The organism is Lentzea sp. NPDC092896 (assembly GCF_044754905.1).
GTDB lineage: Bacteria > Actinomycetota > Actinomycetes > Mycobacteriales > Pseudonocardiaceae > Lentzea.
Genome location: NZ_JBIVPX010000007.1, coordinates 277,866 through 483,968 on the forward strand (window position 1 = coordinate 277,866; position 206,103 = coordinate 483,968).

194 protein-coding genes and 1 pseudogene (1 of these 195 cut by a window edge) are annotated in these 206,103 nt (G+C 69.4%); 106 read left to right on the forward strand and 89 right to left on the reverse strand.

Annotated features, from left to right (window positions below):
- The 4 genes in view from ACIQF0_RS31675 to ACIQF0_RS31690 are tightly spaced (at most 54 nt apart) and all read right to left on the reverse strand, a layout consistent with a single transcriptional unit that may run on beyond the window.
- Positions 1–221, reverse strand: partial view of a hypothetical protein gene (locus tag ACIQF0_RS31675; protein ID WP_319981111.1) — the 5' portion only. Its footprint begins 97 nt before the window's first position; 221 of the gene's 318 nt are visible here — the first part of the coding sequence; it begins with the start codon at positions 219–221; the stop codon falls past the left edge of the window.
- Between the two features lie 31 nt (positions 222–252).
- Positions 253–1,437 carry an MFS transporter gene (locus tag ACIQF0_RS31680; RefSeq protein ID WP_401035476.1) on the reverse strand — a complete coding sequence of 395 codons (1,185 nt, stop codon included), beginning with the start codon at positions 1,435–1,437 and terminating at the stop codon, positions 253–255.
- Complete coding sequence (locus ACIQF0_RS31685; RefSeq protein ID WP_401035479.1) at positions 1,434–2,501, reverse strand: PLP-dependent cysteine synthase family protein; 1,068 nt, start codon at positions 2,499–2,501, stop codon at positions 1,434–1,436. The genes ACIQF0_RS31680 and ACIQF0_RS31685 overlap by 4 nt, the downstream gene beginning before the upstream one ends.
- 54 nt (positions 2,502–2,555) lie before the next feature.
- Positions 2,556–2,903, reverse strand: a complete 348-nt coding sequence (locus ACIQF0_RS31690; RefSeq protein ID WP_401035482.1) for a hypothetical protein — start codon at positions 2,901–2,903, stop codon at positions 2,556–2,558.
- A 78-nt stretch (positions 2,904–2,981) separates the two neighbouring features.
- Between ACIQF0_RS31690 and ACIQF0_RS31695 the strand changes: the two genes are divergently transcribed.
- From ACIQF0_RS31695 to ACIQF0_RS31715, 5 genes are read left to right on the forward strand one after another with little or no spacing between them, the layout of a single operon-like run.
- Complete coding sequence (locus tag ACIQF0_RS31695) at positions 2,982–3,974, forward strand: ABC transporter substrate-binding protein (RefSeq protein WP_401035484.1); 993 nt, start codon at positions 2,982–2,984, stop codon at positions 3,972–3,974.
- A 4-nt stretch (positions 3,975–3,978) separates the two neighbouring features.
- Positions 3,979–5,178: an MFS transporter gene (locus tag ACIQF0_RS31700; RefSeq protein WP_401035486.1), complete on the forward strand. Its 1,200-nt coding sequence runs from the start codon at positions 3,979–3,981 to the stop codon at positions 5,176–5,178.
- 12 nt (positions 5,179–5,190) lie between these two features.
- Positions 5,191–6,198, forward strand: a complete 1,008-nt coding sequence (locus ACIQF0_RS31705) for a hypothetical protein (RefSeq protein WP_401035489.1) — start codon at positions 5,191–5,193, stop codon at positions 6,196–6,198.
- An 18-nt stretch (positions 6,199–6,216) separates the two neighbouring features.
- The gene (pip, locus tag ACIQF0_RS31710; RefSeq protein ID WP_401035491.1) at positions 6,217–7,134 is read left to right on the forward strand and encodes a prolyl aminopeptidase; all 918 of its coding nucleotides are present in this window, start codon (positions 6,217–6,219) and stop codon (positions 7,132–7,134) included.
- Positions 7,131–7,538 (forward strand): DUF1992 domain-containing protein, encoded by a 408-nt coding sequence (locus ACIQF0_RS31715; RefSeq protein ID WP_401035493.1) that lies wholly within the window; start codon positions 7,131–7,133, stop codon positions 7,536–7,538. The genes pip and ACIQF0_RS31715 overlap by 4 nt, the downstream gene beginning before the upstream one ends.
- Here the strand turns inward: ACIQF0_RS31715 and ACIQF0_RS31720 are convergent, their stop codons facing one another.
- The gene (locus ACIQF0_RS31720) at positions 7,539–8,057 is read right to left on the reverse strand and encodes a lytic polysaccharide monooxygenase auxiliary activity family 9 protein (RefSeq protein WP_360034360.1); all 519 of its coding nucleotides are present in this window, start codon (positions 8,055–8,057) and stop codon (positions 7,539–7,541) included. It lies immediately after the preceding gene.
- A 447-nt stretch (positions 8,058–8,504) separates the two neighbouring features.
- Here ACIQF0_RS31720 and ACIQF0_RS31725 point away from each other — a divergent pair, with 447 nt between their 5' ends.
- Entirely contained in the window at positions 8,505–10,529 is a 2,025-nt protein-coding gene (locus ACIQF0_RS31725; RefSeq protein ID WP_401035495.1) for an ATP-binding protein, read from the forward strand.
- Entirely contained in the window at positions 10,526–11,653 is a 1,128-nt protein-coding gene (locus tag ACIQF0_RS31730; RefSeq protein WP_401035497.1) for a LuxR C-terminal-related transcriptional regulator, read from the forward strand. The genes ACIQF0_RS31725 and ACIQF0_RS31730 overlap by 4 nt, the downstream gene beginning before the upstream one ends.
- Here ACIQF0_RS31730 and ACIQF0_RS31735 read toward each other — a convergent pair.
- Complete coding sequence (locus ACIQF0_RS31735; RefSeq protein ID WP_360034353.1) at positions 11,640–12,275, reverse strand: DedA family protein; 636 nt, start codon at positions 12,273–12,275, stop codon at positions 11,640–11,642. The genes ACIQF0_RS31730 and ACIQF0_RS31735 overlap by 14 nt on opposite strands.
- A gap of 23 nt (positions 12,276–12,298) precedes the next feature.
- Here ACIQF0_RS31735 and ACIQF0_RS31740 point away from each other — a divergent pair, with 23 nt between their 5' ends.
- The 3 genes from ACIQF0_RS31740 to ACIQF0_RS31750 all read left to right on the forward strand — a co-directional run bounded on the left by ACIQF0_RS31740 (position 12,299) and on the right by ACIQF0_RS31750 (position 14,018).
- The gene (locus ACIQF0_RS31740) at positions 12,299–13,090 is read left to right on the forward strand and encodes a cytochrome c biogenesis CcdA family protein (protein WP_401035500.1); all 792 of its coding nucleotides are present in this window, start codon (positions 12,299–12,301) and stop codon (positions 13,088–13,090) included.
- Positions 13,091–13,098: 8 nt separating this feature from the next.
- A complete protein-coding gene (locus tag ACIQF0_RS31745; protein WP_360034347.1) occupies positions 13,099–13,572 on the forward strand; it encodes a redoxin domain-containing protein in 474 nt (157 codons plus the stop codon).
- A gap of 155 nt (positions 13,573–13,727) precedes the next feature.
- Positions 13,728–14,018, forward strand: coding sequence for an HPF/RaiA family ribosome-associated protein (locus ACIQF0_RS31750; protein ID WP_360034345.1), 291 nt, complete (start codon positions 13,728–13,730; stop codon positions 14,016–14,018).
- A gap of 46 nt (positions 14,019–14,064) precedes the next feature.
- On the opposite strand, the gene ACIQF0_RS31755 is transcribed toward ACIQF0_RS31750, so the two are convergent.
- Positions 14,065–16,293, reverse strand: a complete 2,229-nt coding sequence (locus tag ACIQF0_RS31755) for a PEP/pyruvate-binding domain-containing protein (RefSeq protein ID WP_401035504.1) — start codon at positions 16,291–16,293, stop codon at positions 14,065–14,067.
- Between the two features lie 60 nt (positions 16,294–16,353).
- On the opposite strand from ACIQF0_RS31755, the gene ACIQF0_RS31760 reads away from it, so the two are divergent.
- The gene (locus ACIQF0_RS31760; RefSeq protein WP_401035506.1) at positions 16,354–16,701 is read left to right on the forward strand and encodes a YciI family protein; all 348 of its coding nucleotides are present in this window, start codon (positions 16,354–16,356) and stop codon (positions 16,699–16,701) included.
- Complete coding sequence (locus tag ACIQF0_RS31765) at positions 16,701–17,888, forward strand: RNA polymerase sigma factor (protein ID WP_401035508.1); 1,188 nt, start codon at positions 16,701–16,703, stop codon at positions 17,886–17,888. The genes ACIQF0_RS31760 and ACIQF0_RS31765 overlap by 1 nt, the downstream gene beginning before the upstream one ends.
- On the opposite strand, the gene ACIQF0_RS31770 is transcribed toward ACIQF0_RS31765, so the two are convergent.
- Together ACIQF0_RS31770 and ACIQF0_RS31775 are read right to left on the reverse strand one after the other, a co-directional pair.
- Positions 17,838–18,389: a copper resistance protein CopC gene (locus ACIQF0_RS31770; RefSeq protein ID WP_401035511.1), complete on the reverse strand. Its 552-nt coding sequence runs from the start codon at positions 18,387–18,389 to the stop codon at positions 17,838–17,840. The genes ACIQF0_RS31765 and ACIQF0_RS31770 overlap by 51 nt on opposite strands.
- Positions 18,390–18,414: 25 nt before the next feature.
- Positions 18,415–19,572 (reverse strand): MFS transporter, encoded by a 1,158-nt coding sequence (locus ACIQF0_RS31775; RefSeq protein WP_401035513.1) that lies wholly within the window; start codon positions 19,570–19,572, stop codon positions 18,415–18,417.
- Between the two features lie 121 nt (positions 19,573–19,693).
- Between ACIQF0_RS31775 and ACIQF0_RS31780 the strand changes: the two genes are divergently transcribed.
- Both ACIQF0_RS31780 and ACIQF0_RS31785 read left to right on the forward strand, forming a co-directional pair.
- Positions 19,694–20,089 carry an ATP-binding protein gene (locus ACIQF0_RS31780; RefSeq protein ID WP_401035515.1) on the forward strand — a complete coding sequence of 132 codons (396 nt, stop codon included), beginning with the start codon at positions 19,694–19,696 and terminating at the stop codon, positions 20,087–20,089.
- A gap of 82 nt (positions 20,090–20,171) precedes the next feature.
- On the forward strand, positions 20,172–20,573 hold the full coding sequence (locus tag ACIQF0_RS31785; RefSeq protein ID WP_360034332.1) for an ATP-binding protein: 402 nt from the start codon (positions 20,172–20,174) through the stop codon (positions 20,571–20,573).
- Here ACIQF0_RS31785 and bla read toward each other — a convergent pair.
- From bla to ACIQF0_RS31810, 5 genes are read right to left on the reverse strand one after another with little or no spacing between them, the layout of a single operon-like run.
- On the reverse strand, positions 20,566–21,465 hold the full coding sequence (bla, locus tag ACIQF0_RS31790; RefSeq protein WP_401035517.1) for a class A beta-lactamase: 900 nt from the start codon (positions 21,463–21,465) through the stop codon (positions 20,566–20,568). The genes ACIQF0_RS31785 and bla overlap by 8 nt on opposite strands.
- A gap of 4 nt (positions 21,466–21,469) precedes the next feature.
- On the reverse strand, positions 21,470–25,393 hold the full coding sequence (locus ACIQF0_RS31795) for an amino acid adenylation domain-containing protein (RefSeq protein ID WP_401035520.1): 3,924 nt from the start codon (positions 25,391–25,393) through the stop codon (positions 21,470–21,472).
- A 32-nt stretch (positions 25,394–25,425) separates the two neighbouring features.
- Positions 25,426–26,073: a GntR family transcriptional regulator gene (locus ACIQF0_RS31800; RefSeq protein ID WP_401035523.1), complete on the reverse strand. Its 648-nt coding sequence runs from the start codon at positions 26,071–26,073 to the stop codon at positions 25,426–25,428.
- A gap of 10 nt (positions 26,074–26,083) precedes the next feature.
- Positions 26,084–29,551, reverse strand: coding sequence for a BTAD domain-containing putative transcriptional regulator (locus ACIQF0_RS31805; RefSeq protein WP_401035525.1), 3,468 nt, complete (start codon positions 29,549–29,551; stop codon positions 26,084–26,086).
- A 21-nt stretch (positions 29,552–29,572) separates the two neighbouring features.
- The gene (locus ACIQF0_RS31810) at positions 29,573–30,688 is read right to left on the reverse strand and encodes an alpha/beta hydrolase family protein (protein ID WP_401035528.1); all 1,116 of its coding nucleotides are present in this window, start codon (positions 30,686–30,688) and stop codon (positions 29,573–29,575) included.
- Between the two features lie 111 nt (positions 30,689–30,799).
- Here ACIQF0_RS31810 and ACIQF0_RS31815 point away from each other — a divergent pair, with 111 nt between their 5' ends.
- From ACIQF0_RS31815 to ACIQF0_RS31865, 11 genes are all read left to right on the forward strand, one after another.
- A complete protein-coding gene (locus ACIQF0_RS31815) occupies positions 30,800–32,164 on the forward strand; it encodes an extracellular solute-binding protein (protein WP_401035531.1) in 1,365 nt (454 codons plus the stop codon).
- Complete coding sequence (locus ACIQF0_RS31820) at positions 32,157–33,023, forward strand: carbohydrate ABC transporter permease (RefSeq protein WP_401035533.1); 867 nt, start codon at positions 32,157–32,159, stop codon at positions 33,021–33,023. The genes ACIQF0_RS31815 and ACIQF0_RS31820 overlap by 8 nt, the downstream gene beginning before the upstream one ends.
- Positions 33,020–33,841, forward strand: a complete 822-nt coding sequence (locus ACIQF0_RS31825) for an ABC transporter permease subunit (RefSeq protein ID WP_401035535.1) — start codon at positions 33,020–33,022, stop codon at positions 33,839–33,841. Before ACIQF0_RS31820 ends, ACIQF0_RS31825 begins: the two co-directional genes overlap by 4 nt.
- Positions 33,841–34,824 carry an ABC transporter ATP-binding protein gene (locus ACIQF0_RS31830; protein WP_401035537.1) on the forward strand — a complete coding sequence of 328 codons (984 nt, stop codon included), beginning with the start codon at positions 33,841–33,843 and terminating at the stop codon, positions 34,822–34,824. The genes ACIQF0_RS31825 and ACIQF0_RS31830 overlap by 1 nt, the downstream gene beginning before the upstream one ends.
- Positions 34,825–34,826: 2 nt before the next feature.
- Positions 34,827–35,504, forward strand: a complete 678-nt coding sequence (locus ACIQF0_RS31835; protein ID WP_401035540.1) for a phytanoyl-CoA dioxygenase family protein — start codon at positions 34,827–34,829, stop codon at positions 35,502–35,504.
- Positions 35,505–35,627: 123 nt separating this feature from the next.
- Complete coding sequence (locus ACIQF0_RS31840) at positions 35,628–36,449, forward strand: ABC transporter permease (protein ID WP_401035542.1); 822 nt, start codon at positions 35,628–35,630, stop codon at positions 36,447–36,449.
- On the forward strand, positions 36,446–37,453 hold the full coding sequence (locus ACIQF0_RS31845) for an ABC transporter substrate-binding protein (RefSeq protein WP_401035545.1): 1,008 nt from the start codon (positions 36,446–36,448) through the stop codon (positions 37,451–37,453). Before ACIQF0_RS31840 ends, ACIQF0_RS31845 begins: the two co-directional genes overlap by 4 nt.
- Positions 37,450–38,241, forward strand: coding sequence for an ABC transporter ATP-binding protein (locus ACIQF0_RS31850; protein WP_360034300.1), 792 nt, complete (start codon positions 37,450–37,452; stop codon positions 38,239–38,241). Before ACIQF0_RS31845 ends, ACIQF0_RS31850 begins: the two co-directional genes overlap by 4 nt.
- A gap of 69 nt (positions 38,242–38,310) precedes the next feature.
- Positions 38,311–41,217: a PQQ-dependent sugar dehydrogenase gene (locus ACIQF0_RS31855; protein ID WP_401035547.1), complete on the forward strand. Its 2,907-nt coding sequence runs from the start codon at positions 38,311–38,313 to the stop codon at positions 41,215–41,217.
- 126 nt (positions 41,218–41,343) lie between these two features.
- Positions 41,344–43,380, forward strand: a complete 2,037-nt coding sequence (locus ACIQF0_RS31860) for a PQQ-dependent sugar dehydrogenase (RefSeq protein WP_401035550.1) — start codon at positions 41,344–41,346, stop codon at positions 43,378–43,380.
- Positions 43,377–44,306, forward strand: a complete 930-nt coding sequence (locus tag ACIQF0_RS31865) for a hypothetical protein (RefSeq protein WP_401035552.1) — start codon at positions 43,377–43,379, stop codon at positions 44,304–44,306. The genes ACIQF0_RS31860 and ACIQF0_RS31865 overlap by 4 nt, the downstream gene beginning before the upstream one ends.
- Positions 44,307–44,465: 159 nt before the next feature.
- On the opposite strand, the gene ACIQF0_RS31870 is transcribed toward ACIQF0_RS31865, so the two are convergent.
- The gene (locus ACIQF0_RS31870) at positions 44,466–45,035 is read right to left on the reverse strand and encodes a DUF4232 domain-containing protein (RefSeq protein ID WP_401035555.1); all 570 of its coding nucleotides are present in this window, start codon (positions 45,033–45,035) and stop codon (positions 44,466–44,468) included.
- Positions 45,036–45,147: 112 nt separating this feature from the next.
- On the opposite strand from ACIQF0_RS31870, the gene ACIQF0_RS31875 reads away from it, so the two are divergent.
- Together ACIQF0_RS31875 and ACIQF0_RS31880 are read left to right on the forward strand one after the other, a co-directional pair.
- On the forward strand, positions 45,148–45,336 hold the full coding sequence (locus ACIQF0_RS31875) for a hypothetical protein (RefSeq protein WP_401035558.1): 189 nt from the start codon (positions 45,148–45,150) through the stop codon (positions 45,334–45,336).
- The gene (locus tag ACIQF0_RS31880; RefSeq protein WP_401035561.1) at positions 45,333–47,465 is read left to right on the forward strand and encodes a TOMM precursor leader peptide-binding protein; all 2,133 of its coding nucleotides are present in this window, start codon (positions 45,333–45,335) and stop codon (positions 47,463–47,465) included. Before ACIQF0_RS31875 ends, ACIQF0_RS31880 begins: the two co-directional genes overlap by 4 nt.
- A gap of 6 nt (positions 47,466–47,471) precedes the next feature.
- On the opposite strand, the gene ACIQF0_RS31885 is transcribed toward ACIQF0_RS31880, so the two are convergent.
- Entirely contained in the window at positions 47,472–48,647 is a 1,176-nt protein-coding gene (locus ACIQF0_RS31885) for an SGNH/GDSL hydrolase family protein (protein WP_401035564.1), read from the reverse strand.
- Positions 48,648–48,804: 157 nt separating this feature from the next.
- Between ACIQF0_RS31885 and ACIQF0_RS31890 the strand changes: the two genes are divergently transcribed.
- Both ACIQF0_RS31890 and ACIQF0_RS31895 read left to right on the forward strand, forming a co-directional pair.
- Positions 48,805–49,335, forward strand: a complete 531-nt coding sequence (locus tag ACIQF0_RS31890; RefSeq protein WP_401035566.1) for a class I SAM-dependent DNA methyltransferase — start codon at positions 48,805–48,807, stop codon at positions 49,333–49,335.
- A 70-nt stretch (positions 49,336–49,405) separates the two neighbouring features.
- Complete coding sequence (locus ACIQF0_RS31895) at positions 49,406–51,103, forward strand: hypothetical protein (protein WP_401035569.1); 1,698 nt, start codon at positions 49,406–49,408, stop codon at positions 51,101–51,103.
- Here the strand turns inward: ACIQF0_RS31895 and ACIQF0_RS31900 are convergent.
- A complete protein-coding gene (locus ACIQF0_RS31900; RefSeq protein WP_401035571.1) occupies positions 51,088–51,912 on the reverse strand; it encodes a LysR family transcriptional regulator in 825 nt (274 codons plus the stop codon). The genes ACIQF0_RS31895 and ACIQF0_RS31900 overlap by 16 nt on opposite strands.
- Positions 51,913–51,994: 82 nt before the next feature.
- Between ACIQF0_RS31900 and ACIQF0_RS31905 the strand changes: the two genes are divergently transcribed.
- Positions 51,995–52,864 (forward strand): MBL fold metallo-hydrolase, encoded by an 870-nt coding sequence (locus ACIQF0_RS31905; RefSeq protein ID WP_401035574.1) that lies wholly within the window; start codon positions 51,995–51,997, stop codon positions 52,862–52,864.
- Between the two features lie 10 nt (positions 52,865–52,874).
- Entirely contained in the window at positions 52,875–54,035 is a 1,161-nt protein-coding gene (locus ACIQF0_RS31910; RefSeq protein ID WP_401035576.1) for a YncE family protein, read from the forward strand.
- Here ACIQF0_RS31910 and ACIQF0_RS31915 read toward each other — a convergent pair.
- The gene (locus ACIQF0_RS31915; RefSeq protein ID WP_319981066.1) at positions 54,032–54,382 is read right to left on the reverse strand and encodes an MmcQ/YjbR family DNA-binding protein; all 351 of its coding nucleotides are present in this window, start codon (positions 54,380–54,382) and stop codon (positions 54,032–54,034) included. The two genes, ACIQF0_RS31910 and ACIQF0_RS31915, sit on opposite strands and share 4 nt — an antisense overlap.
- Positions 54,383–54,707: 325 nt before the next feature.
- Between ACIQF0_RS31915 and ACIQF0_RS31920 the strand changes: the two genes are divergently transcribed.
- A complete protein-coding gene (locus ACIQF0_RS31920) occupies positions 54,708–55,442 on the forward strand; it encodes a carbonic anhydrase family protein (RefSeq protein ID WP_401035579.1) in 735 nt (244 codons plus the stop codon).
- Positions 55,443–55,491: 49 nt separating this feature from the next.
- Here ACIQF0_RS31920 and ACIQF0_RS31925 read toward each other — a convergent pair whose 3' ends face one another.
- Positions 55,492–56,391 (reverse strand): LysR family transcriptional regulator, encoded by a 900-nt coding sequence (locus ACIQF0_RS31925; protein WP_401035581.1) that lies wholly within the window; start codon positions 56,389–56,391, stop codon positions 55,492–55,494.
- A 91-nt stretch (positions 56,392–56,482) separates the two neighbouring features.
- Between ACIQF0_RS31925 and ACIQF0_RS31930 the strand changes: the two genes are divergently transcribed.
- From ACIQF0_RS31930 to ACIQF0_RS31940, 3 genes are all read left to right on the forward strand, one after another.
- A complete protein-coding gene (locus ACIQF0_RS31930) occupies positions 56,483–57,565 on the forward strand; it encodes an alcohol dehydrogenase catalytic domain-containing protein (protein WP_401035583.1) in 1,083 nt (360 codons plus the stop codon).
- Positions 57,566–57,656: 91 nt separating this feature from the next.
- A complete protein-coding gene (locus ACIQF0_RS31935) occupies positions 57,657–58,868 on the forward strand; it encodes an MFS transporter (RefSeq protein ID WP_401035585.1) in 1,212 nt (403 codons plus the stop codon).
- Between the two features lie 30 nt (positions 58,869–58,898).
- Positions 58,899–60,125 (forward strand): MFS transporter, encoded by a 1,227-nt coding sequence (locus tag ACIQF0_RS31940; RefSeq protein ID WP_401035588.1) that lies wholly within the window; start codon positions 58,899–58,901, stop codon positions 60,123–60,125.
- Here the strand turns inward: ACIQF0_RS31940 and ACIQF0_RS31945 are convergent.
- The gene (locus ACIQF0_RS31945; RefSeq protein WP_401035591.1) at positions 60,032–60,625 is read right to left on the reverse strand and encodes a DedA family protein; all 594 of its coding nucleotides are present in this window, start codon (positions 60,623–60,625) and stop codon (positions 60,032–60,034) included. The genes ACIQF0_RS31940 and ACIQF0_RS31945 overlap by 94 nt on opposite strands.
- Positions 60,626–60,742: 117 nt before the next feature.
- On the opposite strand from ACIQF0_RS31945, the gene ACIQF0_RS31950 reads away from it, so the two are divergent.
- From ACIQF0_RS31950 to ACIQF0_RS31975, 6 genes are all read left to right on the forward strand, one after another.
- Positions 60,743–61,288, forward strand: coding sequence for a DUF1453 domain-containing protein (locus ACIQF0_RS31950; RefSeq protein ID WP_401035594.1), 546 nt, complete (start codon positions 60,743–60,745; stop codon positions 61,286–61,288).
- Positions 61,285–62,340 carry a sensor histidine kinase gene (locus ACIQF0_RS31955; RefSeq protein ID WP_401035597.1) on the forward strand — a complete coding sequence of 352 codons (1,056 nt, stop codon included), beginning with the start codon at positions 61,285–61,287 and terminating at the stop codon, positions 62,338–62,340. The genes ACIQF0_RS31950 and ACIQF0_RS31955 overlap by 4 nt, the downstream gene beginning before the upstream one ends.
- Positions 62,337–62,960 carry a response regulator gene (locus tag ACIQF0_RS31960; RefSeq protein ID WP_401035599.1) on the forward strand — a complete coding sequence of 208 codons (624 nt, stop codon included), beginning with the start codon at positions 62,337–62,339 and terminating at the stop codon, positions 62,958–62,960. The genes ACIQF0_RS31955 and ACIQF0_RS31960 overlap by 4 nt, the downstream gene beginning before the upstream one ends.
- Positions 62,961–63,052: 92 nt before the next feature.
- A complete protein-coding gene (locus ACIQF0_RS31965) occupies positions 63,053–63,817 on the forward strand; it encodes a hypothetical protein (RefSeq protein WP_401035602.1) in 765 nt (254 codons plus the stop codon).
- A gap of 71 nt (positions 63,818–63,888) precedes the next feature.
- Entirely contained in the window at positions 63,889–65,241 is a 1,353-nt protein-coding gene (locus tag ACIQF0_RS31970; RefSeq protein WP_401035604.1) for a gamma-glutamyltransferase, read from the forward strand.
- Positions 65,242–65,305: 64 nt separating this feature from the next.
- On the forward strand, positions 65,306–66,487 hold the full coding sequence (locus tag ACIQF0_RS31975) for a sugar efflux transporter (RefSeq protein WP_401035607.1): 1,182 nt from the start codon (positions 65,306–65,308) through the stop codon (positions 66,485–66,487).
- Here the strand turns inward: ACIQF0_RS31975 and ACIQF0_RS31980 are convergent.
- Positions 66,465–67,577, reverse strand: coding sequence for a hypothetical protein (locus ACIQF0_RS31980; RefSeq protein WP_401035609.1), 1,113 nt, complete (start codon positions 67,575–67,577; stop codon positions 66,465–66,467). The two genes, ACIQF0_RS31975 and ACIQF0_RS31980, sit on opposite strands and share 23 nt — an antisense overlap.
- A 20-nt stretch (positions 67,578–67,597) precedes the next feature.
- Positions 67,598–69,286, reverse strand: coding sequence for a serine/threonine-protein kinase (locus tag ACIQF0_RS31985; protein WP_401035612.1), 1,689 nt, complete (start codon positions 69,284–69,286; stop codon positions 67,598–67,600).
- Between the two features lie 52 nt (positions 69,287–69,338).
- On the opposite strand from ACIQF0_RS31985, the gene ACIQF0_RS31990 reads away from it, so the two are divergent.
- The 3 genes from ACIQF0_RS31990 to ACIQF0_RS32000 all read left to right on the forward strand — a co-directional run bounded on the left by ACIQF0_RS31990 (position 69,339) and on the right by ACIQF0_RS32000 (position 71,855).
- Positions 69,339–70,091 carry an FHA domain-containing protein gene (locus tag ACIQF0_RS31990; RefSeq protein ID WP_401035615.1) on the forward strand — a complete coding sequence of 251 codons (753 nt, stop codon included), beginning with the start codon at positions 69,339–69,341 and terminating at the stop codon, positions 70,089–70,091.
- 322 nt (positions 70,092–70,413) lie between these two features.
- Entirely contained in the window at positions 70,414–71,328 is a 915-nt protein-coding gene (locus ACIQF0_RS31995; RefSeq protein WP_360034221.1) for a hypothetical protein, read from the forward strand.
- Complete coding sequence (locus ACIQF0_RS32000; RefSeq protein WP_401035620.1) at positions 71,325–71,855, forward strand: histidine phosphatase family protein; 531 nt, start codon at positions 71,325–71,327, stop codon at positions 71,853–71,855. Before ACIQF0_RS31995 ends, ACIQF0_RS32000 begins: the two co-directional genes overlap by 4 nt.
- Here the strand turns inward: ACIQF0_RS32000 and ACIQF0_RS32005 are convergent.
- Entirely contained in the window at positions 71,842–72,996 is a 1,155-nt protein-coding gene (locus tag ACIQF0_RS32005; protein WP_401035623.1) for a metallophosphoesterase, read from the reverse strand. The two genes, ACIQF0_RS32000 and ACIQF0_RS32005, sit on opposite strands and share 14 nt — an antisense overlap.
- A gap of 189 nt (positions 72,997–73,185) precedes the next feature.
- On the opposite strand from ACIQF0_RS32005, the gene ACIQF0_RS32010 reads away from it, so the two are divergent.
- The 3 genes from ACIQF0_RS32010 (at position 73,186) to ACIQF0_RS32020 (ending at position 78,038) form a co-directional block, all read left to right on the forward strand.
- Positions 73,186–73,575, forward strand: a complete 390-nt coding sequence (locus tag ACIQF0_RS32010) for a hypothetical protein (protein ID WP_360034212.1) — start codon at positions 73,186–73,188, stop codon at positions 73,573–73,575.
- 74 nt (positions 73,576–73,649) lie between these two features.
- Positions 73,650–74,903, forward strand: coding sequence for a PIN-like domain-containing protein (locus ACIQF0_RS32015; RefSeq protein WP_360034209.1), 1,254 nt, complete (start codon positions 73,650–73,652; stop codon positions 74,901–74,903).
- A 123-nt stretch (positions 74,904–75,026) separates the two neighbouring features.
- Entirely contained in the window at positions 75,027–78,038 is a 3,012-nt protein-coding gene (locus ACIQF0_RS32020) for an amidohydrolase family protein (RefSeq protein WP_401035624.1), read from the forward strand.
- Here the strand turns inward: ACIQF0_RS32020 and ACIQF0_RS32025 are convergent.
- The 5 genes from ACIQF0_RS32025 to ACIQF0_RS32045 all read right to left on the reverse strand — a co-directional run bounded on the left by ACIQF0_RS32025 (position 78,032) and on the right by ACIQF0_RS32045 (position 83,586).
- On the reverse strand, positions 78,032–78,904 hold the full coding sequence (locus ACIQF0_RS32025; protein WP_401035625.1) for a dioxygenase: 873 nt from the start codon (positions 78,902–78,904) through the stop codon (positions 78,032–78,034). The two genes, ACIQF0_RS32020 and ACIQF0_RS32025, sit on opposite strands and share 7 nt — an antisense overlap.
- Positions 78,901–79,908 (reverse strand): maleylacetate reductase, encoded by a 1,008-nt coding sequence (locus ACIQF0_RS32030; RefSeq protein ID WP_401035628.1) that lies wholly within the window; start codon positions 79,906–79,908, stop codon positions 78,901–78,903. Before ACIQF0_RS32030 ends, ACIQF0_RS32025 begins: the two co-directional genes overlap by 4 nt.
- Positions 79,905–81,665 carry an FAD-dependent oxidoreductase gene (locus tag ACIQF0_RS32035; RefSeq protein WP_401035630.1) on the reverse strand — a complete coding sequence of 587 codons (1,761 nt, stop codon included), beginning with the start codon at positions 81,663–81,665 and terminating at the stop codon, positions 79,905–79,907. Before ACIQF0_RS32035 ends, ACIQF0_RS32030 begins: the two co-directional genes overlap by 4 nt.
- A 71-nt stretch (positions 81,666–81,736) precedes the next feature.
- The gene (locus ACIQF0_RS32040) at positions 81,737–82,624 is read right to left on the reverse strand and encodes an AraC family transcriptional regulator (RefSeq protein WP_401035633.1); all 888 of its coding nucleotides are present in this window, start codon (positions 82,622–82,624) and stop codon (positions 81,737–81,739) included.
- A 20-nt stretch (positions 82,625–82,644) separates the two neighbouring features.
- A complete protein-coding gene (locus tag ACIQF0_RS32045; protein ID WP_401035636.1) occupies positions 82,645–83,586 on the reverse strand; it encodes a ketopantoate reductase family protein in 942 nt (313 codons plus the stop codon).
- 91 nt (positions 83,587–83,677) lie between these two features.
- Here ACIQF0_RS32045 and ACIQF0_RS32050 point away from each other — a divergent pair, with 91 nt between their 5' ends.
- Positions 83,678–84,241, forward strand: a complete 564-nt coding sequence (locus ACIQF0_RS32050) for a TetR/AcrR family transcriptional regulator (protein ID WP_401035639.1) — start codon at positions 83,678–83,680, stop codon at positions 84,239–84,241.
- Here ACIQF0_RS32050 and ACIQF0_RS32055 read toward each other — a convergent pair.
- The gene (locus tag ACIQF0_RS32055; protein ID WP_401035642.1) at positions 84,210–84,677 is read right to left on the reverse strand and encodes an NUDIX domain-containing protein; all 468 of its coding nucleotides are present in this window, start codon (positions 84,675–84,677) and stop codon (positions 84,210–84,212) included. The two genes, ACIQF0_RS32050 and ACIQF0_RS32055, sit on opposite strands and share 32 nt — an antisense overlap.
- A gap of 55 nt (positions 84,678–84,732) precedes the next feature.
- On the opposite strand from ACIQF0_RS32055, the gene ACIQF0_RS32060 reads away from it, so the two are divergent.
- Positions 84,733–85,668 (forward strand): phosphotransferase, encoded by a 936-nt coding sequence (locus tag ACIQF0_RS32060; RefSeq protein WP_401035645.1) that lies wholly within the window; start codon positions 84,733–84,735, stop codon positions 85,666–85,668.
- Here ACIQF0_RS32060 and ACIQF0_RS32065 read toward each other — a convergent pair.
- The 3 genes from ACIQF0_RS32065 to metH form a co-directional block, all read right to left on the reverse strand.
- Complete coding sequence (locus ACIQF0_RS32065) at positions 85,659–87,581, reverse strand: putative bifunctional diguanylate cyclase/phosphodiesterase (RefSeq protein WP_401035648.1); 1,923 nt, start codon at positions 87,579–87,581, stop codon at positions 85,659–85,661. The genes ACIQF0_RS32060 and ACIQF0_RS32065 overlap by 10 nt on opposite strands.
- Positions 87,578–88,612: a sugar ABC transporter substrate-binding protein gene (locus ACIQF0_RS32070; protein ID WP_401035649.1), complete on the reverse strand. Its 1,035-nt coding sequence runs from the start codon at positions 88,610–88,612 to the stop codon at positions 87,578–87,580. The genes ACIQF0_RS32065 and ACIQF0_RS32070 overlap by 4 nt, the downstream gene beginning before the upstream one ends.
- Positions 88,613–88,737: 125 nt before the next feature.
- Positions 88,738–92,313, reverse strand: a complete 3,576-nt coding sequence (metH, locus tag ACIQF0_RS32075; protein WP_401035651.1) for a methionine synthase — start codon at positions 92,311–92,313, stop codon at positions 88,738–88,740.
- Positions 92,314–92,472: 159 nt separating this feature from the next.
- On the opposite strand from metH, the gene ACIQF0_RS32080 reads away from it, so the two are divergent.
- The 6 genes from ACIQF0_RS32080 (at position 92,473) to ACIQF0_RS32105 (ending at position 100,625) form a co-directional block, all read left to right on the forward strand.
- The gene (locus ACIQF0_RS32080; protein WP_401035653.1) at positions 92,473–93,303 is read left to right on the forward strand and encodes a patatin-like phospholipase family protein; all 831 of its coding nucleotides are present in this window, start codon (positions 92,473–92,475) and stop codon (positions 93,301–93,303) included.
- 167 nt (positions 93,304–93,470) lie between these two features.
- On the forward strand, positions 93,471–95,105 hold the full coding sequence (locus tag ACIQF0_RS32085) for a glycosyl hydrolase family 8 (RefSeq protein WP_401035656.1): 1,635 nt from the start codon (positions 93,471–93,473) through the stop codon (positions 95,103–95,105).
- A gap of 117 nt (positions 95,106–95,222) precedes the next feature.
- Entirely contained in the window at positions 95,223–96,920 is a 1,698-nt protein-coding gene (locus tag ACIQF0_RS32090) for a glycosyl hydrolase family 8 (protein ID WP_401035659.1), read from the forward strand.
- Positions 96,921–96,944: 24 nt separating this feature from the next.
- The gene (locus ACIQF0_RS32095; RefSeq protein ID WP_401035662.1) at positions 96,945–98,582 is read left to right on the forward strand and encodes a HEAT repeat domain-containing protein; all 1,638 of its coding nucleotides are present in this window, start codon (positions 96,945–96,947) and stop codon (positions 98,580–98,582) included.
- A gap of 23 nt (positions 98,583–98,605) precedes the next feature.
- Complete coding sequence (locus tag ACIQF0_RS32100; protein ID WP_401035665.1) at positions 98,606–99,910, forward strand: serine hydrolase domain-containing protein; 1,305 nt, start codon at positions 98,606–98,608, stop codon at positions 99,908–99,910.
- A 7-nt stretch (positions 99,911–99,917) separates the two neighbouring features.
- Positions 99,918–100,625, forward strand: coding sequence for a MerR family transcriptional regulator (locus tag ACIQF0_RS32105; protein WP_401035668.1), 708 nt, complete (start codon positions 99,918–99,920; stop codon positions 100,623–100,625).
- Here ACIQF0_RS32105 and ACIQF0_RS32110 read toward each other — a convergent pair.
- Genes ACIQF0_RS32110 through ACIQF0_RS32120 form a run of 3 tightly spaced genes read right to left on the reverse strand, consistent with a single transcriptional unit; the run spans position 100,622 to position 102,908 of the window.
- Positions 100,622–101,227: a TetR/AcrR family transcriptional regulator gene (locus ACIQF0_RS32110; protein WP_401035671.1), complete on the reverse strand. Its 606-nt coding sequence runs from the start codon at positions 101,225–101,227 to the stop codon at positions 100,622–100,624. The genes ACIQF0_RS32105 and ACIQF0_RS32110 overlap by 4 nt on opposite strands.
- Positions 101,224–102,183: a zinc-dependent alcohol dehydrogenase family protein gene (locus ACIQF0_RS32115; RefSeq protein WP_401035673.1), complete on the reverse strand. Its 960-nt coding sequence runs from the start codon at positions 102,181–102,183 to the stop codon at positions 101,224–101,226. The genes ACIQF0_RS32110 and ACIQF0_RS32115 overlap by 4 nt, the downstream gene beginning before the upstream one ends.
- 47 nt (positions 102,184–102,230) lie before the next feature.
- Positions 102,231–102,908 (reverse strand): hemerythrin domain-containing protein, encoded by a 678-nt coding sequence (locus tag ACIQF0_RS32120; protein ID WP_401035676.1) that lies wholly within the window; start codon positions 102,906–102,908, stop codon positions 102,231–102,233.
- Between the two features lie 50 nt (positions 102,909–102,958).
- Between ACIQF0_RS32120 and ACIQF0_RS32125 the strand changes: the two genes are divergently transcribed.
- Positions 102,959–103,561, forward strand: a complete 603-nt coding sequence (locus tag ACIQF0_RS32125; protein ID WP_401035679.1) for a TetR/AcrR family transcriptional regulator — start codon at positions 102,959–102,961, stop codon at positions 103,559–103,561.
- Here the strand turns inward: ACIQF0_RS32125 and ACIQF0_RS32130 are convergent.
- Positions 103,558–104,622, reverse strand: coding sequence for a class I SAM-dependent methyltransferase (locus tag ACIQF0_RS32130; RefSeq protein WP_401035682.1), 1,065 nt, complete (start codon positions 104,620–104,622; stop codon positions 103,558–103,560). The two genes, ACIQF0_RS32125 and ACIQF0_RS32130, sit on opposite strands and share 4 nt — an antisense overlap.
- Positions 104,623–104,717: 95 nt before the next feature.
- On the opposite strand from ACIQF0_RS32130, the gene ACIQF0_RS32135 reads away from it, so the two are divergent.
- The 3 genes from ACIQF0_RS32135 to ACIQF0_RS32145 all read left to right on the forward strand — a co-directional run bounded on the left by ACIQF0_RS32135 (position 104,718) and on the right by ACIQF0_RS32145 (position 109,191).
- Complete coding sequence (locus tag ACIQF0_RS32135; protein WP_401035684.1) at positions 104,718–105,566, forward strand: DUF5829 family protein; 849 nt, start codon at positions 104,718–104,720, stop codon at positions 105,564–105,566.
- Positions 105,567–105,607: 41 nt separating this feature from the next.
- Positions 105,608–108,121 carry a LuxR C-terminal-related transcriptional regulator gene (locus ACIQF0_RS32140; protein WP_401035686.1) on the forward strand — a complete coding sequence of 838 codons (2,514 nt, stop codon included), beginning with the start codon at positions 105,608–105,610 and terminating at the stop codon, positions 108,119–108,121.
- Between the two features lie 95 nt (positions 108,122–108,216).
- The gene (locus ACIQF0_RS32145) at positions 108,217–109,191 is read left to right on the forward strand and encodes an alpha/beta fold hydrolase (protein ID WP_401035688.1); all 975 of its coding nucleotides are present in this window, start codon (positions 108,217–108,219) and stop codon (positions 109,189–109,191) included.
- Here the strand turns inward: ACIQF0_RS32145 and ACIQF0_RS32150 are convergent.
- Positions 109,184–110,599 carry an amidohydrolase family protein gene (locus ACIQF0_RS32150; RefSeq protein WP_401035691.1) on the reverse strand — a complete coding sequence of 472 codons (1,416 nt, stop codon included), beginning with the start codon at positions 110,597–110,599 and terminating at the stop codon, positions 109,184–109,186. The genes ACIQF0_RS32145 and ACIQF0_RS32150 overlap by 8 nt on opposite strands.
- A gap of 75 nt (positions 110,600–110,674) precedes the next feature.
- Positions 110,675–111,622, reverse strand: a complete 948-nt coding sequence (locus tag ACIQF0_RS32155; protein WP_401035694.1) for a substrate-binding domain-containing protein — start codon at positions 111,620–111,622, stop codon at positions 110,675–110,677.
- Between the two features lie 242 nt (positions 111,623–111,864).
- Here ACIQF0_RS32155 and ACIQF0_RS32160 point away from each other — a divergent pair, with 242 nt between their 5' ends.
- Positions 111,865–113,829 carry a putative bifunctional diguanylate cyclase/phosphodiesterase gene (locus tag ACIQF0_RS32160; protein WP_401035696.1) on the forward strand — a complete coding sequence of 655 codons (1,965 nt, stop codon included), beginning with the start codon at positions 111,865–111,867 and terminating at the stop codon, positions 113,827–113,829.
- On the opposite strand, the gene ACIQF0_RS32165 is transcribed toward ACIQF0_RS32160, so the two are convergent.
- From ACIQF0_RS32165 to ACIQF0_RS32180, 4 genes are all read right to left on the reverse strand, one after another.
- Positions 113,816–115,147 carry a M28 family peptidase gene (locus ACIQF0_RS32165; RefSeq protein WP_401035699.1) on the reverse strand — a complete coding sequence of 444 codons (1,332 nt, stop codon included), beginning with the start codon at positions 115,145–115,147 and terminating at the stop codon, positions 113,816–113,818. The genes ACIQF0_RS32160 and ACIQF0_RS32165 overlap by 14 nt on opposite strands.
- Positions 115,148–115,200: 53 nt before the next feature.
- The gene (locus ACIQF0_RS32170; protein ID WP_401035701.1) at positions 115,201–116,220 is read right to left on the reverse strand and encodes a YbaB/EbfC family nucleoid-associated protein; all 1,020 of its coding nucleotides are present in this window, start codon (positions 116,218–116,220) and stop codon (positions 115,201–115,203) included.
- Positions 116,221–116,349: 129 nt separating this feature from the next.
- Entirely contained in the window at positions 116,350–117,645 is a 1,296-nt protein-coding gene (locus ACIQF0_RS32175) for a PepSY-associated TM helix domain-containing protein (protein WP_401035703.1), read from the reverse strand.
- 63 nt (positions 117,646–117,708) lie between these two features.
- Positions 117,709–118,221: a hypothetical protein gene (locus ACIQF0_RS32180; protein ID WP_401035705.1), complete on the reverse strand. Its 513-nt coding sequence runs from the start codon at positions 118,219–118,221 to the stop codon at positions 117,709–117,711.
- Positions 118,222–118,294: 73 nt separating this feature from the next.
- Between ACIQF0_RS32180 and ACIQF0_RS32185 the strand changes: the two genes are divergently transcribed.
- Positions 118,295–118,687 carry a GNAT family N-acetyltransferase gene (locus ACIQF0_RS32185; protein ID WP_401035708.1) on the forward strand — a complete coding sequence of 131 codons (393 nt, stop codon included), beginning with the start codon at positions 118,295–118,297 and terminating at the stop codon, positions 118,685–118,687.
- Here ACIQF0_RS32185 and ACIQF0_RS32190 read toward each other — a convergent pair.
- Both ACIQF0_RS32190 and ACIQF0_RS32195 read right to left on the reverse strand, forming a co-directional pair.
- Positions 118,684–118,992 carry a hypothetical protein gene (locus ACIQF0_RS32190; protein ID WP_319981020.1) on the reverse strand — a complete coding sequence of 103 codons (309 nt, stop codon included), beginning with the start codon at positions 118,990–118,992 and terminating at the stop codon, positions 118,684–118,686. The genes ACIQF0_RS32185 and ACIQF0_RS32190 overlap by 4 nt on opposite strands.
- A gap of 15 nt (positions 118,993–119,007) precedes the next feature.
- Positions 119,008–119,580 carry a PadR family transcriptional regulator gene (locus tag ACIQF0_RS32195; protein WP_401035712.1) on the reverse strand — a complete coding sequence of 191 codons (573 nt, stop codon included), beginning with the start codon at positions 119,578–119,580 and terminating at the stop codon, positions 119,008–119,010.
- Between the two features lie 56 nt (positions 119,581–119,636).
- On the opposite strand from ACIQF0_RS32195, the gene ACIQF0_RS32200 reads away from it, so the two are divergent.
- Positions 119,637–120,032, forward strand: coding sequence for a nuclear transport factor 2 family protein (locus ACIQF0_RS32200; protein WP_401035715.1), 396 nt, complete (start codon positions 119,637–119,639; stop codon positions 120,030–120,032).
- Here the strand turns inward: ACIQF0_RS32200 and ACIQF0_RS32205 are convergent.
- Genes ACIQF0_RS32205 through ACIQF0_RS32215 form a run of 3 tightly spaced genes read right to left on the reverse strand, consistent with a single transcriptional unit; the run spans position 120,012 to position 123,045 of the window.
- Positions 120,012–121,751, reverse strand: a complete 1,740-nt coding sequence (locus ACIQF0_RS32205; RefSeq protein ID WP_401035718.1) for a hypothetical protein — start codon at positions 121,749–121,751, stop codon at positions 120,012–120,014. The two genes, ACIQF0_RS32200 and ACIQF0_RS32205, sit on opposite strands and share 21 nt — an antisense overlap.
- A 60-nt stretch (positions 121,752–121,811) precedes the next feature.
- A complete protein-coding gene (locus ACIQF0_RS32210) occupies positions 121,812–122,534 on the reverse strand; it encodes a class I SAM-dependent DNA methyltransferase (RefSeq protein WP_401035721.1) in 723 nt (240 codons plus the stop codon).
- A 31-nt stretch (positions 122,535–122,565) separates the two neighbouring features.
- Positions 122,566–123,045: a nucleotidyltransferase domain-containing protein gene (locus ACIQF0_RS32215; RefSeq protein WP_401035723.1), complete on the reverse strand. Its 480-nt coding sequence runs from the start codon at positions 123,043–123,045 to the stop codon at positions 122,566–122,568.
- A gap of 140 nt (positions 123,046–123,185) precedes the next feature.
- Between ACIQF0_RS32215 and add the strand changes: the two genes are divergently transcribed.
- On the forward strand, positions 123,186–124,190 hold the full coding sequence (gene add / locus ACIQF0_RS32220) for an adenosine deaminase (RefSeq protein WP_401035726.1): 1,005 nt from the start codon (positions 123,186–123,188) through the stop codon (positions 124,188–124,190).
- 42 nt (positions 124,191–124,232) lie between these two features.
- On the opposite strand, the gene ACIQF0_RS32225 is transcribed toward add, so the two are convergent.
- A complete protein-coding gene (locus tag ACIQF0_RS32225) occupies positions 124,233–126,563 on the reverse strand; it encodes a hypothetical protein (protein WP_401035729.1) in 2,331 nt (776 codons plus the stop codon).
- Positions 126,564–126,749: 186 nt separating this feature from the next.
- On the opposite strand from ACIQF0_RS32225, the gene ACIQF0_RS32230 reads away from it, so the two are divergent.
- From ACIQF0_RS32230 to ACIQF0_RS32250, 5 genes are all read left to right on the forward strand, one after another.
- Entirely contained in the window at positions 126,750–127,619 is an 870-nt protein-coding gene (locus ACIQF0_RS32230; RefSeq protein WP_401035731.1) for an SGNH/GDSL hydrolase family protein, read from the forward strand.
- A gap of 84 nt (positions 127,620–127,703) precedes the next feature.
- Positions 127,704–128,621, forward strand: coding sequence for a helix-turn-helix transcriptional regulator (locus ACIQF0_RS32235; RefSeq protein ID WP_401035733.1), 918 nt, complete (start codon positions 127,704–127,706; stop codon positions 128,619–128,621).
- Positions 128,622–128,716: 95 nt separating this feature from the next.
- Positions 128,717–129,085: an STAS domain-containing protein gene (locus ACIQF0_RS32240; RefSeq protein ID WP_401035736.1), complete on the forward strand. Its 369-nt coding sequence runs from the start codon at positions 128,717–128,719 to the stop codon at positions 129,083–129,085.
- An 11-nt stretch (positions 129,086–129,096) separates the two neighbouring features.
- Complete coding sequence (locus ACIQF0_RS32245; protein ID WP_401035739.1) at positions 129,097–130,362, forward strand: tannase/feruloyl esterase family alpha/beta hydrolase; 1,266 nt, start codon at positions 129,097–129,099, stop codon at positions 130,360–130,362.
- The gene (locus ACIQF0_RS32250; RefSeq protein WP_401035742.1) at positions 130,334–130,873 is read left to right on the forward strand and encodes an O-acetyl-ADP-ribose deacetylase; all 540 of its coding nucleotides are present in this window, start codon (positions 130,334–130,336) and stop codon (positions 130,871–130,873) included. Before ACIQF0_RS32245 ends, ACIQF0_RS32250 begins: the two co-directional genes overlap by 29 nt.
- On the opposite strand, the gene ACIQF0_RS32255 is transcribed toward ACIQF0_RS32250, so the two are convergent.
- Together ACIQF0_RS32255 and ACIQF0_RS32260 are read right to left on the reverse strand one after the other, a co-directional pair.
- On the reverse strand, positions 130,849–131,406 hold the full coding sequence (locus ACIQF0_RS32255; protein ID WP_401035745.1) for a hypothetical protein: 558 nt from the start codon (positions 131,404–131,406) through the stop codon (positions 130,849–130,851). The genes ACIQF0_RS32250 and ACIQF0_RS32255 overlap by 25 nt on opposite strands.
- Positions 131,403–132,392, reverse strand: a complete 990-nt coding sequence (locus tag ACIQF0_RS32260; RefSeq protein ID WP_360034067.1) for a LacI family DNA-binding transcriptional regulator — start codon at positions 132,390–132,392, stop codon at positions 131,403–131,405. Before ACIQF0_RS32260 ends, ACIQF0_RS32255 begins: the two co-directional genes overlap by 4 nt.
- A gap of 128 nt (positions 132,393–132,520) precedes the next feature.
- Here ACIQF0_RS32260 and ACIQF0_RS32265 point away from each other — a divergent pair, with 128 nt between their 5' ends.
- From ACIQF0_RS32265 to ACIQF0_RS32300, 8 genes are all read left to right on the forward strand, one after another.
- Complete coding sequence (locus ACIQF0_RS32265; RefSeq protein WP_360034064.1) at positions 132,521–133,561, forward strand: ABC transporter substrate-binding protein; 1,041 nt, start codon at positions 132,521–132,523, stop codon at positions 133,559–133,561.
- Positions 133,551–135,065, forward strand: a complete 1,515-nt coding sequence (locus ACIQF0_RS32270; protein WP_401035748.1) for a sugar ABC transporter ATP-binding protein — start codon at positions 133,551–133,553, stop codon at positions 135,063–135,065. The genes ACIQF0_RS32265 and ACIQF0_RS32270 overlap by 11 nt, the downstream gene beginning before the upstream one ends.
- Entirely contained in the window at positions 135,022–135,993 is a 972-nt protein-coding gene (locus ACIQF0_RS32275) for an ABC transporter permease (RefSeq protein WP_401035750.1), read from the forward strand. Before ACIQF0_RS32270 ends, ACIQF0_RS32275 begins: the two co-directional genes overlap by 44 nt.
- Complete coding sequence (locus ACIQF0_RS32280) at positions 135,990–136,958, forward strand: ABC transporter permease (RefSeq protein ID WP_330274541.1); 969 nt, start codon at positions 135,990–135,992, stop codon at positions 136,956–136,958. Before ACIQF0_RS32275 ends, ACIQF0_RS32280 begins: the two co-directional genes overlap by 4 nt.
- Before the next feature lie 133 nt (positions 136,959–137,091).
- Positions 137,092–139,680, forward strand: coding sequence for an AbfB domain-containing protein (locus ACIQF0_RS32285; protein ID WP_401035753.1), 2,589 nt, complete (start codon positions 137,092–137,094; stop codon positions 139,678–139,680).
- An 8-nt stretch (positions 139,681–139,688) separates the two neighbouring features.
- Complete coding sequence (locus ACIQF0_RS32290) at positions 139,689–140,762, forward strand: S1 family peptidase (protein ID WP_401035755.1); 1,074 nt, start codon at positions 139,689–139,691, stop codon at positions 140,760–140,762.
- A 164-nt stretch (positions 140,763–140,926) separates the two neighbouring features.
- Positions 140,927–143,245, forward strand: a complete 2,319-nt coding sequence (locus tag ACIQF0_RS32295) for a transglycosylase domain-containing protein (protein WP_401035758.1) — start codon at positions 140,927–140,929, stop codon at positions 143,243–143,245.
- 80 nt (positions 143,246–143,325) lie between these two features.
- Positions 143,326–143,829, forward strand: coding sequence for an SRPBCC domain-containing protein (locus ACIQF0_RS32300; RefSeq protein ID WP_401035760.1), 504 nt, complete (start codon positions 143,326–143,328; stop codon positions 143,827–143,829).
- A gap of 4 nt (positions 143,830–143,833) precedes the next feature.
- Here the strand turns inward: ACIQF0_RS32300 and ACIQF0_RS32305 are convergent, their stop codons facing one another.
- The gene (locus ACIQF0_RS32305; protein WP_401035763.1) at positions 143,834–144,736 is read right to left on the reverse strand and encodes a TIGR03564 family F420-dependent LLM class oxidoreductase; all 903 of its coding nucleotides are present in this window, start codon (positions 144,734–144,736) and stop codon (positions 143,834–143,836) included.
- 102 nt (positions 144,737–144,838) lie between these two features.
- Here ACIQF0_RS32305 and ACIQF0_RS32310 point away from each other — a divergent pair, with 102 nt between their 5' ends.
- Complete coding sequence (locus tag ACIQF0_RS32310) at positions 144,839–145,405, forward strand: TetR/AcrR family transcriptional regulator (protein ID WP_401035765.1); 567 nt, start codon at positions 144,839–144,841, stop codon at positions 145,403–145,405.
- Here the strand turns inward: ACIQF0_RS32310 and ACIQF0_RS32315 are convergent.
- Positions 145,402–146,433: an FAD-dependent oxidoreductase gene (locus tag ACIQF0_RS32315; protein ID WP_401035768.1), complete on the reverse strand. Its 1,032-nt coding sequence runs from the start codon at positions 146,431–146,433 to the stop codon at positions 145,402–145,404. The genes ACIQF0_RS32310 and ACIQF0_RS32315 overlap by 4 nt on opposite strands.
- A gap of 169 nt (positions 146,434–146,602) precedes the next feature.
- Here ACIQF0_RS32315 and ACIQF0_RS32320 point away from each other — a divergent pair, with 169 nt between their 5' ends.
- Genes ACIQF0_RS32320 through ACIQF0_RS32330 form a run of 3 tightly spaced genes read left to right on the forward strand, consistent with a single transcriptional unit; the run spans position 146,603 to position 148,215 of the window.
- Positions 146,603–147,379: a Tat pathway signal sequence domain protein gene (locus tag ACIQF0_RS32320; protein ID WP_330274548.1), complete on the forward strand. Its 777-nt coding sequence runs from the start codon at positions 146,603–146,605 to the stop codon at positions 147,377–147,379.
- A 42-nt stretch (positions 147,380–147,421) separates the two neighbouring features.
- Positions 147,422–147,787 (forward strand): hypothetical protein, encoded by a 366-nt coding sequence (locus tag ACIQF0_RS32325; protein WP_360034028.1) that lies wholly within the window; start codon positions 147,422–147,424, stop codon positions 147,785–147,787.
- Positions 147,784–148,215 carry a hypothetical protein gene (locus ACIQF0_RS32330; protein ID WP_401035773.1) on the forward strand — a complete coding sequence of 144 codons (432 nt, stop codon included), beginning with the start codon at positions 147,784–147,786 and terminating at the stop codon, positions 148,213–148,215. The genes ACIQF0_RS32325 and ACIQF0_RS32330 overlap by 4 nt, the downstream gene beginning before the upstream one ends.
- Here ACIQF0_RS32330 and ACIQF0_RS32335 read toward each other — a convergent pair.
- Both ACIQF0_RS32335 and ACIQF0_RS32340 read right to left on the reverse strand, forming a co-directional pair.
- Positions 148,212–148,628: a hypothetical protein gene (locus tag ACIQF0_RS32335; protein ID WP_401035776.1), complete on the reverse strand. Its 417-nt coding sequence runs from the start codon at positions 148,626–148,628 to the stop codon at positions 148,212–148,214. The two genes, ACIQF0_RS32330 and ACIQF0_RS32335, sit on opposite strands and share 4 nt — an antisense overlap.
- 59 nt (positions 148,629–148,687) lie before the next feature.
- Positions 148,688–149,077, reverse strand: a complete 390-nt coding sequence (locus tag ACIQF0_RS32340) for a RidA family protein (RefSeq protein WP_401035778.1) — start codon at positions 149,075–149,077, stop codon at positions 148,688–148,690.
- A gap of 85 nt (positions 149,078–149,162) precedes the next feature.
- On the opposite strand from ACIQF0_RS32340, the gene ACIQF0_RS32345 reads away from it, so the two are divergent.
- Positions 149,163–149,540, forward strand: a complete 378-nt coding sequence (locus ACIQF0_RS32345; RefSeq protein ID WP_401035780.1) for a winged helix-turn-helix transcriptional regulator — start codon at positions 149,163–149,165, stop codon at positions 149,538–149,540.
- On the opposite strand, the gene ACIQF0_RS32350 is transcribed toward ACIQF0_RS32345, so the two are convergent.
- A complete protein-coding gene (locus tag ACIQF0_RS32350) occupies positions 149,537–153,004 on the reverse strand; it encodes an NACHT domain-containing protein (RefSeq protein WP_401035783.1) in 3,468 nt (1,155 codons plus the stop codon). The genes ACIQF0_RS32345 and ACIQF0_RS32350 overlap by 4 nt on opposite strands.
- Positions 153,005–153,122: 118 nt before the next feature.
- Between ACIQF0_RS32350 and ACIQF0_RS32355 the strand changes: the two genes are divergently transcribed.
- A complete protein-coding gene (locus ACIQF0_RS32355; RefSeq protein WP_401035785.1) occupies positions 153,123–154,061 on the forward strand; it encodes an NmrA/HSCARG family protein in 939 nt (312 codons plus the stop codon).
- Here the strand turns inward: ACIQF0_RS32355 and ACIQF0_RS32360 are convergent.
- The 11 genes from ACIQF0_RS32360 to ACIQF0_RS32410 form a co-directional block, all read right to left on the reverse strand.
- A complete protein-coding gene (locus ACIQF0_RS32360) occupies positions 154,058–154,471 on the reverse strand; it encodes a MarR family winged helix-turn-helix transcriptional regulator (RefSeq protein WP_401035788.1) in 414 nt (137 codons plus the stop codon). The two genes, ACIQF0_RS32355 and ACIQF0_RS32360, sit on opposite strands and share 4 nt — an antisense overlap.
- A gap of 74 nt (positions 154,472–154,545) precedes the next feature.
- Positions 154,546–154,881: a VOC family protein gene (locus ACIQF0_RS32365; protein ID WP_401035790.1), complete on the reverse strand. Its 336-nt coding sequence runs from the start codon at positions 154,879–154,881 to the stop codon at positions 154,546–154,548.
- Between the two features lie 66 nt (positions 154,882–154,947).
- A complete protein-coding gene (locus ACIQF0_RS32370) occupies positions 154,948–155,739 on the reverse strand; it encodes a hypothetical protein (protein WP_401035793.1) in 792 nt (263 codons plus the stop codon).
- Entirely contained in the window at positions 155,739–156,932 is a 1,194-nt protein-coding gene (locus ACIQF0_RS32375; RefSeq protein ID WP_401035795.1) for an RNA polymerase sigma factor, read from the reverse strand. The genes ACIQF0_RS32370 and ACIQF0_RS32375 overlap by 1 nt, the downstream gene beginning before the upstream one ends.
- Complete coding sequence (locus ACIQF0_RS32380; RefSeq protein ID WP_401035798.1) at positions 156,929–157,300, reverse strand: YciI family protein; 372 nt, start codon at positions 157,298–157,300, stop codon at positions 156,929–156,931. The genes ACIQF0_RS32375 and ACIQF0_RS32380 overlap by 4 nt, the downstream gene beginning before the upstream one ends.
- Positions 157,301–157,372: 72 nt before the next feature.
- A complete protein-coding gene (locus ACIQF0_RS32385) occupies positions 157,373–158,605 on the reverse strand; it encodes an ABC transporter permease (protein WP_401035801.1) in 1,233 nt (410 codons plus the stop codon).
- Positions 158,602–159,276, reverse strand: a complete 675-nt coding sequence (locus ACIQF0_RS32390; RefSeq protein ID WP_401035803.1) for an ABC transporter ATP-binding protein — start codon at positions 159,274–159,276, stop codon at positions 158,602–158,604. The genes ACIQF0_RS32385 and ACIQF0_RS32390 overlap by 4 nt, the downstream gene beginning before the upstream one ends.
- Complete coding sequence (locus tag ACIQF0_RS32395) at positions 159,273–160,298, reverse strand: peptidoglycan-binding protein (RefSeq protein WP_401035806.1); 1,026 nt, start codon at positions 160,296–160,298, stop codon at positions 159,273–159,275. Before ACIQF0_RS32395 ends, ACIQF0_RS32390 begins: the two co-directional genes overlap by 4 nt.
- Entirely contained in the window at positions 160,295–160,819 is a 525-nt protein-coding gene (locus ACIQF0_RS32400; RefSeq protein WP_401035809.1) for a hypothetical protein, read from the reverse strand. The genes ACIQF0_RS32395 and ACIQF0_RS32400 overlap by 4 nt, the downstream gene beginning before the upstream one ends.
- 40 nt (positions 160,820–160,859) lie before the next feature.
- Positions 160,860–162,542 carry a sensor histidine kinase gene (locus ACIQF0_RS32405; protein WP_401035812.1) on the reverse strand — a complete coding sequence of 561 codons (1,683 nt, stop codon included), beginning with the start codon at positions 162,540–162,542 and terminating at the stop codon, positions 160,860–160,862.
- Entirely contained in the window at positions 162,535–163,215 is a 681-nt protein-coding gene (locus ACIQF0_RS32410; RefSeq protein WP_401035926.1) for a response regulator transcription factor, read from the reverse strand. Before ACIQF0_RS32410 ends, ACIQF0_RS32405 begins: the two co-directional genes overlap by 8 nt.
- Positions 163,216–163,312: 97 nt before the next feature.
- On the opposite strand from ACIQF0_RS32410, the gene ACIQF0_RS32415 reads away from it, so the two are divergent.
- Positions 163,313–164,230, forward strand: coding sequence for a trypsin-like serine peptidase (locus tag ACIQF0_RS32415; RefSeq protein WP_401035814.1), 918 nt, complete (start codon positions 163,313–163,315; stop codon positions 164,228–164,230).
- A 28-nt stretch (positions 164,231–164,258) separates the two neighbouring features.
- On the opposite strand, the gene ACIQF0_RS32420 is transcribed toward ACIQF0_RS32415, so the two are convergent.
- Positions 164,259–165,155, reverse strand: a complete 897-nt coding sequence (locus ACIQF0_RS32420) for an LLM class flavin-dependent oxidoreductase (RefSeq protein ID WP_401035817.1) — start codon at positions 165,153–165,155, stop codon at positions 164,259–164,261.
- 18 nt (positions 165,156–165,173) lie between these two features.
- Here ACIQF0_RS32420 and ACIQF0_RS32425 point away from each other — a divergent pair, with 18 nt between their 5' ends.
- Complete coding sequence (locus tag ACIQF0_RS32425; RefSeq protein ID WP_401035819.1) at positions 165,174–165,557, forward strand: VOC family protein; 384 nt, start codon at positions 165,174–165,176, stop codon at positions 165,555–165,557.
- Here ACIQF0_RS32425 and ACIQF0_RS32430 read toward each other — a convergent pair.
- From ACIQF0_RS32430 to ACIQF0_RS32470, 9 genes are read right to left on the reverse strand one after another with little or no spacing between them, the layout of a single operon-like run.
- A complete protein-coding gene (locus ACIQF0_RS32430) occupies positions 165,554–165,967 on the reverse strand; it encodes a hypothetical protein (RefSeq protein ID WP_401035822.1) in 414 nt (137 codons plus the stop codon). The two genes, ACIQF0_RS32425 and ACIQF0_RS32430, sit on opposite strands and share 4 nt — an antisense overlap.
- Before the next feature lie 34 nt (positions 165,968–166,001).
- Positions 166,002–166,766, reverse strand: a complete 765-nt coding sequence (gene pcaD, locus ACIQF0_RS32435; protein WP_401035824.1) for a 3-oxoadipate enol-lactonase — start codon at positions 166,764–166,766, stop codon at positions 166,002–166,004.
- The gene (locus tag ACIQF0_RS32440) at positions 166,763–167,236 is read right to left on the reverse strand and encodes a nuclear transport factor 2 family protein (protein WP_401035827.1); all 474 of its coding nucleotides are present in this window, start codon (positions 167,234–167,236) and stop codon (positions 166,763–166,765) included. The genes pcaD and ACIQF0_RS32440 overlap by 4 nt, the downstream gene beginning before the upstream one ends.
- Positions 167,233–167,967 (reverse strand): adenylyltransferase/cytidyltransferase family protein, encoded by a 735-nt coding sequence (locus ACIQF0_RS32445; protein WP_401035829.1) that lies wholly within the window; start codon positions 167,965–167,967, stop codon positions 167,233–167,235. The genes ACIQF0_RS32440 and ACIQF0_RS32445 overlap by 4 nt, the downstream gene beginning before the upstream one ends.
- The gene (gene catC / locus ACIQF0_RS32450; RefSeq protein ID WP_401035831.1) at positions 167,964–168,251 is read right to left on the reverse strand and encodes a muconolactone Delta-isomerase; all 288 of its coding nucleotides are present in this window, start codon (positions 168,249–168,251) and stop codon (positions 167,964–167,966) included. Before catC ends, ACIQF0_RS32445 begins: the two co-directional genes overlap by 4 nt.
- Positions 168,252–168,253: 2 nt before the next feature.
- On the reverse strand, positions 168,254–169,372 hold the full coding sequence (locus tag ACIQF0_RS32455) for a muconate/chloromuconate family cycloisomerase (protein ID WP_360033962.1): 1,119 nt from the start codon (positions 169,370–169,372) through the stop codon (positions 168,254–168,256).
- Entirely contained in the window at positions 169,369–170,196 is an 828-nt protein-coding gene (gene catA, locus ACIQF0_RS32460; protein WP_401035834.1) for a catechol 1,2-dioxygenase, read from the reverse strand. Before catA ends, ACIQF0_RS32455 begins: the two co-directional genes overlap by 4 nt.
- Before the next feature lie 7 nt (positions 170,197–170,203).
- Complete coding sequence (locus ACIQF0_RS32465) at positions 170,204–171,748, reverse strand: 4-hydroxyphenylacetate 3-hydroxylase N-terminal domain-containing protein (protein ID WP_360033956.1); 1,545 nt, start codon at positions 171,746–171,748, stop codon at positions 170,204–170,206.
- A gap of 2 nt (positions 171,749–171,750) precedes the next feature.
- A complete protein-coding gene (locus ACIQF0_RS32470) occupies positions 171,751–172,314 on the reverse strand; it encodes a flavin reductase family protein (protein ID WP_360033953.1) in 564 nt (187 codons plus the stop codon).
- Between the two features lie 110 nt (positions 172,315–172,424).
- Between ACIQF0_RS32470 and ACIQF0_RS32475 the strand changes: the two genes are divergently transcribed.
- Entirely contained in the window at positions 172,425–173,222 is a 798-nt protein-coding gene (locus ACIQF0_RS32475) for an IclR family transcriptional regulator C-terminal domain-containing protein (protein WP_401035837.1), read from the forward strand.
- 150 nt (positions 173,223–173,372) lie between these two features.
- Here ACIQF0_RS32475 and ACIQF0_RS32480 read toward each other — a convergent pair whose 3' ends face one another.
- On the reverse strand, positions 173,373–173,570 hold the full coding sequence (locus tag ACIQF0_RS32480) for a hypothetical protein (RefSeq protein WP_401035839.1): 198 nt from the start codon (positions 173,568–173,570) through the stop codon (positions 173,373–173,375).
- 38 nt (positions 173,571–173,608) lie between these two features.
- Between ACIQF0_RS32480 and ACIQF0_RS32485 the strand changes: the two are divergent.
- Positions 173,609–173,896 (forward strand): annotated as a pseudogene (locus tag ACIQF0_RS32485) (DUF6545 domain-containing protein); the annotation flags it as partial.
- On the opposite strand, the gene ACIQF0_RS32490 reads toward ACIQF0_RS32485, so the two are convergent.
- On the reverse strand, positions 173,848–174,354 hold the full coding sequence (locus ACIQF0_RS32490; protein ID WP_401035841.1) for a DinB family protein: 507 nt from the start codon (positions 174,352–174,354) through the stop codon (positions 173,848–173,850). The pseudogene ACIQF0_RS32485 and the gene ACIQF0_RS32490 sit on opposite strands and share 49 nt — an antisense overlap.
- 186 nt (positions 174,355–174,540) lie before the next feature.
- On the opposite strand from ACIQF0_RS32490, the gene ACIQF0_RS32495 reads away from it, so the two are divergent.
- The 6 genes from ACIQF0_RS32495 (at position 174,541) to ACIQF0_RS32520 (ending at position 180,461) form a co-directional block, all read left to right on the forward strand.
- Positions 174,541–175,446 carry a hypothetical protein gene (locus ACIQF0_RS32495; RefSeq protein WP_401035844.1) on the forward strand — a complete coding sequence of 302 codons (906 nt, stop codon included), beginning with the start codon at positions 174,541–174,543 and terminating at the stop codon, positions 175,444–175,446.
- 72 nt (positions 175,447–175,518) lie between these two features.
- Complete coding sequence (locus ACIQF0_RS32500; protein WP_401035847.1) at positions 175,519–176,385, forward strand: RNA polymerase sigma-70 factor; 867 nt, start codon at positions 175,519–175,521, stop codon at positions 176,383–176,385.
- A gap of 79 nt (positions 176,386–176,464) precedes the next feature.
- The gene (locus ACIQF0_RS32505) at positions 176,465–177,211 is read left to right on the forward strand and encodes an SDR family oxidoreductase (protein WP_360033935.1); all 747 of its coding nucleotides are present in this window, start codon (positions 176,465–176,467) and stop codon (positions 177,209–177,211) included.
- Positions 177,212–177,340: 129 nt separating this feature from the next.
- The gene (locus tag ACIQF0_RS32510) at positions 177,341–178,336 is read left to right on the forward strand and encodes a hypothetical protein (protein ID WP_401035849.1); all 996 of its coding nucleotides are present in this window, start codon (positions 177,341–177,343) and stop codon (positions 178,334–178,336) included.
- Between the two features lie 48 nt (positions 178,337–178,384).
- The gene (locus tag ACIQF0_RS32515) at positions 178,385–179,365 is read left to right on the forward strand and encodes a hypothetical protein (RefSeq protein ID WP_401035851.1); all 981 of its coding nucleotides are present in this window, start codon (positions 178,385–178,387) and stop codon (positions 179,363–179,365) included.
- A 103-nt stretch (positions 179,366–179,468) separates the two neighbouring features.
- Positions 179,469–180,461 (forward strand): hypothetical protein, encoded by a 993-nt coding sequence (locus ACIQF0_RS32520; RefSeq protein WP_401035854.1) that lies wholly within the window; start codon positions 179,469–179,471, stop codon positions 180,459–180,461.
- Positions 180,462–180,468: 7 nt separating this feature from the next.
- Here ACIQF0_RS32520 and ACIQF0_RS32525 read toward each other — a convergent pair whose 3' ends face one another.
- Positions 180,469–183,141, reverse strand: a complete 2,673-nt coding sequence (locus tag ACIQF0_RS32525) for an AAA family ATPase (protein WP_401035856.1) — start codon at positions 183,139–183,141, stop codon at positions 180,469–180,471.
- A 107-nt stretch (positions 183,142–183,248) separates the two neighbouring features.
- On the opposite strand from ACIQF0_RS32525, the gene ACIQF0_RS32530 reads away from it, so the two are divergent.
- The 10 genes from ACIQF0_RS32530 (at position 183,249) to ACIQF0_RS32575 (ending at position 192,424) form a co-directional block, all read left to right on the forward strand.
- Positions 183,249–183,695 (forward strand): VOC family protein, encoded by a 447-nt coding sequence (locus tag ACIQF0_RS32530; RefSeq protein ID WP_401035858.1) that lies wholly within the window; start codon positions 183,249–183,251, stop codon positions 183,693–183,695.
- Positions 183,695–185,038 carry a dihydrolipoyl dehydrogenase family protein gene (locus ACIQF0_RS32535; protein ID WP_401035861.1) on the forward strand — a complete coding sequence of 448 codons (1,344 nt, stop codon included), beginning with the start codon at positions 183,695–183,697 and terminating at the stop codon, positions 185,036–185,038. The genes ACIQF0_RS32530 and ACIQF0_RS32535 overlap by 1 nt, the downstream gene beginning before the upstream one ends.
- A complete protein-coding gene (locus tag ACIQF0_RS32540; RefSeq protein WP_401035863.1) occupies positions 185,035–185,631 on the forward strand; it encodes a VOC family protein in 597 nt (198 codons plus the stop codon). The genes ACIQF0_RS32535 and ACIQF0_RS32540 overlap by 4 nt, the downstream gene beginning before the upstream one ends.
- 10 nt (positions 185,632–185,641) lie before the next feature.
- Entirely contained in the window at positions 185,642–187,669 is a 2,028-nt protein-coding gene (locus tag ACIQF0_RS32545; protein ID WP_401035866.1) for a hypothetical protein, read from the forward strand.
- Between the two features lie 66 nt (positions 187,670–187,735).
- The gene (locus ACIQF0_RS32550) at positions 187,736–188,704 is read left to right on the forward strand and encodes an NAD(P)-dependent alcohol dehydrogenase (protein ID WP_401035868.1); all 969 of its coding nucleotides are present in this window, start codon (positions 187,736–187,738) and stop codon (positions 188,702–188,704) included.
- A 56-nt stretch (positions 188,705–188,760) separates the two neighbouring features.
- Positions 188,761–190,212: a carboxylesterase/lipase family protein gene (locus ACIQF0_RS32555; protein ID WP_401035870.1), complete on the forward strand. Its 1,452-nt coding sequence runs from the start codon at positions 188,761–188,763 to the stop codon at positions 190,210–190,212.
- A gap of 27 nt (positions 190,213–190,239) precedes the next feature.
- Complete coding sequence (locus ACIQF0_RS32560; RefSeq protein WP_401035873.1) at positions 190,240–190,548, forward strand: hypothetical protein; 309 nt, start codon at positions 190,240–190,242, stop codon at positions 190,546–190,548.
- Complete coding sequence (locus ACIQF0_RS32565) at positions 190,545–191,507, forward strand: hypothetical protein (RefSeq protein WP_401035875.1); 963 nt, start codon at positions 190,545–190,547, stop codon at positions 191,505–191,507. Before ACIQF0_RS32560 ends, ACIQF0_RS32565 begins: the two co-directional genes overlap by 4 nt.
- Positions 191,504–191,935 (forward strand): YbaB/EbfC family nucleoid-associated protein, encoded by a 432-nt coding sequence (locus ACIQF0_RS32570; protein WP_401035876.1) that lies wholly within the window; start codon positions 191,504–191,506, stop codon positions 191,933–191,935. The genes ACIQF0_RS32565 and ACIQF0_RS32570 overlap by 4 nt, the downstream gene beginning before the upstream one ends.
- Before the next feature lie 48 nt (positions 191,936–191,983).
- Positions 191,984–192,424 (forward strand): tetratricopeptide repeat protein, encoded by a 441-nt coding sequence (locus ACIQF0_RS32575; RefSeq protein WP_401035878.1) that lies wholly within the window; start codon positions 191,984–191,986, stop codon positions 192,422–192,424.
- Here the strand turns inward: ACIQF0_RS32575 and ACIQF0_RS32580 are convergent.
- The 3 genes from ACIQF0_RS32580 to ACIQF0_RS32590 are packed head-to-tail and all read right to left on the reverse strand — an operon-like array spanning position 192,410 to position 195,779.
- On the reverse strand, positions 192,410–194,023 hold the full coding sequence (locus ACIQF0_RS32580; RefSeq protein ID WP_401035881.1) for an SDR family oxidoreductase: 1,614 nt from the start codon (positions 194,021–194,023) through the stop codon (positions 192,410–192,412). The genes ACIQF0_RS32575 and ACIQF0_RS32580 overlap by 15 nt on opposite strands.
- Before the next feature lie 2 nt (positions 194,024–194,025).
- Positions 194,026–194,922 carry a PDR/VanB family oxidoreductase gene (locus tag ACIQF0_RS32585; protein ID WP_401035883.1) on the reverse strand — a complete coding sequence of 299 codons (897 nt, stop codon included), beginning with the start codon at positions 194,920–194,922 and terminating at the stop codon, positions 194,026–194,028.
- Positions 194,922–195,779, reverse strand: a complete 858-nt coding sequence (locus ACIQF0_RS32590) for a metal-dependent hydrolase (RefSeq protein ID WP_401035884.1) — start codon at positions 195,777–195,779, stop codon at positions 194,922–194,924. Before ACIQF0_RS32590 ends, ACIQF0_RS32585 begins: the two co-directional genes overlap by 1 nt.
- A 71-nt stretch (positions 195,780–195,850) precedes the next feature.
- Between ACIQF0_RS32590 and ACIQF0_RS32595 the strand changes: the two genes are divergently transcribed.
- A complete protein-coding gene (locus tag ACIQF0_RS32595) occupies positions 195,851–196,462 on the forward strand; it encodes a TetR/AcrR family transcriptional regulator (protein ID WP_401035885.1) in 612 nt (203 codons plus the stop codon).
- A gap of 15 nt (positions 196,463–196,477) precedes the next feature.
- On the opposite strand, the gene ACIQF0_RS32600 is transcribed toward ACIQF0_RS32595, so the two are convergent.
- Positions 196,478–197,434: a class I SAM-dependent methyltransferase gene (locus tag ACIQF0_RS32600; RefSeq protein WP_401035886.1), complete on the reverse strand. Its 957-nt coding sequence runs from the start codon at positions 197,432–197,434 to the stop codon at positions 196,478–196,480.
- Positions 197,435–197,604: 170 nt separating this feature from the next.
- Here ACIQF0_RS32600 and ACIQF0_RS32605 point away from each other — a divergent pair, with 170 nt between their 5' ends.
- From ACIQF0_RS32605 to ACIQF0_RS32615, 3 genes are read left to right on the forward strand one after another with little or no spacing between them, the layout of a single operon-like run.
- Entirely contained in the window at positions 197,605–198,138 is a 534-nt protein-coding gene (locus ACIQF0_RS32605; protein ID WP_401035889.1) for a hypothetical protein, read from the forward strand.
- On the forward strand, positions 198,119–198,763 hold the full coding sequence (locus ACIQF0_RS32610; protein WP_401035891.1) for a response regulator: 645 nt from the start codon (positions 198,119–198,121) through the stop codon (positions 198,761–198,763). Before ACIQF0_RS32605 ends, ACIQF0_RS32610 begins: the two co-directional genes overlap by 20 nt.
- A complete protein-coding gene (locus ACIQF0_RS32615) occupies positions 198,760–200,337 on the forward strand; it encodes a sensor histidine kinase (protein WP_401035894.1) in 1,578 nt (525 codons plus the stop codon). Before ACIQF0_RS32610 ends, ACIQF0_RS32615 begins: the two co-directional genes overlap by 4 nt.
- Here the strand turns inward: ACIQF0_RS32615 and ACIQF0_RS32620 are convergent.
- The 6 genes from ACIQF0_RS32620 to ACIQF0_RS32645 all read right to left on the reverse strand — a co-directional run bounded on the left by ACIQF0_RS32620 (position 200,318) and on the right by ACIQF0_RS32645 (position 205,651).
- A complete protein-coding gene (locus tag ACIQF0_RS32620; RefSeq protein ID WP_401035897.1) occupies positions 200,318–201,073 on the reverse strand; it encodes an SGNH/GDSL hydrolase family protein in 756 nt (251 codons plus the stop codon). The two genes, ACIQF0_RS32615 and ACIQF0_RS32620, sit on opposite strands and share 20 nt — an antisense overlap.
- A 142-nt stretch (positions 201,074–201,215) precedes the next feature.
- The gene (locus ACIQF0_RS32625; RefSeq protein ID WP_401035900.1) at positions 201,216–202,058 is read right to left on the reverse strand and encodes an SGNH/GDSL hydrolase family protein; all 843 of its coding nucleotides are present in this window, start codon (positions 202,056–202,058) and stop codon (positions 201,216–201,218) included.
- Between the two features lie 63 nt (positions 202,059–202,121).
- Complete coding sequence (locus ACIQF0_RS32630; protein ID WP_401035902.1) at positions 202,122–204,314, reverse strand: heavy metal translocating P-type ATPase; 2,193 nt, start codon at positions 204,312–204,314, stop codon at positions 202,122–202,124.
- Complete coding sequence (locus ACIQF0_RS32635; RefSeq protein WP_401035905.1) at positions 204,304–205,143, reverse strand: hypothetical protein; 840 nt, start codon at positions 205,141–205,143, stop codon at positions 204,304–204,306. The genes ACIQF0_RS32630 and ACIQF0_RS32635 overlap by 11 nt, the downstream gene beginning before the upstream one ends.
- Positions 205,144–205,145: 2 nt before the next feature.
- Positions 205,146–205,352, reverse strand: a complete 207-nt coding sequence (locus ACIQF0_RS32640; RefSeq protein WP_401035908.1) for a heavy-metal-associated domain-containing protein — start codon at positions 205,350–205,352, stop codon at positions 205,146–205,148.
- Positions 205,353–205,369: 17 nt separating this feature from the next.
- Positions 205,370–205,651 (reverse strand): metal-sensitive transcriptional regulator, encoded by a 282-nt coding sequence (locus ACIQF0_RS32645; RefSeq protein WP_401035909.1) that lies wholly within the window; start codon positions 205,649–205,651, stop codon positions 205,370–205,372.
- Positions 205,652–206,103: the final 452 nt, after the last annotated feature.

Below are 206,103 nucleotides of genomic sequence, written 5' to 3' on the forward strand. Positions count from 1 at the left end.
GCGACGGCACCGGCGAGCTCGTCGACCACGACGCCCAGCGGCGAGTCGCAGCCACGGCACCAGCGGTGCCGCGTGACCGGGTTGACGTGCACGGGCGACGACACGCACTGATGGATCCACCTGCCGTGCACGTGGCAGGTCAGCCGGTCGTCGGGCGCCAGGACGCCGTCGTCCTCCGCGTGGTCCTCCTCGACCAGTGTGGCGATGAGCGTGGCGATCATGGCGACCCTCCGATCCGGAACCTTCCTTCTGCTAGGACGTCGAACCGGCGACCGCGGAATCGACACGGGCCGCCAACTTCTTCAACGCCCACGCGCACCCGAGTCCCAGCGCCGTGAGCACGAGCCACGGCACCCACGGCACACCAGCACGCGCGGCGGCGTCGAACCCGACGCCGGTGAGCAGGTTGCCGAGCAGGATCCCGACGCCCACGACCGTGTTGTAGAGGCTGTAGTGCGTCGCCACGAGCCGGTCGCCCGACAACGAGACGATCTTGTCCATCTCGAACGGGAACACCACCATCGTGCCCAGTGCGAGCAGGGCCGCGCACAGCACCAGCCCGGTCCAGCCGCCGTGGATCGCGGGCAGGAACGCCAGGCCCAGCACCGCCATCCCGGCGGCCAGCGACCGGTCGGGTCCGAGCCGGGCACGCGCCCACGCCGTCACCCGCAGCTGTCCCGCCACCGCCAGCACGCCCGACACCGCGAACAGCACGGCGGTCAGCACCGCCGACCCCGAGGCCAGCGGCAGCGCCAGGTAGACCTGGAACGACAGCACGTACGAGCCGGTCATCGCGAGCGCGAACAGCACGAACCGCCGGTTCGAGAAGACCAGCCGCCAGTCCGCGAGCACCGAGTCCCCGGACGGCGAACCGGCCCGCGCGGGCAGCGACCGCCACTGCAACACCGTCAGCACGAGGAACACGAAGGCCGCGACCAGGCACGTGAGCCGGAAGTCCACGGCCGTCAACGCCAGCCCGACCAACGGCCCCACCAGGATTCCGGTCTGGTAGAAGACGTTGAACAACGCGAACGCCTCCACGCGCCGTGGCCCGGCATCAGCGGCCACGTACGCCCGCACGGCAGGGTTGAACAACGCCCCGGCGAACCCGGTGGCCGCCGAGGCGATCACCAGCGCCGGCAGCCCGTCCACCAGCCCGAGCAACGCGAACCCGCCGGTCCGCAACGCGCAGCCCGCCACGATCAAAGGCTTGTACCCCAGGCGGTCCGCCAGCGTCCCGCCGATCAGGAACATGCCCTGCTGCGCGAAGTTCCGCACCCCCAGGACGAGTCCGACGGCCCATCCGGCCAGCGCCAGCGTCACCGACAGGTGCGAGGCGAGGTACGGCATCAACATGTAGAAGCCCACGTTGATGCTGAACTGGTTGAGCAGCAACAACTGCACGCTGCGGTCGAACGAGCGGAACTGCGCGATCACGCCGTCACCGCCAGAGGGTCCACAACGGACCGGCACATGCTCCACGACAGCACTTCGCGTTCTCCCACCGAGGAGATCTCGACCGGATCCACGGCGGGAACCACGTCCATCAGGCCGTGGGCAGCGCAGTACTCGTCACTGAACACCGTGTCGAAGTAGCGCTGCGGCCCGTCCGGGAACACCGCGGCGATCCGCGTGCCGGGCGGGGAGGTCCTGGCCAGCCAGGACGCCACCAGGGCGACCGCGCCGACGCTCCAGCCGCCGCTCGCGTAGTGCCGCGAGGCCAGCGCCCGGCACGCCCACACCGCCTCGCCGGGGTTCACCCAGTGCACCTGGTCGAACGCCGGGTAGTCGACGTTGCGCGGGAAGATGCTCGACCCGAGCCCGCGCATCAGCCGGGTCCGCGCGGGCTGGCCGAAGATCGTCGACCCGATCGTGTCGACGCCGACCAGCCGTAACGCCGGGAAGTGCTGACGCAGCACCGAAGCGACCCCGGCGGAGTGGCCGCCGGTGCCCACCGCGCACACCAGCACGTCGACATGGCCGAGCTGCGCGGCCAGTTCGTGCGCGAGCGGCGCGTACCCGGCCACGTTGTCCGGGTTGTTGTACTGGTCGGGGCAGTAGGCGCCGGGCAGCTCCGAGAGCAACGCCGCCACGCGTTCGCGCCGTGCCTCCTGCCAGCCTCCGGTCGGATGTGGACTCTCCACGAGGTCCACGGTCGCACCGTAGGCGCGCAGCATCCGCCGGATGATCGGTTCCAGGCCGGGATCGGTCACGAGCGTCACGGGAATGCCGTGCACGACCCCGGCGAGCGCCAGGCCGAGACCGAGCGTGCCGCTGGTCGACTCCACGACGTGGCCGCCGGGCAGGAGGTCACCGCGGTCCAGCGCGCGGCCGATCATGTGCAGGGCGGCGCGGTCCTTCATGCCACCGCCGGGGTTGGCGCTCTCCAGCTTCGCCCAGAAACCGGTGGGGGAGGTGCGGGAGAGTTCGTCGATCCAGAGCACCGGAGTGTTGCCGACGATGCCCGCGGGCGTGTTTTCGCGCAGCACGGGAACAGACATGGGGATTCCTCGAAAGAGTGTGGTGACAGGCCGATGTCGGGGGCGGGGGCCGGCCTAGGTTCGAGAGATCCCGAGGTCGAGCAACAAGGTGCGCCCCGAACTCACGTGCTCGGAGCGCCGCGGACACGACCGCGTTCTGACGGCGGGACGCGCGACGGGCTCGGCGGCCACGACCGGCACGACGGGGGCGAAGGGACTCGCCTGGACGGCGGCCTGCGCGGGAGCGGCGGCCGACAGGTGGTGCGTGTCGCCGTGGTGGCAGAACTCGCCGGAGATGCCGGGGGTGAACGCGCCGTGGTGGGTGGGCTCCGGCGGACAGGCCGGGTGGAGCACGAACACCGCGACCAACATCAGTGCGACGACGACGGCGAAACGACGCCCTGTCGTCAGTTGGCTCCGCACGGTGACCAACCTACCGCACATTCCCGGTTCCGGAACTCTCTTGATAGGTTAGGCAAGCCTAAATCAGGAGGTGGACAGGTGCGCAGGACAGTCGCCGCGGTTCTGCTGCTCGGCCTAGTGGCCGGGTGCGGTGGAAACGCTCCCACGGAGCAGGGAAGTGGCCAGTGGTCCTTCAAGGACGATCGCGGTAAGGAGGTCACCGCGCCCAAGCGTCCGGAACGCGTCGTCGCGCAGGTGTCCGCCGCGGGCGCCCTCAAGGACTACGGCATCAACGTCGTCGGCACGTTCGGCCCGCTCAAGCGCGCGGACGGCACGACCGACCCGGAGGCGGGCAGCATCGACCCGAGCCAGGTCACCGACGTCACCGGCCCCGGCTACGGCGAGATCGACTTCGAGAAGTTCGCCGCGCTGAACGCCGACCTGGTCGTCGCCGGCTACTACCCCGAGGTCTCCGGACTCTGGCACCTCACCGCCGAGTTCGAGGAGAAGGTCTCCAAGATCGCCCCGACGGTCGGCATCGGCCAGTCGAAGATCCAGCTGCCGGACGGCGTGAAGCGCTTCAAGGAGCTCGCGAAGTCACTCGGTGCCGACGTCGACTCGGCAAAGGTGAAGGCTGACGAGGAAGCGTTCACCAAGGCCTCCGAGCGGCTCAAGGTGATCGGCAAGAAGATGACGGACGCCAAGCAGAAGATCCAGGTCATCGGCGCGGACCCGAAGCTCTTCTACGTCGCCGTGCCCGCCCGCAACCCGGACCTCGACTGGTACGTCAAGGAGCTCGGCCTGCCGCTGCTCACGCCGGACAAGCCCGACACCGAGGGCGGCGGCTACTTCCAGTCGCTGTCGTGGGAGAACTCCGGCACGTACAAAGAGCACGTGATCATGTGGGACACCCGCCAGCACGTGCTCAGCCCGGAGAAGATGAAGGAGGGCCACCCGGTCTTCCAGGGCCTGCCCGCCGTGCAGGCCGGCCGGTTCGTCGAGTGGAACGCGGTCGCCCCGCTGAGCTACTCCTCCTACGCCGGGATCATGAACAAATTGGCTGACCAGCTCGACCAGGTGTTGGCAAAGTAGCCATGTGCTGACGCTTCTGAAGGAAAACGGCCCGTTGCGCGTGCTCAGCACCGCACGGGTCGTTTCTGTTGTGGGGGACGCGCTCAGCCTCGTCACGCTGATGGTGCACGTGCAGTCCGTGCTGGGGAAAGCGATCGCGGTGGCGGCGCTGCTGCTCGTGGGCGACTTCGCGCCGTCGTTGCTCAGTCCGCTGACCGGGGTGATCAGCGACAGGTTCGACCGGCGCACCGTCATGATCGTCTGCGAGGTCGCGCAGGGCGTGCTGCTGGCGGTCATCGCGTTCACGCTGCCGCCGCTGCCGATCCTGCTCGCACTGGTGGGGGTGCGGGCCGTGATCGGGCAGATCTTCATCCCCGCCTCGCGGGCGGCGGTGCCGAGCCTGGTCGCGGAGAAGGACCTCGCGCAGGCGAACACCGCGCTGGGCCTCGGATCCAACAGCGCCGACGTCATCGGGCCGTTCCTCGCGGCCGTGCTGCTGCAGTTCATGGACACCCGCGGCGTGCTGCTCGTGGACGCGGTCTCGTTCGGTCTGTCGGCGTTGTTGTTGCTGCGCCTGCCGAAACTCGTCGTACCGGCCGAGCCGGGGGAGACGGTGTTCACCGACGTGAAGGCCGGCGTGAGCGAGATCTGGCGCAACCGGGCGTTGCGGATCGTCTTCCTGGGCTTCTGCGGTGTCGTCGCGTGCACCGCCATCGACGACGTCGCGGTGCTGCAGCTGACGATGGGCGTGTTCGGCGAGTCGGAGAGCGTGGCCGGTGTCGTCCTCGGCGCGGTCGGCATTGGTCTGCTCCTCGGCTACGCGTTGCTGGCCAGGGGATCGGCACGGTGGAGCATGGTCACCTTGCTCGTCACCGGGTTCCTGATCAGCAGCGCCGGCAACCTGTTCACCGGCCTGGCGTGGGGCGTCGCGTCGGCGTTCGCGCTGCAAGCCGTGCGGGGACTGGGAATCGCGGCGATGGACGTCGCGCACAGCACGTTGGTCCAGCGGCTCGTACCGGGTGATCGAACGGGCAGGGTGTTCGGCAACTTCTACGGCGGGATCGGTGTGGCGGCAGCGGTTTCGTACATCGTCGGTGGTCTGCTCATCGACGTCGTCGGCCCGCGGCTGATCCTCGTGCTGGCGGGTGGTGCGGGGGTTTTGGTGACGTTGTGGGTGGTTGCCGCTTCACGGGCAAGAGGTGTTGAGTGGGAATCAGCCTCTTGAGGGGAGAAGGCGATGTGGGGGAAACGCATTGCTGTTCTTGCTGTTTCGTTGTTGCTGACCGGATTGACCGCTTCCGTCGCGCAGGCGGGCACCGGGGTCGTGCCCGCGTCGACGTCGTGGCCCGCCGCTGACCGCGGCTGGGTGCTGGGCCTCGACACCCTGTGCCAGACCGCGAACTGCCCGCAGCTCGTCCGCACGCTCGACGGCGGGGCGTCGTGGACGAGGGTGAAGACCCCGGCGCTGTCCGTGCCGGAGACCGACCGGCTGCGGGTGCTCTTCGCGAACGACGCGGCGGGCATGGTGACCGACGGCGAGCAGCTGTTCGTCACCAGCAACGGCGGCACGCGCTGGGAACCGTCCGGCATCAAGGGAACCGTTGGCGCGCTGGGCTTCGACGACTCCGGGTTCCTCGCGGTGATCTACGACGGCACGTCGTCGCGGCTGTTCCACCGCGAGCTGTGGTTCGGCTCGTGGCAACCGGTTCCCGGCGTCGAGGTCAAGGGCCAGTCACGCGGGGAGATCGCTCCCGGTCAGGTCTCGCTGTCGACGATCGGTGTGGAGAACCGGTACTGGACCCGGTCTCCGGCGGGCTGGCTGGAGCAGCCGGCGCCGTGCACCGAGTTCTCGGCGACCCGGCTCGGCACGGTCGGCGCCGACCGCTATGCGTTGTGCAGCTTCGATCCCGGCTTCGGGAACATGACGAAGGAACTGCGCCAGGCCTCGGGCAGCGGGCCGTTCAAGACCGTCAGCGTGCCGCCGCGCGAGGGCATCACGACGGGCTTCGCGGTGTCACCGGAGGCGGCGCTGGTGGCCGCGACCGGGCGCGACTGGTCGTTCGTGCACCGCGGACTCGGCGCGAAGTGGGACACGCCGCTCACGCTCGGCGGATCGCCGTTCGAGGACCTGGCGTTCTCGGACTCGCGGCACGCCACGCTGGTGCGCGGTGGACCCGGCCACGAGTTCGCCGAGGTCTACCGGTCGGATGACGCCGGTCTGACCTGGAAGGCGCTGTCGGTGTAGCTCGGTACGCTCGAATTCATGGAGCCCTGCGAACACGGCATGCTCGACGTCGGTGACGGCAACCAGGTCTACTGGGAGATCGTCGGCGATCCCGACGGCAAGCCTGCCGTGTTCCTCCACGGCGGACCGGGCGCGCCGTCGAAGGGCGCGCGGAAGTCGCTCGACGCCGAGAAGTTCCGCATCGTGATCTTCCACCAGCGCGGGTGTGGTCAGAGCACACCGCACGCCGGTGACCCGGCGGCGGACATGAGCGTCAACACCACCGAGCACCTGATCGCCGACATGGAGAAGCTCCGCGAGCACCTCGGCATCGAGAAGTGGTTGCTGTACGGCGGTTCCTGGGGCACCACGCTCGCGGTCGCCTACGCGCAACGGCATCCCGAGCGCGTCTCCGAGATGATCCTCATCGCGGTGACGATGTCGTCCGAACGTGAGCTGGAGTGGCTGTACAAGGGCGTTTCGCGGTTCTTCCCCGAGGCGTGGGCCCGCTACAGCGCGTACGTCGGCGATCCTGAGGACGTTGTCCGGGCGTACGCCGAACTGATGGAGAGCCCCGACCGCGAGGTGCGGGAGAAGGCGGCGATCGCGTGGTCCGAATGGGAGGACACGGTGCTCTCGTTCGAGAGCTTCGGCACCCCGAACCTGTTCATGGACAAGGCTTCCGACGACATGATCGCGTTCGTGCGGATCTGCGCGCACTACTACGCGAACCACGGGTTCGTGGACGACCTGCTGGGCAACGTGGGCAAGCTCGCCGGCATCCCGGCGGCGTTGATCCACGGACGCCGTGACATGAGCTGCCCGGCGGACACGGCCTACGAACTGGCGCGGGGGTGGCCGGACGCCGAGCTGACCCTCGTGGACGACAGTGGCCACAAGGGCAGCCCCGCCCTCCGAGAGGCGATCGGGGCCGCGGTCAGGAGGTTCTCCCCGTGACACAACGGAAACCGCCCGGGATGGGGTTCGAGTCGTGGATCGACAGGCAGATCCGCGAAGCCCAGGAACGCGGTGAGTTCGACGACCTGCCGGGCGCCGGAAAACCGTTGCCCGGCGCGGGAGAAGCGCTCGAAGAGGACTGGTGGATCAAGAGGAAGGTCCGGGAGGAAGAGGGCAGTGCAGGGTTGCCCCCTTCCCTGGTGCTGCGCAGGCGGGCCGAGACCGCCAGGGCCCGCGCCCTGGCGGCCACGACCGACGAGGAAGCGCGCTCGATCATCGAGCGGATGAACGCGGAGATCCTCGACGCGCTGCGGAAACCGTTGTCCGGTCCGCCGTTGAACCTGATGCCGTTCGACGTCGACGTGCTGCTGCGTGAGAGGAAGGGGACCTCACGCGGTCAGTGATCAGCTCGCGTTGATGTCGATGCACGAGTAGAACGCGTTGGAGGTGTCGCCGATGTTCCACACCGCCAGGACCTTGTGCCGGCCGGCGGAGCCCACGTTGACGGTGTGCGACACGGTCGCCGGCGGCTGCTGGTTGTTGCCGCTGAAGTTCGCGACCTTGCGGCCGTCGACGAAGTAGTCGTAGTCACGCGTGCGGTGGCGGGCGGTGAACGTCCAGTTGAACGTCACCGAACGGCCGGTGTTGGCGACCTTCCAGCCCTTGTTGTCGTTGCTCAGCACCGAGAACTGCGACAGGTTGGCGTGGCAGCTCTGCAGGCCCTTCGGACCCTCGACGGACTGCGGCTCCCACTGGATGGCACCGCAGTCCTTCACGGCGCCGCTGGCGCACTGCGCCTGACGGCTGGCAGGCGAGTTGATGTAGCCGTGCGCGAACGCCGTGCCGCTGGGGAGTGCCACGACGATCAACGGTGCAGCGAGAACGCCGGCCATGGCGGCCGTAACCTTGCGTCCAATCTTCATGTGTCTTCCTTTGCCTTGATGTGTGCGTACTCCCGTTACATCGCGGCGGCGATTGAAGGTCTAGACCATACCGCGCGTAATCGCGGTGCCACAAGGTGTGTCCGATAGATCAGTCAGGTAAGTGATTACCGCTCAACTTCGTACAAGCGCGAAATATCGGTCAAAAGTGAGCGAAGTCGTTGGGTTCTGTGCGACTTCACGCTCGATGAGGGGGCTTCGCGCGTGCGGTCGTGGGCTTGTGCGGGTTCCCGGTTCGCACGGCGCGGACCGGGACGCGGACCGGAATCTCGGTGGCAACTCGACGGAGCGTGAAGTCGCCGTCTCAGCACGCGGCCGGGTCTGTCCCCGCCGGGGAAGGTGTTTGCGCAGTTCACGTCGGTCTGTGAGCTGAACTGCAATTGTCGGCCGTCATTTCTTCGGATTGCATTCGCACTTAGAATCGCGCCCATGTCGTGGTCGATGAACTCGCGCACTCGTCTGGTGGGACGGGAACGCGAGCTGACCACCGTGCGACGGCTGCTGCGGCGGCACCGGCTGGTGACGCTCGCCGGGCCCGGCGGCGCGGGGAAGTCGCGGCTGGCGGCCGAACTGTGCCCCTCCGGCCCCGTCGTCGAGCTGGAGTCCGTGCACCGGCCCGACCTGCTGTGGCACGTGATCGCGTTCTCGCTGAACGTGTGGGAGGAGCCGGGTTCGCCACTGCACGCGACCGTCGTCCGCGCGCTGGCCGAGCACCGGTTGCTGGTGCTGGACAACTGCGAGCACCTGATCCACGAGGCCGCCTCGGCGGTGGCCGAGCTGCTGGCCGGATGTCCGCGCCTGCGTGTGCTGGTGACGAGCCGGGAACCTCTCGACCTGGCCGGCGAGATGTGCGTCGAGGTCGGTCCGCTGTCTCCCGCGGACGCCCGGCAGATGTTCGTCGAGTGCGGCGGCGCTCCGGAACTCGCCGACGCGGTGCACGACCACCTGCCGCTGGCGATCGAACTGGCCGCCGCCCGGACCGACGTGCCCGCGCGGCACCGCACGCTCGACGCCGTGATCAGGTGGAGCTACGACCTGCTGGCACCGGCCGAGCAGGCCGCGTTGCGCCGGCTCTCCTGCATGATCGGCGACTTCGACCTCGACCTGGCCGCCGCGGTGTGCGGCGACCCGGCGGAGGTCGTGCAGCTGATGGCTTCCTTGCGCGCCAAGTCCTTGGTGGTGCGCACGCCGTCGTCCTCCGGCGCGCGGTTCCGGATGCTCGAGTCGATCCGCCTGTTCGGCCTGGCGCGGCTGCGGGAGAGCGGCGAGGACGCGGTGACGTTCGAGCGGCTGGTCGACCACCTGATCCGCGCGATCGGTGAGATCGCGGCGGCACCGATGATCGAGAACAACACGGAAACGTGGCTGGCGAGCCAGGAACACCAGTTGCTGCACGCCGTGGAACGCGTTCCACGCACCGACCCGCGGCACACGTGGCTCGTCGCGGGCGTCGTGCACATCTGGTACCTGCGTGGCTCGTACAGCGAGGCGATGCGGATGGCCTGCGCGGCCCTGACGCACGGCCCGTTGACGTCGCACTCGGAGATGCTGCTCTTCCGCGCGGCGTGGCTCGCGGGCTTCACGGGTGACGAAGTGGCGGCGCTGCGGTTCGCGGAGGCACTGGTGGCGCACCCGGCCATGAGCCAGCCGGTGTGGGAGGCGCGGGGCTGGAACACGTTGGGGTACGCGCGTGGGGCCAACTCCGATCTCGCGGGTGCCCGCGCGGCCAACGAACGGTCGGTGGCTGTGGCGCGGAGCCTCGGTGATCCGAGCCTGCTGATGACCTTCCTCAACAACCACGCCTGGCTCCTGATGCGCCTGGGCGACCTTCCCGGCGCGCTCGCGGCCGCCCTGGAGTCGCTCTCGCTGGGAGTCCTGGACGGTTTCCGCCTGATGGCCTCCCGGCACACCGCCGGCGTGATCGCGTTGGCGGCGGGCGACGTCGACCAGGCCGAGCACCACTTCGCGATCGCTCTGCGGGTCGGCGCCCCCGAGTCGCTGGCGCAGGCCGGTGTGCTGGAAGGACTGGGCGTCGTGGCGGCCCGCAGGGGAGACGCCGACCGCGCCGTGGTGCTGATGGCCGCCGCGGCCGCCACCCGCAGGTCCGGTGGTTCCCGGCAGGAGGAGCCGTGGAACCACATGGTGTCGGACGCCCGCGAGCTCGCGCTGTCGTCGGCGGGGCCGCGGCGGGTGTCGCAGGCCTGGCGGCTGGGGGAGCGGCTCGACCAGGCGGGGCTGACGGCGTACGTGAACTCGGGCCGCCGGGACGAACCGCTGACCGTGCGGCAGCAGCAGATCGCCGACCTCGTGGTGGAGGGGCTGACCAACCCGGAGATCGCGGTGCGGCTGGGGATCTCGACCGGGACCGTGCGGTCGCACGTGACGCAGATGTTGTCGCGGCTGGGACTGAGCTCGCGGACCCAGCTCGCGGCACGAACGGCGCGGGCACGGTGACGTGCGAGGTCTGCGGGGCCGCGCTCACCACCTCCGCCAAGTACTGCTCCAGCGCCTGCCGGCAGCGCGCCTACCGCCGCCGCGCCGCCCGCGACGTCGTCCCGGCCTCGCCACGCCTGGACACGTTCGTCGGCCGCGCCACGGAACTGACCGAGCTCACCAAACTGCTGGCACGCAACAGGATCGTCACCGTCACCGGGCCGCCCGGCGTCGGCAAGTCCCGGCTGGTGCACGAGGCGGTCGCGAACCGGCGGCACGTCCTGGTGATCGAGCTCGCGGACGTCACCAGGGTCCCTGACCTGCTCGCGGACGCCCCTGAACCCGGTCTGCTGGTGCTGGACGGCTGCGAGCCCGTGCTGGCCGACTGCGTGCGCCTCATCGCCAGGCATCCCGCGCTCCGCGTCCTCGCGACGAGCCGGGAGCCGCTGAACGTGCCGGGAGAGCAGGAGTACCGGCTGGGGCCCCTCGGGCAGCACGACGCGAAGCGGCTGTTCAGCGACCGCGCGACGGCGCTCGACAGCGAGTTCGACGAGAGCGCCGCACTGCTGGAAACCGCGTGCGAGCGGCTGGACCGGTTGCCGCTGGCGCTCGAACTCGCGGCACGGCTGGTGCGCGTGCTGACGCTGGACGAGATCGTGGCACGCCTGGACGACCGGTTCGCCGTCCTCACCACCGGCCCGCGCGACGCCCCGGCGCACCACCGGTCGTTGCACGCGGCGATCGACCGCAGCTACGCGTTGCTGACCTCGGCCGAGAAGATCGCGCTGCACACGTTCGCGCTGAGCCCCGGCACCGTCGATCCCGTGATGGCGCAACGACTTCAGGCGCGGTCACTGCTCGAAGCCGACTTCACCATGCTCGAGTCGGTGCGGCAGTTCGCCCTGCCGGGAGTGCGGATCACCACGCCACGCCCGCAGACCGAACCGGAGCAGGCCGCGCCGTCGTGGCGCGACGAACGGCTGCTGCGCGTCGCGGCGATGGTCGCGGAAGGACTGACGAACAAGCAGATCGCGGACGGACTGCACGTGTCGCTGCGGACCGTGGAGGCCGACGTGCGCGACCTCAAGTCCGTGCTGGGTGTGCGATCGCGCGCCCAGATCGCGGCCTGGACTACACAGGCGTGACTTCTTCTTCTGACTTTTCAGCAGCCTTCGCGAGCCGGCGCTTCACGATGAAAACGCCCGCGACGCCGAAGACCACGGCGATGGCCAGGCCCGCGTAGGAGAAACCCTTCAACCACTTCTCGGCCACCACGCCGAGGTAGTAGACGGCCGCCGCCGTGCCGCCCGCCCACACGATGCCGCCCAGGGCGTTCGCCACCAGGAACTTGCCGTAGCTCATGTGCATCGACCCGGCCAGCGGTCCGGCGAGAATGCGCAGCAGTGCCACGAACCGGCCGAAGAACACGGCCCACGCGCCGCGTTTCTGGAACACCTTCCTGGCGTGGTCGAGCTGCGTTTCCCCGAAGTGCTTGGGGAATTTCCGGCCCATCCACGCGAACAACCGCGGTCCGCCGCGCCGCCCGATGAGGTAGCCGAAGTTGTCGCCGATGATGGCGCCCGCGCTCGCCCACACACCGATCCACAACGGGCTCAGGTGGTCGTGCTGCGACGCCATCAGCGAGGCCGTGACCAGCACGATCTCGCCTGGCAACGGGATGCCGAGCGATTCGAAGCCGATCACCAGGCCGACGATCACGTACACGAGCAGAGGTGGGATGGCTTCGAGCCACTGTTCGATCGGCACCTGGCAACTCTAACCTCACGCCCGTGAACGAGCTTGCGTTAGCGGTCGTCGCGGGAATGGTGGCCACGGTCAACCCGTGCGGATTCGCGATGCTGCCCGCCTATTTGGCGTTGGTGGCACGGGACAGCCCGGCACGGGCCTTTATGTCCGGTTTGGTGATGACAGCCGGATTTGTCACTTTCTTCGGCGCGTTCGGCGTTCTGGTCAGTCCGGTGGCCGCGACCCTCAAGCGCTACCTGCCGTTCGTGACGGTCGTGATCGGGCTCGTGATGGTCGTCGTCGGGGTGCTCCTGCTGCTCGGCAAGGACCTCTACGTCCGGCTGCCGAAACTCCAAGCAGCACCCAAGAGCCTTTGGTCCATGTACGGCTACGGCATCGCGTTCGCCATCGCCTCTCTCTCGTGCGCGATCGGCCCGTTCCTCGCATTGGTGGGCGCATCGCTGCAGACGGGCATCGCGGCGTTCCTCGCCTACGCGCTCGGCATGGGGCTCATCGTCACCGTCCTGGCGGTCGCGGGTTCGGCGCTCGCACCGCACATCAGGAAGCTGCTGCCCCACGTCGGTCGCATCGGCGGCGCGGTGCTGGTGGCGGTCGGTGCGTACGTGACCTACTACGGCGTCTACGAACTGCGGTTGTTCCTGGCCGGCGGCAGCGCGATCGACCCGGTCGTGCGGGGCGCGGGACGGTTCCAGAACACGCTCGTGCAGATCGTGGCGGCGCTCGGGCCGTGGCCGTTCGTGGTCGTGCTCGCGATCGTCGGTGCCTGGTGGCTGAACCGGAGGAGGCGCAAGGCCGTACGCCCAGACAGGAGGTGAGGAGCCGAATGCGCATCCTCGGACTGCTGCTAGGGATCCTTCTGCTCACCGGCTGCGCGGAGAAGGCGCCGCCGCCGGAGAAGTTCCAGTTCACGGCCCAGACGCTGGACGGCGCGGAGTTCCGCGGCGACAAGCTCGTGGGACAGCCCGCCGTGCTGTGGTTCTGGACGCCGTGGTGCCCGTCCTGCAACGCCGAGGCGGAGACGGTCGACGCGATGGCCAAGCGGCACAACAAGGTCCAGTTCGTCGGCGTGGCCGCGGAGGACCAGCTCGACGCCATGAAGAAGTTCGTGGGCGACCACAAGATGACCGGGTTCCCGCACCTGGCCGATCTGGACGGCGCGGTGTGGAAGCGGTTCGGCGTCACCGCGCAGCCGACGTTCGCGTTCGTGGGCACCGACGGCTCCGTGGAACTGCTCACCGGATCGCCCACCGAGGAGCAGCTCGACCAGCGAGTTTCTGCTTTGATGCCAAAGGTTTGATCTGGTGACACAACTAGGTCCGGCAGCCGCACCATTCTCTCAGTAGAAAGACCCTGCGCTGTCGGGACCAACGCCTGGTTCGGCGTTGCGATCGGATTCGTATCGTCGAACTGGCCTCGTGGCGGTGCCGCGCGGCCTTGAGGAGGCAGGTGTCGATGGACTACATCCAGGTCTCGCTCGCGGAGGCCATTCCCGAGCAGGCCAGGGACTACGCGTCCGCGCGAATCGGCTCGCTGGAGGAGTACGCGCCGGACCGGGTCGACTTCGCGTGGGTCAACCTGACCTCGGACAAGTCGGTGATCCACGCGCACGCCCGGCTCGACCTCAAGTGGGTCGAGGTGCAGGCGTACGCGGAGGGCCACACGGTCACCGAGGTGATCGACCTGGTGCGGGAACGCATGCGGCGTCAGCTCGTCTCGATGCACGGCGTCCCCGCGCACAACTGACCTCGTCGAACAGAACCCACCACTCGGCGGCGGACGGGTGGTGGGTTCACCGCACCTTCTTCACGGTTCCCCGCGCGCCGTCGACCTGGACGACGTCCCCGGTGGCGATCCGGGTCGTCGCGTTGCCACAGCCCACCACCGCCGGAATTCCCAGCTCCCGCGCCACGATCGCCGCGTGCGACAAGGGCGCGCCCACGTCGGTCACCACGGCGGCGGCACGGGTGAAGAGCGGCGTCCAGCCGACGTTCGTCACCGCGGTCACGAGGATCTCGCCCGGTTCCAGCGCCCTGCCCTCCTCGATCCGGGTGAGCACGCGCGCCACTCCCTCGACGACGCCCGCCGAGCCGGGGAACCCGGTGACGTCCGACGGCACGGGCACGTCCGCGGTCGCGTCGTAGAGGTCGGCCCGCCGGTCCGGCGAGGCGGCCCAGGACTCCGGGTCGAACCGGCCGCGGATCACGGCGGGATAGGGCGGCAGCGCGCGATAACGCTCGTAGGCCTGCCGTTGCGCGGGAACCCGTGCCAGCAACGAGGTCTCGCCGCCCAGCACGCGCAGCACGTCGTCGATCGGCAGGAAGAACAGGTCGTCACCGGACGTCGTCAGCTCCCCGCCCCGCAGCACGAACGCCCGCATCACCCAGAACGCGCGCACCATCTCCGACCGGGCCTGCTCACGTGCCCGCGCCCCGGCACCGATCTTCGCCAACCGCCGTTCGACCCGGTCCGCCTGCCGCGGATGTGCCGCCACCAGCCGTTCCCAGGCGGCTGCCCGCGCCGCCGCCTGCCGTCGCAGCAACGCGACCGGATCCGCCAGCGCGTCCAGCTGCGTCGCGATCCACGTCGGCGCCTCGGCGGGACGCGGCAGGGAGACCTCGAACTCGTTGTGGGACCGATGCCCCCACTCCTGCGCGTACGCCTTCCAGTCCAGCTCTCCCGAACGCACCCGCGCCAGCCCGAGCAACGGCCCCACGCTCGAGAGCCCGGCGCCCGCGTGGAACCCGGTCAGCAACGTGGCCGCGTCCTCCTCGCCGACCAGCGCCACGAGCTCGCGCCGGAACGCCACCGGCCCGCCGCCGATCATTCGCGCACCGGCGTCGAGGATCGGGCACACGAACCGCAACAGCCGGTCGAGATCGTTGCGCCACAAGGCGAGCAACGCGTCCGGCGTGGCACAGGCGGCGATCGCCTGGCGCGCGGCGGTACAACGCGCGGGGTTGTCGCGGACCAGCCGCGGCAGCCTCGTCCGGTAGAGGAACTGCTGCTTGAGAGGCCCGCCGGCACCCCGCAGCACCGCGCCGAGGATCGCCGCCCGTGACATCGGCAGCGGCGGCACGGTCACGCCGGCCGGGATGCGCCCGAACGTCTCCTCACCCGAACGCCGCATCTCCTCCGCCCTGCCGATGGCGGTGCCGACCGCGGTGTAGGTGCTGATGTTGAGGTAGAAGCGGCCGCCGATGTTCCCGGAGATCCGGTGCGGCCCGATCGCCACGCTCGACAGCACCTTCACCAGCGACCACGTCACCGGCGTCATCACCTCGGGGATGGCCTCGCCGACGTTGCCGTTGGACCACAGGTAGTCGCCGTCGAGGGTGTCGTTCCACTCGACCCGCAACGCCGTGATCGGCCGCGCCTGAAGGATCTGGAACCCGTCGCCGGTCAGCGCCCACTCGACGTCCATCGGCGTCCCGTACAGCGCCTCGATCCGCCGGCCCAGCGCGATCAGCGTGGCCATCTGATCGCCGGACAACAGGTCCGCCGGGTTCTCCTCACCGCTGACCAGCGCCTCACCGAGCCCGCGCACCGCGTTGACGACCGGCTCGGCCCGCCCGGTCACCGGATCTGCCGTGAACAGCACGCCGGACACCTCCGCCGGCACCATCCGCTGCACGACGACCGCCATCTCGGCCGAGGAGATCCCGTTGCGCTCGCGGTAGGCGACGGCCCGTTCGGACCGCAGCGAGTCCCAGCACCGCAGGACCGCGTCGAACAGCCCGTCCTCGGACACGTTCAGCACGGTGTCGTGCTGCCCGGCGAACGACAGGCCCGGCAGGTCCTCCGCGGTGGCCGACGACCGCACCGCCACCGGCCCGCCCAGGTCCCGGAACGCCTCCAGCACGCCCTCCATCGACCGCTCGCGGTAGGCGCGGGTCGTGAGGTGGAACCCGGCCGGCACCGGCAGTCCCGCCCGGACGAGCCTCGCCAGCGACGCGCCCTTGCCCCCGGCCGCCGCCAGAACCGCTCGCGAGTCGTCGAGCGGGAGGATCAACGGGATCATGTCGCCATAGTCGTCGAAACGGCCCGCCCTCGTTCGTACAAAGGGTGAAAGGAGACCACCATGACGCAGAAGTACCTGCTCAGCATCTATCAGCCCGACGGTGAGACCCCTCCACCCGAGGTGCTCGACCCGATCATGGAGAACCTGAACGCGCTCAACGAGGAGATGCGGGCGAAGGGCGCGTGGGTGTTCGCCGTCGGCCTGCACCCGCCGACGACCGCGACCGTGCTCAGGGCGAAGGACGACGACGTGCTCCTGACGGACGGACCGTTCACCGAGGGCAAGGAGCACATCGGCGGCTTCACGATCATCCAGGCCGCCGACCTCGACGAGGCGCTCGACTGGGGCCGGCGGCTCGCGGGCGTGCTGAGCCCGTTGTCGATCGAGGTCAGGCCGATCGCGTTCTGATGATCGAGGAGATCTTCCGGGCCGAGTACGGCCGTGCGGTGTCCGTCCTGACCCGCGTCCTCGGCGACATCGACCTCGCCGAGGAGGCGGTGCAGGACGCCTTCGCCACGGCCGTGCGGCGGTGGCCGGTGGACGGCGTTCCACCGGCCCCCGCGGGCTGGATCATCACGACGGCCCGCAACCGCGCGATCGACCGGTTGCGCCGTGAGGCCAAGGGCCAGGAGAAGCACGCGCAGGCGGAACTGCTGAACCACGAACCGGAAGTGCGGGAGGTGGGGGACGTGGCCGACGACCAGTTGCGGCTGATCTTCACCTGCTGCCACCCGTCGCTGGCGTTGCAGGCCCAGGTCGCGCTGACGCTGAAACTGCTCGGCGGGCTGACGACGGCGGAGATCGCCAGGGCGTTCCTGGTGCCCGAACCCACGATGGCGCAACGGATCGTGCGGGCGAAGGGCAAGATCCGCGCGGCCCGCATCCCGTACCGGGTGCCGCGCGACGCCGACCTGCCCGAACGTCTCAAGGCAGTGCTCGCCGTCGTCTACCTGATCTTCAACGAGGGCTGGCTGGACAAGCCGGAACTCGCGGACGAGGCGATTCGGCTCGGTCGCGTGCTCGCCGAGCTCATGCCGGACGAGCCCGAGGTGTGGGGGCTGCTCGCGTTGATGCTGCTCGTCGCGTCACGCCGGGAGGCACGGCTGCGCGACGGCGGGATCGTCCTGCTCGAAGACCAGGACAGGGCGTTGTGGAACGCGGATCTCGTCGCGGAGGGGCAGGACGTCGTGCGCCGCTGCCTGCGCTGGAACCGGCCGGGCCCGTACCAGATCCAGGCCGCGATCAACGCCGTGCACAGCGACCCGCCGACCGACTGGCACCAGGTCGTCGCGCTGTACGACCAGCTGATGGCCATCGCGCCAAGCCCTGTCGTGGCACTGCATCGCGCCGTGGCGATCGCCGAAACGCACGGCCCGGCGGCGGCGTTGCTCGAAGTCGAAGTGCTCGACCTCGACCGCTACCACCTGTTCCACGCCGTGCGCGCGGATCTGTTGCAACGGCTCGGCGAGGACCCGACCGCGGCGCTGGAGGCCGCGCTGGACCGGGCCGAACACCCGGCCGAACGCGAACTCCTGCGCGAGCGGCTACGGCTTGCGGCGGCTGACCAGCAGGACCACGCCGACGACGCCCACTAGCCCGACCAGGAGCCACACCCAGATCGGCACGCCACCGGAGTCCTGCGCGGTCGAGGTCGACGGGGGAGCGTTCGACACCGTCGCGCTCGCCGTCACCGACGACGGCGGGGCGGCGGACGACGAGGGCTGCGCCGCGACCGCCATCGTGAAGGCGAACGTGCCGGACACGGTGTCACCGTCGTCGGACTTGGCCGACCAGGCGATCGTGTGCGCGCCGGCCTTGGCCGAGGACGCGTCGATCTTCGCCGTGATGGTCTTGTCGACGGCGTGCACCTCGGTGACCGGCACCTTGGCACCGTCCGGTCCCGTGACGGTGATCGCGTCCCCGTCCGGCAGCGCGATGGCCTCGCTGAACACCAGCTCGACCTGTTTCGGCGGGGCGTCGAGGGCCGCGCCGGACGCCGGGGTGCTGCTCTTGAGCTCGGCGTGGGCCTGTGCGGGGACGACCATGGCCGTCGCGGCGAGCAGTGCCAGCACGAGAGCGCTGAAGTAACGCGTCACGTGCGCAGCGTAATGGCTCTGTCGATCAGTGCGGCAGGCTCGAATCCCGTGGTGCGGCCGGCACGAGCGACAACCCGGCGGCGAGCACCGCGGCCAGTCCCGCGGCGATCACCGGCGCGAGCGGCTCCACGTCGTAGAGCAGCGCGCTCAGCACGGGCCCGGCGATGAACGTCAGCCCGCCCGTCGCGGTGACCAGTCCGGCCATCAGACCCTGGCGGCCGGACCCGACGCCGAGCGAGGCCGTCGCGCCGAACCCGGTGATCGCGAGACCGATTCCCAGCGACACCACCAGGAACGCGAGCGACATCAGCGCCGACGACGGCGCGACCGCGAGCAGCGCGCAGCCGGCCACCGCGACCGGCGACCCGATCCGCAGCAGCCGGGCGGGGGACCACTTCAGCAACGGCACGAGCAGGCCCTGCGCCAGCAGAAGCCCGATGCCGGACGCGAGCAGCAGCCCTTCGACGGCGCCCGAGCGGTCCGCGGCGAGGTACACGACGACGGTCTGCAGGATCGCGAGCGACAGGTACAGCAGGAACCCGGCCCCGAAGGCCGGCACCAGTTCCAGCGGCCGGACCTCGACCGGCTCCGCGGAGCGTTCGACCGGCTTGACGGTGACCAGCACCAGAACCGCGACCAGCAGGGCGATCACGGGCGCCACGTACAGCGGCAGCCACAGGGACGCCACCGCGAGCACACCCACGGCCACCGGGCCGAGCACGATGCCCAATCCCTGTGCGGCACCGACGAAGCCGATGGCTCGGGTGCGATCGTCAACGCCATGGGTCGAGAGGCCCGCGACGGCGAGCGCGGCGACGAGCACTGAGGCGAGTCCAGCGCCGAACAGCAGGCCGCGGAACACCAGCACCAGCACGAACGCGAGGCCGGGCGTCAGCGTCTCGTCGAGGGCGAACGCCACCGCGGCGGCGAAACCGGCCGGTCCGGCCACGCACAGGGCGAGCCCGGCGACCAGCACGGGACGCACTCCGGCGGCGTCGAGCAGCAGTCCCCAGAGCGGACTCGCCAGCGTGGTCACCGCGGACGCGACCGTGAACACCAGGCTCAGCTGGGTCACGGTGAGCGAGAGCTCCTGGGCCAGCGGAGCGACGACCGAGGTGAGCAGTTGGTGCAACGAGTAGATGACCAGCACTGCGACCAGCAAGGGCGGCAAGGATCTGGGCACGCGGTTCCCCCTGGAGTTGCGGCGGCGCCGTGAGAGTAGTTCAACCACGTGAACGGTTGGTTTGGCCACTGATGCAGTCGGGTATCCGGCGCTCTAACTGATCATCTGACCGAGGAGCGGTTTGGCGCGCGACCAGGCAGCGAGGACGGGCGAGACGGCGAACCTGCCCCTGGGCAGGCAGCGGCCGTCACTCGCGGCCGTCCGGCGCTGGGTGCGGCTGGAACTGATGGGCGAGGACACCGACGCCGTCGCCGACGTGTTGCTGGTGGTGAACGAACTGGTCAGCAACGCGTACCGGTACACATCAGAGCCGTCGTTCTTGCGCGTCGTCGTGGAAGAGCAGAGGATCCGAGTCGAGATCGAGCACAACGCCAACGCCCATCCGCCGTTGCGCAAGGTGTCCCGTCCGCAGCGCGGGTACGGCCTGGTCCTGGTGGCCCGGCTGTCCGATCGCTGGGGCGTGGACAGGGCTCTCGGCGGCACCGTGGTCTGGGCCGATCTCCCGAGGACGTCATGAGTCAATTTCGATGGGTTTCGATGTACGCGCTCCGGGGTATGGAACCCCCTGCCTTGAACGAACAGGGCTCGAGGGGATGCTGATGGGTATCGCAGGACGGTCCAGCGAACGACTGGACCTCGTCCTACCGGAAGGTGTTCTGCCGCTCGCGGACGTGCGGGCGGAGGTGCGTCGCCTCCTGAAGGGAATGCACGAGAACGTCGTGGTCGACGTGATGGTCGTGGCCACCGAACTCGTGAGCAACGCTTATCACCACGCCGCTCCGCAGCGTCGTGCCCGCATTCTTCGCCTGCCGGAGCGGGAGGTGGTGCGGGTCGAGGTCGAGGACGGCACGCCCGGCCGTTTCCCGCAGCTCGGGCGGATGGGGTTCATCGGGCGCCGGCAGCGGGGTTTGTTGCTGGTCAACGGCTTGGCTCAGGTGTGGGGGCACAACCGGTTCCCCGACTTCAAGACCGTGTGGGCGGACGTGTCGACCGTCAGGTGAGGGTCTTCAGGACGTAGGCGGCGGCCTCGGCGACGAGGGCCTCGTCGTAGTCGGCGTCCGCTGTGGACTTGCTCGACATGATCGCGATCAGGACCGGCTCCCGGTTCGGTGGCCACACGACGGCGATGTCGTTGACGGTGCCGTACTCGCCGGTGCCGGTCTTGTTCGCGACCTTGGAACCCTGCGGCACTCCCGCTCGGACGCGCTTCGCCCCGGTGGTCGACCTTTCCAGCAGGTCCTTCAGGAAGTCGCGCTTCCCGGGTTCGAGGGCGTCGCCCAGGACGATCCGCTGGTAGTCCGTGCCGAGCGAGCGCGGGGTGGCGGTGTCGCGCGGGTCGCCGGGCGTGGCCGAGGTGAGGTCGGGCTCGATCCGGTCCATTCTGGTCTCGGTGTCGCCGAGTTCGCGCAGGTACTTCGTGAGTTCCGCGGGGCCGCCGACGTCGCGCAGCAGCAGGTTGCCGGCCGTGCCGTCGCTGTAGCGGACCGCGGCGTCGCACAGGTCGCGCAGCTTCATGCCTGTTTGGACGTGTTGCCTCGTGATGGTCGAGCTCTTCATCAGTTCGGCTTCGGTGTAGGTGACGACGGTGTCCAGATGGGACAGCGGGTTGCGGTGCAGGATCGCCGCCGCGGCCAGGCCCTTGAACGTCGAGCAGAACGCGAACCGCTCGTCGGCCCGGTGCTCGATCGTGCTGCCGTTGTCGCTCATCGCGTAGACGCCCAGCCGTGCGTCGAACTTCTTCTCCAGCTCGAACAACGCGTCGTGCCGCACGGGTGCCGCGCTCGTGGTCGTCGTCGGTGGCGTTGTGCTCGTGGTCTGAACGGCTGGGGTGGCGGCGCAGCCGGCGAGCGGGAGCAGGGCGAGGGACTTCAGGGCGGTGCGTCGATCGATCACCCGGTCACACTATTTCGATCTCCGAGAGGCGCAGCGACGGGTCCTTGGTGACGGCCCGCAGGACGTCGGCGAACCGGGCGAGGAGCTCGACCGCCTGCCTTTGCGTGAACAGCAGCGAGTTGTGGACGACGTGCCCGCCGGAGTCGTGCAGGTGGAACGTCACCTCGGACTTCACGATGACCGGTCCGCGGTGCCGCGCCTCGAACGCCGTGGCGGTCACTCCTGGCAGTCGCAGTTCGGGCACCGGAGGGACGAGCGCGAACGTGATCCGCAGCGGAATTCCTTCCACCACCTCGTGAAAAGGCACTTCCTGGTGTTCGTGGGCTGCCGCCGTGGTCTCCCTGACCCGCCGCAGCACCTCGCGGAAGTCCGGATCACCGGACAGATCCGTGCGCAGCGCCACGACCTTCGCGAACAGCCCGATCACCTGCTCCAGCTCCGGCCGGACGCGGTTCGCCATCGGCGTGCCGACCACGACGTCCGTGGCCTTCGTCGTTCGTGACAGCAGGACTTTGAACGCGGCCAGCAGCACCTCGAACGGCGTGGCCTGCTCCTGACCGGCCAGTGTGGAGACCCGGGAGAGCAACTCCTTCGACGGTGACCACGGCAGCAGCTCGCCGGGGCCGAGCGGGTTGACGTCCCGGTCGCCCTTCGTCGGCAGCTCGATCGGACGCATGCCTTCCAGCTGTTGCTGCCAGTACTTCGCGTGCTCGGGGGACAGCGTGTCCTGTTCCCACAACGTGAAGTCGGCGTACTGCACACCCGGTGCGGCCGCCGTGCCGTTCAGCTCCTCGATCAGCAGTGCCTGGGACCAGCCGTCGCTGACCAGGTGGTGCATGGTCAGCAGCAGCACGTGGTCCTCGTCCGCGAGCCGCAAGATCCTTGCCCGCAACAACATTCCGCTCGCCAGGTCGAACGGCACGGTCATCTCGTCGCCGGCGATGAACGCGGCTTCCTCCACCGAGGACACGTCGACGACCTTGAGCGGAACGGGCTGCGCCGGCCGGACCTCTTGCAGCACCACGCCATCGCGATCGACGAACGCCGTGCGCAACGCCTCGTGCCTGCGGACCACCCGGTCCAGTCCGGACTGGAGGCTTCCGAGTTCGAGCGGCCCGTGCAGGCGCAACGCCAGCGGCACGGTCCAGAAGCCCGCGGCCAGCACCGAGCCGAACCACCGGTTGCCCTGGTTCTGCGCGATCGACAGCGGCACCGGACCGTGCGCACGTGGTGTCACCGGCTTGGTCCAGGACCGTTCGCCGGACAGGATCCGCGCGAGCCGCCGGGGTGTGCGGTGGTGGAACAACGCGGGCAACGGGAGTTCGGCGCCCAGTTCCGCGCGGACGCGGGTGATCACGCGGGTGGCGAGCAGGGAATGCCCGCCCAGTGCGAAGAAGTCGTCGGTCGCGCCGACGTCCTCGATGCCGAGCACGTCCGCGAAGACCTGGCACAGCGCGGCTTCCTCGGTGGTGCCCGGCCGGACGTGCGGCGAGCGCGGGGACGGCACGGGCAACGCGCGGCGGTCGATCTTGCCGTTCGCGAGCAGCGGGAACGTGCTCAGCGGCAGGAAGACGGACGGCACCAGCTGGACCGGCAGCAGCGCGGCGCAGTGCTCCAGCAGGTTGTCGGCCTCGCCGGTGTAGTAGGCGATGAGGTGCTTGTCCCGCAACACGACGACGGCCCGCGTCACGTTCGGATGGGCGTTGAGGACGGCCTCGATCTCGCCCGGCTCGACCCGCACGCCGCGGATCTTCACCTGGTCGTCGACGCGGCCGTGGAACTCCAGCTGGCCGTAGTCGTTCCACGACGCGAGGTCGCCCGTCAGGTACATCAGCTCGCCGTCCTTCGTGACGAACTTCCGTTCACTCAGCTCGGGACGACCGTGATAGCCCGAGGCGAGTCCGGCACCCGACACGCACAGCTGGCCCGCGACGCCGGCTCCGACGGGCAGCAGGTTTGCGTCGAGCAGGTGGATCCGGGTGTTGTCGATCGGCCGGCCGATGGGCGCGACGGCGGGCCAGTCCACCACGTCGGCGGGCAACGAGCACGACGTGATCACGTGCGACTCGGCCGGGCCGTAGTGGTTGTGCACGCGCAGCCAGGGCCTCAACGCGCAGAAGTTGCGCAATTTCACGTCCAGCGTCAGCGGTTCGCCGGCCTGCGAGACGTGCCGCATCGAGGTGAACGACGGTTCCTCGTCCAGCACCGCCCGCAGCACCGAGTCCGGTACGAACAGCCGGGTGATCCGTTCGGCGTCCAGCCAGGCGGCGAACGCGGCGGGGTCGCGGCGGACCTCGTCGGACGGGATGACCAGCGTGCCGCCGAACAGCAGGGCGGAGAAGACCTCCTGCACCGACACGTCGAAGGTGGCGGTGGTGAACTGCGCGGTGCGGCTGTCGTCTTCGCGTTCGAGGGCTTTCTCCTGCCAGCGCACGAGGTTCACCACGCAGCGGCTGGGCATGAGCACGCCCTTGGGCCGTCCGGTCGAGCCGGAGGTGTAGATCATGTAGGCCGGGGCGTCCGGATTCGTCCGCGGTGGCGCGGAGTCCGGGTGGGAGTCCATTTCGGAGGGTGGCAGCGGCCGGTGGAACAGCACGCGGTTCCGGCTCACCACCACGGACAGCCGCGCGTCGTCGACCAGGAACTGGATGCGGTCCAGCGGGTGTTCGGGGTCGATCGGCACGTACGCCGCGCCGGCCTTCAGCACGCCCAGGATCGTGACGATCATCTCGGCGCCCCGGTCCAGGCACAGCCCGACCAGGTCGCCGGTCCCGATGCCCTTGGACCGCAACAGGTTCGCCATCCGGTTGGAGCGGCGGTCCAGCTCGGCGTAGGTCATCGACTCGGACCCGTGCTGGACGGCGACGGCGTCCGGCGTGGTCAGCACCTGCTCGGCGAACAGTTCGGGGATGCTGACGTCCGGCAGGTACTCGGTGGTGGAGTTCCACTTCTCCAGCAGCGCGGCCTCGTCCCGGTCGATCATCGAGATCCGCGAGAGGCGTTCGTCGGTCGGCGCTTTCAGCACCTGGGCGAGGTGGGCCAGCAGCCGGGTGATCCGCGGCCGGTCGAACAGCGCCCGGTTGTAGAGCACGCGGCCGTTCTGGATCTCGAGGTCGAAGCTGGTGAACGCGACCTCGGGGTCGTAGAGGTCCCGGCGCGGCCGCAGATCGACCTGCACCTGCACGAGCGGATGCCGCGACAGATCCCGTTCCGGCGCCAGCAGATCCACGACCTGGTCGAACGGGACGAGCTGCGTCGCGGCCGTGGTCAGCTGCTCGGCCGTCAGCCCGCACAGCTCGCCGAACGCCGGATCGCCGGACAGATCTCCGCGCAGCACCACGAGTTCGTCCGCGACGACGACCCCGATCGGCACGTCGACGGACCGCGTGTAGCGGCCGAGCACCACCTGCAACGCCGCGAGCAACGCGTCGGAGTCGACGTCGGCCGACCACGGCACCACACCGGCTTCCGGCCGGTGCAGCGGCGGCCGCGGCCGATCAGTCGGCAGTTCCAGCACCGGCAGGTCGCGCAGCTGATCGAGCCAGAAGCTGGGAGAACCCTGGGCGGCCGGGGGAGTCGGCCCGCCGAGCACCGTCTCCAGCACGCGGATGTCGCCGAGAATCCCGTGCATCGTCAGGACGAGCAACGACGAGTTGAGCTCCAGCGCGCGCACCAGCGGGCCTTCGCGCAGGTCGAACGGCTGCGTGAGCTCCGCGCGCACCGCCGCCCGCACGTCGGGGACCCGCGCCGACCTCACGACGACGGGCGGCCCGCCGGGAACGGGCCGCCCGTCGTCGTCGAACCGGACCAGGAGGGTGTCCGGCACGCGGACGGCAGCGGGGGTGGTGATCAGCGTGACGTGGTGGCTGGGGTTGCCGGGGTCGAGCTGGTCGAGGAACCACATGCGGCGCCGGGTGTGGTCGTTCACGGTGCCCTCCCGCTGCGAGTCGGGCCTCGACGCTAACCCGCGCGGAACTGGGCGGATCCCTGGACTTGGGCCATCGTGAGGTGCGCGCGATCGCCTCTCAGCACGACCCACGACCGTTCGACCAGGTCCAGCCACGAGATCGACAGCACCGGCGTGGCGGGGCGGACGTCGAGGAGCCTGGCGAGACGGGGTGTGACGAGGGTGGTGGTGCACCAGGCACGCAGTTCGCCGAACCGGACCCGGTAGGTGGCCGAGAGGAACTTCCGCAGCGGTGTGTCGTCGTAGCGCTCGGCGAAGCCGGGGAACCGGGAGGCGGACAGGCAGGTCGAGCGCACGCCGATCGGTTCGTCGCCGCGGACGAGGACCGACTCGACGCTGAGCACGTCCCTGGTGATCCGCACGGCCGCCTGCTCGCGGGTGGCGAGGTCCTGGACCAGCGCGTCGAGGCTGAGGCGGTGGACCTGTGCCGGCGGGGCGACGGTCGTGCCCTGGCGGCCCGTGCCGCGGATGAGCCTGCCCTCCAGCACGAGTTCGTTCATCGCCTTGCGGATCGTGGTGCGGGACATGCCGAACTCGTCCGAGAGCTCGCGTTCCGGTGGGAACGGGGTGTTGCCGGGCAGGTCGCCCAGCAGGTCGAGCAGCCGGGCCTTGGCCTGGTAGTAGCGGGGGATCGCGGGCACCGTCCGGACGTTATTCGCGGCCGATAACCAGCGACTCATCGTCCGGCCTCGACCCGATCTCCCGGTAGATCCGGCGAGCCTCCTGCCGGTCACCACCGAGGTAGGCGACGGCGGCGTCCTTCCAGCGGGACCAGGGCGCCTCGGCGAGGCACTCGGGGCCGTGGCCGGCGGCGGCCAGGACGATCGGCAGGCTGACGCCGACCATGCCGGTGACCTGGCGGCAGGGCAGCAGGTCGATCGTCACCGGTTCGCCGCGCAGCAGCGCGATGTGGGCTCGGAGGACCAGCGGGTGGTGAAGGTCGCCGTGCTGGCCTTTGCTCCTGGCGAGTTCGAGTGCCCGGTCCGCGCAGTCACCCGCGCCGGCCAGATCACCGGTCAGCAGCAGGACGCGGCCGCGCAGAGCGAGGACGTGGGACTGGCTCGGCTCGTCCAGGGCGGCCAGCGCCTCGGCGTACCTGCCGTCCCAGAACAACTCCAGGTACCTCGACGCGTCGAGCCAGGCGATCGTGTCGTTGTCGCCGTGCCGCCGGGCGGCCGCCCGTGCTTCCGCGCGCACCGCGAGACGTGCCTTGAGGTCGCCGAGCACGGTGCAGGCGGTGCTCAGGTTGACCAGGCACAGCCCGGGCGAGATCCCGGCGGCCTGCCGCTCGGTCACGGCCTGGCGCATGTCGGCGATGCCGTCGGGGTCGCCCTGCTTGACCCTCGCGAGGCCCAGGGCTTCCAGCGCGATGGCTCGTTCGAGGCCGGTGGCGCCCGCCAACGCCGTCTTCGCCGCGCTCGTCGCCTCGGTCAGCCTGTCCGCGAGCGTCAGGGAGTGCGCGAGGTACGCCTGCACGCCGTACGCGTGCTCGGTCAGCGCGAGGAACTCGATCGTGCGGTCGAGGTGTCGTCCGGCGGCCGCGTGGTCGTCCTGGTGCCAGGCGGCGCGCCAGGAGGCTCTGGTGGCCGCCGCCGCACCCTCGAAGTTCCCGGCGCCGCGGTGGAGCTCGGCCGCCTCGGCCAGTTCCTCGAGCCCTTCACCGCTCAGGGCGAGGCTCGATCCCAGCAACGTCAGCAGCTCGGCCCGGTCGGGGTGGCCCGGCGGGCAGACCGCCAGAGCGGCGCGGTAGCAACGGATCGCGGTGTCCCTGGCAGCCAGCGCGGTCGCTCTGCGGCCCGCGTCCGTGAGAGCCGCCCTCGCCCTGCGGCCCATGATGTCGCACGGCCGTCCGGAGGCTTCCGCGATCCACACCGCTTCCTGGAAGTGGTACGCCAGCAGCGGAACGTGCTCGAGCGGCAGCGCCTGCACCCACTCGGCCGCGTGGTAGTGCTTCATCGCCTTGGTGCCGCGCGGGACCCGGTCGTAGGCGGCGTCGCGGACCAGCACGTGGCTGAAGGCGTACTCGATCTCGCCCACGACGTCGCTGGTGCTGTGGCGCTTCAGGAAGTCCCGCTGCCGCAACACCTCCAGGCTGCGCGCGATCTCGGCGACATCGCGTTCCGCGACCACCGCGACCGCGCCGGGCCAGACCGTCGGCCCGATGACCGCCGCGTCCTGCAGCACCGCTCTTTCGTTCGGCGGCAACGAATCGAGCCGCGCACCGATGACGTTCCGCACCGTCTCGGGGAGGGCGTCCGGGGCGCCGTCGCGGAGCATGCGGACGTACTCACCGGCGAAGAGCGGGTTGCCGGCCGAGCGGTGCAGCAGCGCCGGCAGGTCGGCGGTCACGTCGTGGCGGGCCATCAGCGCTTCGAGCAGCAGCCTCGTGTCCTGTTCGGACAGTGCGCCCAGCCTGATCGCCTCACCCCGTGGCTCCTGCCTTGAGGTGAGGAGGACCAGCAGCGGCACGTCGTCCGCGGTGTCGGCGAGTCCGTGCAGGAAGCCGAGCAGCAGGTCGTCGGCCCAGTGCACGTCCTCGACGATCACCACCAGCGGTTCGTCCGCGAGGTGCTCGATCAGCCTCCGCCACGCCATCAGCACGTCGCTGCCCTGCGGGCTGACCCCCACGAGCGCGGAGAGCTGGGTGACGAGCCACGGGTCGTCGCCGAGCACCTGGATCTTGGCGGTGACCGCGGCGGCGTCGTCGGTGTCGAAGATGCCCGCGTGGCGCCGCACCATCTCCGCCAGCGGGGCGAAGACGTCGTCGCGCGCGAACGGTGGCGTGCGCCCGGTGAGCGTCCGGCGGCCCCTGGCGAACTCCCGCACGAGCCTGCTCTTGCCCGCGCCGGGCTCGCCGACCACGGTGAGCACCCTCGGCCGGTTCGTCGCCTTGACCTGCTCGTAGGTCTCGGCGAGCAGCGCCATCTCGGCCGAGCGCCCCACGAACGGCGCGTCGTCCCCGGCCGGCGCGAGCGTCCTGTCGGTCACCGGGCACGTCCTGACCTCGCCCCGTGCGGTCTCGGCGAGCAACCGCAGGCAGGCGTCGAGCACCGTGCCGCTGACCTCGACGCGATCGCCGGACGTGACGAGCGCGGGCCCGGTGGACACCGCGGCCGCGGCCGGATGATCACCGGTGATCTCGAACGCGGCGCGCACCGCCCGTTCGGCGTCGTCCTCGCGGTTGACCGGAGCGCCGAAGGCCGCGCAGACCGTTGAACCGAGCGTCGTCACCGTGACGCCACCGAGGTCCTCGACGTGCCGGAGTACCTGTGTCACCGAGGTTTCGAGGCGTTCGTCGGCGGCCTCGTCCTCGCCCGGCAGCTCCAGCCGGACGACGAGCACGCTGACCTTCTTGCGTTCCAGCATGGTCGGCGCCCGCACCGCGGTCGTCGCGAGCGCCGGGTCCTGCGTGAGGATCGCCTGCTCCAGCCGGACCAGCTCGGGCCCTGGATCGATGCCGAGTTCGGCGGCGAACCGCGCGCGTGCCGTGCGGAACACCGCGAGCGCGTCGGCCTGCCTGCCGGACCGGTAGAGCGCGAGCATCAGCTGCCCCTGCACCCGTTCGCGCAACGGCTGATCTCGGGCGTGGGCTTCGAGCTCCGCGATCACCTCTCGATGACGCCCGCACGCCAGTTCGGCGTCGAACCTGTCCTCCACCGCCACGTCGCGCAGGTGCGTGATCTCCACCAGCGCCGGCCACGTGACGCCGTCCGCCACCAGGTCCGCGAGCACCGGCCCGCGCCACAACGCCAGCGCGTCCCGCAGCACGCTCGCCGCTCGTTCGGGACCTGGTGCCGTGGCAGCCCTGGCCAGGGCGGCGCGGAACCGGTGCAGGTCAACGCGATCCGGTTCCACGCGCAGCAGGTAGCCGGGCCTGCGGGTGACGATGTCGAGCCCGGCCTTGCGCAACGCCGACACGACGTTGAGGAGGATTCCGCGTGCCGTCGGCGGAGGCCCCTCCGGCCACAACGCCTCGGTGAGCTCGCTGATCGACACCACCCGGCCCGCGTTGAGCAGCAGGAATCCCAGTGTCGCCCGGCGGGTGAACCCGCCGACCCGGTGCTCCCTGCCGTCCACGCGGACCTGCAGGGGACCGAGAACGGCGAACTCGACAGACATCGCCCGGGACCATACCGCCGATCAGAGCACCAGACGGATCCCTTCGTGGCGGGCTCGTTCGAACAGCCTGGTGCCCCGGTGCCTGAGGTGGAGGTCGAAGAACGCGGCCACGTAGTCGTGCTGGGCCTTCAGCGCGGCCGCGGGATCGATCGTCCCGATGAGACTCTCGCGGCGTTCCGTTGGCACAGCGGCGATCTGCGGCACCGACCACTGCATGTCGCTGAACCCGAGGTGCGCGCCGTCGTCCAGGTGCACGTCCCGCTTCCACCCGCGCTGGTGCGGCCAGAAGTCGGCCCACGTCCTGGTCAGACTCGCGTCGACGTGGCTCAGCTCGCGCTCGCCCAGGTCCCCGCCGAACAGCAGGAACGGCCGGTCGAGCCCCTGGGTGACCGCCTTGCCCGGCGCGTAGGGGCCGTCGTCGCCGGTGTGCTCCATCGCGCCGTCGATGTTGATGCCCGCGTCGAACCTGCGGTCGTTCGCCATGGTCTCGGCCGCCGTGTAGCCGCCGTACGAGTGCCCGGCGATGCCGACTCTCGTGATGTCCGCCCCGTTGTGCAGTTTCGGCAACTCGTTCAGCACGAACCGCATGTCGGCGACCCGTGCGTCGATGGCCTTCTTCATCGTCGCCTGGGAGGCGTCCTGCATCAGGCCCCACTCGATGCGATCGCCGGGGAACTCCACGGCCACCGTCTCGTGCGTGTGCGACACCGTGACCACGACGTACCCGCGGCTGGCCAGGTCGTCCGCGGCCCCGGCGTAGAACTCCCGCGGCGACTGCAGGCCCGGTGAGAACAGCACGACCGGCCACTTGCCCGGTAGCGGCCGGGCGTCGCGAGCCTGTCGCCTGGTGCCTGACCAGTCGACGGTTCCGGCGGGGATGCCCAGGTAGGCCGGGCTGGAGATGATCGGGTCCAGCGCCGTCGCGAGGGCCGCGCCCAGCCACGGCGCCTGCTGCCCGGTGCGTCTGGCCGGATAGCTGATGGTCACCATCAGCTCTCGGTTCTTGGTCGGCTGCCACGGGTCCGCGCGGGTGGAGTCGGTGAGGTGAGCGTCGACCGTGCCGACCGCGAACGGGCCGGTGAGCTGCGGTGTTGTCAGTGTCGACGCGGCCAGGACGGCCGCCATCAGTAGCTGCATTGTTGATCTACCCCCTTCGCGCGCCAGCCTCGCAGCCACGCACTGAGAGGGTGCTGAGAGCTTGTGGCCACCGTGATCCAGTGCCATGTTGGACCGATGGGGCGAACAAAGATGTTCGGACTGGTTGCGGTGTGCGGGCTGCTGGCGGGCTGCCTGGGACAGACGCAGAGCGGTGATCAGGCGCGCAACGCCGACGCCAAGGAGATCACGCTGACGATCGTCGCCAACTCGGCGGTCGGCGGGAAGAACGCCCGCGGGGCCAACTGGATCCAGAACTGGGTGATCCCCGAGTTCACAAAGCAGCAGAAGGCCAAGGGCGTCACCGCGACGATCAAGTTCGAGCAGAACGGCGCCGGCGACGAGGACTTCAAGACCAAGGTCGCGCTGGACCTGAAGACCGGCGGTGGCGGCGACATCATCGAGATCGACGGCATCTGGCTCGGCGAGTTCGCGCAGGCCGGGCAGATCAAGCCCCTCGCCGACGTCGCCGGCAACACCGACTGGGACGGCTGGGACCAGATTCCCAAGGCCGTGCAGGGGCTCGGCGAGTTCGACGGCAAGCGGTACGGCGTGCCGATGGGCACGGACGGGCGCGTGCTGTTCTTCAACAAGAACCTCTTCGCGCAGGCCGGGCTGCCCGCGGACTGGCAGCCGAAGTCGTGGCAGGACGTGCTCGACGCGGGGGCGAAGCTCAAGGCGCTGCCCGGTGTGACGCCGATCCAGCTCAACGCCGGCAGCGCGATGGGCGAGGCCACGACCATGCAGGGCGTGCTGCCCGCGCTCGTCGGCACCGGCAAGCCCATCTACGAGAACGGGAAGTGGCAAGGGGATTCGGCCCAGCTGAAGGACGTTCTGGGGCTGTACCAGAAGGTCTACGGCGGCGGGCTCGGCGATCCCGTGCTGCAGCAGGAGGCCAAGGGACGCGATCGGTCGTTCCAGCTGTTCAGCGAGAACAAGATCGGCATCCTGCTGGAGAGCGACTACTTCTGGCGTTCGGTCGTCGAACCCAAGAACGGCGTGGCGAAGATGGCCGACCGCGACACGGCTGTGGGCTGGGCGCTGGTGCCGGCCAAGCAGGCGAAAGCGGGAGTGGGCGGGCAGGACTTCGTCAGCATGTCGGGCGGCGGTGTGCGGGTGATCAACCCGAACACCCAGTACCCCCGGCAGGCGTGGGAGTTCATGCAGTTCCTCAACTCCGCGCAGGCCGTGAAGGAGTCGCTGGCGGGCACGGCGCAGCTCACACAGCGCCAGGACGTCAACGACGAGGTGCTCAAGGGCGACCCGATGCTGACGTTCATCGCGGAGAAGGTCCTGCCGATCACCCGGTACCGGCCGGGGCTCGCCGACTACCCGAAGGTGTCGGCGGCGCTGCAGCAGGCGACGGCGGACGTCGTGGCGGGCAAGAGTCCCGACGAAGTGGCCACGGCCTACCGCGCGGCACTCGTGAAGGCCGTCGGAGAGGCCAACGTTGGATAGCTCCGGGCTGGGCGTCCGGCGCGCACTGGGGTTCGTCACGCCCGCGCTGGTGCTGATCGGGCTCTTCCTGGTCTTCCCCGCGCTGTGGACGCTCTACATCGGCGTCACGAACTACCAGCTCACCGGGCCAGCGGCGGCCAACCCGCAGGTGGTGGGGCTGGACAACGTCGTCGAGGCCGTGCGGGACCCGTTGTTCACGAACTCGTTGTGGCTCACGGCGTTGTTCGTGCTCGGGTCGGCGGTGATCGGGCAGAACGTGCTCGGGTTCGGGCTGGCGTGGCTGCTGCGGACGGTGCGGCCCGGGCTACGGCGGACCGTCGAGGGGCTGGTGCTGCTCTCCTGGATCCTGCCGAGCACGGTGGTGGCGTACCTGTGGTTCGCGGTGCTGAGCCGCGACACGGGCACGCTGGGCCTGCTGCTCGGCTCGCCGCAGACGGCGTGGCTGGTGCAGTACCCGATGACCAGCCTGATCATCTTCAACATCTGGCGCGGCACGGCGTTCTCGATGCTGCTCTACACCTCGGCGCTGGCCGCGGTGCCGCCGTCGCAGCTGGAGACCGCGCGGCTGATGGGCGCGTCGGGCCGGCAGACCGTGCGGGACGTGGTGTTCCCGCACATCCGGGGCCACGTGCTGACGAACACGCTGCTGATCAGCCTGTGGACGGCCAACGACTTCACACCGTTCCTGCTGACCGCCGGTGGCCCGAACCACCAGTCCGAGGTGCTGCCGGTGCTGATCTACCGGCAGGCGCTGGAAGGCGGCCGGCTCGGGTACGCGTCCGCGATGTCGATGCTGCTGCTGGTGGGCAACCTCGTCATCGCACTGGTGTACCTGCGGTTGCTGCGGAGGCGGGCATGAGTCCTCTGTGGATCGTGCGGCGGATCGGCTTCTACATGCTGGTCACGCTGGTGCTGGCGTTCTTCGCGGTGCCGATGCTGTGGCTGGCGTCCGCGCCGTTCGACGCCAAGCCAGGGCTGGGGCTGCGGTGGCCCGACTGGACGTTGCGCAACGTCGTGGCGACCTTCGAGCACCCGTACGCGCTGACGTCGTTGCTCAACTCGTTGGTGCTGTGCGTGGTCGCGACCGTGGTGACGACCGTGCTCGCGGCGCTGGCGGCCTACGCGTTGTCGCGAGTGCGGATTCCCGGCCGGGATCTGCTGCTGTACCTGCTGTTGCTGTTGTCCTCAGTGGTCACGGGCACGGCCGCGATGGTGCCGATCTTCGTGATGATGCTGCAGCTCGGCCTGATCAACTCGCAGTTCGGCACGGCGCTGGTGATCGCGGGCGGCATGCTGCCCGCGGCCATCTTCATCCTCAAGGACTTCATGGACGCCGTGCCGCGCTCGTACGAGGAGTCGGCGCGGGTGTTCGGCGCCTCGCCACGGCAGGTGCTCGCCCACGTCGTGCTGCCGGTCGCGCGGCCTGGCGTCGCGACGATCTTCGTGTGGGCGTTCGTCAACGCCTGGGGCAACTTCCTGCTGCCGTTCCTGCTGCTGCGCGACGTCGGCCAGCAGCCGGCGGCGGTGCTGCTGCGCACCCTGTACGACGAGGGTGGCAGCGCCAACCTGACGGTGATCCCGGTGTTCTCGCTGCTGTACTCGATCCCGGTGGTCGTGCTGTACCTGTTCGTGAACAAGCGGTACGGGTTCCGATTCCACGGAGGCATCAAGAGCTGATGGCGGGTATCACTGTCGAGGGTCTGTCCACCGTGTACCCCAACGGGGTGCGGGCGGTGGACGAACTGGACCTCGAGATCGCCGACGGCGAGCTGTTCGCCCTGCTCGGCCCGTCCGGGTGCGGCAAGACCACGTTGCTGCGCACGATCGCGGGCCTGGAAGGCGCCACCGACGGGGCCGTGGCGATCGGCTCGAGAGACGTCACCCGGTTGCCGCCAGGAGACCGCCGCGTCGCGATGGTGTTCCAGGACTACGCGCTGTTCCCGCACATGACGGTGGCGGAGAACATCGCCTATCCGCTGCGGGTGCGGGGCGCCGCGAAGTCCGTGCGGCAGGAGACGGCCGCGCGGACCGCCGCCGGGCTGAGCCTGGGGGAGTTGCTCGAACGCCGTCCCGGTCAGCTCTCGGGTGGCCAGCAGCAACGGGCGGCGCTCGCCCGCGCGGTCGCCGCGTCGGCCGAGGTGCTGCTGCTGGACGAGCCGCTGTCCAACCTGGACGCCCGGCTGCGGCTGGAAGCGCGGACGTTCCTCAAGAAGCTGCAACGCGAGCTGGCGTTGACGACGGTGTTCGTCACGCACGACCAGGCCGAGGCACTGGCGCTGGCCGACCGGATCGCGGTGATGGACGCGGGCCGGATCCGGCAGCTCGGTACGCCGCGCGAGGTGTTCCAACGACCCGCGGACACGTTCGTCGCCAACTTCATCGGGTCGACACCCATGAACCTCGTGCCGCGCGGCTCGGAGATCATCGGCGTGCGGCCGGAGTACCTGTCGCCCGCTGCTTCCGGACTGTTCGGCGGCGAGGTGTCCATTGTGGAGAACCTCGGCGTGACGTCGCTGGTGACACTGGACTGCGGCGAGGAGCAGATCGGCTACATCGTGCCCGAGGACGACGAACCCGCCATCGGCGCGACGGTGACCGTGGACGCCCCGCCCGCACGCGTTCTGCGCTATGACAAGGAGACCGGCCTACTCGTGAGGTGACGATGTTCGAGAAGGATGGCTACGAGACGCACGCCAGCGTGCTGGCTCCGGCGAAGTTCGAGGCGCTGGCCGCGCACTTCGAGGCCAGGCTGGCGGCCCTGCCGGAAGGGCAGCGTCCCGAACACATGGACGTACCGCACCTGACCGACCCGGCCCTGTTCGAGTGGCTGCTGGACCCGGACGTGCTGGACCTCGTCGAGTCGCTGATCGGCCCGGACATCGCGTTGTTCTCCTCGCACTTCATCTGCAAACCCGCCGGCGACGGCAAACCCGTGCCGTGGCACCAGGACGCGCACTTCTGGCGCGACAGCATCTCACCCGCGGGCGACGCGATCACCGTGTGGCTGGCGATCGACCCGTCGACCGTCGAGAACGGCTGCCTGCGCGTCATTCCGGGCAGTCATCTCGCCGCCGCCGAACACACGGGCACCGCCGACTCGTTCTTCAACCAGGAAACGGCGGTGGACGAGTCACGCGCCGTCGACGTCGAGCTGGAACGCGGTGCGTGCAGCGTGCACTCGGCCATGCTGGTGCACGGCAGTCCGCCGAACCGCAGCACGTTGCGCCGTTGCGGCTACACCATGAGATACATGCCGACGACCGTCCGGTTCCTGAAGCCGGACAGTCATCGGATCTACCTCGCGCGGGGCCGTGACCACGCGGGCAACACCTACGGCTAATAGCCAATAGTCGGGAAAATCGATTCAGTCGTCAGAGCGGCGGCTTCATCCGTGCTCCTTCTTGACCGGTCAGTGGGTCGGACATAGCGTACGGGAAAGCGCTTTCCGACCCGAGGGAGCTTTGTGAACACGGTTCAGGCGGACCGCTGGCGCGGCGTCGTGGAGCGGACCTGGCGTCCGGTCGCGTTGCTCGCCGCCTGCCTCGCGATCTGGCACCTCGTCACCGTCACCGGCCTGGTCGAGGCCTACCTCGTGCCGTCACCGGCCAAGACCTTCGGCCTGCTCGTCGACAAGTGGTCCTACCTCTGGGGTCACACCTGGGTGACCACCTACGAGACCATCCTCGGCTTCCTCATCGCGGGCATCCTCGGCGTGCTCATGGCCGTCGCGATGGTCTACTCGAGGACCGTCGAGAGCACCGCCTACCCGATCCTGCTGTTCGCGCAGGTCATCCCGAAGATCGCCATCGCGCCGCTGTTCGTGGTGTGGCTCGGCTTCGGCTTCGAGCCCAAGGTGATCGTGGCCGTGCTGATGGCGTTCTTCCCCGTGGTGATCTCCACGGTCACCGGTCTCAAATCGGTCGACACCGAGATGCTCGAACTCGCGGCCACGATGGGCGGCGGCCCGGTCAAGACGTTCGTGAAGATCCGCTTCCCGGCCGCGCTGCCGCACCTGTTCGCGGGCCTGAAGGTCGCGGTCACGCTCGCCGTGACCGGTGCCGTGGTCGGCGAGTTCGTCGGCTCCAACGAAGGCCTCGGGTACGTGATCCTGCAGGCCAACGGCAACATGGACACCCCGATGCTGTTCGCGGGCCTGATCGTCATCTCGCTGGTCGGTGTCCTGCTCTTCCTCCTGCTCGACCTCGCCGAAAAGCTGATGCTGCCGTGGCACGCCAGCCGGCGCGGCGCCGCCGTCACAACACTCCTAGCTAAGGGCGGATCATGAAGAAACTGCTCGCAGGCCTACTTCCCGCGTTGCTGGTGGTTGCCGCCTGCGGTGGTGGCGGCGGAACGACGTCCGAGTCCGGCGGTGAGGTCAAAGACGTCACGCTGACCCTCAACTGGTACCCGTACGGCGAACACGCGCCGTTCTACTACGGGGTCAAGCAGGGCATCTACGAGAAGCACGGCATCAAGCTGAAGATCCAGGCGGGCCAGGGGTCCGGCAAGACCGTCACGGCGACCGGCGCGGGGCAGACGGACTTCGGCTGGGCCGACACGTCCGCGCTCGCCACGGCCGTCGAGCAGGGCGTGCCGGCCAAGAGCATCGGGGTGTTCCTGCAGACGACGCCGGCGTCCGTGCAGTTCTTCACCGACAAGAACATCAAGAAGCCCGAGGACCTGAAGGGCAAGTCCGTCGCCACGACCGCGGGGGACGCGCTGACGAAGACGTTCCCGGCTTTCCTGAAGCAGAACGGCATGCAGGAGTCCGACGTCTCGATCCAGAACATCGACCCGGCGGGCAAGATGGCCGCGGTCATCTCCAACCGGACGGACGTGCTGCTCGGGTTCGCGTCCGACCAGGGGCCGACGATCAAGGAGAAGTCCGGCAAGGACGTCGGCTACCTGCGGTTCTCCGAGTTCGGGCTGAACTACTTCAGCAACGGGCTGCTGACGTCGAAGTCGATGCTGCAGAAGGATCCCGAGCTGGTGAAGAAGATGGTCGCCGCGACGCAGGAGGCGTGGGCGGCGTCCGAGAAGGCGCCGGAGGCCGCGGCCGAGTCGATGAAGGGCGCCGCCGAGCAGCTGCCGTCGCCGACGGTGGTGCTGGAGCAGTTCAAGACGACGCTGACCCTGCTGCACACCGATGCCACGAAGGGCAAGGCGCCCGGCGTCAACACCGTGGACGACTGGAAGAAGACCATCGAGACGTTCCAGAAGACCGGCATCATCAAGGAAGCGTCCGAGCCGTCCGCCTACTGGGAAGAAAGCGTGGCTCCCAAGGGATGAGCACAACTTTGGAAACCGCCTCGTCCGTGTCGATCAACGACGTCTCCGTGCGCTTCCAGTCGAAGCGCGCGGAGGTGACCGCGATCCAGCAGGTCTCGCTCGACGTCGCGCCCGGCGAGTTCGTGTCCATCGTCGGGCCGTCCGGCTGCGGCAAGTCGACGTTGCTGAAGCTGGTGTCCGGCTTGCTGACGCCGTCGTCGGGCACGGTGACGTTGCTCGGCGAGCAGGTGCGCGGGCCGCGGCACGACATCGGGTTCGTGTTCCAGCGGGCCGCGTTGCTGGAGTGGCGGTCGGCGCGCAGGAACATCCTGCTGCAGGCCGAGATGCGCGGGATGAACTCGGCCGAGGCGGGCAGACGGGCGGACGAGCTCATCGAGATGACCGGGCTGTCCGGGTTCGAGAACGCGCTGCCGCACGAGCTGTCCGGTGGCATGCAGCAGCGGGTGGCGTTGTGCCGGGCGTTGTTGCACCAGCCGCGCGTGTTGCTGATGGACGAGCCGTTCGGCGCCCTGGACGCGTTGACCCGGGAGCAGATGAACGTCGAGCTGCACCGGGTGTGGCGGGAGACCGGCACGACGGTGCTGCTCGTGACGCACTCGATCGCGGAGTCGGTGTACCTGGCGAACCGGGTGATCGTGCTGACGCGACGGCCCGCGGTGGTCAACGAGATCATCGAGGTCGACCTGCCGGGGGACAGGGACTACTCGGCGACGATGGCCCGTCCGGAGTTCGCGTCGGCGACGGCGCACATCCGCGACCTGCTGGGAGCCGTGACAGGGCACGACTGAGCGCGTAGAGTCTGGCTCGCCGCCGCGTGGTAAGCGCTTTCCCAAGCTGATTCCACGAGGTGGTGCGCGATGTTCAGATCGCTCTCATTCGTTGCCGCGCTGGCTGTCGCGGCGGCCACCCTGGTGCCACAGGCGGCCGCCCAGGCAGGTCCGGTCGCGGACCCGCTTCCCGCACCGGCGCCGTCGGGCGTGGGCGTGCGACTGCAGGAGATCGCGAGACTGCCGCAGTCGTCGACCACGCCCGCCGCCGGGGACAGCAGGCTCAAGCAGTACAACCGGATCAACTACCTCGGCGAAATTCCGGACGGCTCCGGCAGGTTCTTCGTGCCGGACATGAACGGCAAGATGTACACGCTGAACCGCGACGGCAGCGGGCAGCGGACGTACCTGGACGTCCGCTCGGCCATCGGCGCGAACTTCCACAACCACCAGGGACTCGGCAGCGGGTTCGGGTTCGTCGCGTTCCACCCGCGGTTCGCCACGAACGGCAAGTTCTACACCGCGCACACCGAGGCCAAGGACGCGCTGAAGAACCGCACGCCCGACCTGCCCTCGCCGAACTCGGTGGTGCACGGCGTGATCACCGAGTGGACGGCGTCCAATCCTCGCGCGACGACGTTCTCCGGCACGCACCGGGAGCTGCTGCGCATCGGGTTCGCCATGTACCTGCACGGGTTCCAGGAGATCGGCTTCGGCCCGGACGACCTGCTGTACCTGGCCGTGGGCGACGGTGGCATCGGCTACCGCTCGGACGTGCCGCAGGACGTGAAGGTGCCGCAGGGGAAGATCCTGCGCATCGACCCGGCGGGAACCAACAGCGGCAACAAGAAGTACGGCATCCCGCCTTCCAACCCGTTCCTGGGCAAGCCGGGCGCGCTCGCCGAGCTGTACGCGATCGGCATGCGCGACCCGTACCGGTTCAGCTGGGACTCCGCCGGCACGCGCAAGATGCTCCTCGGCCACATCGGCGAAAAGGTCGTGGAGTCGGTCTACGAGGTCAAACCCGGCGCCAATCTCGGCTGGGGGCAACGGGAAGGCCATCTGACCTACCGCCGCGACGACCCCAAGTGCCAGCTCTACCCGTTGCCCGCCGACGACGCGAAGTTCGGCTACACCTATCCGGTCGCGGGCTTCGACCACAACCGGCCGGGCGGCGGCTGCGGGGACAGCGGCAACGCGTTGATCGGCGGTTTCGTCTACCGCGGCACGGCGATTCCGTCGTTGCAGGGCAAGTACGTCCACGGCGAGGGCGTGAAGGGCCTGCTGTACTACGCCGACGAGAAGGACATGCGGGCCGGAGCGCCGATCGCGAAGACGTTCGAGCTGGCGGTGTACGACTCGGCGGGCAAGCGCACGACCATGCAGTCGCTGGCCGGCAAGAGCCGCGTCGACCTGCGGTTCGGCACGGACGCGGCGGGTGAGCTCTACGTGCTGGCCAAGGCGAACGGCAAGATCTGGAAGGTCACCGGCACCGTTCAGACCCAGCAGGCCTGCGACTCCGGCAACGACGTGGTCAGCGGGGTCACCGGCGCGGGCGACTGGAAGACCGTCTCGCCGTCGCGCTGGCGGTTCCCCGGCAACGAGGTGGTGCTGTCCAAGGCCGGAGCGGTGCGGCCTGGCCCGAAGCGTCCCAACGAGTACGCGGTCGTCACCAAGGGGCCCGAGTTCGGCAACGTGACGGTGGACGCGCAGGTCCGGTTGGACACGCCGGTCTCGCAGAAGGACCGCGACGTCGTGATCGTGTTCGGGTACCAGTCCGACACCCGCTTCTACTACGCGCACCTGTCTTCGGACAACAAGATCTACCCGCACAACGGGATCTTCCTGGTGGACAACGCGGATCGGGTGCGCATCGACGACCAGTGGAACGGCTCGGTGGGCGCCGCGCCCGCCGTGACAGACATGAAGTGGCACCGCGTCCGCATCTCGCACTGCGCGGACACCGGGGCGATCGCGGTGTACGTGGACGGTTCGTCGCAGCCGTTGATGACGGCGACGAACACCGTGCTGAAGTCCGGCAGGGTCGGGTTCGGCTCGTTCGACAACGTCGGCCGCGTCGCTGACCTGCGGATCACCGGCAAAGCCGCGTCCGTGCAGGCGGAGGCGTCGCCGGAGGTGTCTCCCGGCATCGCGTCCGCGGTCGTGCACCACTACGACTTCGAGCATCCCGCCACTGATGCGAAGAAGGAGGACGACATCGGGCGTGCCGACGCGCGCACGCCGATCTCGCTGATCAACGGTGGCGCCGCCATGCGGGTCCAGGACGGTGCGTTCCCGGCCTCCAGGACGTCGCTGCAGCTCAAACAGGTGCGGCCGAACGACAAGACCAACGACGACTGGAAGGCGGGCGTCTACGGCTCGTCCGGGGTCGCGTCGATGAAGGCGTTCACCAAGGCACGCGGCATGTCGATCATGACCTGGGTGAAGATCACCGGGGAGGCGCCCGCGCGGAATTCCAACTCGTCCGAAAATTCGGACCTCTACGGCGCGATCGGCATCGCGGGCGTGCTGTCGGGCGACTCGGACGGCCACGCCGCGCGGGCGTTGCTGGAGACGGAGAACCACGACGGCGCGATGCGGCTGATCGCGCTCGGTCGGCGTCTGGACGGTGGTGACAAGCAGTTCTTCGTGGCCAAGGCCGACTGGAAGACGCTGCTGCCGTTGAACAAGTGGGTGTTCCTCACCGGGACGTTCGACTTCGACAACGGCACGATCGGCCTCTACATCGACGGCAAGGCCGTGGAGGGGAGCTACGCGGTCAAGGGCGATCCGTGGAAGATCATCGGAGCACCCGAACCGGACGTCACCTCGGCGACGGACCCGCGCGGGATCAAGATCGGTGGCAGCCACCCGCAGAACAACCGCGAGGCCAACGCCTGCAACTGCCGCCTCGACGGACTCATGTTCCTGGACCGCGCGGTGAGCGCCGACGAGGTGCGCGAACAGTACGAGTGGGTGACCGCAGGCCGTCGTTGAGGGGTTGTAACCACCTTATTAGCTGGGTAGATTCCGGGTGCCGCTGCATTGGAAAGCGCTTTCCGCTGCCGTGCTGGCACGGCCTGGCCCACAGGGTGGTGGGGGATGTACAGACGCTTGTCCCGTTTGGCTGTCACAACATTCGTGCTCTCGGCGTTGTTCGTGCCCATCGCGTCGGCGCAGCAGGACGCGCCGATCGCCGACCCGTTGCCGACACCGGGCGCGTCCGGTGTCGGCCTGGAGCTCACGGAGGTCGCGCAGCTGCCGAAGTCGCAGCCCGTGCCACCGCCGACCGACACCAGACTGGTGCGCTACAACAGGATCAACTACCTGGGCGAGGTGCCCGACGGCTCCGGCCGGATGTTCGTGCCCGACATGAACGGCAAGCTCTACCTGCTGGACAAGGGGGTCCAGCACGCGTTCCTCGACCTGGGCACCGCGGTCGGTCCCGACTTCCACACCCATCGCGGCCTGGGCAGCGGCTTCGGGTTCGCCGCGTTCCACCCCGACTTCAGGCGCAACGGCAAGTTCTACACCGTGCACACCGAAACCGGTTCCGCGCTCACCACCAAGAAGCCTGACCTGCCGTCGCCGGCGGACACCCAGGTGCACGGCGTGGTCACCGAGTGGACGGCCTCCGATCCACGCGCTGACATCTTCTCGGGCACGCACCGCGAACTGCTGCGGGTCGGCTTCGCGTCGTTCATCCACGGCTTCCAGGAGATCGGCTTCAACCCGGCGGCCCGCTGGTGGGACGAGGACTACAAGCTGCTCTACATCGCCTCCGGTGACGGCGGCATCGGCGTCTCGACGACCGTGCCGCAGGACCTGGCGCTGCCGCAGGGCAAGATCCTGCGCATCGACCCGGCCGGGCACAACGGCGTGAACGGCCAGTACGGCATCCCGCGCGCGAACCCGTTCGTGCGCAAGGCAGGCGCGCTGGGCGAGATCTACGCGTACGGCATGCGCGACCCGTACCGCTTCAGCTGGGACCCCAGCACGCGTCGGATGTACCTGGGGCACATCGGCGAGAAGGCCGTCGACTCCGTCTACGAGGTGCGCAAGGGCGCCAACCTGGGCTGGAGCGAACGCGAGGGCATCTGGGAGTACCGGCGCGGCGACCCGTCGTGCGGAGTGTTCCCGCTGCCCGCCGACGACGCCAAGTACGGCTACACCTACCCGGTCACGGCGTTCGACCACAACCGCCTCTCCACCCAACGGCCTTGTGCCGACAGCGGCAACGCGTTGATGGGCGGTTTCGTCTACCGCGGTTCGAAGATCCCCTCGTTGCGCGGCAAGTACATCTACGGCGAAGGCGTGAAGGGTCTGCTCTACTACGCCGACGAACGCGAGATGCGCGCCGGCAAGCCGATGGCCACCTCGCGCGAGATGATGGTCTACGTCAACGGCGCGCTGACGACGATGAAGGCCCTCGTCAACGACCCGAACCGGGTCGACCTGCGCTTCGGCCAGGACGCGGCCGGTGAGCTCTACGTGCTGGCCAAGGCGAACGGCAAGATCTGGAAGGTGACGGGTGCGCGCACCTTCGCCTCCTGCCGCTCGGGCCACGACTTCGTTTCCGGGGCCACGTCAGCGCGTTCGTGGCAGCCGGTGACGCCCGACCTGTGGCAGTTCCCCGGCCGTGAGGTCGTGCTGGCCGAACCCGGTGTCGCCCGGCCGGGTCCGCGCCGCCCGTTCGAGTACGCGGTGCTGCAGAAGGGACCCGCGTTCGGCTCGGTGCAGGTCGACGCCTCGGTGCGGCTGGACACGCCGGTCGCCGAGTCCAACCGGGACGTGATCATCGTGTTCGGCTACCGCTCCGACACCGAGTTCTACTACGCGCACCTCTCGTCGGACAACAAGATCTACCCGCACAACGGCATCTTCGTCGTGAACAACGCCGACCGCCTGCGCCTCGACCACCAATGGGACGCCGTGCGTTCCGTCGGTGCCGCGCCTGCGGTCAGCGACACGGCCTGGCATCGGGTGCGGGTCAAGCATTGCGCCGACTCGGGGGAGATCGCCGTGTACGTGGACGGTTCGCCGTATCCGCTGATGACCGCCGTGGACAAGACGTTCTCCTCCGGCCGCGTCGGTTTCGGCTCGTTCGACAACATCGGCAGGCTCCGCGACCTCCGCGTGCAGGGAAAGGGAGTCCGGTGAAGCGGCTTCTGGTTCTCGGCCTGGTCGCGGCGTTCAGCGTGGGACTGGCCGCACCGGCGCAGGCCACGTTCGGCACGGTCCTGCCCACGTTGGCGCGCAACCTGGTGTCGTACTACGACTTCGAACACCCGGCGCGCGGCAACCAAGCGCTGGAACGGGACAGCGGCCGTTCGGGCACGTCGTTGCAGCTGATCAACGGCGGCGCCGACATGCGCGTGCGCGACGGAGCATTTCGGCGTAGCCGCAACTCGGTGCAGCTCAAGCAGATCAACCCGGCGACCGCCGGCAACGACGACTGGAAGGCAGGTCTTTACAGCGACACCGGCGTCCCGACGCTGAAGGCGTTCAACGGCGCGCGTCAGGCGTCGATCATGGGCTGGGTGAAGATGACGGGCCAGAACCCGGCCCCGAACTCGAACTCCGCCAACCCGGACGACCTCTACGGCGCGATCGGCCTGGCCGGCGTCCTGACCGGCGACTCGAACGGCCACGCGGTGCGGGCGCTGCTGGAACTGATCCAGGTCGACGGCGAACTGAAGCTGGTCGCCCTGGCCCGCAGGATCGACGGCGGCGACTCGCAGACGTTCGCCGCCGCGGAGCCGTGGCAGAAGCTGTTGCCGCAGAACGAATGGGTGTTCCTCGCGGCCACGTTCGACTTCGACACCGGCACGATGGCCCTGTACCGCAACGGAAATCCGCTGGCGGGCAAGTACGTCACCGCCGGTGACCCGTGGAAGCTCGAAGGTGAACCGGAACCCGACCTCGCGTCGGCGACCGACCCGCGCGGGTACAAGATCGGCGGCAGTTACCCGCAGAACACCCGCGAGGGCAACGCCTGCAACTGCCGGATGGACAGCCTCATGTTCCTGGACCGGGCTGCCCATCCGTGGGAGGTGTACCTGCAGTACCGCTGGATGAAGGGCTAGTGGCGCGACTCGGAACGTTGGCGAGGTGATCCACGCTCAGCAGGGCACCTCGCGGCGCGGCTCCCATGCCCCCGTACAACCAGTACGGGGGCATGGGGGCGACACCACGATGCTCCCGTCTGACCGCGAATTCCCCCGGCGACGTTCCGAGCCACCCCACTAGTCGAAGACCGTGACGCCCTGGGCGGCCGGCTGCATCGTCCCGACCTTCGCCTCGCTGACCTTCAGCTTGGCCAGGTCGGCGATCGGCTGGCCGTCCGTCCCGACGAACGTCACCTTCACCGGCACCATGCCCGGCAACTCGGCGGTCATCTCGTTGATGGCGAACGAGTTGGCGTCGTCGTCCACGTCGAGCAGCACCCCGGCGAACGCGGTCTGCCCCGGCTGCAGCGTGATCGACGGCCCCTCGCCGGGCACCAGCTTCTGCTCCACGGGGATCGCGGCGGGCTGGTTCGCGGGGTTGGTGAAGGCGAGCTTCGGCCAGCCCTGGAACGTGATCGGCGCGGTGCCCTGGTTCGTCGCGGTCAGCAGGCCCAGGCCGGGCTTGCCCTGCATGGTCAGCTCGGCCTTCACCGCGGGCTTCTGCTTGTCGCTCGACGAGGCCGAAGCCGATGCCGACGTGGGTGCGGTCGAGGTCGTGGAGGCCGCCTGACCCTGGGACACCGGGGTCGGCGACCCGCAGGCCGTGGCGCCGACCGCGAGCACGGCGGCGAGGATCGTGAGACGCATGCGTGGACCCCTTACCGGTTCGTTTTGATCTCCGACGAATAGCCGGGCGATCGGGGTTCGCAAACCCCGATCGCCCGATAGTGTGGTCCACATCTCGTTTGGGGAGGCTGGTATGGAGGAGTTCACGGCTGGGGTCGAGCAGGTGTTCGGTGTCGCGCCGAGCCTGGAGACCGGACTGGTTCTGGACACGTTCGACGGCGCCGGACTGGGCACCGGAGCGGAGGCCGCCCTCTGCTTCTGCACGCAGTCCGTCAGCCCCTGTCGTGCCTGTGGCGCCACTCGCGTCGCCGCCGCGGAGTGACGTCACGGCACATCGGCTTCAAGCGGCACCTGCGTGCCGAGGTCGTTCCGGGCGACGCGGTGTACGTGTTCTCCGAGGAGGACACCACCGCGTTGCGCGGCGCCGGAGTCGAGGCGCTCGCCCCGCTGCTCGACGGCAGCCGGGACCTCGCCGCGGTGCGCCGTGAGTTCGACGCGTCTCCCGAGCACGCCGCCGGTCTGCTGACCCAGCTCGCGCAGGCGGGACTCGTCAGCATGAGCACGTCCGGCTCCGCCTACTGGGACGCGCTGGGCGTCGAACCCGCGGGGACGCCCGACGTCGACGTGATCTGTCTCGGTGTCGAAGCCGGACTGCCGCCGATCGCCGAGGGCGACGGCGCGCTGACCGTCGTTCTGGTGTCCGACCACCTCGTCGACGGTCTGTCCGAAGTGGACGCGAAGCTGCGTGCCGCCGGCCGGTCGTGGCTGCTCGCCAAACCGTTGGGCGCCAAGGTGTCCATCGGCCCGTTCTTCACGCCGGGCTCGGGTCCCTGCTACCACTGCCTTTCCCATCGGCTGTGGGCGAACCGCGCCGCCGAGGCCCACGTCCGCTCCGCCCTCGGCCTGCCGGGTGCGGTGCCGCGGTCTCGCGTCGACTTCGAGCCCCTGCGGGCCGTCGCGCTGAACCTGGTGGCCCTGGAGGCGGCGAAGTGGGTCGCCGGTCACCGCTACACCGGCCAGCGCGACCTGTGGACGTTCGACAGCCGCGACCTCACCGGCAGGCGGCACGCCGTCTCCGCCCGGCCCCAGTGCCCTTCCTGCGGCGATCCGTCCCTGGTGCGGGAACGCGCCTGGCGTCCGGTGGAACTGTCCTCACGCCCGGCGGTGCACACGTCGGGAGGCGGACACCGTTCCTCGACGCCGGAGGAGGTGCTGGCGGCCTACCGCCACCTGATCAGCCCGGTCACCGGGGTGGTGAAGGACGTCGTGCGCGACGACCGCGGCCCGGCGTTCTTCAACGCCTTCCGCTCCGGCCCGAACGTCGCCCTCGGCCACCGCGGCGCGGCCCACCTCCGTTCCGCCCTGCGCTCGGAGAACGGCGGCAAGGGCGTCACCGCCCTGGACGCCGAGGTGGGCGCGTTGTGCGAGGCGCTGGAACGGCACAGCGCCCAGATCGACGGCGACGAGGCGCGCGTGCGAGCCAGCTTCCGTTCGCTCGGCCCGCGGGCGATCCACCCGGACCAGGTCCAGCTGTACGACCCGCGCCAGTTCGACGGTCGTGCGACCTGGAACGCCGCGCACTCGGGCTTCCAGCACGTCTGCACCCCGTTCGACGACGACGCGGAGATCGACTGGTCCCCGGTGTGGTCCCTCACCCGCGGCGAACACCGTTTGCTGCCAACAGGTCTGCTGTACTTCGGCACCGGCGTGGACGAACGGCTCATCGCCGACTCGAACGGCAACGCGGCCGGGTCCTCGCTCGAGGACGCCGTCCTGCAGGGAATGCTGGAGCTCGTCGAACGCGATGCCGTCGCTTTGTGGTGGTACAACCGGACTTCACAGCCGCCCGTCGTCCTGGACGGGGACCCGTGGATCGACGAGCTCCGGTCCGTCCACGCCGGACTCGGTCGTGAGCTGTGGGCCCTGGACCTGACCTCCGACCTCGGCGTGCCCGTCGTGGTCGCGTTGTCGCGACTGGTCTCCGGTGAGCGCGAGGAGGTCGTGATGGGCTTCGGCGCCCACCTCGACCCGGCGCTGGCGACGCGCCGCGCGCTGACCGAGATGAACCAGATGATGCCCGCCGTGCTGGCAGGCCACACCGGCGACGACCACGACCTGCGGCACTGGCTCACCACGGCCGCCGTGGCGAACCAGCCCTACCTGCTCCCCTCGGGTTCGCCGGTGCGCCACCCGTACACCGCCTCCGGCGATCTGCTGACCGACGTGCTGGACGTCCAGGCACGGCTGGAGAAGGCGGGCCTGGAGGTGTTCGTGCTCGACCAGACCCGCCCGGACATCGGCCTGCCCGTGGTGAAGGTGATCGTGCCCGGGCTGCGCGGCTTCTGGGCGCGGTATGCCCCCGGACGGCTGTTCGACGTGCCGGTCCGGCTCGGCAGGCTCACCGCACCCACCCCGTACGCGGAGCTGAACCCGATCCCGATGTTCCTGTAGGCCACGTCAGAGCGTGGCGATCTTCACCGCCTTCGCCATCGCCTCGAACCCCTTGTCACCGGGGTGCAGGTGGTCGCCCTGGTCGTAGTCGGGCTTGATCCGCTGCGGGTCGGCGGGGTCGCGGATCACCTGGTCGAAGTCCACGACCGCGTCGAAGTCGGTGCTGGTGCGGATGAACGCGTTCACGGTCTGGCGGACCTGCTCCAGTTCCTCGGTGTAGCTGTTCCAGCCCTTGAACGGCGTGATCGTCGCGCCGATGACCCGCAGGCCGCGGTCGTGCGAGCGCTGGGCGATCTGCTTCAGCGCGGCGATGATCTTGGCCGGGTCGGTCTCGTGCGGGGTCTGCTGGATGTCGTTGATGCCCTCGAACACGATCACCGACCGGACGCCGGACTGGGTGAGCACGTCGCGGTTCAGCCTGGCCAGGGCGTTGGGGCCGGCCGAACCGCCGTCGAGCAGGAGGCGGTTGCCGCTGATGCCCGCGTTCAGCACGCCCAGGCGGGTGTTCACGCGGTCGGCGAGCTGGTCGGGCCAGCGCAGGTTCGCGCCCCACGTCGAGTTCGCACCGTCGGTGATCGAGTCGCCGAGCGCCACGACGCTGCCCTGCAACGTGGACGTGCGCACGTCGACACCGGAGACGTAGTGCCAGTTCGTCGTGCGTTCGCGGTAGGCGGCGGCGGACTCGTCGGCCGTGTGGTTGCCGTCGCGGGTGAAGTACGAGTTCTGCATCGTGAGCTGGTGGTGCGTGACCGGCCCGCCGGGCTCGGGCGTGTAGACGCTCACCAGCAGGTCCGAGTCGGCGGGGACGGTGAGCGCCACGCCGTCGCTGATCACGTCGGCGCCGGGCGGCGCGGTGATGGACTGCGCGCCGCCGAATGTCAGCGTGCGCATGGTCCCGGCCAGCGCCAGCGGTGTGTCCGGGCCGGCCGCGCGGGCGACCGTGACCTGGCCGAACAGGATCGGGGTGCGGCCGTAGGCGTTGGAGAGCCGGACGCGGATCTCCTTGCCTCCGGCACTGACGTGCACGATGTTGCGCAACGAGAAGTTCGGATAGCCGTTCTCGGTGCCGGAGACCGCCGAGGACGGCGCGGTCGCCCACGTGCCGACCCATCGGAGCGGTGCGGCCTGTGCGGGAGAGGCCGCGGCCACGAGCAACGCCACTGCCAGCAGAAAGCGCGTCATGTCCTCGACCTTGGCAGCGCTCTCACACATCCGGTATCCGCCGATCTGCGGGTCTAGGCGGCGCCTGGCCGTTCTCGTCCGCGATAGTCGCGGCCGTGCCTCTCGCCCGTGACTCTCATCGAACGGAACGGTCAGGCGCCGCCTAGGCTTGCGTCTCGTGTGGAACGGGGCGGAGTACCAGCAGAGATTCGACGCACTGGCCGAGTCGGGGATGGACGTGCACGGCGAGGCGACCTTCGTGCGCGCGTTCGGCCCGGCCTCCGTGCTGGACGCCGGATGCGGCACCGGACGGGTCGCGATCGAGCTGGCCAGGCACGGCATCGAGGTGGTCGGGGCGGACGTCGACCAGTCGATGCTCGCCCACGCGCGCGAGCTGGCGCCGGACATCACCTGGGTGCGGTCCGACCTGGCCGAACTCGATCTCGGACGCACGTTCGACGTGGTCGTCATGGCGGGCAACGTGCCGCTGTTCACGGCACCGGGGACGCAGGACGCGCTCGTCGCGGGGGTGGCACGGCACGTGGGACGGTTCCTGGTCGCCGGGTTCAGCCTGAACCGCGGCTACACCGTCGAGCAGTACGACGAGCACTGCGCCCAGGCCGGGCTGACGCTCGTCGAGCGGTTCGCCACCTGGGACCGGGAGGAGTTCCGCGGCGGCGACTACGCGGTGTCGGTGCACCTGTCTTGATTGGGCCAGAACTCTTCTCCTGCGTCCGCCTCACGGTGTAGGTCTGGTTGATCTACTACCAGGGGGATGCATGCGTTTACTGGGAGCGATCGCCGTCACCGCGCTGGTGCTGAGCGGGCAGACCGCGGTGGCCGCGCCGGCGGTGGTGCAGCCGGACCCGTTGCTGGCCTTCCTGGCGGATCCGGGCGCGGTCGACCTGGCCAAGGCGGCCAAGGCGCGTGAGGCGAAGACCAGGGCACGGATCCTCACGGCCGCGGCGCCGGGTTACACCTACGCCGAACGTGAGCCGGCATCGGCGCGTGGGCGCAACGACAGCCCGTGGACCGCCGAGTCCACGGACTTCCGCCGGCACCGCGCCGCCCTCTTCACAGGCTCGCTGGCCGCGGACCCGACCATGCCGGTCGTCGCCGAGTTCGCCGAACCGAACGACGGCCAGCAGACCGCGAGCGACTCGGGCGTCGGCACGACCCACCGGGCGATCAGGACGACCGGCCGGATCAGCGGTGCGGACCAGGACTTCTACCGGTTGCGCGGCAACGGTCACACGACCTTCGACACGCGTACCGAGGGCAGCGACCTCGACACCGTGCTGACCGTGTTCGACGCGGCGGGCACGGAGATCGCGGCCAACGACACGGTCGGCGTCAGCACCGACGCCCGCCTGGAGGTCGACCTGGCCACGGGCGCGGACTTCTTCGTCCGCGTCACCGGTGCCCTGAACACCGCCGGCTCCTACGAACTGACGATCGCGACGGGCGAAGGCAAGGGGGACAAGGACTTCTTCGCCGTCGACCTCAAGGCGGGTGACGTGATCGGCGCGTCCGTCGCGGGTGCCGCGCGCAAGGTCGCCGTGCACGACAGCAGGGGCCGCGAGGTGATGGGCTCGCGGCAGGACTTCTCCGGCGTCTACCCGAAGGAGAACCCGTTGCCCGGCGGCGGAAACGCGGCCGCCGACTTCCTGGCCCCGCGCGACGGCCGCTACCACGTCGGCGTCGAGGACGGCACCGGTCAGTACCAGCTGACGGTCAAGGCTTTCCGGCCCGGCAGCGAGAAAGCCGGGACGCAGACCGTGTTCGTGGACTTCGACGGTGCCCTCGTCGACACCACGGTGTGGGGCCCGCCGGGGGAGAAGCAGCTGTCGCCGTTGTCGAAGTTCCTCGCGAACTGGGGCCTGACCGCGGCCGACGAGAAGCGCGTGGCGTCGGTCGCGGTCGACACGATCCGCGAGAACCTGGCGCTGCACGGCAACTTCGGCGTCAAGCTGCTCAACAGCCGCGACCACGCCGACCCGTGGGGTCAGAAGAACGTCAGCAGGCTCGTCATCGGCGGCACGATCGCCGAGTCCGGGGTGGAGACGGTGGCGATCGCGCAGTCCATCGACCCCGGCAACTTCGGGCACGAGGAGACCGCGATGGTCCAGCTCGACCTGCTGAGCGCTCCGGCGGGCCCGTCCGTCTCGCTCAACACCTACATCACACCGGCCAGTGACAAGGTCCTGTTCGTCGGCCGCGCGCTGGGCAACATCGCGGCGCACGAGCTGGGACACCTCTCCGGTTCGTGGCACCAGCACCAGTTCAACGAGCACGACACGCTCATGGACCAGGGCGGCAACCCGAAGGCGATGTTCGCCGTCGGCGCCGACGCCGTCGGTGGCAACGCCGACGACACGGACATCGACTTCGGTGAGGACGTGTTCGTGCCGAACGAGGGCTTCACCGGCGTCGAGGACGCGGCGACGCGCACGAAGTGGGGTTACAGCCGGGGATAGGCCTGCGTCGCCGCCTGGACGAAGTCGAGCGTGAGCGGGTCGTCCTTGACCCACGCGATCACGACGGGACTGGGCGGCATGTCGGTCAGCGGCACCACGACCAGCTCGCCCAGGTCGTGGCCGAGCGGCGCCAGACCCACAGAACCGTTCCACAGCACGGATTGCACGCACTCCTGGACGGCGCGGACCGTCGGACCGCTGCGCGGTTCGCCGCCGTTCCAGTAGTTCCGCCAGATCTCGTCGGTGCCGTCCGGGAACTGGAACCAGTCACGATCGGCCAGGTCCGCGGTGGTGATCCGCTCGCGAGCGGCGAGCGGATCATCGGCACGCAGCACCGCGCCGACCGGATCCTCGCGCAGGACAAGGGTTTTCAGGCCGCTCTCGTCGAACGGACCGCGCGTCAGCGCGACGTCGACCTGGCCGGTGCGCAGGCCGCAGGTCGGGTCGGTCAGATCGGTCTCGCGGACGCGGATCTCGACCTGCGGGTGCTTGCGCCGGAACGCGGCGGCGAGCCTGGCGGCGCCGTGGTCGCCCATCATGCCGACGGTGATCGTGGTCCGCGCGAGCTTGGCGCGGATGCGGTCGGCGTGGTCGAGCAGGACCTTCGCCTCGGCCAGCAGGACCTGGCCCGCGTCGGTCAGCGTCACGCCGGCGGGGGAGCGGTCCAGCAGGGTGACGCCGAGGTCGTGCTCCAGCTGCTTGATCGCCCGGCTCAGCGGCGGCTGGCTCAGGTGGAGTCGCTGCGCGGCGCGGCCGAAGTGCAACTCCTCGGCGACCGCGACGAAGTACCGCAGGGTGCGCAGCTCCATGATCAGGCACGATACTCGCGCGGTATCGGGTGTGCGCAGACGGTCTTGGACGCGCGCCGCACTGCACGGGTGGAGTGGGGGCATGAACCTTCCTGACCCCGTCGTCCACGTCTCCGGCGCCGTCGAGGTGGCCACCGACGTGCTGGTGATCCCCAACGAGCACGTCGCACTGGTGCCCAACATCGGGATCATCGGTGGCACCGAGGCGATCCTCGTCGTGGACACCGGACTCGGCCTCGCCAACGCCACCGAGGTGCTCACCTTCGCTGACAAGATCGCGAACGGACGGCGGATCCACCTGACGACGACGCACTTCCACCCCGAGCACGCGTTCGGCGCGTCCGTGTTCGAAAGCTCCTACCTGGTGAACCGGGCACAGGCGGATGACCTGCGGCGCAAGGGATCCGGCTACCTGGAGCAGTTCCGCGGGTTCGGCGGGACGATCGCCGAACGGCTGGCCGGCGTCGAGGTGCCGGTGCCCGACGAGGTGTTCGACGGCACCCGCGCGCTCGACCTCGGCGGCCGGACGGTGCTGCTCAGGCCGACCGGCCGCGGCCACACGCTGGGAGACCAGGTGGTCGAGGTGCCGGACGCGGGCGTGCTGTTCACCGGAGACCTGGCCGAGACCGGGCAGTTCGCGATCTTCCCGTGGTTCCCGCCGCACGACACCGACGTCTCCGGCCTCGCGTGGATCGACGTGATGGACGGGCTGATCGCCGATCAGCCGCGGGTCGTCGTGCCGGGACACGGGTCGGTCGGTGACATCCAGGTGCTGCAAGGAGTTCGGGACTACCTGGGGGAGTTGCGGGACGAGACGTGGCGGCGCCGCGACTCCGCCATGGCGCTCGACGAGATCGTCGCGGAGGTGCGGGCCGTGCTGATCGAGCGGCATCCCGACTGGGCGGGCCAGGAATGGATCGAACCCGGGGTGGGCTGCCTCTGCGCTGAGTAGCCTCGATCTTGTGAGACTGCTCGAATGCGGCCACGCGGCCGTCGCCGGTTCATCGCGCGTGTGTGAACACCTGCTCGTGGAGGAACCGCCGGACTTCTACCGCGTGCTCACGGGTTCCGGCATGCGGTACGACCTGGCGTGCGTGGAGTGCGTCGAGAAGCCGCTGCTGACCGCCTGCGAGGGATGCGTCGAGCGGGCCGTCGACGAGAGCTGCACCGTCGGCTGGAAGGGAACTCCCGAGGTCCGCCACGAGGACCGGCCCGTGGCGGGGACCCGCCGCTCGGAGCCCTGCGACGTCCAGCCGCTCAACGACCGCTGCCTCGTCCTGGTGGAGGGTGGCTGGCTGGCGGTGACGGCGTACGGACTCGCAGGCTCGGATGGCGCGCGGTGGGACGTGCCGCTGCTCCTGCCGGCGACAGGGCGTCCGTCGCCGGCGCTGCACGCTTCGGCTGACGGCCGGTACGCGGCCGTCGTCCACGACCGCGGGCGGAAGGCCGTCGTGCTCGACACCCGGTCCGGGGACGTGGTGCTGCGACTCGACCGCGGCACGTACCACGTCGAGCAGACGCCGTACCCGCTCGCGTTCCTGCCGGGGGACCGGGTCGTCGCGGCGACGGCCTGGCACCGGCTCGACGTCTTCGCCCTGCCCTCCGGGGAACTGCTGACCGAGCGGGAGCCGGCCCTGGACTACTTCCAGGGCCGGCTGGTCCCGAGCCCGTCCGGACGCTGGCTCGTCGCCGACGGCTGGGTGTGGCACCCGGTCGGCATTCCGCGGGTCTTCGACGTCGACGCGTGGCTGCGGGACGGAGGCGACCCGCCCTACCAGGACCTGGCGGACCGCTACTACGCGTGGAACCAGCCCATCACCTGGGTCACCCCGCACGTCGTCGCCGTCCAGCGGATCGGCGAGGACGACGAGGAGATGATCGACGGCGTCGAGCTGTACGCCGTGCCCGGTGGCCGCCGGATGGAGCCGTTCGCGGGACCCGTCGGCACGATGTGGGGCCACGGAGGACTGCTGTACGTCGCCGGCGCGGACGGGATGGAGGTCTGGGACCCCGACCGCGGCGCGCGAATCGGCCTGGTGCCGGGGTTCCGGCCCACCGCGCACCGCGGCGGCACGTTCGTCTCCCTCAACGACGGTGTGCTCGATAGCTTCAGTGTTGACTAAATGAAGTCCTCGCCGAGGCGCGCGCGGATGACCTTCTTCGGCACGCACATCGTCCAGGCGCCGATGACGAGCTCCGTCATCTCCTCGACGTCCAGCTCGGCCATCGAGGCGTGCACCCACTGGAAGCGCATGTCCGACTCGCTCGGGAACGCGAACTTCACGGGGTCGCTCGCGACGAGCGCCTCCCGCTCCTCGCGGGGATAGCCGAAGCCCAGCACCGTCTCGTCGCGCGAGAGCGCCGCGTAGACGATCTGACCCACGCGGAACTTCACGCGGTCGCGGATGAGGTGTTCGGTGGTGCGCGGCAGCGTCAGTGCCACGGCGCGAATGTCGGCGACGGTGACCATCGGTCCATTCTGCCGGACACGCTCCGTGAACGGAGTCACTTCAGGCAAATTCGGCAAACCAGCGCCAATCGGACAATAGTGATCAAGAACGGTTGCGTTCTTCAATTGTTGAGGCTGTCTCAATTCGAATTTGCAGGCACAACGAACTCGCGTCGGAAGGCCTTGTTGCAAGGTATTTGCGGATGCCGTGACCTGCATCGACGCACTTCCGGAAGCTGAAGCACTTCAGTGTTGTCCCGTTTGGTTCGCGGGAATATTTCCGGCCGATGAGAGCGCGAACACACTCCACTTCCGCATTTCACCCGATCGGGTGAAAAGTAACGTTATGAACCTCAAGCGGTCCCTTCCGGCTCTTCTTCCGCTCGTGCTCACCGCGACCTTCTTCGCGAGTGGCGCGGCCGAGTCGGCGACACCGACGCAAAGCCCCGTCAACGTCACGCCCAACGCGATCCGGTTCGACCCGCACGCGGCCAAGCTCGACGTCTCGTACGGGGATTCAGCACTGGAGCTGAAGTACATCCGCAAGGACACGGATCAGGCCAACGGCTGCACGACCCGCAATCACGAAGAGACAGAGGAGGCGGAGGTCGAGCCAGGAGCAGGCCACGTCACCGTCGCGGGCACGCGGTACGACCTGGTCCAGTTCCACTTCCACACGCCGTCGGAGCACGCGTTCGGCGGCCGCCACACCCCGCTCGAGATGCACCTCGTGCACCGCAGTGCCGCCGGTAAGCTGCTGGTCGTCGGTGTGCCGCTGGTCGTCGGCTCGCACTCCGTCGTGGACGACGTGCTGGCCAGGCTCTCGCCCGAGTGCGGTGCGCCGGTCGACGTCGAGCCGATCAACCTCAACCGGTTGCTGCCCTCGGGTCACCACACGCTGCACTACACCGGCTCGCTCACCACGGCGCCGTTCACCGAGGGCGTCGAGTGGTACCTGACCGGCGAGCAGCACGTGACGGCCGCGACCATCGCGCGCTTCAAGGGCCTGTTCACCGCGGGCAACGCTCGCGCGACGCAGCCGCTCAACGGCCGGACGTTCGTGGACGTCCCGCGCATCTGAGTCCGTTCCGAGAGAAGGCCGGTCCCGCTGGGGCCGGCCTTCGTCCTGTCTACCGGCGGGCCGCCGAGATGATCGCCTCGGTGACGGCGGTGATCGCCGGCGTGGCGGTGCCGGGGAGCCTGGCCACGAGGACCCTGCGGATCTCGGGTGGCGCGCCCTGGACCCGCAGGAAGATCACGCCGGGCGGGAGGACCGCCGTCAGGCCCTCCGGAACCGTGGTGACTCCGGCACCTCCGGCGACCAGGTGCAGCTTCGTCAGCCAGTCCCGTCCACTGTGGACGACGTGCGCCCGCCCCGGCAGGCCGGGCCAGACGCCGAGCAGCGGCTCCGCGCTCGACGACGGGCTGGCGATCCAGGGTGCGTCGACCAGCTCGTCGACGTGCACGGACGTGCGGCCCGCGAACGTGCCGGTGGCCGACGCCGCCACGAGGAGTTCGGTGTCCTGGACGGCCGTGATGTGCAGGCGTGGTGACTCACCGTCCGGTGGCCGGTGCGGCGGGCGAGAGGTGAGCACGGCGACGTCGATCGAACCGGTGCGCAACGCCCGGGCCAGGGCGGGCGTGGTGCCCTCGCGGGTGGACACCTGGACCCAGGGCGCGGTCCTGGTGAGCAGGGGGAGTGCGGAGGGCAGGATCACCGGTCCGGCGCTGAGCACCAGTCCGAGCCGCACCAGTTGCGTGGTGGGTGCCTCGTCGGTCAGGTCGCGCTGGGCCGCGTCGACCGACTCCAGGATCGACCGGGCGTGGCGCAGCAGCGTCAGTCCTGGCTGGGTGAGCCGGACCCCGTCGGTCCGCCGCTCGAACAGGGTGGCGCCGACGCCGCGTTCGAGGGCGATCGCCTGGCGCGAGACCGCGGACTGCGTGTAGCCCAGCTGTGCGGCGGCCGCGGTGAAGCTGCCCGACTCGGCGATCTGACACAGCACCCGGAGGCTCGCGCTCGACACGTCCATGCTGACTACGCATAGCAGAGATGCCAGATCTTCGCTTCCCGCATGTCGTTGGCGTACCTAGCGTGACGAGGGACGACAGAGAGGCTTTCCCATGCGTGCAGCGACGTTGACGGCGTTCGGATCCCCGCTCGTGGTGCGGGAGGTGCCCGATCCGGTGGCCGGCGGCGGTGAGGTGCTTGTCGAAGTTCTGGCGACCTGCGTGCCGCCGTACGCGGCCGAGGTGTTCAGCGGTGAACGGCGCTATCCACTGGAACCACCGGTGGTGCCGGGTGTCGGGGGCATCGGCCGAGTGGTGTGGGTGGGCCCGGACGCGACCAGGCTGAAGGTGGGAGACCTGGTCTGGTGCGACTCGACGGTCCGTGCCCGCGACGACGCCCTGATCCCCGACATCACCCTGCAGGGCTGGAGTTCTCGCGGCGAAGGCGGCGCCAAGCTGGCCAGGTACCTGCACGACGGATCGTTCGCCGAACTCATGCGGGTTCCCACCGAGAACGTGTACGTGCTGCCCGCGGGGGTCGATCCCGCACGCTGGTCCGCACTGGGCGTGCACACCATTCCCTACGGCGGACTGCTGGCCGGCGGGCTCGCGGCCGGTGAGACGGTGCTGATCAGCGGAGCCACCGGAAACCTCGGCAGCAGCGCCGTCGCGGTCGCGCTCGCGATGGGCGCCGGGCACGTGGTGGCGCCGGGACGCAACCGAGCCGTCCTCGACCTGCTCGCCGACCGGTTCGGTCCACGGGTGAGCCCGGTCGAGCTCAGCGGGGACGAGGACACCGACCGCTCCGCCATGACCGCGGCCACCGACGGCCCCGTCGACCTGGTGCTCGATCTCCTGCCACCCCAGGCGCCGAGTTCGGCGGCGCGTGCGGCGGCCATGACCGTGCGCGAGTACGGGCGGGTCGTGCTGATGGGCGGCGTCGGCATGCTCGGCGGCGCGGATCTCGCCCTGCCCTACCCCTGGATCATGCGCAACTCGGTGACCGTGCGCGGCCAGTGGATGTACCCGCGCACGGCGAACGTCGGCATGATCCGGCTCGTCGCGGCGGGTGCCCTGGACCTCGGTCCCGAACGCAACACCGGGTTCGGCCTCGGCCGGGTCAACGACGCGGTCACCTACGCGGCCGCACACGGCGGCCCCTTCGACCGCACTGTCCTCACGCCCAGGGCGGCGTGACGCGCTTCACCGATACAGGAGTCGCATGCAATTGCCCGCGTGTGCAACTATTGCTCGCGCGGACAACCTACGACTTCAAGGACTGTGTGACATGCCTGTCGCCCTGCTCGCCCTCGCGATCAGCGCCTTCGCCATCGGCACGACCGAGTTCGTGATCATGGGACTGCTGCCCGAGGTGGCCACCGACCTCGGCGTTTCCATCCCGAGCGCGGGTCTGCTGATCTCCGGATACGCGCTCGGTGTCGTGATCGGCGCGCCGTTGCTGACCGTTCTCGGCGGACGCCTGCCGCGCAAGAAGATGCTGCTCGGGCTGATGGTGCTGTTCATCGCGGGCAACCTGGTCTCGGCGATGGCCGACACGTACGGCGTGCTGATGAGCGGGCGCGTGATCGCGGCACTGGCGCACGGCGCGTTCTTCGGCGTCGGTTCGGTCGTCGCCGCTGACCTCGTCGCACCGCAACGCAGGGCGAGCGCCATCGCGTTGATGTTCACCGGTCTGACCGTGGCGAACGTTCTGGGCGTGCCGATGGGCACGGCACTCGGTCAGGAACTGGGCTGGCGTTCGACGTTCTGGGCCGTGACCGTGCTCGGCGTGATCGGACTGCTCGGCATCGTGTTCCTCGTGCCGAAGCAGCAGGCCCAGGGCGGCGACCTGCGCAGCGAACTCGCCGTGTTCCGCAACCCGCAGGTGTGGCTCGCACTGCTGATGACCGCGTTCGGCTTCGCGGGCGTCTTCGCGTCGTTCACCTACATCGCGCCGATGATGACCGAGGTCGCGGGCTTCTCGTCCGGCGCCGTGACGTGGCTGCTGGTGCTGTTCGGCGTGGGCCTGTTCGCGGGCAACCTGCTGGGCGGCAAGGCGGCGGACCGGTCGGTCATGAAGAGCACGATCGTCATCCTGATCGCGCTGGCCGCGATCCTCACCGCGTTCGTGTTCACCGCGCACTCGCCCGTCCTGGCGGCGATCACGATCGTGCTGTTCGGTGCTGCCGGGTTCGCCACGGTGCCGCCGTTGCAGATGCGGGTCATGCAGACCGCGGAAGGCGCGCCGGCCCTCGCCAGCGCGGCGAACATCGCGGCGTTCAACCTCGGCAACGCCGGTGGTGCGTGGCTCGGCGGTCTCGCGATCGAGCGCGGCCTCGGCTACACCGCGCCGAACTGGATCGGAGCGCTGCTCGCGGTCGGGGGACTCGTCATCGCGCTGGTGTCGGTATTCCTCGAACGGCGTGTGAGGAGCGGCACCGGTCCGGAGTCTTTTGAAGCGCTTCAGAAGACCCGTAAAATCGATGCGGTAGCTAACTAGTCTCTGCTGCTCACCGACCATGGGGAAGCCTTGAACACCACCCGCGCCATGACCGCTCTCGCGCTCGGCGGGTTCGGCATAGGTACGACCGAGTTCGCGACCATGGGACTGCTTCCGCAGATCGCGGAGACGTTCGGCATCCCCGACTACCAGGCCGGCCACGCAATCAGCCTCTACGCCGCCGGAGTCGTCGTCGGCGCGCCGCTGATCGCGGTGCTCGGCGCCAAGCTCCCGCGCAAGGGCATGCTGATCGGACTGATGCTCGCGGTCGCCCTGGGCAACGGGCTGTCGGCCGCCGCGCAGAGCGAGTCGCTGCTGCTCATCTCGCGGTTCGTCGCCGGACTGCCGCACGGCGCGTTCTTCGGCATCGCGGCCGTTGTCGCCGCGACGCTCGTTGCTCCCGAACGGCGCGGCACGGCCGTCGCGCGCGTGATGGTCGGACTGACCGTGGCGAACCTCGTGGGCGTGCCGCTCGCGACGGCGGCGGGGCAGCAGATCGGTTGGCGCACGGCCTACCTGGCGGTCTCGGTGATCGCGCTCGTCACGGCGGCGGCGATCGCGGCCTGGGTACCGCTGGTGCCCAAGGTCGAGGGTGCGTCGATGAAGGGCGAGGTCCGCGCGTTCGGCCGCCCGACCGTGTGGTTCGCGATCTTCACCGGCATGATCGGCTTCGGCGGCATGTTCGCCGTCTACTCCTACGTGGCCCCGTTGACGACCGAGGTCGCCGGCCTGTCCTCGAGCGCGGTGCCGTGGATCCTCGCGGTGTTCGGGCTCGGCATGACCCTCGGCGCGACGTTCGGCGGCCGGTTCGTGGACAGGTCCGTGACCGGGTCGGTGTTCGGCGGACTGATCGCGGTCACCGTGATCCTGGCGCTCTTCGGGCTCACCGCGACCATCCCGGTGTTCCTGTTCGCCTTCCTGTTCCTGCTCGGCTTCACCATCCAGATCCTCGCGGCCGCCCTGCAGGTCAGGCTGATGGACGCCTCACCGGACGCGCCGTCGCTCGCGGCGTCGTCCAACCACTCCTCGCTCAACGTCGCGAACGGCGCGGGCGCGTGGCTCGGCGGCCTGGCCATCGCGGCGGGCTGGGGCTACACCTCGACGGCGTGGGTCGGCGTGGCGCTGTCCGTCGCCGGACTCGCGATCGCGGTGGCGTCGGTGCTCTACGAACGGCGTGCCTTCCGGCGGGAGACCACGAACCAGACGATGGCGATGGCCAGCGCGGCCAGCACCACCGTCGAGACCCAGCCCAGGTAGCGGTCGACCAGCTCGTAGTTGTCGCCGAGCGCGTATCCGGCGAGGATCAGCGCGGTGTTCCAGACGAGGCTGCCCGCCGCGGTGTAGAGCGTGAACTTCACGATCGGCATCCCGGAGACCCCGGCGGGGACGGAGATCAGGCTCCGCACGACCGGCACCATCCGGCCGATGAACACGGCCTTGTTGCCGTGCTTGTCGAACCACGCGTCGGCCTTGTCCACGTCGGACGCGGTGACGAACGGGATCTTGTCCGCGACCTTCCGCAGCCGTTCGAGCCCGAGCCACGCGCCCAGGCCGTACAGCACGAGAGCGCCGACGACCGAGCCCACCGTCGTCCACAGGATCGCGGCGACCAGCGAGATCCTGCCCTGACCGGCCGTGAACCCGGCGAGCGGCAGGATCACCTCGCTCGGCACCGGCGGGAAGACGTTCTCCAGTGCGACCGCGAGGCCCGCGCCGGGCGAGCCCAACGCCTCCATCAACCGGGTGATCCACTCCATGGTTGTCGAATTACCCGTTTTGCCCCGGCTCTCAACCCTCGGGTGGAGACGGATCTCCACCCTGGCTACGGCGCTGGGTCCACGCGCTGACCTGCGCGAATTCCTAACGTTGACGGCATGAACACAACCGTGGAGATCGTCCTCATCGCCGCCGCCATCATCTTCGTGATGGCCCGCAGGCTGCTCGGAGAACCCGCCGTCGGCAAACGCCTGTTGCTGCTCCCGGCGATCCTGGGGGTGATCGGACTGACGCAGACGTCGGTGGACTCGGTGGACGCGCTGGCGTTCCTGCTCGTCAGCGCCGCGCTCAGCGTCGTGTTCGGGCTGCTGCGCGGACTGACCATCCGCACGTACGAGCGGAACGGCATCGTGATGCTGCGCTACACGGCCATGACGATCGTGCTCTGGGTGGCGAGCATCGCCGCGAGGTTCGCCCTCGGATTCCTGCTCGCCCCCAGCGGAGCGCAGGCGGCCAACGGGTTGATGGTCGTCGTCGGCGCCGGTCTGCTCGCCGAGGGGCTGGTCGTGATGTCGAAGGCCGTGCGGGTGCGCGGGCAGGTGGTGTGGTCGAAGGGCCGCAACGGGGCGCCGCACCGCACGTCGGCGTTCCTGGACTCCTGGCAGGAGAAGGTCCACGGAACCCGGCATGATTCGACCCGATGAGACTCGCCGACGAGATGTTCAGGCCGCTGGTCACGCTGGCGATCGCGACGGTCACGGTGGTCCAGCTGATCGACCGGCCACCGCGACTGCCTGAACTGACCTGGACGCTGACCGCCGTGGTGATCGCCGCGGCGGTCGCGTCCGTGTTCGTGATCGGCCGGCTGCCCGCACGAGCGCAGGTCGTGCTGGCCGCGGTGTTCGTGCTGTCCAGCGCGCCGATGTTCGCGCTCGCGCCCTCGACCGCGGGCGTGGCGTTCGTCTTCGTGGCGACCGGATCGGCCGGGCGCGAGCTGGCGTCGAGGCGGGCCTCGGTCACGATCGCCGCGGCGGGCTCGCTGGTCGCGATGGCGTCGACGTGGGTCGCGGAGGCCGCGGGGCACTCGGACGTGCCGCCGTGGTGGTTGTGCCTCACCGCCGGGCTTCCGGTGCTGCTGGGCCTGATGCGCCGCGAACGGCTCGCCGCGCTCGCCGCCGCCGAGTACACGGCGGTGCTGGAGGAACGCGGGCGCATCGCGCGCGAGATCCACGACGTCGTCGGACATTCGTTGTCCGGTATCGCCGTGCAGTTGGACATGGCCGACGCCCTGCACGGCGCCGGCAAGACCACCGAGGCGAACGAGGCTGTGCTGCGCGCACGGGCGTTGGCGGTGTCCGGGTTGAAGGAGACTCGTCGCGCCGTGCACGCGTTGCGCGAGGAGACACTCCCGCTGCCGGAGGCGATCGCACGGCTCGCGGAGACACATCGCGCGTCGTTTCACGCCTCCGGTGACGCGGGACAGGTGAGCGTCAAGATCACGCAGACCATCATTCGTGCCGCGCAGGAAGCCCTCGCCAACGCGCACAAGCACGCGCCTGGCGCGGAAGTCGCGGTGTCGCTGGAGTTCTCGGCCTCGGCGGTCGTGCTCACGGTGACCGACGACGGGACGCAGCACGGGCAGGGGAGCGGGATGGGGCTCGCCGGCATGCGGGAACGGGCTGCTTTGCTGGGAGGAACGCTGTCCGCCGGGCCGGGCGGTCCGGGATGGACGGTCAGGATGGAGCTACCCCGATGATCAGGCTGTTGATCGTGGACGACCAGGCCGCGGTGCGCGACGGGCTCGCCGTCATGCTCGACCTGGACCCGGACATCACGGTCGTCGGCACCGCGGCCAACGGCCAGGACGCCGTCGCGGCCGTGGGGGAACTGGCCCCCGAGGTCGTGCTGATGGACCTGAACATGCCGGTCATGGGCGGCGCCGAGGCCACCAGCGTGCTGCGGCGGTCGCATCCCGATCTGCCGGTCGTCGTGCTGACCACGTTCGACGACGACGAGTCGATCCTGGAGGCGTTGCGCGCGGGCGCTCGCGGCTACCTGACCAAGGACGCCGACCGCGCCACGATCATCCAGGCCGTGCGCGGTGCTCACGCCGGCAACGCGATCCTCGACCCCTCCGTGCAGCTGCGGCTGCTGGACCTCGCCAGCCGCCGGCCCGTCGAACAGCCCGGCATCGACCTCACGGTGCGCGAGCGCGAGGTGCTCGACCTGATCGGCGAAGGCCTGCGCAACGGCGAGATCGCCCGGCGGCTGTTCATCAGCGAGGCCACGGTGAAGACCCACATCAACAACCTGTTCGCCAAGGCGGACCTGCACTCCCGCGCCGACGCCGTCCGGCTGGCCCTCAAGCTCCGATGAATCTTGTCATTCAGAGGCAATTCTAGTCACGTTCGTTGACAACGCAGGTCGAGACCTCCTACCTTCGGTGCTGCCGCCAGGAAGGAAGCTCGATGAAAATCGCACTGACGGCCGCCGCGCTGATGCTGGTCACCGTCATCCCCGCCCACGCCGCACCCGCGTGGAGCCCGAACCCCGCGACCGACGGCCTCAAGGCGTTCGAGGGCATCGAGGTCGACCGGGGCAACAAGTTCCCCGACCGCAAGGGCAAGTACATCGTCGTCCAGGGCGACGCCTACCGGTTCAACATCTGGAAGAACGACCGCGACACCACCGGCGGCGGCGACCGCCAGCGCACCGAGTCCAAGGGCATGGTGTCCGGCGGCAACGCGCTCAAGATGAAGAACGGCGAGACGTGGGTCATCTCGTACGAGATGTACATGCCGTCGTCGCTGCACGGCACGAGCAAGTTCACGCACATCTTCCAAACCAAGACGCCCAGCACCAACGGCGGCCCGTGGACGACGCTGTCCCTGAGCCGCAGTGGCAGCACCGAGACGATCCGGGCACGCGCGTTCAGCACTGATGGCGCGCCGGACATCGCCGCCACGAACCTGGCCCCGCTGCGCGACAAGTGGGTCACGGTCGAGTGGACGATCACGCCCGGTGGCAGCGGCACGGTCGGTTTCGTGCTGCGCAACGGCACGGGGGCGAGCGCACCGATCGCGGTGCAGGGCAAGCGTTCCGGCGTGAAGATCCCGGACGAGGGCGACTACGTGCGGCCGAAGTGGGGCATCTACCGCTCGGTCGAGAGCGCGTCGTCGGACATCCTCGACACCTACATCAACTTCCGGAACTACTCGGCCACGAAGAAGTAGGACGTAGTCCCGGTGGCCCGCCGCTCACGCACAGGTCTACCGTTGACTGCCTTCACTTCTGGAGGTCGACGGTGCGAGGCGCGATCGCGGCGGGCCACCCGCTCACCGCACAGGCGGGCGCGGCGCTGCTGCGTGCCGGTGGGAACGCCGTGGACGCGGCCGTCGCGGCGATGCTGACGTCGTGCGTCACCGAGCCGTTGCTGACGGGGCTCGGGTCCGCCGGGTACATGATGATCGCCCCGGCCGGGGAAACCCCTGTGCTGCTGGACTTCTCCGCCATGGCGCCGGGCCGCGAGCAGACCGGCGACCGCGCGCCGCTCGACCCCATAACCGTCCACTTCGGTGACGCGCAGCAGGAATTCCACGTGGGACCGTCCTCGGTGGCCGCCTACGGGATGCCCGCCGGTGCCGCGAAGGCCGCGACGTACGGCCGGGCGCCGTTGCACGAACTCGTGGCCACGGCGGCGATGCACGCGCGTGAAGGCCATCGGGTCAACCGGTACCAGGCGTACGTCACGACGTTGCTGCTGCCGCTCGCCCACAGCGCGGGCCTCACCGCGTTCGAGGAGGGCGAACTCCTCGTCCAGCCCGAACTCGCCGAGGCTCTCGACCGGCTCGGCAGCGATGGCGCGGCGCCGTTCTACACCGGCGACGTCGCGGGCGCGGTCGCCGACTGGATCACCTCCCAAGGTGGCGATCTGAGCCGCGCCGATCTGGAGGCCTACGACGTCGTGCAGCGAGAGCCGTTGCACGTGAAGCATCGCGGCCGTGACATCCACACGAACCCACCACCCGCGGCGGGCGGTGCGTTGCTGACGCAGATGCTGGAAGCGTTGCCGGACAACCCGTCCCAGCAGGACCTCATCCGTGCGCTGGCCACGCCGAAGACGCACCTGAACCGCCTCGGCTCCACCACGCACATCTCCGTGCTCGACGCGGACGGCACTGCCTGCTCGGTCACGACGACGAACGGCGCGGGCTCCGGCATCTCGATCGCCGGCGTGCACCTGAACAACATGATGGGGGAGGAGGACCTGTCGCCGGACGGGTTCTTCAGCCACGCGCCCGGCGACCGGCTGCCGTCGATGATGGCGCCGACGGTGGTGAGCAACCACGGCCGGACCGAACTCGTGCTCGGCAGCGCCGGGTCGAGCCGGATCAGCGGCGCGATCCTGCAGGTGCTCGTGAACGTCCTGGACCGCGGCATGCCCGCCCAGGACGCCGTCGACGCGCCCCGGATGCACCTGAGCGGAGACCACCTCCACGTCGAGCCGGGAATTCGACCGGAAAGCGAGCTCCCGGTCACCCGGTTCCGCGCTCCGAACATGTTCTTCGGCGGCTGCCAGGTGGTCGAAATGACCGGATCAGGCCTGCTCAGGGGTGGTGCAGATCACCGTCGGGACGGCGCGATCGTCGTGGTGTGAGACATTGCCCGCATCATGGGATATCTAGTTTCCTGATTGACCGGTCAACGAGCACGATTAGCGGGTGACGGCACTCAGCGAGAGAAGATCCTCGCCGCTCCTGTCCCGTACGTTCCTCCAACTCTCCGTCATCAGCGTCGTGTCGGGCGTGTCGATGGCGTTCGCGCTGCCGTTCGGCTCGCTGTTCCTCACGAGCGAGATCAAGGTCTCGCCGTTCCAGCTCGGCTTCTTCCTCATCGTGAGCCCGCTCGCGTCGGTGGTCGCCAGCACGATCATGGGCAGGCTCTCCGACGGCCGGGTGCAGCGCCGGTACATGCTCGCCGTGGGCGGTGTCGCCGGCGCGATCGGCTACGGGCTGTTCGCCGTGCTGCGCGACTACTGGTTCCTGCTCGGCACGTCCGTGGTGTTCATCGCGATCACGTCGTCGTTGCTGCCGCAGCTCTTCGCGTACGGCCGTCAGGTCTCACAAGGACCGTCGATGGTCGTCAGCGTGTTGCGGACGCTGCTCTCGGTCGCGTGGGTCGCCGGACCGCCGGTGGCCGCGCTGCTCGTCGCGAAGACCGGGTGGATCGGCCTGTTCGCCTCCACCGCCGTGCTGCAACTCGGTGTCGCGGTGCTCGCCCTCACGCTTCCGGTGCCACCCGCTCAGACCGAGGAGCAGGCCGAGGAAGAAGAAGCCGCAGGGCCGGCGCGCGGCAACATGATGGTCGTGTCCGCCGCTTTCCTGTTCCTGCAGGGAGCCGTGGCGATCGCGGTGAGCGGCCTGCCGTTGTTCATCACGACCGAACTGCAGGGCACGGCCGGGGACGCCGGGCTCGCGATGGGGCTGTGCGCGGCGCTCGAGATCCCGATGATGCTGTGGTTCGGCTCGCTGGCGAACCGGATGTCGCAGCACAAGCTCGTGCTCATCGGCGCCGTGATCGCGTTGAGCTATCACGGCGTGATGGTGTTCACCGACTCGATCTGGCAGGTGATGGCCGCGCAGTTGCTGCACGCCACCGTCATCTCGTTGATCATGGGCGTCGGCATCACGTACTTCCAGAGCCTCGACCCCGGCCGTCCCGGCCACGCCACGACGATGTTCAGCAACACCCAGATCGTCGGCGGCATGGTCGCGGGCGCGTTGCTCGGTGTGTCCCAGCAGCTGGGTTTCCGCTGGGTCTACGGCTTCAGCCTCGCGATGTCCGTGCTCGGCCTGGCGCTGCTGCTCGTCGCGGGCAGGCTCACTGCACCGTCGAGGCGGTGACCTTCGGCTTCTCCCCGACGCCGAGGTAGAAGATCCCCTTGATGGTCTCGAAGCCGAGGCTCGGGTTGCGGCGCAACGTGGAGCCCTCGACCGACATCGAGCCCGACTTGTCGTTGCTGACGAAGAACACCGCGCCGCCGCCCTCGTTGGCCTGGTTGTCCTCGATCAAGGTGCCGGCGACGCGCAGCGTGAACGTGTTGCCGTCGTTGTAGATCGCGCCACCGCTGCCGCCACCCGGCGTGCCACCGCGCGCGGGGTTGGCGCCGCGGCCGATGGCCTTGTTGTTCTTCATGAGGCTGTTGAGCACCACGAACGACGCGCCGATGCTGCTCAGCGCACCGCCGTTGGAGCACACACCGCCCTCGAACGTGCTGTTCACGACGTAGATCGGCGCCTTCTGGGCCCAGTCGGTCACCCGGATCGCGGCACCGCCGAGGTCGGGACCGTTGGCGTCGCACTTGTTGTTCGCGAAGCGGGAGTTCACGACCTTGAGCTGACCGCCGAGCACCATGATCGCGCCGCCGCCACCGCCCTCGGTCTTGTCCCCGGTCGAGTTGCCGTCGGCGAGGGTGATGTTCTGGACCACCAGCCGCGGCCCGTTCTGGTCGAGCAGCCGGCGTTGTCCCTGGCCGCTCAACGTGATCCGGCCGCCGCCGTCGAGCACGGTCTTCGCGCGGACCTTCGCGGTCGCGGCCATCGGGATGATGTGCGGCTGCGGCCCGCAGTTGAAGGTGACGACCCCGCCGGCGGCGACCGCGTCGACCACGGCCTGCGACGTGCAGGACGCGGGCGTGCCGGTGCCGATCACGCGGGTGGGCTTGGAGGTGTCCTCGGCGGCGGCCTCTGCCGGAACGGCGGCGGTGCCGGCCGGGTTGCCGAACTTCGCGACGGGAGGAGGCGGCGGCGGAGGAGCGGGCGGGGGAACGGCGCTGCTGCTGCTCGAAGGTGGCGCCGGCGTCACGACGGTGACGGTCTGGGACGTCGATGTCAGAGGTAACTGCGGTCCTGCGACGGGGGAACCGGGGATCGCCGTGCCGCAACCCGCCACGAGGGCGGCAAGCAGCACGACGGCCTGTCTACCTGAGGGCATGGCGGGCACCCTAAACGGCGCTACGAGAGCTTGGCTACTGCCGCTTTCGCCAGCAAGATCGCCCCGGCGCACAGCGTGGCGGGATCCTTGGCGTCCTTGTCGGCCAGCGTCACCACCACGACCTCGAACCGGTCGTCCGGAAGCGCCTTGTGCTGGTACGACAACTCGCAGGCGCCGTCCTCGGGTTCGTAGACGGCCTTCCCGCGGCCGAGGTCGACCGGTGTGCCGTCGTCGGGCTCGAACGGCCCCTGGCGGCTGAACTCGATGAACGCGGAGCGCTGCTGGTAGTCCCAGCCGCAGCCCCAGTAGCCGAGCTCGTTCCACGGGTAGGGCGTCGCCTCGGCCTCCAGCTGGGTCCGGATGACGTCCTTGTCCAGCAGACCGCAGGCGTTGGCCGCGCCGAGCGAGTCCCGCGGCCACGACTGCGCGCGGCGGGGGATCTGACGTTCGCCGAGCACGGTCCGCGCGTGCTCGGCCGCCACGTTCCCGATGTCGCACAGCGGGCGGTCCGACGTTCCGCCCGTCTTGACATCGATCTGCAGGACGTTGCCGTCGACCAGTTCGATCGCCTTCGAGCAGGCGCCCTTGGCGGGATCGCTGTGCTGGATCTGGCCGAGCACGCCGCTCGGTTCAGCCGCGCCGTACTGCACGAACTGCTTGACGGAGTACTCGACGACCACGCCGTCGTCGCCCTTCTCGTCGAACGAGACCCAGGTGGCGCAGCCGTTGAACCAGTACGACTTCTCCGCGGCCGTGTCGGCGTCGCGGGCTTTGAACCGCTGGTAGTCGTCCTTGCCGGCGGCGAGTCCGCAGACGTCCATCGTGGCCGGATCACCGACCGTGCCGGCCGCCGGGAGCTTCGCGTAGATCACCGCGCCGGTCGCGAGCACGGCCACGAGGGCGGCGGCGCCGATGACGATCGCCTTGCGGCGCCACGGTTTCGGGAGCTTCGCACCCTCCAGCAGGGGCCGGACGTTCTCGGTGGCCGGGCGGTCCCGCGGGTCGCGGCGCATCAGCTGGGCGAGCAGGTCGCCGAACGGGCCGGAGGTCCGCGCGGGCGTGATGTCGTAGGCCTTGGCCCGCCGGAGTTGTTCCTGCGCGCCGGCGTCCGGCGACCCCCACGGCGAGGTGCCCTCGACGGCGGCGAACAGCGTGGCGCCCAGCGCGAAGACGTCGGACGCGGGCCGCGCCTCGTGTCCGTCCGCGACCTCGGGGGCCAGGTAGGCGGGCGTGCCGGCCACGTCACCGCCACCGACGCGGGTCGCCTCCGCCCACCGGGAGATGCCGAAGTCGCTGAGCTTCGCCACGTCGTTCTCGGTGACCAGGACGTTGCCGGGCTTGACGTCGCGGTGGACCATTCCCTTGGCGTGCATGGCGGTCAGCGCGTCCGCGAGCTGCGCGCCGATCTTCGCGGCCCGCTCGTGCGAGATCGGGCCGTCCGTCTCGATGATCTCCGCCAGCGTGCGGGACGGCAGGTACTCCATCACCAGCCACTGCTCGGCGCCGTCGGTCACCGTGCCGTGCACCGTGATCACGTTCGGGTGGCTGAGCTCGGTGCCGATGCGCGCCTCGCGAGCGGCGTCGTCCGTCCGCTTCAGCGCGACCGTCTCCCGCAGTTCCAGATCGGTCGCTCGCCAGACCTCGCCCATGCCGCCCGAGCCGAGGTGCTCCTCCAGCCGGTAACGGTCCGCGACCGTCCGCTCACCCACGAACGAGGATCTTAGGGACAGGTCCCCGAACGGCGGGTGCACACTGCGAAGAATGTACGAAAGCCTCGCGCGGCAAGTGCCGCAGACGGTGCCCGGCGGGATCGTGGCGCTGGCGCTCGCCGGACGCGTGAACAGCGCTCCCGTCGACGGCCACACCGTGGTGTTCGGCCGCAACCGGCCAGAGGTCGACATCTGCGTCGGGGAGAGCGACCTGCGGGTTTCCCGCAGGCACGGCGCGCTGACCTGCCGCGACGGGTCGTGGTGGGTCAGCAACCTCGGCCGGCTGCCGATCAGGCTGCCCCGGTCGCGGTGGCTGTTCCCCGAGGAGGACCCGGTGCCGCTGGACGGTGGCTACACGCCGTTGTTCATCCGCGGCACCCGCGACCGCGAGCACCTGCTGGAGCTGTACGTGGCGGGACCGGACGGCGGCCAGCCTTCCGTGCCGCACGGTGCCATGACCGAGCCTCCGCGCCGATGGCGGCTGACCGACGACGAACGGCTGCTTCTGGTCGTGCTCGGCCAGCGCTACCTGATGCACGAGGCGAACCCTCAGCCGTTGGCACGCCAGCACGTCGCCGTCGTGATGTCCGAATTGCGGCCAACGGAGCAGTGGAGCCACAAGAAGGTCGAACACATGGTGTCCGCGGTCAGGGCCCGGTTGTCACGCGAGGGAGTGCCGGGGCTGGTGCGCGAGGAGGTCGGCGAGCCGGTCGGGAACGCGTTGAACGACAACCTGATGCGGGAACTCGTCCTGTCGACGACCCTGGTGCCGCCAGATCTTGCGTTGATCGACGCCCTGTCCTGAATCTGGCCGCGCTTGACCGGTTCCGTTGCCCCAAAACACCACGAGATCAAGGCGTTCTTCAGGTGTTTCCGTTCTGTGACACGAAAACCGGGACAAGATCCGGTTTTTCGGGGGCGGCGCGGGGGTTGTGCGCAGGTGCGGCACGGTGCTTAGCCTGACTCACGAGTCAGGAATGAGGGTCCGGTCGGACTAGTGTTCGTGACGGTGCGTAGACGAAACGGGCTAACGGTCGACACAGCGTGCGGTCCATTGAGTTCAAACAACCCGTTCGTGAATGAACCACACGTTCGGGTAGCCCTGTGTCCCTGGCACACTGCGCTCCGTGCCGACCCAGTTCCCCGACGAACCACCGACCGAGCGTCATCTGGCGCCCGACCCTGCGTTGATGGAGGCCGCGCGCGCCAGGGGAGCCGCCCGGTGGGCGGCGGCCGGTGAATCCCAGGAGCAGGAACAGAAGCCGCCGAGCGGTCCGCTCAAGCCGCGCGCCGCCGCGATCGCCGCCATCGCCGCGCTGCTCGTTCTCGGCGGGATCGCGATCGTCACGTTCAACGGCGGCTCCGGCAACGGCGTCACCGACGTCGCGCAGCCCTCGCACAGCTACATCCCCGGCCTGATCACCCCGCCGGAGGAGTTGCCCGCGGAGTCGACGTCGAACGGCATGGACCCGTCGCTGGCCTCGTCGGCGCTGGGCCTGATGCCGACGACCACGCAGAACGTCGCCCCACCGCCCGCAGGGGACGCGGGCAGGGCTCCCGGCGGTGCCAAGTCGTTCACGACGGGCCCCGGTTGCGGCGGCTACAGCAACGTCGGCTCGTACCGCGACGGCCGCAAGGGCTGGGTCGACCACGGCGACGGCAAGTGCGGCTCGACCTTCGTGTCGATCCCGATGTCCGGCGACTCCCGCAAGGACGACAGCTCCGCGTACGGGCAGTGGACGTTCGCGGTCACCGGCACGTGCGACGTCTCCGTGCACGTCCCGAACGGCAGCCTGGAGGAGGTCGGGGGTAACCCGACCGTGTACTACGTCTTCGACCGGGCGAGCGTCGGCGGCACCCCGCTGGCGTCGTTCGCGATCAAGCAGGTCGACAAGCGCGGCCAGTGGGTCAGCGCCGGGAAGTTCAAGGCCAGCGGAAACCTGACCGTGCAGCTGCTCACCCGAGGTCAGGACTGGACCGGCTCCGGACCGACCTACGCCCATCACGCCGCCAGTGCCATCAAGGCAGACTGCACGGCGTGACACGAGATCTGCATCTGGTTCGGCACGGCGAGGCGACGAAGGACGAGTCCCGGCTGACGGCACGGGGCCGCAAGCAGGCCGAGGCACTCGCGGAACGGTTGCGGGGCACGGGTTTCGCCGCCGTGCACCACGGTCCGCTCCCTCGGGCCACCGAGACCGCGACGATCCTGTCCGAGGTGCTGAAGGTGCCCTGCCGGGTCGAGGCGGCGGCGGACGACTACGTGCCGCACTTCGTTCCTGACCACGACGAGTTCTTCGACCAGTTCCCCGAGTCCGAACGCACCCGCGGACCCGCTTTGGCGCACGAGGCCGAGACGCGGTTCGCCCGGCCCGGCGACGGTCCGGTGCTGGTCGTGACGCACTCGTTCCTGATCAGCTGGCTCGTGCGGGACGCGCTGGACGCCCCGCCCGAGCGGTGGCTGACGCTGAACCACGACAACGCGGCGCTGACGGTCATCCGCTACACGACCGGCAAGCCACCCCGTCTGATCAGGTTCAACGACTCAGGGCACCTCAGCTCGCCTTGAGCGTGAGAAGCGTGATCTCACTGGGCGCGAACACGCGCATCGGCGGGCCCCAGAATCCGGCGCCACGGCTGGTGTAGAGCTGCGTGCGGTCGCTGTGCCTGCTCAGGCCGGCGACCACCGGCTGCTGCAGCCGCACCAGGTAGTGGAACGGCCAGATCTGCCCGCCGTGCGTGTGCCCGGACAGCTGCAGGTCCACGCCCGCGTCGACGGCCTTCTTGATCTCCGACGGCTGGTGCGCGAGCAGCACGACCGGCGCGGTGGAGTCGGCGTCGCGCAGCGCGCGCGTGAGGTCGGCGGCGTGGCCGGGTTCGCCGGAGTGGTCGGCGGTGACGTCGTCGATGCCCGCGAACACCAGCTTGGCGTCGCCGCGTTCGAGCGCCACGTGCTCGTTGCGCAGTGCCTTCCAGCCCAGGCGGGTCATGAGGTCGATCCAGCCCTGCGCGTTCGAGTAGTACTCGTGGTTGCCGGTGATGTAGAAGCGGTGCGGGGTGTTCACGTCGCCGAGCGGGGTGGCCTGCTCCAGGCGCTGGTCGGCGGTGCCGTCCGCGATGTCACCGACGTGCACGGCCACGTCGGCGCCCAGCTCGTTGACCGCGTCGACCATGCCGCGCGACCACTTCGCGCGGTTGATGGCGCCGTAGTGGGTGTCGGTGATGACCGCGACGGTCAGCCCGTCGAACGCGGGGTCGAGCCGGGGAATCGTCACGTCTTGCCGCTTGATGCGAGGCACGCGCATCGCCTCGTACACGCCGTACACCGTCACGGTGACGATGAGGACCGCGAGCAGCACGGCGATGAAACGGGAGCGGAACGGGTTCTCGACGCCGGCCATCGCCAGGCCGAGCCTGACCACGTCGGAGATCAGCGTCCACACGAACGCGATCCACACGAAGCCGAGCAGGAACTGGGAGATCCGGGCGGCGCGGTCACTGCCGCGCTGGGTGAACAGCACGATCATCGCGATGGCACCCGCGACGAACACGATGGCGGCGATCGGGCGGACCGGGTCGGGCCACTCGGCACTGGCCGCGAACAGCCCCTCGAACGGCACCCAGAACAGCAGCGTCGTCACGGTGAAGAGGACGAGCGTGAACACCACCCGCCGAACCGTGATGCGGGGCCGGGCAGCGGTGGTCGTCATGCGCGAATCCTCCAGGAGTGAGCTTTCTCAAACCATCTCAACGCGCAGACCGGTCAGTTTGTTCGCTTCCCGGCCGATAGACGTCCGTCACAGGCGTTTTCCCAGCTAGGGAGCAACCGGCAGGCCGACCGCGCATCCTCATATCAGGACCGGAACACCCGCCTGACCCGACGACCTAGAGTGGGCCACATGATCTTCTACACCGACGAGGAGAGCCGCACGCTGCGCACCGCCGTGTACGGCGCGATGCTGCTGGTTTCCCACGCCGACCCCGGCCCCGTGCTGGAGGAGCGCTTCGCCGGCCTGCGCGCGCTCGCGAACCTGTCGCCCGACCTGCGCGGCGTCCTGGGCGCCGCCCGCCCGTCCGTGCCCGCCGGCACCGACGAGGAGATCGAGCCGGTCGTCCTGGAGGCGCTGCGCTCCTCGATGAAGACCCTCACGGCCAAGTCGCCCGAGGACGCCGCGGACTTCCCGCGCGGTGTGCTGGCGATCTGCCGCGAGGTCGCCGAGGCCGACGGTGTGGTCGTCGACGCCGAGGACGCGATGGTGTCCCGCATCGAGGGCGCGCTCGCCCTCTGACGACTGGTGGGCCGTTCGAATGAACGGCCCACTGATCGCTAACGCGGCTGTGCCGTCAGCACGACAACTCGGTCATGAACGGCCTGTACGACGGTGAGTTCGCCGGCTACAAGATCGCGGCGCCGGACGAGCTGGACACGGCGCTGCGCGAGGCGGTGGTCGCGGTCGACGCGAACGTGCTGCTCGACCTGTACAGGTTCACGCCGCAGACTTCGAACGACCTGATCAAGACCTTCAAGAGCCTGGGCGACCGCCTGGTCGTCCCGCACCAGGCGCTGCGCGAGTTCTGGCGACATCGCCAACGCTCGCAGGGAAGCCCGCGTGGTGCCACCAAGACGGCCACCGATGCTCTCGCCAAGTCCGGGCGGGCCATGAGCGACGCCCTGAGCAACTGGGCGAAGGCCGTTGGAGTCGACTTCGGCGAGCTGTCCACGCTGACCGCTCAGGTGAACGACCTCGTCGGCGGACTTCAGCACGAACTCCAGCGGGTCCTCGCCGACGCCGACGCCGACCGCGCGGGAGACCCGATCCTCGAGCAGCTGGAGGAACTCCTCGACGGCAGGGTCACTTCGCCGTTGAACGAGGAAGAACACGCGGAGTGCGTCGCCGAGGCCAACCGGCGCATCGACGCCGAGGTACCGCCGGGCTACCTGGACGCCGGCAAGCAGCACGACGATTCCGCCGACGGCGGCACCGGCGACTACCTCGTCTGGTACCAGGCCACCCGGTACGCGAGCGACCAGAACCGTGACCTGCTGATCGTCACGCGGGACGAGAAGGAGGACTGGTGGTGGCGTCAGGGCGCGGACTTCATCGGGCCACGTCCGGAGCTCTCGCTCGAGTACGGAGGACTGACGGGGCGGCGCCTGTTCCTGATGAGGCCCACGGATCTGCTCGCCCGCGCCTCCGTGCTGGAAGTGGTGGTCAACGAGGAGTCGACCGTTGACGCCGGGCGCGTGGCCGACGACGAACTGCTCGATGAAGAGCCGACGGCGGAGTGGACGCTGGAGGCGTTGCGCGCACTCCTGATCCAGCTCGACGAGCAGGCTCCCGTGCAGGCTGAGGCACTGCGGCTCGCCACGCCGGACAAGCGGGGCAGGGTCAGCCGCGAGGAGGTCTACGCGCTCGGCGACTACGCCGATGACCGGATGCTGCGCGGCTTCACCAGGCCGTACCGCCGGCTCACCGCGAACCTCCAGGCCAAGGGGTTGATCCCGCTCGGCGTTCCGCCGATCCTCGTCGCGCGCTATCCGGACGGCGTCAAGACCTCGTACTTCAGCGTTCCCGACGAGGTGCCGCCGTTGCTGGAACTGCTGGCGCGTCGCTGACCACCGCAAGCTTTCGGCCCAGCGTCCCACCAGGTGGATGCTGGGCCGAATGGCCGATGGCGCAAGGCTTTCGCGGTGCCAGGGTGGATCTCCTAGGGGATCAACACTGGGGAGTGTGCCGCCGTGGAACTGTCCCGTCGTGAACTGCTGACCCGCACCGGCCAAGCCGCCGCCGTCGCCACCGCCGCGTCCACGCTCAGCATCGGGACCGCGCAGGCGGAACCGGGCGCACGCGTGAAACTGACGCAGGGCACCAACATCTCGGTGTCGCGGTCGCGGGACGGCAAGTGGCTGGCCATCGACCTCGTCACCGCCATCTGGGTTCTGCCTTCTGCAGGCGGGGAAGCGCGCAAGCTCACCGACGAACTGCAGGACGCCACGCTGCCGTCGTTCGGGCCGGGCAACCGGATCGCGTTCCAGTCCTATCGGGACGGGAACTACCACCTCTACGTGATCGGGCTCGACGGGCACGGCTTGAAACAGCTCACGCAGGGCAAGTACGACCACCGCGAACCGGCGTTCTCACCGGACGGCAAGCAGATCGCGTTCGTCAGCGACCGGGCCGGCAGCTACGGCGTGCACGTGCTCGACCTGGCCACGAACGCCATCACGCAGCTGACCGGTGTGCCGGACGAGGCCGCGGCACCGCAGTGGTCGGCGGACGGCCGGCGGATCATCTTCACCGTCGGCAACGCGGCGATCGACACCGTGACCTCGGACGGCAAGCGCGAGCGGCTCGTCACGGCACCGGCGGGCACGCAGCTGTTCGGGGCCGCGTTCGGACCCGGCGACCAGCCCAGCTACACGCAGATGAAGCCCGGCCAGGCCGATCTCGTCCTCGGCACGACGGCGATCACGTCGAAGGAGGACGTGTTCGGGTTCGCGCCGGTCTGGAACGGTGACAGCGTCCTGTACACGTCGGACGGCAAGCTCCGGTCGCGCACCGGCGGTGCCGTGAAGGACATTCCTTTCGAGGCAACGGTTCCGGTGCGCACGACCAGGCGGCAGCACCGCACGAAGAACCTCACCGGCGGCACGGTGAAGGGCATCGCGAGTCCTGTCGTGTCGCCGGACGGCACGAAGATCGCGTTCCGCGCGCTCAACGCCCTTTATCTGCTGAGCGGCGGCAAAGCGACGAAGCTGACCGACAACAGGTACTTCGACTCCGACCCGGACTTCTCGCCGGACGGCACGAAACTGCTCTACACCAGCGACCGCGGCGGCATCCCGCAGCTGCGGGTCCGCGACCTGAAGACCGGTGACGACAAGGCGTTCGCGCCCGCCCCGCACGCGCAGACGATCCCGAGGTTCTCGCCGGACGGCACGAAGGTCGCCTACCTGGACCACGACGGGCAGGTCTGGATCGCCGAACCCGCCGGGCTGCGCCAGGTCACGCCGACGCTGTTCCAGCCGGGCAGGCCGACCTGGTCGAAGGACGGCACCACGGTCGCACTGGCCGCGGTGAAGCCGTTCTCGCGCCGGTTCCGCGAAGGCACCAGCCAGTTGCTGTTCGTCGACCTCGTCGGCGGCGCGCTCACCTACACCGAGCCGCTGCCGTTCCGGTCGATCGCGACGCGGGGCGACGACGGCCCGGTGTGGTCACCGGACGGCAGGAACATCGCGTTCGTCGTGGAGAGCGTCGCCTGGGTCGTCCCGGTCGACGGCAAGGGCAAGTTTCTCGGCGAACCGCGCCAGGTCACCCGCGAGGTCACCGACTCGCTGGCCTGGAGCGGCACCGACTCGCTGGTGTACCTGAACAACGGCCGCCTCCGGAAGTCCACACTGGACGGCAGGGTCACGACGATCCGGCACGACCTCACGTGGCGCCGGGCGAAGGCACCTGAGCGCAAGGTGATCCGCGTCGGCGCCTACTGGGACGGCGAGGCGCACGAGCTCAAGCGGAGCGTCGACATCGTCCTGGAAGACGGCAAGGTGAAGGAGATCCGGCCCCAGCGGGGCAAGGCCGACGTCGACGCGTCAGGGCTGACCGCCATCCCCGGTCTGATCGACGCGCACAACCACTGGCACCTGCGCGGTCGTCAGTGGGGTGCGAGGCAGGGCCTGACGTGGCTCGCGTACGGCATCACGACGGTGCGCTCGCCCGGCGACCCGGTCTACCAGATGGTCGAGACCCGCGAGGCGCTGGCGGCCGGAACCCTGGTCGGGCCGCGGTTCTACGCGACCGGCGAGGCCGTCGACGGCGGCCGCGTCTACTACAACTTCATGCGCCCGACGCTGAGCAAGGCCCAGCTCGACCTCGAACTGCGCCGCGCCCACGAACTCGACTACGACCTGATCAAGACCTACGTCCGGCTGCCCGTCGAGCTGCAACGCGCCGCCGTGCAACGGTCCCGGGTCCCGCTGTCCAGCCACTACCTCTACCCGGCCGCCAACCTCGGCATGGACGGCATGGAGCACGTCGGCGCCACCAACCGCCTCGGCTACTCCCACACCGTCACCCGCCAGGGCCGTGCCTACCAGGACGTGATCGCGCTCTTCACGGCGTCCGGCATGTCGATCACACCCACGCTCTTCCAGTCACGCGCGTTGTACGCCAAGGACAAGTCGATCGTCACCGACGAACGCACCCGCGTGCTGTACCCGCCGTGGGAGTACGAGCGGTTCGTCGCCGACGCCGACAACCAGGGCACCCCGGCCGGCACGTCGTCGCTGGACGTCCTGCGCGGCTGGGTCGAGTTCGCGCTGAAGGTCCACCGGGGCGGCGGCTTCGTCATCACCGGCACCGACGCGCCGCTCGACAGCCCGGCCACCGCGACCCACACGAACCTCCGCGCGCTGGTCGAATTCGGCTTCACGCCACGGGAAGCGCTCATCACCGCGACCCGCAACCCGGCGAAGTGGCTGGGCCTGCCGCTCGGCGCGATCAAGCCGGGCGCACCGGCCGACATCGCGTTCGTCGAGGGAAACCCGCTCGCCGACATCAAGGCGGCGGCGAACGTCAAGCTGGTCGCGGTCGGCGGGCAGGTCCACAACGTTCCGGACCTGCTCGCGCCGTACCGGAACCAGCAGACGCTCACCGCCCACACCGCCGAGCTGCCGGCGGCGCCGTCAGCCGAGAACAAGCACTGGTGGCACGAACCGGAGTGGGCCGAGCGCGTCTGCTGCGATCACTGAGGCGCGAGCACGATGTCGAAACGGGAGCGCGCCCAGGGCTTGTCGCCCAGCGCCCTCCCGTCCGGCGTCGCAGCACCGGCCGGCTGTTCCTCGAACCGCTTGACCAGCGACTCCTTCACCCCGAACACCGAGTCGCCGATCTCCAGCTGGGGATCGCCCTCCACGAAGATGTGCGTGACGAGCGTGCGGAAGTCCTGCGCAGACACCATGAAGTGCAGGTGGGCGGCGCGCACGGGGGAGCGGTCCACGGCGTCCAGCAGGGCGCCCACCGGGCCGTCGTGCGGGATCGGGTACGGGGTCGGTGTCGTGCACCAGAACGCGAAACCGCCGTCCTCGCCGGAGAACAGGTGGCCTCGGCCCGCCACCCGTGAGTCGGTGTACTGCACGTCGTAGAAGCCGTCCTCGTCGGCCTCCCACACCTCGATCCGCGCGTTCGGCACGGGGTTGCCGGCCGTGTCGCGCACGGTTCCCTCGACCCAGCAAGGAGTTCCGGCGGCGCCACCGGCGATGTCGCCGCCGGCACCGACCAGCGGCGACTCCTCGACGAAGAACGGGCCGAAGACCGTTGCCTCCGTGGCGTTCTCGTAGGCCTCGTTGTTCACCGCGATGGTCTGCATCGAGGCGCCCAGCACGTCGGACAGCAGGATGAACTCCTGCCTCTTGTCGTCGGTGATGTGCCCGGCGGCGGTCAGGAACTCGATGGCCCGCGTCCACTCGGCCTCGGTCAGGCGGGTCTCGCGGATGAACGCGTGCAGGTGCCGGGTGAGCGCCTCCATGAGCTCCTTGAGCCGCGGGTCCGGGGTGCGGGCGAACGACGCGATGACCTCGTCGGTGAGCTGTTCCTCGATGCGGTGCTGGGCGGTCATGCGTCGAGCCCCTTCTGGGCAGCGGTGAGCAGGGCGATCAGGTCGTCCTCGGTGACGGGTCGTGGATTCGACGGAGGCACGGACGGCAGCACGAGACGCGCGGCCTCGTGCACATCGGGCACGCCACGAAGCTCGTGTGAGGCACCGATTTCGTCGTACAGGTCGACGAGCCCGCCGCCGAGCGCCTCGGTGATCCTGGCGGCTGCCTCGGGGACCGCGGGGGAGTTGAAAGCCAGCACGTGCGGCAGGATCGCCGTGTGCGTCTGGGCGTGCGGGAGGTTGTAGGCGCCGCCGAGCACGTGGCAGATCTTGTGGTGCAGGCCGGAACCCGCCGACGCGAACGCCACGGCGGCCAGGTAGGCGCCGTAGAGCAGCAACTCCCGGCCCTCGACGGTGCTGACCAGGCGAAGACCGCGGCTCAGCGCACGGGCGCCTTCCAGGGCTAGCGCCTGGTTGATCGGATCGGCGCGCGGAGCCCACATCGAGTCCACGCAGTGCGCCAGCGCGTTGCAGCCCGAGGCGATCGAGAGGTCCAGCGGTAGCGACGACGTGAGTGCCGAGTCGTAGATGACGGTCACCGGAAGGACCCGGTCGTCGACGCCGGTGGTCTTGCGGGACGCCTCGGTCAGGCCCCACACGTTGGTGGCCTCCGAGCCCGCGTACGTCGTGGGCACGGCGACGATCGGCAGGCCGGTGGTCAGCGCGACCGCCTTGGCCAGCCCGGTCGTGGAGCCACCGCCGACGCTCATCAGCAGGTCCGCGCCGGATTCCAAGGCCAGCTCGCGGGCACGTTCGGCGTTCTCCACCGGGACGTGCGGCGCCACGTCCGTGCAGTGCGCGGCCACGTCGATCTTCGCCGTCACCTCGGGAACGGGCTTGGAGGAGATCAGCAGCACCCGCCGCGCACCGAGGCGGGCGACCTCGGCGGCCACGTCGTCCGCCGCCGTGCCGGTGCCGAACCGCACCCGCTGGCCGAGCGTGACGTGCTCGAACTGCCAGGTCACGCGCTCTCCTCCCGGCTCAGGATCGTGGTCAGGACGGACATCAGCTCCGCCTCCGGATCTGCGGGCAACGACGTGCCGCGCCACGCGACATGCTTGTCCGGCCGCACCAGCACGGCTCCATCTTCGTCCACACCGGACAGTCGCGACCAGTCGAAGTAGAGGTCCGTGACCGCACGACCTGGACCGATGACCACCGTCTGCAACGGCACGCCGAGCCGGTCGGCCGCCTTCTGCGCCGCGTCCGCCCACACCTCGCCGGTGATCCCCGTCAGCAGCGTGAACTGCCCGTACGGCACCAGGTCGTGGGTGGAGAGCTTGCTCCTGCTGTCACCGACCCAGGCGTGCGGCAGCCGCGCTCCGGGCCGGGTCGACGGCTCGTAGTACAGCTCGGGGTCCCGTGAGGGGGAGGGCCGCTCGGTGCCATCGGCCACCACGGCGCTGGACTCGTACGACTGACCCATCTCGACGCCATGAGCGTTGAACTCGTAGTTCTTCAGCTCCATGGCCTCCCGCACGGCGGCGCGCTTGGCGGCACCCGCGAGGCTGCCGGACTTGCGCTCCTCGATGCGCGCGTCCATCTCCTCGGCGGACTGCGAGGCGTCGAGCCCGAGTGCTTCGAAGAGCGCACCGAACTCACGAGCGGACTTGTTGGCCCGCGTCACGATCTGCCGCGCCACCGGGGCACGTTCGGCGGAGTACGTCTCCAGCAACTCGGGCCCGGCCTGTCCGTTGAGGACGAGAGCGAGCTTCCACGCCAGGTTGTAGGAGTCCTGGATCGAGGTGTTGGAACCGAGCCCGTTGCTCGGCGGGTGCTTGTGCACGGCGTCCCCTGCGCAGAACACCCGGCCGCGTTGCAGCCGTGTGGCGTACTGCTCGTTGTTGCCCCACAACGAGATCCCGGTGATCTCCGCCTCGAGTGCGGGATCGCCGACGAGGTTGCGCACGATCTGCAACGCGTCGTCGTCGGTCACCTCGGGCACGCCCTGCGCGAGGTCGAAGCCCCAGACGATCAGCCACTCGTTCCACGGCCGGACCATCCGCACGAGCCCCGCGCCGATCCCGCCGACGTTCGCGCCGGGCTGGATCACCCAGTACAGCACCGAGGGCCGGTGCCGGCACAGTTCGGAGAGGTCGGCCTTGAAGGTGATGTTCATGGACCCGGCGACGTCCATCTCGCCCTCGTAGGGCAGGTCCAGGTCGGCGGCCACGGCGGACCGCGCGCCGTCCGCGCCGATCAGGTACTTGGCCCGGATCGAGTACTCGGTCCCGGTCAGCCGGTTCAGCACCCGCACGGTCACGCCGTCGGCGTCCTGCGCGTGCCCCAGGTACTCGGTGCTGAACTGGGTCTGCGTGCCGCGCGCCGTGGCGTTGCGGACGAGGATCGGCTCCAGGTACGTCTGCGGGATGTCGCAGTTGAGCGACGGCGACGCGAGCACGTGGTCGGCGTGCCGGGCGGGGTGGGTGCCCCAGGTGAGGATGCGGCCGATCTCCTCGCCGGTGATCGCGGTGCAGAAGACCGTGTCGCCGATCAGGTGGTGCGGCGTGGCGTCGGCGAGCACCTGGTCCTCGATGCCGACGTCGCGGAAGATCTCCATCGTGCGCTGGTTGGTGATGTGCGCGCGGGGAGTGTTCGCGGTCCACCGGTACTTGGTGATCATGATGTTCGGCACGCCCAGTGTGGACAGGAACAACGCTGCGGAGGCCCCGGCCGGGCCCGAGCCGACGATCACCACATCGGTCTCGACGAAAGTCACCATGCCGGAACGGTCGCAGTCTCACGCCGTCGCGAGGGCCGGGTGGTTCGCACGTGGCGGAAACAGGCAAAAACTCAGGCCCGCAGTGCCGCGCGGTCCTGCCGGGGCGTCACCCCGAACCGCGCCCGGTAGGTCCGGGAGAAGTGCGCCTGCGACACGAAACCGTGTCGTGCGGCGACCTCGGCCAGTGAGATCGGCTCGGTCAGCACGCTTCTGGCCGCGTCGAGCCGCGCGTTCAGGATCGCCTGCGGCACGCTCTGCCCGGACTTCGCGAACAACCGCGACAGATGTCGTTCGGAGTACCCGATCGCGGCGGCGATCCGCAGCGCGCACAGCTCCTGTTCGTGCAGATGGGCGGCGATGAAGGCGTGGGCCGCCGCCAGGTCCGCGGCCGGGCTGCGGGCGCCGAGCAACGTGTCGAGCAGGTCGGCGGCCGTCTGCTCCAGCCCGTCCCAGTCGGCGGGGCCGCGCAACGCACCCGACAGAGCGCTGACCAACGCGGACGCGTGCGCGTTGTCCCGGAAGCTGAACACCTGAGGCCGCACCGGTCCACGCCGCGGCGCCTTCAGCACGAGTTCGGTGAGGCCGTCCGAGAACTCGCGCCGGAACGGCCGGTCCCCGTCCAGCACGAGCGCCTGGCCGGGAACGACCAGTTCCCGGCCGCCCCGGTGCTCGAAGCGGCTCTCCCCGGCGAGCGAGAAGTAGACGACCACGCCGTCGGCCGGGTGCTCGGCGATCTGCCGGACGTCCCGCTCGACGGCGTGCGGCGATCCGCTCACCCGCGCCACCTGCAGGCGGGGGAGCGTCAGGTTCACCTCGGTGCCGTCGAACGGGCGGTCGGCCGTGACGCGCAGCCCCACCAGGGCGCGGGCGTTGTGCTCCTCCCACCCGGTCAGCCTGCGCGCACCGGGCAGGTCGTGCGTCCGGAACCTGGTCAGGCCGGGCGGGTGCACGAGTGCCATCCGTTCACGGTAACCCGAGTTCAGACCTGGGCCGCGAAGTGCGGTTCCGCCGCGGCCAGCCGGGGTGCGGGCACGCCCAGCCGGCGTGCCTCCGCCAGGGCGTCCTGGCAGATCACCCGCGGCTCCACGGCATGGGGGTCGGAGTGCGCCTTGAAGCTCAAGCGGGCCGGTGGGAAATGAGCGGTCATCAAGGCGAACACGGACGCCGTCAGCCAGGCAGGCGCGCGGAGGAACATCGCACGGCGACGCAGGTCGACACCGCGTGCTTCCAGCAGCGGCAGGAGCTCGCGGCCGGCCAGGATCGCCTCGCGCAGGTCATGACGGCGTCCTGCCAGGTCGGCCAGCGAGCCCAGCCTCAGGCCCTGCGAGTGGATGCCCGCGTCCGAGATGAAGTGGATCAGCAGCCAGTCGCGCAGGCGGGGCTCCTCCTTGATCCGGAACCCGGCCTCGCGGAACACCTGGCGCACGGCCCGTTCCCGGTCCGTCAGCGTGCCGATCGTGCCGAAGATGATCAGCGGCATCAGCATCCCGCGCAGCACGCCGTCCTCGCCGAAACCGCCGCCCGCCATCGGAAAGCCCCAGGCGACCCGGTCGAGCGGGAGGGCGCCGACCGCGTCCGCCGGCTCGGTCCAGACGTTGCCGGAGATCAGCACCGTCGCGTTGCCGACGCGGGGAGCCAGGAAGTCCGCCGCCTCCGTCAGGCGGTGGTGCCCCACGCTCAGCACGATCAGGTCGAAGTCGTGGTCCGGTGCCAGTTCCTCGCGGTAGCGCACCGCCCACTTCTCGCGGACGGGCTGTCCCAGGACTCGCCGCCGCATGTCGCTCAGGTCGAGGTCGATCGTCGGCCCGTACTCCGCCGCGCGGCCGGGCCGGACGTAGAACTCGACCTCGTGCCCGGCCCGTTCCAGCGCCCATCCGTACACGGTGGCGATCACGCCACGCCCGAACAACAGGATCTTCACACGGCACCTCGGTGGACTACGATGAAACGGAGGCTGTCTCCACTTCCGAAAATATGGAGATGGTCTCCGTTTGTCAACCACGAGGGAGCGCATGAACGCCGCCAAGCCGCTACGCGCCGACGCGCTGCGCAACCGGGAGGCCCTGCTGGCCAAGGCACGGGAGGTCTTCGACGCGGGGGAGTTCTTCGACCTGCGCTTCGACGACTTCGCCCGCCTGGCGGGCGTCGGCACCGGCACGCTGTACCGCCACTTCCCCACGAGGGAGGCGCTGGCCGAGGCGGTCTACCACGACCAGGTCGCCGCGCTGTGCTCACGCGCTCGCCGACTGCAGGCCACGATGCCCGCCGGTGAGGCCCTGGCCGCCTTCCTCCGCTCGATGGTCGACTACCTGGACACCCACCGGGGCCTCGCCCGGACGCTGGCCACGCTCATGGGCGCGGCCTCCGACACGCTCGCCGAGGGCAGCCGGGCGCTGGAACAGGCGGTCACCGACCTGGTGGCCGCCGCCGTGCAGGCCGGTGCCATCCGTGACGACGTGGGGGTCGGCACGGTCATGATGGCGCTGCACGGCATCGGTGCGGCCCACGACCGGCCCGACTGGAGGGCCGAGGCGGACGGCGTCATCACCCTCGTGGTGGACGGGCTGCGCCGGTGAGGTCCCACCCGAGCACGCTGAACGCCTCGCCCGCGAGATAGCCGGCGATCCCGGCGGCGGGGTAGGCGATGATGTCGGCGGGCAATGCCTGAAGCCCGAACCACCGCAACTCAGAGCACTTCTCCGGCTCGCGGTTCTCCGGCTCGCCACTCCAGCGCCGGACCTCGAAGTACAGGCCGAGCCGCGGCTCCACGCCGAACCCGTTGGCGTGCGAGGTGTGCACGAGCTTCAGGTCGGCGGGATCGATGCGCACCCCGACCTCCTCCGCAGCCTCGCGCACGGCGGCGGCGAGCACGGACTCACCCGCGTCGAGCTTGCCGGACGGCAGGTGCCAGAGGCCGTCGAACCGCGGGTCGGCGTCGCGGCGCCGGCTGAGCAGCACCTCGCCGTCGCGGAGGAGCAGAACGTGGGCGTCGATCAGGTGCCGGTCGGCCATGCACCCCACCGTAAATGATCTGCGTTCGCCGCAGAGGTCGTGGCACGATCGTGCGATGACAGCCTTCGCGACCCCCGAAGACATCGCCGGCCGCACCGCCGCTGCCACCGAAGCCGCCGTCGCCGCCGGTCGCGAACTCGGCCTGGAGATCACCGAGGGCAAGGTTCTCTACGAACTGTTCTCCGTCGTCGTGCACCTCGCGCCGTCGCCGGTCGTGGCCCGCATCCCCACCGTCCTGCCGCACACCACGACGCTCGAAAGCCTGGCCAAGCGCCAGCAACAGGAGCTCGACGTCGCACAGTGGCTGCACGACCAGGGCACGCCGGTCATCCCGCCGAGCCCGCTCCTCGAGCGCGAACCCGTGCAGCGCGACGGTTTCTCCATCACGTTCTGGCCGTTCACCGACGAGGACAAGTCCCAGGAACCGGACTACGTCAAGAACTCCGAGCTCACCGCCGACCTGCACAAGGCGCTCAGGGACTACCCCGGCGAGCTGGACTTCCTGTCGTCGGCGGAACCGCGGTTCGTCCGGGAAGGCCTGGAAAGGCTGGAGGGCCTGGACATCGTCACCGCGGAAGACCTCCTGCGGGCCCGCGCCGAGTGGGAGGTGCTGGAGCCGATCGTCAGCTCCCAGGCCGCGTTCCAGGAGAAGTTCCCCGGCGTCGACCTGCAGCCCGTCCACGGCGACTCGCCGCCCGCGAACATCTTCGCGAGCACCGGCGGCCCGCTGTTCTCCGACTTCGAACTGATCACGTACGGCCCGGTCGAATGGGACCTGGGCGGCCTCGGCCTGGAACTCGAAGCCGCCTACGACCGCGGTGCCGCCAAGAACGGCCTGCGCCCGCTCGACAAGGAGGTGCTCAGGTTCGTCAACGCCGTCGGCGCGATCCGGGTGATCGCCTACCTGTCGGTCGCGGACCAGTTGCCCGCCATGGTCGACTTCATGCAGCCGTTCATCAACCAGTGGCGGGACACCGAGTCCTACGCGTGAGCGGCCGCCCGATCTCCTAGCCAGGCAACGATTTCCTCGGCGGGCAACGGCTCGCTGAGGAAATACCCCTGCACCACGTCACAGCCGGCCTTGGCCAGCGCCGTCCAGGTGTCCTGGTCCTCCACGCCCTCCGCGACGGCCTGCAGCCCGAAGTTCTGGGCCAGGGCCACCAGGGCGTGCACGATCGCGCTGTCACCGGCGTCGGTGCACATGTGCGTGACGAACGACCGGTCGAGCTTCATCTCGTGCACCCGCATGCTGCGCAGGTACGAGATCGACGAGTACCCGGTGCCGAAGTCGTCTATCGACAGCCGCACGCCCAGGTCGGTCAGGCCGCGCAACACCTCCACCGCGCGGTCCGGGTCCGAGATGATCGCGGACTCGGTGATCTCCAGCGTCAGCAACCGTGCCGGCAGGCCGTGCCGTTTGATCAGGTCGGCCACGTCGCCGGGGAACTCGGTGTGGTGCAGGCAGGCCGCGCCCACGTTCACCGAGACCGGCACCTCCCAGCCCGCGTCCTGCCACGTGCGGCACTGGCGCAACGCCGCGTCGATCACGTAGCGGGTCAGCGGCTCGATGAGCCCGTTCTCCTCGGCGATCGGGATGAACTCGTCGGGACGCACGAGCCCGCGCGTCGGGTGCTGCCAGCGCGCCAGGGCCTCGACGCCGCACACCGCGCCCGTGTCGGCCAGCGCCTTGGGCTGGTAGTGCAGGAACAGCTCGCCGCGGTCGATCGCGTGCCGAAGCTCCGTCACGGCGGTCAGGTGTGCGGCGCCGCGTTCGTGCAGGCGTGCGTCGTACACGGCAACGCCGGACTTCTCACGCTTGGCCGCGTACATCGCGATGTCCGCGTGCCGCAGCAGTTCGTGGCCGTCGCCCGAGTCCGACGGGCACAGCGCCACGCCGACGCTGCCCGCTATCTCGAGCTCCAGGCCCTCCAGCGTCACCGGCATCGCCAGTGCCTGCAGGATCTTCTCCGCGACCATGCCGGCGTTCTCCGCCGAGCCGACGCCGGGCAGCAGCACGGCGAACTCGTCGCCGCCCAGCCGTGCCACCAGGTCCGTGTCGCGCACCGCCCACGACAGGCGGTTCGCCACCTGGCGCAACAGCAGGTCGCCGGTGTGGTGCCCGAGCGAGTCGTTGACCTCCTTGAACCTGTCGAGGTCCACGATCAGCAACGCCAGCGGCTCGTCCTTCTTGCGCGCCTTGTCCACGGCCACGTCCATCCGGCGCGCGAGCAGCGTGCGGTTGGCCAGTCCGGTCAGGGCGTCGTGATGGGCCTCGTGCTCGTTCTTCGCGGCCTGGCGCAGTATTTTGCGGCGGTAGCCCAGCAACACCCCGCCGAACAGCGCCACCAGGACCGCGTCCAGCACGAACGCGACGATCTGAGCGACCCGCAGCCGCGCGTTCTTCTCGTCGGCCTCGCGGAGGTACTCGGTGGTGTCGAGCCGCTTGGCACCGATCTCCGCGGAGATCTGGCGCCGCAACGACGAGTGCGCGAGCGAGGCCTGGTCGGCCTGCAGCGGGTCGTCGCCGGCGACGACCTTGCGCAGGATCTCCGTGGTCTGGTCGTAGAACGGCAGCAGTCTGGACGCCACCGCGGCGTCGGACGGCATCCCGCTGGTGCGCAACCACTCCAGCTCGACGCGCGCGGAGCCGGCGGAGTTCTCCAGCGGCTCGACGGTCTGCTGGGTGCGCGCGACCTGCAGGTCGCGCAACGCGTTGTCGGCGACGTTGATGTGTTCCAGCACGCGGGCCCACCGCTCGCTGGTCTCGTTGAGCTGCCGCACGTGCGCGGTGGTGTCCTGCGCGCTGACACTGCTCCACAGCGCCAGTCCCGCGAGGACCAGCAGCCCGAACGTCAGCCCCACCGTCGCCACCTTCGCGGTGGCGCGGCCTTCCCAAAAGCTCACCGTGCCTGCTCCAACGGTCGCACCCAGCTCGCCGGATCCTCGACGAAGCTGTCGATCTGAGGCTGGAAGTAGTCCTTGCGCGCCTTCTCCGACTCCTGCCGGTGCAGGATCTGGTCCAGGTTCCCGGTGGTCACCGTCAGCCCTGGCGTCTCGATCCAGCCCTCCGGCAGCGCCGCACCGCCCTTCGCGTGCCGGGCGAGCAGCCAGCCGGCGACAGCGCCCTTGAGGTAGTGCTCCGGCGAGATCGTCGCGACCATCGCGCCGTCCTTCACCGCCTGCAACGTTCTCGGGTCGACCCCGAAACCGCCCACCAGCCACCTCGCCGACTTCTCCGTCTTCAGCGCCGCGAGGCTCACTCCGTCGCAGTCGCCCGTACCAACGAACGCGAGTGCGTCCGGGTTCGCCGCCACGAGACGTTTCCACGCGTCGCGATTCGCGGCGTCGTCACGTTGCGTGTCGAACGGGCCCAGCACCACTACCCCCGGTAGCTTTTCGGCGAATCGGCCCCGGATTCCCTCTGCCCGGTCGTCGAACCCGGCGAGTCCCGGAGCCGTGTTTCCCAGCACCACTGTTCCGGTCGCGTCCGGAGGCAATCGGCGCATCAACTCGTCAGCCAGCTTTTCGCCGAGTTCGTAGTCGTCGTTACCGATGTGGAGTTTCACGCCGGAACTCGCGGTGAGCCGCATGTCCACACCGACCACGGACACGTGCTGAGTGAGCGCCTCACCGATGGACGGCGCCATCAGAGCGGGCTCGGACGTCGCCACGGCGATTCCGCCTTTCGCCGCCATCGTCAAATCCCGGAACAACTCGACTTCCTTGTGCCCGTCCTGTCCGGGAGGACCCGTCACCGTCGCGCTGACCCCGCCGATGCGGCCGACACCCTCGTGAAAGCCGCTGGTCATCTCCTGGGCGAAGGAGCCGCCCGTGCGCTTGACCACGAAGCCGACGTGCGGCAACGCCTCCGACTCCGCGGCGGCACCGCAGCCCGCTAACAGCACCAGACCCAGCACCAGCGCCGCAGCTCGCATGGATGACCTCGGGCTCGCTCGACCTACGGGTGATTGATCTCCAGAGCGGCCGATGCTACATCCATTGGTGCCAAACCGGGATAACGCCTGCCAATACCGGCAAGCGCTTTCACGTCGAGGAACCGTCAGGCGGGTTCGTAACCGAGGTTCGGGCGCAACCACTGCTCGACTTCCGCGAGCGGCTTGCCGTACCGCGTCGCGTAGTCCTGCACCTGGTCGCGGCCCAGTCGCCCCACGGTGAAGTACTTCGCGCCGGGGTGCTGGAAGATCAGGCCGCTCACGCTCGCCGCCGGGTTCATCGCGAACGATTCAGTGAGCGAGATCCCGATTTGCTCCTCCGCGCGCAGCAGGTCGAACAGTTCGCGTTTCACGGTGTGGTCGGGGCAGGCCGGGTAGCCCAGCGCGGGCCGGATGCCGCGGAACTTCTCCGCGTGCAGGTCAGCGAGTTCCGGCTCGGCGTCCGGCTCGAACCAGTCGCGGCGGGCGCGCAGGTGGATCCACTCGGCGAACGCCTCGGCGAGCCGGTCTGCCAGCGCCTTCACCATGATGGCGCGGTAGTCGTCGTTCTGGGCCTCGTACTTCGCGGCCAGCTTGCCGGCGCCCAGGATCGTCACGGCGAACCCGCCGATGTGGTCGCCCTCGGGCGCCACGTAGTCCGACAGGCAGCGGTTCGGGCGCGACAACGGCTTCTTGGTCTGCTGGCGCAGCATCGGGATCCGCACGCCGCTGTCGAGCAGGATGTCGTCACCGTCGGAATGCGCGGGCCAGTACCCGTACACGCCCTTTGCCTCGAACAATTCCCCGGCGACGATTTCGTCCAGCAACGCGATCGCGTCGTCGTACAGTTCGCGCGCCACCGGCTGTTCGAGGATCGCCGGGAACTTGCCTTTCAGCTCCCAGGCGAGGAACAGGAACGTCCAGTCGATGAACTCGCGCAGTTCGCCCAAAGTCGGCGTCATCAGTCGAGTACCGGTGAACTGGGGAGTCGGCAGATCGGAGAAATCGACCTCCTCCCGATTTGCCCGCGCTTCGTCGACCTTGAGCAAAGGCACCGACTTGCGGTTTTCGTGCTGCTCGCGCAACCGGGCCTGCTCCGCGCGGTTCGAGATGTTCAGGTCGTGGGCGCGACGGTCGTCCAGCAGGTCGGAGACGACGCCGACGACTCGTGAGGCGTCGAGGACGTGGACGACCGGCTCGTCGTACATCGGCGCGATCTTCACGGCGTTGTGCTGCTTCGAGGTCGTCGCCCCGCCGATCAGCAGCGGCAGCTTCATGCCGCGCCGCTGCATCTCCTCGGCGACCGAGACCATCTCGTCGAGCGACGGCGTGATCAGCCCGGACAGGCCGATGACGTCGGCCTGCTCCTTGATCGCCGTGTCGAGGATCTTCGCGGCGGGCACCATCACGCCGAGGTCGATCACCTCGTAGTTGTTGCAGCCCAGCACGACGCCGACGATGTTCTTGCCGATGTCGTGGACGTCGCCCTTGACGGTGGCGAGCACGACCTTGCCGTTGCCCCCGGCCGTGGCCTTGGGCTCGGCGTCCATGAACGGCTCCAGGTACGCGACCGCGCGCTTCATCACGCGGGCGCTCTTCACGACCTGCGGCAGGAACATCTTGCCCGCGCCGAACAGGTCGCCGACGATCTTCATGCCGTCCATCAGCGGGCCCTCGATGACGTCCAGCGGACGCGGGAGGGACGCGCGGGCCTCCTCGGTGTCCTCTTCGATGAAGTCGACGACGCCGTGCAGGATCGCGTGCTCGAGCCGCTTGCCGACGGGGGCCTCGCGCCAGGACAGGTCGACGACGCGCTTCTGGCCGGGGCCCTTGACGGTCTCGGCGTGCGTGACGAGCCGGTCCGTCGCGTCCTCGCGGCGGTTGAAGATGACGTCCTCGACCAGTTCCAGCAGGTCGGCCTTGATGTCCTGGTAGACGACGAGCTGACCGGCGTTGACGATGCCCATGTCGAGGCCGGCCTGGACGGCGTGGAACAGGAACGCCGAGTGCATGGCCTCGCGGACGACGTCGTTGCCGCGGAAGGAGAACGACAGGTTCGAGATGCCGCCGCTGATGCGGACCCCGGGACATCGTTCCTTGATCCGCGGCAGGGCGTCGATGAACGCCCTGGCGTAGCCGTTGTGCTCCTCGATGCCGGTCGCGACGGCGAGCACGTTCGGGTCGAAGATGATGTCCTCGGCCGGGAAGCCGACCTTCTGCGTCAGCAGGTCGTAGGCGCGGCCGCAGATCTCGACCTTGCGGTCGGTCGTGTCGGCCTGACCCTGCTCGTCGAACGCCATCACGACGACACCGGCGCCGTAGTCGCGGATCGTGCGGGCCTGCCGCAGGAACGGCTCCTCGCCCTCCTTGAGGCTGATCGAGTTGACCACGCCCTTGCCCTGCACGCACCGCAGGCCGGCTTCGAGCACGGTCCACCGCGAGCTGTCGATCATGACCGGGATGCGGGCGATCTCCGGCTCGGTCGCGATCAGGTTGAGGAACGTCGTCATCGCCTGCTCGCCGTCGAGCAGGTCGGCGTCCATGTTGACGTCCAGCAGGTTCGCGCCGCCGCGCACCTGGTCCAGCGCCACGGTGAGCGCGGCGTTGTGGTCGTCGGACTCGATCAGCCTGCGGAACTTCGCCGAGCCGGTGACGTTGGTGCGCTCACCGATCATCACGAACCCGGTGTCGGGGCCGATCTCGAACGTCTCCAGGCCGCTGTAGCGGGTGGTGTGGCGGTGCTGGACGACCTCGCGCTTGGTCTCGCCCCTGACCGCGTCGGCGATGGCCTTGATGTGCTCGGGGGAGGTGCCGCAGCAGCCGCCGACGACGTTGACGATGCCCTTGCCCGCGAAGTCCTTCAGCAGGGCGGCGGTCTCGTCCGGCGTCTCGTCGTAGCCGCCGAACGCGTTGGGCAGGCCGGCGTTCGGGTGGCAGGCGACGTAGGTGTTCGCGAGTCGCGCCAGGTCGGCGACGTGCGGGCGCATCTCCTCGGCGCCCAGCGAGCAGTTCACGCCGACGATCAGCGGCTCGGCGTGCGCGATCGAGTCCCAGAACGCCTCGACGGTCTGGCCCGACAGCGTGCGGCCGGACAGGTCGACGATCGTGACCGAGATCCACAGCGGCAGGTCGGGCGCGACCTCGCGGGCCGCGGCGATGGCGGCCTTGCAGTTGAGGGTGTCGAAGATCGTCTCGATCAGCAGCAGGTCGACGCCACCCTCGTGCAGGGCCGAGATCTGCTCCGCGTAGGAGGCCTTGACCTGCTCGAACGTGACGGCGCGGAACGCCGGGTCCTCGACCTTGGGCGACAGGGAGAGCGTGACGTTGAGCGGGCCGACCGAGCCCGCGACGAACCGGCCGCCGAACTCGTCCGCGGCCTGGCGGGCGAGCCGTGCGCCGGCGATGTTCATCTCGCGGACGCGGCTCTCCAGCCCGTAGTCGGCCTGGCCGATCGAGGTGGCGGTGAACGTGTTGGTGGTGGTGATGTCCGCGCCCGCCGCGAGGTACTGCCGGTGCACGTCGAGCACCAGGTCCGGGCGGGTGAGGTTGAGCAGGTCCGGGTCGCCGGCGACGTCGGGGACGTGGCCTTCGTACTCGTCGCCGTAGTAGTCCTGTGGCGAGAGCCTGGCCTGCTGGAACATCGTGCCCCAGGCGCCGTCCAGCACTGCGATTCGCTGGTCCAGCAGGGATTTGAGTCCACTCACGCGCGCTCCCGAAAGGTCCGGAAGCGCCCTTGTCCGTGGTGGAACGAAGCCGAGCGTGGCAGGCGTCCCGGCCCGTTGCAGCGCTTCTCGGTTTCACTTTAAAGGCTACCAACCTAGACCATTCCCCAGGAACTCGTCTCACTCCATAGGATGGGCGCCGTGACCGGAAAACGCGCGTTGGTGCTGGGTGGCGGTGGTGTCACCGGAATCGCCTGGGAGACCGGGATTGTGCACGGGCTTGCCGAACAGGGCGTCGACCTGACGGACGCCGACCTCTTCGTGGGGACGTCGGCCGGGTCCGTGGTGGCCGCGGAGCTGGCGGGCGGTGGTGTGCTCGCCGACCTGTACGCGGGTCAGCTGCTGCCGCCGGACGGGGAGATTCCCGCCCGTCTCACTTCGTGGATGGTCGTCAGGTACGCGCTTTCCTACGTGATGCCGGGAACTCCGGCGCGGAAACGGGCCCGTCTCGGGCGTGCCGCGCTGAAGGCCAGCACGCCGTCCGAGGAGTCGCGGCTCGCGGTGTTCGACAGTCGACTGTCCACTAAGGACTGGCCGGAGCGCGCGCTCAAGGTCACCGCCGTGGACACCGCGGACGGGAGGTTCGTGGCGTTCGACCGGGACAGCGGGGTGCCGCTGGTGAGCGCGGTGGCGTCGAGCTGTGCGGTGCCGCTGGTGTGGCCGCCGGTCAGCATCAACGGCAGCCGGTACATGGACGGCGGCATGCGGTCCGTGGCGAACGTCGATCTCGCGGCGGGATACGAACGGGTCGTCGTCATCGCGCCGATCACGCGGGCGGCCAGTGCGGCCGCGACGCCCGCCGCGCAGGCCGCGAAGCTCGGGGTGCCGTCGATCGTCGTGAGTCCCGACAGTGCCGCCCTGGCCGCCATCGGGTCGAACCTGCTGGACCCGGCCAAGCGCAAACCCGCTGCTGAGGCGGGGTACGCGCAGGCCGCCTCGATCGTGGACGCCGTCCGGGACGTCTGGAAGTAGGTTCCGCAACCGGTTTCGGTTCAGATGACCGGTCCACACCTCTTGTCCAAAGTTGACTTGCCCGCCTAGGGTCGCCGCCATTGCCCCTTTAGGCAGGTTTGTTAACCAATTGGCAGGTGGTTGTGGACAGACGAGCGGCATTAGCTGCGGTCAGTGCGGTCGGGCTCGTGATTGGTCTCCTGGTGGCGGGGACGACCAGTGCGACGGCGGCGGATCCACTGGTATCGCAGGGCAAGGCGGTCACGGCGTCCTCCGTCGAGGGCGCCGGGCTGGAGGCGGCGAAGGCCGTGGACGGCAGCACGACGACCAGGTGGGCGTCGGCGGAGGGCAGTGACTCCGAGTGGCTGCGGGTCGACCTCGGTTCGGCGCACGCGATCAGTCGCGTGCGGCTGACCTGGGAGGACGCGTACGCGAGGGGGTACCGCGTGCAGACCTCCCCGGAGGGTTCGGCGTGGACGGACGTGTTCTCGACGAGCGCCGGTGACGGTGGCGTCGACGACTTGACGGTGTCGGGTTCCGGCCGGTACGTGCGGGTTCTCGGCACGGCGCGCGGGACCGCGTGGGGCTACTCGCTGTGGGAGGTCGAGGTCTACGGCGTGGCCGGCGGCACCCCGCCGACGACCACCACCACGACCACTCCGCCCTCGAACGGTCTCGGCTACGCGTTCGGCAGCCGGCAGACCCCGTACGCGGCGGGCATTCTGCGCCCCTCGGGTTCGACGTCCACTTTGGACGCCGCGGTGGTGGACTACTACCAGCGCTGGAAGTCCGCGTTCGTGCGGCAGAACTGCGGCAACGGCTGGTACCAGGTGATCTCGCCGGATGCCGACCACCCGTACGTCGCCGAGGCGCAGGGCTACGGCATGGTCGTCGTCGCCACGATGGCGGGCGCGGACCCGGACGCGAAGAAGATCTTCGACGGCCTGGTGAAGTGGAAGATCGACCACCCGTCCTCGATCAACCGCGATCTCCTCGCGGCCGAGCAGGACGTGAACTGCCGCAGCGTCAACGGCGGTGACGGCGCCACGGACGGCGACATGGACGTGGCCTACGGGCTGCTGCTCGCCGACCGGCAGTGGGGCAGCGCGGGCACGTACAACTACAAGCAGCTGGCGATCCGGCACGTCAACGCGATCAAGGCCAGCGAGGTCAACCCGTCGACGAACCTGCTCAAGCTCGGCGACTGGACCAGCTCTGGCGACCAGTACTACTACCTGTCGCGGTCGTCGGACTGGATGGTCGACCACTTCCGGGCGTTCCGGAAGGCGACCGGTGACGCGGCGTGGGACACGATCCGTTCCGCTCACCAGAACCTGATCTCGACGCTGCAGCAGAACTTCGCGCCGAACACGGGCCTGCTGCCGGACTTCGTGGAGAACACGAACTCACTCCCGCGCCCGCCCGCCGGTCAGGTGCTGGAGGACGCCAACGACGGCAAGTACTGGTGGAACGCCTGCCGCGTGCCGTGGCGGATCGGCGCGGACGCGGTGACCAGTGGTGACTCGCAGTCCCTGGCGGCCGCCCGCAAGCTCAACACGTGGGTGAAGTCCAAGGCGGGCAACAACCCGAACAACATCGGCATGGGCTACCAGCTCAACGGCACGCAGATCTCCGGTGGCAGCGCCGCCGCGTTCTTCGCGCCGTTCGCGGTCGTGGCCGCGACCGATCCGGGTAGTCAGGCGTGGCTGGACGCGTTGTGGACCAAGATGGTCCAGACGCCGATCGACTCGAGCAGCTACTTCTCGGCGAGCATCCAACTGCAGGTGATGATCACGGTCACCGGCAACCACTGGGTGCCCTGACCAGCACTGTTCGATCGCGCAACAACGGTCTGTACCTCTTGTCGAGGGGTCCTGACCTGCATAGCGTCGCCAACCACTCGCATTGACAGCTTTGTTAACTAATTGCTGGAGGCGGTCGTGGGCGGCAGAACAATGGCGTTCGGGGCGGCCGGGCTCGTGCTCGGCCTCCTCGTCGCGGGAACGACCATCGCATCGGCGGCGGACCCTCTGGTCTCCCGCGGCAAGGCGGTAACGGCCTCTTCTTCTGAGGGGTCTGGATTCGAGGCCGCGAAGGCGGTCGACGGCAGCACGTCGACCCGCTGGGCCTCGGTGGAAGGGCACGACCCGGAGTGGCTGAGGGTGGACCTCGGTTCGGCGCACACGATCAGCCGGGTGAAGCTGAGCTGGGAGGCCGCGTACGCCAAGTCGTACCGCGTGCAGACGTCGTCCGACGGCTCCTCCTGGACCGACGTGTACTCGACCAGCGCGGGTGACGGCGGCACCGACGACCTGACGTTGTCCGGTTCCGGGCGATATGTCCGTTTCTACGGCACGGCGCGCGGCACCGCATACGGCTACTCGCTGTGGGAGTTCGAGGTGTACGGCGTGGGCGGCGGAACCCCGCCGACCACGACCACTCCGCCGACCACCACGACCACGACGTCTCCGCCCCCGAGCGGCCTCGGCCATCCGTTCGGCAGCCGGCAGACCCCGTACGCGGCGGGCACTCTGCGGCCGTCGGGCAGCACGTCCACTTTGGACGCCAAGATCGTCGACTACTACCAGCGCTGGAAGGCCGCGTTCGTCAAGCAGAACTGCGGCAACGGCTGGTACCAGGTCATCTCGCCGGACGCGAAGTTCCCGTACGTGGCCGAGGCGCAGGGCTACGGCATGGTGATCACCGCGCAGATGGCGGGCGCCGACCCGGACGCGAAGAAGATCTTCGACGGCCTGCTGAAGTACAAGCTCGCGCACCCGTCGGTCAACAACCCCGACCTGCTGGCGGCCGAGCAGGACACGGCCTGCAAGAGCGTCAACGGCAGCGACAGCGCCACCGACGGCGACATGGACACCGCCTACGGCCTGCTGCTCGCCGACAAGCAGTGGGGCAGCAGCGGCACTTACAACTACAAGCAGATCGCCGTGAAGAACGTCAACGCGATCAAGAAGAGCCTGATCAACCCCAGCACGAACCTGCTGCTGATGGGCGACTGGTCCGGCCCGGACGACAGCAGGAAGTACTACGGCTCCAGGTCCTCTGACTGGATGGCCGACCACTTCCGGGCGTTCCGCAACGCGACCGGCGACTCGGCCTGGGACACGATCCGCGCCAAGCACCAGGACCTGATCGCCACGCTGCAGTCGAAGTACGCGGCGAGCACCGGCCTGCTGCCGGACTTCGTGCAGGACACCAACTCCACCGCCAAGCCGGCGGTCGGCGAGTTGCTGGAGGAGGCCGCGACCGACGGCAAGTACTGGTACAACGCCTGCCGCGACCCGTGGCGCATCGGCGCGGACGCCGCCCTCACCGGCGACGGCAAGTCACTGGCCGCCGCGCGCAAGATGAACTCGTGGATCAAGTCCAAGACCGGCGGCGACCCGAGCAAGATCGCGGTCGGCTACCAGCTCAACGGCACGCAGATCGACAGCGGCAGCGACGCGGCGTTCGTGGCGCCGTTCGCGGTCGCGGCGACCACTGATCCGGGCAGCCAGGCCTGGCTGGACGCGTTGTGGAACAAGATGGTGAACACGCCGATCGCCACGGACACGTACTTCGGCGCGAGCATCCAGCTGCAGGTGATGATCACGGTGTCCGGAAATCATTGGATCCCGTAGATCTTCGAGGGCTTCAATGGAGTGATGGGGACAGCTGGAGCACGCCGCATCGCGAGGCGGGCACACCGGGGGCAGCTCACGTACGGCGGTGAGCTGCTCCTGGACAAGTTGGAACGGGTCGCCGGCGCCGTCGCGGAGCAGGGTGGCGACTGGGTGGCCGTCCAGGCGGTGTGGCTGCACGCCGTGCCGGTGTCCGTTGAGGACCTGGTGCGTGAAGGCGTCCCCACGCGGGTTCTCCAGGTGGTGCGGGCATTCCGGTCGTGGTCGTGGTCAGCACCGGCCCGAGTGAGGCGTGACGCGGAACTGGTGCACGCGGCTCTGCTCGCGGACCGCAGCTTCGATCCACCGCCCGAGACTCCGCCCGATGAGCGCACGTTGACCGAACTGGTCGCGGAGTACCGGGAAACACGGGACTACCGGCTCCAGTGGGCGATCAGCAGGCTGCTCCGCGAGCCGAACACTCGGGGCGGGGCCGAGCTGGCCGAACAGTGGTGGGACTCCGCCGACGACTGGGAGGCCCAGATGGCGGTGCTGGCGGCTCGCGGAGCAGGTCTCGCGGACCGGGAACGCCTGCTGCGCAAGGTGGCCGGTGGAGGTCCCTACGCTGTCGGCACGGCGATCAGCGTGCTGACAGGTGAGGGTGATCAGCGCGAGATCGAGCTGCTGCACGCGGTCCTGACCAGGCAGGAGCCCGTGTGGCAGTGGGCGCGTTCTCTCGCGAAGGGACGGCTGGCCGCGATCGGGGGACCCGAGGCGGAAGCCCTGGTGATGGAGTTCGCCGTCGAACTGACGGACCTGCCGTGGCGCCACGACCGGACCTGGTTGCACCGCAACGCGGCGAGCGTGACTCCGCGGCTGATCGAGCTGCTCTCCGACCCTGACTGGTGGCACGAGGCTCCCGTCGCGCTGGCCTCGTTGCGGGCAGTCGAGGCGGTCGGCCCGATGTGCGAGACCGTGCGCGTCGCCGAGTACCCGATTCCGATGATCCAGGCTCTGGGCGCGATCGGTTCCCCCGAAGCCGGGCCGACGCTGGTGTGGTTGCTCGGGCACGAGAGCGCGGAGGTGCGTGCCGAGGCCTTGCAGGCGCTCAGCCGGACCGGTGGCGCGGACGTGGTCGAAGTGGCGATGACGGCTTGTGACGATCCTGATGTGCAGGTGCGGGACCGGGCGGCGACAGTGCTCGCCCGGCACGCGGACGGCCGCGCGGTGACGACGCTGATCCGGCTCTGCGACACCTGGCACGCGGCTGAGGCGGCGGACGCTCTGGCCCGCATCGGTGACCCTCGCGCGTTGCCGACGCTGTGGAACCTGTTCGTGAACCACTCCGACAGGGCGGCTCGCCATGCGGCGGGACGGGGCCTGGCTCGTATCGAAGGAGATCAGTGGTCCTGGTGGCATTCGTCGGGCGATGAGTGGGTCGAGCGCGCCCGCATGTGGCTGCTCGGCCACAAGCCGGAGTGGAGCCGCAGCCGCCTGGTGGACGGGACCAAGCACGCCAAGGCGATGGTGCGGGTTCGCGCCGTGGAGGCCTTCGGGCGCCTGCGTGACCGTGCCGGCGCAGAGCACGTCCGTCCGCTGGTCGACGACCCCGATCAGCGGGTCAGGTCGGCCGCGAGGAACGTGCTCCGGGTTCTCGAGAGTCCGGGCTTGACCTTGCCCTAGGGTCAAGGTTCGAGGGTAGGGGCATGGACAACGACTTCATCGCCCTGACCGCCGCCCGCTTCGACATCCCCGGCGCCGCCGTCGGCGTCTTCCACGACGGGCGTGAGCACTTCTTCTGCCACGGCGTGACCAGCGTCGAGAACCCGTTGCCGGTCAACGAGGACACGCTCTTCCTGCTCGGCTCGATCACCAAGACCTACACGGCCACGGCGATCATGCGGCTGGTGGCCCAGGGCCGGGTGTCATTGGACGCCCCGGTGCGCGAGTACGTGCCGGAGCTCCGGTTGCTGGACGGCCGCGAGTTCACCGTCCGGCAGTTGCTCAACCACACGTCCGGGCTCGACTGGGGCACGCTGGTGGACACCGGCGAGGGCGACGACGCGCTGGCCCGCCACGTCGGTGAGCTGGCCACGCTGAAGCTGGTCGGGGCGGTCGGCGAGCGCCCGTCCTACAGCCAGTCCGGCTTCAACCTGGCCGGGCGGATCATCGAGAACGTCACCGGGCAGACCTACGAGCAGGCGCTGATGACGTTGTTGCTGGAGCCGTTGGGGCTCGGCAACACGCATTTCGACCGGGACGCGGTGATGACCCGCCGGTTCGCCGTCGGGCACGAGAAGGGCGAGATCGCGCGGCCGTGGCGGCATTGGCGGGCCAACAATCCCGGTGGCGGCATCGCGGCCTCGGTCGCGGATCTCCTCGCGTGGGCCCGTTTTCACCTGAGCGACGGTGACGGCATCGACTTCGCGGAGATGCGGAAGCCCACGGCGTTGTTGCGCGGCAGCAACCTCGGTGACGCCATCGGGGTCGGCTGGTTCCTGCGCGAGATCGACGGCGTGCAGGCGATCGGGCACGGTGGTTCGTCCAACGGGCAGTTCGCCGAGCTGCTGATCGTGCCCGAACGCGGCTTCGCGGTGGTGTCGATCGCGAACCAGGGGCCGGACGGCATCCCGTTCAACCAGGCCGTGGTGCGCCGCGCGTTGGAGGACTGCGTCGGTGTCGTGGACCGCGACCCGGAACCGTTGCCGTACAACGCTTCCCAGGCCGTTGAGGTCTCGGGTGGGTACGACAACGACGCGATGGTCATGACCATTGAGGACACCGGGTCCGGGCTGGTGCTGGAGGTGCTGATCCGGCCGGAGATCCGGGCGTCCGCCGAGATGGACCTGCCCGCCGACCACGCCCCGTTCCCGATGGGACTGCTGCCGCGCGACGAGTACGTGATCACGGACGGCGCGTTCGCCGGGCAGCGGGGGTTCTTCAGCCGCAACGCCTCCGGCGAGATCGTCGGGGTCGATCTCGCCGGTCGGATGTTCGGCCGGGTGCGATGATGCCGCGATGATCACGATCGGCCAGCTCGCCCGGTACGCGGGCGTGACGATCAAGGCGGTGCGGCACTACCACAAGGTCGGGCTGCTGCCGGAACCCGAGCGCGACCACTCCGGCTACCGGCGCTACACCGCGCAGGACGCGGTCGACCTGGTCAAGATCCGCACGCTCGCCGAGGCCGGTGTGCCGCTCGCCCGCGTGAAGGAGCTGCTCGTGGCGGGGGAGCAGGAGTTCGCCTCGTCGATCACCGAGATCGACGAGGCGCTGCGCCGCCGCGAAGAAGAGATCCGGCAGGCCCGCGAGCGCGTGGTGCGGCTGCGGGCCGGCAACGCGCTGTTCGTGACGCCGGAGGCCGCCGCGATGCTGGACCTGTTGCGGGAACTGGGAGTCAGCGAGCGCGGCGTCCGGATGGAACGCGAGGTCTGGGTGCTCATGCAGGCCGTCGCGCCGTACGAGGCGGCGGTCTGGCTCGCGGACAAGACCGAGTCGCTCGCCGACCCCGGGTTCCGGGAGATCTACCTGGCCTACGACGAGGCTTTCGGGCTCCCGGCCGACGATCCGCGGCTGCCCGCGCTGGCCCGGCGGGCGGCGGACTGGCTGGCACGGCGCCCGGTCATGCCGATGGCCGATCCGGAGGCCATCGCGCTGGCCATGGCGGCGGCCGGTGCGTCGTCGCCCGCCTGGGACCGGATGGCCGCGCTGAGCGGCACTGCCTAGCGGCCCAGGTGCCCGTCGACCGCGTGCCGCGCGGCGGTGCGGGCGCCCTCGATCACGGACCTGTTCTGCAGCAACCGGCCCGTCGCGAGCGCGCCGTCGATGAGCAGGCCGATGTGCGCGGCGAGTTCGGCGGGTTCCGAGGCCCCGGCGGCCGCGCTCAGCTCGGTGAGCCAACGCTGACGGCGTTCGGTGTGCGCGACGGTGGCCGCCTGCGCCTGGGAACCCGCCGCCGTCTCCACTGCCGCGCTGATGAACGGGCAGCCGAAGAAGCCGTGCCGGTCGAACGACGCCTCCAGCGCGTCGAACAACCCGACGAGCTGGTCTCGAGGCTCGTCACCGGCGGCGCGCGCCGCGGTCCGCAGCTTGTCCATCCAGGAGTCGTCCGTGCGGCTCAGGTACGTCGCCAGCAGGTCGTCCTTGGTGGGGAAGTGCGCGTACATCGTGGACTTGGCGACGCCCGACTCCGCGATCACCCGGTCCATGCCGACACCGCGCACACCGTCGCGGTGGAACAGCTCCGCCGCCGCGTCCAGGATCTTCTGCTCGGTGTTCGTCCGGCGAGTACGGGTGGCCACACCGGACAGACTAGTGAGTCCGGTCATCCGCCGATCTCCACGGCGACCTTGCCCCGGCCGATCTCCCCGAACGCCTTCTCGACGGCGTCCAGGCCGAACGTGCGGGGCTCCGAAGGCCGCAACTCGCCCGCGTCGACCAGGGCGGCGACCTCCCGCAGGATCTCCCCGTGGTGGGCGCGCCCCTGACCGGTGAGCATCGGCAGCAGCGTGAACACGCCGGAGTAGGTGGCGCCGCGGAACGACAGCGGCGCGATGCTGTGCGTGCCCCAGCCCAGCGCGCTCACCACATGTCCCGTGTAGACGCGAGCCGCGCGGAACGACGCGTCGAGCACCTCGCCGCCGACGGTGTCGAAGACGATGTCGAACCCTTCACCGCCGGTGTGCTCGGCGACGTAGTCCTCGACGGACCTGGCGCGGTCGATCGGGACCGCGCCGAGCTTCTCGACGACGTCGGCGTGCCCCGGCGAGCACGTCGCGTAGACGTCGGCCCCGCGCGCCCGTGCGATCTGGATCGCGACCTGCCCGATCCCGCCCGCGCCGCCGTGCACCAGCACCTTCAGCCCCGGCCGCACCCGAGCCCGGTCGACCAGGCCCTCCCAGGCGGTGATCGCGACCAGCGGAAGCACCGCCGCCTCGGCCATCGTGAGTTTCGCCGGCTTGCGGGCGAGCAGCCGCGCGTCGACGGCGGCGAACTCCGCCAGCGACCCCTGCAGCCCGCCGACCCCGCCGGTCAGTCCGAAGACCTCGTCGCCGGCCTCGAAGCCCTCGCCGGCCGTCTCCACGACACCGGCGAGGTCGAGCCCGAGCACCGCGGGCGGCTCGACCTCCGCGTGGCCGGCCTGACCCGCCGCGATCTTGACGTCCAGCGGGTTGAGGCCGCTCGCCGCCACCCTTACCAGCACCCGGCCCGGTCCCGGCTCCGGCCGGTCGATCTCCTTGAGCACCACCGGCCTGCCGAACTCTTCGAGTACTGCCGCACGCATCCGAACCAACTCCTCGATGTCTTAATCGAACAGACTAGTCCGTTCGATTAAGACGTCAAGCGCAGCGCCCGCATGTGTGTCGCATAGCGCTTCCGGCCGACGAAGCGCCACAGCAGGCGGGCCGGCGGGGGCAGTTCGTGGAGGAACCAGGCGCGCTCGGGTTCGGTCGCGTCTTCGAGCACCAGCCCCGCGATCGTCAGCTTCGCGTTCAGCGACTTGGGGCCGTGCTTCATCGCGTGCTTCTGGGGCGCGAGCCACTCCGGCACGGTGAGGTGCTCGTGGATGAGCGGCAGGACCGCGTTCTCCTCGAGGTCGAGGTGCTCGGTCAACGTCGGCTCGAGGTCGCGCAACGCCGCCGCGAGCCGGTCGCGTGAAACGGCACTCGCCGTGGCCGCCCAGTCCGGCAGCACCTGTTCGATCAGGGTGATGGCCTGGGCGATCGCGTCGTGCTGCTTCTCCATGATCGCGATCAGGTCGTGCTCGACCGGGACGCGCAGGGTCAGCACCGGCCACAGCAGCTCGTCCTCGGCCTCGTGGTGTCCGTGCAGCATGTCGAGCATCAGCCTGAGGTGGCCGGCGAGCAGTTCGGCGCGGGGAACGTCGCCGGGGGCCACGGCCGTGACCAGGCCTGGGAGCAGGGAGAACTCGCGGCGCATCGCGCGGTGGATGACCTTCATCTGCTGGGTCTCCGGCTTGTCCGCCGGTGCGTTCGGATCGATCGGCATGAATTCATAGTAACGGAGTTACTATGAATGTAGGTCTGTACACTCAATCTGTGGCGAAGCAGACCTACACCTCGGCCGTCCGGGCGGCCGCGGCGCGCGAGACCCGTGCCGCGGTCCTGCGCGCGGCGGGAAAGCTGTTCGCGGAGCAGGGTTTCGCGCAGACGACGGTGGCGGGCATCGCCAGGCAGGCGGGCGTCGCGCTGAACACCGTCTACACGAGCGTGGGCGGCAAACCCGCGTTGATCGAGGCGCTGGTCGAGGACAGCACGGGCGACGAGCACATCGACGAGTCGTTGAAGGGTGTGTTCGCCGCCGACGACCCCAGGCTGGTGCTGCGCCTGCTCGCCGAGGGCACCGCGGAGTCGACCAGGCGGCACGAACAGGTGCTCAACCTGCTGTTCGACAACATCACCGCCGATCCCGTGGTGGCCACGGCGGCCTCACGCGCCGTCGAGCGCTACCGCGAGAGGCTGGGGCGCGTCGCCGATCACCTCGTGACGCTGGGCGTGCGCACCGATCGGGAGCGGACCGAGCAGATCCTGTGGTTCTACTTCGGCCGGGGCGGCTGGCGGACCGTGCGCGAACTCGGCTGGGACTGGGCCGAGGGCGCCGGCTGGCTGGCGGACCAGGCCGGCGCCGCTCTGCTGCCCTAGAACATCGTGCGCAGGAAGGCGGGCCCGCCCTCCTCGGCGTTCAGTCCTTTCTCGACGAACGCGATGTTGTGGTGGAACGAGATCCCGCTGATGTTGCGCTCCAGGTAGGAACCCTCGCCGCGCGGGTCGCGGACCTCCGCCTGGTTCAGACCGTCCACGAAGGACTTGAGCATCCCCATCGACGTGCCGGCGGCCGCCTCGGGATGGCCGCCCCAGCTCGGCCAGTACGCGGTCTGCAGGTCCTCCACGACGTAGAGCCCGCCCGCGCGAACGTGCGGGAACAGCGCGTGGAACGAGGTCCGCACGTGCTCGTTGAGGTGGCTGCCGTCGTCGATGACCACGTCGAACGGGCCGAGCTCACGGCCCAGCGAGTCGAGGAACTCCGCGTCGGACTGGTCGCCCAGCACGGTCATGATCCGCGGGCCGCTGACGTTCTTGCGCGCGATGTCCAGGCCGTGCACGAGGCCGCGCCGGAAGTACCGCTGCCACATCCGCAACGAGCCACCGCCGCGGTCAGGGTCGTCGTAGCCGCCGATGCCGATCTCCAGCACCCGCACGGGTTCGGTGCGCAGGCGGGCGAAGTGGCGGTCGTAGTGCTGCGTGTACCAGTGCATGTCGCCCCACTTGTCCGAGCCGTGCTCCACGGCGAGCTCGCCCAGGTCCCGGTGGGCGGGCCGGAGCGCGGACAGCAGCTCCTGAACGGACTCCGCGAGGCCCTTGCGGTCCTGGAACCACCCGCCGATCCCGCGCTCGTCGAGATCGGGATCCGGGGTCGTCACGGCGAGACTCGGCCACGGGCGTTCGTCGGTGCCGTAGAGGCCTCGCACGGCGTCCGCGAGATCAAGTGTGATCACGACCTCCGCGTCCGTGCACAGGTGACGGGTCGTGCGGCCGTCGAAGCCGAGGTCGAGCCGGACGTCGTGCTCGCCGATCTCCCGCAGGACCTCCCCGGCGACGGCCTCGGGGGTGAGCCTGCGGATCGTGTCGTCCAGCAGATCGCGGCCGGCGGTGGCGGCCTGCAGCAGTGGGGCGAGAACCGTCCACCGTTCGGTGTCGAACACTGAGGTCCCTTCGTCTGGCTTGAGTCCGGCTTGAGCATGTCCGTTTTAGGATCGAACGCATGGGGATCCGACGAGTGTTGAGCATGGTTTTGGCCGTGGGTCTGGTTGTGTCTGGTGCGGGATCGGCACAAGCGGGAGAGCGGCAGTTGTTGTACTACAACCACGCATGGGGAACGCTTGATCGCGCCACAGCGGACGCGGTCGAGCACTCGCGTTACCTCAGGCAGTTCGCGGATTTCGAGGTCAGGACCACGACCGGCGCGGACGGCAAGGTCTGGACAGGCCGTTACCTGCGCGGCCGCGAGACCTATCTGGAGGTCTTCGGCATCGGTGACGTGCCGGGCCAGGACGGCGAACTGGGTGCCGCCGGCCTCGGGCTCTCGACCGAGCACGACGGTGACGTCGAGAAGCTCAAGGCGAAGCTGGTCGCCGCGGGCGAGAAGCCGAACGACTTCCTGCAGACCCGCGACTTCGGCGACGGCAAGCCCGTGCCGTGGTTCGACGGCCTGTTCCTGAACGAGACGTACGAGAAGTTCGGCGCCTGGGCCATGGAGTACCGCGACGAGTACCTCAGCGACCCGCGCAGCAACGTGGGGCCCGCGAAGTTCCCCGGCGACGTCACGCGTGAGCGATACCTGCCGGACGCGTACAAGGACAGGGTGATGCGCGACATCACGCTCATCCGCATCGCCGTCACGGCCTCGGACCTGGCGGACACCGTGCCGCTGCTGCGGGCGGGCGGCTTCTCGCTGCGCACCGATCCGGGCTCGGTCGTGGCCTCGCGCGGTGGCACCACGATCCGCTTCGACGAGGCGCCGATGGGGCAGACCGGGCTCCAGCGCGTCGAGTTCGACCTCAACCGGCCGACCGCACGGCACGTCGAGAAGCTGGGCACGTCCACGCTGGTCGTGGGTCCGGGCAAGCGCGCGGTCTGGACTTTCTGACACCCTGGTCCAGAAGGACCAACGAACGGGGTGTCGGGCGGGTGTCACTGGTCGGGCGGGATCGGGAACGGGAACGGCTGGTAGCGCTGGCGGACTCCGGCGGGTCGCTGCTGGTCGTCGGTGAGCCCGGCGTGGGCAAGTCGGCCCTGCTGTCCTGCCTCGACGGTCACCGGGTCGCGGGCGTCGAGGCCGAGCAGGACATGCCGTACGCCGGACTGCACCAGGTCCTGCACCCGTTCCTCGCACTGTCCACTTCGTCCGGTGTGCGGCGCGGCGCGCTGGAAGTCGTTCTGGGACTCACCGACGGCCCCGCGCCACCCGTGCACCTCGTCGGGCTCGCCGCGCTGGAGTTGCTGAGCGCGGCGCGGCCCGTCGTCCTGGTCGACGACGCGCACTGGCTGGACCAGGCGAGCCAGGACGTCCTCGGGTTCGTGGCGCGCCGCCTCACCGGTGCCGCACTGGTTCTCGCCGCCCGGACACCCTTGTTCGCGGGCGTGCCGACGCTTTCGTTGGCACCGCTGGATTCTCCGGAGGCCTGCGCGGTGCTCGACGCGGCCGCGCCCGGCCTGGATCCCGAACGCCGCTCGTGGGTGCTCGCCCAGGCGGCCGGGAACCCGTTGGCGCTCACCGAACTCCCGTTCGGCGGCAACTCCCTGGAGGAGACCTTCGCCGCCCGTGCCTCGACTCTGCCCGCCGACGTGCGGGCGTCGTTGCTCGACCTGGCGCTCGGCGGTGCGTCCTCCGCGGATCTCGCCCCTGCCGTCGAGGCCAGGCTGGTCGACCGGGACGGCGCGTTCCGGCATCCGTTGATCAGGTCGGCGATCGCCGGTGCCGCAGGCCTTTCCGAACGCCAGGAGGCTCATCGCCGGCTCGCCTGGGCGACCGACGAGCCCGACCGGCGGGCGTGGCACCTCGCCGGCGCCGCGACCGGTGCCGACGAGAACGTGGCCTGCCTGCTGGAGAAGACGGCCGACCGCGCGCTCCGGCGTGGTGGCGCGGTGGCTGCCGTCCGTGCGCTGGAACGCGCTGCCGCTCTGGGTGACGGCGGTGAGCGCGCCCGGCGGTTGTTGCGGGCGGCCGAGCTGGCGGCGGAGGCGGGACGGCGCGACGACGTCGAGCGGATCCTGCTGGACGTGCGCGGCCTGGACCTCACAGCACGGGAGCGCGCGCTCGTGACGTGGTTGCCCACGGCGTTCGACGACGGTGTGAGCGAAGGTGTGGCGGGCCCCGGCGAACTGGTCGGGCTGGCCGAGTCCGTGGTGGCCGGCGGCGACGTCGAACTGGGCATGCGGATCTTCTGGAGCGTCGCGATGCGGTGCTTCTGGGTGGAGCCGGGGGCGGCCGTGCGGGAGCGGATCGCGGCGGTGGCGCGGCGGCTGCCGATCGACCCGCGCGACCCGCGGATGCTGGCGATGACGGCTTATGTGTGCCCGGTGCAGCAAGGGGACGCGGTGGTGGCCGGGCTGCGTGCCGTCAGCGGCGAGTGCGACGACCCCGCCACCCTCCGCTTGCTCGGCAGCGCCGCCCTCCAGGTCGGCGCGTTCGCCGACTCCGTCCGGTTCTCCCTTGCCGCCCAACGGGACTTTCGCGCTCAAGGCCAGTTCGGACTTCTGGCCAGGGCCCTCGCCGTCGAGGCCTGGAGCCGGACCCGCCTGGGCGACATCGCCGCCGCCGAACCCGCCGCCGAGGAAGCCGCCCGCCTGGCCGAGGAGACCGGCCAGCCGTACATGCGCGGATTGGCCGCGGCCGTCCAGGCCGAGATCGCGGCCCTGCGCGGCGAGTACGAGCGGTCGGCCGGACTGGCGGCTCAGGCCGAACGGATCGGGCTCGCGGCGGGCGCGCGACCCGTCCTCGCCACCGTGCAGCTGGCCAGGAGCCTGGCCGCGCTCGGGGAGGGCCGCTACGCCGACGCGTTCGCCGCCGTCCGCCGCGTCCACGACCCGTCCGATCCCGCCTACCAACTGGCGTTGCGCCGGTACGTGCTGCCCGAACTGGCCGAGGCCGCTACCCGCAGCGGCAACGCCGACGAGGCCGCCAAGATCGTGCAGGAACTCGACACCGCGACCAGTTCGCCCGCGCTGGCGGCCGGGCTGAGGTACGCGCGGGCGCTTCTGGCCGCGGACGACGAGGCCGAGGCGTTGTTCGAGGCGGCCCTCGACGCCGGCAGCTCGCCGTGGGACCGGGCGCGCGTGCAGCTGGCGTTCGGCGCGTGGTTGCGCCGGCAGCGGCGGGCGGCTCAGGCCCGGCCGCACCTCAAGGCGGCCGCGGAGGCGTTCGAGGCGTTCGGCACCAGGGACTGGGCGGAACGCGCCCGCGAGGAGCTGCGGGCGTCCGGCGAGTCGCGGGGCGGCAACGGCGAGCTGACCGAGCACGAACTGACCATCGCGCGGATGGCGGCGGACGGGCTGACCAACAAGGAGATCGGCGAGCGACTGCACCTGTCGCACCGCACGGTCAGCACGCACCTGCACCGGATCTTCCCGAAACTCGGGGTCACCGCACGCGCCGAACTGAAGCAGGCCCTGGCGACGGACTCCGGCACTGCGCCTGGCTGACCGCGTGGGCTGAGCCCCGGCAGCCGCCGTGACGTACTCCGACACCGTCACCTGACGCTCGCGAGCACCGACTCGACGCCCCTAGCGTCGACGCCATGATCAGCAGGCGACAGTTCTCCCAGGCACTGGCCGTGGCCGGCCTCGCGGCACCCCTCCTCACCGCGACCGCGCACGCCTCGCAGCCGTCCTGGGGCCCGATCAAGCAGGTCAGGGCAGGTCTGCTCGACATCGGCTACGCGGAGATGGGCCCGGCGGACGGCCCGGTCACGATCCTGCTGCACGGCTGGCCGTACGACATCCACAGCTACGTCGACGTCGCCCCGGCCCTCGCGGCGAAGGGCCACCGCGTCCTCATCCCGTACCTGCGCGGCTACGGCCCCACCCGGTTCCTGCACGCGCACACGACCCGCAACGGCCAGCAGTCGGCGCTGGGCGCGGACGTCATCGCGTTCATGGACGCCCTGAAGATCCGCAAGGCGACGGTGGCCGGGTTCGACTGGGGCGCGCGGACGGCTTGCATCGTCGCGGCGCTGTGGCCGGAACGGGTCAGGGCGCTCGTCTCGGTCAGCGGCTACCTGGTCGTCAACCTCCAGCAGAACCAGGAACCGCTGTCCCCGCAGGCCGAACTCGGCTGGTGGTACCAGTACTACTTCGCGACCGACCGCGGCGTGAAGGGCTACGAGCAGAACTCCTACGAGTTCAACAAGCTGATCTGGAAGATCGCCTCGCCCCAGTGGAACTTCGACGAGGCCACCTACGCCCAGAGCGCCACGGCGTGGAAGAACCCAGACCACGTCGCGATCGTCATCCACAACTACCGCTGGCGGCTGCAGCTCGCGCAGGGTGAGCACCGCTACGACGGGCTCGAACGCAAGCTGCAGGCCAGGCCGGTGATCAGCGTGCCGACGATCACCATCGCCAGCGACTTCGACGGGCCCAACAAGGACGGCATGGCGTACCGCAAGCAGTTCAGCGGCCGCTACGACCACCGGATCCTCGACGGCATCGGGCACAACGTGCCGCAGGAGGCCCCGGAGGCGTTCACCAAGGCGGTCCTCGACATCAGCTAGGCGGCGTGAGGATCCCACCGGCGGACGTGCGGATGCGCAACGAGGAAGCTTTCGCGTCCCGCACGATCCGGTCTACGTCGTAGGCCACCAACCGGCCGCCGCGCTTGATGATCCGGCCGTCCGAGAACACCGTGTCAACGTTGGCAGCGGTCGCCGCCTGCACCAGCGTCGTCTCGAACAACCCGCCCGGCGCGAGGTTGATGTCGTTGGCACGCACCAGGATCACGTCCGCGCGCTTGCCGACGGTGATCGACCCGGTGACGTCACCGAGTCCCAGCGCGCGGGCGCCGTTGAGGGTCGCCATCTCGAGCACGTCGGAGAACCCGACCTCGGGCAGGCCGGCGGAAGGCGTGCCGGACCAGGGGATTCCGGTGTTCCAGACGAGCCTCATCGCCTCGAACACGTCCGACGTCGCGATCGACGTGGCGTCCGAGGACAGCGACACCGGCACCCCGGCCCTGCGGAACCGCAGCAGCGTGTCGCGCGGATCGCCCCCGGTGCCCAGCCGGAACTCCGAGTGCGGCGCCCACGACAACGGTGTCCCGGTCCGCGCCATGATCTCCATGTCGCTGTCCAGAGCCGTGACGTAGTGGCACAGCAGGGTGCGCGGACCGAGCCAGCCCCGCCGTTCGTAGTCCGCCGCGTCCACGGTCCGCGGCGGCGCCTGACCGGCGTGGATCGCGACCGGCAGACCTCGTGCCAGCACGGCGTCCATGTCCGCGAAGAACGCCGGTTCGGTGCTCTGCGACAGCCCGCGCACGCAGACGCCCAGGTGCACCAGCCCGTCGAACGCCGTGCCGCCAGCGAAGTACTGCTGCCGCACGCGATCCACGTCCGTCAGGTCCATCGGCAGGTCGCGCGGCATCTGGTCGACGTGACCGTAGGAGAACCGGGCGCGCAGCAGTCCATCGCGGTGTGCGTGCAGTTCGGCGTCGGCGTGCGCGGGGGAGCGGGTGTTGTTGGACCAGTTGTGCACGGTGGTCACGCCCGCGTTCGCCAGTTCCGCGAGCCCGAGCAGGACGCTGCGGTGGACGTCCTTCGCCTCGTACAGCGTGGAAGTCGCCCGCTTCGCCGCGAAGTACGGGAAGCCGTCGGCCACGAAGTTGCGGCCCAGCGCGCTCCACATGTGGTGGTGGGTGTTGACGAAGCCGGGCAGGACGATCATGTCGGTCGCGTCGACGATCTTCGCGCCGCGCGCGTCCAGGTCCGGCCCGACACCGAGGATCCGGCCGTTGCCGATCAGGACGTCCGCGCGCGGCAGCACCCCGAGTGCCTTGTCGACGGTGACGACGGCGCCGCCGCGGATCAGGTACCGCCCGCGTCGTGTGTCAGTGGATTCAGCACTGGCCACGCCACCAGTGGCCGGCACGGCCAGAGCCGCGCCCATGAGTGTCCTTCGGTTGATCATGCGGCCTCCAATGCGGGGAGAGCCGACATGCTCGCCGACCGTCAGAGGCCTGTCACGGGAGTTGCGCCGCCCGGCTCAGCGCGTCTGGTCGAGTGGACGCAGGTGCTTGTCCGGCGCGGTGGTCAGCTCGTCGAGCTGCGGCCGTGCGGCGTCCAGCCGGTTCGACTCGCTCGACTGGCGGCGGATGATCTCGTCCACGTTGGACGCCTGCACGAGCAGTCCCGGTGCGACGAGCCAGCCCTCCGGCAGTGCCCTGCCCTGGGTGGCGTGCTTCGCGAGCAGCCACCCGCCCACCGCGCCCTTCAGGAAGTGCTCGGCCGACACCGTGGCGAACAGGTGCCCGTCCTTGACGCCCTGCAACGCCTTCGGGTCCAGGCTGAACGCCGCGGCCAGCCACTTCGCGTCCTTCTCCGCGTGCACGGCGGCGAGGTTGATCGCGTCCACGTCACCCGCGCCCAGCAACGCGATGGCGTCGGAGTTGGAGTTGGCCAGCCGTTGCCACGTGGCGAGGTTCGCCGGCTGGTCGCGGCCGGTGTCGAGCGGGCCGATGACCTGGACCTTCGGCAACCGCTCCGCGAGCCGTTCGCGCAGGCCCAGCGCCCGCAGGTCCAGTGCGGGCATCGCGGGGGAGTTGCTGCCGATGACGATCTTGCCCGTGCTGTCCGGCGGCAACCGCTCGGCTGTCGCGTCGGCGAGCCGGCGACCGAGCTCGTAGTTGTCGTTCTCGATCATCAGCTTCGCCCCGCTGCCGGGCGCGACCTGGCCTCCCGCGACCGCGATCAGGGGGATTCCCTCGCCGATCACCTGCGCCATCGGCTCGGCGACCAGTTCGGGCGCCACCGCGGACACCCCGATCCCGCCCTTGGCCCGCGTGGCGAGGCCGCGGAGCAGTTCGGCCTGCTTGAGACCGTCGTGCGTGTCCGGTCCGGTCGTCTCGGTCCTGACCCCGCCGGCGATGGTCGCGCCCGCCCGGAAACCCTCGCTCATCTCCCTGGAGAAGTCGCGGCTGGTGTTCTGCGACACGAATCCGATCGTGGGCGGGTCATCGGACGTCTGCTCCCCACCGCATCCGCCCACCCCTGCCGTCAGCAGTAAAACAGCAGGTAGAGCGATGTGGGTGAGGCGAACCACGGGGACGTCCTGTCAGTCGGCCGGTAGAAGGCGAGAAGGCTAGTGCACGGCGGCACGAGGTGTCGGCTTGCGTGCGATCCTTTGGCTGCGTACCAATAGCACCTTCGCAAGGACGCGACGTGAGGCTTTTGTAGATGCTGTCCAACTGGGTCGAGACTCGCACGACCGTGCAGACGACCGTCGTCAGCCTGACGATCGGCCTCGCCACGCTGGCGGGCCTCGCGCTGTGGACGAACCTCAGCATGCAGCGCGCCGCCACGCACCTGCACGAGCTGAACGAGACCAGCGACCGCTGGGGTCTGGTCGTGCAGAACGTCGACGTCGCCGACCACGCCCTCACCGACTACCTCAGATCCGGCACGCCGGTGATGAGTCAGCCCGTCGCGACCGCCGCCGGAGCCGCTGACGAGAGCCTGCGCTGGCTGCGCGACCACGGCGCGCCGGCCGACGTCCGCGCGGCCAGGATCGTCGGCGACCTCTACGGCGACTACAGCGGACTGCTGCGCGAGACGGTCGCGGAGGGCGATCGCGGTGACACCACGGCCGCGTTGCAGAAGGCGGACCAGGCCGAGCTGACGCTGGCGTCGTTGCGCAAACAGCTCTCCACGGTCGTGCAGCTCAAACGCCTGGAGACGACCGACTACCTGCGTGCCGCGGAAATGCAGAACGGCAACCTCCGCATCGCCGCCCTCGTCGCGTTCCTCATCGACTTGGGACTGGTGGGGCTGTGCGGCCTCGTGCTGCTCGGCCACCGCCGCAAGATCCTCCGCCAGGCCGCCAGGAGCGAGCACGAGGCGATGCACGACGCGTTGACCGGCCTGGCCAACCGCACGCTGCTGACCCAGCGCACCGCGCAGGCGATCCGCCGCAGCAACCAGACGGGCGACCCGCTCGGCCTGTTCCTGATCGACCTCAACCGCTTCAAGCCGATCAACGACACCCTCGGCCACGCGTTCGGCGACAAGCTGCTGCAGCTGGTCGCCAACAGGCTGACCGGTGCCGTCCGCGACGTCGACACCGTGGCCAGGCTGGGCGGCGACGAGTTCGCGGTCCTGCTGCCGTCGGTGAGCACGTCCGACAACGCGCTGATCGTCGCCGAACGCGTGCACCGCGCGCTGGACGAAGCCGTTGACCTGGAAGGACTTTCGGTCGACGTCGGGTGCAGTATTGGCATCGCGCTGTACCCGACGGACTCCGCCGACGCGCATGAACTGCTCAAGCACGCCGACATCGCGATGTACGCGGCCAAGCGGGGCCGCCTCGGCACGTCCGTCTACGAGCCGGGCCTCGACGAGCACCACGCCGCCCAGCTCACCGTGATCAGCGACCTGCGCCGCGCCCTCGACCAGTGCGAGCTCGTCCTGCACTACCAGCCGAAAGCCGACCTGCGCAGCGGCGAGGTCTGCGGTGCCGAGGTCCTGTGCCGCTGGCAGCACCCGGCCCACGGCCTGCTGGGCCCGGACAGGTTCATCCCGGCCGCCGAGGAGACCGGCCTGATCGAACCGCTCACGCAGTACGTGCTCGACCACGCGCTGGCCCAGTGCCAGGCCTGGCACCTCGCCGGTTGGGACGTGCCGATCTCGGTCAACGTGGGCGCGCAGTGCCTGCACGACATGACGTTCCCCGAACAGGTCGCCGCCGCGCTCAAGCACCACGGCCTCGACGCCGCCGTGCTCACGCTGGAGATCACCGAAAGCGCGATCATCGCCGACCCGCACCGCGCGACCGACGTGCTGACCCGCCTGCGGGAACTGGGCGTGCGGCTGTCCATCGACGACTTCGGCACCGGCTACTCGTCCATCGCCTACCTGCGCACGATGCCGGTGCACGAGATGAAGATCGACCGCTCGTTCACCACGAACATGCGCACGGACGCGTCCAGCGGCGCGATCACCCGCTCGTTGCTCGGTCTCGCGCACAACCTGGAGCTGGAGGTCGTGGCCGAGGGCGTCGAGGACGAGGAGACCTGGGCCGTCCTCGCCGCCCTGGGCTGCGACATCGTGCAGGGCTACTGCCTGAGCAAACCGTTGCCGGCGGACGAGTTCGTCACGTGGCTGCGCGAACGAACGCTCGCCGAGCTCGTCGTCACCGCTGACTAGCGAGCTTGTAGGCCGCCGCCCCGATCAGCTCCAGCGACACCTGCAACCGTTCCAGGCTGATGTTGGCGCGGATCGTGTCCTCCGGCGTGTGGTAGATCGGCTCCAGCTGCGCCGGCCCGCCCTCGCCGCGCCAGCTGAAGTTCGCCGACGCCAGACCCTTCTCGTGGAACGGCACGTGGTCGCTCGACCCGCGCGCCACCGGTCCGTGCACCCGCGGGTCGTAGCCGAGCCGCCCGGCCGCAGCGCGAACGTTGGCCGTCGTCGCGTTGTCGGCGCCGTCCACGGACAGCAGCCAGTAGGCCGTCGCCGGGTCGTGGCTGGTGGCGACCATGTCGTTCTGGAACACGCCCTTGATCCTGGCGATCTCCTCCGGCGGGAGCTGCGAGACGTAGTGCCGTGACCCGAGCAGTCCCTGCTCCTCCGAACCCCACAGCGCGAATCGCAGCGCCGTGTTCGTTGGCAGGTAACGCAGAACGCGCGCCAGCTCCAGGCACAGGACCGTGCCGCTGCCGTCGTCGTTGGCGCCCGGCGAGCCCGGCACGGTGTCGTAGTGCGCGGTGACCATCACGACCCCGTTGTCCCGCCACGGGAACGTCGACGGCCGGTCCGCGATCACGTTGTAGGACGTGAGGTTCGGGTGGTGGACGGTGCTGATCGTCAGCTCGCCGGAGCCCTGGGCGCGCAGCTTCTCGGTGTGCACCTGGGCGAGGCCGACCACAGGCACGGCGACGTCGCGGTCGAGCGCGGGGGAGAAGGCGCTGGACTTGCTCGCCGTCGCGGAGATCCGGCCGAGGACCACCGCCACCGCGCCGCGTTCGATCGCCGCGTGCGTGGGCGCGGATCCGGCCGGAGCGTTGACGTAGAACGCGATCTTGCCGGTCAGATCCGGCAACTGGCCGTCGACGACCTCGACGAACGGCGCCTTGACCGTGACGCCGAGACTGCCGAACCGGGAGGCGCCCGCCTGCCACTGGCCGTTGACGTCGGCGAGGTACTTGTCCGGCACGGTGAACGGCTGCGTCGTCACCTGGTACCGCAACGCCTTGAGCTCGCGGACGAGGTAGTCGCGCGCCCGGTGCTCGGACGCGGTGCCGCCGATGCGCGGACCGATCTTGTCGCTGAGCACCTTGAGGTGTTCGAGTGCGTTGCGGGCCCGAACCCTTGCCACGACGGGGAAATCGCCGAGGTTGAGGTCCGGCACGTGCGAGGCACCCGGCCGTTGCTCCGTGGCCGCCAGTGCGCTCGCGGGATTGGCCACCACGGCGGCCACCCCGGCCGCCGCCGCGAAGAAGTCACGTCTGCGCAAGTCGTCCCCCATCTCCGAAGTTCCCAGGCCGAACGTAGGCAGGGCGGCGGGGGCGGGACAAGCGACTAGTGGCTGGCTTTCACCATGTGGTCGTCGGAGTGCTCGATGACCAGGTCCTGCACCTGTTTGCGCGCGTCCGCCCGCGCCTTCTGGACGCACGCCATCAGTTGCGCGGCGAGCACTTCCGGTTCGAGTTCGCGGACCTCGGGGCTCAGCAAGATGCCCGTCGTGAGGCCGTTCGAGTCGACGGTGACGCTGATGCCGCCGCGGGTGGCCTCGCCGCTGACCGCCGCGAGCAACCCGACCAGGTCGAGGTAGCGGCGCTGCTCGCGTTCGGCGGTGGCGTCGCGGCGCTCCTCCCACCACGTGATCCGGCGGCGCAGCAACGCCTGCGCGGTCGCCGGGTCGGCCACGGGGATCGTCCACGAGCCGGACGCCGTGTGCAGCGCGATGGCGTTCGCCTGCGCTGTCACGCGGAGGATGCGGGCGAACGAGACCCCGGCGTCGACGCGGGAACCGTGCCGGGTGGTCCAGTCGACGCGGTCGGTGCCGATCATCACGCGTGCCCCGTCGCCGACCAGCACGAGCGGGAACGCGGTCGAGCCGAGTTCGAGAACAGGGGAGGAGAGCAGCGAACGATGGGCCAGCCGGGCGAGCGCGCTGGCGGACCCGGCGCCGAGCACTCCGGCCGCGCACAACGCCTTCACCGCGAGCGCCGCGCCCGGACTGAGCCGCAACGCGATGCCCGAGCCCGGCAGGACGCCGAGCACGAGCTGCGCCGACGTCATCAGGGTGGTGGCGGGCAGCCACGAGTGCGGGTCGCTCAACCCGTTGCGCCGCAACCAGGTCAGCAGCGCCCACGCGCACGCCGCCGCCGCGACGGCCGGAATCGCCGACCACCACGGCATGATCCGCTGCCCGGCCGAGGTCATCCCGGCGAGCACGATGCAGACGATGCCGATGGCGACCGGCAGGACACCGGCGGAGAGCAGGAGCAACGTCCTCGTGCGGCGCCAGCGCGAGGCCAGCGCGTGCACGACCTGAGGATCGTTGATCAGGGGGATGGCGTGGGGAATGAGAGTCATTCGGGCACCCCTCGTCAGCTCTCCGCCGCCACCTCGTGTGACGTGCGGGCCGACCAGACTTCCCGGCTCACCTGGCCATTAATATGCCGTAAATGTCCAGATCAGGCAAGCCTTGTCCACAATGGACGGTCAGGAGGTCGTCGCTTTGGCCCTCCTGCCGAGCAGCACGTCGACGGCCAGGAAGACCACCAGACTGACCCCGAGCAACGGCACGAACCACCCGACGAGCAGCGTCGCGAGGCCGAGCCCGATCAACGCGCCGGGCGAGGCCTTGCGCCACTGGCCGCGCGGCGTCGGACGGCCGAACCCGCTGGTGGGCCTGCGCTTCCACCACATGCGGTAGCCGAGCACGACCAACGCGACCAGCCCGCCGCCGACGAGCAGCAGCAGGAGCTGGTTGGGCCATCCGAACAGCACGCCCATGTGCGCGTCGATGCCCCACCTCGTGAGCTTCGCGCCCAGCGGGAAGTCGGCGAACCTGAGCGAACTGACCACCTCGCCGCCGTGCACCGCGACGGAGTCGCCCTGGCTGGGCAGGCCCTTCTCGATCTCGGCCACCTTCCAGGCGCCGCCGGACTCCGCGGGCAGGCTGATCTCGATCGACTTCGCGTCGATGCCCGAGGTCTTCGCGGCACCGAGCACGGTGTCGATCTCACTGTGACCACCGGCGGACGAGGTGCTCGAACCGTGGTCGCCGTGGCTCTCGCCGGCGCCGGGCATCTGCAACGTCGGCGTGGACCAGCCGATGGCCGTGCGCAGCATGGCGACGTTCTCACCGGCGTAGGCAGACCACGTGAGACCCGTGGCGGACAGGAACAACGCGCCGGCCAGCACCCAGACGCCGATCAGCCCGTGCGTCTTGATGCGCTTGCTGTTGCGTGCCCGGGAGATCCACAGGACCAGCCCGCCCAGCGCGACGACCCACAGCCAGGAGGCGGCGAGTTCGCTGTAGAGGCGGCCGGGTTCGCCGAGCATCAGGTTGCGGTGCAACTGATCGAGCGTCGTGCGCAGAGGTAGCACGCCGCTCGACCCGTAGACGACGAGATCGCCCGTCACGCGTCCGGTGCCGGGATCGACGAAGACCGCACGGCGTTCGGACTCGCCCAGACCCTTCTCGGAGAACAGGACCCTCGTCGTGGCACCGGGTTCCGGAGCCGGCCGGACGGCGACGAGTTCGCCCTGGGGTGAGGTCGCGAGCGCGGCGTCGACCTGCTTGGACAGCGGGAGTTGTTGCGCGGAGGCGGGAACGCTGAGCTGGTCGGAGTAGACCCACGACTCCAGTTGTGGTGTCAGGGCGTACAGCACGCCGGTCAGCGCGGCGATCAGGACGAACGGGCCGACGAGCACGCCGGCGTAGAAGTGCAGGCGCAGGAAGAGTCCCCGCCACGCGAACGATGTGCGTGACGGAGCGGCTGTGGTGGTCATGGCGCTCCTGGATGGGCGTGAACAGGGGCAGGACCGCTCGGGGAGCGGCCCTGTGAAGGGGATTCAGACCTGTTCAGCCGGAGGACCGCGCCACGACAGCACGTCCAGGAAGACGATCGCGGTCGGCGCGAGCGAGGGCGTGGCGACGACCAGGGGAGCGGTGGCGGGCAGAGCGGCGAGCCTGCGGGGCAGAGTCGCCTTGACCGCGCGGACGAGCGTGAGGATCGAGCGTTCGGCCGCGGCCAGCACGACGACCGTCAGTGCCGTGGCCACGACGTGCGAGGCGATCATGCGCGACGGCTCGGCCTCGTGCGCGTGCCGGAACGCGGCGAGCGACACCAGGACGTGCATCGCGAGCTGCCCGCCGCCGATCAGCAGGAGCAGTCGCTGCCAGGTCAGCTCGTGCCGGGCGAACCCGGTCGTCGCCCACGTCAGCAGCGCGACCAGCGAGAAGAGCAGTCCCGCGTCGGGTAACTGACCGTCCGCGCTGGAGTGCGCGAGTACCGCGAGCGTGCCGTTGACGATGCCGACGGCAGCACAGCGCGCACGGCGCAGCGGAGCAGTCGGCAGGGTCACGACCAGCAGCTTAGCGGCCGAATTGGTCGAAACCACCCCTACGCAATATGTGAGAACTTGGTTCAATGCGCGGGTGATTTCGTACAGCACCGATCTCAGCGGCCTGACCGAGGCCGATCTCGCCGGCTTCTTCGTGGGCTGGCCCACCCCGCCGTCGCCCGCCCAGCACCTCGCCGTGCTGCACGGGAGCTACCGCGTGGTGATCGCGCGCTCACAGGACGAGGTCGCCGGCTTCGTGAACATGATCAGCGACGGCGTGCTGACGGCGTTCATCCCGTGGCTGGAGGTGCGGCCGTCGTTCCAGGGCCAGGGCATCGGCACCGAGCTGATGCGCCGGATCGTGGCCGAGGCCGCGCACCTGTACTCGGTGGACCTCACGTGCGACGAGGCGCTGCGGCCGTACTACGAACGCCTCGGCATGGCCGCGCTGACCGGGATGGGACTGCGCAACCGTTCCGTGCTCTAGATCCCTTCGAGATCCAGCGTCTGCTGGTGCGGGCCGCCGGTGAACGAGCTGGTGAGCAGGCCCGCACTGCGGCACCGCCCGCACGTCACCGGTGAGGTCGTCGCCTTGAACCGGGTGAAGTCCCAGCTGCCCGTGCCGACGTGGCAGCCGGGGCCGGGCACCTCGAGGCCGAGCCAGCCCTGCAACCGCACGGCGTGCACGACGTCGGATCCGTCGAGGTAGCCGTTGAGCCGCCCCGCGAACCGGTGACGCGCCTCTGCCGCGGGCGCGCTGAGTGCCTCCTGCAAGACCGAAATGCCGTTCATGAACCCGATTCAACCTCACGTGGACGCGTCGAGCCGTGCACCACGCCGCTCCAGCACGGTGAGGCTCCTGGCACACCACCGCACGTTGTCCCGCTCGAAGGACAAGCCGCGCAACAAGGTCAGGTACGGCCCGACCCGTTCGGCGGTCTCGAGGAACTCGTCTTCGGTGCGGCCGTCGAGCAACTTGGCCCGCAGCCGTTCGTAGCGCTGGATCTTCGCCTCGGCCCACTGCCTGCGTTCGCGGATCGAGGCTTTCACCGCCTCGACGTCACCGGAGTCCGCCGCCAGCACCGCGACCAGCAACTCGTCCCGGATCGCGGTCGGCTTGTGCTGCGCGGACGTGAACCTCGTCAGCTCGTCGCGTCCTTTCGGCGTCAACGAGAACAGGCGCTTGTTCGGCCGGCGTTCCTGCTCGACCGTTCTCGCCTCGATCAGCCCGTCGGTCTCCATCCGGTCGAGCTCCCGGTAGAGCTGCTGCGGCGTGCAGATCCAGAAGTTCGCCACGGACGCGTCGAACGCCTTGGCCAGGTCGTAGCCGGACGACTCCCCGTCGAGCAGGGCGGCCATCACGGCATTGCGCAGCGACATCATCCCAGGTTACGGTGCATCGACCTAGTCAACAAGTTGAGTATGCGAGGGTTCCCGTGAACGCATTCCGCAAGGCGGTCGAGGCACGCGACACCGAGGCGATGGCGGCGTGCCTGGCCGACAACGTCGTGTTCACCAGCCCTGTGGCGTTCGCGCCGTACCCCGGCAAGCCGCTCACCGCCGCGATCCTGCGCGGCGTGATGCGGGTGTTCGAGAACTTCCGCTACGAGCGCGAGATCATCGACGGCCAGAACCACGCGCTGGTGTTCCGGACCGAAGTGGGCGGCAAGGAGATCCAGGGCTGCGACTTCCTGCATCTGAACGAGGACGGCCTGATCGACGAGTTCACCGTCATGGTGCGCCCGCTGTCCGGTGCCCAGGCCCTGTCCGCCGCGATGGCCGCCCAGTTCGACCAGATCAAGGCCGAAGCCCTAGAAGCGTTCAACTCCTAACGCGGTCAGCGCGAGGTCGAGGTTGCTCAGCCCCTGCAGGTTGCGCCCGGTCTGCGCGGCCAGTTCGACGATCGCCACGTTGCGCTGGTCGTCGGCCGACATCTTCTTGAGCGCCGCGTCGTCGCGGATCCCGGTCTCCCGCAGGAACACCATGACCGCGCCGACGCCGGCCAGGTCCGCGTCGCTGTAGGCCTGGTAGTTCTTCTGGTTGCTCAGCGAGGACATCACGACGATCAACGTGTTCCGCATGTCGTCGCGGGACATGGTGTTGAGCTGGTGCTGGCTGCGGAACCTGCCCGCCAACAGCACCCCGCGGCCGTAGAAGGGCGTCGAACCCGGCCGTCTGCCGCGGGTGGCGAGGTCGCTGCCCAGCGCGATCTGGGTCAGCTGCAGGTTCGTGAACCCCTGCAACGCCTGTCCCGCACCGGTCTGCGCGCCGAGCTCGACGATCATCACGTTGCGCTGGTCGTCGGCCGACATCGCCCTGAGCGCCGCGTCGTCGCGCAATCCGTTGCGGCGAAGGAAGACCATCGCGGCACCCATGCCGGCGAGGGTGTCGTTGTCGTAGCGCTGGTAGTCGCTCTGCTTGCTCAGCGAGGACATCACGACGATCAACGTGTTGCGCATGTCGTCGTGCGTCATGGTGTTGAGCTGGTGCTGCGTGCGGAATCCGCCTGCCAGCAGCACTCCCCGGATCGGGAACGAGATCACCGACCCCGCGCGCACCTCCACGTCGACGAAGTCCGTGCCCACGGTGCTGCGTCGCAACGAGAAGTCGCCGGCGGGGCAGGCCCAGTCGGTGAGCGACAGGGCGGCCACGCCGTCGTACCGCACCAGGCCGTCGGGGTTGAGCGAGTGCACGGTCAGTCCCTCGACCCCGATCGCCTGGTCGTAGGAGTCAGGCGTCGCGAGGCGCAGCTCCACGAGGAACGTCCGCCCGTCGCGGCGCTGGGACGGCACGGCGATCAGCACGGGTTTGCCCGAGCCCTGCGACCGGTAGTCGGGTGTGTACAGCCGTGTCGTCACCGGCAGGCCGCGGACCTTCAAGACCGACGAGCTGTCGCGGAACCGCTGGTCGGAGTACAGGTGCGCACCCGGTACCAGCGGTCCGACGATGCGGTTGGCCGGCACGCCCACGTGGGGCGACTGCATGTTCGGGCCACCGTCGGGCAGCTTCGCCGTCGCACCGCGGACCCAGCTCTGCGGGCCCGGCGCCGTCGGGCCGTAGCCGCGGGCGCTCATCGCGGAGTACGGCGAGGCGTACTCCCTTCCCTGGGCGTCGACCTCGTGCTGGAGCCCGTAGCCGTGGCCGAGTTCCTGGCACGCCGCGTCGAACGGGGTGATCGAGTCGACCACGGTCACCCGGATCCGTTTCGTGCCACCGGGAACGGGCACGTCCACCTCGCCGCCGCCCCACCAGCCGGTCGGCTGCGCGAGCCAGATCAGCAGGACGTCCGTGTGCGCCCAGTCGACCTGCGTGGCGGCCTTCACCACGGCCTCGTGCAGGCTCGCCCGCTTGGCGTTGTCGGACACCGGAACCGGGTTGGGGATCTCCACCGGGTCGTACACCTGGCTGCTCACGTCGAAGAGCCCGCGGGTCGACCGCCACCAGAAGTCACCCAGGCCGTGGTCGATGCCCGGCCGCATCCAGTTCTCGAACTGTTCGCGCGACCAGACGCTGTCCGCGGCCGCGTACCGCACCGGAACGACTGCGATCATCGTCGCCTCCTCTGTGCCGCCTGAGTGGACACAGAGGAACTCGGTTGCCGGCCAAGAACGTTACGCGGCCCGTTCGTACACGCTCACGTGCCGCGTGCTGGCCGCGACGAACGGCTCGCCGTTCCAGCCGCCGTGCCGCTCGCGCAGCCGCAGCCCCGCGATGCGCGCCATGAGATCGAACTCGGAGGGGTAGGCCTGCCGGGTCTTGATCGGTCCGAACCGGATGCCGTCCCCGCTGATGCGCACGTGGTTCTCGTCGAGGATCTGGGTGACCGGGTCGAAGCGATTGACGTCCAGCCGGACGTGGTCGACCTCGACGGCCTCCACGTCGATGAACTGGTGACGCGGGCGCGCCACCCAGCTGGGCAGGCCGCACTCGATCACGAACACGCCGTCCGCGGTGAGGTGGCGTGCCGCGTTCTCGAAGCAGCGGACCTGGTCGTCCTGGGTGAGCAGGTTCGTGATCGTGTTGTAGACCAGGTACACCAGCGGATAGGTGCGAGCGGTGCCGACTCTGGACATGTCGCCCATCGTCACGTCGACGTCCGGGCCGCCTGGCTTCTCCCGCATGCGCGCCACCATGTCGGGCGACAGCTCGATGCCGTCCACCTCGACACCGGATTCTCTGAGCGGCAACGCGATGCGGCCGGTGCCGATCGCGAACTCCAGCGCGGACTTGCCGAACGCCGCGAGGAACCGCACGGTGTCGGCCTCGTCCCCGCGGGGCTCGTTGTCGTAGGTGCTTGCCGATTCAGGGCCGAAACTCGGGTTGAATCCCTTCACCCGTCCCACGCTAGCCAGGCTGCCAACCGGTTTATCGCGCCAAGACGCGCAGCAGGGCCAGATCGTGCAGGTCTCGTTCGCGCGGCTCGTAGCCCTGGTGGAAGAACAGCTGCTGCTCGGCCGACAGGCACGGCACGGTCGTTCCGAGGACAGTGCCGGTGACGAAGCACGACGCCGGGTAGCGGAACGGTTCGCCGGGCGTCAGCGAGGACTGCTCGGCGCTGCCGTCCTCCTTGTAGCGCAACGGGTGCAGGTCGATCTCGCGGCCGTTCTGGTCTGTGAGCACGAATCGCACCGGCCGCCACGACAGCGTTTCCGTGAACCCGCGCGCCACCAGGGCTTGGAGGACTTGCGGTTCCTGCTCCTCGCGGTGCATGAGGTCGAGGTCGCCGTGCGGACGTGTCTGTCTGCCCACCAGCGCGTCGATGCCCCAGCCGCCGCCGACGCAGACGTCGAAGCCGTCGAGCGCCGCCAGGATGTCGAGCACGTCCTCACCTGTCACGATCTCCACGGTAGCTGCTACGTTGAAGTTCGTGCCGGACTTCAAGCTGCCGCTCTACGGCGCTGACACCGAACGTGGCGACCTCGCTCCCTGAGTCGCCCGCTCCTCCGCCACACCTCTCACCTTCGTGCCGCACAGGGAGCTTTGCCATGCGTTCGTTCATCCACGCCTTGCCCAAGGTCGAGTTGCACGTCCACCTCGTCGGATCGGCCGGCCTCGACACCGTCCTGGAACTCGCCCGGCGCCACCCGCAGGCCGGCGTGCCTACCGACCGCGGCGAACTGGAGCGCTTCTACACGTTCCGGGACTTCGACCACTTCCTGAAGGTGTACTGGGCGGTCCAGTCGATGCTGAAGGGCCGCGCCGACATCCACACCCTCGTCGTCGGCCTGGCGCGGGAACTGGCCCGGCAGAACGTCCGGTACGCCGAGGTCACTGTCACGCCGTACAACCACGTCACGGACGGCATGGCCGGCGACGAACTCCTCGCGGGCCTCGAGTCCGGTCGCGCGGAGGCGGCGGCGTTGGGCGTCGACCTGGCCTGGTGCTTCGACATCCCGGGGGAGAAGGGGCTGGTGGCCGGACGGGAGACGCTGGCGTTCGCGCTGTCCGAACGCCCGGACGGCCTGGTGTCCTTCGGCCTGGGCGGGCCCGAAGCGGGCGTCGGGCGCGCCCAGTTCGCGCGCTTCTTCGACAAGGCAAGGGATGCGGGCCTGCACTGCGTGCCGCACGCGGGGGAGACCACCGGCCCGGAGACCATCTGGTCCGCCGTGCGGGACCTGCGGGCCGAACGGATCGGCCACGGCACGAGCTGCGTCGAGGACCCGGCGCTGGTGGAACACCTGGTGCTGAAGGGAATCCCGCTGGAAGTGTGCCCGACGTCCAACGTCCGCACGCGACAGGTCGCGTCGATCGAGGTGCATCCCGTGCGGCAGATGCTCGACGCGGGCGTGGTGGTCACGCTGAACACCGACGACCCGCCGTTCTTCGGCGCCACGCTCGAAGGCGAGTACCTGGCGGTGGCCACCGCGCTCGATCTCACGCCCGCGCAGGTGGCGACGCTGGCGGAGAACGCCGTGCTGGCCTCGTTCCTGCCCAACGACCGCAAGACGTCGTTGCTGGAGGAGATCGCGGGCGTGCGCGCCTCGGCCTGAGGCCGGTGGCCCGCGGGCGTTCACCCGCGGGCCACCGCGAACTCACTGCTGTGGAACGGAGTACGACCGCTCGAGGTTGCCGGACACGACGCCCTCAGGCGTTCTGCTCGACACGGTCAGGTAGAACGTCCCGCTGGACGGCATGGTGACGGTGAACCGCGCCTTGCCGTCCGCGTCCACCGGAACGACCTGCGGCGTGTTGAAGGCGACGTACCACAGGACCTCGTGCGACCCGGCCAGTGCGGGCGTCACGACGTACTCGATCGGCACGTTCGGCCGTGCCGTCACCGGACCGCCGTCCGGGAACTGCGGGCTCGTCAGGGTGGGAAGCGCCGGCTTCACCTGGAACACGTACGACTGGTCGTCGCTCTCCACACCGGTGTCCGTGACGCCGCGCACGTACAGGTAGTGGTAGCCCGGCTTCTTGGGCGCCCACTGGACCTGCGTGCCCGTGGTGGTCTGCCACGGCTCGTCGCCGAACCTGTACTTGTACGACACGACGGGGAGCCGTGGCGACGAGAACGTGAACGTGCCGGTCTGGCCAGGAGCACCGCCCGGCTGGTTCTTGTAGTCGTTGCTCGTCACCACCGGTGCCGGCGCTTCGGCGTCGATCGCGCTCTCACCCCAGCCGGAGCGGACTCCGGCCGCGTTGACACTCGCCACCAGCACGTCGAAGGTGCCCTTGACCGTCGGCGTGTACTCGAACGTCAGCGTCCCGTCCGGTGCCGCGGGCAGCTGCTGCTCCGGGTCGTCGCCGATCTTGTACACATAGGACACAACATCGTCCCGGGCCGGTGTCACGGTGATCGTGCGCTTCTCGCCGACGAGGCCGGACCACGGGGTGGTGTCGACCTCCGGTCGCACCTGGTCGACGGTGAACGAACTGGTCGTGACCCCCGACCGGGCACCGGCGGCGGTGACCGTCCAGACCTTCAGGTCGTGCCACTCGGCACCGGGCTCGGTGTAGGTGAGGGTGAAGCGGCCCTTGCGGTCCTCACCGACCGGCACGGTCTGCTCCGCGCCACCGTCGATCTGGTAGACGAACCGCGTGGCGCCGTCCTGGGTGGCGTTGAGCACGAACTGGCCGGGCTTGCCGAGCTCCAGCAACGGCCTCTGCACCCAGGGCGCGGTGGTGCGGACCCAGAAGCGGTAGGTCGTGCTGTCCGAACGGAGTCCGGCGCGGTCGATGCTCTGGACCTGGACGTACAGCGGGCCGTCCCGGTCCGGTGTGATGGTGATCGTCGCCTTGCCACCCGGTGCGTCCGCCTCCACCCGGCCGTAGGGGACGCCGACGCCGTCGTACGTGAACGCGACGACGTCCTGCGCGCCGTTGGCGTCGAAGGTGAACTGACCTGGGAGACCCTGGCCGCCGTCACCGGGAGGCGCACCGTTCTCCTGGTAGGTCGTGGAGGAGATCTTCGGAGCGCTCGGAGCCGTCACATCGGCGGTGAACTGGCACGGCGCGGACCACTCGGAGTTCGCGAACCCGTCCTCGGTGCGCACGGCGAACGCGTAGGTGCCGCCGTCCTTGACCATGCCCTCGGGGAACTGGGTGTCGACCACCCCGGCGCCGGGGACGGGTGCCGCGACCTCTACCCGCTGCTCCGGTGCGTCCACCGGCCAGAACGCCATCCGCCCGGTGACGCCACCGCTGGGATCGGGGTCGGCGTCGTGCAGGGTCGCCCTGACGCGCGGCGTGAGGCTCGGGATGAAGCGCGTGGTGCCGTCGCACGCGCGGGCGTCGATCTTCAGGTCGGTCGGCGTCCCCGGCGGCGTGTTGAACGTCGTGCTCAGCACCGCGGCCGGGTCGTAGGTGCGGCCGTACTCGACCTTGCCCTGGAACTGCTCGGCGATCCGGAGCACGAACGTGATCTCCGTCCTGCCCTTCTCCAGCGCCTTCCTGATGGGCTCGGCGACGTTCCAGACGACCGCGGGCGACACGCAGTCCTGGTTCGGGTTCGGCTCGATCTTCGAGCTCTCCCACGGCTGGTGCGCCCACGTGATCTTCTTCGGCGGCTGCACGACCCACAGCTGCGTGGCACGCGGCTTGGCGCAGTCGTTCGCGGCCTTCTCCGGCGTGCGCAGGTTCGCCGTGAACAGCTGCGTGCCCTTGAACCGCGTGATGTCGAAGGTGAAGTAGGACTTGCCGATGTGGTGCTTGTCGTCCCGCCAGGCGCCGACCTTCGCGTCGCCCGTCGTGATCTCCTGATGCGGCTGCTTGGAGTCGGTCGTGACCCACTTGGCCGGGTTGGACATGGCCCAGTTCGGTTGCTGGGCGGCGTGCGCGGTGCCGGGCACGGCCACCACGAGACCCGCGACGAGCGCGGCAACGAGTGCCCCGGCGCCACGCCAGGGTCTGTCAGATGTTCTCAACGATCCCCCTAGAGAAGAACAGTCCGGCGGATCGTGACATCCACCCAGGACGTTTGTCATGGGAGTTCGAAAAGTAGGTCCTCGCTGATGAGCGCACGTGGAGGGGCTGCCGCATCTCGTTTGGCGGCGCACGACTTGGTGTTTCGGGCACTATGGCGACGGCATGACATCAACATCGGGGGTTCAGTGAAAAGAACTATCGTTGTCCTCACAGCGGTTCTGGCCGCGCTGGGGATCGCTCCCACGGCCGGCGCGAGCTATTCCACGTCACTCGTGGTGCTCGGCGACTCGTACGCGTCGGGCACGGGAGCAGGCTCCTACCAAGACGGAACGACCGGGAACTGCTGGCGCAGCAACAACTCGTACGGTGAGCAGGTGGCCGCACGGCTGCGTGCTGCGGGCAGGCTCGGCTCGTTCGCGAACGTGAGCTGCAGCGGCGCCGCCACCGCGGACTTCTCCCGTCCCTTCAAGGACCGCCCGGCCCAGCTGGACGCCCTGAAGCGCGACACGAACCTGGTGCTGCTCACCGTCGGCACCAACGACATCGACTACGCGACGTACGGTGGCATCTGCGTCCAGGCCGACTGCACGGGCGCGCCGACCGAGGCGATCCTGGCGAGGCTGCCGCAGATGGGGCTCAACGTCACCGCCCTGCTCACCGAGATCGACAAGCGCAGCCCGCACGCGCGAGTCGTCGTCGTGGGCTACGGCCGTCAGGTGTCCACTTCGGACAACCCGGAAGGCGCCACGCTCGACCCGATCTGCGGCGAGGGAATCCTCACCACCGAGGAACGCGCCCAGGGCAACCAGGTGGCCGACGGCATCGACGCCACCCTGCGCTCCGCCGTGACCAAGGCGACCTACAAGGGCGTCAACGCCACGTTCGCCAGCCCGTTCTCCCGCCCCGGCACGTTCGACGGCCACGCGCTGTGCGAGTCGGGCACCCCGTTCCTGCGCGGGTTCGACGCGCTGGCACCGGGCCAGGAGGGGCCGGAGGCCGTGTTCCACCCGAACCAGCAGGGGCAGACCGCCCTGGCCTCGCTCGTCCGGGCCTAGGTCCTGTGTGTTGCTTCCGCTCGCTCATCGGGCGAGCGGAAGCAACCGTATTGGCGATGGACACCGGCCAGACGGACGAGGATCGTGCAGCACGTGGAACAGGTCGTCGAGGTGGCGGACTTGGACGCGGCGCACGAGGTGTTGAACGCGGCTTATGGCCAGATGCGTCTCAACGCCGGCAGCGAGAACCCTCACATGCGGCTGTCGTCGCGGATACACGGGGACGTCCGGTTCGACGAGTTGTGCGGGCACATCTCGCTCGAGGTCAGCGTCGACCCGATGCGCAACTACGTCTTCGGGCACAACGGTGCCGGGGTCGTCTACTACAGTTCGGGCGGCGAGGACCGCTTCTGGCTGCCTGGCGAGGTGTTCCTGAGCGCACCGCCCGAAAGTTCGTTCGTCGGGGCGATCGCCGACCCCAGGTTGTCGACGGTGACGCTGCCGCAGTCGGTGATCGACCAGGTGGTCGACGGTGTGCGGTTCGCCGGTTTCGGGCCGGCCTCACCCCAGGCCGCGGCGGTGTGGTGGTCAACCTGCGTGCAGCTGCGTGACGTGGTGCTACCGCATTTCGAGGACAACCCGCTGGTCACGGCGAACGCGATCCGCCTGCTGGTGACCACCACCCTCGCCACGTTCCCGAACACCACCCAAGCCCCGCCGACCTCTGCCGACCGGCGTGACGCGCACCCGAGAAGCCTGCGCCGTGCGGTCACGTTCATCGAGGACCACGCCGCGACGGACATCTCCGCGGCCGACATAGCGCGTGCGGCGCGCGTGTCCAGCCGGGCGTTGCAACTCGCTTTCCGCCGCTACCTGGGCACGACACCGATGGCCTACCTCCGGGGTGTGCGTCTCTCGTGCGCTCATGAGGACCTGAAGGCGGGCAACGGTTCCGTCACGGAGATCGCGGCTAGGTGGGGTTTCGCCCGTCCGAGTGTCTTCGCCGCGCACTACCGCCTCGTCCACGGCGTCTCGCCGTCCTGGACCTTGCGATCGCGTTGAGGACTTCGTTTTCTCGTCGGTGGCTTCGTTTCCGCTGCTATCGTTCGGGCCTCGCAGTGCGGTGAAGTGATGGCCCGTCTGCGAGGTGAGGCCCGATGACCGCCTGTGAGACCAGCCCGTTCGCCGTGCGGACCCAACGCTCCGGCACCCGTTTCACGGCCACCTGCCGTGGCGAGATGGACATGACGACCTGCGACCTGCTCTTCGCCGCCGTGCTGCCCGGCGTCACCGACACCACCACCGACCGCGTGTCGGTGGACATGGCGGAGGTGACGTTCCTGTCCGCGAGCGGCCTGCGCACCCTCCTGCTCCTGCTCTGCGCCGCGCACCACAGCGGCAAGTCGTTCGAGCTGCGCCACACCCAGCCCCAGGTGCGCCGAGTGCTGGACCTGTTCGGCTTCACCACCTTCAAAGCGGGCCTTGTGTGGGAGGCAACCATGTCGCCGAGGAGCCACCACAACTAGCTTGACCAGCTATGTTGCTCCCGCTGGTACTCGTACTCGCGCTCACCCCGCCGACGTCCGCGATGACGGTCCCCGGCGCCGAACATCAGCAACTGACCCACCTGGCCGACCTCACCACGACGGGCCTGGTCGCCACCGGCCACACCGACCCGGCCGACTGGGCGGGCCTCACCAGCGCCGCCCTGCCCGTCCCCGCCGCCGTGCCGGGCACCCAGATCGACGGCTACTTCCCGGACACCTCCCGCACGAACACCAACCACGGCTGGCACGACTCCCAGTTCGTGGTCAGACTGCCCGACCGCTGGAACGGCGGCCTGGTCGTGACCGGCGCCCCCGGCGTGCGCGAGCAGTACGCCAACGACAGAGCCATCTCCGACTGGGTCCTCTCCCGCGGCTACGCCTTCGCCGCCACGGACAAGGGCAACACCGGCGCCCAGTTCTACCGCGACGGCCGAGCGATGGAGGAGTGGAACCACCGCTTCACCCAGCTCACCATCGCCGCGAAGTCCGTTGTCTCCCAACGCTACGGCCGAGCCCCGCGCAGGACGATCGCCACCGGCATCTCCAACGGCGGCTACCTGGTCCGCTGGCAACTGGAGAACCGTCCGCACCTCTACGACGGCGGCGTCGACTGGGAGGGAACACTGTGGACGGTCGCGGGCCCGAACCCGCTCACGTTCCTGCCACCCGTCCTCCGCACCTACCCGGCCTACCTGGCAGGCGAACCCGGCGCGCACGAGGCGATGGTCGCGGCGGGCTTTCCGGCCGGCACGGAATTCCTGTGGGACTACCACTACCGCTACTACTGGGACCTCACGCAGCGCATCTACCGCGAGGAGTTCGATCCCGGGTTCGACGGGGAACTGGAGGCCGGCGTGCCGTTCTGCGCTCCTGGTAGCGCTGCTTGCGACGTTGACTACTCCTACGCTTCTCGACGTCGCATCGCTGGTCCTGCGGTTTCCCGGGTCGCGTTGACCGGCAAGGTGAAGCGGCCGTTGCTGACGGTGCACGGGACTTACGACGTGTTGCTGCCGATCAGTCAGGATTCGGACGTGTACGCGGGGATGACGCCTGATCGGTTGCACCGGTACTACCGGGTGGAGCAGGGCACGCACGTGGATGGGCTGGTGGATGCCTATCCGGATCGGTTGCGGCCTCTTGCGCCTTGTCATCGGGCGGCGTTCGTGGCGCTGGAGCGGTGGTTGGACGGGGTGGAGCCGCCTCGGTCGGCGACCCTGCCGCGACCAAATGACGTGGCCACCTGCCCGTTGTCGTGATCCAATCGGCGACGTGGCCACCATCGAGTACGTCCTCGGCGACATCACCGAGCAGGAAGTCGACGTGATCGTGAACGCCGCGAACTCCTCCCTGCTGGGCGGCGGGGGAGTGGACGGCGCGATCCACCGCAAGGGCGGCCCGGACATCCTCGCCGACTGCCGCGCACTGCGCGCCGGCCACTACGGCGGCGGCCTCAAGACCGGCCAGGCCGTCGCGACCACCGCGGGCCGCCTGAAAGCGCAGTGGGTCGTGCACACCGTCGGCCCGGTCTGGTCGGCCACCGAAGACCGTTCCACCCTCCTGGCCGACTGCCACCGCAACGCACTCCAGGTAGCGGCCGAACTCGAAGCGCAAACGATCGCGTTCCCAGCCATCTCCACCGGCATCTACCGCTGGCCCCCGGAAGACGCCGCGAGAATCGCCCACGAGGCCACGAAGAACTCCCCGGTACCGCTGATCAGGTTCGTCCTGTTCGACCAGCGAACCTACGACGCCTTCGCCCGCCCGTAGTCCGCGATCTCCATCGCCCACCGGTACACCTCGGCCGGATCACCCAAGGTCGCGGGCAGCGAAGGATGAACCAAAGTCCCGTTCAACGCCCGAAGCAGGTCGTACAGCCCGAGATGGGTCCAATCCCACAACATGCTGTCGAAGTTGTAGGCACGCATCAACGGCGTGAGCCGCGCACGAATGGAGTCGATCGAAGCCTGCGAGAGCCCCACTGCGTGCAGCCGGGCATCAGTGGCGGCCATGTGCGCCGCGCTGAACGTCGTGTCGAGGAACGGCTCGAACAGGTTGCCCCACACGTCGAGGCGCCCCGCGACGGAAATCCCGTGGCGCTGGCAGAACCCGGCCAACCCGGCCGAATCATCCCAGGACAAGAACAGGGTCTCGCCGGACGTGGTGCGGATCTCCGGCGGATCGACCTGCGTGGACGCGTCGCGGACAGCGGACGCGGGCAGGACGCCGTGGGGGTGCACGCTGGCCCACGGGAACTCGTAGTCCGCGAAAACGATGTGGTCCGGGCCGAACGTCACCGTCATCGGGCCACGGTGCTTTCCCTCACCTGCAACGAGAACGGGGTCTCGACGTCCTCCAGCGCCGAGTCGCGGGATTCGGCGCGGCGGTGCAGCAGGTCCACGGCGGCGCGGGCGATGGCGCCCTTGTCCGGGGCGACCGAGGTCAGTGACGGGGAGCTGTAGACGCTCTCCTCGTTGTTGTCGAAGCCCACGACCGCGAGGTCCTGGGGCACGCGCACGAAACGTTCGGCTGCCGCTCGCATGGCGCCGATGGCCAGCAGGTCGTTGAAGCAGAACACGGCGTCCGGCGGGTTGCGGAGGTCCAGCAACGACTTCATCGCGGCGGCACCGTCCGCGCGGTGGTAGTTCAGCGCCGGCACGACCAGCTCGTCGACGAACGGCAGTGAAGCCTCGGCCAGCGCCGCGCGGTAGCCCTCCAGACGCAGGGCGGCAGTGCCTCGGTGGGGGTGGGCGCCGATCGCGGCGATTCGTTGGTGCCCCAACGAGATCAGGTGGCGGACGGCGGCCTGGGCTGCCGCGACGTTGTCGATGCCCACGCGGGAGATCGGGACGTCGACGGCGTGCTCGCCCAGCAGGACGGCGGGGACGGACAGCTGGAAGTCGTCGACCTGCAACGCCTCCGGGCTGAGGATCGCGGCGTCGACCAGGTGCGGGCCGAGTGACGCCAGCGCCGAGCGTTCGCCGGCCAGGGTGCCGAACGTCTGCTCGATGAGCACGTTCCACTCGTGTTCCTGGGCGGCGGCGATGACGAGACCCGCGAGCTCCGCGAAGTAGGGGATCGAGAGTTCGGGCAGCACCAGGGCGATGAAGCCGGTGCGGCCGCGGCGCAGGTTGCGGGCGCCGAGGTTGGGGCGGTAGCCGGTGGCCTCCAGTGCCTCCTCGACGCGGCGGCGGTTGTCCGCTTTGACGAACGAGTAGCCGTTGACCACGTTCGACACCGTCTTGACCGAGACGCCCGCCAGGCGGGCTACGTCCTTGAGCGTGGCCAACTGTTCCTCCAGAAGATTCCGGGAAAAAGATACCGGGACGGTCTCAGGTCTTTACAACGTTGGAACAACGATGCAAATCTAGCGCCTGAGAGCGCGTCCACGCATAGCCCGCCGTGTAGGAGCCAACGATGTCTCGCATGTTGCTCATCGCCGTCGCCGCCTTGCTCGTGACGGGGTGCACAGCCAGAGAAACCCCGACGACCGCGACGAGCGGAGGCCCCGCGGCGTCTGCCGCGCAGAACCAAAGCGCTGGTCCCGGCTGTGCACGGAGCAAGACCGGGTACCCGCAGGTCGACCTGAAGGGTGCCAAGGTCGGCTTCTCCCAGTCGGAGAAGGAAGCGAACCCGTTCCGCACCGCCGAGACGCAGTCGATCAAGGACGAGGCTGCGAAGCGGGGTGCCGAGCTGCTGTACACGAACGCGCAGAGCGACCTGAACAAGCAGATCAGCGACATCAAGTCGATGATCGACCGCGGCGCGCAACTGCTGATCGTGGCGCCGCTCAACTCCGACGGCCTGCAGCCCGCGTTCGACGCGGCCAAGGCCAAGAAGGTGCCGGTCGTGACGATCGACCGCAAGGTCACCTCGCAGCCGTGCACCGACTATCTGACCTTCATCGGTTCAGACTTCGTCAAGCAGGGCGAACGCGCCGCCCAGCAGATGATCAAGGCGACCGGCGGCACCGGCAAGGTCGCCATCCTGCTCGGCGCCTCGGGCAACAACGTCACGGTCGACCGCACCAAGGGCTTCAAGGACGGCATCGCCGGCACGCCCGGCCTCACCGTCGTCGCCGAGCAGACCGGCGAGTTCGACAGGTCCAAGGGCCAGGCCGTGATGGAGCAGCTCATCCAGAGCAACCCGGACATCACCGCCGTCTACGCCGAGAACGACGAGATGGGCGTCGGCGCCGTCACCGCGCTCAAGGCCGCGAACAAGGTGCCGGGCAAGGACGTCAAGGTCGTGTCCATCGACGGCACGCGCAACGCCGTGCAGCTGATCGCGGACGGCAGCTACACCGCCGTGGTCGAGTCCAACCCGCGCTTCGGCCCGCTCGCGTTCGACACGCTGGAGAAGTTCGGCAAGGGCGACGAGATCCCGCAGAACATCGTGATCTCCGACGACGAGTACGACACGACGAACGCGGCGCAGAAGCTCGGCAATGCCTACTGATCCGGTCATCGAGGTCGCCGGCGTGACGAAGACGTTCGCCGGCGTCCAGGCTCTCGGCGACGTCGACTTCACGCTCCAGCGCGGCGAGATCCACGCGCTGGTGGGGGAGAACGGCGCCGGCAAGTCCACGCTGATCAAGGTGCTGACCGGCATCCACACCCCGGATGCCGGTCAGATCACCCGGAACGGGCACATCTCCACGATCTACCAGGAGGTGAACCTCGTTCCGCTGATGAGCGTGGCCGCCAACCTGTTCCTGGGCCGCGAGCCGCGCAACCGGTTCGGCCTGATCGACCGCGCCCGCCGCAACGCCGACGCCTCAGAACTGTTGAGGGGCTACGGCATCACGGCGGACGTGAGCAGTCCACTCGGGACGCTCGCGGTCGGCGAGCAGCAGATGGTCGCGCTCGCCAGGGCGGTCGAGGCGAACGCGGACGTCGTGATCATGGACGAGCCCACGTCGTCGCTGGAGCCGCGCGAGGTCGAGACGCTGCTCGGCGTCGTGCGGAAACTCCACGAGGCGGGCATCTCGATCATCTACGTCAGCCACCGCATGGACGAGCTGTACCGGATCTGTGACACGGTCACGGTCCTCAGAGACGGGCGAAACGTTCACAGTGGTCCTCTCAAAGAACTTCCGCGCATCGAACTGGTGTCGCTGATGCTCGGCAGGTCGGTCACGGAGATCGAGAAGCACGGCACCACGGCGTTCGGCGAGGGTCACCACGCCGACACCCAGCCGGTGCTCGAAGCGCGGGACCTGACCAGCAGGCCGCGCATCAACGGCGTCAACGTGTCGATCAGGCCCGGCGAGGTCGTCGGCCTCGCCGGCCTGCTCGGATCGGGCCGGACCGAGACCGCGAAGGCGATCATCGGCGCGCTGCCGCTCGACGGCGGCACCGTGCTCGTCGCGGGCAAACCGGTGTCGCACAACGTGAAGTCGGCGATGAGGGCGGGCATCAGCATGCTCGCCGAGGACCGCAAGACCGAGGGCATCATCCCGAACCTGTCCGTGCGCGAGAACATCGTGCTGGCCGCGCTGCCGAGGCTCAGCCGGTTCGGTGTGATCAGCAGGTCCAAACAGGACCGGATCGTGGACACGTTCATCAAACGTTTGCGCATCAAGGTGTCCAGCCCCGAGCAGAAGGTCGCGGAACTGTCCGGCGGCAACCAGCAGAAGGTTCTGCTGGCCAGGTGGCTGTGCACCGAACCCAGGATCCTGCTGCTCGACGAGCCGACGCGCGGCATCGACGTCGGCGCCAAGGCGGAGGTCCAGGAACTGATCGACGAGCTCGCGCGGGAAGGCCTGGCGGTGCTGCTGATCAGTTCCGAGCTGGACGAACTGCTCGACGGAGCGGACCGTCTCGTCGTGCTGCGCGACGGATCGGTCGTCGGCGAGCTGGAAGGCGACCAACTCACGAGTGAGCACGTGCTCAAGGCGATCGCGGCGGAGGTGAGGGATGGCTCAGACGACCACGCGGTCAGCCACCAGAACGGCAACTAGCACCGCGGCCGCGAGGACACGCTGGTTGCAGGACAACGGTGTCTACGTCGCCGTTGCCGTGCTGCTGCTGTTCAACGCCCTGTTCACGTCCAACTTCCTGACGCTGGGCAACTTCACCACCCAGCTCGTCCAGGCCGCGCCCGTGCTGATCGTCGCGCTCGGCATGGCACTGGTGATCGGCACCGAGGGCGTCGACCTGAGCGTCGGCGCGGTCATGGCGCTGGCCGCCGCGATCATCCCGCTCTACCTGGGCGCCGGTCCGCTCGTCGCGATCGTGATGGCGCTCGTCGTAGGCGTGCTCGCGGGAGCGTTCAACGGGTTCCTCGTCGCCAAGGTCGGCATCCAGCCGATCGTCGCCACCCTCGCGCTGCTGGTCGGCGGGCGCGGACTGGCACTGGTCATCGCCGAGGGCCAGCTCGTCCAGCTGCACGACCCGACGTTCCTCGAGCTCGGCACCGGCGACGTGCTCGGAATCCCGATCAGCGTGCTCATAGCAGGATTGTTGGCGCTCACAATCGCCGGCCTGACCAACCGCACCACGTTCGGCCGTCAGCTCGTCGCGGTCGGCGGCAACCGCAAGGCGGCCACGCTGGCCGGGCTCCCGGTCAACCGGGTGCTGATCGGCGTCTACGCGATCTGCGGTGTGCTCGCGGCGATCGCCGGCGTGCTGGCCACCTCGAGGCTCGCCGCCAGCGACCCGGCCGACATGGGCCTGCTCATGGAACTGTCCGCGATCACCGCCGTGGTCGTCGGCGGGACCCCGCTCACCGGGGGCAAGGTCCGCGTGCTCGGCACGGTGTTCGGCGTGATCCTGATGCAGCTCGTCAGGGCCACCCTGATCAAGCACAACCTGCCGGACTCGATCGCGCAGATGATCCAGGCCGCGATCATCATCGCCGCCGTGTACGTGGCACGGGAGCGCCGATGATCACCACAACCACTCCCGCCGTTCCGAAGGCGGCCGCGCGGACGAAGGTCCTGCAACGGCAGGGCGCCGCCGTCGCACTCGTGCTGATGGTCGCGGTGTCGTGGCTGGTCTTCCCGCGCTTCGGCAGCCTCGACAACCTCCGCGACCTCGCGCTGCAGGGCTCGTTCCTCGCGGTGATCGCGATCGGCATGACGTTCGTGATCATCACGGGCGGCATCGACCTGTCCGTCGGCTCGCTCTACGCCCTCGGTGGCGTGCTCGCGGCCTGGGGCTCGCAGTACGGGTTCCTGGCGGCGCTCGCACTGCCGTTGGTGGTGTGCGGGTTGATCGGCCTGATCAACGGTCTGCTGATCGCCCGCACGAACATGGCGCCGTTCATCGTCACACTGGCGTCGCTGCTGTTCGCCCGCGGTCTCCTGCTCGCGATCACCGACGAGGGCGCCAACACCTACAAGATCCCGGCGGACAGCGCGTTCGTCGAACTGGGCCGCGGCACCGTCCTCGGCTTCGGCTATCCGATCTTCATCGCGGCCGTGCTCGCCGTCCTCGGCGGGATGATCCTGAACCGCACGAGCTTCGGCCAGAACGTGTTCGCGACCGGCGGGGCCGAGCAGTCGGCGGTCCTGCTGGGCGTTCCCGTCGCGAAGACCAAGATCCTCGTCTACACGATGAGCGGCACGCTGGCGGGTCTCGCCGGCGCCCTGACCGCCGCTTATCTGCAGTCGGGCGTCACGGTCATCGGCGTCGGCCTCGAACTGGACGCCATCTCGGTCGTCGTCATCGGCGGAACCCTGCTGACCGGTGGCATGGGCACGATCCTCGGCACCGTCATCGGCGTGGGCCTGATCAAGGTCATCCAGAACGTCATCAACCAGATCGGCACGCTCGACAGCAACTACCAGTCGGTGGTCAGCGGCGTGTTCTTGCTCATCGTCGTCGTCCTGCAGCGAATATTGCGAAGATAGGAGAGCCATGACCAGACGCGTCCTGGGCGTATTGGTCTCGATCCTGATCACAGCAACGTTCTCAACGCCAACAGCGCACGCGGCGGAGTGGGTACCGAAAGTCCCTCCGCTCTCGACACCCTGGACCGCCCAGGTGTCGCCGACGAACGCCCTGCCCGAGTACCCGCGACCGCAGCTGGTGCGCACCGAGTGGCAGAACCTCAACGGTGTCTGGGAGTTCGCCGGAGCACCGAACCTGAACAGTCCGCCGATCGGCCGCCCGCTGGCCGAAGGCGTCCTCGTGCCGTACCCGATCGAGTCCGCTCTGTCGGGGATCAAGCGGCACGAGGACAACATGTTCTACCGCCGCACCTTCACCGTTCCGTCCACTTGGAACGGTCGCAACGTCAAGCTCAACTTCGGTGCCGTGACCTGGGAAACGCGGGTCTGGGTCAACGGCAGGCAGGTCGGCACGCACACCGGCGGCTTCGACGCGTTCTCGTTCGACATCACCTCGGCACTCACGACCGGTGCGAACGAGATCATCGTCGGCGTCACCTCGACGGTCGACGGCAGCCGCTATCCGATCGGCAAGCAACGCCGCAACCCGAGCGGGATCTTCTACACCGCCGCGTCCGGCATCTGGCAGACGGTGTGGCTGGAACCGGTGCGGGCAGCCAACATCACGCGTCTCGACACCACGCCGAACGTCGGCGCGGGCGCGCTCGACCTGGTCGTGCAGGGCACCGCGGGCCAGTCGGTCACGGCCGAGGTGCTCAGCGGCGGGCAGGTGGTCGGCAGGCAGACCGGCACGACCGGCGGCTCGCTGCGGGTGCCGGTGCCCAACGCCCGGCTGTGGTCGCCGGACGACCCGTTCCTCTACGACCTGCGCGTGACGCTGGCCAGCGGGGACGTCGTGACGGGCTACTTCGGCATGCGCTCGCTCGGCAAGGCGATGATCGGCGGCGTCATGCGGCCGATGCTGAACGGGAAGTTCGTCTTCCAGAGCGGCACGCTGGACCAGGGCTACTGGCCGGACGGCATCTACACCGCGCCGACCGACGAGGCGTTGCGCTTCGACCTCGAACGCCAGAAGGCGCTGGGGTTCAACATGGTCCGCAAGCACATCAAGGTCGAGCCGGCGCGCTGGTTCTACCACGCGGACCGGCTGGGCCTGATGGTCTGGCAGGACATGCCCGCGGTCGACTCGATCGACGAGGCACCGAACTCGCACGCCAACTACGAGTCCGAGCTGCGCCGGATGATCGACCAGCTCAAGGGAATCACGTCGATCGTGCAGTGGGTGCCGTTCAACGAGGGCTGGGGCGAGTACGACGCGGGCCGGATCGTGAACCTGATCCGCTCGATCGACAACACCCGCCTGATCAACCACAACTCAGGATCCAACTGCTGCGTCTCGGATCCCGATCCCGGCAACGGTGACGTGATCGACGACCACCACTACCAGATCTCGGCCAACACCCGGCTGCCCGACAGCAACCGGGTCGCGATGCTCGGCGAGTTCGGTGGCCTGGGCCGCCGGGTCGTCGACCACGAGTACCAGCCGGGCGCCGGATTCGCCTACGGTGCCCTGTACCCGGACGAGCAGTCGCTGACCAAGCGGTACGAGGAGATCATCAAGCAGGTCCAGCGGCTCATCCACACCCGCGGGTTGTCGGCGATGGTCTACACCGAGCCGTACGACGTGGAGAACGAGGTCAACGGCTTCTACACCTACGACCGGCGCGTGTTGAAGATGACCGAGTCGAGGGTGCGGGACGTCAACCAGAGGGTGCTCGCGGTCGCGCGTGGCACGGCGGTCAGTCCGGACGACGTGGTGTCGTTGCGCGTCACCACATCGGGCTACACCGACCGCTACCTGCGCCACCAGGACTCGCTGGCCCGCACCGACCTGGTCAGCACGGACCTGGGCAGGCTGGACGCCACGTTCCACCCGCGTCCCGGACTCGCCGACGCGGCCTGCCTGTCGTTCGAGTCGCGGAACTTCCCCGGCCAGTTCCTCAGGCACAGCAACGGACGCATCCGCCTGGACGTGAACAACGGCACGATCGCCGCCGATGCCACGTTCTGCCCGAGGGAAGGCTCTGGCGGTACCGCACTGGAATCGTTCAACGTGCGCGGTTCGTTCGTGCGCCACTACAACGAGGGCGTGTACCTGGCACGCTCCGGCGGCACGAACCCTTGGGACACCGCGAACTCGTTCGCCGCGGACACCACATGGGCGATCGGAACCGGTCTGTGGCGCAGCGGCGCGGAACTGCCGCTGGACCAGGCCCGTTCGTTCCGCGTCACCTCGCCCGGCTTCACGGACCGCTACCTGCGGCACCGGGAGTCGTTGGCGCGCACTGACGTCGTGACCAGCGGGAGCGACAGCCTGACCAAGGCGGACGCGACGTTCGTCATCCGGCGCGGGCTCGCCGACCCCACCTGCTACTCGTTCGAGTCCCGCAACATCTCCGGCCAGTTCCTGCGGCACGCGGACTTCCGCGTCCGCCTCGGCACCAACGACAACACCGACCTGTTCCGCCGGGACGCGACGTTCTGCGCGCAACAGGGCACTGGCGGCGTCCGGCTCGAATCGGTCAACGAGCTCGGCACCAACATCCGGCACTACGCGGAGGAGGTCTGGGTCGCCTCGAACGGCGGCGCGCACACGTACGACAACCCTGCCTCGTACAACCAAGACGTGAGCTGGGCCGTGAGCTCACCTTGGACACCGTAGGAGAGAACATGCTGCTACGCATAGTTTCCGTGTCCGCGATCGTGCTGAGCACGATCACCATCCCTGCTGTGACGGCGTCGGCGGACGTCGTCGACGCGATGAGCCGTGACCTCGGAATCACCCAGGCGCAGGCCCTGACCAGGATCCGCGCCGAGAAGGTGGCGCTGAAGATCGCACCGGCCGCCGAGCAGGCCGCCGCCGACGCGTTCGGGGGCAGCTGGTACGCCGACGGCAAGTTGAACGTGGCCGTGACGGACCCCGCGAAGGTCGAGGCGGTCAAGGCCGCGGGCGCGCAGCCGGTGTTGCGCACGAAGACACTCGCGTCCCTGAACGCGGTGAAGACGGGCATCGACAGACTGTCGAAGGCCGGATCGGTGTCGAAGGACGTCGCCGGGTGGCGGGTCGACGTCCAGCGCGGCGCCGTGGTGGTCGACGCTCTGCCGGGAGCCGACGTTTCGGGTCTGCCCGAGGACGTCGTCGTCAACACCGAGGGCGTCCAGAGGCCGCAGACGTTCGCGGCCGGCACTGTCGGCGGTGACCCGTTCTACACGGGCAACGTCCGCTGCTCGATCGGCTTCTCGGTGCACGGCGGCTACGTCACCGCCGGGCACTGCAACGTCGGTGCCTGGAACGTGTACGGCTGGGACCGTTCGTGGCAGGGCGAGTTCGTCGGATCCTCGTTCCCCACCAACGACTACGGCTGGGTGCGCACCGGTGGCGGCTGGTGGAACGTGCCGGTCGTGCTCGGCTGGGGCCAGGTGAGCGACGCGCTCGTCCGCGGTTCGTGGGAGGCCCCGCCCGGCACCTCGGTGTGCCGCTCGGGCTCGACCACGCACTGGCACTGCGGCGTCGTCCAGGGCCGCAACGAGACCGTGAACTACCAGCAGGGCGCGGTCTACGAGATGGTCGGCACCAGCGTGTGCGCCGAGCCGGGCGACTCCGGCGGCTCGTTCATCACCGGTGACCAGGCGCAGGGCGTGACGTCCGGCGGTTACGGCAACTGCTCCGGCGGCGGCCGCACCTGGTTCCAGCCCGTCAACGAAATCCTTCGCACGTACGGGCTGACGCTTCTGACGGCCTGATCGATGTCCTCCGGGACGTGAATGCGCATGGTGTCGCGTTCACGTCCCGGCGGCGTTCCGCGGCGAAGATCGTCATGTGCGGAACCACCTGATCTTTCGCGCGTCCTGGGGAGATGGGGCCGAACAAACCATTCAGGGACGATGAAGTTGGACCGCCGAGGCGCATGCCCCCGCGCAGACCGGGCGAGGAGCGCACGGCACGGATCCCTCCGGCGACCCGGCCACCGCAGCGCGAGCCCGAACTGATGACGCATCGCGAGCCCGCCGACGAGTACTACGAGGACGAGTACTACGAGGACGAGTACTACGACGACGAGGAGTACTACGACGACGAGCCGGAGCTCAGCGAGGACGAAGCGCGTCGTCTGCGGAAGAAGAAGATCTGGAAGCGGGTCCGCATCGGCGCGTTCGTCGCGATCGGCCTCATGCTCCTCGCTCCGGTGATCGCGATCGCGGTGACGTACCCGCTCGTGGAATGGCCGCGCCCGAACGAGATCGCGGACGCGCAGGACAAGACGATCACGTTGCTGTACTCCAACGGCGACGAGATCGGGAAGATCACCTCGCCGGGCCAGAACCGCACGTTGCTGACGTACGAGGAACTCCCGGACACCGTCAAGCAGGCCGTGATGGCCGCGGAGGACGCGGACTTCTACGAGAACCCCGGCTTCGACGCCAAGGCGATCGTCCGCGCGGTGTGGATCCAGGCGACGGGTGGTAGCTCGGGTGGTTCCGGTCTGACGCAGCAGTACATCAAGAAGGCCACGGGCAACGAGGATCCGACGCTGACCCGCAAGTTCATGGAACTCGTGCAGGCCTACAAGATGAGCAACGAGTCCGACCACAACACGATCCTCACCGCGTACCTCAACACGGTGTACTTCGGTCGTGGCGCGAACGGCATGAAGGCCGCGGCGCAGGTCTACTACAACAAGCAGATGAAGGACCTCACGCCGTCCGAGGCCGCGTTGATCGCCGGCATGATCCAGCTCCCCTCGTGGTCGGAGAAGGCCGACCACTCCAAGAAGCGCTGGGAGTTCGTGATGCTCCAGATGCTTCAGAAGAAGTGGATCTCCCAGGCGGACTACGACGCCCGCCAGTACCCGACGCCGTTGCCGCTCGAGCAGACGCAGCCCCAGGGCCTGGACGGTCCGCTGGCCCGCGTGAGCCAGCAGGTGCAGGACGAGATCGACGGTGAGCTCGTCGGCATGACGATGGAGAAGGCGCAGAAGATCGGTGTCACGGTCACCACGACGATCGACCCGAAGATGCAGCAGGCGGCGGTCGACGCGGTGAACTCCGTGATGGAGGGCCAGGACGCCGACCTGCGGACGTCGCTGAGCGCGATCGAGCCGCAGTCCGGCGCGGTGCGCGCCTACTACCCGGGCAAGGACGGGTTGAAGGGCATCGACTACGCGAAGGGCACGGTCCAGGAGGCCGGGTCGTCGTTCAAGCCGTTCGACCTGGTGGCCGCCCTGAAGATGGGCAAGGGCATCGGCGACACCTACGACGCCGCGCCCCGCAAGATCGGTGGCGTCGAGATCCGCAACGCCGGCAACACCACCTGCGGCAAGCAATGTCCGATCAAGCAGGCCATGAAGGAGTCGCTCAACACCGTGTTCTACGACATGGTGGCGGGCCCCGAGGGCACTGGCACGAAGGCGGTGGCGGACGCGGCGCACGCGGCCGGCATCCCGAAGGTCGTCCGGATCAACGGTGCGGACAAGCAGACGCTGGTCGGTGAAGGAGGCGGAGCCCCGAACGCGGGTATCGCCATCGGCGCCGACAACGCGCAGGTGCGGCCGTTCGACATGGCCTCGGCGTTCGCGACGTTCGCCGCCCGCGGCATGTACCGGGCTCCGTTCTTCGTCGCGAAGATCACCGGCCCGACCGGTGACGTGCTCTACCAGCACGTGGACCAGGCCGAGCCCGCGTTCGACCCGGTGGAGACGAAGAGCCGCGACATCGCGGACAACGTCACCGAGACGCTGAAGGAGATCCCGGGCTACTCGAAGATCGCCTGCGCCGGCAACCGCGAGTGCGCGGGCAAGACCGGTACGCACGAGCTTCCCGGCAGCCTCGACCAGAACTCGAAGGCCTGGATGGTCGGCTACACGCCGCAGCTGTCCACGTCGGTGTGGGTCGGCAAGGACGCCGGCAACGTGGCCATCAGGGACAAGAGCGGCAAGCCGGTCTTCGGCTCCGGCCTGCCCGGCCAGATGTGGAAGAAGTTCATGGACGCGGCTCTGCAGGGAGTCCAGGCGGAGAAGTTCCCGAAGCCGAACCCGCTCGGCAACTTCGAGCCGCGCAAGTCCGACCCGCCGTCCAGTTCGCAGACCACCACCAACCCGACCACCACCACCGCGCCGCCGACGACGACCACGACCACCACCACCGCGCCGACGACGACCACGACCACCACCGCGCCGACGACGACGACCACGACCGGCACGCCACCCGGAGGAGGCAACCCGGGAGGCTGATCGGCCGATGACGACCGGGACGCAAACGCGTATTTTCTTCACGTCCGCGTCCCGGTCGATCTCTTTGACGAGGTGGTCACGTGCTGGCAGCCGGTCTGGTGCTCGCGATGCTCGCTAACGGCGCTCCACTCGACCCGAGAGAGCCTGGCGAGCACTCGGTGGTCTACCGCGCCGAGACGGTGATCTCCGCGCCCCAGGAACGCATTTACGGCCTCATCACCGACTTCCCCGGCTACGCGCGCTGGAACCCGTGGGTCGTCAAGGCGGCGGGCGGCACCGCGCCGGGCGACGAGGTTCGGGTGGACGTGCTCCTCGGCTCGGTGAAGATGGCCGCGAAGCACACCGTGCTCAACGGCGTTCCCGGGCAACGCTTCTGCTGGAAGGACGCGGGCTGGAACGCGTGGTTCGTCTACGGCCAGCGTTGTCGAACGCTCACAACGCAGCCCGACGGCACCGTGCTGGTCACCAACGAACTGCTGGTCGACGGCGTGCTGTCCGGGGGAGCGGACCTCTTCATCGGCAAGGCCATGAAGGACGGCATGCAGGCCGAGAACGCCGCTCTGAAACGGGCCGCCGAGCTCTGAGGCGTCAGCGAGCCAGTTCGGCGAGCAGGCCGATGGTGCGGTTCTGCTCGTCGGCGGTTCCGTAGGGCGCGGCCATGAACTCGGTCACGCCGGCTTCGCGGAGCCGGGAGAGTGCCTGCGCCACTTGGGTTTCCGTGCCGACGATCGCGACGTCCTGCGGTCCGGCCGCTCCTTCCCGGTCGAGCGTCGCGCGGTACTCGGACACCTGCGCGGCGAGTGCGAACTGCTCGGCGATCCGGGCGCGGACGTCGTCGGCGGTGTTCGTGACGCACACGGGCAGTCCGGCGACGACTCGTGGCGTCCTGCTTCCGGCGGCCTTGGTGATGGTGGGAACGATGTGCTCTCCCAAGGCTTTCGGGCCCGTCATCCAGGTGACCGTTCCGTCGGCGAGTTCTCCCGCCAGTCGCACCATCCGCGGCCCCATCGCCGCGACGATCACGGACGGCGCCATCACCTCGCCCGGGACGGTCACCGCTCCGACCGTGGTGAGCGTTTCGCCGCGGTGTTCGACGCTTTCCCCTCGCAGCAACGGTCCGAGCACCGTCAGGTAGTCGCGCATGCGCTGCACGGGCCGGTCGGTGGGCAGTCCGAACATCCCCGACACCATCGCGGCGACACCTGCGCCGATGCCCAGCGTCAGGCGACCTCCTGTGGCTGCCTGCGCCGTCAGTGCCTGCCCGGCCAGCATCATCGGGTGCCGCTGGGGAACGGGGACCACGGCCGTGCCCACGGCGATGCCGGGGACGGCGGCACCGGCGATCGCGATGGCGGTCAACGCGTCCCAGCCCAGTGCCTGACTCGCCCACGCCGTGGCGAATCCTGCGTCGGCCGCCGCCCGCACCTGGCCGACGACCTCGTCCAGGGTCGCGGGACCGCGCACGTCGCCGACCGCTAATCCGATCTTCATTCTTCTCCGCTCGTCCGGCTCATCTAAGTGGAGGGGCCACCCCACTTGTCGTCCGGTACGATATGGGGGACCCACCCCACTTAGCAACAAGGTGCCGGACCCATGGGAGAAACCCCCAGCTCGTCAGGTCGGCGGGCCGATGCGCAGCGCAACCGCGACCGAGTGGTGGCGGCCGCGAGCACGGTGATCGCCGAGTCCGGAGCCGGAGCGTCCCTGGAGGAGATCGCCCGCCGCGCCGGCGTCGGATCGGCCACGCTGCACCGGCACTTCCCCCGCCGCTTGGAACTGCTGGAAGCGGTGCTTCGTGATCGCGTGCAGGCCTTGCGCGATCGAGCGGAGGACCTGCTGACGGCGCCTGCCGCAGGGACGGCCCTGGTGACCTGGTTGCGTGCCGTGGTGGCGCACGCGGCCACCGTGCGGGGGCTCGGGCCGGCGCTGACGGGGTACGAGTCCGATCCGGAGTTCTCGCCCCACACCACGATCCGGGAAGCCGCACAGCGGCTGCTCGACCGCGCCCAGGCAGAGGGTTCGGTCGGCCTGGGCGTCACCGTGGACGACGTCCTGCAACTCGCGAACGGGATATCCCTGGCGGTCGAGTCCTCGCCCGATCCGGCGGAACGCGCGGAAGTGTTGATGGCCCTCGTCGCTGACGGGCTTCTGGTGTCCTAGTTGAAGAGAATCCGCCTGGCCACGGCCTTTCCCGGCGGCGTGCGCAGCGTTGTGAACGCGAACTCGGCGAGGTGTGGACTCCTGACGAGCGACAGGCCGCGCCGCAGCAGCGACCTGGTGCGGTAGCGCCGTCGCATGGCCGCGGCGTCGTAGTGCTCCAGCACGTACCTGTTGCCGCTGCGCAGGTAGTCGAACGTGACCGACGCCGCGAGCTCGGACATCCGCATGCACGGATCGAGCCCGCCCGCCGTCAGCGGCGAGACCGCGCCCGCCGCGTCACCGACCAGCAACCCTTGCGGTGACACGATCCGGCGCAGCAGCCCGCCGACCGGAATCGGCCCGCCCCGGCGCTTCACCGGCCCGGCGGGTGCCGGCGTCGGGAAGCTGTCGCGGAAGCGTTGCAGCAGTTGGGGGAGGGGCGCGCTGAACCGGTCGGCGCGTCCGGCCAGTCCGACGTGCGCGTGCTCGCCGTCGTCGACGACCCAGGCGATGTAGCCGGGTGCGATCCGCGGGTCGACCACGCAGTGGAACGTCGGCGTCGAGCCGGATCTGACCGGGTAGACCTCCTCGATGCCGGTGATGAGCCGCCGGTTGACGTCGAGGCCGAGGTTCTTCGCGACCGTGGACCGGGCGCCGTCCGCGCCGATCGTGAAGCGGGCTTTCGTGGATTTCGCCGGATAGCTGGAGTTCAGGCTGACGCGCGCACCCGCCCGTTCGGCTTCCTTGACCGCGGCGGCGTAGATGCCTTCCATGTCGCCGACGCGGAACTCGTCGCGCGTGCTCACCAGTTCCACCGGATTTTCGTGCGACGGCGGGTAGAGCAGCACACGCCGGACCGCCGGGCCCAGGTGGGGAAGCTCGTAGTCGTCGAGCGTGCGGCGGACGAAGATCCCAGTCGTGCGGATGCCCGTCTCCAGGCTTGTCCTGCGTTCACAAACGGCCACGTCGAGGCCTGCCTGCGCGAGCAGCCGCGCGGTGTTGAGACCGGCCAGCCCGGCGCCGACGACGAGCACGTCCACGGTGTCCATGCCCCGACGCTAGGTCCGATCACCGGACCGGTTCCCGTTTCCCGGCAACACCTTCACCGGATCTGCACCGTTTCTCCACGAATGTGAGCCCTTGACACGTCGGAGGTCTGTCCCAGATCGTGTGCGTACCGCTGCCTCGAACCGCCGCCCTGGTTCGAGGAGGAACCGCATGCAGTTGTTCAACCGCCGCACCGCGCTGCGAGGAGCTCTCGCCGTCGCGGCCACGCCACTGGCCGCGGGTGTGGCCTCCGCTGACGTGGGTGCGATGGCGTTCGTGCAGAAGTGGGCGCCGAACCCCGGTTCGGCCGGCCTCAAGGCGTTCGTCGGCATCGAGGACGACCGCTCCAACTCGCATCCCTCGGCCACGCACATCTTCGCCGAGAGCGACCAGTACCGGTTCGTGATGCACAAGTCCGATCGGGACGGTTCCGACCGGCAGCGCAACGAGGTGCGCGCGATCCAGACCGGCAGCACCCGCCACGACATGAAGAAGGGCGAGACCTGGCGCTTCAACTACCAGATGTACATCCCGGCGTCGTTGAAGGGCACCACCAGCTTCTCGCACATCTTCCAGGTCAAGCACACCGGCGTGGACTCGCCGGTGGTCACCATGTCGCTGTTCCGCTCCGGTTCCACCGAGACCGTCGAGATGCGACTGTTCGGCGCGGGCCAGGCGAAACTCGGCAGCACGCCGCTGGCGCCGTTGCGCAACAAGTGGATCGACGTCGAGATCGAGATCAAGGTCGCCGACTCCGGCAGCCTGCGTTATTCGTTGAAGGACGGCGGCACGACCGTCGTCAACGCGTCGCGGTCCGGCTTCGACACGTGGCTGGGCGGTGACCAGGCGCATCCGAAGTGGGGCATCTACCGGAGCATCAACGACTCCGCGCAACTGCAGGACACCTACCTGTTGCTCCGCAACATGAAGGCGTACCGGAACGAATAGAGGGTGTTCCCAGGAAGCCTTCGAGAGGTGAGAATCACTCGCGTGGGGGACCTTCACGGACGAACTGTCGAGAGCAGGGCCGGTGTCGCCGCGTTTCTGGCGGGCGTGTGGCTCATCGCCGCACCACCGGTCCTGCACTTCGGCGCGTCACTGCACGCTTTCCGGCCGTACTGGTGGTCGATGGGCCTGGCCGTCGTCGTGATGCTGCTCGGCATGGTGCGGGCGATGGCACCGCTGGACGTGCCGCTGGCGCAACCGATCACCATCGGCCTGGCGGTGGGCCTGATCGTCGTGGCCTTGCTGCGCACGGACGGCGGCACCGCGGCCGTTTGGCTCAACCAACTGGTTGTTGGCGCTCTCATCGGCCTGTCCGCCGGGCTCGCGTTGCTGATCAGCATGCGCCGATGAGGTGGTCGGACCACTGCCTGATCTGCTCGGGTCAGCAGGAACTCGTGGTCAACGTCCGCGAACGCGGTCCGTACGAGCAGATGCACGACTACACGCGCGTGCTCTTCTGCCGTGCGTGCTCGGTCGGCGAACTGCGATCGTTCAGCTACGACGGTTTCGTGGTGTTCGGCGAGGAGGACGAGGTCATGGTCTGGTCCTCGATCCTCCCCGCCGCTGACGTCGACCGGCTGCGCGCGGCCTTCGCCTGCCCGACCCCGCTGGCGGGCAACTGCGAATGTGCCGAGCACGTCCGCGCCTACGACACGAGCCTGCGCGTGAACAAGACCCGGCTGCCAGAGCACGGGCCCGACCGGCACAGCCCGGCCGGGCGCACCACCGCCGCCGTGGAGTTGGCAGACGGCCTGGCGGAGTTCCGCTCAGCGTCCTAGCAACGCTCGCTGGTCTTGGCGAACAGGAAGTAGCTGCTCCCGTCAACCTCACCGTGAGCGCGCGTGCACACGTCCAGCGTGTCCGCCCCGCCCGACCACAACTCCTGCTGCCCACGAGCACCGGTCTTGTAGCCGTTGGAGTTGTTCGGCCGCGTCTGAACATACGTGCGCAGCACGAAATCCCTGCCATGACTGGCAATCCACGAATCCCACACGTAGACGTAGGAGTAGTTCTTCCCACATCCCGCGTACTGCTTGACCGAAGCGACCGTCGTGCTGCCGTTCTTCACGTACGCAGTCGACCCGATCTGCCCGGCACCGGGACAGGCGGGGTTGGTCTCGGCCTGAGCGGTACCGGTCAGCACGGTGGCTGCCGCAGCCGCGATCGCCGCCACGGCCAGAATCTTGCGCATGGGTAGCTCCTCCTGGTTTTGCCCGGGAGCCTGCGCGTTTCCGGTTAGCCGCCGGTAAATCAGTCGATCACGGCCGTGGCCTCGATCTCGACGAGGTGCTCCGGCACGTCCAGCGAGGCCACCCCGATCAACGTGGCCGGCGGCTTCGCGCTCTCGCCGACCCGCGCCCTGGCGTTCTCCAGGCCCTTGAGGAGCTCCGGCATCTTGTCCTGCGTCCAGCCCACGACGTAGACCCGAACCCTGACCAGGTCCTTGAACGACGCCCCCGCGCCCTTGAGCGCGGTGTGAACGTTCACATAGGCCTGCTCGGTCTGCAGCGCGAGGTCAGGCGCGGCGTCCCAGGCCACTTGTCCGGCCAGGTAAATCGTCTTCGAGCCGCTGGCGACGGCCACGTGGTGGTAGACGTCAAGCTGCGGCAGCTCGTCGGAGTTGATGAGCGTGACTGCCATTGCGTTCTCCTCTTTCGCTCTCTTGTGGTTACTCGGTAACCGTAGGAGAGTGAGCACTGACCTGGAAGAACGCACTTTTCCGAGAGTGAGGCACCAGAAGGTGAGCAAGCAGCTCAGCGGCGATCTGGCCCGCGCGGATTCGCTGGCCCGCGAGATCTTCTCCGACATCGCCAACAAGTGGGCGCTGCTGATCGTCGAGACCATCGGCGACACCACGAAGCGCTTCACCGAGCTCAAGACGGAGGTGGACGGCATCAGTCACAAGATGCTGACCCAGAACCTGCGGCTGTTGGAGCGCAACGGGCTGGTGTCGCGGGTCGTGCACCCGACGGTGCCGCCGCGTGTGGACTACACGCTGACGGAGCCTGGTCAGGCGCTGCGGGCGACGGTGGATGCGATGTGCGCCTGGACGACGCGCTACCTCGCCGACATCGAGGAGGCCCGTCACCGCTTCGATGCCTAGTCGTCCTGTGGCGCTCCTCCAGCCAACTCGCGCAGCACGGACAGCGCTGCAAGCTCCTCGTCGGTGTCTTCGACTGTTCGGCTGCTTAAATAAACGGACGCGAAGTTTTGTATCCTGGGTTTCGTCGCTCCGGGCTGAAGCCGTTCGATCAACTTGATCATGGTTTGTGGGGTCACCTGGTTGCCAGCGCTCATAGTGATAGTCGTGAGGTCGTCGATCAGACTGTCGTTGAATGCAGGCTCTGCCTTCTGGGGCGATGCCAGATATTTAAGGGTTTCGACCGGAAGATAGCCGCCATCCGCCTGTGTGATATGTTGACCTGCGGCGGATTCGGCATCTGAAATGAAATCTCGGAAACGGTCGTCCACTCGGCTGTCCTGGGAGTTCGCGGTCGCCCACAGTCGCACAACTGATGGAAATATGACGAAGTTTTCCTGGAATAGACTGGGTAGAGCTTCAGTCGGAATTATGCCATCGTGAACCAGATCCGGATGTGCGCAGATCATCTCGATGATTCCCAGTCCGTCGGCGCGGCTAATCCGAATGTTGTTTGTAATACGCGGTAATAGGTAATCCACGCCTCGCTTCACCACGTGGCGGGGAAGTCGGGAGGCTTCTCTTGATAACGCGTTGATTAGGATGGATCGAGCGCTCGCGTTCAGCCTCACCCCTCGTTCCAGCTCTGAAAGAATCCTGATGAGAGTGTTGACCTCATATGGAATGAGTTGGCCTGTGCTGTCTGGTCCCGATATGGAGACAAGCCAATCGGAAAAGTCTCGCAGTAGAACTTGTTCTTCATCGTCTGAAGTCACGTCGGCGCTGACAAAGTTTCTGCCCGTACGGATCATTCCTTCCAGAGCCGGGTTGCCGAGGAGTCGTGCTTCCATGAGGTCAGGTGCGGCCTTCGCAAAATCGAGCCTTGATATGTCCCATTCGTTGTTCTGGGTGAGCGAGAGTGTGATCGTGTCGAGGATGGCGTCCCAGCCGTCCGTTTTCACTCCTGCCTTCCAAAGGTTCACTGTTGATCGCCACTGTCTGAGGGGCTTCTCGTCGAGCTCGAACACTTCCGTGGTCGGGACCGACCTGGCTTCGGCCAAAAGTGCGCGAAGGCAGACGAGATTGGCGGAGTAGTTGGCGAGGCGGGAGACGACTGTGGCATGTGCTGGCCGATAGGGCGGCTGGGGATCGATCTGTGCACTGTCGTGAAAGGAGCGGATCAGATCGCTGAGTACATTGAGCAGCTCGTCACGCTCGTCCTCCGGGAACGCGTTGAACAAGCTCTGGCAGAACTCGATGATCGGCTTGCGTGTGGCGAACACCTGGTAGGACAGCAACTGATAGAGCTGGGGGACGTCGGGCGGTGCCATGGGTGGATAGGTGGAGGCGGCCAGTTCACGCACCTGCACCAGCTTGGCGAGGTACTTCATCGTCAGGTCGGCGATCAGGAACTCGCCGAACGTGGCGTGCAGGAACTCGTAGCTGCGTCGGTCGGCCGACTCGCCCTGGGCCTTCGCTGAGTGGATGAAGAAGAAGTTCTCCACCGTGCGATCGGCGCCGTCGACCGGAGTGTCGAACGAGGTGTGCTGCGTGGACTCGCTGGGCACGAAGGCCGCGAGGTCCTGGTTCAGCTCGGTCGAGGTGACGTACTGGCGCCCGCGGTTGAACATCGCGAAGGCGGCGACCCCCAGCCACAGCCAGCTCTTCGCTGCCAGATGCTGGACGGTGTGTTTCGGCAGAGGGGCGGCGCTCTTGCTGGCCTGGCGCAGGACGAACCGATCGATGAGGCGCCGGTACAACTCGGCGTTCGAGAAGTCCTCGTCGTCGAGTGGCGGGGTCTCGGGATCCGCCGCGTAGATCGCCAGCATCAGAAGGAGGAGCGGCTGCCGGGCCAGTTCGAGGTGTTGACCGAGCGAGTCCCGGCGGAGCTGCTGGAAGCGTGCTGTGCCGCTGTTCGCCTTGTTCCACTCCTCCAGCCAGCGGTCGATGCGATTGTCGTCGAACTCTTCCAGCTTCACGACGGGCACGTCGTCCGGGATGCTGGCCCGGTCGGCGACGAGTACCCGTGAGGTCACCACGACGGCGGTCGGCTGCCCGCACCTCTCCTGGAATTCCTGGACCAGTCGGAGGTAGGTCGATTGGTGCGCACCGCTGATCTGGATCAGCTCGTCCAGACCGTCCAGAAGGATCACGGGCGTGACGTCGGGGCCGCACTCGGCGGCGACCTCTCCCCAGTCGACCCGCTTCTGCAGCGTCTCGTGCAGCGCCGTCGCGATCTGCTCGTGAACCCGATCCTGCGCGCGCACGGTGCGGAGTTGCACTCGCACCACGGCGAACTTGTCCGCCGGCAGCCGGGCCGCCAGGACCTCCATCAGCAGCGACTTGCCGGCACCGGGATTTCCCAGTACCAGCAACGGTCGTTTCGTGCTCTCCTCGTCAGCCAGGTGTGCTGCGAGGAAAGCGTCCAGTCCGTCACGTGGCTTGGTGTTCCTCGACCACCAGTCCTCCGATGACGGGAAGGTGGTGCCATCGCGATACACGGCGAATCGGTAGCTGGGCGCTACGAACCCGTTCTCGACCGTCGGAAAAGCCGCGTCGACGGTGGAGGTGTCGCTGTCCCCTCTCAGCAGTGGCTGGCTCAAGATGCGCTTGGCCTGCTTGCTGAGCAGTTCGCGGAGTTCGGGGCGTGGGGAGGACTGAGCGGGAGTGACCTGGGACAACCAGCGGGAGAACAACTCGAGGGACTCGGTCTTGGTCTCGAGGAGCTTTTGGTTGAACTCGGCGCGGGTGGCGGCGTGCTCGCCCAGCATCGCCCACATCTGGAACTCGGGGATCGTCGCGCCGAGTTCGACGTAGTGGTCGGCGTAGGTCTGGCGCACCCTGGCGTTCACCGCCGAGGCGAAGTCGAGTTCGCCGACGCGCTTGGGGACGTCCGCCAGTTCGTTGATGAAGGAGTGCACCTCCAGGACGGCCTGGTCGAAGAACGTACCCAGGTCTCCGTTGAGGTTCTCGTAGAAGCCGCGGGTCGCGCTCGGGATCGCCACCGGCATCGACGTCAGGACCGGCAGGGCGGCAGATTCCTTCTTCTTGTCCGGTGGCTCGGTGCCGAAGATGCGGAACTTCTCGCGATCGGTGATCTTGAACTTGTCGAAGTCCTCGCCGAGTTCGTCGCGGTAGGCGTCGAAGACGGACGTGACGGCGATGATGGTGTGGGCCGCTGCGATCAGGTCGTGGCGTGACCTGCCGGCGAGCCCGGTGAGCTTGTTGGTCACGCCGTTGAAGATCTTGCGCAGGCAGGCTGTCGCCTCGTTCTTCGGGTCGACCAGGCTGAAGACGTCCGGCTCGATGGCGCCGCCCACCAGGATGCCGACGCCGAGGAACGTGTCGGCGGCGTCGAGCCAGGGTCGGTCGTACTTGCCCAGGACGCGGAGCGCGCCTTCGTACGAGAACAGGGCCGGGCGCGACATCCACATACCTCCGCAGGGCGACTGGAAGCCCTATCGCGCGGCGTGTGGCACGGGTTACACCCAAACGAATTGGTCACCAGACTTGATAGTCATCAATCAGTGACTATATGGTGAAGGCATGAGCGAGAAGAAGATCATTGCTGTGGTGGGGGCTACTGGCGAGCAGGGTGGGGCGGTGGCAAGGGCGCTGCTGACCGACGGGGAGTTCGCGGTGCGTGCGCTCGCCCGCAACCCCGAGTCGGTGGCGGCCAAGAAGCTGGCCGAGTTGGGGGCCGAGGTTGTCGCGGCCGATCTGTACGACGTGGAGAGCCTGCGCAAGGGCTTTGGAGGGGCGTACGGCGCGTACCTGGTCACGCCGTTCTTCACGCACATGTCGGCGGCCAAGGAGTTCGAGGAGGTGCAGAACCTCGTTGCGGCCGCGGAAGGCTTGAAGCACGTCGTGTGGTCGACGCTGGAGGACACGCGTGAGGTGATCGCGCTCGACGACGACCGGATGCCCACGTTGGACGAGAAGTACAAGGTGCCGCATTTCGACGTGAAGGGTGGCGAGGCGGACGCGTTGTTCGAGAAGGCCGGGTTGCCGACGACGTACGTGCGGATGTCGTTCTACTGGAACAACCTGCTGGGTGGCATGGCGCCGCATCGTGCGGAGGACGGGTCGCTCAAGTTGTCGTTGCCGATGGGGGAGAGCCGGATCTCCGGGATCGCCGCCGAGGACATCGGCAAGGCTGTTGTGAGCGTGCTCAAGCACCCGGAGTCGACCATCGGGCAGACGATCGGGCTTGGCGTCGAGCACCTCACCGGTCAGGAGGTCGCGCAGGCGTTCAGTGAGGTGCTCGGGGAGAGTGTCGCTTACGAGCCGTTGTCGCACAACGACTTCCGGGCGCTCGGGTTCCGGGAGGCGGTGGAGATCGGGAACATGTTCCAGTACTACGCGGAGTTCGACACGCACATCCTGCCTCGGCGTGACACCGGGCAGACGCGTGCGCTCGTGCCGGGGTGGTTGACGCTCAAGGAGTTCCTGAGCCTGCACCGCGAGGACATCGTGATCGGCTAGTGGGCGCGCGCGATCTCGGTGAAGACGGCCTTGAACTCGGCGAACCGGTCGGGGCCGACCAACTGGGCGAGCCTGGTCTCGATGTCCGCGATGATCTTCTGCGCCTGGACCATCTGGTCGCGGCCCAGGTCGGTGGGCACGACCAGTTTGGCCCGCCGGTCCGCGGGATCTGGTTGGCGGGTGACGTAGCCGAGGCGTTCCAGTTCGTCGATGAGTGTGCCGACGACCTGCTTGTGCTGGCCGGAGCGTTCGGACAGTTCACTCGCGCGCGTGCCGGATCGGGCGATGTAGGCCATGACGGCGCCGTGGCGGGGGCGCAGGTGCTCGTGGCCCGCCTCGGCCAGGCGGGTGAAGAGTTCCTTCTGGAAGCCCGAGAGCAGGTGCGCGGAAAGGACGCCGACGTCTGGCATGAGAGAGATGTTAACCCGGTGGCGGCCGAGTCCGAAGAGGACGGACGAACTCGGCACGCCTCGCCGGGCGGGGGTCAGGCCTTCGGCTCGTACAGGCTGAACGGGGTGCCCTGGTCGTCCGAGCAGTGGGCGATGCGGCCGACGTCCGGCACGGTCTGGACGTCTTCGCTCTTGCCGCCGAGATCTGCCACCTTGCGCACGGACTCGTCGATGTCCGTGGTGTGGAAGTAGATTCGCGGCTGGGTGAGCTGGGCGTCCTTGACCGCGATCGCGCCTGACGCGCCGTTCGTGATGAAGTGGTAGTCCTCGCCCATCTGGCTGGTTTCCCAGCCGAACATCCCCGCGTAGAACGCCCGTGCCCGCGCGGTGTCCTCGGCGGGCAGTTCGAACCAGTTGACCTGTCCGGACATGTCGATCGCTCCTTCGGTTGTCGGGACTGACGAGCGAAGGACGAGCGAGCGGGCCGGAACTCGACATCAGCCGCGAAGAACTTCGAGGCCGTTTTCGTGGTGGTCGAGTGCGGCGCCGACGGCAGCGGCGACGGTGACCTCGAAGATCTCGTCCTCGGTGTGCTCCTGCCTGAGGTGGTCGATGTCCTCGTCGGTGAGGCGGTAGGAGGCTGTGCGAACCGTTGCCGCGTACGAACCCCACGCGTCACCGGCCGCTGCCGCCTGCCTGAGTGCGGGCGTCGTGCGGGCAGGGGCCTCCAGCACGGCACGGCGGAGTTCGGCGGGGGAGCCGGAACCAGGGCCCGTGAGGAAGCGCGGGAACCGGTAGCCGAACCGGTGCAGCGACCGCGTGCCCGACTCCAGTTGGCCGGGCAGCAGCGCGAACCCGAACGCGTTCGCGAGCCTGTTCACCACCTGCCAGATCAGGCTGACGTTCAACGCGTCCACCGCCGCGTCGGCAGGCACGCCCGCCGGTGGCGTCAGATCCTCCAGGAACGCAAGCGCCGCAACGAGTTCAGGACGCAGCGGCGAAGGATCACCGGCGATCTTGACCAGTTCGGTGTGCGTGACGGCGCAGTACGGACATCGCAGCCGTTCGGCTGTCCGCTGCGCCATGTACTCGCGTTCGCCCGCCGTCCAGAACGACGGCCCGCGCATCGCCTCCGCGCTCAGGTCGAGGAACACCGCGCCGAAGAAGTCCGGGCGGTACAACAGGGTCTTCGGCACGTCGGACATCGGGACGCGCGACACCAGCCCGGTGAGACCGAAGAACATCCGGGCCGGCAGCCGGTGGCCGTGGTCGAGCACGTGCAGCCGCATCAGGAGACCTCCAGGGAACGCAGGCGGGCGGCGAGGAACCGGCGATCGGCCGGGCTGACCGCCAGGTCGTGGGCGAGCCGGTACGCGGCAACGGCTTCGGAGTGCCGGTCCAGGCGGCGCAGCAGGTCGGCGCGGGCGGAGTGCAGCAGGTGGTAGGAGTCCAGCCCGGTGATCCCGTCGATCAACGAGAGCCCGGCCTCGGGTCCGTCAACCATCGCGACGGCGACCGCGTGGTTGAGTTCGATCACCGGAGTCGGTGCCACCGCGAGGAGTTCGGCGTACAGGGCGGCCACGCGCGCCCAGTCGACCGGGTCCTGCACGTGCAGGGCGGCGATCACGGCGTGCAGCACGTACGGGCCGGGCGAGCCGAACCGCAGCGCGCGGTCGAGCAGCGCCATGCCCTCCGAGATCTCCTCGGTGTTCCAGAGCGAACGGTCCTGGTCCTCGAACAGCACGACGTCGCCGGCCGCGGTCAACCGGGCCGCGCTGCGCGAGTTGTGCAGCAGCATCAACGCCACCAGGCCGTGCGCCTCCGGTTCGTCGGGCATCAGCGTCGCCACGAGCTTGCCCAGCCGCAACGCTTCGAGCCGCAGCGACGCGTCCGCCGTCGTGTAGCCGCGCGTGAAGATCAGGTAGAGCACCCCGAGCACGCCCTGCAGCCGTTCGGGCAGCAGGTGGTCGGCGGGCACCTCGAACGTGATGCCGGCGTCGCGGATCTTGCGCTTCGCCCTGACCAGCCGCTGGGCCAGCGCGGACTCGGCGACGAGGAACGTCCGCGCGATCTGCGCCGCCGTGAATCCCGCCACGGCCTGGAGTGTTAGCGCTGACCGGGCGTCCTCGGCCAGCGCGGGGTGGCAGCAGGTGAAGATCAGGCTCAGGCGTTCGTCGCCGAGGTCGACGAGCTGCTTCTCGGTCATCGCGACCGGCTCGGGCACGGCAGGCAGCTTGGTGCGGGCCATTCGAGCGTGCCGGATCCGGTCCAGGGCGTGGTTGCGGGCGACGGTGAGCAGCCAGGCGAACGGATCGTCCGGCACTTGTGAACGTGGCCATTTCCGCAACGCCTGCGAGCACGCCTCCTGCAGCGCGTCCTCGGCCAGTTCGAAGTCGCCCAGCGCTCGCACCAGCGCCGCGAGCATCCGGGTCCGGTGCTCGCGGTACACCCGTTCGACCGCGGCCGACGCGAGATCGCTCATGTCACCCCGTGGTTCAGGCCGGGGATGTGGTCGACCGGGCGCACCTCGATCGTCGCGCCGAAGTGCGCCTGCGGGATCATCTCGGCCAGCTCCAGCGCCTCGTCCAGGTCGCGGCAGTTGAGCAGGTAGTAGCCGCCGAGGTGTTCGTGGGTCTCCGCGAACGGGCCGTCGGTGAGCAGAGCCTTGCCGTCCCGCACCCGCACCGTCGTCGCGGTGGCGACGGGTTTCAGCGGGTCACCGGACACGTACACGTTCCGGCGCCGGCACTCGTCGGCGAACGCGTTGACGCGCGTGAGGATCTCCTCGAACCGCGGGTCACCGGGGTGCGGGCGGTCCTCGCAGTTGTAGATCAAGAACATGTAGTGCATGCGTGCCCTCCAGTCGTCGTTCCGAGGACGAACGAGATCCCTGGAAGTCGACATTCGAGCACGCGGTGTTTCTCACGGCGCGGCGAGCGCCTCCGTCGGGGTCAGCCGCGACGCCCGCACGGCCGGATAGACCCCGGCGACCACACCCGTCACGACCGCCGCGCCGAGCCCGGCCAGGACCATCTCGATCGGGATCACCGCAGGCCAGTTGTGCGCGAACGCGTAACCGGCGGTTCCTGTCAGCCCTAACAACACGCCTGCCACGCCACCGAGCAGGCACAACACGACCGACTCGGTGAGGAACTGCGTCCTGATCTGACCCCGGTTGGCGCCCAGGGCCCGGCGCAGGCCGATCTCGCGCTTGCGTTCCAGCACGGAGATCACCATCGTGTTCGCGACCCCGATGCCGCCGACCAGCAACGCCACCCCGGCGAGGCCCAGCATCAGCGCCGAGAAAGTGTTCTCGGTGAGGCGCTTGGCCGTGAGCGCGTCGGACGGGCGGCTGACCCGCACCTGGGACGGCCGCTCCGGGGAGATCGTCTGCGGCAGCACCGCCCGCACGTCGTCGATCGACGTCTCCTGCGCCCTCAGGTAGAGCACTGTGGGCCGCTGGTCGAAGCCGAGGTCCTCGGCCGACTCCCAGCCGACCAGTGCCGACCGTTCGACCTCCGGCGCGAGTGGCAGGGGAGCGAGGATGCCGATCACCGTGAACCACGTGTCGTTGATCCTGACCTGGGCGTCCGGGGCGGTGATGCCGAGCCTGGTCGCGGCGATGTCGCCCAGCACGACGGTCGGGAACTTCGACGTGGTCTCGTTGAGGAACGTGCCGGTCCGCACCTGGCCGTTGAGCGTGTCCAGGAGGTTGAGCTTCGAGGCCAGTACGGTCAGCCCGGACGTCTCCGAGTCGGGGATCCGGTCGGAGCGGCGGATCACGGCGTGCGTGTTCGCGACCGCGCTGACCTGGTCGGCCGGGCCGATGCGCTCCACCATCGCGACGGAGTCCGGTGGCAGCGACGCGGCCTCGTTGTTCGTGCCGGTGGCGGCCTCGGCGCGCAGCAGGTTGGTGCCCAGCGCGGCGAACTCCTCCATCAGCGCGGCGCGGCTCGACGCCGGGATGCCGGTGACCACGACGAGCGTGGCGATGCCGATGGAGATGCCGAGCGCGGACAGCACGGCCCGCATCGGCCTGGTCCGCAACGGGGACAGGCCGAGCAGCAGGAGGTCGGTGAGGCTGAGCCGGGTGGGTTTGACGTCACGGGGGTTCGCGCCGCTGACCTCGGTGCGACTGGCGGTGTTAACGCTCACGCCGCCACCTCCGCGCGGATGCGGCCGTCCCTGATCTCCACCTGGCGCGGCAGCCTCGCCGCCACCTCCCGGTCGTGGGTGATCACCGCGAGCGTCGTGCCCTCGCTGTTCAGGTCGAGCAGCAGGTCCAGCACCGCACGGCCGGTCGCCGTGTCCAGCGCACCCGTCGGTTCGTCGGCCAGCACCAGTGCGGGCCGGTTCACCACGGCGCGGGCGATGGCGACGCGTTGGCGTTCACCACCGGACAGCTCGTGCGGCCGGTGCCGAAGCCGATGCCCCAATCCCACGCGGGTCAGTGCTTCGGTCGCCATCGCGGCCCGCCACTTGCGCGGGGTGCCGGCGTAGAGCAGGCCGGTCGCGACGTTGTCGATGGCCGTGAGGCCGTCCGCGAGGTGGAACTGCTGGAACACGAACCCGATCCGCCGTCCGCGCAACGCCGACAGCTGCCGGTCGGACAGCGTGGAGATGTCGTGCCCGTCCAGCCGCACCGTGCCGCTGGACGGACGGTCCAGCGTGCCGAGCAGGTTGAGCAGCGTCGACTTGCCCGAACCCGAGGGGCCGACGATCGCGACGGCCTCACCTTCGTGCAGCGTCAGGGAAACACCGTCGAGTGCGCGCACACCACCCGCGTACTCCTTGACGGCGTCCAGGATCTGGAGAACCGGGGTCACGACGTCGTCACCACCCGCATGCCCTCGCTGAGGCCACCGCCGCTGATCTCGACGAGCCCGCCGGCGAACAGACCGGTCTTCACGGCGACGAGCCCGCCTTCCTCGGTCTGCACCGCGTATCCGCCCTCGCGCAACGCCAGCAGCGCGGTCACCGGCACGGCCAGCACGCCCTGCCGCGCGGTGCTGGTCAGCCGGAGTCGCACCGGGCCAGAGTCGAAGTCGCCGACCTCGGTGTCGAGACCGATGTCCACGGCGATCACCGGGATCTCCTCGCCGTTGCCGTTCTTCTCGGACTTGACCTCGGTGCTGACCGACCGCACGGTTCCCGCGGTCTCGGTGCCGTTGGGCAGCACGACGGTGACCTTCAGGTCCTTTTTGAACACTTCGGCCTGCCGTGCGTCGATCGAGGCGTCGACGGCCTTGCCCGTCGCGGTCACGCTCATCAGCGGACCCTCGCCGGACGCCGACAGCTTCGCGGTGACCGACTCGACGCGCACCTTCCCGGACAGCACGACGACGTCACCGGGGTCGATCACGCCGCTCTCCTCGACCTTCTCGGCCTTCTGCCAGCGCTTGACGGCGTCGATCGTCGCCTGCGTCAGCTCGTCCGCGGCCCCGCCGAGCTGGTAGCCGAGAGCGCCCAGGTTGTCCTTCACGATCTTCACGTCCGGGCCCTTGACGCCGGCCTTGTCGAGCTTGCGCCACAACGGAGTGTCACCGAAGAACAACCACACCGGGCGGTTGTCCACTTTGTACACCGCGCCGCCGCGGTCGACGGCCGCGCCAGGAGCGGGGAGCCAGGTGAGCGTGCCCGCCCGCCGTCCCGTCACCTCCTGCGAGGCACCGAAACCGAGGGTGGCCTTGAACTCCCGGACGTCGGTCAGGTCGGTCTTCACCACGGCGACGGTCTGCGGTGTCGGTGGTGGTGCGGACTGGGCGGGGGCGCGCCGCGTCCAGGTGAGCGCTAACACGCCGCTGACCAGCACGAGAGCGACGACACCGGCGATGATCCACCGCTTCACTTGCGCCCTCCGCCGAACACTTCCTGCTCGCAGTCCTCCTCGATCTTGCGGCGCTGGTCCTCCGGCAGGGTCTGCTCGCCGTCGTAGGTCCAGCTGCCGGGCTCGGTCTCGATGACCTTCATGCCGCGGCTGTTGATGCACTGGACGTTCTTGTGCCAGTTGTCGGCGAAGGTCGGGTTCTTCGAGTCCATCTCCCACGGCGGCAGCGGCCACTTCTTCGCGCACGCCTTCCACGCCTCCTCGCTGTACTGCCGGCGGGTGGGGATGTCGCCCTTCGCGTTCGGGTCCTTCTCGGCCAGGCAGGCGGTGTGAGCGTCGCGCAACCGCTGCTTCTCCTCCTCGGTCATGTCCATGCGCAACCGCGGCTGCTCGCCGTCGTCCGGCTTGACGGCGGTGGAGGAAGAGGGCGCGCCGGCTCCGGAGGACTGCAGGGACGCGACGTTCGAGGACGACGGGGGCGCGGCCTGGCCGCACGCGGAAAGCAGCAGCACGGCGGCGCCGATCAACAGCCTGGGATTCATGGCGGCGATGCTGCCGGGCGGTTGTGAGGAAAATATGCGCTCAGCGTGCCGGCAGCGTGATCGTGAACGTCGTCCCGCGCCCGACCGTGCTGTCCACGGTGATCGTGCCGCTGTGAGCGCTCACAATCGCGTGCGCGATCGCCAAGCCCAGACCGCTGCCGCCGGTGTCGCGGGTGCGGGAGCGGTCCGCGCGCCAGAACCGGTCGAACACGTGCGGCAGGTCCTCGGCGGAGATGCCGGAACCCGTGTCGCTCACGGTGATCCGGCCGTCCCGTGCCACGAGACGGACCGTGCCGGTCGACGGCGTGTAGCGGAAGGCGTTCGTGACGAGGTTCGTCAGGACCTGTCGCAGCCGCACCGGATCCGCGTGCACCACCCCGCCGCCCTCCGCGATCAGCCCGGGATGCGCGGCGACGAGCTGGTCGAACAGGTCCCGCAGGTCGACGGGCTCTGGATGCAGCCGCAGCTCGCCGGCGTCGGCCAGCGCGAGGTCCTGCAGGTCGTCGATCAGGCGTTGCAGCACCAGTGCCTCGTCGAGCAACGCCGTGAGCGTCGTGCGGTCCAGCTCGACCATGCCGTCGCGGGCGCCCTCCAGCCAGCTGCGGATCGTGCCGAGCGGGTTGCGCAGCTCGTGCGAGATGTCGCTGGTCATGGCCTTGCGCTGGGCGTCGGTACGCGCCCGGTGCGCGGCCATGTCGTTGAACGCCCGCGCGAGCTGGCCGATCTCGCTGCGCGACCGGATGTCGACCTGGGCGTCGTCGCCGTGCCGCAACCGCTCGGCGGCGGCTGTGAGCGTGCGCAACGGCCTGGTCATCCGCAGCGCGACGACCACGCTGACCCCGACGGTCAGGACCAGCACGATCGCGGCGACCAGCACGATCCGGCCGACGTCGAACCTCACGACGGTCGCCTGGGTGGTCTTGCCGGCGGGGTCGGTGACGAACAGGAGCGCGGGCGGCGCCACGTAAGGCCGCAGCTGGGTCCGGCGCGCGCTCACCAGGCACTCGGTGTTCGTGGCGGTGGGCTGCCACGACGCGTTCATCTTGATCCGCTCGGCGGGCAGGCCGCGCTGCTTCAGGCAGTCGTTGACGAGGAGGTCGAGCTCGTTGAACGCGGCGGACTCGCCCAGCGTGAGCGTGGTCAGCCGGGTCTCGATCTCGGTGCAGGACGCCGAGGCCGGGGCGGCGGTCGTCCTGTCCACGTTCACAATCGGGCGGCCCCACGCGGTCGTCGGCGTCGTCTCCGCCTGCGCCGCCTCCGAGCTGCGGCAGCGGGCACGGTAGATCTCCGCGTCCTGGGCCAGGCTGCCCTTCTCCCGCTCGGTGAGCTGGAACGGGCCGGCGACCCTCGCGTCGATCCGGTCGGCGGGGGAGTCCGGGGCCTGCGCGAGGTCCAGCTCCAGCGGGTTGATCACCGCGGACGGCACCGCGGGCAGCTGGCTCGGGTCGAGGTTCGCGCCGGTGTCGGAGATGACCTCGCGGTCGGCCGTGGTGAGGATCAACCGGCCCTTGCCCGGCTGCAGCGCGACGCCGTTCCAGTCGCGGTGCTCGACGGCGAACGTGATCAGCTCGCGGTACGTGGCGGCGTCCCCCGCCAGCGCGTTGCCGAGCTCCTGCCTGATCGACGTCGACGTGCTCTGGGCGGCGAGCCACGCGGTCGCGGTGATCGAGCAGAGGGCGACGAGCACCGACGCGGCGAGCAGCCGCGCCAGGACGCTATGCACCGGACCCGTCCACCAGCTTGTAGCCGACGCCGTGCACGGTCAGCAGGTAGGCGGGTTTGCGCGGCTGGGCCTCGATCTTCTTGCGCAGGTTCATGACGTGAGCGTCGATGGTGCGGGAGGTGATGTACCCGTCGAGCCCGTGCACCGCGCTGAGCAACTGCGCGCGGCTGAACACGCGGCCGGGGCTCGCCGCCATCGTGTGCAGGATGCGGAACTCCGACGCGGTGCACTCGGCCGCGTCACCGCGCACCCGCACCTCGTGGCGGTCGGGATCGATGACGAGATCACCGAGCGCGATGTCGTTCGCGGCCGTGCGCTGGACGCGCCTGAGCAACGTGCGCACGCGCGCCATCAGTTCACGCGGGCTGTAGGGCTTGGTGACGTAGTCGTCGGCGCCGAGGTCGAGACCGTGCAGCAGATCGTCCTCTGTGGACTTCGCGGTGAGCATGAGCACCGGGATCTCCGTCTCGTTGCGCAACGTCCGCACGACTTCGAGACCGTCCACCTTCGGCATCATCACGTCGAGGATGAGCAGGTCGGGCGGATCGCGGCGGATCTCGTCGAGCGCGGCCGATCCGTCGTGGACGATCCGCACCCGGTAACCCTCCTGGCGCAGGTATCTCCCGAGCATGTCGGCCTGCATCACGTTGTCCTCGGCCACCAGCACGCACATGCCCATGTGTCGCAACATAGTCACCCGTGCCGCCGCCGCACGGGATGAGGACTCGTTCCGCACAGGATCCTCACAACTGACTGCCACGGTCGACCGCATGCGAATGCTGAGCGTGGTCGCGCTGCTGCTCCTCGGTGTACCGGGCCTGGCGGCGGCTTCTCCCTCCGGCCCCGACGTGGTCGTGCACGATCTCGACACGGACGGCGTGGCCGCCTACTGGACACCGGAACGGATCGCGGCGATGCCGACCGGACCGTCCGCGCCTCCCGGAACGCCCGCCGTCGACGACCCGACCGGTGCACCGGCGCCGAACAGCAGGTCCATCGGCCGCCTGTTCTTCGTCGACCGCGACGGCGAGGACTCGAGTTGCACGGCGACCGTCGTGGTGAGCGCTAACAAGCGCACCGCGGTGACCGGCGGGCACTGCGTCCACACCGCGAACCTGATCGGCCAGGACCCCCGGTGGCACTCGAAGATGCTCTTCGTGCCGGGGTTCCGCGACGGCACCCGGCCGTTCGGCGAGTTCGTGGTGCGCCAGGCGATCGTGAACAGGACCTGGATCACCGACGACCAGCAGTCCGAGTACGACCAGGCGTTCCTGGTGCTGGACAAGCCGTCCGGCGCGAGCGAGAACATCGCCTTCGACCGGCCGGCAGACCGGTTCGCGCGGGAGTACGGCTACCCGCGCGCCGCCGGGCAGCCCGGCCACCAGGGCAGGCCGGAGTTCACCGGCCAGCGGCTGGCGCAGTGCTGGGGCACGCCCGCCCACCACCCCGGCTATCCGGAGCGACCCGCGGACGAGAACCTCTGGGGCGTGCCGTGCGACATGGGCGGCGGCTCCAGCGGCGGGCCCCGGATCAGCGGAAACGCGGTTGTGGGCGTGAACATCCAGAGCTTCCACCTGGACGCGAACGGTCAGCTGGTCCCGCCCGGCCAGGGCGTGCGGCACCTCGGCGGCGCCCAGTTCAGCTGGAGGATCACGGCTCCGCTCTACCAGCGGGCGCAGCACGGCTAGCCGGAGTGGCCGCGATCCTGTCGCGGCCTCACCCGGTGGGGTCGAGATCGCCGACGACGGAGGCGAGCAGCTCGTAGCTCCGGCGGCGGTCCGCGTGGTGGTAGATCGGCGAGGTGATCATCAGCTCGGACGTGCCGGTCTCGTCGAGCACCGCCTGGAGCTTGCGCGCAACAGTCTCCGGCCCGCCGACCAGCACGCGGCCGTCGTCGGGAAGCGCGGCCGCGTCCTGCGGGCTGGGCAACAGGATCCGGTTGCCGTTCTGTCTGCCGCGCACCTTCGTCCTGATCGGCCCGGCGAGCCACTCGGCCCGTTGATCGTCCTCCGCGCAGATCACCGAGACGCTGACCAGATCCGCCGCGCACGTCAGTTCCGGACTGAGATGCCGCGCGAACGCGAACGGCACGCCCAGTTCGGCGGCCAGCGTCGCCGTGCCCGGTGACGAGCCCAGCAGCCACAGTTCCGGCACGTTGCCGCCCTTCACCGGTACCGCGACGGTGTCCGACGGGTTCAGCAACGACTGCAGCTCGAGGAGTTGAGAGCGGTACGGCCGGTCGCTGCGGCGCAAAGCCGAGACCACCGACGGCGCACCGCCGGGCGCACGGCCGACACCGAGGTCGATCCGGCCGGGATGCAGGGCCGCGAGCGTGCCGAACTGCTCGGCCACCACGAGCGGCGGGTGGTTGGGCAGCAGAACACCACCGGAACCGACGCGCAGGCGGGAGGTCACGGCCGCCAGATGCGCGACGAGCACGGCCGGTGCGGAACTGGCGACCCCGCGCATGCCGTGGTGCTCCGGCACCCAGTACCGGTGAAACCCCAGCTCCTCCGCCAGTTCCGCGAGATCGACCGTGTTGCGCAACGCCTCGCGTGGCGTCGACCCCTGCACGATCGGTGACGTGTCGAGCACCGACAACCGCAGCCCCATGCCCGGCACACTAGGGCGATGCGCATCGATCGACTCGACCACCTGGTGCTGACCGTCGCCGACCTGAACGCCGCGATCGGCTTCTACGCGGGCGTGCTGGGCATGCGCGAGGTGACGTTCGGGAACGGCCGCAAGGCGCTCGAGTTCGGTTCCGGCAAGATCAACCTGCACGAGGCGGGCCACGAGTTCGAACCCAGGGCGCGCCACGCCGTTCCCGGCAGCGCGGACCTGTGCTTCATCACGGAGGACCCGCTCGACGACGTGATCGCGACCCTGGCCGGCCACGGCGTCGAGATCATCGAGGGCCCGGTCGGCCGCACCGGCGCGACGGGCCCGATCCGCAGTGTCTACGTGCGTGATCCCGACGGGAACCTGGTCGAGGTCAGCAACTACGTGGACTAGCAGCGTTCGTCGGTCTGTCCCCAGTAGACGTTGCCGTCGCCCCACACCTCGCCGTACGCCCGCGTGCACTTGGTGAGCGTGTTGGTGCCCTTGGACCAGACGTCCTGCTTGTTGGTGCCGTTGACGTTGCTGTTGTAGTCGCGCGACCCGTTCACGACCATGGCGGCGCTGGAGCTGAAGCCGCCGGGCTGCGCGGCGTAGGAGTCCCACACGTAGGTGTAGGCCCAGTTCTTGCCGCAGCCCTTGAACTGCTTCACCGAGGCGATGATCGTCCCGTTCTTCTTCACATAGCCGGTGGAGCCGATCTGCACGGTGCCGGCGCATCCAGGAGCGGACTCGGCCTCCGCCTTGCCGACGGAGGCGAGTGCCGTCAGCGCCACGGCGGGCAGGAGCAACATCACTTTGCGCATGCCGCCACGGTGACGGGGGCCGGTTAGCCGGCGGTTAATCGATCCTTCGCAGCAGGTGGGCGGCGACCGCGGTGTTCACGATCTCAGGGCGTTCGGCGGTGAACAGATGTGCGGAGCCGGCCACGACCTCGAACCGCGCGCCGGGAATCCCGTCCGCGATCTCCCGCACCAGGTCTGGAGGCGTCGCTGGATCGTCGGCACCCGCGAGCACGAGCGTCGGCACGGCGACTCCGCCCAGTTCGGAGCGCACGTCGAACGCCCCGATGGCCTCGCAGCAGCCCGCGTACCCCTCGGCGGACGTCGCGCGCAGCATCTCCAAAAGCCGTTCGGCCTCCGCAGGCTCACGGGCGGCGAACTCCTCGGTGAACCAGGTACCGGTCCGCGACGGCACGATCGCGCCAGTGCCCTCGGCACGGACCGTCGCCGCCCGCACCGGCCACTGGGGCGGATCGGCGAACCGCGCGGCGGAGGCGCAGATGGTGAGCGTTAACAGCCGCGAGCCGGAGTGCAGGGCGAGCCACTGGCCGATCGCGCCGCCGATCGACACCCCGAGGTAGTGGAACCTCCGCACGCCCAGGTGATCGAGCAGTTCCACGACGTCGGCCGCGAGGTCCGCGATCGAGTACGGGCCGGGCGGCACCGGTGAACCGCCGTGGCCGCGCAGGTCGAACCGGACCACCCGCCAGCGGTCGGAGAGCCCGGCCACCTGGGCGTCGAAGAGACCGAGTTCGGTGCCGAGCGACGGGCCGAGCACGAGCACCTCGGCCTCCGGCGGACCGTCGACGGCGTGGTGGATCACGCGTGCTCCCCACGAGTGGCGCGGGCGGAGTCGAGGCTGAACCGGCCGTGGTCCCAGCCCTCCGACAACGGCGCGAAGTAGTCGAAGACGACGCGTTTGCGCTGGTAGCGCCATTTCGAACCAACGCGGACGAGATCGTCGTGATAGCGGCCGCCGGCCACGTGCGGTTCGCCGTGCAGCACGCAGGGCTGGAAGAGGAACGAGCAGACGTGCGCGCGGTCGCCGTCCAACTCGATCTCCAGGTTCGTCACGTGGTGCCAGAACGCGGTCAGCCCGCCCGAAGCGAGCCCTCCGAAGAACGAGGTCAGTTCCGCGTGCCCGCGCGCCGTCGACAGCCCGGCGAACTCGCCGTCCTCCACGAACAACTCGACCAGCGCGTCCCACGAACCGGAGTCGAGCAACCGGCAGTAGGCGGCGTCCAGCGCCCGGATCTCCTCCAGATCCTCCAACCGCCGCACCCGATCCGTCACAGCCGGTCCAGGAACTCGACGACGGCCGGCCCCTCAGGACCGGTCACCAGCACCGAACCGGAGGACACGACCAACCGGGCCGCCCGCCCACCGAGAGTGCCCGCGTACCGGCCGTCCGGCGGCAGCGCGGTCCCCGGCGGCACGACCACCACGCCGGCGGACAGCACACCCTCCACCCGGTGCGGCCGCCCGAGCACGAGCGCCGCCGAACGGACATCGCCGTGCCGCACCAACTCCCGCACCCGCGTCGACGAACACCCGTCCACCAGGTCGACGCCGAACGCGGGAAGTCCCAGCTCCCGCAACGTGTCCACGGTCCCGGCGCCGCGATGACCGAACGTGAAGTTCGCCCCGACCACGACGGCCTCGGCGCGCAACGTCCCGACCAGCACCTCCGCCACGAAGTCGGCGGGGGACAACGCGGCGAAGCGACGGGTGAACGGCAGCACCAGCGTCGCTTCCACCCCCAGGCAGCGCCCGAGCTCCGCACGCCGGTCGACGGTGCTCAGCGCGGACGTGTCGCGGGGCAGGCCGAGCACCCGCGCGGGATGCGGGTCGAACGTCACGAGCACCACCGGCCGCGACCCGGCGACCTCCCGTGCGGCGGAGATGAGGTGGGCGTGCCCGCGATGAACGCCGTCGAACACCCCGATCGTCACCACGCACCCCGGCCAGTCGCCGGGTACGTCGGCGAGCGAGCGCCACACCGGAGCTTCCCGGACCGCCGTCATGGCTGGGCCGCCAGATCGGAGGGGTGCGTCGCCAGCGGTGTCACCTCGACCCGCATGTACTCCCACAGCGGCAGCGACGACAGGAACGCGTGCAGCTCGTCGTTGGACGGCACCTCGAAGACGCTGATGTTGCTGTACTGCCCGACGACGCGCCACAGATGCGGCCACACGCCCATCTTCTGCAACTCCAGCGCGCGTTCCTTCTCCGCGCGCACCAACTCGGCACGACGCTGCGGGTCCATGTCGTGGGGCAGGGAAACGTCCATCCGCACGTGGAAGAGCACGGTCACCTCCTGGTGAAGGCCGCGACGGCCGCGGGGTCCAGCTCGACGCCGAGCCCCGGTCCGCCTGGCAGGTGCAGGTCGCCGCCGTCGTAGCGCAGCGGCGTGGCCAGCAGCTCCTCGCGCATGAGCAACGGCCCGAACAGCTCGCTGCCCCACGTGACCGCCGGTGAGGCGCACGCGAGATGCAGCGACGCCGCCGTGCCGACCGGGCTCTCGATCGAGGTGCCGCCGTGACACGGAATACCCGCCGCGGCGGCGATCGAAGCGATGGCGGCGGTAGCGCGCAGCCCGCCGGACTTCGTGGTCTTCAACGAGAACACGTCCGCCGCCCGCAAACCCGCCAGCCGCAACGCGTCCGACGGCGTGCGCAGCGACTCGTCGGCCATCACCGGGATCGGCAGCGCGTGGTTGATCTCCGCGAGCCACTCCACCTCGGCACCCGGCACGGGCTGCTCGACCAGCTCGACGCCGGCGTCCACGAGTTCGGGCAGGTACCGCAACGAGGTCAGCCGGTCCCAGCGCGCGTTCAGATCCACCCGCACGCCCGCGACGCCCTGCAGCTTCTCCGCGATCGCGCACACCCGTCGCACGTCGTCCACCGGGTCCTGCGCGCCCATCTTGAGCTTGAAGCTGCGATGCCCCGCGTCGAGCTTGGCCATCGCCTCCTCGATGACGACGGCCGCGGGTTCGGTGCCCAGCGCCCACGTCACCGGGATCGACGTGCGCGCGAGCCCGCCGAGCAACGTGTGCACCGGAACGCCGAGCGAACGTGCCCACGCGTCGTGCAACGCGACCTCGACAGCTGCTTTGGCGTAGAGGTTGGCGTTCACAACGTCGTTGACGGCCTGCAGGATGCCCGCGATGTCGTCGGTTCGACGGCCCACCAGAAGCGGGGCGATGTACTGGTCGATGACCACCTTCATGGTCTCGACCGACTCACCGCCCCACCACGGCCCGCCCGGCACGACGCCCTCGCCGAGGCCGACCGCCCCGCCCGCGGTCCGGACGTGGACGAGCAGCACGGGCTGCGCGTCCATCCCGGTGCGGGCGAAGCGGTGCGGCCGGACGAGCGGGACGTCGAGCAGAACGGTGTCCACGCCGTCGATCTGGAGGTCGTTCATGCGGGTTCGAGCACGAAGTCGTAGGACACGCGCTGGTCGGCCGGAGTCAGGACGAGTTCGGGCTTCACCGCTTCGGCGACGTCGCTGTCCACGTACTCACCACCGGCGAAGTAGAGCTGCGTGGTGATCGGCCGATGCCCGGGAGCGCGCACGACGAGGTGCAGGTGGGCGGGCCGCCACGGGTGCCAGCCGGCCGCGTCGATCAACCGGCCGGTCGGGCCGTCGGTCGGGATCTGGTACGGCGCGGGCTGCACCGTCGTGATCTCGAACCGGCCCTCCGCGTCCGTCGTCACGACCGCGCGCAGATTCCCGTCCGGGATGCCCGGCGCGAACCCCGAGTAGTAGCCCTCGGAGTCGGCGTGCCAGATGTCCAGCTCGGCACCGGCCAGCGGCAGCCCCGCGAGGTCGGTCACGCGACCGGAGAACACCAGAGGCGAGCCCTGCTCGTCGGCACGCATCGGCAGCGTCGCGACGGAAGGCAGCGCCACCTGGTCCGGCAGGTAGTACGGGCCGAGGATGCTGCCCTTGGTGCCGTCCTGCGTGCGGGCGGCGACCTCCTCGACGACGTGCTCCACGAACACGTCCAGGAACAACGGCCACTCGCCGCCCTCGCCGAGGTCCATCAGCCACTGCTTGGCGGCCTGGAACTCGGCGTAGGTGACGTCGTGCTCACGGATCGCGGAGTGCACGCCCCGCAGCACGGCGGTGGCCACAGTGGACACCCGTTCGGGGGAGACGTCGACGGAAGACCGCGTGGTGGAACGGAAGCTGGCGCTCGCGGAAGCGCCGGAGTCCGCCGCGGTGGGGGAGTGAACGGCAGTCATCGGGAGGTCACCTTCCGCTCAGCGAGGTCGCGCCGGGGTTGAACAGGTCGGGAACGGTCCAGCCGTTCAGGTCGTACTCGGCCATGCACTGCTCGGCGAATCCCTTCATGGAATCAGCCATGCCGGACTGCTGCGCGGCGAACAGCATTTCGGCGCGCACACCCTCGTGGTTGCCGGAGTAGTTGCGTTCGTAGAGCTCGTGCCGGCCGCCGAACTCGCTGCCGATCGAGTCCCAGATCAGTTTCATCAGCTTCACGCGCTCGACGGCGTCCATGCCGTTCGAGCCCCGCACGTACTTGTCGAGGTACGGCCGCGTCTCGTCGGACATGAAGTCCTTGGCCGACGACGGCAGGTAGATCAGCGCGGAACCCATGTCCTGCATGATGATCTCGCGGATGCGCGGGTAGCCGACCGTCATGAACCACCGGTAGGCCAGGCCGAAGTCGAGGTGTGGCAGCACGGCGCCGTCGACCCACTCGTCGGGTTTCGCGCACATCGCCTCGGACAGCGCGTGGAACAGGTTGCGCCACCCGATGACCTCGCCGACGCGGGTCTGGATGCCGCGGAAGTCCTTGACCCCGGTGGCTTCCACGCCCTTGAGCAGCAGTCCGGCGATGAAGTCGAGCTTGACCGACAGGCGCGTGACGCCGTGGAACGTGAAGCGGTGCAGGAACCCGGATCCGGGGAAGAACGTGCTGGCCTTCTCCGCGTCGCCGTAGATGAAGACGTTCTCCCACGGGATCTTCACGCGGTCCAGCACGAAGATCGTGTCGTTCTCGTCGAACCGCGACGACAGCGGGTAGTCGAACGGCCCGGTGGTCTTGTCGACGTTGGCGGAGTAGGAGTTGCGGCAGATCAGCTTCATGCCCGGCGCGCCCATCGGCACCGTGCACACCAGTGCGAACTCGCGCTTCTTGATCGGCAGCCCGTAGTGCGCGATGAAGTTGTAGTTCGTGATCGCCGAACCGGTCGCCACGACCTTCGCGCCGGACACGATCAGGCCGTCGTCGCGCTCCTCCTCGACGTGCATGAACACGTCGCTCACCTCGTCGGGGTTCCGGTTGCGGTCGACCGGCGGGTTGATGATCGCGTGGTTCCAGTACAGGACCTTCTCCTGCGACTCCTGGTACCAACGCCGGGCGTTGTCCGCGAACGGGTTGTAGAAGTCGGCGTTGGCGCCCAGCGTGCCGAGGAACGCGGCCTTGTAGTCGGGGCTGCGGCCCATCCAGCCGTAGGTCATCTTCGCCCACTCCGCGATGGCGGCGCGGTCGGCGTAGAGATCGGCGCTGCTGCGGGGCGTGCGGAAGAACGGGTGCGTGAATCCGCTGCTGCCGGTGTCGGTCGGCGCGGTCAGCACGGCCTGCTTGTCCGGGTCGTGCAGCGCGTCGTACAGCCGGGCCGTCATCCGGACGGAGTTGCGGAACGCGGGGTGCGTGGTGACGTCGCCGACCTTCTCGCCGCCGAGGAAGACCTCTCGTCCGTCCCGAATGGACTCGATGTACTCCTCGCCGGTCATCGGCCGGGTCGTGCGTTGCTGCTGCTGCGTGGTCATGCCTAACCCTTCAGCGTCGAAGTGGTTCGCAGTGGGGCGAAGTCGGATCCGAACCACCCGATGTCCGGGCAGTCGACGGAACTCATCCAGTGGTCCGCGGTGCGTCCGGCGATCTCGCGGAACGCGCCACCGAAGAACAGCAACGGATCGGCGTCGCTGGTGCTGAGGTGCGCGACCTCGCCGATGACGATCAGGTGGTCGCCGCCGTCGTACGTGCGCCAAGGCAGGCACGAGATGGTCGCGGCGGTGCCGAGCAGAACGGGGGCGGTCGGCCCGTCGGCCCAGCGCGGTGCGGGGCCCTGGGGGCGGCCCGCGAAGGTCCAGGCCGCGTCGATCTGGTCGGCGGCGAGGACGTTGACGGCGAACGGCTTGTCGTCGAGGAACCGGCAGGCCTTGGAGTTGCGGGTCAGCGTGACCTGGCACAGCGCCGGTTCGAGCGAGATGGCCGTGAAGGCGTTGACGGTCGCGCCGTGCGGCTCTCCGTCGTCGTTACGGCAGGTCACGACCGTGACGCCGGTGGCGAACCTGCCGAACCCGTTTCGGATTGTGCGGTGATCCAGAGTCATCTCCCGCTCCTCCTGTACGCTGTGCGTACAAGATGTACGCTTTGCGGTTACATGAGGGTGCACCGACGTTGCGGGCATGTCAACGGGTCGCGGTGCGGAAAGATGGGGCGATGACCAGCGGGCCGGACGAGCGCGACTTCATCCAGAGCATCGAGCGCGGGTTCGCGGTGCTGCTCGCGTTCGACGAGGACCGGGTCAGCCCGAACCTGGCCGAACTGGCCGCGGCGACGAATCTCTCGCGGCCGGCCGTGCGCCGGATTCTCCTCACCCTGCAACGGCTTGGATACGTGCGCAACGAGGGCACGCGGTGGACGCTGACGCCGAGGGTGCTCAGCATCGGGCAGCACTACTCGGCGTCGCACGCGATGATCGAGATCGCCCAGCCGCACCTGCTGGAGCTGTCGGCGAAGACCGGCGAGTCGGCGTCGCTCGCGGAACTGGACGGACGGGACGTCGTCTACGTCGCGCGGGTGCCGGTGCGGCGGATCATGAGCATCAACGTGTCGGTCGGCACGAGGGTCCCGGCGTTCGCGACGTCGATGGGCCGGGTGCTCCTCGCCTGGGCACCGGACGCGGTGGCCGAGGAGGTCGTCGCGGCCGGTCTGCCCGCGCTGACCAGGCACACGATCACCGACGCCGACGCGTTTCTGGCGAGTCTGCGGCAGGTTCGCTCGGACGGGTGGTCGATCGTGGCGGAGGAACTGGAGATCGGGCTGCTCTCGGTGTCCGCGCCCGTGCGCGACCGCACCGGGGAGGTGGTCGCCGCGCTCGCGTCCTCCACCTCCGCTGGGCGATCATCTGTGCGGGAGATCCGCGGCGAGGTGGTGCCGTTGCTGCTCGACGCCGCGGAACGGATCAGCGCCGACCTGGGCCACAAGGGCTCGGCGCGGCGTGAAGGCTTCTACTGACGGCACAGCGCGGACGGCGCATGTCCGCTCGGCCGAGGGTCCTGGTGATCGGTGCCGGGTTCGCCGGATTCCACTGTCTGCGCAAGCTGGAACGCAAACTCCCGAGGACGCGGCAGACCTGGTCGCGATCAACCCCGTCGACCACATGCTCTACATCCCGCTGCTGCCCGAGGTGGCGGGCGGTGTGTTCGACCCGCGCCGGGTCGCGGTGCCGCTGCGGAACACCCTGAAGCGCACGAAACTCGTGCTGGGCGCGGCAACGGGCATCGACCTCGCCCAGAAGTGCGTGCGGGTGACCGATGTCGAGGGCCGCGCGAACACGATGCCGTACGACAAGCTGCTGATCACGTCCGGGGCGCGCTGGGTCCGGCGGCCGCGGGTACCGGCGGATCGGTCCGTTGTGGACGGAGCCGGTCGAGGCGGTGCCGTCCGTCGTGCTGGGCAGTCCGCCGCGCTGGTTCGCCAGTTCGCGGGAACTGCGGCTGTACCGGCGAACCGTCGAGATCCGCGACGCCCGGCTCGACCTGTCCGGCCGCGTCCAGTTGGGACGACGAGCTGGCCGATCTGCCGGCACTGCACCGCGCACTGCGCGACCCGGCCGTCGTGGCGGCGGCGCGGCGGAACCTCACGCCCCTGTGACGCCGTCGATGCCCTCGCGCAGGAAGTCCGCGTGACCGTTGTGCCGGGCGTACTCGTGGCAGAGGTGGTTCATCACCAGCCGCAACGACACCTGCTCCTCCCACCGCGGCTGGTAGCCCGTGACGTCGAGCGACTCGGCCTCGCGCTCGATCCGGCGCGAGTGCTCGACCTCGGCCTGCCACGCCTCGAACGCCTCCGACCGCGTGGACTTCGAGGCGTCGTAAGCCACCTGGTAGTCACCCGCGTCCGACCACACCAGCGGGATGTCCTCGCCGTTGATGACCTTGCGGAACCAGGTGCGCTCCACTTCGGCCATGTGCCGGACGAGGCTGAGCAGCGTCAGCGTGGACGGGGGCATCGAGCGGCGGCGCAGGTCCTCGTCGGACAGACCGTCGCACTTCATCGCGAGGGTGGCGCGGTGGAAGTCGAGGAACGCGCGCAGGGTCTCGCGTTCGCCCGCCTGCACCGGCGGGCTGGGGCGTTCGGTGATCACGGCGTCAGTTTGAGCACAAAGCGGGTCTTCCGCATCCGGATTTGGTGTATGTGTAGTCACGTCGTCTACGTGATTCTGGGGGAATCAATGATGCGTGGATCAGCGCTTGTCGCTGCAATTGGCTTGGCATGCACGGCTTTCACGGCACCGATGGCGGTGGCCGATCAGGCAGCCTGTGAGTGGGCCGTGTCGAACGTCCCGGTGCCGTCCGGTTATGACGCCCGGTTCACGACGGTGAAGGGCACGGACAGCAACGGCAACTACTCGGGCAACGCGCTTCGGCAGGGCTCGAGCGACTACGACGCCGTGTTCTGGACCGGCGGGCAGCCGAGGGTGCTCCAGGAGGTGGAGAACCTCAAGAACCTGCACGTCGCCGACGAGAACCGTTCGGGGACCGTGCTGATGTTCGGCCGTTTCCCGGACCGCACGGCCGCGGTGCTGTACACCGGCGCGCACGAGAGCACCGGAACGATCACCGAGCTCCCCGGTCTGGAGGGCTACCGCATCGGCGTCCCGCAAAAGATCAACGAACGCGGCGACGTGCTGGGCGGCGCCACGCGGGTCTCCGACGGCGAAGGGGTGACGGTCCTGTGGACCGCGTCCACGCCGGGGGCCGCGCCCCAGATCATCGAACGGTCGGCCGGCCTGGGGCAGGACCTGGACGACGACGGCACGGTGCTGCTGCGCCACCCGAGCGGCAACGGGGGACGCCTGTGGCGCAACGGAGTCGTGACCGATCTCGAGCACCAGGGCAAGCCCCAGCACGTCCAGGCGATCCGGGGCGGCAAGGTGGTCGGCTACCAGCTCGAAGGCTCGTGGCCCAACGCGCAGGCCCTGCTGTGGGACAGCAACGGCGTGGTGAAGCGCATCGCGGGTGCCGCGTCCGCGTACACCATCACCGGTGGCGGTCTGGTCACCGGACAGCGGTCGTCGCTGACGGGCAAGGCCGCGATCTGGCGGGACACCAACTTCAAGACCGAGCTGCCGTTGCCGAGCGGCGTCTCCGGCGTGTCGGAGCTGTTCGTGGCGGGTGACGACGAAACGCTCTTCAGCAAGTCCGGCTCCGGCCCGCTGAAGTGGAGCTGCGACTAACTCCGTGTGAGGCGCCACATCACCGCCTTCTCCCATCGGCGCTACGGTGGCCGGTGGGAGAAGGGGTGGCGCATGACGCAGCAGCTGGACGAGGCCGAGTCGGTGTTCGCGGCGGCCCGGCCGAGGCTGTTCGGCATCGCCTACCGCATGACCGGCAGCGTGGCCGACGCCGAGGACCTCGTGCAGGAGGTGTGGGTGCGCTGGCAGCTCGCGGACCGCGCCGCCGTGCTCAACCCCGAGGCGTACCTGGCCACCGCGATCACCCGCCTCGCGATCAACGAGTCGCAGACAGCGCGGGCCCGCCGCGAGACCTACGTCGGGCCGTGGCTGCCCGAACCCGTCGACACCTCGGCCGACCCGCAGGTCGGTGCCGAGCAGGGCGCGGTGCTGGAGCTCGCGGTGCTCATGCTGCTGGAGAAGCTGACCCCGACCGAACGGGCCGCGTACGTGCTGCGCGAGGCGTTCGACTACCCGTACCGGGAGATCGCCGAGATCGTGCAGACCAGTGAGGTCGCGACGCGGCAGCTGGTCAGCCGGGCGCGCAAGCACCTCGCGGACGAACGCCGCGTGCCCGTCGAACGAGCGGACCAGCGCAAGCTGCTGGAGGCGTTCGTGGCGGCGGCGCAGGCCGGTGACCTGGCCGGGCTCGAGAAGCTGTTCGCGCAGGACGTCGTGAGCTGGTCCGACAGCAACGGTTCCATCCGGGCGGCCGGTCGTCCGCTGGTCGGCGCGGCCTCCCTGGCGAAGATCATCTCGGGGTGGGCGCCGTCGTTCTGGGCCGGCGCCGAGGCGTCGTTCGTGGAGGCGAACGGGCTCACCGCCATCCGGCTGCGCAAGGACTCCGGCACCTACGCCGTGATCACCGTGACGGCCTCCGACGAGGGCATCGACCAGGTGTTGTGGCTGGTCAACCCCGACAAGCTGGCCGCGTTCCGGTAGGCCTGTCACAACTTCGAGGGCTGTCCTGTCTTAGCTCGTGAACACCCGCACGCGGCGGGCTCACGAGAGGGACGGACCCATGAGGATCGTTGTCATCGGCGGTACCGGGTTGATCGGCAGCCAGGTCGTGAAGCGGCTCGGCGAGCACGGCCACGACGCCGTGCCCGCGTCCCCGAACAGCGGCGTCAACACGCTGACCGGAGAGGGCGTCGAGGAGGTGCTGAAGGGCGCCGACGTGCTGATCGACGTGTCGAACTCGCCGTCGTTCGCCGACGACGACGTGATGAACTTCTTCACCACCGCCACGACGAACCTGACCAAGGCCGCGGCCGAGGCGGGCGTCGGGCACTACGTCGCGCTGTCGATCGTCGGCACGGACGAGCTGCCCGAGTCCGGCTACCTGCGCGCGAAGGTGGCGCAGGAGAAGCTCATCACGGAGTCGGGCCTCACGTACTCGATCATCCGCGCCACCCAGTTCTTCGAGTTCGCGGGTGCCATCGCGAACTCCGCCGAGCAGGACGGCGCCGTGCACCTCCCGCACGGTGGCGTCCAGCCGATCGCGGCCTCGGACGTCGCCGCGGTGGTCGCCAGGACCGCCGCGACCGAGCCGGTGAACGGCGTGCTGGAGATCGGCGGGCCGGAAGAGTTCACAATGGACGGTTGGATCCGCACGGTGCTGACGCAGCGCAAGGACGAGCGCGAGGTCGTGAGCGACCCGGAGGCCAAGTACTTCGGCACGTTCCTGACCGGCAAGCAGCTCGTGCCGAACGCGGGCGCGCAGCTCCAGCCGACCAGCCTGGAGCAGTGGCTCGCCGCCGGGAACTGAAGCCGCGTCGTGGAGAGTGCGGCCGTGCGGTCGCACTCTCACGCGCAGCGGTTGCACGAACTGGTGGCCGACTCGATCGACCTCTCGGTACCGTGAGCATCGCTTGGCTCACGAACTCTGGGGGAAGACATGAGTCGAAGACTCTCTTTTGCGCTGTCCGCGGCCTTGTTGGCCACCATCGTCGTCGCGCCACAGGCGCACGCGGACACGACGATCACCTACCTCGGTGGCATTCCGGGCGCCACCTCGAGTTGGGCCCTGGCCGTCAACGAACTCGGCGTGGCGGTGGGCGGCAGCGGCTACGGCGACGGCCGCACGGATCGCCCGGTGAAGTTCGACGGCCAGGGCGGGGCGACCGAGTTCGCCGGGCCGGCCGACGGGCGCACCTCGGTGAAGGCGGTCAACCGCTTCGGAGTCGCCGTCGGCACCACCAGCGGCCCCAGCACGGGAACGAGGGCCATCCGCTTCAACGCGGACGGTTCGTACTCGGTGCTGTCCGTGCCGTTCGGTTTCGAGAACTCGCTCGGGCTGGCGATCGACGACCGCGGCACCACGTACGGCATCGCCACCAACTCGAACAACCAGCAGATCCCCGTGCGCTGGCGGCCGAACGGCGTCCTCAACGCGATGAAGCTGCCGACGGGCGCCACCTGGGCCTACGTGTCGGACGCGGCGGCGAACGGACATGTGGCCGGATACGTCTCCGGCCCCGGTCTCCCGACCACGGCGGTGCGCTGGAACCCCGACAACACCGTGACCGTGCTCGCCAGGCTGGCGGACGGCGCGATGACCAGCGCCCAGGCCGTGAACCAGGTCGGTGAGGTGGCCGGCAACGCCAATTCCGCGAACGACGAGGCGACGTTCGGCGTGCGGTGGAACACCGACGGATCGGTGACCAACTTCGGGCAGGGCAGCCTGCCGAAGGGCATCAACGAGCACGGTGTCGTGGTCGGCAGCTACTACGTCGGAGCAGACCAGCACCCGTTCCGCTGGGACCGGTACGGGACCAAGCTCGAACTGGGCCACCCCGACGGTGTCACCAGTGCCGCCGCGCTGGACATCAACAGCGACGGCGTGATCGTGGGATGGGCGGGGTCACGCGCCGTGAAGTGGGTCGTCGGCTGAGCCGTCGCGCGAACCACCGCTCCGCTCATCGAACTGGGGGAAACGAACATGAGAAGGCTCTCTTTTGCTTTGTCCGCAGCACTTCTGTCGACGCTCGTCGTCACGGCGCCGGCCCACGCGGAAACGACGATCATCCGACTCGACGGCCTGGCGGAGGCCACCAGCACCAAGGTGATGTCGATCAACGACTCCGGCCTCGCGGTGGGAAGTTCCATCGTCGGGGGCGTTACTCGCGCGGTGAAGTTCGACGCCGGCCGGGTGACCGAGCTCGTCGGACCGGACGGCGCGTCCGTCAGCCTCACCGCGGTCAACAACCACGGGGCGGCCGTGGGCAACAGCAGCGTCCGCGGCATCAGCGACAACGCGATCCGGTTCAACCCGGACGGTTCGTACGTGGTGCTCGGCATTCCGTCCGGCTCCACCTTCACGACGGCGGTGGGGATCGACGACAACGGGATCACCTACGGCGTCGCCCATGGCAGCGGCCACTCGATCCCGGTGAGCTGGCGGCCGAACGGCGTCCTCACCGCCATGAAGTTGCCGGCGGGTGCCACCGACGGGACTGTGGTGAGTGCGTCGCCGAACGGGTACGGGGCCGGATTCGTCTCCGGTCCTGGCCTGAACAAGGTGGCGGTGCGCTGGAACCCCGACCGCAGCGTGACCGTGCTCCCCAGGCTGGCCGAGGGTGCCTGGAGCAGAGCGACGGCGGTGAACCGCAACGGTGACGTGGTGGGAAGCGCCGATCTCGCGGGAGGCGGAGAGCCGTACGCCTTGCGCTGGAACGCAGACGGGTCGATGAACATGTACGGCCAACTGGACGAGCCGACAGGTGTCAACGACCACGGCATCGCGGTCGGATACGGCTGGGCCGACGGCCAGTGGCGCCCGTTCCGCTGGACCCGCGACGACCTGAAGCTCGATCTCGGTCTCCTCGCGCCCGCTCCGAGCATCGAGAAGCTGGCCATCAACAACGACGGCGTGATCGTGGGATCGGTCTGGGGCAAAGCGTACAAGTGGATCGTCAGCTGACGGACCGGCGAGGTCACCGGGTCGTTGCCCGGTGACCTGGCCAACGCGATCACTCCCTCTATATCGTGGCCACCGCATGGCTCACGAACTTGGGGGATTGGGAATGAGTCGAAGACTCTCCTTCGCTTTGTCCGCAGCACTTCTGGCGTCGGTGGTCGTCGTGCCACAGGCTCACGCGGCCACGACGATCACCGAACTGGGCGGCCTGCCGGGCTCCACCGGCAGCTCGGCAGCGGCGATCAACGACTCGGGCGTCGCGGTCGGGACGTCCAACAGGGCCGGTTTCAACCGGCCGGTGAAGTACGACGGTGCCGGGGTGACCGAGCTCGCCGGACCGGCCGACCGCCACACCCAGCTCGAAGCGATCAACAACAACGGTGTCGCCGTGGGAACCGCCACCGGTACCAGTCCTGACGTCGGCGGCAGGGCCCTCCGCTTCAACGCGGACGGTTCGTACGCGGAGCTGTCCGTGCCGTTCGGCTTCTGGTCCGCGGCAGCGGTCGCGATCGATGACTCCGGCACGGTCTACGGCACCGCGGTGAGCCGCGACAACGATCGCGAGATCCCGGTGCGATGGCGGCCGAACGGCGTTCTCACCGCCTTGAAGTTGCCGGAGGGCGCCACCTGGGGCCGCGTGACGGGCGCGTCGTCGAACGGGTACGCGACCGGGGTGGTCTCCGGGCCGGGCATGAACCGTCTGGCGGTGCGGTGGAACCCCGGCAACACCGTGACCCCGCTGCAAAGGCTGGAAGAGGGTGCCGAGTCCACGGCTCTGGCGGTGAACCGGAACGGTGACGTGGTCGGCACCGCCTCGTTCTGGAACGAGGGGTCGTTCGGCGTGCGCTGGAACCTCGACGGGTCGATGACCAAGTTCGGCCCGAACCTCACGCCGTGGAGCATCAACGACCACGGCGTGGCGGTCGGGTGGAGCACGACCCCGAACCAGAACGTCCCGTACCGCTGGAGCAACGAGGGCGAGGAGCTCGACCTCGGGTTCCCCAGCGGCACTCAGTTCGCGTACCCGCGGGACATCAACAACGCCGGCGTGATCGTCGGACTTGGAGGCGCGACCGCCTGCAAGTGGACCGTCAGCTGATCATCGGCTAGAACCTCGCGTCGCGCAGCTGGCGGCGCGAGGTCACGCCCACCTTGCCGAACACCTTGCGCAGATGCCATTCCACGGTGCGCGGGCTGATGAACAGCCGCGTGCCGATCTCCGGGTTCGAGTAGCCCTCGCGGGCCAGCCGGGCGATCTGGTACTCCTGCGCGGTCAGTTCGTCGGTGGGCTCGGCGGTGCGCTTGCGGGCCGTCTCGCCGGTCGCCTGCAGTTCGCGGAAAGCCCTGTCCGCGAACGCTTTCATGCCACTGGCGGTCAGAACCTCGTGGGCGGTGCGGAGATGCTCCCGCGCCTCGACGCGCTGGCCCTCGCGACGCAGCCACTCGCCGAACAACAGGTGAGCGCGGCCCAGTTCGCCGCGCAAAGCCGTGCGTTCCAAGGAAGAGATCGACTCGGCGAAGGCCGAAGTCTCCCCGTTCAACGCGCGCAGCCGGGCCTTGATGCCCGACGACCAGTGCGTGTCGACCCACGGCGCCGAACGTTCCAGCGCCTCCTCGACGAGAGCCGTGTCGCCGGTGCGGGACGCGGCCTCGGCCAGTTCGGACGCGATCAGGCAGCTGTAGACGAGGGTGTCGGACGCGAACACCCGCAGCGCCGCGTCGCGGGCGAGGTCGTGGCGGCCCAGTCCGTTGTGGAGGATCGCGGCGGTCCAGTCGGCGATCACGGCCAGCCGGCCCTGACCCGCGGCCAGTGCCTCCGCCCGCGCCGTGGTGGCCACGTCCTCGCCGCGGTAGGCGGCCTGCAGCAGCACCGCGTAGCCGACCGGCGGGATGCCGGTGACCTCCGAGATGCGCTGGTCCTCCTCGATCAACGCCTGCGCGGCCGCGGGTTCGCCTGCGAGGAGTTCGTTGTCCGCCAGGAAGTTCAGCGCGAACTGCAGTTGCACGAGCGCGCCGGCGTCCCGGGACAGGCGGACCTGCTGCTGGGCGAACGCACGGCGCGTGTCGAAGTCCCACAGTTCGCTCGCGACGATCCCGCCCGCGCGGTTGCCGAACAGCCACGGCACGCGGCTGATGTCGTCGGCGCCGACCTTCAACGCCCGCACCTCGTCCAGCGCGTGCGTCATCTGCGGAACGGCCGCCGCGTAGCCCGACGTGATGCGGGTCGTCAGCGCGTCGAGCACCAGGTCCAGAGCGCAGGCCGGGGTGCGTGCCGGGGGAGCGGTGCGGGCGGCGTCGGCCAGCGGCGCGCCGGCCCAGATCGCCGCCGAGAGACCCTCCAGGTGCGTCTCACGGGCCAGGTCGGCGTCGAACGGCGTGAGCCGGCGGGCCGCGCTGAACAGCAGCGGCGCCGCGTCGGCGACCCGGCGCTGGTCGAACGCGATGTGGCCGCGCAGGTGCTCGATCTCGGCACTGCGGCGTTCGTCCGGTGGCCCGGCCTCGACCGCTGACAGCAGCCGCAACGACGCGTCCAGCGCCCCCGCGTCACGCTTGGCGCGTGCGGCGGCGAGTTCACGGGAGGCCCGGCGGCCGGGTTCGGGGGTGAGCACGGCGGCCTGTTCGAGGAACGCGGCCGCGGCCAGCAGCCCGCCACGGGCCTGCGCGCGACCCGCCGATCGTTCCAACGCGGCGGCGACCTCCTCGTCCGGCGCGGCGGTGCCCTGCGCCCGGTGCCACACCCGGCGGTCCGGGTCGATGGCGGGATCGGTCACGTCGGCCAGCGCCCGATGCACCCGCATGCGGTCCGCGGTGGACGCCGACCGGTACACGGCGGACCGCACCAGCGGATGCCGGAACTGGACACGGGCGCCGAACTCGATCAGTCCGGTGCCCAGAGCGGCGGCGGCCGGGTCGGCGCCCAGCCCGAGCAGACCGGCCGCCTGCCACAGCAGGGTCGCGTCCCCGAGCGGTTCGGCGGCGGCGATCAGCATCAGCAGCCGGGTGTCGGCGGGCAGCGGTGCGATCTGCCGGACGAAACCGGCCTCGATGCGGCTGGTCAGCTGCTCGCCGTCCAGCCCGTCCGCCAGTTCGGCGGTCGTCCAGGCGCGCGGCAGTTCCAGCAGCGCCAGCGGGTTGCCCCTGGCCTCCGCGACGATCCGGTCGCGCACCCGGCCGTCCACCGGCCCCTTGATCACCGACTCCAGCAACGAGCGGGCGTCGGCGTCGTCCAGGCCGCGCACGAACAGCTCCGGCAGTCCGTCGAGGTAGTCGTTGCCCTCGCGCAGCACGAAGACCAGCGCGATCCGTTCGGCGAGCAGCCTGCGGGCGACGAACCCGAGCACCGCGGACGACATCGAGTCGAGCCACTGCGCGTCGTCGACCAGGCACACCAGCGGCTGCTCGTCGGCGACCTCGGCGAGCAGCGTCAGCACCGCCAGCCCGACCATGAACCGCGTCGGCCGGGGCCCGGTGGCCATCCCGAACGCCGTGCCGAGCGCCTCGCGCTGGGGTGGCGGCAGCTTGTCGAGCCGGTCGAGGAACGGGACGCACAGCTGGTGCAGCCCCGCGTACGGGAACGCGCTCTCGGACTCGACGCCCGCGGCCCGCGTGACGCGGAAACCCGCGGCCCGCGTCGACACGTGGTCGAGCAGCGCGGTCTTGCCGATCCCGGCCTCACCCCGCAGGACCAGCACCTGGCCGGCGCCCGACCGCGCCCGCGTGAGCAGCCGGTCCAGCGTTTCGCCCTCCGCACGTCTGCCCAGCAGACCTTCGTCCGACACGGGTCCGAGCGTAGTCACCAGGGATCGACCAGGGGGTTCCACGGGTTCGAAGGGACCCCTGGCGGGAGCAGTCTCATGTCATCAGCGAAACGAAGGAGATGGACCCGATGGACTACAGGTTCGAGGTCACCGTCATTCCGGTCAGCGACATCGACCGGGCCGTGCACTTCTACAAGACGCTGGGCTGGCGCTTCGACGCCGAGTTCGCCGACGACGAGGGCTACCGCCTGGTCCAGTTCACCCCGACCGGCTCGCCCGCGTCGATCATCTTCGGCAACGGCGTCTCGAACGCCGCGCCGGGCAGCGCCGAGGGCATGCACCTGATCGTCGACGACATCGAGGCCGCCCGCGAGGACCTGATCGGCCGCGGTGTCGACGTCAGCGAGATCTTCCACGACAAGACCGGTGTCTTCCACCACGCCGGCACCGCCGGCCGGGTCGCCGGTCCGGACGCCGCCCGCACCAGCTACGGCTCGTTCGCCTCGTTCAGCGACCCGGACGGCAACGGCTGGGTGCTGCAGGAGGTCACGACGCGCCTCCCGGGACGTGTGTGATGACCTCGCACTACGACGTGATCGTCATCGGCGGCGGATCGCCCGGCGAGCACTTCGCCGCCGCCGTCGCCGAGGGCGGGCTCCGGGTGGCGCTGGTCGAGCGCGAGTTGCTCGGCGGGGAGTGCTCGTTCTACGCCTGCATCCCCTCGAAGACGTTGCTGCGTGCCGGTGAGGTCGTGGCGGCGGCCCGTGAGGTCCCCGGTGCCCGTGAGGCGGTCACCGGCGAGATCGACGCGAAGGCCGTGCTCGCGTACCGCGACTTCATGGTGTCGTCCTACGACGACGCGGGCGGCCAGAAGTGGGCTGAGAGCGCGGGAATCGACGTGCTGCGGGGCGACGGCAAGATCGCCGGGCCCGGCGCGGTCTCCGTGGGCGACCAGACCTACACCGCCGACCACGTCGTGATCGCCACCGGTTCGGCGGCGTTCATCCCGCCGATCCCCGGCCTGCGCGACCTGGACGTGTGGACGAACCGCGAGGCCACCTCGGCGCGGGAAATCCCGCGCCGGCTGCTGATCCTCGGTGGCGGCCCGACCGGTGTCGAGCTCGCCCAGGCGTTCACGCACCTCGGCGCCTCGGTCGCGCTGGTCGACGGCGCCGAACGGGTGCTGTCCCGCGAACCGGAGGCGGTCGGCCGCGCACTGGGCGAGGCGCTCACCACGACCGGCGTCGAGCTCCACCTCGGTGTTCACGCCAACAACGCCTCGTTCGACGGCGGCGAGTACGTCCTCGACCTCTCGGACGGCACGCAGTTGCGCGGCGACAGGCTCCTCGTCGCCACCGGCAGGCGGCCGCGGGTCGACGGCATCGGGCTCGAGAACGTCGGTGTGGAGCCGGATCCGCGTGGGCTCGCCACCGATGAGCGGATGAACGTGGCGGACGGCGTCTGGGCGGTCGGCGACGTCACGGGCCAGTGGAACCTGACCCACGTCGGCAAGTACCAGGGCCGGGTGGCCGCCGCGAACATCCTCGGCCAGAACGCGACCGTCAACTACGACGCAGTGCCACGGGTCGTGTTCACCGATCCGCAGGTCGCCGCAGTCGGTGCGGCAGAAGGAAAGTACACCGCGACAGCGCACCTGTCCGGAGTTGCGCGCACGGCCACCTACACCCGTGAGTACGCGACACGGCCCGGATTCCTGACGCTCGTGTCCGACGGTGAAGTCCTCACCGGCGCCTACGCCATCGGCCCGGAAGCGGGCGAGTGGTTGCAGCAGGCCACCGTCGCGATCCGCGCGAAGGTCCCGCTGTCCGTGCTGCTCGACGTCATCCAGCCGTTCCCCACCTTTTCGGAGGCGTTCCTCAACGCCCTCCGCGATCTCGCGAAGGAAGTGGCGAAGTGAAGAACCTCGACCAGATCGACATGTTGCTCGAAGTCACCGTCATCCCCGTGACCGACGTCGAGCGCGCCAAGGAGTTCTACTCCCGCCTCGGCTGGCGCCTGGACGCCACCCCGCCGTGGGTCGTGCAGTTCACCCCGCGCGGATCCGACGCCTCCATCCACTTCGGCGAGGGCGCGACGACCGCGGAACCGGGTTCCGGCAGGCACTTCCTGATCGTCTCGGACATCGTGGAGACGCACGAGGCCCTGCTCGCCGCCGGCGTCAAGGTCGGCCCTCTGTTCCACGGCGGACCGGACGGTCCCGTCGAGGGCGCCGACCCCGAGCGTCGCAGCTACTTCACGCGCGCCGAGTTCGCCGACCCGGACGGCAACACGTGGATCCTGCAGGAGGTCACGACCCGCCTGCCCGGCCGCGTGGACGCCGACGACACGTCCTACGCGTCGATCGCCGACCTGGCCGCGGCGTTGCGCAGGGCCGCGGTGGCGCACGGCGAGCACGAGAAGCGCAACGGCGGCGAGTACGACGAGAACTGGCCCGACTGGTACGCCGAGTACATGGTCAAAGCGCAGACGGGCGAGCAGCTGCCGCAGTAGGTTCGGGCGGGTGAACGAAGAAGTTGTCAGAGCGCTGCGCGGGACGCCGACGTCGTTGGCGTTCCGCGCGCTTTGTGCCGCGGTGACCAGGGCCGACGAGGATCTCGTCGCGTGGTGCGAAGAACAGCTCGCCTCCTGGCCCGACGAGACGCGACAGGCACCGTACTCCTGGGTCGCCGCACTGGAATCCGGGTTCACGAAACCGGTGTGGCCGCTCGTCCGCTCGCTCGATCTCCGCAGCGACCGGGACGGTATGCGCGACCTGGACCTGCCGGATCCGCGCGTCAGGCCCGAAGTGCGCGCGGTGAGCGACCTGCGGCTCGCCTGGTACGCCCACGACCAGGTGGCGGCGTTGGCGGAGACCGCCGACCACTGGGAGAACCTGCGTCTCGTCGAGTTCGCGGGCCTCTGGGAGTTCGACGGCAAGGCGATCGACCGGTTCGCGGCGAGCGAGGCGGTCACCCGGCTCGAGTCGCTGACGACGGTGCGGGTGTGGGAAAGCCTGTGGCACTTCAAGATCCCGCCGTTGCGCGTCGACCGGCCGACCCGGCTGCGGCACGTGGGCCTGCTCGCGCCCGACCTGATCCACCTGCTGCGCAACGGCCTCGCGCCGGACCTGAGGTCCGCCGACGTGCTCGTGCAGAGCGCTGACGAGGCCCGTGACCTGGCCGGCTGCGAGGGCCTGTCCGGACTGGACCGGCTCGCGATCGGGTTCCGCTGCGGCAAGGACGGCAAACAGCCGCCGTGGGCGCCGTACTTCGGCAACGTCATCGAGGCGGACGACAGCGCGTGCGAGGAGTTCTTCTCCCAGGCGAAACTGACGAACCTGCGCAGTCTCACCGTGCAGGGCTCCACCATGGGCATGGGCCGCGAAGGCCTTGGCGCGCGTGGTGTCGAGGCGGTCGTGCGCAGCGGTGTGCTCGGGCAGCTCACCGAAGTGTGCCTGGGGGCGTTGCCCGTCGGCGACGACACGATCGCGGGTGTGCTGAGTGTCATCGACTCCGCGATCGTCGAGAAGATCGTGCTGACCAACCTCGTCGCGACCGACCGGACCGCCGACGCGTTCGCCGCGGAGTACCCGCGGCTGCGGCAGCTCGACCTCCGCAAGAACCACCTCGGCCCGGACGGCGTGCGGAAGTTGTTCTCCGCACGCATGCCCGCACTCGAACAGCTCGACCTGAGTGGTGGTACGGGCGGCTCGCCGCACTACGGCCGGTCGGACGTGCAGCCGATCGGGGACGCGGGCGCACGGGCCGTCGCGGAGTCGAAGGGCCTGAAGTCGCTGAACCTCTCCGCGACCGGGCTCACCGCCGCCGGGCTGGCCGCGGTGCTGGAGCTGCCACTGGAGTCCTTGACCGTGTCGGCCAACCCGTTGGGCGCCTTGCCTTCCGCGCCGGACGCGCCCGCGTGGCGCACCTTGCGGAGGTTGAACCTGGACGACTGCGCCCTCAGTGACCTGATGCCGTTGCCACCGGACGCTCCATTGCTGGAGAGCGTCTCGTTGGCGCACAACAACATCGACTCCGACGGCGCGCGCCTGCTCGCCGGGTGGGAAGTGCTGCCCCAGTTGTGGGAACTGGGCCTGCACGACAACGTGATCGGCGACGACGGCCTGACCGACCTGGCCCGTTCCCGTGCGGCGCAACGGCTTCTGGAACTCGACCTGGAACAGGACGTCTGGACCGCGCACCACCGCCGCGACAGCGTGCCGTTGCCGGTCGAGGTCGTGGCGCGGGAGTCGTTCCCGAACCTGGACGCGCTCCACCTCGGGGTGATCGACGCCTACCACGGTGCCCGCTACTCGTGCGGGTTTCCCGCAGACCGGCACGAGGAACTGATCAGGACCGGCCGAGCCGAACTCGCCGCGTTCCTCACCCACGTCAAACCCTTCGAGTACCTCCCGGACGAGGACCAGGATCCGGATCCGCCCACGGAGGACTTCCGCGCCGGACGCGCGGCCAAGTACGCGAAGGACTTCGCCGACGCCGAGGAGTTCGCCGCCAGAATGATGTCGGACGACATTGGGTGGCCGCCCTAGGGGCGGTCCCTGATGTGCCGGTGCGTCGCCGCCGCTTACCTTCCTTCGCAAGGCAGGGAGGCCGCGATGAAGGCGATCGTGCAGGACAGATACGGCTCCGCGGACGTGTTGGAGTTGCAGGAGGTCGAACGGCCCGTGCCCGCGGCCGGCGAGGTGCTGGTGCGGGTGCGGGCGTCGTCGGTGAACGCCGCGGACTGGCACATCATGCGCGGCGACCCGTACTTCGCGCGGCTGTTCCTCGGTTTCACGGGCCCGAAGGCGCGGATCAGGGGGATGGACTTCGCGGGCGTGGTCGAGGAGGCCGGCCCCGGGGTGGGCGGCATGGTGCAGGTCGGGGACGAGGTGTTCGGCGAGGTCGAGGGGTCTTTCGCCGAGTACGTGACGGTGCCCGCGAACCTGGTGGCGCACAAGCCGTCCAACCTCACGTTCGAGCAGACGGCGACGCTGCCGCTGGCGGGCAACACCGCGTGGATGGGGTTGCGGGCCCTGCGGGCGGGGCAGAAGGTGCTGATCAACGGCGCGTCCGGCGGGGTCGGGCTGATGGCGGTGCAGATCGCCAAGGCGCGCAAGGCGACCGTGACCGCCGTGTGCAGCACGCGCAACGTCGAGCAGGTGCGGTCGGTCGGGGCCGACCACGTCATCGACTACCGGACCACGGACTTCACCCGCACCGGGCAGCACTACGACGTCGTCTTCGACCTGGTGGGGAACAGGTCGATGGGGGAGTTGCGGGCGCTGCTCACCCCGGACGGCACGCTGGTGCTGTCCGGCGGTGGCAGCTTCAGCGGTGGGGCGTTGTTCGGCCCGTACCGGTTGATCATCCAGGGCAGGCTGCTGGCGTCGTTCTCCCGGCAACGGCTGGTGGTGCTGGAGGCCAAGCCCAGCAAGGAGAACCTGGCCGCGTTGCGGGAACTGGCCGAGTCGGGACAGCTGGTGCCCGTGATCGAGCGGACCTATCCGCTGACCGACGCCCCGGACGCCATCCGGCACGTCGAGTCGGAGCACGCGCGGGCGAAGGTCGTCGTCACGGCCTGAACCGCTCAGCGGTAAATCCCTGGCCATTCCGGGAGCGGTGCGCCGACGATTCGGCCATGGTCGAGGTTCGAGTCAGCGGTGGAACGGTCCGGGGCGCTTCCGAGGCGGGAATGGCGGTGTTCCGCGGGATCCCGTTCGCGGCGCCACCGGTCGGTGCGGCGCGGTTCGCCGCACCGCAGCCAGTGGTGGCGTGGGACGGCGTGCGGGAGGCGTTGGCGTTCGGGCCGCCGCCACCGCAGGCCAGCGTGTTCGGCATGGACGGCGTCGGGGTCGCCGGCGACGAGTGGCTGACCGTCAACGTCTGGTCGCCCGACGTGGCCGGGGACCTGCCGGTGATGGTGTGGATCCAGGGCGGCGGCTACACGATCGGCACGTCCGGTCTGGCCGAGTACGACGGCGCACGGCTGGCGGCCGACGGCGTCGTCGTGGTGACGTTCAACTACCGCGTCGGCATCGAGGGTTTCGCGCTCATCGAGGGGGCTCCGGCGAACCGCGGCCTGCTCGATCAGGTCGCGGCGCTGGAGTGGGTGAGCGCGAACATCCGGGCGTTCGGCGGTGATCCGGCCCGCGTGACGATCTTCGGCGAGTCGGCGGGCGGGGGTTCGGTGGCGGCGTTGCTCGCCATGCCGCGCGCCAAGGGCCTGTTCCACCGCGCGATCGCGAGCAGCGTCCCGGTGATGTTCTTCGCGCCGGACCTGGCCGCGGACATCGCGGTGGCCTGCGCGGCCGAACTCGGGCTGCGGCCCACCGTCGCCGATCTGTCCACTGTGGAGCCGGAGATGCTGACGGTCGCGGGCGACGAGGTCATGGCCAAGATCGGCCAGTTCCCGCAGTGGGGGCAGGCCGCGCACAAGAACGTCCCGTTCGCACCTGTGGTGGACGGCGAAGTCCTGCCGATGACGCCGTGGGAGGCGCTGGAATCGGGTGCGGGCCGCGAGGTCGAGTTGATCGCCGGGCACACGCGTGATGAGCAGCGGCTGTTCACCGTGCTGGAAGGGCTGCTCGGCCAGGTCACCGCGGAGCAGGCCGCGTGGGCGTTGGAGGTGTTCGCGCCCGGCCTCGCCTATCCGGCACTGCCGCCGGAGGAACTGTTCGAGACGGTGTGCTCGGACTGGCTGTTCCGCATGCCGTCGCTGCACCTCGCGGAGGCCCAGATCGCGGGTGGCGGTCGTGCGCACGTCTTCGAGGTGACGTGGGCGCCGTCCGGCCCGTTCGGCGCGTGTCACGGTCTGGACGTTCCGCTGGTGTTCGGCAACCTCGGGGTCGGGGGGACCGCGGCGATCCTGGGTGAGGTCACGGCGGAGACCGAGGAGGTGTCGGCGCGGATGCGGACGGCGTGGAGCGGGTTCGCGATCCACGGCGATCCCTGGCCGGCCTACGACACGACGAACCGGCTCACGCGAGTGTTCGGAGTGGAGGACGAGGTGACCGCCTATCCGGAGGAGGTCTCGCGGATGATCTGGCGGGCCCACGCTTTCCGCCAGATTTCGCTCGTTCCGCAACGCTGATCTTGCGTTCGGTGTTGGCTGGCCGTCATGAGTTCATTCGCCGTCGAGGTGGGGAACCTCGTGGACGCCGCGAAGATCATGGAAACCCAGATCGCGGGCTCGTTCGAGTCGGTGCACCGCTGGATCAAGGACGCCACCGAGAAGGACGACGACGCCTTCTACAGCGGCGACGGACAGGGCGGACGCCACCTGTACGACCAGGTGGGGGACGAGTGGCGGGTGACCGCCGATTTCATGAACCGCATCGCCGCGGACAACGCGGAGACGATGCGCCTGGCCGCGGAAGCGCTGCGGGAGATCGCGCAGCGCTACCGGGAAGCGGACGGTCAGGCATGAGCTACACGTTCGAGGTCGACGTCGACGACGACGCCGCGTGGCTCTCGACCATGAACGACCTGGGCCCCGCCTGCATGCAGATGCTGGCGGTCTGGGCGGACATGGAGGGGGAGGTGGACCAGCTCCCCAACTACCTGCCGAGGATGGAGGAGATCTTCCGCTGCTTCTCGTCGGGCTCCCAGCACCCCGCGAACGAGATCGCGGACGCGATGCGCGACGGCCGTGACGTCATGAAGGCGGTGCGGGAGAAGCACATCAAGGACGTGCACGACGCCACCGGCACCTGGCACGGCGCCGCCGCGGACGACTTCCGCACGTACCTCAACTCCATGAGCCTCGCGGTGACCAGGTACGAGGACGCGCTGGACGCCCTCAACATCCTGGTCGAGGCCTACCGCAGCCTGGTCGTGTCGATGCGCGGGGACGTGTCGGCCATGGTGCAGCGGGTGTTCGCGGCGATGGAGGCGGAGGAGCAGACCGATGTCAAGATCGGCCTGGCACTGGCGTCCGCGTTCGTCGCGGTGATCGGCACGGTCGCGACGGGCGGTACGGCCACCGCGCTCGTGGTCGCGGCACTGGGCGGCGGGATCGGCATCGAGATCGAGCAGATGGGCGCCTCCGACAACTTCCACATCGTGGCGAGCATGGTCGACCAGGGCGAGGACATCGTCCACGGCGTGAACCGGGCCCGCGCGAAGATCGAGAAGGGTTTCCGCGACGTGACCGAGTCGATCGTCGGGTCGAAGCTCGGCGAGGTGCGGCCCGGCCGTCCGGAGATCATCACCGCGCCCAGCTTCGACCCGAGGGACTTCGCGTTGGAGGAGGAGTACCAGCGCGGGCACGGCGTTCCCGCCGCGGGAGGCCCCCTGGTGGAGGCGCCGCCCGCCGAGAAGGGCCCGGACAGCGACATCGACGACGAGACGGGCCTCGACGTCTACCCGGAGCAGGTGAAGCGATGACCTCGCCACGTGAACTCGCCGCGCAGGGCTCTTTCCTCCTGGAGAGGGCGAAACGCCGCCGGGACACGCTGCTCGCCGCGCAGCACCAGTCGTCGTCGGAGGTCGGCGAAGCGTCCTCTTCGGACGGTCTGGTGCGGGCGCGGGTCGACGCGGGCGGCATGCTGACCGGCCTGTTCCTCGCGCCCGGTGTCCGTCAGCTGGATCCGCGCGCACTGGCCGCGTTGATCACGTCGGTGACGCAGCAGGCGGCCGCGGTGCCACGTGCCGCGATCCGGCGGACCTACGAGCAGTTGAACGACGAGGGCCTGCTCAAGCAGATGCCCGCGTTGCTGCCGGTCCCCGTCGTGGCACCGGTCTCGCGACCGCGCCGCCCGGAGCCCGTCGAGGACGAGCCGGACCGGCCGGTCCTGCGCGACCAGGGCTGGTAGGGAATACCTGCTCCCGGACGGCGTTGTACGGGCCGGAAGGGAGGTTCGATGAACAACGAATTCGCGGTGCACGACAGCACCGGCTTCAACAGCTACCAGCCCAACGGTGAGGTGGCGGCAGATCGCTGGGTGACCGTGAGGCACCTGTTCGACGCCGACTACGTCGAGACTCCCGCCGAGAAGTGGGAACGCGCACAACTGCTGTTCGAGTCCCGCGACTACATCAAGGCCGCGCAGGTGCTGGCCGAGGTCGTCGGCGAGGTGCCGTTCCAGACGGACGTCTGCCTGCTGCTGGCCCGCGCCTACTACCACTCGGCGCAGCTGAACAAGGCCGAGGCGCAGCTCCGCGTGATCGTGGACCGCGACCCGGTCGAGCACTACGCCCACCTGCTCCTGGGACGCACCCTGGAGCGGCAGGGCCGGCCCGAGGAGGCCGCGCCCTGGCTTCGGCTCGCCGCCGCCTTCGGTGGCGAACTAGCCGACGTCTAGCTTGGCGAACGTGCGCAACAGGCCCGGTGCGACCCGGCTGGCGAGCCGGGCCGCCCTGGCCTCGGCCGTCACCGGCACGACGGGCTTGTTGCGGCGCACGGCCCGCACGATCTGGGTGGCCACGCCCTCCGGACCGAAGCCGCGCCGGGCGTAGATCCGGGACGCGCGGTCCTGCTTGCGGCGCTCCTCGTCGGAACTGACGCCGGAGAACGTCGTGGTCGCGGTGATGTTCGTGTTCACCAGGCCAGGGCAGATCGCGCTGACGCCGATGGCGTGCGGCGCGAGTTCGGCCCGCAGGCAGTCCGAGAGCATGAACACCGCCGCCTTGCTGGTGGCGTACGCGGAGAGGATCTTCGACGGCAGATAGGCCGCCGCCGAGGACAGGTTCACGACGTGGCCGCCCTCTCCGCGCTCCACCATCAGCTCACCGAACGCCCGGCAGCCGTGCACGACGCCCCACAGGTTGACGTCCAGCACCCGTTGCCACTGCTCGGTCGAGGTCGACAGGAACGACCCGGAGTGGCCGATGCCGGCGTTGTTCACGACCACATCGGGCACGCCGTGCTCGTCCGCGACCTGCCGCGCCCAGGCCCGTACCGCCTCCTCGGAGCGCACGTCGACCTCGTAGGCGTGGCCGTCGATCATGTCGGCGGTCTCTTTGGCAGCCGTGAAGTCCACATCGGACACCACGACCTTCGCGCCGGTCTTGGCGAACGCCACCGCGGTCGCCCGCCCGATCCCGCTGCCACCGCCGGTGATCACGACGAGCTCGCGCGGGGGAGTGGAGTCGGTGACGAACTCGCTGATCATCCGGGCGAGCGGTGCCGGGTGGCTCAGGGGCGCCCAGTGTCCTGCCGCGATCTTCCTGCGCGTCAGCGACGGCACCCAGCGTTCGAGATCGAGCGGTTCGGTCCGGATGTAGCGGTCGCGGGTCGGCTGGATCACCTGCACCGGCATGGGCGCGAGACGTTGCCGCGGTGAGCGCATGACCTGCCGGATGTTGGCCCGGTACAACGAGATCCCGCGCACCGCGTCCGATGTGATCGTGCGCGCGGGCTTGACCTTGACGCCCTCCAGCCGTTGCAGCACCTCTCCCCAGCGCGGGCCGAGGTACAGCCGCCAGAACAGCGGCGCGAGCACCGGCAGGTGGAACGCGCCGATGTACCAGGACCGGAAGAACTGCCGGAGGTGGGCGATCGACAACCCCTTCCGCGACCAGTGCCCCATGTGGTCGAGGCACGGCCCGGAGATCGAGGTGAACGTGGCGATCCGCGCGCCGGGCGTCGTCACGGCCTCCCACGACTGGATCGAGCCCCAGTCGTGACCGACCAGGTGCACCGGCTCGTCCGGGCTGACCGCGTCGATCACCGCGAACAGGTCGGCCGCCAGCCGTTCGAGCCGGTAACCGTCCTCTGTGGACGGCGGCGTCGACTCGCCGGCGCCGCGCACGTCGTAGGTGACGACGCGGAAGTCCTTCTCCAGCAACGCGGCCACGCGGTCCCAGACCTCGTGCGTGTCCGGATACCCGTGCACCAGGACCACGGTCGGGCCGGAGGTGCCGCGCACCTGCACGGCGAGTTCGACTTCCCCGGAACGCACCTTCACAGTTCCTCCAGAACTAGTCGATCACCGGTGGGCCGGTCCACGCAGATCCGCACGCCGCCGACGTCGCACGTGCCGCAGAACCCCTGCCGGCACGAGTAGGCGACCGACGGCCGGAAGTCCCTGATCACGTCCAGTGCCGACCGGTCGGCCGGCACGTCGAGGGATACCCCGCTGCGGCGCAGTTCGACCGTGAACGGCTGCCCGTCGACGATCGGCGGCGGGCTGAAGCGTTCGAAGTGCAGCCAGCGCGACGAGAACTCCGCCCGCACCTGGTCGAGCATCGACGCGGGCCCGCAGCAGTACACCGCGCCACGAGGGGAAGCGTCGCCGAGCAGCGCCTCGCCCCGGCCGATCCGCACGTCGACCCGGCCGACGGGCAGCTCGTCCAGGAACGGCATCGCCGCCATCGACCGCCCGCAATACACGAGCCGCCAGTCGAGGCCCGCCCGCGCGGCCGCGTGCACCATCGGCAGGATCGCGGTGATCCCGATGCCGCCCGCCACGAACACGACGGGCCCGAGCCCGGCGAACGGGAAGGCGTTGCGCGGTCCGCGCACCTGGATCCGGTCGCCCACCTGCAAAGCCTGCACCTCGCGCGAACCGGCACCGACCTCGCGCACCGCGATCCGGTAGGTGTGCTCGCCCGGATCGCCGCACAGCGAGTATTGGCGGCGCAGTCCGGACGGCAGGTGCAGGTCGAGGTGACAGCCCGGTTGCCAGGCGGGCAGCGCCGTCCCTCCGAACCGGAGGCTCACCACCCCGTCGGCGACTTGTGAGCGTTCGACAACGTTGAGCCACAACGCATCCCGTGCGACACCAGGTCGTGCCCGGCCCCCGAACCGGGTGACCGCGGCGTCGTAGAGGGTGCCGAACCGAGTGAGTCCGTTCAGCATCAGTGGGCCTCGCGGGCGGCGGGGGAGGAGGCGAGGTACGCGATCGCCTGCGTCGTCGAGCCCTCCTGCTTCGGGTGGTAGGCCGGGTGGAAGTACCGCAGGAACGCCCGGAGGATCTCCGACAGCTTCGGCAGCAGTCCGCGCCGGGACGCCCGCATGAACTCGCGCCAGGTGAGCCGCACCCTCGTGGTCCTGTCCGCGCGCACCATGAACCGCGCCCCGCGCACCCACAGCCCGAACAACACCGGTGCGACCAGCAACATCGTGCGCGCCCGCCGCACGTATCGGCGATCGAGATGACACATCAGGTCGTACGCGACGCTGCGGTGCTCGACCTCCTCGGCCGCGTGCCAGCGCAACAGGTCCAGCATGACCGGGTGGATGCCGGCCTTGTCGAGCGCGTCGGCGTTCAGCATCCAGTCGCCGAGGTAGGCCGTGAAGTGCTCGATGGCGGCGACGATCGCGACCCGTTCGAGCAACTGGTCCCGCGTCTGCTCCGCGCTGAGCCCCGGCCTGGGCGCGAGGATCCGTTGGAACACGTGCTCCATCTGCCGCGTGAACGGCCGCGGGTCCAGCCCGCCTGCCAGCAGGTGGTCGAGGACCTCGCTGTGCGCCTCGGCGTGCATGGCCTCCTGCCCGATGAACCCGAGCACGTCCTCGCGCAACGTGTCGTCGGTGATCAGCGGCACGACCTGCTGGAACGTCCGCACGAACCACCGCTCGCCCTCGGGCAGCAGCAGGTGCAGGACGTTCATGACGTGCGTGGTCACCGGCTCGTCCGGGACCCAGTGCATCGGCAGGGTCGACCAGTCGAACTGCACGTCACGCGGCTGCAGAACGAGGTTGTCCGGCTCCATCGCAGTACCTCCGCCAATTACTACGCCAGCGTAGCTTTGTGAAAGCTACGCCACCGTAGCAATATGGTCCCGTGAACACAACGCGTCGCAAGTACGCCCGCCGCCTGCCGCCCGAGCAGCGCCGCGAGCAGCTGCTGGACGCCGCGCTGAGCCTCATCCCGGCCGGCTTCGACACCGTCACGATGGAGTCGGTCGCAAAAGAAGCCCAGGTCACCAAGCCCGTGCTCTACGACCTGTTCGCGAACCGCGGCGAACTCATCAGCGCCCTGCTCGACCGCGAGGCGGGCCGCGCCACCGAACAGGTCATCGCCGCCCTGCCCACCGACTTCGCCACGCGTTCCCCGGACGACGCCTTCGCCGACGCCGTCCGAGTCTTCGTGAACGCGGTTGTGGAGGCCCCCGACCGCTGGCGCCTCGTGCTCCTCCCGCCCGAGGGCACCCCGACCGAGTTCCGCGCTCAGGTGGAGCTGGTGCGAGCGGGCGTGCTGGCCCAGATCGAGGACCTGGCCGCGCTGGGCCTCAAGGAACTGGGCCGGCTGGACGACCTGGACTCGGCCCTGCTCGGCCACGCGATGCTCGCCCTGGCCGAGATGTCGGGCCGCCTGGTGCTCACCGACCCGGACAAGTTCACGCCGGACCGGCTGGCGGCCTTCGTGACCCGGATCGCGCACGGCCTGCGCTGAACTGCGGCAGCGGCGTCAGCCTCGCCTCGTCCGGACGTGCGTGAGCAGCGCCAGCCCGGTCGGGTCGTGGCCGACGGACACGTCGCAGCCCGGCAGCAACGCGCGCACGGCGGCCTCGTCGCGTTCGATCACCGACCAGTCCATCAGGTACTCCAGCGACCACCGGAACGGGTTCCCGGACGTGATGCTGGAGAAGTAGAACGTGCCACCGGGGCGGCAGAGCCTGGTCAGCACCGCCTCGGTGAGCCGGACGGCCGCGCGGTCGTTGAGGTAGTCGTACAGGCCGTTGACGAGCACGAGGTCGAACGGGCCGAGTTCGGCGAGCTTCGGGAGCGCGCGGAACACGTTGCCGGAGATCGAGGTCGTGACGTCGTTGAGCGGCCCGAGCCGCTTCTCGGCCAGTTCCAGCGCGTCCGGGTCGACGTCGGTGAGCACGAACCTGTCGCCGGGCCGCACGATGCCGGGCGGGATGAGCCGCAGGTCGGGGGCGGCGCCGGCGGCGATCACCAGGATCGACCGAGGGCCGTTGCGCGGCGCGGTGAGGGTGTCGCTGATCAGCCGGGCCTGGTGCATCACCCGGTTGCGCTGCTGCTGGGTGATCGGCGAGTTCTGCAAATTCGTCTCGACGTGCCAGCCGAGCGTGCCGGGCGCGGCCTCGTTGGCCTGCGCCATCACGTGCTCCACCAGCTTGTAGTCGCTGGGGTAGCCGCGCGCCCACTCGTTCTCGTCGCGCATGAAGGGTGAGCGTGAACATGCCGAGCGCGCGGGCTGGACGATGGCGGCGATGTCCTCGTCCGGGATGCCCGCGGCCACGCTGGTGCCGATCTGCGCGCCGAGCGTGCGCAACCGGCCTCCGACCAGCATGTGCGTCGACGGGTCGGTGAGGTTGAACTCCCTCTCACTGCGCAGGAAACCGTCAACGGCGTCGCTGAGCCGGTGCAGGGCGTCTGTGGTGTGCGGGAGCACGGTCATCGAACACTTCCTCGGTGCGGCAACGGTTCGAGAGCTTGTCAGGCGTGGACGCTGATCAACAGAGTCTTTCGGGTAATACGGGGACAACCCTGCTCCGGTTCGCGGGTTGGCCTCGTGGTCCCGCTGTGCGGGAGAGCGAACTCTGGAGGCCACTCGAGAGGAGCAAGAAGATGATGGAGTGGCTGAACGAGTTCGCCGCGTGGGCGTGGGCGCGGCACCACAACGAGCTCAGCTGGTACATCCGGCCGTTGTTCCTGTTGCCGTTCGCGTACTTCAGCTACAAACGCAGTGGTTGGGGACTTGCGGCGACGTTGCTGGCGCTCGCCACGAGCATGGCGTGGTTCCCCGCGCCGGAGCACCCGACCGCAGGCGCGATCGAGATGCTCGCCGCGGAACGCGAGTACCTGCTGGGGGAGTGGACGCCCGCGAAGCTCGCCGTCGGCCTGCTCGTGCCGCTGACGTTCGGCGGTCTCGCCGTGGCCTTGTGGCGGCGTTCGCTGCCGTGGGCGCTGGTCGCGATCAACGGCGGCGGCCTGTTCAAGATCGCGTGGACGTTCGTCGTGAGCGACACCGCGGGCGCGCTGCAGCACCTGTGGCCGGCGGTGGCCGGGCTGACCGTGGTGAACGTGGTCATGGTGGTCGTGTGGCGGCGACGGCAGGCCGGGCACGTGGTTGCATCAGCGCATGCGCGTAGTAGTAGCTGACGACTCTGCGTTGTTCCGCGAAGGCGTCGCGCGGTTGCTGACGGATGCGGGGTTCGAGGTGGTGGCGAAGGTCGGCGACGCGGCCGAACTCCTGGCCCGCGTGCAGGCCGACCCGCCGGACGTCGTGGTCGTGGACATCCGGATGCCGCCGGGCTTCACGACCGAAGGCCTCTACGCCGCGCGGAAGATCCGCGGGACGCACCCGGAGATCGGGATCCTGGTGCTGTCGGCGCACGTCGAGCCGCACTACGCGGTGCAGCTGCTCGACTCGGACGCCCGAGGAGCCGGCTACCTGCTCAAGGACCGCGTCGCGGACACGGCGGAGCTGGCCGACGCGGTGCGGCGGGTCGCGGCCGGCGGGCTGGTGATCGATCCCGGCGTGGTGGCGACGCTGGTGGGCAGGCGGCGGGCCGGCGATCCGCTGGAGTCGTTGTCGGAACGGGAACGCGAGGTGCTCGCCGTGATGGCGGAGGGCCGGTCGAACCAGGCGATCTGCGAGCGGCTGTTCCTCAGTCCCAAGACGGTCGAGGCGTACGTGCGGTCGGTGTTCACGAAGCTCGGGCTGCACCAGGGACCCGACGACAACCGGCGGGTGCTGGCCGTGCTCGCCTACCTGCGCCGATGAGGATCCTCTGGCTGGGCACCGGGTTCCTCGCCCTGGCCGCGCTGGTGTGGGGCGGCTACGAGGTCCCGGTCCCCGCCGTGGTGCTGAACCTCGCGGTCGGGCTCGCGTTCATCGGCGCCGGCATCGAGGCCGCGGACCGGCGCCCGGACAGCCTCGCCGGGCAGCTGATGATCGCCGTCGGGCTGGCGTGGTTCGTGCGGCTGGCCGGGGCCGTCGAGGCTTCGTGGGCCTACGCCGTCGGGGTCGCGACGAAGACGCTCTACCTGGCGGTGCTCGGGCATCTGCTGGTCACCTATCCGACCGGGCGGATCGCGAGTCGTCGGCAGCGCGTGGTCGTGAGCGCCGCCTATCTGCTGACGGTGCCGGTCAACGTGGGTTACCTGCTGCTCACGCCGTTCGACGGGCCGCAGAACATCGTGGTGATCCGGGAGGTGTCGTCGCCGGGGATCCCGGTCGTCGCGGTGGTCGTGCTCATCGGCGGGATCGCGTTGCTGGTCGCGTTGCTGGCACGCATGATCACGCGCTGGCTGCGTGCGGGGAGCGTGGCCCGGCGTGATCTCGGGCCGGTGGTGTGGGGCGGCGCGGCGATCGTGCTCACGCTGGTCGTCACGTACGCGGCGGCGTTGCTCGGGCTGCCGGCCGCGGTGCAGGTGCCGTTGCAGTGGTCGACCGAGATCGTGCTGGTCGGGTGGCCGTTGGCGTTGCTCTACGGGTTGGTGCGGGCGCGGCTCGACCGGTCCGCGGTGGGCGAGCTCGCGGTCTCGCTGGGCGCCGGGGTGCCCGAAGACCTGCGTTCGGTGCTGGCTCGCACGTTGCACGATCCGTCGTTGGAGATCGTGTACGGCGACGTGGCACCGACCTCTCGTGGCGTCACGTACCTCGAAGCGGGAGGGACGCGGCTGGCGGCGCTCGTGCACGATCCGGCGCTGGACCCGTCGTTCGTGCGGGCGGTCGCGGCGAGTGCGGCTTTGGCCGTGCAGAACGAGTCGCGGGCGCGACGGATCGTGGAGGCCGCCGACGAAGCACGCCGCCAGGTCGAACGCGACCTGCACGACGGCGCCCAGCAGCGGCTGGTGTCGGTGCTGCTCACCCTGCGGCTGGCCGAGAACTCGCCCGAGCTTCTCGCCGCCGCCCGCGAGGAGCTGGCCAGGGCGCTGGACGAACTGCGCGAACTCGCCCGCGGCATCTACCCGGTGCTGCTCAGCGACGCCGGACTGGGTCCCGCGCTGCTCTCGCTGGCCGAGCGGTCGGCTGTTCCGGCGGTGCTCACCGGCGTCCCGTCGGCCCGGCTCTCCGCCGTCGCCGAACGCACCTGCTACTTCGTGGTCGCCGAAGCGCTCACCAACGCGGCCAAGCACGCCGAGGCCGGCGAGGTGCTGATCGAGGTCACCTGGGTGGACGGCCTGGTCACGGTCGTTGTGAGCGACAACGGAACCGGCGGCGCCGACACGTCCGGTTCCGGGCTGCGGGGGCTGGACGACCGGGTGGCGGCGGTCGGTGGACGGCTGACCGTGCGCTCCGTCGCGGGGGAAGGGACCTCGGTGCGGGCGGAGTTCAGCGACCCGCGGCCGTGATGGCGTCCGCGATCGCCTGGTGACCTGCCGGCGTCGGGTGGACGTCGGTGTCCTCGCAGATGTAGGTGAGCGTGCACACCTCGGCGACCGAGACCGGGATCTGGCCGTACTTCGGGTCCTCGGTCAGCTCGGTCAACGCCCCGTAACCGCCGGTCGAGCTGGTGACGTCGATGAACTTCGCGCCGAACTTCGCGTACTCCGCCGCGATCTCGCTGTTGAAGTCCTCGTACAGCGTCACCGACGTGCGTGCGAGGTCCTCGCCGTTCGGAAGCGAGGGGTTCACCCACGCGCCGAGGAACACGTCCGGGTAGCCCACGCCGACGATCCGCACGTCCGGCGCCACCTCGCGGAACCTGGTGAGCGCGGTCGCGATGTTGACCCTGGTGTCGGTCATCGCCGACATCGCGCACTCGGCCGGGTCCTGGGCGACCGCGCACGGTTCCAGCAGGTCGTTGCTGCCGATCACCATCGTGACCAGGTCGACCTGGCCCGTGCGCAACGTGTCGACGGTGACGTCGACCTGGGTCCGGTCGCTGGCCTCCGCCTCGCACGCCTGCGAGGAGAGCAGGTCGGCGGAGGTGGCGCCGTTGCAGGCGACGTTGACGAGCCCGAGGCCGGACTGCCTGGCGACGATCTGCGCGAAGCTCTCACCGGTGCCGTTCGGCCCGAGTCCGGTGGCGTAGGAGTCGCCGAGCGACACGTACAGCCGCTGTCCGGCCTCAACTGTGCTGGTCACAGGGGGTTCACTCGCGGAACACGAGGCCACCAGCAGCGTCAGCGCAGAGGTCAGGACCAGCGAGAACCTCTGCACACGTGCTCCTCATCCCTGCGCGCACCGACGTGTCGAGGGTACGAGATCGCCCGTGAGGCCGTCGTGATCAACGACCCGCGGCGGTGACGGCCTCCGCGATCGCCTGATGACCGGCGGGCGTCGGGTGCACGTCGGTGCGGTCGCAGAAGTGTGTGAGCGTGCACACCTTGGCCACGGAGGCCGGGATCTGCCCGTACTTCGGGTCCTGGGTGAGCTCGGTCAGCGCGCCGTAGCCGCCGGTCGAGTTCGTGACGTCCGCGAACTTCGCGCCGAACCTGCCGTACTGGGCCGCGATCCTGGTGTTGAAGTCCTGGAACATCGTGACCGACAGCTTCGCGAGGTTCTTGCCGTTGGGGAACGACGGGTTCACCCACGCGCCGAGGAACACGTCCGGGTAGGTCAGTCCGACGATCTTCACGTCCGGCGCGACCTCCCGCAGTTCGGTGAGCGTGCCGGCGACGTTGGTCTGGATGTCGGCGACGGTCCTGGTCGCGCACTCCAGCGGTTCCTGCGACAGCGCGCACGGCGCCAGGTCGTTGCCGCCGATCACCACCGTGACCAGGCCCGCCTTCTTGCCGCGCAACGCCTCCACGGCGGCGTCGAGCTGGGTCTTGCCGCCGGCGTCGGGCCCGCAGGCGGGCTTGGCGGCGAGATCGGCGGACGTGGCCCCGTTGCAGGCCAGGTTGATCAACTTGAGGCCGGACTGCCTCGCGACGATCTGGGCGAAGCTCTCGGTGGTGCCGTTCGGGCCGAAGCCCGTCGCGTAGGAGTCGCCGATCGACACGTAGACCTGCTCGGCCGGTGGTGGGGCGCTGCTGCTGGGCGTGGGCAGCGGGGTGGATGCCGGCGGCGTCGAGGTGCACGCCGTCAGCGTTACGAGCAACGCCGCGACCAGGGCGAACCTCGGCACACCTGACTCCTGTCCTGCAGAGGCTGATGTGCCGAGGCTACGGAACCGCCCGTGTGGGTCCTGTCAGCGGAAGCCGCGCAACCGAAGGCTGTTGCTCACCACGAACACCGACGAGAACGCCATCGCCGCACCCGCGATCATCGGGTTGAGCAGGCCCAACGCCGCCAGTGGCAGCGCGGCGACGTTGTACGCGAACGCCCAGAACAGGTTGCCCTTGATCGTTGTGAGCGTGCGCCTGGCCAGCCTGATCGCGTCCACGGCGGCCCGCAGGTCGCCGCGCACCAGCGTGAGGTCGCCGGCCTCGATCGCGACGTCCGTTCCGGTGCCCATCGCGAGGCCGAGGTCGGCCTGGGCGAGTGCGGCGGCGTCGTTCACACCGTCGCCGATCATCGCCACGACGCGCCCCTCGTCCTGCAGGCGCTTCACGACGTCGACCTTGTCGGCCGGCAGCACCTCGGCGATGACCTCGTCGATGCCGACCTCGGCGGCCACGGCCTCCGCCGCGGCCCTGTTGTCGCCGGTCAGCAGGACCGGGCGCAGTCCCAGCCTGCGGAGACCCTCGACGGCTTCCTTCGACGTGGGCTTCACCGTGTCCGCGACGACCAGCACGCCGCGGGCCTTGCCGTCCCACGCGACCAGCACCGCCGTGCGTCCCTGCCGTTCGGCCGCTTCCTTGGCCTCGGTCAGGCGGGCGTCGAGCTTGACGCTCCAGTCACCCAGCAGGCGTTCCCGGCCGACGAGCACCGCGTGAGCGTTCACAACCCCTTGCACGCCAAGGCCTTCGACGTTCTGGAAGTCCTCGACGGCCGGCACGTCCCCGGCGGCCTGGGTGATGGCCCTGGCGATCGGGTGCTCGGAAGCGTTCTCCAGCGCCCCGGCGAGCTTCAGGACCTCGTCCTCGTCCTCTCCTTCGGCGGTGTGAACGCTCACCAGGCTCATCTGGCCCGTCGTCACGGTGCCGGTCTTGTCGAGCACCACCGTGTCGACCCTGCGGGTGGACTCCAGCACCTCCGGCCCCTTGATCAGGATGCCCAGCTGGGCGCCCCGTCCGGTGCCGACGAGCAACGCCGTCGGCGTGGCCAGGCCCAGTGCGCACGGGCAGGCGATGATCAGCACCGCCACCGCGGCGGTGAACGCCGCCCCCACACCTCCGCCGGTGCCGAGCCAGAAGCCCAGCGTGCCCACGGCGAGTGCGATCACGATCGGCACGAACACGGCGGAGATCCGGTCCGCGAGGCGTTGCACCTCGGCCTTGCCGTTCTGCGCCTCCTCGACCAGCCTCGCCATCTGCGCGAGCTGCGTGTCCGACCCGATCCGGGTCGCGCGCACGACGAGCCGTCCGCCCGCGTTGACCGTCGCGCCGGCCACCGCGTCACCGGGCCGCACCTCGACCGGCACCGACTCACCGGTGAGCATGCTCGCGTCGACCGCGGAGCTGCCTTCCTCGACGACGCCGTCGGTGGCGATCTTCTCGCCCGGCCGCACGACGAACCTGTCGCCGACCTTCAGTTCGCTGGTCGGGACGCGGACTTCCCGGCCGTCCTTCAGCACCGCGACGTCCTTGGCGCCGAGCTCGAGCAGCGCCGTCAGCGCCGCGCCCGCGCGCCGCTTGGACCGCGCCTCGAAGTACCGTCCGGCCAGGATGAACGTCGTGACGCCCGCCGCGACCTCGAGGTAGATGTTGCCGGTGCCGGCCATCCGTTCGATGGTGAACGTGAACCCGTGCGTCATGCCGGGAGTGCCCGCGGTGCCCAGGAACAGCGCGTACAGCGACCACAGGAACGCCGAGCCGACGCCGATGGAGATCAGCGTGTCCATCGTGGCGGCGCCGTGCCTGAGGTTCGTCCACGCGGCCTTGTGGAACGGCCACGCGGCGTACGTGACGACCGGTCCGGCGAGAGCGAGCGACAGCCACTGCCAGTACGTGAACTGAAGTGCCGGGATCATCGCGAGCGCGACGACCGGCACCGACAGCACGGTTGACGTGATCAGCCGCTGCCGCAACGTCCTCGTCGGGTCTGCCTCGGTCTCTTGGGGCTGAGCGGCGGGGAGTTCGGCGGTGTAGCCGGTGTCCTCGACGACCTTCACCAGGTCGGCGGGCGTGAGGTCGCCCGCGTAGCTGACGCGTGCCTTCTCGGTGGCGTAGTTGACCGTGGCCTCGACGCCGTCCAGCTTGTTGAGCTTGCGCTCGATCCGCGCCGCGCAGGAAGCGCAGGTCATGCCGCCGATCGAGAGTTCGATGGTGTCAGTGGCCATGACCGCCCTCCCCTTGGGTGGTGAGCGTGAACTCCGCCGTGCGGACCACGTCGTCGTGCTGGAAGTCCAGGAACAGCCGGTACTTCCCGGCCGTGGGCACCTCGACCGCGAACTTCACCTGGTCGCCTTGTTCCGGGTGCACGTGCAGGTAGGCCAGGTCGGACGCCCGCAGTGCGACCAGGTGGCCCTTGGCGCCCAGGTAGTTCTGCAGATCGGTGACCTTTCGGCCGTCCTTGGTGATCTCGATGGTGACGGTCGACGCCTTGCCCGCGTTGAGTTCTCCGGTGAGGGACACCTCGTAGCCGTCTACGGTGAACGTGCTGCTGTTGATGTGGTTCTGCGGGCGGTAGTCGCCCGCTACCTGGATGTCCGCGCCCAGTGTCGTTTTGGGGCCGTCCTCTGGTTTGAAGTCGGCGAACACTCGGTAGCTGCCGGCGTCCGGGAGGCTGAGAGGAACCGACCAGGTGCCGTCCGGCGCCATTTCCGGGTGGACGTGCTGGAACTTCGAGCCGTCTCGGCGGACGACGATCAGGTGCAGGCGTTTTTCGTGTTCTACGGCGAACTTCGTTGTCGGGCGGCCGTCTGGGCCTTCGATTTGGAAGGCGAGCGACCTGTTCTCGTTCAGTCGTAGCGTGTAGCCGTTGTCCGAAACGGACAGTCCAGGTGGGAGCGTGGACTTCGTCTGGTCGTGGCTGCCGCCGTGCGTTGCTTCTTCTGCGTGTGCCGGCGGTGGTTCTGGTGGGCCGGTCGCCGCGCCCGCTGCCCAGGTGCCGCCGAAGATCACGGCCAGTGCGGTGGCGTAGAGGGCGACCTTGTGTCCGGTCTTCATTTTCAGCCCGCCAGTTCGTAGCCGGCCTCGGCGACTGCTGTGCGCACGTCGTCCAGGGAGACCGGGGTGGTGCTGGTGATCGTGACCTTGCCGGTGGGCAGGTCCGCGGCCACTGTTTGCACGCCGTCGATCTTGGTGATTTCCCTGGTCACACTGCTGACGCAGTGGCCGCAGGTCATGCCGGTGACGGTGTGGACTGACTTGCTCATGGCCTTCTCCTCGCGGGTTAGGAGCGGACCAGGCGGGCGATGGCGTCACTGGCTTCCGCGATCTTCGCGTCTGCCGCGGTGCCGCCCTCGGTGATGGCCTGGCTCACGCAGTGCTTGAGGTGCTCGTCGAGCAGCCCCAGTGAGACCGCCTGCAACGCCTTGGTGGCCGCGGAGATCTGAGTGAGCACGTCGATGCAGTACTCGTCTGACTCGATCATCCGCTGCAGGCCGCGGACCTGGCCTTCGATTCTTCTCAGGCGGCGCAGGTGGGAGGCCTTCGTGGTGGCGTAGCCGGGCATGTCTCGCTCCCTTTCCGGCCACCGCGCGGCCGGGTGGTTATCCGGGGGAGCGGTGGGCTCATGGCCATTTATACCCTAGGGGGGTATGGGTATGTCAAAGGTTGGGTCGTGGACATGTGGGCGGTGGGCGGGTGGGTGGCGACCTTGCGGGTCGTGACCGGGCGGGTGGTCACCTTGCGGGTCGTGACCGGGCGGGTGGTCACCTTGCGGGTGGCGACCTTGCGGGTGGCGACCTTGCGGGTCGTGATCGGGTGGGTGGTCACCTTGCGGGTCGTGACCGGGCGGGTGGCGACCTTGCGGGTGGCGACCTTTGCGGGGTGGCGACCGGGCGGGTGGGTCGCCGTGCGGGCGGCCGGGTTGCGTTGGGTGCTTCCCCTGGGGGCTCTGCCCCCAGACCCCCGGCAATCTGATCGGGGGATAGCGCCACACGCGGGTAGATGGCACGCCTGTTG

Excerpts from the sequence above, each read along its gene's own strand:
- ACIQF0_RS31685 (WP_401035479.1), bottom strand. The coding sequence starts at position 2,501 with ATGTCTGTTCCCGTGCTGCGCGAAAACACGCCCGCGGGCATCGTCGGC.
- ACIQF0_RS31705 (WP_401035489.1), top strand. The coding sequence starts at position 5,191 with ATGTGGGGGAAACGCATTGCTGTTCTTGCTGTTTCGTTGTTGCTGACC.
- pip (WP_401035491.1), top strand. The coding sequence starts at position 6,217 with ATGGAGCCCTGCGAACACGGCATGCTCGACGTCGGTGACGGCAACCAG.
- ACIQF0_RS31720 (WP_360034360.1), bottom strand. The coding sequence starts at position 8,057 with ATGAAGATTGGACGCAAGGTTACGGCCGCCATGGCCGGCGTTCTCGCT.
- ACIQF0_RS31725 (WP_401035495.1), top strand. The coding sequence starts at position 8,505 with ATGTCGTGGTCGATGAACTCGCGCACTCGTCTGGTGGGACGGGAACGC.
- ACIQF0_RS31745 (WP_360034347.1), top strand. The coding sequence starts at position 13,099 with ATGCGCATCCTCGGACTGCTGCTAGGGATCCTTCTGCTCACCGGCTGC.
- ACIQF0_RS31750 (WP_360034345.1), top strand. The coding sequence starts at position 13,728 with ATGGACTACATCCAGGTCTCGCTCGCGGAGGCCATTCCCGAGCAGGCC.
- ACIQF0_RS31755 (WP_401035504.1), bottom strand. The coding sequence starts at position 16,293 with ATGATCCCGTTGATCCTCCCGCTCGACGACTCGCGAGCGGTTCTGGCG.
- ACIQF0_RS31760 (WP_401035506.1), top strand. The coding sequence starts at position 16,354 with ATGACGCAGAAGTACCTGCTCAGCATCTATCAGCCCGACGGTGAGACC.
- ACIQF0_RS31765 (WP_401035508.1), top strand. The coding sequence starts at position 16,701 with ATGATCGAGGAGATCTTCCGGGCCGAGTACGGCCGTGCGGTGTCCGTC.
- ACIQF0_RS31785 (WP_360034332.1), top strand. The coding sequence starts at position 20,172 with ATGGGTATCGCAGGACGGTCCAGCGAACGACTGGACCTCGTCCTACCG.
- ACIQF0_RS31805 (WP_401035525.1), bottom strand. The coding sequence starts at position 29,551 with ATGTCTGTCGAGTTCGCCGTTCTCGGTCCCCTGCAGGTCCGCGTGGAC.
- ACIQF0_RS31810 (WP_401035528.1), bottom strand. The coding sequence starts at position 30,688 with ATGCAGCTACTGATGGCGGCCGTCCTGGCCGCGTCGACACTGACAACA.
- ACIQF0_RS31815 (WP_401035531.1), top strand. The coding sequence starts at position 30,800 with ATGTTCGGACTGGTTGCGGTGTGCGGGCTGCTGGCGGGCTGCCTGGGA.
- ACIQF0_RS31825 (WP_401035535.1), top strand. The coding sequence starts at position 33,020 with ATGAGTCCTCTGTGGATCGTGCGGCGGATCGGCTTCTACATGCTGGTC.
- ACIQF0_RS31830 (WP_401035537.1), top strand. The coding sequence starts at position 33,841 with ATGGCGGGTATCACTGTCGAGGGTCTGTCCACCGTGTACCCCAACGGG.
- ACIQF0_RS31835 (WP_401035540.1), top strand. The coding sequence starts at position 34,827 with ATGTTCGAGAAGGATGGCTACGAGACGCACGCCAGCGTGCTGGCTCCG.
- ACIQF0_RS31845 (WP_401035545.1), top strand. The coding sequence starts at position 36,446 with ATGAAGAAACTGCTCGCAGGCCTACTTCCCGCGTTGCTGGTGGTTGCC.
- ACIQF0_RS31850 (WP_360034300.1), top strand. The coding sequence starts at position 37,450 with ATGAGCACAACTTTGGAAACCGCCTCGTCCGTGTCGATCAACGACGTC.
- ACIQF0_RS31855 (WP_401035547.1), top strand. The coding sequence starts at position 38,311 with ATGTTCAGATCGCTCTCATTCGTTGCCGCGCTGGCTGTCGCGGCGGCC.
- ACIQF0_RS31870 (WP_401035555.1), bottom strand. The coding sequence starts at position 45,035 with ATGCGTCTCACGATCCTCGCCGCCGTGCTCGCGGTCGGCGCCACGGCC.
- ACIQF0_RS31875 (WP_401035558.1), top strand. The coding sequence starts at position 45,148 with ATGGAGGAGTTCACGGCTGGGGTCGAGCAGGTGTTCGGTGTCGCGCCG.
- ACIQF0_RS31885 (WP_401035564.1), bottom strand. The coding sequence starts at position 48,647 with ATGACGCGCTTTCTGCTGGCAGTGGCGTTGCTCGTGGCCGCGGCCTCT.
- ACIQF0_RS31895 (WP_401035569.1), top strand. The coding sequence starts at position 49,406 with ATGCGTTTACTGGGAGCGATCGCCGTCACCGCGCTGGTGCTGAGCGGG.
- ACIQF0_RS31900 (WP_401035571.1), bottom strand. The coding sequence starts at position 51,912 with ATGGAGCTGCGCACCCTGCGGTACTTCGTCGCGGTCGCCGAGGAGTTG.
- ACIQF0_RS31905 (WP_401035574.1), top strand. The coding sequence starts at position 51,995 with ATGAACCTTCCTGACCCCGTCGTCCACGTCTCCGGCGCCGTCGAGGTG.
- ACIQF0_RS31915 (WP_319981066.1), bottom strand. The coding sequence starts at position 54,382 with ATGGTCACCGTCGCCGACATTCGCGCCGTGGCACTGACGCTGCCGCGC.
- ACIQF0_RS31920 (WP_401035579.1), top strand. The coding sequence starts at position 54,708 with ATGAACCTCAAGCGGTCCCTTCCGGCTCTTCTTCCGCTCGTGCTCACC.
- ACIQF0_RS31925 (WP_401035581.1), bottom strand. The coding sequence starts at position 56,391 with ATGGACGTGTCGAGCGCGAGCCTCCGGGTGCTGTGTCAGATCGCCGAG.
- ACIQF0_RS31930 (WP_401035583.1), top strand. The coding sequence starts at position 56,483 with ATGCGTGCAGCGACGTTGACGGCGTTCGGATCCCCGCTCGTGGTGCGG.
- ACIQF0_RS31935 (WP_401035585.1), top strand. The coding sequence starts at position 57,657 with ATGCCTGTCGCCCTGCTCGCCCTCGCGATCAGCGCCTTCGCCATCGGC.
- ACIQF0_RS31945 (WP_401035591.1), bottom strand. The coding sequence starts at position 60,625 with ATGGAGTGGATCACCCGGTTGATGGAGGCGTTGGGCTCGCCCGGCGCG.
- ACIQF0_RS31950 (WP_401035594.1), top strand. The coding sequence starts at position 60,743 with ATGAACACAACCGTGGAGATCGTCCTCATCGCCGCCGCCATCATCTTC.
- ACIQF0_RS31955 (WP_401035597.1), top strand. The coding sequence starts at position 61,285 with ATGAGACTCGCCGACGAGATGTTCAGGCCGCTGGTCACGCTGGCGATC.
- ACIQF0_RS31960 (WP_401035599.1), top strand. The coding sequence starts at position 62,337 with ATGATCAGGCTGTTGATCGTGGACGACCAGGCCGCGGTGCGCGACGGG.
- ACIQF0_RS31965 (WP_401035602.1), top strand. The coding sequence starts at position 63,053 with ATGAAAATCGCACTGACGGCCGCCGCGCTGATGCTGGTCACCGTCATC.
- ACIQF0_RS31980 (WP_401035609.1), bottom strand. The coding sequence starts at position 67,577 with ATGCCCTCAGGTAGACAGGCCGTCGTGCTGCTTGCCGCCCTCGTGGCG.
- ACIQF0_RS31990 (WP_401035615.1), top strand. The coding sequence starts at position 69,339 with ATGTACGAAAGCCTCGCGCGGCAAGTGCCGCAGACGGTGCCCGGCGGG.
- ACIQF0_RS32005 (WP_401035623.1), bottom strand. The coding sequence starts at position 72,996 with ATGACGACCACCGCTGCCCGGCCCCGCATCACGGTTCGGCGGGTGGTG.
- ACIQF0_RS32010 (WP_360034212.1), top strand. The coding sequence starts at position 73,186 with ATGATCTTCTACACCGACGAGGAGAGCCGCACGCTGCGCACCGCCGTG.
- ACIQF0_RS32015 (WP_360034209.1), top strand. The coding sequence starts at position 73,650 with ATGAACGGCCTGTACGACGGTGAGTTCGCCGGCTACAAGATCGCGGCG.
- ACIQF0_RS32025 (WP_401035625.1), bottom strand. The coding sequence starts at position 78,904 with ATGACCGCCCAGCACCGCATCGAGGAACAGCTCACCGACGAGGTCATC.
- ACIQF0_RS32035 (WP_401035630.1), bottom strand. The coding sequence starts at position 81,665 with ATGGTGACTTTCGTCGAGACCGATGTGGTGATCGTCGGCTCGGGCCCG.
- ACIQF0_RS32040 (WP_401035633.1), bottom strand. The coding sequence starts at position 82,624 with ATGGCACTCGTGCACCCGCCCGGCCTGACCAGGTTCCGGACGCACGAC.
- ACIQF0_RS32050 (WP_401035639.1), top strand. The coding sequence starts at position 83,678 with ATGAACGCCGCCAAGCCGCTACGCGCCGACGCGCTGCGCAACCGGGAG.
- ACIQF0_RS32055 (WP_401035642.1), bottom strand. The coding sequence starts at position 84,677 with ATGGCCGACCGGCACCTGATCGACGCCCACGTTCTGCTCCTCCGCGAC.
- ACIQF0_RS32060 (WP_401035645.1), top strand. The coding sequence starts at position 84,733 with ATGACAGCCTTCGCGACCCCCGAAGACATCGCCGGCCGCACCGCCGCT.
- ACIQF0_RS32070 (WP_401035649.1), bottom strand. The coding sequence starts at position 88,612 with ATGCGAGCTGCGGCGCTGGTGCTGGGTCTGGTGCTGTTAGCGGGCTGC.
- ACIQF0_RS32095 (WP_401035662.1), top strand. The coding sequence starts at position 96,945 with ATGGGGACAGCTGGAGCACGCCGCATCGCGAGGCGGGCACACCGGGGG.
- ACIQF0_RS32100 (WP_401035665.1), top strand. The coding sequence starts at position 98,606 with ATGGACAACGACTTCATCGCCCTGACCGCCGCCCGCTTCGACATCCCC.
- ACIQF0_RS32105 (WP_401035668.1), top strand. The coding sequence starts at position 99,918 with ATGATCACGATCGGCCAGCTCGCCCGGTACGCGGGCGTGACGATCAAG.
- ACIQF0_RS32110 (WP_401035671.1), bottom strand. The coding sequence starts at position 101,227 with ATGACCGGACTCACTAGTCTGTCCGGTGTGGCCACCCGTACTCGCCGG.
- ACIQF0_RS32115 (WP_401035673.1), bottom strand. The coding sequence starts at position 102,183 with ATGCGTGCGGCAGTACTCGAAGAGTTCGGCAGGCCGGTGGTGCTCAAG.
- ACIQF0_RS32120 (WP_401035676.1), bottom strand. The coding sequence starts at position 102,908 with ATGCCGATCGATCCGAACGCACCGGCGGACAAGCCGGAGACCCAGCAG.
- ACIQF0_RS32145 (WP_401035688.1), top strand. The coding sequence starts at position 108,217 with ATGATCAGCAGGCGACAGTTCTCCCAGGCACTGGCCGTGGCCGGCCTC.
- ACIQF0_RS32150 (WP_401035691.1), bottom strand. The coding sequence starts at position 110,599 with ATGATCAACCGAAGGACACTCATGGGCGCGGCTCTGGCCGTGCCGGCC.
- ACIQF0_RS32160 (WP_401035696.1), top strand. The coding sequence starts at position 111,865 with ATGCTGTCCAACTGGGTCGAGACTCGCACGACCGTGCAGACGACCGTC.
- ACIQF0_RS32165 (WP_401035699.1), bottom strand. The coding sequence starts at position 115,147 with ATGGGGGACGACTTGCGCAGACGTGACTTCTTCGCGGCGGCGGCCGGG.
- ACIQF0_RS32170 (WP_401035701.1), bottom strand. The coding sequence starts at position 116,220 with ATGACTCTCATTCCCCACGCCATCCCCCTGATCAACGATCCTCAGGTC.
- ACIQF0_RS32175 (WP_401035703.1), bottom strand. The coding sequence starts at position 117,645 with ATGACCACCACAGCCGCTCCGTCACGCACATCGTTCGCGTGGCGGGGA.
- ACIQF0_RS32190 (WP_319981020.1), bottom strand. The coding sequence starts at position 118,992 with ATGAACGGCATTTCGGTCTTGCAGGAGGCACTCAGCGCGCCCGCGGCA.
- ACIQF0_RS32195 (WP_401035712.1), bottom strand. The coding sequence starts at position 119,580 with ATGTCGCTGCGCAATGCCGTGATGGCCGCCCTGCTCGACGGGGAGTCG.
- ACIQF0_RS32205 (WP_401035718.1), bottom strand. The coding sequence starts at position 121,751 with ATGATCGCAGTCGTTCCGGTGCGGTACGCGGCCGCGGACAGCGTCTGG.
- add (WP_401035726.1), top strand. The coding sequence starts at position 123,186 with ATGCGTTCGTTCATCCACGCCTTGCCCAAGGTCGAGTTGCACGTCCAC.
- ACIQF0_RS32240 (WP_401035736.1), top strand. The coding sequence starts at position 128,717 with ATGACCGCCTGTGAGACCAGCCCGTTCGCCGTGCGGACCCAACGCTCC.
- ACIQF0_RS32245 (WP_401035739.1), top strand. The coding sequence starts at position 129,097 with ATGTTGCTCCCGCTGGTACTCGTACTCGCGCTCACCCCGCCGACGTCC.
- ACIQF0_RS32250 (WP_401035742.1), top strand. The coding sequence starts at position 130,334 with ATGACGTGGCCACCTGCCCGTTGTCGTGATCCAATCGGCGACGTGGCC.
- ACIQF0_RS32255 (WP_401035745.1), bottom strand. The coding sequence starts at position 131,406 with ATGACGGTGACGTTCGGCCCGGACCACATCGTTTTCGCGGACTACGAG.
- ACIQF0_RS32265 (WP_360034064.1), top strand. The coding sequence starts at position 132,521 with ATGTCTCGCATGTTGCTCATCGCCGTCGCCGCCTTGCTCGTGACGGGG.
- ACIQF0_RS32270 (WP_401035748.1), top strand. The coding sequence starts at position 133,551 with ATGCCTACTGATCCGGTCATCGAGGTCGCCGGCGTGACGAAGACGTTC.
- ACIQF0_RS32275 (WP_401035750.1), top strand. The coding sequence starts at position 135,022 with ATGGCTCAGACGACCACGCGGTCAGCCACCAGAACGGCAACTAGCACC.
- ACIQF0_RS32280 (WP_330274541.1), top strand. The coding sequence starts at position 135,990 with ATGATCACCACAACCACTCCCGCCGTTCCGAAGGCGGCCGCGCGGACG.
- ACIQF0_RS32290 (WP_401035755.1), top strand. The coding sequence starts at position 139,689 with ATGCTGCTACGCATAGTTTCCGTGTCCGCGATCGTGCTGAGCACGATC.
- ACIQF0_RS32295 (WP_401035758.1), top strand. The coding sequence starts at position 140,927 with ATGCCCCCGCGCAGACCGGGCGAGGAGCGCACGGCACGGATCCCTCCG.
- ACIQF0_RS32305 (WP_401035763.1), bottom strand. The coding sequence starts at position 144,736 with ATGAAGATCGGATTAGCGGTCGGCGACGTGCGCGGTCCCGCGACCCTG.
- ACIQF0_RS32310 (WP_401035765.1), top strand. The coding sequence starts at position 144,839 with ATGGGAGAAACCCCCAGCTCGTCAGGTCGGCGGGCCGATGCGCAGCGC.
- ACIQF0_RS32315 (WP_401035768.1), bottom strand. The coding sequence starts at position 146,433 with ATGGACACCGTGGACGTGCTCGTCGTCGGCGCCGGGCTGGCCGGTCTC.
- ACIQF0_RS32320 (WP_330274548.1), top strand. The coding sequence starts at position 146,603 with ATGCAGTTGTTCAACCGCCGCACCGCGCTGCGAGGAGCTCTCGCCGTC.
- ACIQF0_RS32330 (WP_401035773.1), top strand. The coding sequence starts at position 147,784 with ATGAGGTGGTCGGACCACTGCCTGATCTGCTCGGGTCAGCAGGAACTC.
- ACIQF0_RS32335 (WP_401035776.1), bottom strand. The coding sequence starts at position 148,628 with ATGCGCAAGATTCTGGCCGTGGCGGCGATCGCGGCTGCGGCAGCCACC.
- ACIQF0_RS32340 (WP_401035778.1), bottom strand. The coding sequence starts at position 149,077 with ATGGCAGTCACGCTCATCAACTCCGACGAGCTGCCGCAGCTTGACGTC.
- ACIQF0_RS32350 (WP_401035783.1), bottom strand. The coding sequence starts at position 153,004 with ATGTCGCGCCCGGCCCTGTTCTCGTACGAAGGCGCGCTCCGCGTCCTG.
- ACIQF0_RS32355 (WP_401035785.1), top strand. The coding sequence starts at position 153,123 with ATGAGCGAGAAGAAGATCATTGCTGTGGTGGGGGCTACTGGCGAGCAG.
- ACIQF0_RS32360 (WP_401035788.1), bottom strand. The coding sequence starts at position 154,471 with ATGCCAGACGTCGGCGTCCTTTCCGCGCACCTGCTCTCGGGCTTCCAG.
- ACIQF0_RS32365 (WP_401035790.1), bottom strand. The coding sequence starts at position 154,881 with ATGTCCGGACAGGTCAACTGGTTCGAACTGCCCGCCGAGGACACCGCG.
- ACIQF0_RS32370 (WP_401035793.1), bottom strand. The coding sequence starts at position 155,739 with ATGCGGCTGCACGTGCTCGACCACGGCCACCGGCTGCCGGCCCGGATG.
- ACIQF0_RS32375 (WP_401035795.1), bottom strand. The coding sequence starts at position 156,932 with ATGAGCGATCTCGCGTCGGCCGCGGTCGAACGGGTGTACCGCGAGCAC.
- ACIQF0_RS32380 (WP_401035798.1), bottom strand. The coding sequence starts at position 157,300 with ATGCACTACATGTTCTTGATCTACAACTGCGAGGACCGCCCGCACCCC.
- ACIQF0_RS32400 (WP_401035809.1), bottom strand. The coding sequence starts at position 160,819 with ATGAATCCCAGGCTGTTGATCGGCGCCGCCGTGCTGCTGCTTTCCGCG.
- ACIQF0_RS32410 (WP_401035926.1), bottom strand. The coding sequence starts at position 163,215 with ATGTGCGTGCTGGTGGCCGAGGACAACGTGATGCAGGCCGACATGCTC.
- ACIQF0_RS32415 (WP_401035814.1), top strand. The coding sequence starts at position 163,313 with ATGCGAATGCTGAGCGTGGTCGCGCTGCTGCTCCTCGGTGTACCGGGC.
- ACIQF0_RS32420 (WP_401035817.1), bottom strand. The coding sequence starts at position 165,155 with ATGGGGCTGCGGTTGTCGGTGCTCGACACGTCACCGATCGTGCAGGGG.
- ACIQF0_RS32425 (WP_401035819.1), top strand. The coding sequence starts at position 165,174 with ATGCGCATCGATCGACTCGACCACCTGGTGCTGACCGTCGCCGACCTG.
- ACIQF0_RS32430 (WP_401035822.1), bottom strand. The coding sequence starts at position 165,967 with ATGCGCAAAGTGATGTTGCTCCTGCCCGCCGTGGCGCTGACGGCACTC.
- ACIQF0_RS32445 (WP_401035829.1), bottom strand. The coding sequence starts at position 167,967 with ATGACGGCGGTCCGGGAAGCTCCGGTGTGGCGCTCGCTCGCCGACGTA.
- ACIQF0_RS32455 (WP_360033962.1), bottom strand. The coding sequence starts at position 169,372 with ATGAACGACCTCCAGATCGACGGCGTGGACACCGTTCTGCTCGACGTC.
- catA (WP_401035834.1), bottom strand. The coding sequence starts at position 170,196 with ATGACTGCCGTTCACTCCCCCACCGCGGCGGACTCCGGCGCTTCCGCG.
- ACIQF0_RS32465 (WP_360033956.1), bottom strand. The coding sequence starts at position 171,748 with ATGACCACGCAGCAGCAGCAACGCACGACCCGGCCGATGACCGGCGAG.
- ACIQF0_RS32470 (WP_360033953.1), bottom strand. The coding sequence starts at position 172,314 with ATGACTCTGGATCACCGCACAATCCGAAACGGGTTCGGCAGGTTCGCC.
- ACIQF0_RS32475 (WP_401035837.1), top strand. The coding sequence starts at position 172,425 with ATGACCAGCGGGCCGGACGAGCGCGACTTCATCCAGAGCATCGAGCGC.
- ACIQF0_RS32500 (WP_401035847.1), top strand. The coding sequence starts at position 175,519 with ATGACGCAGCAGCTGGACGAGGCCGAGTCGGTGTTCGCGGCGGCCCGG.
- ACIQF0_RS32505 (WP_360033935.1), top strand. The coding sequence starts at position 176,465 with ATGAGGATCGTTGTCATCGGCGGTACCGGGTTGATCGGCAGCCAGGTC.
- ACIQF0_RS32510 (WP_401035849.1), top strand. The coding sequence starts at position 177,341 with ATGAGTCGAAGACTCTCTTTTGCGCTGTCCGCGGCCTTGTTGGCCACC.
- ACIQF0_RS32515 (WP_401035851.1), top strand. The coding sequence starts at position 178,385 with ATGAGAAGGCTCTCTTTTGCTTTGTCCGCAGCACTTCTGTCGACGCTC.
- ACIQF0_RS32520 (WP_401035854.1), top strand. The coding sequence starts at position 179,469 with ATGAGTCGAAGACTCTCCTTCGCTTTGTCCGCAGCACTTCTGGCGTCG.
- ACIQF0_RS32530 (WP_401035858.1), top strand. The coding sequence starts at position 183,249 with ATGGACTACAGGTTCGAGGTCACCGTCATTCCGGTCAGCGACATCGAC.
- ACIQF0_RS32535 (WP_401035861.1), top strand. The coding sequence starts at position 183,695 with ATGACCTCGCACTACGACGTGATCGTCATCGGCGGCGGATCGCCCGGC.
- ACIQF0_RS32550 (WP_401035868.1), top strand. The coding sequence starts at position 187,736 with ATGAAGGCGATCGTGCAGGACAGATACGGCTCCGCGGACGTGTTGGAG.
- ACIQF0_RS32555 (WP_401035870.1), top strand. The coding sequence starts at position 188,761 with ATGGTCGAGGTTCGAGTCAGCGGTGGAACGGTCCGGGGCGCTTCCGAG.
- ACIQF0_RS32560 (WP_401035873.1), top strand. The coding sequence starts at position 190,240 with ATGAGTTCATTCGCCGTCGAGGTGGGGAACCTCGTGGACGCCGCGAAG.
- ACIQF0_RS32565 (WP_401035875.1), top strand. The coding sequence starts at position 190,545 with ATGAGCTACACGTTCGAGGTCGACGTCGACGACGACGCCGCGTGGCTC.
- ACIQF0_RS32570 (WP_401035876.1), top strand. The coding sequence starts at position 191,504 with ATGACCTCGCCACGTGAACTCGCCGCGCAGGGCTCTTTCCTCCTGGAG.
- ACIQF0_RS32575 (WP_401035878.1), top strand. The coding sequence starts at position 191,984 with ATGAACAACGAATTCGCGGTGCACGACAGCACCGGCTTCAACAGCTAC.
- ACIQF0_RS32585 (WP_401035883.1), bottom strand. The coding sequence starts at position 194,922 with ATGCTGAACGGACTCACTCGGTTCGGCACCCTCTACGACGCCGCGGTC.
- ACIQF0_RS32590 (WP_401035884.1), bottom strand. The coding sequence starts at position 195,779 with ATGGAGCCGGACAACCTCGTTCTGCAGCCGCGTGACGTGCAGTTCGAC.
- ACIQF0_RS32600 (WP_401035886.1), bottom strand. The coding sequence starts at position 197,434 with ATGACCGTGCTCCCGCACACCACAGACGCCCTGCACCGGCTCAGCGAC.
- ACIQF0_RS32605 (WP_401035889.1), top strand. The coding sequence starts at position 197,605 with ATGATGGAGTGGCTGAACGAGTTCGCCGCGTGGGCGTGGGCGCGGCAC.
- ACIQF0_RS32610 (WP_401035891.1), top strand. The coding sequence starts at position 198,119 with ATGCGCGTAGTAGTAGCTGACGACTCTGCGTTGTTCCGCGAAGGCGTC.
- ACIQF0_RS32615 (WP_401035894.1), top strand. The coding sequence starts at position 198,760 with ATGAGGATCCTCTGGCTGGGCACCGGGTTCCTCGCCCTGGCCGCGCTG.
- ACIQF0_RS32630 (WP_401035902.1), bottom strand. The coding sequence starts at position 204,314 with ATGGCCACTGACACCATCGAACTCTCGATCGGCGGCATGACCTGCGCT.
- ACIQF0_RS32635 (WP_401035905.1), bottom strand. The coding sequence starts at position 205,143 with ATGAAGACCGGACACAAGGTCGCCCTCTACGCCACCGCACTGGCCGTG.
- ACIQF0_RS32640 (WP_401035908.1), bottom strand. The coding sequence starts at position 205,352 with ATGAGCAAGTCAGTCCACACCGTCACCGGCATGACCTGCGGCCACTGC.
- ACIQF0_RS32645 (WP_401035909.1), bottom strand. The coding sequence starts at position 205,651 with ATGCCCGGCTACGCCACCACGAAGGCCTCCCACCTGCGCCGCCTGAGA.